Genomic DNA, 230,686 nt, shown 5'->3' on the forward strand with positions numbered 1-230,686 from the left:
CAACCGAAGTGTTCAGAGACCAGCTTGTTGAAATCATATCGCCACCACTATAGCCTACCCTCGCCCGCCGTTGCATTTGAAGTAGAACCCACAGCACTTGAGCGGACGGACGAAGAACCGGCCTGCCTACTCGCTGTTTAATTGTCCAGCCCTGAGCTTGAAGTTATCTCGACGACGCTCTGCAGCTCAGGCACATATTCAGGGCGAGTCCCAACAAATAGCTGACGACGCGGGCGTTCGCTAAGAGTCGTTTGACGTAGCCTCTGATGACTGTGAGCTCCAAATGATCCCTACCGTAGGATTCTTGAATTGAACTCATAGCATGTTGCAGTCTGAAGCCGATTATCGGCATTTTCAAACGGTCGTTTACTGACAGCTTCCGACATTGAACACGCGTGGATTTAAAAGATCGAACCGGCTAGAAATCGCATGACGATTGCAACCATGGAATTCAAGCATGAACAACGCCTACGCTGCTCTAGATAGCCTACTTGACCCCTCCATTGAGGATATCATCGGAATTGTTGCCGAGTGCAATCAGCTATCGAGCGCCGACCTCATCGACAGGTCTCGCAAACCGCACATAGTAGAGGCTCGCGATGACGCAATCGCCGAGGCGTATGTGAGGCTGCGCGGAACGTCCTTGACCGATATTGGAATAGCATTTGGCAGCAGGAACTATGCAGCAATCAAGAAATCACTGATGCGGCGTGATCTTGAAGTGCCGGTGTCGGGCATCATTGATCGGGAGGCTGTAGCTACTGACGGCAGGGGAGGGATGTCCATCGAGGACATAGCGCATAAACATCACTGCTCACGCTGGAGCGTCCGGAAAATCCTCTATGAGGCCAAGGTTTCAGCTAAGAAAACCCTGGCCTCAGAAGCCACTTAAAATTTCAGCTTCGCGGAGACGGACAGAGCCGACACGAAGTCGTCGCCAAACTCATAGGCAGCGTCTACGCCGCAAGCTTGATTGCCCTCGCAAGCTGTTGGACCGTAGCTGCCCGAGGACAACATGCCCACCGCAGCGCCGGCCTGGAGTTGCCAAGATTTGTTCGGCTGGTATTGAGCGCCGACTGAAAGCAGGTAGGTGTCGGTCTGTGTGGTCAAGCCAGTTGATGTGCCCCGATCCCAGCTGATTTGAGCAGCGCCACTCCATTTTGGAGTAAACTGATGGCCAATGCCGGCCATAACATACCAACCGTCCTGGAACATCAGATCGAGAGATGTGAGGCGGAATGGAGAGCTAGGGTTGCATGAGCCTAACGACTTTGTAACCGTGGGGCAGAAGGGGATAACACCGAGGACACTCCAGTCGGTCCACTTGACCGTGCCAAAGGCGAGCCATTCTGGAGCGATGCCTGTCTGCCATTTGAACTCAAGCTGCTGTGGCAGGGTTGCTGTGCCATATACGTCTGTGACTGTTCCTAAAAAGGGATTTCTGGCAGACGCAAGCGCTCTCGGGATTTCGGTCAAGTCCACGGTGCCGTTGACCTCGCCGAGGTCAATCTCTGCATTGTAGATAAGGCTGAAGCGCATTTCGTATTCAGGAATCTCATAGGCAACGCCAGCGCGCCAGCCCCAACCATCGCCTTTAATATCGAGTGTTCCAGTGCCATCAAAACCCGGAAACGCTCCGCTTAGTGGAATGAGGCTATTGACCATTCTGGTCTTAAAGCCCTCGATCTCCTGATACGAGACGCCGGCTATGCCTCGAAGGAAGCCCGGACCTACCTGCCATTTGTAGGAACAGGTCAAACCATAATCGTTGCTGGTAATCTCGGTTTCGATGTTGCTGGCGTTACCTTGCCAGGCATAGCCTGGATTGGTGTGAACGCCCCACGGCTGTTGATAGCTCGCCAAACAATCGAACTCTGGCGTGATGCCGACCTTGCCGCTCCAGCGAGGGACATTGTATGAAGGGGTCTCGTCTACACTCGTGCTTCCGAAGCCTGGCCCATTGCTAGGATCGGTATCGCGCGCATTCTTGATTCGGCGCTCCGGCATGACATGAGTGACGCCTGCATCGGTCGCAACTGTTCCGTTGTTAAATAGAAGATCCCAACTGTATCCACCGCGCTCAAGCCCACCCGCCTGCGCACCGGAGGCGACGCTCGTAAGAAGTAGAGCGCCGCCGGCGATTGTAGATATTGTTCTATTCATTAAGCCCTCCCAAAAACCCCTGCACTTGCGTCCAAACTCGGGTCAATTCGTTACCATTACGTATAGGTAACGAAGCCGTGATAGCGCGCAACTCGTTTCAAGAGGCTCTCGGTCGGGCAAACCACTAGATCGAAACGCCTAGAATCGAGATTCGGGAGTATTTTGGATGCTCGCAAGAAGGATTTTGGCGAAGAAGATGGTCAAATATGCTCGAAAAGGCGATATTTCGAGCCAAATAGGGCCATTGTTGCGCAAATGCAACGTGGTCCGAAAATGTCCGAAATGAGACAACAGCTCGGCAAAAATACGGTGATAATCCGTTCGGATTAGGAATCACCGGACTCTATTGCGGGATTTCCTCGGTCTGGCGATCAGGATCGAACAAGAGGTGAGGGAACATTAGGAACAGCGAACCGCAGTCGAGGTCGCGCAAATGGCTAACCCAGCTGCAGTCGATCCTGGCGGTCATGCAAATGCCGGAAGCTGGGCGGTAGGTCATATGGGGGCAGTTATCTCGCTATGAGCGAATGGAAGTCGATAGAAAATAGCCACCCCTAGAAGGCTGGAAGCTGCACGATCGAGATTCCAAAAAAGATATAGGCACCAATAGCCGTTGTGATCGCAATAACGATCAGCATAGCCCCATCTGTCAACTCAAACATTTCGGCCCCCTTTTTTTGTTTTTCTCCAGTCTAGCAAATTTCGGCTGAGTTGGATGCACATCAACGTGGGCTAATCCCGCCGAGTTAGCTGGCGGATGGTAGACGATTAGGTATGGGGTAGGTGACCAGCGATAAGAACCGCTTGAGAAATCAATTAAACTTTGTGAGAAATGGACGAGTTTGGATTCTCTTGAGATAAAGACCTCGACTGCTCAGCCCAGCGTCCCCGTGAAACTCAGGAATATGTAATAGGAGGCGGCATGGCGTCATTTACGCGGCAGGAGCTATATGAGTTGGTGTGGTCCAAGCCCATTACTCAACTCGGAAAGGAATTGGGAATATCTGATCAAGGTAGATCAAGATTTGCCCGCCGTTCGCGAATGGATCGAATGGGCTGAAGGATATGTAAAACGGATTGACCCGCTTGAGACTGGTTTGCCTATATTGCTTTCGGAGGAAGACACACTTCGGCTTTCTTGGGAGTATCCAAAAGACAAGTTTCCATAGTTCCGTTCCCGTGCAGCTTACTAAGAGTGGCGCATACGTGCCTTGTCCGGAAAAATCCCGCTTCTTGGCAGCAGAAAAGCCTTCAGGATAAAGGGAAAAACATCTTTAGTTTCAGGGCTTTAGCCGGATTCGGAGGGCAGCACTCTATCCAGCTGAGCTACGGGTGCTGATAAGGCGTTGACCCTATATGCGCGAAGCGTTTCTAACCGATGCGGCCCGCCGCTTCAATGACGAATTTCAGTTTTGCGCCGGGAAATAGAGGGCATTCGCCGGCACGCTTGATCAGGAGATCTACATGCTTGGCGCTTCGCCATCACAAACATGTTAAAGCAGTTGGGCACCATTTATGAGATATCTGTGTCCAGCGTCCGTAGAAGACCGTAGGAGATCAATATGCAGATGAACCGACGTCATGTATTGGCGCTCTCAGGAGCCGCCGCCGCGACAACGCTCTTTGCCCCGGCCATCAAGGCTCGCGCCGCCGCGCCCTTCAAACAGCCCGAACTGCCTTACGTGGAAGGCGCGCTTGCGCCGGTGATTTCAACGAGAACAGTCGGCCTCCATTATGGAAAACACCACGCCGGTTACTTCAAGAAGCTCAATACCTTGGTTGAAAAGACACCCTATGCCGATCTCTCCCTCGAAGAGGTGGTCGTGCGCGCCAAAAAAGACGGGGATACCGCGATCTTCAACAACGCCGCACAGGCATGGAACCATAATCTCTATTGGCAACAGTTCGAAGGCGGACCTGCGGCACCCAAAGGTGAATTCCTGCAAGCCATCGAGAACAGTTTTGGCGGCTTTGACGAACTGAAGAAGAAGATTACTGCCGAGGGCGACAACGTGTTTGGCACAGGATGGATATGGCTGACCAAGGATGGGGAAAAGCTCTCAATCGTTGGCATGCAGGATGCCGGCGATCCGCTCGCGGAGGGCAAGAAAGCGTTGCTCGGTATCGATGTCTGGGAGCACGCTTATTATCTGGATTACGAGAACCGCCGCCCGGAACACGTTGCGGCAGTTCTTGGCAAGCTTGTTAACTGGGAATTTGTCGGCGAACAATTTCAGGCATGATATTCTGCCTAAGGCGCCGTCCCCGGTTTCCGGGAACGGCGTTTGAAATCTGATTAGTCGATGTCGAAGGATACACCCTGAGCCAGGGGAAGGGCTGACGAATAGTTCACCGTATTTGTGGCACGGCGCATATAGGCCTTCCATGCGTCCGATCCGGATTCGCGCCCGCCACCCGTTTCCTTCTCGCCGCCAAATGCCCCGCCGATTTCAGCGCCGGACGTGCCGATATTAACGTTGGCGATACCACAGTCAGAACCGTCAGCACTCAGGAAACGTTCGGCCTCCTGTAGATTGAGCGTGAAAATGGAGGATGACAGCCCCGCTCCGACTGCGTTGTGATCGGCGATCGCTTTGTCGAAATCGCTGTACTTCATGACATAGAGGATAGGAGCAAAGGTTTCTTCGGTAACCGGCCCATCCTGTTTTGGCATTTCGACGAGAGCGGGTCGGACATAATAGGCATTGGCGTATCCGGTATCGATGCGCTCACCGCCCGTTACCTTGCCACCATGATCGATTGCTTGCCTAAGCGCCTTTTGCATATTGTCAAAGGCTGCCTTGTCGATAAGCGGGCCGACCAACGCCGATGTATCGAGCGGACTGCCGACGGAAACGCTCTCATAGGCTTTTTTCAAGCGGGGCACGAGCGTTTCATAAACGCTGTCATGGACGAAAAGACGGCGAAGGCTTGTGCAACGCTGCCCGGCCGTTCCCATTGCACCGAAGGCAATAGCACGCAGTGCCATGTCGAGATCGGCCGAGGGGCAGACGATGCCGGCATTGTTGCCCCCCAGCTCGAGGATCGAGCGAGCGAAACGCTTGGCGAGACGCGGCCCGACCTCGCGGCCCATGCGGGTTGATCCGGTCGCCGATACCAGCGCAACCTTCGGATGATCGACGAGCGTCTCACCAACGGTACGGTCGCCCATCAGCACCTGGGTAAGGCCGGCGGGAACATCACCAAAACGCTTGGCGGCGCGCTCAAAGATGGCTTGGCACGCAAGCGCGGTTAGAGGCGTTTTTTCCGATGGCTTCCACACGACAGCGTTACCGCACACGAGTGCAAGCGTTGTGTTCCACGACCAGACCGCAACCGGGAAATTGAAAGCGGAAATTACGCCAACGACGCCGAGCGGATGCCAAGTTTCCATCATGCGATGTCCGGGACGTTCAGTTGCAATGGTCAGGCCGTAGAGCTGGCGCGACAAGCCGACAGCAAAATCGCAAATGTCGATCATTTCCTGGACTTCACCGAGGCCTTCGGACGGGATCTTGCCAGCTTCGATGGAAACGAGGCGGCCGAGTTCACTCTTCAGCGCCCGCAACTCCTCGCCGAACAGACGCACGAGTTCACCGCGCCTTGGGGCAGGAACCAGACGCCATTCGCGGAAGGCTGCATCGGCCTGTTCGATGGTCTTCGCCGTGTCGTCTGCCGAATGGACCACCACGTCAGCGATCTTCTCTCCGCTTACGGGACTAAAGGAAGGCATATTGCCTCCGGTATGGGCGGATTCAGCTACGCCGAGCTTGGAAAGGAGTGCTTTCACTTCTTGAGCAATGGTCATCTTGCTTTTCCTTTGTCTGTTCGCCTGCCGGTTTGGGGCGGCTCTTTATCAGGCGGTTCTAATTTTTGATACAGCCGCTGCTCAGCTTGCGAGCGCGATGGGTTTGAAGTGTCTCAGGCAGGCATCGATGGATGCCTTTTCAAGGCGTTCATAGTGAGCGAATTCATCGAGAACCGGTACGCCAAGCTCGTCCTCGAATTGGCGCTGACTAGGGCTCGCTGCGAATTTCTGGCTCGCATCGTCGCCGAGATTGGATTGGAAAATTCCGGCGGCACTCACCGGCAGAAAATCCTCATAGACGATCGGGTCGAACTGGACGGCGCCCATCGCGACGAGGGTTTCGATGTTGGCGGCCTCGCGAGGGGAAAGCGTGTTCACCGGAAAGCACTCGACGACAGAGTAGCGGAAATAACCGAGCCCATTGATGCGAATATCATTCCAATCATCCGGGAAGGCTTTGAACGCAGCCGCCAACGCAGCAACGTAGGCTGCGGCATTCGAGCCATCGGCGGCAGGGCGAACTACTTCACGCGATTTGACCAGGAGTTGGTCGTAGAGCGCGCGACCTCTAGGGGTTAGCGCAATGCCACGCTGCTCGATTTCGCCGAAGCGGGCCGTATGCGAGCCGGCCTCCCATTGCCCTTGGACGTTGCGGAACGATACATTTTCCTCAAGCGCCTTGAATGAGGTCTGGCGCAGGAGAATGGGGCAAGCCCGTGTCGGAGGGCCTTCGATCACTGCCTTTGGCGAAATACCGTGTGCTGGCATCAGGGCCTGAACCGCATCGATATCCAGTGTGCGCGGCGTCAGATGATTGATGTGCGGTCCCTTGAAAGACACGACATCGGCGATCAGCCGGTGCGCATCGTGCAGGCGGTCATAAAGCTCACCGCTAACACTGGCATGATCGTGCCAACGGAAGGTTTCGAGGATTTCCTGTACGAAACGCGCCGCATCGTCAGGGTTGAGGCCGCCTTCGGTCTCGGCTTTCTCAATGAGAGAAATCGCCTCTGCAGTGAAAATCTGCCGTGCTTCGAGGACCTTCCTGGCTTCATTGCGAAGCTCTGCATCCGCAACGAGATCAAGCCGCAGCAATGAAGTAAAAACCCGAAACGGGTTGATCTTCAACGCTGCATCGCTTGTCGGCCGGAAGGCGGTGGAATGAACGGGAACGCCGGCCTCACTCAGATCGTAATAGCCGACCGGGTACATGCCCATGATGGCGAACACCCGGCGCAGCATGGCCAATTCTGCTGGCGTGCCGACACGGATAGCACCGTGCCGCTCTTCCGAAATACGGTCAAGCGTGTCGGTTTTTTCGAGGCGATGTCTCAGTTCCGGCGATCCGGCAAGCGTTTGTGCGTTCACTTTCGCGACAAGCGACAGAAGTGTCCCGTAGGCGGGAACTTCCGTCCGGTACATGGAGGACATGGCTGAAGAGAAAGATGCGCGAATAGCATCTGTCGAGACAAAACTTGTTGATTTCACAATGATGGTTCCGTTGCAGTGGTGCGACAGCAAAATTCATCGCCGTCATGCTTAAACTGGATTATACATAATATAATGGCTTGCGGATTGCGATGATTCAAACTGGGTTGATGCGAGATAAGAATGAAGTTAAGCCGCAGATTGATCCCGGACATCGATATTCTGCAGACATTCGAATGTGCGGCTCGGCATGGTAGTTTCACCCAAGCGGCGAGAGAGCTCAATCTTACGCAAAGTGCTGTCAGCCGGCAGATGAGCGAACTCGAAGGCCAGATCGGCGTGCTGTTGTTCGAGCGCATTCGTCAACGTGTTGTACTTTCCGATGCAGGACAGAAGTTTCTTCCGGAAGTACGGCGCCTGCTCGGGTTGACCGAAGAGATGATGCTGCGCGCCATGGCGGCGTCACAGTCGGCATCATCCCTGAACATCGCCACGCTGCCGACCTTCGGCAGCCGCTGGTTGATGCCGAGGCTTCCCGATTTCCTGCACCGCCATCCCGAAATGGCGCTCAGCGTCGCATCGCGGTCCGAACCCTTCGATTTCGAGGAGGAGCCTTTCGATCTGGCCATCCACTATGGCCAGCCGATCTGGGCGCACGCCACATGCACCTATCTCTGCAGTGAACTGATTGTACCCGTCGGAAGCCCGAAGCTTTGCGCGGCCAATCCCGTCAAGACACCAGCCGAACTGGCAAGCTCAGCGCCATTGTTGCATCTCTCGACACGGCCCAAGGCTTGGGCCTCCTGGTTCGAAACGGTACAGGCAGAGATTGCGACGCCCTATAAAGGCCACCGATTTGAATATTTTTCCATGGTTATAGAGGCAGCGCTTGCCGGTCTGGGCTTCGCATTGCTGCCACGATATTTGATTGAGCAAGAGGTCGCGTCAGGGCGCTTGCTCGTGCTGTTCGAGCAGCCCCTCCAGACCGAGAACAGCTACTACCTTGTGGTGCCCGACCACAAGAAGGAGAACGCTCTGGCACAGAGCTTCATCACCTGGATTGCCCATCAAGTTACTGAAGGGCCGACGGTACCCTTGATCATTCGGTGACCGCATCATGTGTTCAAGAAATTTCATTTCCGTTGGCACGATCACACCCTATAACGACATGTTTATGAGCCGGTTTTCTCCGGCCGACCTGACGGTGATCCCATGCTGAATGATGAACGTTCCCACGGCCTGTGGGAAAAGACCGCGCCACCCGCGCCGAAGACGGAACGGCTGGTTGGGGATATCTCCGTCGATGTGGCGGTGGTCGGTGCAGGCTTCACCGGGCTTTCTGCGGCTTTGCATCTGGCCGAAGCAGGAACCAAGGTGGCAGTCGTCGATGCCGTTGAGATAGGGTACGGCGGTTCAGGCAGAAATGTCGGCCTCGTCAACGCGGGTATGTGGGTCATGCCAAATGATCTGCCGGGAGTATTGGGAGAGGTTCATGGCGAGCGCCTCCTGGAACTGCTCGGAAACGCGCCGCAATCAGTTTTTGATCTTGTCGACAAATACAACATCGACTGCGAACTCGAGCGCAAAGGCACACTGCACTGTGCGCTTGGCCAGGACGGGCTGAAGCAGCTGGAGCAACGGGCCGAACAATGGCTTGCCCGGGGCGCTGCGGTTCGACTGCTGGATGCAAAAGAAACCGCCGCCAAGGTGGGCTCTAATGCATACATGGCTTCGTTATTGGATAACAGGGCAGGCACAATTCAGCCGCTGGGCTATGTTCGCGGGCTCGCCAAGGCTGCTCTGAGTGTTGGCGCCGCTGTTTACACCGGGACGCCGGTAATGGCGACGGAGCGTTCCGGTAAGCGTTGGATCCTGCGAGCACCTTCAGGCACGATTGCCGCGGACTGGGTCATCGTTGCGACGAATGCTTATACGACATCGCCTTGGCCGGAATTGCGGGCGGAGCTTCTGCATCTCCCCTATTTCAATTTCGCCACTGCGCCGCTGCCGGAAGAAGTGCGGAAAACCGTCCTTCCCGAAAAGCAAGGCGGCTGGGATACGAAAGAAATATTGAGTTCCTTCCGCATGGACCGGGCAGGGCGGCTGATTTTCGGCAGCGTCGGTGCATTGCGCGGCACCGGCATGGCCGTGCATAAGGCGTGGGCAGCGCGATCAATCCGCAAGCTTTTTCCGCAGATCAAGGATGTAAAATTTGAAGCTGGCTGGTATGGCAAGATCGGCATGACGAACGACAGTCTGCCCCGTTTCCACACGCTCGCTCCGAATACCATCAGTTTCAGTGGTTACAACGGCCGCGGCATCGCGCCGGGCACAGTGTTTGGCCGTCTTCTCGCTGAGCATATAGTCGGCAAGATAACCGAGGCCGAATTGCCACTGCCGGTGACGCCGCCAAAGGACCAGGGCCTGCGGGCAATCCGTGAAGGATACTATGAAGTGGGTGCGCAGCTGGCGCATATGGTTGGAAGCAGGTTTTAAGCGAACACTATCGCCGGTTGTGCCGTTCATTCAACAGCACAACCGGCCAGCCTCCGGCAGCAAGCGCAAGCGGTAGGATAACAAAGGCAAAGAGTTGAATGCCGTTCATCACCGTAGCCCTCTCAGCGTCCTTCGTGCAGCTAAATGTAACGTGACCGCAGCAAAAACTAAATGGATTCATCCCAAGAAGTTATGGTTATCGATGACAAACGACCACCCCGACGATAGACTAAGAGCGTCTACTCATTCGCTTGCCATTCTTGGCATCCCGACATATCTCTAAGCGATGGACAGCAAGAAGCCGATGCGGCACACCAGACCCAGCGTCTCCGCCAGCATTTTCGCCGCGGTCAGGAACCGTAACAAACGCCCGGCTGGCATTACCCGGGTCGTGCGCAACGATCTGCTGATTGCTTCCTACAATGTCCACAAATGTGTCGGGATCGATAAGAAATTCGACCCGGATCGCGTTGCCCACGTGATTGGCGAAATTGGCGCGGACGTCATCGCCATTCAGGAGGCCGACAAGCGTTTTGGCGAAAGGACAGGCTTGCTCGATCTTGCCCGTCTCCATCGCGAGAACAGCCTTGTTCCAGTTCCGGTAACTTCGCTTTACCCAAAAGGCCATGGCTGGCACGGCAATCTGCTGTTGTTCCGCGAAGGCGTCGTTCGCCGTGTTCAACAACTTGTACTACCCGGCCTCGAGCCGCGCGGTGCATTGGTGGTCGATATCGATCTGGAAGCAGGCCCGCTTCGCATCATTGCCGCACATCTGGGCCTCCTCAGACACTCGCGACAACAACAATCAGAAGCAATTTTGAATGCCGTGAAGGCAGATCCATCGCGTCCGGCTTTGCTATTGGGCGACTTGAACGAATGGCGCGTGGGCAAAGGTTCGTCATTGCACTTTCTTCGCCCGGTCTTCGACCCGGCAAAAAATGCGGTGCCGAGCTTTCCGTCGCGATTTCCTGTCTTGGCCCTGGATCGCGTTCTTGGTCATCCGCACAGCCTTGTAACAACGATCGAGGTTCACGATACACCCTTGGCCCGTGTCGCATCTGATCATTTGCCGATCAAAGCCTATGTCGATCTGAAATCGGCGTTGGCCGAAACAGAAGAAATCAAAGATAGGGCGAGCCTAGCCAGATGATTCGCTCTACCAGGCGCACCCAGAACGACCTGGCGCGCAGGTTTTGAAGCAGAACCGGCTTCGCTGAGGCCATTGCGTTCTCGATAAGCGCTTCCACTTCGGACGCAAATGCTGCATCCATCACCTCAAGATCGACTTCGAAATTCAGCCTTAACGACCGCGGATCAAGATTTGACGATCCGACATAGGCCCACTGCCCATCGACCACCAAAAGTTTGGAATGGTTGAAGTTACCGCGGGCGCGCCAGATGCGGCAGTGACCTTTTAGGATCTGGTCGAACTGTGCCGTCATGGCGCGGTCCACCAGCTTGAGATTGTTGATTGAGGGCACGACGATGTCCACCTCGACCCCGCGGCGTGCGGCCGTTACCAGCGCGCTGATCAATTCGCGGTCCGGCAGAAAATAGGGTGACATGATGCGAATGCGCGATTGTGCAACGGAAAACGCGCCCATCAGCATCCGGTGATTGGCTTCAACACTGCGATCAGGTCCCGACGGTACGGCGCGAATGAACACGGGATCCCCCGGCTGCTTGTCCGGCGTGGCGATATGCCAGGGCTCCCCTGTGAGCATCTCATGAGTCGTAAATCGCCAATCCTCGGACGCAATATGAAACAGATCCGTCACGATCGGCCCGGTTAATCGGAAATGCGTGTCACGCGCATTGTCTTCGCCTACGACTTCCGCTGAAAAACCTGCCCTGATATTCATTCCGCCGGTAAAGGCTACACGCCCGTCGATGACCATTATCTTGCGGTGGGTGCGAAGATTGGCATAGGGCAGGCGTAACCCCATGATAATATTACCGTTAAAGACGGCAACTTTGATGTTGTGCTTGGCGAGATAGCCGACGATGCTCGGAATGGAATATCGAGCACCCACCGCGTCGATCAGTATTCTCACCTCGACCCCGCGCTTGACGGCGACAATCAGGGCGTCGGCGATGCGCAGACCAAGCTTGTCCCGGTCGAAGATGTAGGTCTCAACCAGAATGCTGCGTTGGGCCTGGTTAATCTCGGATAGCATGGCGTGATAGGCTTCATCGCCGCCTTGCAGTATGTCGATGTCGTTGGCGGTCGTAAGCCGGCATCGGCTGACGCGATCTCCAAGTGTCTTCATTGCCGCAAAACGTTTTTCGAAATGCGCCAGAACATGTTTGTCCTTGGCATCGAAACGCATGAAGACGTCCTGGCCAATCTCGTGCAGGAATTTGCGTTGCGAGGAGATGGACGACCGCCGGATGCGGTTAATGCCTGCGACGGCATAGATGAGTGCACCGATGACCGGGGACAGGATGATGACGCCGACCCAGCCGATGGCGGCGCGGACCTCTTCCTTGGTCATTGTGGCGTGAACGGCCGCCGGGACGCCGAGAACGATCGACAGCACAAAGAAGATATGCGGCAGGTGGGTGTAGAGATAATCAGCCATTGCGGCGTTTCATGTCAGGATGCTGAGTCCCGGCGGGAACGCCATTCGGCCAAGGATACCGGCTGGTCCGGTATACGAATTTCAAAACTTGTTCCCGCTCCATCGTCTCCCCGCAACTCAATCGTTCCCCCGTGAGCTCGTACAAGTTCATGGACAATAGCAAGACCAAGACCGGTGCCACCAGATCTTGCCGACCCTTTGAAGGCTGTAAACAGATTTTCGCGCGCCTTGGGCGGCAGGCCGGGCCCGGTATCGTCAATGCCGATGATAGAGGTTGTGCCGATCTGTCCTGCCGTTATCGTCAATCGCTTGACCACGGACGGATCACTTCGGGTGTCGCTGGCCATGGCTTGCACCGAGTTGCGGCACAGATTGGAAATGACGCGGAAGAATTGATCCGGATCGACATTGATTTCAAAATCGGCCGGTACCAGGTTCTTGAACTCAATCTCCGATTTTGCGTCGAGGTTAAGCATCTCCTCGACGTCGCTGATGATCGTGCGCAACTTGACCCGCCGTCTCTGCGGCGGTGCTTCCTGCGTACCGCCATAGGCGAGCACGGTCTGCGAATAATTGATCGCGCGATCGATGGTACGTACCAATTTCGGCACGAAACGCTGGATGGCCGGATCGCTGGTGTTTGCAAGGTGATCGGATATGAGCTGGGCCGAGGCCAGGATATTGCGCATGTCGTGGTTGATCTTGGAAACCGCCAAGCCTAGGTCGGCGAGATGTTTCTGTTCCGAAAGCGTACGTTGCAACTGGTGCTGCATGTCTGCGAGCTCCCGTTGGGCGATGCCGAGCTCGTCTTCGCGAGCTTCCGGCTTGATAATACGCTGCGGATCGTCTGGCGCCTGGGCGAAAGCCAGCATGTTGTCACTCATGCGCTGGATGGGCCGGATCAGCAAGCGGCTGATCGTCAGGAAAACCAAGCCCGCAGTAATGAGCGAAATAAACAACGAGATCAGTGCGACATTCCCCGCATATCGCAGCATTGCATTCCGCAGCGGGGCATCGGAAGTGAGGAGTTCGATGATTTTGCCGGTATCCCCAACCGGACCATAAACACGGATAACCCGGTGTCCGCCATTGATCAGCGTATCGAATGCATCGCGGATCATCGTAATCGGATCGGTGACAGTGATATCGATGTGCTTGTCAACTTTGGAAGGCATTTCCGATACGGCAAGGAGCCGGGAGGCGCCTTTTTCGCGTAACACGATCGCTTTCGTTCCCGTCGCAAGAAGGACGTCGTTCTGCACCGATTGCGGTACATTCTCGCTATCGCTCGCAGCTAGCACGACGCTCGCCGCAGCAACCGTGTTGAGCCGGTCGGAAAGCCAACGAATACGCATATCTGCAATGATAGGTACGAAAATCATCACTTCCGCGAGAAGGCCAAACAGGAGGGTGAGGCGCAGCAACTTGCCGGAAAGACGTTTCAGAACGGGCAAACGCCGACCGGCATGCAGAGGCACACTCGTGTTTTCTGGCTTTTGCTGAGTCGCCGTCATATACGCTCCATCGGCATTCGATTTAGGTCAAATGCTTGCCCAGCACAATAAATCAGTTGCGTGGATTTGCCTATTTTTGAATCGCGTCAATCAATTGACTTATCAGCATCGGGCCTCTATAAGCCGCGCACGTCCGGGCTGACCGCCCCCACGACGAATATCGACGGCATATTCGCATATGCTAACGGCGGTCCTGATATGCTCCTGTCAAGAACAGACCACAAGAAGGGCCGCACACCGCGGTATTTAACAAATGAAGCGTACTTATCAGCCATCCAAGCTTGTCCGCGCACGTCGCCACGGGTTCCGTGCCCGCATGGCAACGGCAGGCGGCCGCAAGGTTATTGCAGCGCGTCGCGCTCGCGGTCGCAAGCGGTTGTCGGCATAAGGCATTCCGCGCAGACTTGTGCGGTTAGCCAGAGTTGGCACCATAGAATGAATGAGCAAAAACCACTCCGCCTTCGCAAGAGAGCGGAGTTTTTGGCTGTCCGAAACGGAGAAAAGCGCCGCGGCGTCTACTTTCTTGTTGAAGTCAAAGAGCGAGAGGACCAGGTTGGACCCCCGCGCGTAGGTTTCACGGTCACCAAAAAGAACGGGAATGCTGTTATTCGCAATCGCATCAAGCGGCGCCTCCGAGAGGCGGTGCGCGTCAATGTTGCTGATGACATGCAAGCTGGAACCGACTATGTGATCGTTGCTCGCCGCGATGCGCTGAACGCGCCATTCGCTGAGTTGACGCGGGAACTCTCCAAACGGGTTTCCAGGAAAATATTGACCCGGCGTTCGACCAAGCCTTGACAGGTACTCGCGAACCCGACCCAAGGACTGACAATGGAAACCAACCGTAATTTCTTCATCACCATTGCCTTGTCCATTGTGATCCTGACGCTTTGGCAGGTGTTCTACATGAACCCCAAGATCGAAGCGCAGCGCGAACAGGCCCAGATCGAGGCTACGCGGCAAGGACAAACGCGTGTTGACGGGCAGGCGAGCACGCCAGCCGGCACTGCCACAAACGGCAATGCAGCAAATAATCTCCCGTCTTCGACTGCTGGCAATCCAGCCGCAAATGTCCCAGGCCAATCGCAAGATGCTGTTCAGGCGGGTAGTCTCACGCGTGCCGCCGCCCTTGGTCAGACCCAGCGCATCAAGATCGACACACCCAGCCTTGGCGGCTCGATCAGCCTGACCGGAGCGCGGCTGGATGATCTGCAGCTGAAGCATTATCATGAGACTGTCGACGACAATTCGCCAAATATCGAGTTGCTTAGCCCTGCGCAGATGGCCGACGGCCAGTTTGTTGAGGTTGGGTTCGCGGGAAATGACCTGACCGGGACCGTTCCAGGCCCGACGACCGTTTGGACCCGCGAGGGCAACAACGATTTGACCGCGTCCACACCTGTTACCCTGTCCTATACCAATGAGAAGGGTCTGGTCTTCAAACGGACGATCAGTGTCGACGAGAACTACATGTTCACAGTCAAGGACGCTGTCAGCAACACGACCTCGGCACCTGTTTCGCTGGCCTCTTACGGACGTGTGACGCGCTTCTCGAAGCCTTTGCATCCAAGCACCTACGTGCTGCACGAGGGCCCGATTGGCGTGGTCAATGACAAACTGATCGAGTACAAGTTTGCCGCAATTGAAAAAGAGCGCGAAGTTGCGCCGGACCGTTCGACCACCGGCGGATGGGTTGGAATTACCGACAAATACTGGGCTGCAGCGCTCGTTCCAGCACAGGCGACGCCGTTCAAGATTCGCTTTTCATTTTTCGATGATGGACGTCCGCGCTATCAAAGCGACTATCTGTCTGATCCGACGACGATCCAGCCGGGTCAGTCGGCATCCACCGAAAATCTCATATTCGCAGGCGCGAAAGAGGTCGGCAGAATCAATGCCTACATGAATGATCTGCACATTCCGCTCTTCAAGAATCTGATCGACTGGGGCTGGTTCTATTTCATCACAGAGCCGATGTTCTATCTGATCGACTGGCTTTACAAGGCTATTGGAAACTTCGGCGTGGCCATCCTGGTCGTGACCGTGATCTTGAAGGGTTTGTTCTTCCCGCTTGCCAACAAGTCCTATGCCTCTATGGCGAGGATGAAGCTGGTACAGCCGAAGATGGCCGAAATCCGCGAGAAATATGCGGATGACAAGGTCAAGCAGCAGCAAGCCATGATGGAATTGTACAAGACGGAGAAGATCAACCCGATTGCGGGCTGTTGGCCGGTCCTGATACAGATTCCGGTTTTCTTTGCGCTCTATAAGGTCCTCTACGTTACCATAGAAATGCGCCACGCGCCGTTCTTCGGCTGGATCCAGGATCTGGCGGCTCCCGATCCGACATCTTTGTTCAATCTTTTCGGCCTGATCCCGTGGGCAGTCCCTGCTTTCCTGATGATCGGCGTCTGGCCTTTGATCATGGGCGTCACGATGTTCCTGCAGATGCGCATGAACCCGACACCGCCGGATCCGACCCAGCAGATGATCTTCAACTGGATGCCGCTCATATTCACATTCATGTTGTCGAGTTTCCCGGCAGGATTGGTGATCTACTGGGCGTGGAACAATACGCTGTCCATTATCCAGCAGGGCATCATAATGAAGCGTCAGGGGGTCAAGGTCGAATTGTGGGACAATCTCACAGGGCTTTTCCGCAAGAAGCCGAAACCCGCCGAATAGCGATGAATCGCTAAACTTACCCAGAAGGCCCCCGGCTTGATTGATCGGGGGCTTTTCTTTTGCGCGGTTGACAAGCCTCCCATAAACATTGATTGCAAGCATGGCCGTCTGCGGCGAATGGATGGAAGAAAATTGAGCGAAACGCAGCAAAACATCAACAGGCTCATCGAGAAGGGCAGATTGCTCTTCGCGCAGGGCTGGATTTTTATCCGCGGCGTTCCTGCGATGAAGTTTCTGCCGCCGGAGGGCCCGCTCGAAATCGCGTTCGCCGGGCGTTCCAACGTGGGAAAGTCGTCCTTGATCAACGCGATCATTGGCCAGAAGGGGTTGGCCCGGACATCGAATACACCTGGACGGACGCAGGAGCTCAACTATTTCGTTCCAGATGGCCATTCCGGCGAAGACGGCGATCTTCCTCCCCTCGCGGTCGTGGATATGCCGGGGTATGGTTTCGCTGAAGCGCCCAAAGAACAGGTTGATGCTTGGACACGGCTGGTTTTCGATTATTTGCGCGGACGTACGACGCTCAAGCGTGTCTACCTGCTGATTGATGCCCGCCACGGGGTGAAGAAGAACGACGCCGAGGTATTGGATCTACTCGATCGAGCCGCTGTATCTTACCAGATCGTCTTGACCAAGATCGACAAGATCAAACCCGCCGGAGTGCCGCGTTTGATCGAAGAGACGGCACAGGCCATCAGAAGGCGCGCCGCGGCCTATCCGGAAATCCTGGCGACATCGTCTGAGAAAGGTGGGGGGCTGGATGAACTCCGGGGGGCAATTGCACAGCTCCTCGAAGAACAGCGTAAATAAAAAAGGCCCCACGCGATCCGGAGGATCGGCGGGGCAAAACCTGGTTCACTCTGCGCAAATGAACCAGGCGTCTCTGACTACATTTTTGGCAGAAGAACCTTGTCGATTACGTGGATGACGCCGTTCGATTGCTTGACATTGGCGATGGTAACGGTGGCCACCGTGCCGTTTTCATCGGTCAAAGTAAGCTTCTTGCCCTTGTACTTTGCCGTCCAGACGCATCCACCGACCGTCTTCACCGGATGCGCGCCTTCGTCATCATCGATCATCTTCATAATCGTCTTGGATGAAGCGTCGGCAGCAACGACGTGGCAGGTCAGAATCTTCGCCAGCTTTTCCTTGTTTTCCGGCTTTAGCAGCGTCTCGACGGTGCCTTTCGGGAGCTCGGCAAATGCCTCATTTGTAGGGGCGAATACCGTAAAAGGCCCCTTGCCCTGAAGCGTCTCGACAAGGCCGGCCGCTTTGACTGCAGCCACCAGTGTCGTGTGATCTTTGGAGTTCACGGCGTTTTCAATGATATTCTTGTTTTCGTACATGGCCGCACCGCCCACGGTGGGGTTCTTGGCGTACGCAGTTCCGGCAACCAGCAGGGCCGAAAGTGCGATCAGGCCCAATGATTTCTTCAACATACTACATCTCCATTGTTTGTTTCCCCTCAGGTGAGGACAGATGGAGATACGGGAGGTCGGAGACTTAAGTTTCAGACGACGTCAAAAATTGGCGCTCTAAATTTTGCGGACGACGCCCGCAGCGACGATTGGCCCGGTAGGAGCGCCGCCTGGTGCACCTCCGACAGGCTCTAAAGTCAGCGCCAGTGTTGTACCATCACGTAGCTTGGCGAGTAATGGCGACGATAGGTTGAACTCTGTCACTTGCGGGGAAACCATCAGGCCGAGCGAGACGGGCGCTTCGTTGCCGGCAATCAGCCAAAGTTCAAGTGAGCGGTCCTTTGGAATGTCGCCGCTGACCACGGTTACTTTCAGTTTCTTGGTCTGGTCATCAAAGATCGCAAGCGTGCGAACGCTGCTGCCTTGTGTCTCCATAGATGCGACCAGTTGCTCTCTGATCCGGGCAGGACGCTCGATCAAATCACGGCCAATTCCGATCACAGCAAAAGCAAGGGCGGCGAAGGCCAGTCCGCGCCAAAAGGCAATATTGTTCCAGAACGACGAACTGGCGGCCACTTCGATGGCAAAGAGGCGTTGATCGATCCGGCTCTTCAGATGTTGCGGGGCTTGCGCCGCGTCGTACTCATCGTTGAGAGGGTCCAATTGTGTCTGCCAGCGTGCAACCAGGTCCGCAAACGGCTTGTCCGTTTCGATACGGCGCGCAACCTCCCGGCGCTCCTGCTGGGGGATCACACCCAACACATATTCGGCGGCAATGAAATCATCACCTTCCGGTATCATGTTGTCATCGGGTTCAGTCGGGCTCATCCCTCTAGGCATTCCTTCAACTTTATCAGGCTGCGGCGCAGCCAGGTTCTCATTGTATTCAACGGCACCTTATGGCGGCTGGCCAACACCTCGTAACTGTCACCATTCAGGTAGGCGCCACGGACGGCCGCTGCTCTGTCAGCCTCAAGCCGGCCGAGGCAATCATAGATCCGTTGCGCTTCCCCACTGGCAACGGCGGCCTGTTCGGGATTGGGTGAGGGCTCGGACACGGCTGCAGCCTGATCCAATTCGACGGCTGCAGGCTTTCGGGACCGCAATATGTCGATGCAGTGATTGCGGGCGATCGCCACCAGCCATGAAATAGGACTCGTGTCAGCGACGGCGAATCGGCCCGCTTTGTTCCAAATCTTGACGTAGATGTCCTGTAGTGCGTCTTCTGCTTCCGTTCGATTACCCAAGACACGCAGGCAGACCCCAAAAAGTTTCGCGCTTGTGGCGGCATACAGCACATCGAAAGCGGCGCGGTCCCGTAGCGAAACTCGCGAGATTAGCTCCGATATGCCTTCAGGCGTCATACAGATGGCGTTTCCAACTCTTAGCGCTCAATTTAAATCTGCCGAGGGGTTGCGCTGTCAATGGCCGATGAAAAAAACGTCCGCCGATGGCTTAAATCGTGTTTGCCCGAAACCGTCTTTAGCGTTAAGAACCCCCGTCCTTCCCAAGCTGGAGCTTGCGCATGTCCTCCACATCCGACGCTGACCACACTGCTGAAATTCAGGCGAGTCTGCTTTCTGCTGCTCTGCCTTATATGCAGCGCTATGAAAACAAGACCGTCGTCGTGAAGTATGGTGGCCATGCGATGGGTGACGCGGCTCTCGGCAAGGCGTTTGCCCGGGACATAGCACTTCTCAAGCAGTCCGGTATAAATCCCATCGTTGTCCACGGTGGCGGACCGCAGATCGCGTCCATGCTGGCACGCATGGGTATTGAGTCCAAGTTCGAAGGCGGCCTGCGCGTAACCGACGCGAAGACGCTGGAAATCGTGGAGATGGTGCTGGCGGGCTCGATCAACAAGGAAATCGTCGCTTTGATCAACGCCGAGGGCGAATGGGCAATCGGCCTGTGCGGCAAGGATGGCAATATGGTTTTTGCCGAAAAGGCCAAGAAAACCATCATCGATCCCGATTCCAACATCGAGAAGATCGTCGACCTCGGATTTGTCGGCGAGCCGGTAGAAGTCGACCGCACGCTCCTCGATCTTCTCGCTCGTTCCGAGATGATACCCGTCATAGCCCCTGTTGCGCCCGGGCGTGATGGCCACACTTACAATATCAACGCAGATACGTTCGCTGGCGCCATCGCCGGCGCACTTGCGGCATCTCGCCTTTTATTCCTGACGGATGTTCCCGGTGTTCTCGACAGGGACAAGCAGCTTATCAAGGAACTTTCCGTCGCTCAGGCACGTGCTCTGATCAAGGACGGCACCATATCCGGCGGTATGATCCCGAAGGTCGAAACCTGTATCGATGCGATCAATCGCGGTGTTGAGGGCGTGGTCATCCTTAACGGCAAAACGCCTCATTCGGTTCTGCTCGAACTTTTCACGGAACGCGGAGCAGGAACGCTGCTCGTTCCCTGATCACTTTTTGAGATGATCGAGCGGGATTTTCCCGGGCCCTTTGATATTCTGCAGCACCAGCTGGGTATGCACGTCTCGTACGCCCTTCAATCGCATCAGCCTGTGCATGACGAAAGCATTCAGATCGTCCACGGTCGGCACCATGACGTGAAGAAGAAAATCATGTTCTCCGGTCATGGTCCAGCAAGCCGAAACCTCGTCCATACGCTGAATCTCCGCGATAAAGCGCTCGGGAGAGTCGTCGCTATGGGTGTTGAGACGCACCTGTATGAAAACTTCTACCATCAGTCCTATCGATCGCCTGTCGATGGTCGCGGCAAAGCCTTTGATAACCCCCCTTTCCTGCAGTTGCTCGAAGCGGCGAGTGCAGGGTGTGGCTGACAAGCCGATCAATTGGGCAAGGTCAGTTATCGCAACGCGCCCATTGCTTTGCAGAATCTGCAGCATCTTGATTTCGAAGTCGCTGAATTGAGGTGAATTCACTCAACACCCTCCTTGCAGTTTATTAATTCACTCATAACGATGCACAGAGGCGCCGATTAAGTCAAATCCCCTCATTTCCCCATCGTATCCTTCTGGAAAGCAATCTAGGAGGAAACGATGACTATCAGCGTTGAGGCTTATGCCCGGGAATGTGCCGAACAGGGACTTCGCGGTAACTATGCGGTTTGCCAGGCGGATTTCACCGTTGAACAGAAATATGACTATTCCGATGAAGACCAAGAGGTCTGGCGCACTTTGTGCGATCGCCAGACAAAATTGACGGAGAAGCTGGCGCATCACAGCTATCTCGACGGTGTGGATGCCTTAGGGCTTCTCGACCGAATACCGGACTTTCACGAGGTGAGCGAGCGGCTTCATAAGCTTACCGGTTGGGAAATCGTTGCCGTACCAGGTCTCATCCCGAATGAGCCGTTTTTCGACCATCTTGCCAACCGGCGCTTCCCGGTGACGAACTGGCTGCGCAGCAAGAAGGAACTCGACTATATCGTCGAGCCGGACATGTTTCATGATTTCTTCGGTCACGTTCCCATTCTTAGTCAACCGGTATTTGCGGATTTCATGCAGCTTTATGGTGAGAAGGGTGGTGCCGCATCTCGCATGGGCGGCGAACAGCTGGCAGGCCGGCTTTACTGGTACACTGCCGAATTTGGTCTTATGCGTGAGGGGGGCGCATCGCTCAAAGCGTTTGGTGCCGGTCTTATGTCGTCGTTCAGTGAACTGCAATTCGCTGTGACGAGTCCGGACGCCCATCACGTGCCTTTCGATCTGGAAACGGTGATGCGTACGGCGTATGAAATCGACAAGTTCCAACGGGCATATTTCGTGTTGCCATCCTTTGCCGCGTTGAGAGATGCGTTTGAGAAAGCCGACATGGAAAAACTGGTTGCGCGCTGGAAAGATGTTGATCCATTGGATCCGTCGATGGTCTAAGACCGCTGAAAACAAACCGCTGCGATGGCATCTCAGGCGGCGTTCTTCATGTTTGACTCGATGATCACGCAGTTGCGGCCATGGCGTTTGGCCTCATACAACCTGCGATCGGCGATCTGAAAATGATCGGCGATCGCTCCATCTGCCAGCCCAACAATGCCCCCGATGCTGACACTTAGCGAGACGCGCTCGTTTTCCGGTGTGCGGAACTCGATGCGGTTCACCGTTGCCCGAATGGTTTCGGCGACGGATTTGACCTTGTCCTCATCATCCGTTGCGAGAAAGACAGCGAACTCCTCGCCGCCGATGCGTCCGATACTGTCCTCTTTTCCAAGACAGCCCGCGATACTCTGTGCGATAGCCATCAACGCGCCATCGCCATTGTAATGGCCATGAACATCATTGATTTTTTTGAAATGATCCGCGTCTATGATCAGGAGAGAACTTGCCTTTCGCGTACGGACATCCTCGATATGGTTGAAGAAGGCTTCGCGATTGAGGAGGCCCGTCATACTATCGTGCGATGATTTCTCGACGAGTTTCGCATTGGTGATCTCAAGCTCCTGCATGACCTGATTGAGTTTTTCGTAGGTCAGACGCAGTTTTTCCGACTGGCGAAAGACGATGAAGGAAATGACTGGAGAAATCACCAGGGGGCAAATGGTTGCGATCATGTAACCTCTTGCGTCATGCATATCGTTGGCCGTCATGATTGCTCCGGTAATCAGCAGGGAGCACATGACGGAAACGACCATGACCATTGCACATTTGAGGAGAATTCTGGACATCGGACCTCGGAGACAGCTCTTAACCAATACGAGGAACAAATGAAGCGGTTGTTAGCGAATAATTTAAAAACGGTCGTAGTTCAGACTCTTTTCGTCTATTGATTCGGGAGCGAAACAGAATTTTCTGCATTTGCTTTTTGCCTATCAGAAAACGGCGGAACCTTAATCGCGTATGACAAATCAACCAGAATCTTTGAACTTTGCCCATGTGACCGATTGGGTCTTTGATCTCGACAATACCCTGTATCCACATCATTCAAATCTGTTTTCCCAGATCGATGTGAAAATGACGGACTATGTTGCGGATCTTCTGAAGCTGTCCCGGACCGATGCGCGGCAGATGCAGAAGCAGTTCTACAAGGATTACGGCACGACGCTCAAAGGATTAATGGACCGCTACGAGATTGATCCGGACGACTTCTTACAGAAAGTCCACGATATCGATTATTCCTGGCTGGTGCCGGACCCTTCATTGGCCACCGCCATTCGGCAACTGCCCGGTCGCAAGTTCATTTTCACCAACGGTAATCGCGGACATGCCGAGCGGGCTGCGCGTCAGCTTGGCGTTCTTGACGAGTTTGATGACATTTTCGATATCGTCGCGGCGGAATTACTGCCGAAGCCTGCGCAAGAGACCTATGACCGCTTTTTAGCACTGCACAAGATCGACGCGGCAAGCAGCGTGATGTTCGAGGATCTGGCGCGCAACCTTATCGTGCCGAAAGCCTTGGGGATGACGACGGTGCTGATCGTTCCAAACAATTTCGAACCGACCTTCTCGGAAATATGGGAGCGCGATCCGGGTCATACCGATCACGTCGACTATGTTACGGACAACCTTGCCTCATTCCTCAGCGCCATCCTGCCGGGTCAGGCGGCGCTGAATGTGCCTGCTTGAAGCGGTTAACCTCCGTTGAAGCGATAATCGATGATGCGGCGCATCGTGTGCTCGAACGATTGCCGCAGTCCGGTTTTTCTGGCGCACTTGTCGAGTTTACCGTTTTTGGGATCAAACAGGCCTGGGCTTGTCTCTTCGGTGGTGCGCTGCTCGCTGCAATCATGCTGACGAGGTTGTTCTGGCCCAATGGCAGCTGGCTAGCGCGCTACGACTTTCTCTTTTTTGTAGCCCTCACGATTCAAGTATGCATGTTGGCATTCAAACTGGAGACCTGGGAAGAAGCGAAGGTCATTTTCATTTTCCACGTGGTCGGAACAATCATGGAGATATTCAAAACCCATGTGGGATCATGGATTTATCCGGAAGCGAATATTTTCAGAATCGGTGGAGTGCCGCTGTTTTCGGGTTTCATGTATGCAGCCGTCGGTTCATACATGGCGCGTATCAATCGGATATTCGACATCAGGCTTGAACGCTACCCCTCATTCCCGCTGACGTTTCTGCTCGCCATTGCCATCTATGCCAACTTCTTTGCGCATCATTTCATACCGGACATCAGGGCTGGCCTTTTTGCTGCGACAATCGCCCTGTTTTGGCGCAGCACGATGCATTATCGTGTCTTCCGCTTTCGTCACAAAATGCCATTGCTCGTCGCTTTCTTTCTTGTTGCCATGTTTATCTGGGCTGCGGAAAACATCGGTACCTGGTCAAGGGCTTGGATCTATCCGGCGCAGGCTGACGGATGGGCGCCGGTGTCCTTGGCAAAGCTAGGATCCTGGTATCTGCTGATGATCATTTCCGTCGTATTGGTGACCTGGGTCTATCCGCCACGCGGCAATGACGAGAATCAGGAAAGATCGTAGAACGTTTTGACTACGTCCCAAGCCTCCTCGGCCGTATCGACGAATGTAATCAGCTCGCGATCGGACGGCGAAATGACACCCTGTTCCGCCAAGAAATCGAAGTTGATTGCCTTTTCCCAAAATGGCTTGCCAAAGAGGAGAAAGGGAATGCGCTCCATACGTCCGGTCTGAATGAGGGTAAGGGCTTCGAAAGTCTCGTCCATCGTCCCGAAGCCACCAGGAAAGATCGCCATGGCCTTGGCACGCATGAGGAAATGCATCTTGCGAATGGCAAAGTAGTGGAAGTTGAAGCAAAGTTCCGGCGTCACGTAAGCGTTAGGTGCCTGTTCGTGCGGCAGCACGATATTGAGCCCGATCGTTGGCGCGCCGACGTCCGCGGCGCCACGATTGCCGGCCTCCATCACCCCGGGCCCGCCTCCGGTAACGACAACGAATTCGCGGTTGTAGGTCGTTGAAGAATAGGTCGAGCAAAGCTGGGCGAACTTGCGTGCCTCGGCGTAATAGTGAGAATTGGCTTCGAGGTTCTTCTTCTGGGTTTCGTTTTTTGCGGCCCAGGCAGCGCCGCCCGGTTCCGGAATGCGTGCCCCGCCGAAAAGCACGACGGTGGATCGAATGCCGCGCTCGGCCAGTGCCATCTCTGGCTTGAGCAATTCAAGCTGCAGACGCACGGCGCGAAGTTCACGCTTCGTCATGAAATCCGGATCGGCAAAGGCCAGCCGATAGGTCGGCGATTGGGTCTGCGGCGTTTCCGGCGCGCTCTCGACGCGGCGTACTGCTTCGGAAGAATGTGAGAATGGTGTCCAGCTGTGTTTTTCATCAGTGTTCAATTGTTTTTCTCCTTCTGCGGACACTTATGGCGCTTAGAGACATAAAAATCGATTCGTCTTCCAACAATGTGGCGGTGCGAATTGACGCTCTCGCAGACTTAACATAGTAGCCTTTGTCATTAGCCATAACCCGCCGCCCGTTTAATGGAGTGATCTGAAAATGTCCAAGCCCGATCTGACCAGTCTCGAGAAGACGATCGACAAGGCCTTCGAAGAACGCGATGCAATCAGCACCGAAACGCGCGGCGAAATACGGGAAGCAGTCGAGACCTCTCTTTTGCTGCTCGATAGTGGAGAAGTTCGCGTTGCGGAGAAGCAGGCGAACGGCGACTGGAAGGTCAATCAATGGCTGAAAAGGGCGGTCCTGCTATCGTTCCGCCTTAACCCGATGGGCCTTATCGAGGGCGGTCCAGGTGGGTCGACCTGGTGGGACAAGGTCCCATCGAAGTTTAACGGCTGGGGTGCGACCGAATTTGCCAAATCTGGTATTCGCACCGTTCCGAATGCGATTGTCCGCCGCTCCGCCTATATCGCTCCGGGCGTGATCCTGATGCCGTCCTTCGTCAATCTCGGCGCTTACGTCGATGAGGGGACCATGGTCGACACTTGGGCGGGGGTTGGCTCGTGCGCGCAAATAGGCAAGCGCGTTCACCTGTCAGGCGGGGTCGGCATTGGCGGTGTTCTCGAACCCATGCAGGCCGGACCCACGATCATTGAAGACGATTGCTTCATCGGAGCACGTTCCGAGGTGGTCGAGGGCTGCATCGTTCGCGAAGGTTCAGTTCTTGGTATGGGCGTGTTTATCGGAAAATCGACCAAGATTGTCGATCGCGCTACGGGTGAGATTCTCTATGGCGAAGTCCCTCCCTACTCGGTGGTCGTGGCCGGTTCAATGCCCGGCAATAACGTGCCGGGCGAAAACTGGGGTCCCAGCCTTTACTGCGCCGTGATCGTCAAGCGCGTCGATGAAAAGACGCGTTCCAAGACCTCGATCAACGACCTGCTACGCGATTGATCCCAACCGGGAGAGGGGGGCTGATAGAGCGCGTTCTTCTGGTTGGTCACCCGCGAATGTCTTCGACGGAATGACTTCGCAATGGCTTGCCCTCAACCTTTTTCACACAGGCAGAGATCTTGCGGGTGAGCGGCACTGCGATATTTTTCTCGTCGGCCATCCGAATGATAACCCCCTGCAGATAGTCGATCTCGGTGGCGCGCCCTCGTGACAAATCTTCCCACATGGAGGAGCGGGCGTGCGGATTGATCGCTAACATTCGCGCCGCGACGATGCGAAACAACAAATTGGGCAATCGGAGAATCGAGGGAAGCACGGCGGGCGGTGCCCCCTGCACTTTTGCCGGCGTGATACCGTGCGCTCTCACAACTTTGAGGCCTTCGCTCAGCTGATCCGCCACCAACAGCCGCCAACTTCGGTCGGCCAACTGTTCCACGAGCGGCAGGTTTGAAAGGGCGTTGAGAGCATTGTTGAGATTTGTCAGCAGTTTGCCCCAAAGGATACCCAGCATATCCGGATGCGCCTGAACGGAGAGCCCCGGGACGGAAAGAACATCTGCCAAACCGTCGAGGGTATTGTCGATGAGAATGGTTCCCGGCATTGTCCGCCTTACACTAAGCGGGGTGACGCTAGGCTCAGACTGCACGACATTGAATGGGACCATTCCGGAGATGACAGTCGCTTCAGGATGCAGGTGCTGGCGGAGAGTTTCAGCATTGCCGACACCGTTCTGCAGGCTGACCACAACGATATCGGATGACGCATTTTCCCGTATCGACTTGGCCATCTCTTCGGTAGCGCCGCTCTTGACGGTGACGAGAATAATGTCGGCTTGTCGGAACGCAATCTCAGGGTCGCTTGTCAGGAAAAATTGCCCGGGCTCTACCAGTTTTTCCGATCCATCCGGGTCAGTAATTCTTAGACCATTTTGCTGGAGGCCCTCAATCATCCGAGGCCGAACCAACAGGGTCACTGCCTTGCCAGCCGAAGCGAGACGCCCGCCCACGTAGCATCCGATCGACCCGGCGCCGGCTATGACGATCCGGCTATTAATTCCGATCATGGTGCTGGTCCTTGGTTGAGTCGCCGGTGTCACTAAATCAGACGGAGGAACCCCCATCCAGTGCGTGACAGGATCGTGCTTTTCCATTATCGCTTTGACCATGAAATCCTCGATCGACCCCGTCCAGAACCTTGCCGAACTCATTGCATGTCCGTCGATAACGCCTGCGGAAGGGGGGGCATTGACGGTGCTTCAAGCTATGTTGACGCCGTTGGGCTTTTCCGTGGAAAGACCAACGTTCCGTGAGGACGATACACCGGACGTCGAAAATCTATATGCGCGGCGCTCCGGCAATGGACCTCACCTTATGTTCGCGGGCCACACCGATGTCGTACCCGTCGGCGACGAAGCAGCCTGGACTTACCCGCCATTCTCGGCATCGATCCACAATGGCGAAATGTATGGACGCGGCGCCGTCGATATGAAGGGTGGCATTGCCTGCTTTGTCGCTGCTGTAGGGCGTCATCTGGAGAAGCACGGGGGCCTAAACGGTTCGATATCCTTTGTGATTACCGGCGATGAAGAGGGGCCCTCCATCAACGGAACAGGAAAGCTGTTGGAGTGGGCGAAGGCAAAAGGCGAGAGCTGGGATGCTGCAATTGTTGGCGAGCCGACCAACCCTGACAAGCTGGGTGACATGATGAAAATCGGACGTCGTGGCTCGTTGTCGGGCACGATCGCCGTCAACGGCGTGCAAGGCCACGTTGCCTATCCGCACCTGGCGGACAACCCTGTACGCGGGCTGGCGACGCTGGTCGAGAGCATGCTTTATCCCGCTTTCGACAAGGGAACGAAAGACTTCCAGGCCACCAATCTCGAAATCACCTCGATTGACGTCGGCAACACTGCGGTAAATGTGATCCCGGCAAAGGCCACCGCAACGTTCAATATTCGTTTCAACGACACCTGGACCGATGAGACACTGATGGCCGAGATCCACAACCGTCTCGATAAGGCTTCCGGCCGTCGCAAGCTGCGCCCCAACAAAAAGGCGCCGGTGAACTACGAGCTGACCTGGCGTGACCGTGTAAGTCATGTTTTTCTAACACACGATGAAAAGCTGATCGGAACCTTGACCTCGGCCGTCGAAGCGATAACAGGAAAACGCCCGCAACTATCAACTTCCGGAGGCACTTCGGACGCTCGTTTCATCAAGGATTATTGCCCCGTCGTCGAATTCGGACTTGTCGGAAAGACTATGCATATGGTTGACGAACGGGTGGCGATTGCCGATCTTGAGACACTGACGCAAATCTACGAACGGTTCATCGCGGATTTTTTTGCATGACTACAAGTGAAATGCCGGATTTTGACGAGATTCAGCAATATCTGTGGGGCGCGTGGCGGATGATGAATGGTCATGCCGACGGGCTTGACCAACTCGATTTCTCCGAAGATGGCTTCTGGCAGTCTTTCCATGCGATCACGATTTCCTTGCCGCCGCTTATCCTTGGCTGGATTATTTTCGCCAACGACATGATCTCATTGCAGCCGGAAACGGGTAACCGCTTTTCCATCATGGGCCGGGTGGCGTTCGTCGATCTTGCATCGTGGGTGGTACCGCTGGTGGTTCTCGCCCTCAGTGCCAAGCGGCTTGGTCTTAACAAGCGTTTCAGTCCCTATGTCGTAGCAAGCAATTGGGGAACCGCGATCGGAGCCTGGCTCATGGTCCCAGCGACGCTGGCACGGTTACTCCTGCCCGGCTGGCCCGCTTTGGCCACAGGTTTTGGCCTTGTCCTCTATGGAGGCGTAATGTACCTGACCTATCGCTTGACGCATGTCGCGCTGAAAAAATCCCATGCCTATACGGCCACGTTTTTCCTGGTCATGATTGTCGGATCGCTATTCCTGATGATCCTGCTTCAGAACGTGCTGGGGATTTCTCTGCCCGAACCGGTAATGATGGGATAGTCCACGGCGACAAGATAAAGACCGTACGGTGGTGCCACGGGCCCGCAGGCCTGGCGATCGCGGGCGGCAAGCGCAGCGGTGACATCATCTGCACCCCAGCGCCCGCATCCCACCTCATTGAGCGTTCCGACGAAAGAGCGGATCTGGTTGTGCAGGAATGACCGCGCGGATGCCCTGATCTCGACGATTTCACCGCTGCGTTTCACACTCAAATGATCGAGCGTCTTCACCGGGCTCTTTGATTGGCATTGGGTTGCGCGAAACGTGGTGAAATCATGCGTGCCGATAAGGCGTTGTGCGGCCTCGTGCATGGCCATTTCGTCAAGCGGTTTCTTCACCCACCACGCGCGGTGCGCCTCGAGCGGAGCGGGTGGCCTGCGGTTGACGATGCGGTAAAGATAGTGCCGGCCCGTCGCCGAAAACCGCGCGTCGAAATTTTGCCCGACGAGTTCGACATTGATGATACCGACGGTTTCCCCTGCGATGACGAGATGGGCGTTCAACGCTTCGCGCACCTTGGAACTGGCCCAGTCTTTCGTCAGATCAACATGCGCGACCTGTGCGGTCGCATGCACACCGGAGTCCGTGCGGCCAGCGGCACCAAGCGCAACCGTTTCGCCACAGAATTTGAAGATCGCCTGTTCGATGGCAGCCTGAACCGTGTGACCGTTCTCTTGCCGCTGCCAGCCGGCATACGGCGTGCCGTCATATTCAATGGTGAGCTTGTAACGAGGCACTTAGAGCCTTTCATGCTTGGATGGAAACAGTTCTGTTTCCCGACGCGGAAGGTGGCGAGGCCGATGTCTTTCCATCGTCCGACGCCGCCTGACAAAGTGGGTGTCCGCCAGCCGGAAACCCAGCCATTGGTTTGCTTTGCAAACCAACAAGCTTTCAAACCCGCTGGTCGAATTATCCGCATTTTGAACGAAATGCGGTTCGACCAGTGGGCCGGGTGAATTTGGCCCAATTCCTTCGGGCTTCGGCTTCGTCCGATGGATAAACATCGCCCTCGCCCAATCCCTCGACCTTGAACCAAATTCCCTCCGGCAGAACGCTTCCATCCAGGCATGAAAGGCTCTAGGTCTTGCCATTCATGGCAGGCGCGTTCCCTGTGCGATCTTGGCGCCTCGTTGGAACTCGAGGCTGTCCATGACTTTGCCGCCCGCGCGCTGCAAGGAGCGCAAGCGAATCGCGCCTTCGCCGCAAGCAATGCGCAGATCGTCGCCAAGTACCGTTCCAGGATCACCTACCCCGGTGGCCAGGATCGAGCGCAGCAGTTTTACCCGTTCAAGCTCCTCGCCGATTTCCATCTCGCACCACGCGCCCGGAAACGGGGCAAGGCCGCGTATGCGGTTATGAACATCAATGGCGGCTTGCGTCCAGTCGATGCGCGTTTCCGCCTTGGTGATCTTGGAGGCATACGAGACGCCGTCTTCGGACTGCGGCGTGAGCGTAAGACTGTCGCGCTCCAGTGCCGCCATGGCGCGGACCATCAGATCGGCGCCAGCCATACTAAGCTGGTCGTGCAATTCGCCGGCAGTCATATCGGCCGTGATCTTCACCTTTTCGGCCATGGCGACAGGGCCAGTGTCGAGTCCCTCGTCCATTTTCATGATCATGATCCCGGTTTCCTCATCACCGGCCATGATCGCACGCTGAATGGGGGCAGCTCCGCGCCAACGCGGCAGCAGCGAGGCGTGTCCATTGTAGCAACCGAGCCGCGTGCCCTCGAGAATTGCAGCAGGCAGGATAAGCCCGTAAGCCACGACCACAGCAACGTCGGCCTCAAGGTCCCGAAACGCCTGCTGCTCTTCCTCGGACTTCAAGCTTTTTGGTGTGCGCACTTCGATGCCAAACTGTTCGGCATTTCGCTGCACCGCCGAGGGGGTCAGCTCCAGCCCACGCCGTCCTGCAGGCCGTGGCGGCTGACTGTAAACAGCGACAATCTCATGCCCCTGGCCAATCAAGGCATTGAGGATGGGTACCGAAAATTCGGGTGTTCCCATAAAGACAATACGCAGACTCATCGGCTCACACCGCCAACCGGCTTGGCGGGCGGTCCTTGGCAAGCTTCTTGAATTTCTTCACCACCATCTCACGCTTCAATCGCGAAATATGGTCGATGAACAGAACACCGTTCAGATGGTCGATCTCGTGTTGCAGGCAAGTTGCGAGGAGCCCTTCCGCGGCAACCTCGTGCTGTTTGCCATCGATATCGGCATACGAAATGCGAACCTGGGCCGGTCGCTCGACCTCTGCGTAGTAGTCAGGAATGGAGAGACAGCCTTCCTCATAGACATTTCGTTCCTCGCTCGACGACAATATTTGAGGATTGATGAATATCTGAGGGGCTTTCGGCTCGTCTTCCTTGGCAAGATCGATGACCAGCATACGTAGCGGCTCACCGACTTGAATGGCCGCCAGCCCAATACCGGGCGCGTCATACATGGTGTCCAGCATATCGGCCGAAAACTTGCGCAAATCGGCGTCGAAGCGCTCCACAGGCGTTGATACCTGGCGCAGCAATGGATCGGGAAGAATGACAAGTGGTTTTATAGACATGAGCATCACCTAATATCTCGGCTTTCAACCGTCAATCCGGCCTGAAAGTCGTTTATAAAAATGTTCTCGTTTTGATCTCACATTTGCCGTCCGAATCGGTTAGTCTGCACATTATGGAAACGTCAATTTCTCTGGATCAGACTTTGTTTCAACTTGCCTCGAGCTCTGTGTCGCTCGGTATGGCCCTGCTGATAGCGGGTGTCGCAACAGCGCTGATAGTAATCTTCGCTGTCACTGCAGCGTTACGCTCGACCCGGATGCGCATGGTCGCAGAGATCCAGGCGGAAGACCGGGCGCGCGATGCGGAAGCCCGTATGGGCGAAATTCTGAAAAGCCAGTCGGAGATGCAAGGCCGGATGCAGACAATGGCCGAACTGTTCGGATCGAGGCAGGCTGAACTTAATCAATCGATCCGCGAACGGCTCGATGGAATGACCAGCCGCATCGGCCAGACCATGACGGAACAGACGCAGTCCACACACGAAAATTTGACAAAATTGCAGGAACGGCTGGCGGTCATCGATACTGCGCAAAACAACATCCAGGCTCTCGCCGGCCAGGTTGTGCAACTACAGGCAATCCTTGCCAACAAGCAGACGCGCGGGGCCTTCGGCCAAGCCCGGATGGAAGCGATCATCGCTGATGGCCTGCCACAGGGGGCGTATGAGTTCCAGGCAACGCTCTCCAACGGCAGCAGGCCGGATTGTGTTGTGCGGATGCCGAATGGCGCTCCGAATCTCGTGATCGACGCGAAGTTTCCACTGGAGGCATGGAATGCTATCCGCGAGTCGGAAACACCGGAAACCAGAAAGCTTGCGGCCGCCCAGTTCCGCCGGGACGTCGAGATTCACATTCGCGATGTGGCGGAGAAATATTTGATCAACGGCGAGACCCAGGATACAGCGTTTCTGTTTGTGCCTTCCGAATCGATTTTTGCGGAAATTCACGAGAATTTTGAGCCCGTCGTCCAGAAGGCGCATCGCTCGCGCATCGTGATTGTCTCGCCTTCACTTTTGATGCTTTCAATCCAGGTTATTCAGGCCGTCCTCAAGGATGTGCGTATGCGCGAACAGGCGCATCTCATTCAGGGCGAGGTCATAAGGCTCATGGAAGACGTGGCGCGGCTTGATGACCGGGTGCGCCGCTTGCAGACGCATTTCGGTCAGGCCAACAAGGATATCGACGATATTCTTGTTTCTTCCAGCAAAGTGGCCAAGCGCGGTCAAAAGATTGAAGCGTTGGAGTTTGCCGAAGCGCCTGTCGGCGACCCTCTTAAGGATGCCGAAACGACGCGTTCCGCTGCCTCGGCAACGGGTCAATTGCGCCTGCGGGTGGTTGACGGCGACGATTGATGGACCATATCCTCGGACACTGATCCGGCTGCAGGCTGCAATGCCGAACCGTTCGGCCGGGAGAAGGACCCCGCCCTTCACGCTTCTCCTCGCCTCTTCTTGCCGTTTCAGGCGCCATTTCAATCATATTGACAGGTTTGACCCTAAGCCGCCTCGATCTTCTGACGCCGTGCTTTCCAGGTACCGGTCGTCTGCGGTTTGACGAATAGCGTGGCAATATCGGGATTGGCATGTTTCATCGCGGCTTCGAGACGTTCCACGCAGGCTTCGATTTCCGGTGCCTGGACGTGATCCTCGAACTCGACGCTGAGGCCGGCGACGATTTGTTTGGGTCCCATGTGCACAGTCAATACACCATTGGCTTTCTGAACGTCCGGATCACTATTAGCGATGTCCAGGATTTGCTGTTCGGTTTCGGGCAGCGCCGATTCGCCGATCAGAAGGCCTTTGCTTTCGCGCGCCAGGAAAATCGCTGTCGCGGCAAGGACAAACGAAATGCCAATCGATGCGACCCCGTCGAGCTCCGGCATAGCGAAGACTTGAGCAGTGGAAATACCGATGAAGGCGATGAGCAGCCCAAGCAATGCCGCGGTATCCTCAAACAGTACCGTAAAGACACTGGGATCCTTGCTCTGCCGTACGGCCCGGACATAACCGAGGTTGCCCTTGACCGCTCGAAATTCCTTCAGGGCGACTAACCACGATGCTCCCTCGAAGACAGTTGCAAAGCCAAGCACAACGTAGTTTACAATCGGGTTGGCGACAGGTTCAGGATCCAGGATATGGATGATCCCTTCGTAGAACGACACACCGGCACCGACCGCAAAAACAAGCAACGCAACGATAAAACTCCAGAAATAGAGTTCGCGTCCATGACCCAGCGGATGAGTCTTGTCTGCGGGCCTCGCAGCGCGGCGAAGACCGTAAAGCAGCAGCCCTCCATTGCCGGTGTCCACCAGCGAATGGACGCCTTCAGAAAGCATTGCCGAACTCCCGGTGAAAAAGGCTGCGATAAATTTGGTTGCGGCAATAAGCAGATTGCCAATGATCGCAGCGTAGATCACTTTCTTCGATCCCGCCTGCGTCGTTGCTGATTGTGATGACATCGCGATTCCCCTGACCTTGCGAAACGCCAAATGTTTTGATTGGTTCCGGGCGGGCCACGACCACATGTCTTACAAGGTTGCGGCAGACAATGGTCGGAATGGCGCTAGCTCTGCGACCATTCATGCGATAACCCTGCCTCAAATAGTGCGGGGCATCATGAGTGAATCCACAACTGAAAGTGCTATCTTCCTCGGGTTGGATACCGGCGGTACCTACACCGACGCGGTGCTTTGGTCCGATCAACGCGGCGTCATTGCCAAAGCCAAGTCTTTAACAACCCGGCATGATTTGAGCGTGGGCATTTCCGGCGCTGTAAAGCGCATCATGTCTGAGACATCGATCGCTCCTGCCGACATACGGCTTGTTTCCATGTCGACAACGCTGGCCACCAATGCACTTGTAGAGGGGCAGGGCGGCCGCATCGCGCTTATCATGGTCGGATTCTCCAAAGTCGATCTGGAAAAGGCTGATCTTGGCACGGCTCTCGGATCAGATCCCGTCGTTTTCATCCCTGGTGGACACGATGTCTATGGCCGGGCACAGCCATTCGACACGAGTGCCTTGAGCCAGGCCCTGCCCCAGTTGATGCGAGAGGTAACTGGTTTTGCCGTCTGCGCCTATTTTGCCGTGCGTAATTCTGAACACGAAATCGCAGTTCGCGATCTCGTGCGAGGAGAAACCGGGTTACCCGTCACCTGCAGCCATGAACTTTCGGCCAAATTGAACGGCCCCCGGCGTGCTTTGACTACTGTTCTCAATGCCCGCCTCATCGCCATGATCGACCGGCTGGTGGCTGCAACGGAAAGCTTTCTCGATGAAAGTGGTATCCACGCCCCGCTCATGGTGGTGCGCGGCGACGGCGCCCTTGTCTCTGCTGCTTTTGCCCGGCATCGTCCGATTGAGACCATTCTTTCGGGACCCGCGGCTAGTCTTGTCGGTGCGCGGTACATGACGGGGCTGGATAATGCGATTGTCTCGGACATCGGCGGCACGACCACGGACGTCGCTGTTCTCGACAAGGGTAGGCCTCGGCTCGATCCCAATGGCGCCACGGTAGGTGGTTTCCGTACGATGGTTGAGGCGGTCGCCATGCATACGTTTGGTCTCGGAGGAGATTCGGAAGTCTCTCTCGACGACAATGCTATGGTTCCAGGCATCAAGCTTGGCCCGAGACGGCTCGTGCCCTTGTCGCTGCTCGCTGCCAATCACGGCTCGTTGGTCATCGATCATCTGACGCGGCAAGCAAAGGCGGCCACTGCCGGCCGATTGGATGGGCGTTTTGCGCTTCTTACGGGTGTTCCGGTGCAAATGGCATCCGGTTTGACCAAAAATGAAGCAGAACTATATGGACGCATCACGTCCGAACCGCAGCCGCTGGACAGGCTGTTGAGTTCCATATCACAGGCAACCACCGTCAACCGCCTTGTGGCGCGGGGTTTGGTTCATCTGTCGGGTTTCACGCCCTCGGATGCTTGCCACGTTCTTGGGTTGCAAGATAATTGGAATGCGGAGGCGGCACGTTACGGCGCCATACTCTATGCGCGGCGAAAGGATGGCGCCGGTCGTCCACTCTGCGATACACCCGAGGAAGTCTGCCACCGTACCCATGACGCCCTGATCCGGCGGTCCTCCGAAGTGGTTCTCGAAACGGTTTTTGCCGAGGATGGCCTAGAAGGGCCGGAAACAGTGGCTAGCCCATTGGTTCAGCGTGCCCTTTCGGGCGAGAGCGGGATTGCCGGAGCAAAGCTGGATATAGACCGGCCATTGATCGGACTAGGCGCATCTGCACCGGTCTACTATCCGGCCGTGGGTGACATGCTGGGTACAGAGTGCATAGTCCCTGTCGATACAGACGTCGCCAACGCTTTGGGTGCTGTGGTTGGTCAAGTTCGTGTATCGGTTGAGGCCCATATCAGCCAGCCTACGGAGGGGATCTTCCGCGTCATGGCCGGTGAGGTCGTCAGGGACTTCCAGATTGAGGAAGAATCGATGACCTTCGCCGAAACAACGCTGGAATATCAGGTCGGGCAGTTGGCTTTGGAAGCTGGCACCGATGAAGCACAGATCAGCATCACACGCGACATCAGTGCCGCCACAGTAGAGGATCAGCGCAAGTTCATCGAAGCGGTGGTAATAGCAACGGCTTCCGGCAGACCGCGCATTGCGCATTGAAACATTCTTTCCAATTGGGCTCGACTTCTGCTGCTATTGAAGAATTGACTGACGATGCTTCTGCGTGTTCAAGGGTAGGCCTACGAAATCTAAGGAATGAATTATGGCTGAACGCATCGAGATCAATGGCTTGAAGGTGGCGAAGGAACTCCGCGACTTCGTAGCCAACGAAGCTATCCCCGGTACCGGTATCGATGCCGTGCAATTCTGGTCTGGCTTTGCACAAATTGTAGAAGATTTGGCTCCGAAGAACCGTGCACTCCTGCAAAAACGCGATGCATTTCAGCAAAAGCTGGACGATTTCTACACAAGCAAGCGCGACAGCGGCTACAGCCAAGAAGAATACGAGACCTTCCTGCGGGGGATTGGCTATCTGCTGCCAGAAGGCGCAGCATTCGCCGTTTCAACCAGCAATGTCGATCCTGAAATTGCTGTTGTCGCCGGCCCGCAGCTGGTCGTTCCGGTTATGAATGCTCGCTACGCGCTCAACGCCGCCAATGCGCGCTGGGGCTCGCTCTATGATGCATTGTATGGCACGGACGCCATTCCGGATGAAGGCGGGGCTGAAAAAACCAAGGCGTTCAATCCGGTTCGAGGATCGAAAGTGATTGCCTGGGCCAAGGCGTTTCTCGATGCGGCAGTGCCGCTCGCCACAGGTTCCTGGACCGATGTGACCGGTTTTGCCGTTGATGATGGAAAGCTGTCCATCCGCACGTTCTCCGGCGAAACGTCGCTGCGCAATGCGGCGCAGTTCGTGGCTTATGGCTTCGATGCAGAACGGCTCCATGAACTTATGTTCGTCAACAACGGCCTGCATATCGATGTTGTTTTTGATGCGAACCATCCTGTCGGAAGGTCAGACCCCGCTCATATAGCCGATGTCGTGCTCGAATCGGCATTGACGACCATTCAGGACTGCGAGGATTCCGTTGCGGCAGTGGATGCGGAAGACAAGGTGGCGGTCTATCGCAATTGGCTCGGCCTGATGAAGGGCGATCTGAAAGAGGAGTTTGAAAAGGGTGGTAAGACCGTCACCCGAGAACTCAATGACGATGTGCGGCTGAAATCGCCCGATGGCTCGCCTTTTGTGCATCCTGGACGTTCGCTCATGCTTGTGCGCAATGTCGGCCATCTGATGACTAATCCTGCTATCCTCGACAGCGAGGGTAATGAGGTTCCCGAAGGCATTATGGATGCAGCGATGACAGCGTTGGCGGCGCTCCACGACATAGGACCAGGCGGCCGCCACATGAATTCCCGCACCGGATCCATGTATGTGGTCAAGCCAAAAATGCACGGTCCGGAAGAGGTAGCATTCGCTTCTGAGCTGTTTGGAAGGGTTGAGACGCTGCTGGGTATGGAGCCGAACACCATAAAGATGGGAATCATGGATGAGGAACGACGCACCACGGTGAACTTGAAGGAATGCATACGTGCTGCAAAGGAACGCGTCGTCTTTATCAACACCGGCTTCCTCGACCGTACGGGCGATGAAATTCACACGTCAATGGAAGCCGGTCCCATGATCCGCAAGGGCGACATGAAACAGGCCGCCTGGATCGGCGCCTATGAGGACTGGAACGTCGATGTCGGTCTCGAGTGCGGACTTTCAGGTCATGCGCAGATCGGCAAGGGCATGTGGGCCATGCCCGACCAGATGGCAGCGATGCTCGAGCAAAAGATCGCGCATCCGAAAGCCGGTGCCAATACCGCCTGGGTACCATCCCCGACAGCGGCGACACTGCATGCCACCCACTACCACAGGGTCAATGTCGCTGACGTCCAAGCCAGTTTGAAAAAGCGTGGGCGCGCCAAGCTCAGCGATATTCTATCCGTACCCGTCGTATCCCGGCCCAATTGGACGCCGGAGGATATTCAGCGCGAACTCGATAACAATGCTCAAGGGATACTTGGTTATGTCGTGCGTTGGGTCGACCAAGGCGTCGGCTGTTCCAAGGTACCGGATATCAACAATGTGGGCTTGATGGAAGACCGCGCAACGCTTCGTATCTCCGCGCAGCATATCGCCAATTGGCTGCATCATGGTGTGGCCAGTGAGGCGCAAGTGCTTGAGACGCTCAAACGCATGGCAGCGGTCGTCGACAAGCAGAACGCTGGCGATCCCCTTTATCGCCCAATGGCCGCTGATTTCGATGGTTCAATTGCCTTTCAAGCAGCATGCGACCTCGTTTTCAACGGTCGCGAACAGCCCAATGGCTATACGGAACCGGTCTTGCATCGCCGTAGGCTCGAGCTGAAAGCAAAGCAGACCCCAACCTAGGTCCACGGACAGATGATTCAACACGTCAGATATCTTGTGTTCCTCACCGCTGCGATGGCGTGGAATACTGGCCTGGCTGAAGAAAGACAAACCTCGACAGTAGAGATCGTCGACTGGGGGCTGACAAACCCGAAAGAGGTCGGATCCGAAGTGTCACCCGATACGCCAACAGGTGTGAACCGGCTGGTCGAAGGTCCTGTCGATGTCACGCGAACCACGAAAGTCCGAGCGTGCATCGGCAGGAGTTTCGGTGTTCTGTACAGGACGTCAGATATCGGTGAGGCTGTCCTTCCCATCACGGTCGTGGTTTTCCATCCAATGATCAAAACACAGGACGGCCGATCGATGCTGAAAAGCAGCTGGCCTGACAGTGCGACCTCCCTGCGCCGTTACGCCGGTTGGGTTTTCGAAAGGGACTTCGAACTCGTCTCGGGTGAGTGGACGATCTCGTTGCGTGACCTGTCAGGTAGGGAACTGGTATCAAAAAGTTTCGATGTGATTGCCGGCAGCTGCCCGATTTCATAGAAAGGCGAATGGGCTTGGGATTGCGCGCACCGTGAGTTCTATATCTGAACTGCCACATCCGCCTACTTGTGTGCTGCGCGATTCTTGTTTAGGCGAGGCGCATGAAACTGCTTGCGCTCGATACCGCTGCCAATCTCTGCTCCGTCGCTGTGCTCGACGTTGAGAGCAGGACTATACTGGCAGCGTCTAGCGAAGATATAGGCAAAGGGCATGCCGAGCGATTGATGGCCGCGATCGAGCATGTGGCCGCTGCGGCCCAAATTTCCATCACCGATATAGGCAAGATCTCTGTCAGCATCGGCCCGGGCTCATTCACCGGCGTCCGCGTCGGCGTCTCCGCGGCGCGGGGCTTGGCGCTTGCGCTCAAATGTCCGGCAGTTGGGATCAGCACCCTTCAGGCACTCGCTTATGATGCTGCCAGGCAATTTTCGCATCGACCAATTCTTTCGATTATCGATGCACGGCGTGACGAGCTCTATGCTCAATTCTTCGGCGAGGATGGATCGGCGGCATCGGAGCCAATGGTGACGACATTGCCCTTGATTATAAAACAATTGGAAGAACGAGGCAGCGAGCATGTGCTCGCGGGTTCGGGTGCAATTCCAATCGAAAAAGAGCTTGGTCGTCCTTTCGACATTGCCGCAATGACGGCAACTGGAAGCATAGAAGCATTCGCGCGGCTTGGCGCATTGCGTAAGGAAGAGGGCACAGCGCCAAGGCCGCTCTATCTGCGGGGACTTGATGTGAAGCAGCAGGAGGGTTTTGTTTTAAAAAGGAAAATCGTCGAATGATCGGCTTTCCATTCGACACCATGCGATCGCAATCGTTTGTGATTGAGCCGGTTCTTCCCGAGGATGCGCCGCATCTGGCCAGGATTCATGAGAGGACATTTCGGCAACCGTGGAGCGACGAGGAGTTTCATGCCCTTATCGTCGATGACAAGGTTTTCGGGTTTATCGCGCGAGAAGAGGGCAACCGCAAAGCACAGCCAGGCGGGTTCGTATTGGCACGTCTTGTGTTGGATGAGGCGGAAATACTCACTATCGCTGTCTCACCCCAGTCACAGCGCAAGGGTCTTGGCCACGCTTTGATGGATGCAGCGCTTCGTTATCTTCACAATGCGCGCGCGAATATGCTGTTCCTCGAGGTCGATGAGCTCAATATACCGGCACTTGGACTTTATCGCAGGCTTGGCTTCAAGCAGGTTGGAAAACGACCGGGCTATTATGAAACGGCTGCAGGGCGCTCGGCTGCCTTGACCATGCGCCGCGATTTGAAAAAGAGCCGCTGAATGATCGCGTGGTTGCGTTTTCTGGTGACGGCGTCGGCGTTCGTTGTCGTTATTATATTCCTGGTACCCTTGCAGTTCCTGTTTCTGAAAACCGGCTGGCGGCCACGCACCACCACGCCGATTTTGTTTCATCGGATCGTACGGCGTCTCCTTGGTTTTCGAGTGCATATCCATGGCGATATGGCAAAGGGACGGCCCCTTCTGTTGACGGCCAATCATTCCTCGTGGACGGATATCGTCATTCTCGGCTCTCTGCACGAGATGGCTTTTATCGCCAAGGCGGAAGTGGCGAACTGGCCGCTGTTTGGCATGTTAGCCAAGCTGCAGCGGACGGTGTTCATCGAGCGGGAGAAGCGCGGCAAGACGCATCATCAAGCCAGTGAAATAGCGACCCGGCTCGCCGGAGGCGACGCGATGGTGTTGTTTGCCGAGGGAACAACCTCCGACGGCAATCGTGTCCTTCCGTTCAAAACATCGCTTTTTGGCGCGGCGCAAGTGGCCATCCGTGATGCGGGTGCTGAAACGGTCACTGTACAGCCGGTGGCGATCGCCTATACACGAGTTCATGGTATACCAATGGGGCGGTCGCATAGGCCGCTCGTTGCTTGGCCGGGTGACGTACCGCTGGGCCCAAGTTTGATTGGTCTTCTCAAAGATGGCGCTATCGATGTCGATGTCTGGTTTGGCGAACCAGTCGTCATCGACAGGAATAGTGACCGCAAGGCTTTAGCACGGACGATGGAGGAGCGCGTCCGCGCAATGGTGCGGTCTTCGGTGATGGGACGTGATTTCGTCAATCCGGAAGTCGAAAGCGACTCTGCTATTCTCAACGGCGCCAAAAAGCTTTAGAAGCCTGCAAATGGACGACATGAACATCAAAACCGAGTCGGGCGAAGCTTCCGGCACTGCTCCGCATTCGCCAGCGCTCGCGAACACGCGCAAGGTCTATGTGAAGACCTATGGCTGCCAGATGAATGTCTATGACAGTCAGCGGATGACCGACAGCCTCGCCGCCGAAGGCTATAGTCCGACCGATACTGCCGATGAAGCGGATCTCGTGCTGATCAACACCTGCCATATTCGCGAAAAGGCTTCCGAAAAACTCTATTCGGCTCTCGGCCGCCTGCGCAAGATGAAAGATGCGCGGGCAAAGCAGGGCCGCGAACTGACTGTCGGTGTTGCCGGTTGTGTTGCGCAGGCAGAAGGTGATGAGATCACGCGCCGAGCGCCGGTGGTGGATCTCGTCGTCGGTCCCCAGACGTATCATCGTCTGCCCCAGGCATTGGCCCGCGTCCGCCAGGGTGAGCGCGTGGTTGAGACAGAATATGCGATAGAAGACAAATTCGAGCATCTGCCGGCGCCTGCAAAAGAGCAGACAAGAAGCCGTGGCGTGACGGCGTTTTTGACGGTGCAGGAAGGCTGCGACAAATTCTGCACCTTTTGTGTGGTCCCATACACACGTGGTTCGGAAGTCTCCCGTCCCGTCGCCCAAATTCTGAAAGAAGCCGAAAAACTTGCCGATGCGGGCGTGCGTGAGTTGACCTTGCTCGGTCAAAACGTCAATGCCTGGCACGGCGAGGGTCCCGACGGCCGCGAATGGGGCTTGGGTAAACTACTCTACCGTTTGGCCGAAATCCCCGGAATCGTGCGGCTTCGTTACGTCACCAGTCATCCGCGCGATATGGATGATACGCTGATCAGCGCGCATCGCGATCTTGATATGCTGATGCCCTATCTGCATTTGCCGGTGCAGTCCGGTTCCGATCGCATCCTGAAAGCCATGAACCGCAAGCATACAAGCGCCGACTATTTGCGTTTGATCGAGCGCATTCGCGCTGCCCGTTCTGATATCGCCCTGTCCGGTGACTTCATTGTGGGATTTCCGGGAGAGACGGAAGAAGATTTCGAGGCAACGATGCAGATCGTACGCGATGCTACATATGCTGCGGCCTATTCGTTCAAATATTCACCGCGTCCGGGCACGCCCGGTGCCGATTTGACGGGCCATATCGATGAAGCGGTGAAGGACGAAAGACTTCAGCGCCTGCAGGGCCTGCTCAGTGAGCAACAATACGCGTTTCAACGCAGCCTTGTTGGAAAGAGCATGGATGTGCTGATCGAAAAGGCCGGGAGATTATCCGGCCAGATGGTCGGAAGATCTCCCTGGTTACAACCTGTAATTATCGATGTACACGGGGGAAGAATCGGCGACATTATCAATGTACGAATCATCGACACCGGGACCAACAGTCTGATTGGCATTCGGGAGATGAACTCGGCGAGCAATGGGACTATATAAAGGCTGAACACTTATTCAGGAGAGCCGTTTGAACGCCACCGAAAAACTGAAACCCGCTCCCTCGGGAGCCCCCCATGGAGCTTCAGATCTGGCGCATATCGTACTGACATTTGATAATAACCGGCTGGCGAGTGCGCTGTTCGGCCAGTTCGATGAAAATCTCGCCCGCATTGAGCAGAAGCTCGGTGTCGATGTTCGGTCAAAAGGCAATCAGCTCGCCATTCGGGGTGAGCCTGGGGCAACGGAACAGGCACGCAGGACGCTCGATCAGCTCTACGAGCTCTTGCAAAAAGGCCATGACATCTCCGCATCCGATGTTGATGGCGCACTGCGCATGGCAATCGCCGCCGACGACCAGTTGACGCTCCCCACGATGGAAAACAAAAGCAAGATGGCTGCAGCCCAGATATCGACCCGCAAAAAGACGATCTTTGCTCGCACGCCGACGCAGGATGCCTATATGCGAGCGCTCGATCGCTCGGAAATGGTGTTCGGTGTCGGGCCTGCAGGTACTGGCAAGACTTATCTTGCAGTCGCGCACGCAGCCATGCTGCTGGAGCGCGGACTTGTAGATCGGATTATTCTGTCGCGTCCAGCCGTGGAGGCCGGCGAACGACTCGGCTTCCTGCCGGGGGACATGAAGGAAAAGGTCGATCCCTATCTGCGACCGCTCTACGATGCGCTCTACGACATGATGCCCGCCGACAAAGTGGAGCGGGCGATTGCGGCTGGCGTCATTGAGATAGCGCCGCTCGCCTTCATGCGCGGCCGGACACTCGCTCACTCGGCAATCATTCTTGACGAGGCGCAGAACACGACTGCCATGCAGATGAAGATGTTTCTGACGCGTTTGGGTGAAAACGGCCGAATGATCATCACCGGTGATCCGAGCCAGATCGATTTGCCTCCTGGCCAAAAATCCGGATTGGTGGAGGCGCTGAGAATTCTAGATGGTGTCAGCGGGATCGTGACAGTGCGCTTTACGGATGTAGATGTCGTACGGCATCCGCTGGTTGCCGCAATTGTCCGTGCCTATGACAAGGAAGGCGCCAAGCCCTGAACTTGGCGATATTGTCTTGATCGATATCGATATACTGGTTGAAACGGACGACTGGGGTGATGAGTCCATGTTGCGCCAAGTGGCGACCAGTGCCATTGCCGCAGCGTGGCAAGCGCTTGAGCGAGGGCAACAACCCGCAAGCGAACTCAGTCTGGTCTTCACCGATGATGCCGCGATCAAGGAACTCAACAATGACTGGCGCGACAAGGACAAGCCCACCAATGTCCTGTCATTTCCAGCTTTTGCGCTAAAGCCTGGTCAGAAGCCTGGGCCAATGCTCGGCGATATTGTCATCGCATATGAAACAGTGGCGCGCGAAGCTGTGGATGAAGGCAAGCCTTTCGATCACCACGTCAGCCATCTCATCGTTCATGGATTTCTGCATTTGCTCGGCTATGATCATCTTAGCGAGACGCAAGCGGAAGAGATGGAAGGACTTGAACGCAAAGCCCTTGAACGTCTTGCCATCCCCGACCCATATGCGCTATCCGTCATTGACGATCAATTCGATTGAGGACCATGACTGACACGTCACACCAGAACGATTCTGCCGCCGCTCCCGCAAGGGGAATGTCGGGGCAGGAGAGCGATGCCGAAGGGCAGAGTAGTACCAGAGCGCAAGGTCCAGAAAAGCGCTCGCTTCTTTCCACCATTTTTCCATTTTTGCGCGCCCGCCCCGGTACGTCTCTTCGGGAAGACCTGGATGCGGCCTTGGCCGAAAGCCAGCATGGAGACACGGCGTTTTCGCCCGAAGAGCGCGCCATGCTGCACAACATCCTGCGCCTGCGGGAGTTGCGGGTCGAGGATGTCATGATCCCCCGCTCTGATATCGAAGCCGTAGAGATTTCCACGACACTTGGCGACCTTCTCGAGGTTTTTGAGGAGTCTGGCCATTCACGTATGCCAGTGTTCGCGGAAACACTCGACGACCCTCGGGGCATGGTCCACATACGGGATGTTGTCAATCACATCACCAATATTTCACGCGTAAAAACCCCACGCAGGAGCGCTGCGCGCGCAGCCAAAACACCCGTTGCAGCAAAGTTCAACCTTTCCAATGTCGATCTCACGAAGACGATCGCCGATCTAAGTCTCATGCGGCCGGTTCTTTTCGTGCCGCCATCGATGCTTGCCAACGATCTGATGGGCCGAATGCAGGCACAACGCATCCAGATTGCTCTTGTCATTGACGAGTATGGCGGAACCGACGGTCTGGTTTCACTGGAAGACATCGTCGAGATGGTGGTCGGTAATATTGAAGACGAGCATGACGACGATGAAGTAATGCTCGTTGAAGACCCGGAAGGCGTTTTCATTGCCGATGCTCGCGCCGATCTCGATGAGGTTTCCGAGAAGATCGGAGCTGGATTCGTCGTTGGTGAACACGGTGAGGATGTCGATACCGTTGGCGGGCTTATTTTCTCGATCCTCGGCCGTATTCCGGTACGGGGCGAGATGGTGCAGGCGGTCCCTGGGTATGAGTTTCACGTGTTGGAGGCTGACCCCCGACGCATTCGCAAGGTCCGTATTGTGCCTTTACGCCACGCGGCGGAACGCCGGCCAATCCGCCCTGTCAAGCAAGAAGATCCTGCGGGCCAGCCGTCGGATCATGGCCAATGATCGTTTTCCTCGTGTCGCGCCTGTGAATGTAACGATATCCCGAGCCGAAAAAGAGACGGGCGTAGTGCAACGGTTGGCGGGGAAAATCATTCTTCTGTCGGGCTGGAGGCGGGTTGCGCTGGCGTTTCTTATGGGCGCCCTCGCAAGCTATGCGCTTCCGCCCTATGATTTCTTTGCCGTTTGTTTCATATCGTTCCCCGTTCTTGTCTGGCTTGTTGATGGGGCCGTCGATAATGCCGGCGCTGGACCGATCCGCCGCTTGCTACCGGCCGCGATGGTCGGTTGGTGGTTCGGCTTTGGCTATTTCGTATTCGGGCTCTGGTGGATCGGCAATGCTTTGCTCGTCGACGCTGCCAATTTCGCCTGGGCCATACCTTTCGCCATTCTCGGACTTCCTGCTTTCCTTGCCATTTTTTATGCCCTTGCGGCAGCGCTCGCGCGGCTCCTGTGGAGCGATGGTCTTGGCCGAATATTCGCGCTGTCCTTTGGCTTCGGCATTGCCGAATGGCTGCGATCGTTCGTTTTGACGGGCTTTCCCTGGAACGCGATAGGCTACGCGGCTATGCCGGTGCCGGTCCTGATGCAATCATCGGTCATCGTCGGGCTGCTCGGGATGAATGTGCTAGCCGTGATCGTTTTTTCAATGCCAGCGTTGCTGGCAGGTCGGCATGGTCTGAGAACCGGCACTGTTCTCGCCCTTGTCCTGATGTCTGTCCACGTCGGATTCGGCGTCTATCGTCTCAGCAATGCAAAGGTCGAGGCCAAGGGGCTGCAAGTGCGGGTGGTCCAACCATCGATCGCGCAGGATCTTAAATGGGATGCCGACGCTCGGCGGGGCATAATGGATAAATACCTCGCCATGACCGGTGAAGCGCCCAAGGACGGTAAGCCCAAGCCGCAGCTCATCGTTTGGCCGGAAACGGCAGTTCCTTATATTCTGACGAAAACGCCGGAAGCACTGAAGAGCATTGCCGACATTCTGACGGATGATCAGGTTTTGTTAGCTGGCGCCGTTCGAATGGAAGAGCCCGGCGGCAGTGATGCGCCGCTTTACTACAATTCAATCTACGCAATCGACGCCGAAGGAGAAATTACGGGAGCGGCCGACAAGGTCCATCTCGTTCCGTTTGGAGAATACGTGCCGCTGGAGAATATTCTGCGCAGGTTTGGCATCAGCGAAGTTATCGAGCTTCCCGGCGGCTTCACAGCAGCGGCGACCCGTCGTTCGCTAACCGTGAGAGACAATTTCACCGCGTTGCCCCTCATCTGTTACGAAGCGATTTTTCCAGCCGAAATGTCCTATGAAGGTCCGCGTGCCGACGCCATTGTCAACGTCACGAACGATGCCTGGTATGGAGACACTCCCGGCCCTTACCAGCATTTCCGGCAGGCGCAATTGCGCGCCGTGGAGCAGGGTTTGCCTCTTGTAAGGGCTGCCAACAACGGGCTCTCGGCTGTTGTAGATCCGTATGGCCGAATCATTGATGCATTGGCGCTCAACGCTGTAGGCGTGATCGATGTCGCTCTTCCAACAAAAGTGGAACTACCAGTTCGTGCAGCTGCGCGCCATTTTCAATTCTGGATTGTAATTGGCATTGTTCTGGTTGTAACGCTGGCTTATTTTTTTCACTATAGAGCGAGGGTTGGTTGACATTTTAGACGTGGACCTATCGAATAAAGCCTTATTTGGCCCGTTGATACATTGATGATAAAATTCGTTTTAAGCTTCATTTCATACGAATGAGATTTTTATGACTGATACTAATAAGAAGAGACCAAACCCAGTAGATGTACACGTGGGTGCACGCATTAGGTTGCGACGCAACATGATTGGATTGAGCCAAGAGAAGCTTGGCGAAAGTCTTGGAATAACATTTCAGCAAATTCAGAAGTACGAAAAGGGGATGAACCGGGTCGGCGCCAGTCGCTTGCAGGCTATTGGCAATATTCTCAATGTACCCGTCACATTTTTCTTCGACGACATGCCCGGACAATCCGACAAGCCCAAGGGTTTTGAGGAGGAGAGTGAGACAACCTATGTTGTCGGCTTCCTTAACAGTTCCGAGGGGATTCAGCTTGCCCGTGCATTCGCTAAAATCGGCGATGCAAAGGTAAGGCGGAAAATTCTCGACCTTGTCCGTACGTTGGGTCACGAAGAAGAATAATCAGCTGAAAAATGTGTTCGGAGAGGAAGGCGCATTCCAACGATTTAGAAAAAAATTCTCAAACCGCCATTTGTTTAAAACCGAAAGCAATTGACTGATCCCCTCGTCCTTGGCAAAGACTGTGCTGCCCAATTCAGACTTTGCTGATTGAGCATTCGTTCGCTTTCAAGAGGGGTTCCCCGTGACACGCAGTTCTTATCTTTTTACCAGTGAGTCCGTATCTGAAGGTCATCCAGACAAGGTCTGTGACCGCATTTCCGATGAAATCGTAGACATGATCTACAAAGAGGCAAAGAAAACCGGCGTTGACCCGTGGACTGTGCGCATTGCTTGCGAAACGCTGGCAACCACCAACCGTGTCGTGATCGCCGGCGAAGTGCGTGTGCCTGACACATTGCTGAAGAAAGACAAGGACGGCGTCGTGCTGAAAGACGCCAAGGGCCATCCGGTCATCAATCCCTCGCGCTTTCGCGCCGCTGCCCGCCGCGCCATCCGCGATATCGGTTACGAGCAGGACGGTTTTAACTGGAAGACCGCGAAAATCGATGTACTCCTGCATCCGCAATCAGCGGACATTGCGCAGGGCGTCGACAACGCTGCCGATCGCCAGGGTGAAGAAGGTGCTGGCGATCAAGGCATCATGTTCGGCTATGCCTGCCGCGAGACCCCAGACCTGATGCCAGCGCCTATCTATTATTCCCACAAAATTCTCGAACTTCTGGCTGGTGCTCGCCACAAGGGCGAGGGCGAAGCTGGCAAGCTCGGACCGGATGCCAAAAGCCAGGTTACCGTTCGATATGTGGACGGCGTCGCCGCGGAAGCTACGCAGATCGTGCTTTCGACGCAGCACATGGACGCGAGCTGGGATTCCAAAAAAGTTCGCAAGGTGGTCGAGCCGTATATCCGTGCAGCGATGGGCGATCTGAAGATTGCCGACGATTGTGTCTGGTACATCAATCCTACCGGCAAATTCGTTATCGGCGGGCCCGATGGGGATGCCGGTCTGACCGGACGCAAGATCATCGTCGATACTTATGGCGGTGCGGCGCCTCATGGCGGCGGTGCATTCTCCGGCAAGGACACAACCAAGGTTGATCGTTCCGCCGCCTATGCTGCCCGCTATCTTGCGAAGAATGTCGTTGCTGCCGGGTTTGCCGACCGCTGCACGATCCAGCTCTCCTATGCGATCGGCGTCGCCCAGCCGCTATCGGTTTACGTTGATCTGCACGGAACCGGCAGCGTGAATGAGGATCAGGTGGAAGCCGCGCTGCGCAAGGTGATGGATCTCTCGCCAAGTGGCATCCGCAAGCATCTCGACCTCAACAAGCCGATATACGCCAAGACGTCGGCCTATGGCCATTTCGGTCGCAAGCCCGGCCGCGACGGCTCTTTCTCCTGGGAGAAGACCGATCTGGCCAAGCAATTGAAGTCCGCTCTGGCCGCCTGAGCGGCCATTGCGATCCTATGACTGAGGCACGGCGCGAGCGTTCAACGGAGGCCTTCTTCGGTAGAAGAAGCGGTAAAGCGTTGCGTCCCTTGCAGCGCTCCATCCGTGATGAGCTCTTGCCGCTGCTCAAGCTTGACATCGGTGTACAAGCGCCAGACGACCTTCGCAGTTTGTTTTCTGCGGAGGTCGAAACGGTCCGTATGGAAATTGGCTTTGGCGGCGGCGAACACCTGTTGCACGAGGCCCGGCGTTGTCCGCAATCCGGATTCATCGGCGTGGAGCCGTTCGTCAACAGCATGGCGAAACTCGTCGTCGATCTCCATGATGACCCGATACGGAACATTCGGCTCTATGATGATGATGCGACACAGGTCCTCGACTGGTTGCCGGACAACTCCCTGGACGGTATTGATCTGTTCTATCCTGATCCATGGCCGAAGAAGAAGCACTGGAAACGCCGCTTCGTTAGCCAGAAGAATCTCGACCGTTTTGCCCGTGTACTGAAATCGGGAAGTTATTTCCGGTTTGCTTCCGACATCGACACCTATGTGAATTGGACGCTGCAACATTGCCAGGCGCACGGACAATTTAAGTGGCGGGCGAAGACTTCGGCAGACTGGCATACGCCCTATGAAGCGTGGCCAGGCACCCGTTACGAACAAAAAGCCCATCGCGAAGGCCGTATTGGCGCCTACCTGACTTTTTTGCGCGTGTAGTATCAATCTGCAGTACGATCACGGTTAATTCGTCATTTCGCGTGACAGCTTCCTGACAGTTTCCTAGTATCATCTTAAGGATGAGGAGACCGCTGGGAGGCTGTCCGTATATTCAACTCATCGAACCATGGATATTGGCGTCTGCCATCCGGTTCGATAGGCTTTGGCATCTTCCCGTTTTCTTCAGTATCTATCAAAAACAGGCGGCCGGATGGCCGTCATGGGAGGGATTTCCAGAATGCGTAGAATCATGCTTGCCTGTGTGGCCGCCGGGGCGATGGTCCTGTCCGGCCAGGCCTTCGCCGCCGATTACAAGATCATGGCTCCAGCAGCGCCAGGTGGCGGTTGGGATCAGACCGCTCGCACCATCCAGAGCTCCCTGCAGGATGAGAAGATTTCCGGTAGCGTTCAGGTCGTGAATGTTCCCGGTGCCGGCGGTACTATTGGCTTGGCGCAATTCGCCAACTCGGCCAAGGGCGATCCTTCGCAGCTCATGGTTGGCGGCTACGTCATGGTGGGCGCCATTCTGACCAATGCATCGCCCGTAACGCTTGATCAGGTTACTCCGATCGCTCGCCTGACAGGTGAGTACGAGGCTGTGGTTGTTCCGGCTGCGTCCCCGATCAAGACGATGGCTGAACTGGTCGAAAAGCTGAAGGCTGACCCAGGGGCGGTTTCCTGGGCCGGCGGCTCGGCCGGCGGCACCGATCAGATCACAGCTGGTCTGATTGCAAAAGCTGTTGGCGTCGATCCAACAAAGATCAATTACGTTGCCTTCTCCGGTGGCGGTGAAGCTTTGGCCGCGCTCCTTGGCGGACAGGTTACCGTCGGCATTTCCGGTTACGGCGAATTCGAATCGCAGATCAAGTCAGGCGCTCTTCGCATCATTGGTATTTCCAGCGACTCAAAGGTTGAAGGCATCGATGCGCCGACGTTCAAGGAGGGCGGTGTCGATGTCGCTATCCAGAATTGGCGTATGATCGCGGCCCCTCCCGGCATCACACCGGAACAGGAAGCGGCGATCAGTGCAGACGTTGAAAAATTGGCAAAGTCAAAGACCTGGCAGGAACAGCTTAAAGCCAAGGGCTGGGCTGACACCTATCTTGCCGGTGACGAGTTCAAGGCTCAGCTGAAAAAGGATACCGACGCAACAGCAGCTATCCTGAAAGATATTGGCCTCGTGAAATGACACAAGAGACACCGAGTTCCGAAGCGCGCCGCCCCGATCGGGCGGCGCTGGCAATTGCCGCTGGTATCGCAATTGTTGCTGCGATAATTGCCTATAATACGGCCACCGCCGTTGGCGGCAGTGCGACACGCATCGGTCCGGCAGTTTTTCCTTATACGATTGCCGGCGGTCTTTTTATTCTTGCGATCTGGACCGCGTTTGAGGCGATGCGTGGTGATTTTCCTGAACGCGAGGAACAGCAGATCCAGCCACTTGTCTGGATTGTAGGCGGTCTCGCCGCCCAGATGCTGCTTTTGCATATAACGGGCTTTGCCATCGCGACAGGACTGCTTTTCGCCGCTACGGCCCGTGGCTTCGGCAAGGGACCACTCTGGATGACAATTCCCGCTGGCATTGTTTTATCATTCATAATCTGGGTCATTTTTGCCAAGGGACTGCAGTTGTCCCTCCCGGCTGGACCGCTTGAACGTCTCATTTAAGGACCGGCTATGGATAGTTTTGCCCTATTAGCACATGGTTTTGCCGTCGCATTCCAGCCGTTCAATCTGCTTTATGCACTCATCGGCGTAACATTGGGTACAGCCGTCGGCGTCCTGCCCGGCATCGGACCAGCCCTCACGGTCGCCTTGTTGCTGCCGGTTACATATAAACTCGATCCTGCAGGGTCGCTCATTATGTTTGCCGGTATCTATTATGGCGGCATGTATGGCGGGTCGACAACGTCGATTCTTTTGAATACGCCAGGGGAAAGCGCATCGATCGTTACTGCGCTCGAAGGCAACAAGATGGCTCGTGCAGGGCGAGGTGGTCCCGCCCTGGCGACGGCCGCGATCGGTTCCTTTGTGGCGGGTTTAATCGCCACGATGGCGCTGGCGTTGATTGCTCCGACCATTGTCAAATTTGCGCTTTCCTTTGGCGAGGCCGAATATTTTGCCCTCATGATGTTGGCGTTCATGACGGTTTCAGCAGCGTTTGGCGATTCCACCTTGCGCGGATTGACCGCACTGTTCATTGGCCTCGCACTTGGCTTGATAGGCGCCGATGGCCTGTCGGGACAGGTGCGCCTGGGCTTTGGCATCCCTGATCTGACAGACGGCGTTGAGATTACAACGCTTGCCGTTGCCCTGTTTGCGATCGGTGAAACATTGAGTGTCGCTGCATCGAAAAGCACGGGCGAAGGAAAAATCGAGCCCGTCAAAGGGTCAGTCTGGATGAACAGGGAAGATTGGTCACGCTCCTGGAAACCCTGGCTTCGGGGTACATTTATCGGTTTCCCGATCGGAGCGATGCCAGCGGGCGGTGCCGAGATCGGCACGTTCCTGTCTTATTCGGTAGAGAAGCAACTTTCGAAAAAACCTGAGGAATTCGGCCACGGCGCCATTGAAGGCGTTGCCGGTCCTGAGGCGGCCAACAATGCATCGGCCGCTGGCACGCTTGTTCCCCTGCTGACACTTGGTCTTCCGACAAGCGCAACCGCAGCCATCATGCTGGCAGGATTTCAGCAGTTCGGTTTGCAGCCCGGTCCACTGCTGTTTGCAACCAATCCGCAGCTGGTTTGGGGTTTGATCGCGAGCCTGCTCGTGGCTAATCTCATGTTGCTGGTTCTGAATTTGCCGCTGGTCGGATTATGGGTCCGGTTGCTATCCATCCCAAGGCATTGGCTTTATGCCGGTATCCTGGTCTTTGCGACACTCGGAACCATTGGCGCCAATCCCTCGACATTCGAGCTGGGCATGTTGCTGCTGTTTGGCCTGCTCGGCTATTTTCTGCGGCTTTTTGGCTATCCGATAGCGCCGGTGGTCGTCGGACTGATTCTCGGACCAATGGCGGAGATCCATTTCCGGCGCGCGCTACAGATCAGCCAGGGTGATTTCACTGTCTTTGTCGGGTCGCCGATCTCGGTGATACTGCTGTTGCTCGCGGTATGCGCAGTTGTCGTCCCGCTTATCCTGCGGGCGCGCGGCAAGGGTAAAGTCCTGGCTGCCCTCGCTGCGAACGAGGATTGAAACGGTCTGCTACTCCATCTACCGGAAATTAGCGCCGGTAGATGGACTTGAACTGTACGGGATCGATGCCGAGCGCACGAAGGTCAGACGCGACAGGCTGGTGGCCAAGTCGAGTAGCTTCGGCGACAGCGACCGCACTTCCGAACGCGCGGAAGAAGTTGCCAATCTTTGAGAGCTGTTGAGTTTTGGACATTTTGTTATCCCTTAATCCATATTGCACTGCAGCATAGATAGGATGTATGAGGCGATAAATTTAGGTCCAACAACGCAGGGCAGCCATGCGAAAACGCATGACGAGATCGGCGTCTGTAAACAACTCGGTAGAAAATCACCTCTGCGCTTGAAACTCGCGCACCATTTCGGTATATAAGCGTCATATTCTTGGTCGATAGAACAGGAGTGGGTCCAGACCGGTCCCGCTCTTTTTTGTTTCTTAAGGCCGAAACAGGGAAAATCTTTGCGTGACAGACGACGCTAATACGAAACAGGAAATAGCCCCGATAGAGGGCGCGGACGAGCGGATCATTACTGAAACGGGTATCGACGCCCGCGTCGCCGGTATCATTGAACCGGTACTGCAGTCGATCGGCTTTCGGTTGGTCCGTGCCCGGCTTTCCGGTCTCAATGGCCTGACGCTTCAGATCATGACCGAGCGCCACGATGGCACGATGACTGTGGAAGATTGCGAACTCGTCAGCCGAACATTGTCACCGGTGCTTGATGTCGAGGATCCAATCGACCGCAACTATCATCTGGAAGTGTCGTCACCGGGGATTGACCGGCCATTGGTGCGCAAATCGGATTTTACCAAATGGATCGGCCATATCGCCAAAATCGATACATCGGCCGTTCACGAAGGGCGCAAAAAGTTTCGCGGCCGCATAGCCGAGGTTTCCGGTGAAGGTGTAACGGTCGAGAGCGACCAGGCGAGCTATGGCGACAAACCAGTCGTAGAGGTCCCGTTCGATCTGATTTCGGATGCGCGGCTTGTCCTGACAGACGATCTCATTCGCGATGCGCTGCGCCGCGACAAGGATTTGCGCGAAGGCCGGATCCCGGAAGATAGCACTGGCCAGGCAGACGAGGCGGAAGCTTCAACGGCCGGGCAGGAACAGACAAAACAGGATTGATATTTCATACGCCCGCAGAAGCAAATGCGGCGATGAACCCCAAGGGGAACTTCAAGGAGAAGAACATGGCAGTCAGTGCAAACAGGCTAGAACTTCTGCAGATCGCCGATGCGGTTGCGCGCGAGAAGTCGATCGACCGCGAGATCGTGATTGCGGCGATGGCCGATGCCATTCAGAAAGCCGCGCGCTCGCGTTATGGCCAGGAAACCAATATCCGGGCCGATATCAACGCCAAGACCGGTGAGATCAAGCTTCAGCGCCTGCTTGAGGTGGTCGAGGATGTGGAAGATCCGGTCACCCAGATCGGCATGGAAGCTGCGCGCGATCGCAATCCAGATGCGCAACCCGGCGATTTCCTTGCCGACCAGCTGCCACCCATGGATTTTGGCCGTATCGCTGCGCAATCTGCCAAGCAGGTCATCGTGCAGAAAGTGCGCGAAGCCGAGCGTGACCGCCAATACGATGAATACAAGGATCGCGTTGGCGAAATCATCAACGGCAGTGTCAAGCGCGTTGAATATGGCAACGTGATCGTCGACCTCGGGCGTGGTGAAGCCATTGTCCGCCGCGACGAGCTGATCCCCCGCGAAACGTTCCGTTATGGCGATCGTGTTCGCGCTTATGTTTACGATGTACGCCGCGAACAGCGAGGCCCGCAGATTTTCCTGAGCCGCACCCATCCGCAGTTCATGGCAAAGCTCTTCACCATGGAAGTGCCGGAAATTTACGATGGCATTATCGAGATCAAGTCGGTAGCCCGCGATCCGGGCTCACGCGCCAAGATCGCTGTCATCTCCCGTGACTCCTCGATCGACCCGGTCGGCGCCTGCGTTGGTATGCGCGGTTCGCGTGTTCAGGCGGTGGTTGGTGAGCTTCAGGGCGAAAAGATCGACATTATTCCATGGTCACCTGAGCCGGCTTCGTTCATTGTCAATGCGCTGCAGCCGGCAGAAGTTTCAAAAGTTGTTCTCGATGAGGACGCCGAACGTATTGAAGTTGTGGTCCCGGATGACCAACTATCTCTTGCGATCGGTCGTCGCGGGCAGAACGTGCGTCTCGCTTCCCAGTTGACCGGTTGGGACATCGATATTCTTACGGAGCAGGAAGAATCCGAGCGCCGTCAGAAGGAATTCGTCGAACGCTCGAACCTTTTCATGGAAGCGCTTGATGTCGACGAGATGGTCGGCCAGGTCCTTGCCTCCGAAGGTTTTGCCAGTGTCGAGGAAATCGCGTATGTGGATGCCGACGACATTTCCTCCATTGATGGTTTCGACGAGGATACGGCAACTGAAATTCAGCAGCGCGCCCAGGAATATCTTGGCCGTATCGAGGAGGAACGCGACGCCCGCCGTAAGGAACTGGGTGTTGCGGACGAGCTTCGTGACCTGCCGGGCATGACAAACGCTATTCTCGTCGCTGTCGGTGAAGATGGCGTCAAGACGATCGAGGACTTCGCTGGCTATGCGGTCGACGAACTGACCGGCTGGCGTGAACGCAAGGATGGTGAGACAATCAATTATCCCGGCATTCTGTCGTCGTTCGAGGTTAGCCGTGCTGACGCGGAACAGATGGTTCTTGCCGCGCGCCTGAAAGCCGGATGGATTACGGAAGACGATCTTGCCGCTGCCGAAGCTGAACCAACGGCAGAAGAAGAGGTCGCTGGCTGATTTCGAGCGATCTAGACGTGGAACCGGAAATGAACGACAGAACGTGCATTGTCACGCGGACAAGCGGTTCTGTCGATGACATGATCCGGTTTGTCGCTGGTCCCGATGGTACGGTTGTGGCTGATCTGAAGCGCAATCTTCCCGGCCGGGGCTGTTGGGTGAAGGCCCAACGGCGCTACATTGATGAAGCGGTCAAGCGAAAGCTTTTTCCGCGCGGATTGAAAAGCAGCGTCACGGCTCCCGATAATCTGGGACAGACAGTGGATCAAATGCTTGCAAAATCGGCGTTGGGCAGTTTTGGGTTGGCGCGAAAGGCCGGGGTTGTGGTAACAGGGGCCGCAAAAGTGGATATTGCGATCCGCAATGGCACCGCTGCACTCGTGCTTCATGCCTTTGAAGCCGCGGAAGATGGTGTCCGCAAACTTGACCAGGCCCGTCGTTCGGTTGTTTATGCGGGCGGACCTGAAATACCCGCCCTTTCATTGTTCGAAAGCAATGAAATGGATTTGGCATTGGGCGGGGTAAATGTGATACATGCTGCCGTACTCAAGGGGAAGGCAGCTGCCGGGTTCATGAAACGAGCCTGGCTTCTGCAGCATTTTCGCGATGGCCCCACGGATGTGGCCGACGCTAAAGCGGCGACTGTCGCGAAGGAAACGGAAACGGAATGAGCGATACAAAATCGACAGACGACAAGACGCTAGGCGTCAATAAGAAGACCCTGACCCTGAAGCGGCCTGGCGTTGAACAGAGCACCGTGCGTCAGAACTTCAGCCATGGGCGTACGAAGTCTGTTGTCGTTGAAACAAAGAAGCGCAAGTTCAGCCTCCCGGATCAGAAACCGGAGGTTGCGCCTCCTGTTGCGGCGACTCCAGCGCCAACGCCGGCAGCTGCGCCCGCGCGCCCTGCACCCCAGCCGGCTGCACCGCCGCCAAGTGCTGCTGCTGCACCGGCGCCGCGTCCGGCGGCTCCAGCTGCGTCGGCGCCAGCGCCTCAGACGAGTGCGCGTCCCGCTGCGCCAGCCCAGCAACGTCCCGCCCAACAGCCGTATCGTCCTTCCGGTCAGCGCCCGAATGATCGTTCCGGTATGGTGCTCAATACGCTGTCCACAGCCGAACTCGAAGCGCGCCGCAAGGCTCTTGAAGGTTCCAAGGCCCGTGATGCAGAAGATCGCGCCAAGGCAGCCATCGAAGCCGCCCGCCGTGCTGAAGACGACGCACTCCGTGCTCAGGAGCGTGAAGCATCTGCCCGCCGTCAGGCTGAGGAAGAAGAGCGCCTGCGCAAGGAGGCTGAGGCCAAGCTGCGTGCGGAAGAAGAATCCCGCAAGCGCCAGCCTGCCGAGTTGAAGACAGCCGACGACGCAACATTGAAGGCAGCGGCGCGCAAACCGAATGCTGCCGAAGAAGACGACGATCGTCGTGGTCCTGCTGGTGCGCGCCGTGGTACCAGTGCTGCTCCGGCGAAGCCGGAAGTCCGGGCGCCAAAGGTCGTCAAGGGTGAAGATGAACGCCGTCGCGGCAAGCTGACGTTGGGCACCGCGCTCAATGATGAAAGTCGCAGCCGTTCGCTTTCCGCCATGCGTCGCCGCCAGGAGAAATTCAAACGCGGCATGCAGCAGGAAACCCGCGAGAAGATCGCGCGTGAAGTTATTCTGCCGGAGACGATTACGATCCAGGAACTCGCCCAGCGTATGGCCGAGCGTTCCGTCGACGTCATCAAATTCCTGATGAAGGAAGGGCAGATGATGAAGCCGGGCGATCTGATCGACGCCGATACGGCCCAATTGATTGCCGAGGAATTCGGCCACACGGTCCGTCGTGTTGCCGAATCCGACGTCGAAGAAGGTATCTTCAACGTCCAGGACGACACCGCATCTTTCGTGTCGCGTCCGCCGGTCGTTACCATCATGGGTCACGTCGATCACGGCAAGACCTCGCTGCTCGATGCGATCCGCAAGGCCAACGTCGTTTCCGGCGAAGCTGGCGGCATTACCCAGCATATCGGTGCCTACCAGGTCGAACAGAACGGCCAGAAGATCACGTTTATCGATACGCCGGGCCACGCAGCCTTCACGGCCATGCGTGCTCGCGGTGCGCAGGCAACCGATATCGCCATTCTGGTTGTTGCTGCCGATGACAGCGTCATGCCGCAGACGATCGAGTCGATCAACCATGCCAAGGCTGCAGGCGTTCCGATCATCGTCGCGATCAACAAGATCGATAAGCCGTCTGCTGATCCGCAGAAGGTTCGCAACGGTCTTTTGCAGCACGAAGTCTTCGTGGAATCGATGGGCGGTGAAACACTGGACGTCGAGGTGTCGGCCAAGACCGGAGCCGGCCTCGACAAGCTTCTGGAAACGATCCTGCTTCAGGCGGAAGTTCTCGATCTCAAAGCCGATCCTACCCGGACCGCCGAAGGTGTCGTGATTGAAGCCAAGCTTGATCGTGGCCGCGGTTCGGTTGCTACCGTTCTGGTTCAGAAGGGCACTCTCAGGCCGGGCGATATCATCGTCGCGGGCAGCGAGTGGGGCCGTGTTCGTGCCTTGGTCAATGACCGTGGTGAAAATCTCAAGGATGCCGGACCGGCAACGCCGGTCGAGGTTCTTGGTCTGGGCGGACCGCCGCAGGCTGGTGATCGTTTTGCAGTCGTTGAAAGCGAAGCCAAGGCGCGTGAAATTTCCGAATACCGTACGCGCCTCGCCCGTGAAAAGGCTGTGGCACGTCAGGCCGGTTCACGCGGTTCGCTTGAACAGATGATGAGCCAGCTTCAGGTAACCGGGCTGAAGGAATTTCCGCTTCTCATCAAGGGTGATGTGCAAGGCTCGATCGAAGCCATTGCCGGTGCTCTGGATAAGCTTGGAACCGACGAAGTACGGGCGCGCATCATCCACTCGGGTGCCGGGGGCATCACCGAGAGCGATATTGCCCTTGCGGAGGCCTCCAACGCGGCAATCATTGGCTTCAACGTGCGTGCCAATAAGCAGGCTCGTGATCTGGCCGAGCGTGAAGGAATCGAGATCCGCTACTACAACATCATCTACGACCTCGTTGATGATGTGAAAGCGGCGATGTCGGGTCTTCTTTCGCCAGAGCGCCGTGAAACCTTCATCGGTAACGCGGAAATTCTGGAAGTATTCAACATCACCAAGGTCGGCAAGGTCGCTGGCTGTCGTGTCACGGAAGGCAAGGTTGAACGTGGTGCGGGCGTCCGCCTTATCCGCGACAACGTCGTCATCCACGAAGGCAAGCTCAAGACGCTCAAGCGCTTCAAGGACGAAGTTACCGAAGTCCCGGCCGGTCAGGAATGCGGCATGGCGTTCGAGAATTACGACGATATGCGCGCAGGCGACACAATCGAAGCTTTCCGCGTCGAACATGTGACCCGCACGCTCTAAGGAGCAGCGACCAAATCACTGAGGATAGGATCGCCGGAATGCAAAGCCGGCGATCCATTGTTTATTGGAATGCGAATTTTTGGGATACAACAATTAATGGCTCGCTTTGCTACAGGAACAGGCCCTTCTCAACGTCAGTTGCGCGTCAGTGAACAAGTGCGCCATGCGGTTTCTCAAGTGCTTCAGCGCGGCGATGTCCGCGACGACACGTTGGAAAATGCCGTGATTGCCATTTCAGAAGTGCGCATGTCGCCAGATCTGAAAATCGCTACCTGCTTTGTGTCGCCGGTTGGTGCCATCGACAGCGAAGGCGTCATCAGCGCCCTCAACAAGAATGCCAAGTTCATTCGCGGCCGGGCCGCGGCTCATCTCAAGCAGATGAAATATATGCCAGAATTTCGGTTCCGCATTGACACCAGCTTCGACAACTACGCCAAGATCGACGCTCTGCTGCGCAAGCCGGAAGTCACTCGCGACCTCATCGATGATGAGGATGACAACGGTGGTGATCCAAATCCGGGCGATGTGCCAGGCCATGACGGCGACGGTAACGGCTGAGATGACACGGCAGCGCAAGAAAAAGGGCCGTCCGGTTTCCGGCTGGCTGATCTTCGACAAGCCGACGGGCATGGGATCCACCGAGGCTGTCTCCAAAATCAAATGGTTGTTCAAGGCCGAGAAGGCCGGACATGCAGGCACGCTGGACCCTCTGGCATCCGGCATGCTGCCGATCGCTTTGGGTGAGGCGACAAAGACGGTTCCCTATGTCATGGACGGAACGAAGATCTATCGCTTTGAAGTTACCTGGGGCGCTGAACGCTCCACGGATGATCTGGAGGGCGAGGTGACTTTGACCTCGGATTTGCGTCCGGACGAAGCCGCAATCAAGGCGTTGCTGCCGAAATACACCGGTGTCATCCAACAGACGCCGCCCAAATTCTCCGCCATCAAAATCGCTGGCGAACGAGCCTACGATCTCGCTCGCGGCGGCGAAGAAGTCGAGATACCCTCCCGCGAAGTGGAAATTGACAGACTGGAATTGATCGAGCAGACCGATGCTTCGACGGCAATCTTCGAAGTCGAATGCGGGAAGGGCACTTATGTGCGCTCTCTCGCACGCGACATGGGCCGGGATCTTGGTTGCTATGGCCACATTTCCGACCTGCGCCGCACCGAGGTTGCACCGTTCGACGAATCCGATTTTGTCACACTCGCGGAGTTGGAAGCTGCGCATCCTCCTGTTCCGACAGAGGAAGAGGGCGAGGATCGCTCCTATGAGCGGCTCGCCGAGCGCTTCTCGGTGATGGATGCGTTCCTCATCGATACCGGCGCAGCGTTGGAGGGCCTGCCACAGGTAGCCGTCTCCGATGATCAGGCGCATCGCATTCGCATGGGAAATCCTGTGATACTTCGCGGGCGTGATGCACCTGTCGAAGCCGACGAAGCCTGCGTGACTGCCAAGGGCAAGCTGCTGGCGATCGGTTTTATCGAGAAAGGTCAGTTCCAGCCAAAGCGGGTTTTCACAGGCTGACAGCGTCCCGCAGATGATCGCCGGATTGACAACTGCACCTCAACGATGGCGACCTGCTGGAGTTTTTGGATGCGGCTCTGGCAGACCTTGATGATGAGTGGAAAGAATGAGGCGTGGCGACCTTGCGACAGTCGTAATTCAAGGAGACATCGGAACCTCTGCCCGCTCTGGTCGTGCAGTCTTCTCAGTTCGATATGACGGCTTCAGTTACAATTCTGCCAATGACCAGTACTTTGGTTGCAGCACCTCTCATCCGCCTGACCGTCCAGCCGGATGCCGAAAAAATGGATTGCGCAAACCTTCAAAGATCATGATTGACAATGCCACGACAATAATGCGCACCAAGATCGGCGCCCCTTTGGGCGACTCGACGATGAAACCATGGTTTCAGTCAATGGCGCTTTGGCGCTGTTTCTCGGATTTGCCTGAGGAAACCGCCAGAATCATTTGCGGCTGGTAATTTGTCACATTTTCGACTATACGGCCCGCAGCGACCAGCTTTTGCTATCGCTTTAACCGGCCCCCGCTGGACGACATCCCGGCCGTGGGCATCCTGTTTTCCTCTTCAAAAGAAAGGATATACGATGTCGATAACCGCTGAACGCAAGCAGGCAGTGATCACTGAATATGCAACGAAGCCAGGCGATACCGGTTCTCCGGAAGTCCAGGTTGCCGTTCTGACAGAGCGCATTGTCAATTTGACCGAACATTTCAAGGACCACAAGAAGGATAACCATTCCCGCCGTGGCCTGCTCAAGCTTGTCTCGACGCGCCGCAGCCTTCTTGATTACCTCAAGAAAGTTGATCAGGGCCGTTATCAGACGCTGATCGAAAAGCTCGGCCTGCGCCGTTAATAACGGATTAAACCGGCGGATACGCGTTGCGTTCCGCCGGTTTCTTCATTCCGATGAGGAATGAATTCTACCATGAGACAGGTCATGGGGCAGGATTGCTGGCAACTCGAAAGTGCGAGTTGCAAATTGTCTTGCCCGTGATTGGTCTAAATCGAAACGGGAGATCGATGCTGCTATCCAAAGGGAAGCGCGTCTTTCTCCACTGAAGGACAAGATATGTTTAATCAACACAAAGTTGAAATCGAATGGGGTGGACGTCCGCTCATTCTCGAAACCGGCAAGATCGCCCGTCAGGCTGACGGCGCCGTTCTCGCCACCTACGGCGAAACGGTCGTACTCGCGACGGTCGTTTCCGCCAAGGCCCCGAAGGCCGGTCAGGACTTCTTCCCTCTGACCGTCAACTACCAGGAAAAGACCTACGCGGCCGGCAAGATCCCCGGTGGCTATTTCAAGCGTGAAGGTCGTCCGAGCGAAAACGAAACATTGGTTTCGCGTTTGATCGACCGCCCGATCCGTCCACTCTTTGCCGATGGCTACAAGAACGACACACAGGTTGTTCTGACTGTTATCCAGCACGATCTCGAAAACAACCCGGACATCGTCTCGATGATCGGCGCCTCTGCTGCCTTGACGCTCTCCGGCGTGCCTTTCATGGGCCCGATCGGCGGCGCGCGCGTCGGCTACATTGGTGGGGAATACAGGCTGAACCCTACTGTTGATGAAATGCCGGAATCGAGCCTTGATCTCGTGGTCGCCGGTACGGGCGACGCGGTTCTCATGGTTGAATCGGAAGCCAAGGAATTGGCGGAAGACGTTATGCTCGGCGCCGTGATGTTCGGCCATCGCGCTTTCCAGCCGGTTATCGATGCGATCATCAAGCTCGCTGAAGTCGCCGCAAAAGAGCCGCGCGACTTCCAGACGGACGACCTTTCGGCTGCAGAAGCAGCCGTTCTGAAGGTAGTCGAGGCTGATCTGCGCGATGCCTACAAGATCACAGACAAGCAGGATCGCTACAATGCGGTCGATGCAGCGAAAGCCAAGGTCAAGGCGCACTTCTTCCCGGAAGGCGTTGAAGAGCCAGAGTTTTCCGCAGAAGAGATCGCAACCGTATTCAAGTCGGTTCAGGCGAAGATCGTTCGCTGGAACATTCTCGACACGGGCAGCCGTATCGACGGCCGTGATCTTTCGACAGTCCGTCCGATCGTTTCGGAAGTTGGTCTTCTGCCACGCACGCACGGCTCGGCGCTGTTCACCCGCGGTGAAACACAGGCCATCGTCGTTGCGACGCTGGGTACTGGCGAAGACGAGCAATATGTTGACTCGTTGACTGGCATGTACAAAGAAACCTTCATGCTTCACTACAATTTCCCGCCCTATTCGGTCGGTGAAACTGGTCGCATGGGTTCGCCAGGACGTCGCGAGATCGGTCATGGCAAGCTCGCCTGGCGCGCTATCCACCCGGTTCTGCCTGCCAAGGAACAGTTCCCCTACACGCTCCGCACGGTCTCCGAAATCACCGAATCCAATGGTTCGTCCTCAATGGCTACGGTGTGCGGCACGTCGCTTGCCCTTATGGATGCTGGTGTTCCGCTACTCCGTCCGGTCGCCGGTATCGCCATGGGCCTGATCCTCGAAGGCGAGAAGTTCGCCGTTCTGTCCGATATCCTCGGCGACGAAGATCATCTTGGCGACATGGACTTCAAGGTAGCCGGCTCGGAAAACGGTATCACTGCCCTGCAGATGGATATCAAGATCGACGGCATCACCGAAGAGATCATGAAAGTTGCTTTGGCGCAGGCCAAGGATGGGCGTCTGCACATCCTCGGCGAAATGGCGAAGGCCATCACCGAAGGCCGTTCGGAACTTGGCGAATTCGCACCACGCATTGAAGTCATGAACATTCCGACCGACAAGATCCGTGACGTCATCGGTTCCGGTGGCAAAGTCATTCGCGAGATCGTCGAAAAGACTGGCGCGAAGATCAACATCGAAGACGATGGTACAGTCAAGATTGCATCGTCCTCGGCCAAGGAAATCGAAGCTGCACGCAAGTGGATCCACTCGATTGTGGCTGAACCGGAAGTCGGCGAGATCTATGAAGGCACAGTTGTAAAGACCGCTGACTTCGGTGCGTTCGTAAACTTCTTCGGCCCACGCGACGGTCTGGTTCACATCTCGCAGCTTGCTTCGGATCGTGTTGCCAAGACTTCAGACGTGGTCAAGGAAGGCCAGAAGGTCTGGGTCAAGCTCATGGGCTTCGATGAACGCGGCAAGGTTCGCCTGTCGATGAAAGTCGTCGATCAGGAAACTGGCAAGGAAATCGTTCAGGAAAAGAAGGCTCAGGAAGACGCTGAGTAATCTTCTGAATAGAGTATAGTGAAAGCGCGCCCTTGTGGCGCGCTTTTTTCTTGGCACAACATATCTATAGATGGATCCTCTATGGCCAACGGCGCCCTGCAGACGCTCTTCCTGCCTTTTGAAGACGAGATACTACCCTTGCCGGACAAAGGCGCCGCATGGCTTTTTCTTGGGGCAGAAGTAGATCGCAATGTAGGTGAAGAGTGGACGACAAGCCTCACATGTCTACAGCCGTTCAAACCAGACTACCTTGCATTGCAGAAGGCAGGCTTCAATGCCGTTCCGAGGTTGCAGGGCGACGAAGGTTTCGATGGCGCATTGATCTTGCTGGGCAAGCACAAGGGTCGCAATGAAAACTGGCTGGCTCAGGCGTTGAAGCACGTCAGACCCGGTGGCCAGATCGTGGTTTCGGGCGATAAGAAGCTCGGCGTCGACAGCTTCCGAAAGACGGTGGGGAGCATCGTCGCGGTTGCTGACCGGCTATCAAAGCATCATGCTGTCGCCTTCTGGTTCATGCGGCCGGAAAAAGTAAATAGCGAGCAAATTGAAAGACTTACCGGCGAGGCGACAAAGCTTGAAGATCGCTTTACGACGGCACCAGGCATGTTTTCGCATGCCGCGATAGACAAGGGTTCGGCCATGCTGGTCAAGCATTTCGCCGGTCGCATTACGGGGCACGCGGCGGACTTCGGCGCTGGTTGGGGCTACCTTGCCAGCGAAGTTTTGAATCACCCGGAAAAGCTCAAATCGCTTGCTCTTTACGAGGCCGATTACGAGGCACTGGAAGCATCCAAATTGAACGTCAATGGGGGTGCGATCCCCGTGACGTTCCATTGGCACGACGTGAATAGCGAAGCGATTACAGAGATTTACGACACCATCGTCATGAATCCACCGTTCCATGCAGGGCGCAGTGCGGACCCGGCGATGGGGCAGGGTTTCATAGCAGCGGCAGCCAAACGGCTCAAGCCTGGTGGCAAGCTGTTGCTCGTCGCCAACCGGCAGATGCCCTATGAGGCGGGACTGAAAGCACTGTTCAAATCAGTGCTGCCGCTTGAGGATAATGCCGGCTACAAGATCATTGAGGCCAAGAAGTAATTTCACAACTAAAATACCACTCGTGGTAGCAAAAAGCGCGCCAGATTCGGCATTTCTTGCACCATTTTTGCAGAGTCTTGCGCCATTTTCGGGAAACTTGCGCAAGATCCGTCCCCGGGTAAAGCAGGGCCGGACTCACTCCTTGCCGTCGTCGGATTTTTTCAATTCTTCCAGGGTCGGCATCGACACGATGTTGTAGCCGGAATCCACATAGTGGATTTCACCGGTGACACCGCTCGACAGGTCTGACAGGAGGTAGAGGGCAGACCGGCCGACGTCTTCGATATCGACCGTCCGGCGTAGCGGGGCATTGCGCTTCTGGTAGGAGAACATGGCGCGTGCGTCGCCGATGCCGGCGCCAGCCAATGTGCGCACAGGACCCGCAGAAATTGCATTGACGCGAATTCCTTCCGGACCGTAGTCGGCGGCCAGATAGCGGACCATCGCTTCCAGTGCGGCCTTGGCCACGCCCATCACATTGTAGTTGGGCATCACTCGGGTGGAGCCGCCATAGGTCAGTGTCAGGATAGAACCGCCTTCCCTCATCAGCTTTGCCGCGCGCTGGGCGACCTCGGTGAAAGAGTAGGCGGAGATGACCATGGTGCGGCTGAAATTGTCCCGCGTCGTCACGTCGGCATAGCGGCCCTTGAGCTGCGACTTGTCCGAGAAGCCGATGGCGTGAACAACGAAATCGATCGTGCCCCATTCTTTTTCCAGCGTCTCGAAAACCGCATCGACGGTCGCGATGTCTTCGACATCGCAGGGCAGCAGCAGTTTCGAGCCAAGCTGTTCCGCCAAGGGTGCGACACGCTTGCCGAAGGCTTCGCCCTGGTAGGTGAATGCGAGTTCGGCACCATTGTCGGCCAATTCCTTGGCGATCCCCCAGGCAATGGAGTGGCTGTTCGCGACCCCCATGATAAGGCCGCGTTTGCCCTTCATTAAATCTGCCATTGTTTCCTCAATCCTCGTAACGCTGGTAAACCAGCGAAGCATTCGTGCCGCCAAATCCGAAGGAGTTGGTCAAGACCGTATTCAGTTTGATATTGTCTATCCGCCGGCGCGTGATGGGCATGTCTTCGAATGCCGGATCGAGTTCTTCGATATTGGCGCTTTCCGCGATGAAATCGTGATTCATCATCAAAAGCGAATAGATGGACTCGTGTACGCCGGTCGCACCCTGCGAATGGCCTGTCAGGGATTTGGTCGCCGAAATAGGCGGGCACTGGTTGCCCGAACCGAAGACTTCGCGGATGGCCTCGATTTCCTTGAGATCGCCGACGGGCGTCGAGGTCGCGTGCGGATTGATGTAGTCGACCGGACCCTTGACGTTGGCGATCGCCATGCGCATGCAGCGCGCCGCACCTTCGCCGCTCGGTGCGACCATGTCGGCACCATCCGAGGTCACGCCGTAACCGACAAGTTCGCCGTAAATCTTTGCGCCACGCGCCTTGGCATGTTCAAGCTCTTCAAGAACGAGAACGCCTGCGCCACCCGAAATGACAAAGCCATCGCGATTCTTGTCGTAGGCTCGTGAGGCCACGGATGGCCGGTCGTTGAATTTGGAGGACATGGCGCCCATGCCGTCGAAGAGCACGGACAAGGTCCAGTCGAGATCTTCGCAGCCGCCGGCGAACATCATGTCCTGCTTGCCATACTGGATCATCTCATAAGCGTTGCCGACACAGTGGTTGGATGTCGCGCAGGCCGAGGAAATGGAATAATTGACACCCTTGATCTTGAACCATGTGGCAAGCGTTGCGGAGGCGGTCGAAGACATTGCTTTCGGTACGGCGAAGGGACCGACCTTCTTGCTGGAACCGGATTCGATGGTCTTTTCGGCAGACTCGACGATTGTGCGGGTGGACGAGCCGCCCGAACCCATGATGATGCCGGTGCGCTCATTGGAAATGAGATCCGTATCGAGCCCGGCGTCAGCGATGGCCTGATCCATGGCGACATGGTTCCAGGCAGTGCCACCGCCGTGGAAACGCATCGCGCGACGGTCTACCAGCGTTGATGGATCGAGGGTGGGTGCACCATGGACCTGGCTGCGGAAGCCGTGCTTCGCATATTCCTCAGCAAAGACGATGCCCGATTTCGCTGCGCGCAGCGATTCCAGCACCTCCTCCACATTGTTGCCAATAGAGGACACGATACCCATGCCCGTCACAACCACTCGCCGCATCGCGATCTCCTTAAAGGTAATACGCTGCCAAATTTGTCAGGCAGCGCTTTCCTTGAATAGGCCAACCCGCAGGTCAGTTGCTTTATAGATAGTCTCGCCATCGACCTTTAACCAGCCATCGGCAATTCCAAGCACCAGACGGCCGCGCATGACACGCTTGAAGTCGATGCCATATTCGACAAGTTTGTTTTTCGGCGTGACCATGCCGGTGAACTTGACCTCGCCGGTAGAGAGGGCGCGGCCCTTGCCAGGCTCGCCGAGCCAGCCGAGATAAAAGCCGGTCAATTGCCACATGGCATCGAGGCCGAGGCAGCCGGGCATGACAGGATCGCCAATGAAATGACAGGGGAAGAACCAAAGGTCAGGCTTGATATCGAACTCAGCACGGATATAGCCCTTGCCATTCTCGCCGCCTGTTTCAGAAATCTCGGTGATCCGGTCGAACATCAGCATAGGTGGTGCTGGCAACTGGGCGTTGCCCTGACCGAACATCTCTCCGCGGGCACAGGCAAGGAGCTCTTCATACCCGTAGCTTGATTTCTGTTCTGGCATTCTTTCTCCCATCGGTAACGTCAAGGCTTGCGCCTGGATATGTTCCGGCGCGGGCGGACCCTATCATAGAGTATTTCCGCCTGAAAACGCTGCATAGAGCAAACCACGATCAAATGGAACCCTCGCCCGAGCGAACCGCTCTGCGAATTTCGTGTGACATGTGATTTCCAGTTGTGCCCACACTTTTCCTCAGACAAACGGTGTAAATGCTGCCTATTGATCGATTTCGCAAGACAGCATATATCAATCATGTAACACGATGGACAATGTGTCCGTGGTGGGACTTCTGATATGAGTTAACGGAGTGGCAGACGGGCCATGCATATTTCTTATGAAATTGACGCTGATGTGTCCTTGCAGGAGCGCTTGCGCTTTGCAGGGTTGCGGCCGACCCGTCAGCGTATCGCGCTCGCCAGCCTGATCTTTGCCAAGGGTGACAGGCACCTTTCGGCCGAAGAACTGCACGAAGAGGCGCTTGGCGCCAATGTCCCGGTTTCGCTGGCGACGGTGTACAATACACTGCATCAATTTACCCAGGCCGGAATGCTCCGCATCCTCGCAGTCGAGGGCGCAAAGACCTATTTCGACACCAACGTTTCGGACCATCATCACTTTTTCGTTGAAGGCGAAAATGAGGTAATCGACATCCCCAGTGGTTCGACCATGGTTGGCAATTTGCCTCCGGTTCCGGAAGGCATGGAAATCGTCAACGTCGACATCATCATTCGCCTGCGCAAAAAGCGCGGCTGATCCAGGCTAGTCAATCTTATAGGTACGGAATACCGGGCGCCGACGCATCGCCTGTTGCGCCATAGACTCGTCGTCCGATCGTAGCCCGCTCGACTACCTCTATTCCCTCTCGACCGGGTCAACAGGTCCTGACCCGGTCGAGTACGAAAGTGCAATGGATAATTGCGTTCGACGCTCAGATTCCGAGACCACCGCCGACGTCGATTACACCGCCGGTCATGTAGCTGGCGTCCGGTCCCGCGAGAAAGGTAACGAGCGCGGCAACTTCCTCGAGCTTTGCAATGCGGCGGATGGGGTGAAGGTCGAGGAACGCGTCGGGAGCATGAACGTCGCCCATCACCTCCCTCATCATATCGGTCGGCATGGCACCGGGCTGGACAACGTTGACGGTGATGTTGCGTCCACCCAGATCGCGGGCAATGCCCTTCGCATAGCCGTTTATGGCAGCCTTGGTTCCCACATAGTCCGCGAGGCCGGGGAACAGGGAGCGGGTGCCGCTCACAGAACCGATGAAGATGATCCGTCCGCCATCAGGGAGCGCCGGGGCGGCCGCGCGGGTGGTCGCCACGGCGCCCATGACGTTGATCTGCCACTGACGGTCGAGATTGACCGTGTCGAGTTCGGGGTCGTCGACGGTCTTGCCTTGCACGACGATTGCGGCATTATTGACGAGGATATCGAGCTTGCCGAATTCGGCAATTACCGAGTCGATCAAAGGCTTGGCGGCAGCAAGGTCGGCTTGGTCGCTCTTGATCGCGATCGCGCGGACGCCCTTTGCCTTGAGCTTCTGAACAACAGATTCGGCTTTTTCGGCTGACGCAACGTAACTTATCGCGACATCAGCACCTTGATCGGCAAACGCTTCGGCGATGGCGGTGCCGAGCCCGCGCGACCCGCCGGTAACGAGCACGGTCTTGCCCTTCAATACGTTCGACATGAGAATCCCTTTCTGTGGACGACCAGGGCGTCACCCCGGTCTGGTGAGCGAAATCCTGTTTCATAACAAGCATTACCATAACGCTTGGTATGAAATTTGACAGAAGCGGTCAAGTGTTTTAATAACGATCATTATGAAAAAGATGGATTTGCGCTGATGGGCCGCCATCGCGAATTTGATGTGGAGAAAGTGCTCGACGCGGCGCTGTGCGTTTTCTGGCGCAAGGGCTACGAGGGCGCATCTTACGCTGACCTGACCGAGGCTGCCGGTGTAGAGAGGCCCGCCCTCTATTCTGCATTCGGCAACAAGGAAGCTCTCTTCCGCCGAGCCCTGGATCGCTATTATGAACGATATCTGGATTTCATCCCGAAGTCGCTTGAGCTCCCGACAGCGCGGGCAGTTGCTGCGCATATACTCTACAGTGCAGCCGAACTGAATACACGTTACTCCCACCACACGGGGTGTCTTGGTATAAACGGTGTTTTGGCGGGGTCTGATGAAGCGGAGCCAGTGCGCCAGGCGCTGATTGAGGCTCGCGCCGGCGGTGAGGCGCAGCTTCGTGAACGCCTCTGCCGGGCAAAGGCCGAAGGCGATTTACCGGAGACGGCAAAACCCGATGCCCTTGCGGCATTCGTGATGGCTGTCTCTCACGGCATGGCGGTGCAGGCCAAGGCTGGCTTTAGCCGCGAGATGCTGGAGGCCGTTGCCGAGCAAGCGCTTTCCACGTGGCCTGCGGGTCGTTCCACGTCTTCTGGCCCGAAATAGACCAATTTTCTCTAGTCAATATTGATTCCCAATGCACCAGCCAGTGTCTTGAACACGGGTGTATAGAGGTAGCTCAAACTCCGTGCTGTCGTGGCTGTGATATGGTCTGAGTCCCTGTACAAAGGCAGGCCGTTTCGCATGCTGTCGCAGCGACTATTATCGCAGATCCCCTGAAGCGCATCGACCGTTATGGCCCCATATTTTGCAGCATATTGGCTGAGCATGTCGCGGGAGGCCGCTTGCCGCTCCGAAGTGTAGGCCCATGGCGGTGCGATATCGGTCGACGTGCCTCTCGTTGCCGCCTTGGCCAGGGCCTCCGGCATGTAGTGCCCCATTTCCGGAACATCCATCACAAGAACCACTTGCGTACCATGTCGTTTGAGATCGGCGAGGGTCTGGTCCAGAGCGGTCGCAATGGGCGCCGATTCGTCGTCAAGCTGCGGGCGGATCTTGGGATCGAAATAAAGTCCCTGATTGGGTAACTCCGAGCGAAGGACGTATTTCGGCCAATAGGCGATCATGAAGACCAAAGGTATGCGCTTGCTGATGATAAGGTCTCGCACAGCCGCATTATAGTCGACACAGCGCAGCGTGTCTTTCTGGTCCTTGAGTTCCACATCCGGAAGCGGCGGACACGAGGCCCGTGCGGCCAAAATACCACTGGCGCCGGCTTTCGCCGCCGCAAGATCGATGGCAGGCGCCATTGAACCGGAGTGCGAGTCGCCCCAGACGAGAAAATTCAAATTATCCGCGCCGGGAATCCCCAGACGGCAAAGGTTGCCTGATTTTATGTCGGAGAGCGACGGACCTCTTCCACTGGTATCCTGCAAGCATTCGGAGCTGGAATACCGGCTTTCGTCATAGGTGGCATTGTAGATTTTCTGGGCAACCGGGGTGAGGCGGCTGGGAAGCCCGACTTCGGTTATGACATAGTTGCCGAAAGCCACGACCGCCACGATGACCGCCGTCGCCGCGGCGAAGACGGGTTTGCGAGGAACCGGGCCGGCGTGCCCGCGGAACGGCCGCTCGATGAAGTGCCAGGAAAAAACGGCCACGACAAACGAAATGGCGACGAGCAGGCCGTTCTGGATGAACGTGAGCTCGTGACCGTTCAGGTAGCGCGTGAAGACGATAATCGGCCAGTGCCAGAGATAGAGCGAATAGGAAATCAGACCGATGAACACGAGCGGCGAGGACGTGAGAAGCAGTCCCGCAGGACCACGCGAAGCCCGCCCCTGAATGATGAGAGCGGCACCAATGCAAGGAACGAGTGCGGCAAGGCCGGGAAACGACGTGTTGTCATTATAGACGAAGACCGCAAAGCCTATCAGGACGAGTCCGATGGCAGCCAGGATTTCGCCGATAAATTGCTGTTTCGGCCGGGGTACGACACCCAATGCCAGCAAGGCGCCGAGAAGCAGCTCCCAGGCGCGGTAAGGCGACAGGTAAAACGCCTCGACAGGCCTTTGCTCAACACCCCAGATGCTCGCTGCGAGCGACCCGACAAACAGCAGAACGAGCGCCGGCTTTACCCATTCCCGGCCGATCCTGCTCAAAACGAGCAGCATCAGAGGAAAGACGATATAGAACTGTTCTTCGATGGCGAGCGACCATGTATGCAACAGCGGCTTCAGCTGGGCGCTGATATCGAAATATCCGCTCTCTCTGTTGAGCTGGATGTTGGAGACAAAAAGAGCCGCTGCCTTCACGCTGCGCGCAAAATATTCAAATTCGACCGGCATGAAAAACAGCCATGCCATGGCGGCCGACGCTGCAATCATTGCAAAAAGCGCCGGAAAGATGCGGCGGATGCGGCTTTCGTAAAACCGCCATAGGCTGAAATCGCCCTGGTCGATTCCTCCGATGATCCGCAGGGCCATCAGATAGCCGGAAATGACGAAGAAAACGTCGACGCCGACGAAGCCGCCCTGAAAGCCCGACATGCCCGTGTGATAGAATACGACCGGCAAAATCGCGATCGCGCGCAGGCCGTCGATGTCGCGTCGATAAGCCAGGCTGTCGCGCGACAGACTGGACGTAAGTAAATTAACCAATTCTGGTTTACTCCAGCATCATCCTTGGGATTTTTTTCTTGCGGCACGGTACGTGCTCTCTGCGAGGATGAGCATGCAGCCCGCCAATAAGAGGATACCACCGGCGAATCCTGACAATCCGGCATATTCCACAGCGGCCGCAATGACGCCGATCAAGGCAATCGACCAAAGGGCCAGAGCGCCGTCATCGATGAACATGCCGATCAGTTCTCGTAGTGTGATGCGTATGATGTTCATCAGGCGACTGCCTTTGCGTTGGAGCTATAATAGCCGCGCAGCATCCGCACGGCGACAAACGAGAAGATTGCAAGCACGCCAAGGATCACGATCAGCGACAGATCGTCACCTGGCCAATCGGCGCCAAGGCCTTCGCCAACCCAGAAGACGCCGAATGCCGTAAGTAGAAGTCCGACGACGAATTTCAAGGTGTTTTCAGGCACCCGCGACAACGGCTTGTGCACGACGAAACCGACGATCAGCACCAGGAGGCAGGCTAAAGCCGCGCCAAGCGCCGCATAGCCGAGCATGCCGCGTCCCGCGCCAACGGCGATGACGATGAAAACCACCTCGATACCCTCAAGCAGAACCGCCTTGAACGCCGCGGTTCCAGCGATCCAGTCCGCGCGTCGTTCGGCGTGCTGACGCTTGAGCTGATCGGTCTCCCTGGCGAAGGCTTCTGCCTCGTCGTGAAGAGCGATAATGCCGGAAGCGCGAAGGATGGCTTTGCGCAGCCAGCGCATTCCAAACAGGATCAGCAGGGTTCCGATGACAAATTGCAGGAGCTCGACCGGGATCAGCCCGAGCAGCGGTCCAAGAATGACAACCAGGGCGGCCAGCACGATGAGCGCCAGCCCCGTGCCAATGAAGGCCGGTTTCCAGCTGCGGGACACCCCGACGGCAAGGATAATGGTGAAGGCTTCGACGACTTCGACGAAGGAAGCTGCCGTCATAGTCGATACTATGGTCGTGATGTTGGACATGGAAGGATTTCCGTTCAGGCAGAATGCGACAAAAGATTACTCGATAAAAGGTCAAGATTCAGGCGGCCAGAAGGACGAATCGTTCGGATGGAAAAAAACGTGACACCGATATCGTTGATCTTTCGCTTAGTAGCGATTTGTTTTGCTTAGGTGAGGAAGAGCAACTTGTCACGGGCGTCAACGTTTTGTTACCCGGTTATGTTTTGGGGAACAGTTTTTTGTTGCTCTTTGCGCGAAGGTGCATTCTGGTTGCAGATAATGGAAAATCGTAAAATAGTCAGCGATAAACAGTTCTGAATTTCTTTTCACCTTTGACCCGGGATAATGCCCTTGAACACACGGATTGATCCGCATCTTAAAATGATCCTGATCGGCGGCTCGTCCAATGTCGGGAAATCAAGGGTGGCAGGCGCATTGGCGGAGAAACTTGGCTGGCGCTGTATTTCGACGGACAGCCTCGCCAGGCATCCTGGCAGGCCGTGGCGACAGTCGAACAAGAAAGTCCCCAACCATGTGGCCGAACACTATCTAAGTTTAAAGGCCAACGAACTGCTGGAATCCGTCATTCTGCATCACCGCAAGATGTCGCCAATCGTCGCGGAACTTGTCCGGGCGACGGTGCACGATGAAGGCATGGAAAAATTGGTGCTCGAGGGATCGGCACTTTGGCCTTTCATCACGAGTGGACACCGCATGAAGGAAGTTGGAACTGTCTGGCTGACAGCCAGTTCCGACACGTTGCGCACACGGATCTATGAAGCAAGCGGTTTCCACAATGCCAGCGAGCAGAACCGTGGAATGATCTCAAGATTTCTCGAACGCACGCTGTTATTCGATCGAAAGACCGCCGAACTCGTCAGCGAGCACGGCTGCAAGGTCCTCGATGTTGATGAGTACAAAACGACGGAGGACTTGATTGGCGGCATAATGGCCAGCCTCAGAGCCTGAACGAAGATTTCGCCATGGAGGGCTGCAAATGGCGGTTTCTCCGCGCCGATGCCCACATGGCAGCATACGCTGCGCTTCGCTGCTCTAAACTCCCATCTTCGCCGCCCTGGCGGATTTTGGCTCGAGAAGGCATCTGCGGCGCCGGACCAAAAATTGGCAGGTAATCTGGCATACCGGTCTATCGTCGCCTAAATAGATTTTCGTCATCGGAACCGAACGTAGCTCTATGGCGTCCCGTTCCGCAAAGTCAGCAACGCATTGGAATGATTATGACCGAAGGAACGTTGAAGGAACCAAATCTTCAAGACGCTGAGGCTGAAGAAGTTGAGCAGGAATTCGGGACGGCCGGAATTGCGCCAATGGCTCGCCCGAGCAGGACCACTCGCTTTTTCATGGGCATCGTCTCCTGGGCGGAGAAGCTCAATCTCAAATATGCCAGATTTGGCAACCCTCCAGTCTACGATAATGCGGTTTTTCCCTGGACCAGCGAGATAGAAAAGGCCTGGCCCGACATTCGCGTTGAACTCGACCGCGTTCTTTTGCGTCAAAGCGAACTGCCCGCATTTCAGGACATTTCGACGGACGTCAAAACAATCTCGACGGACAGTCAATGGAAAACATTTTTCCTCGTCGGATTCGGCGTGAAGTCAAAACAGAACATCCAGGCATGTCCCAAGACATGGGCGGCGGTGCAGAAGATCCCCAACCTGAAGACAGCCATGTTTTCGATCTTCGAACCCGGCAAACATCTGCCTGCCCATCGGGGGCCATACAATGGCGTATTGCGGCTCCATCTCGGTTTGATCGTGCCGGAGCCGGGCGACAAGCTCGCCATCCGGGTGAAAGACAGGATATGTCACTGGCAAGAGGGCAAAGCCCTGGTCTTCGATGACGCCTATGAACACGAAGCCTGGAACCATACGGATAAGACGCGCGTCGTCCTGTTCGTGGATTTCGTGAAGCCGCTGAAATTTCCCGCCAGTTTCATCAATTGGGCGCTTATGAACCTGGCGATCTTCACGCCGTTTATCCGTGAAGGCCTCGACAACCACAAGGAGTGGGAAAAGCGTTTCTACGCTGAAGCCGAGACCTTGCGAAATCAGTAATGCGCGTCATGAATGCTCGGTGTCGATTTTGACCTTGACCACATCTCCGGGCAGCAGGATGGTCCCTTCTTCAGCGGTCGTCTCTTCGGTTTTTCCCTTCGAGTTGCGGACGATGCTGTATTGCATGACAACAGGCTCCGAGCCGTTGCCCGCGGCAGCCGGTGCATTGACCAGCGCTTCGGTCATCAGGTTTTTGTTCATCTGAAGCTTCAGATTGCTTTCGTCGAGCTTGGCCTGCGTTGCCTGCATCTCGGTTGCCAATTCCGACTTGCGTTCATTATCAAGATCGGTCTCATTCTGGGTCGACTTACTGATTTCCTGCTTGGCACGCAACGAAGCGGTATCAAGATCCAGAAGCTTGCCTTCCATGTCTGCAACCGAGGTTTGCAACCCGAGAAGCCGCGAATTCACGACAAGGCCCTGATCGGCCAGTCCGCCAATGCTTGTAAGTTCCTTGCGGGTCAGATCCAGCTGCCGGTTCTGCACGCCCATCTTCTTTTCGAGTGAACTGATCTCGTTTGTATAGAGCGTCTTGAGGTCTTTCAGCCCACTGATCTGAAGATCGAGGGAATTCTTCCTCGTCCGCATGATCGCCGTTTCATCGTCGATCAGTCTCTTGGCGCTCGATTTCTCGATCAAATCGTCCGGAACCTTGATTTCCTCTTCATTGGCCAATTCTGCTTGCAGTCTTGCGAGTTTGACCACCGCCCGGTCATGCTCGGCTACTATGACATCATAGTCCCCGCGCGCATTGAAGTAGTCCCGCTCGAAGCGCTGCCCGGCCGTTCGCGGCATTCCGCCAGCAAGACTGACAGCCTTGAGAACCGTCATTTCAGGCTCGAATGCATATCTTCCTGGCGTTTGCACGTCACCTGAAACGAAAATCGGTCGAAATTCGGATATCTCTACGGAAGCCTCGGGGAGGTCGCTAAGGCCGAGTTTCTGTCGGAGGTTTTCGGAGATCTCCTTGGCGATTTCCGATGTAGTCTTGCCGCCGGCGGCTATTTCACCCGCGAAGGGGAGAGACAAGGTGCCTGAGGGCCCAACCCTGTAATCACCTGTAATCGTGGGCCACTCGCGAAAGGTGCCTTCTGCGGTCTGCCATTCGATCACGCGTATGGTGACCTTGTCCATCGGGCCCAGCGCGTAATCCGCAGCATGGGCAACAGGCGCAAACAGCATCATGAGAAGCAGCATGCAGCTAAAAGAGAACCAGCGCGTTGCAGCGGTGAAACCGTGTGGCATGCCTGGGCACGCACTTGACGGGGAAATCGGGGTCATTTCCAACAATTACTCCTGTAAATCAATCGGGATCGGCGTGGCTATTGCGTCCTAATTCCGGCAAAGCCACCCGGCCCAAGCCTCATAAGCAGGATCGTGTGACATATATGAGGCGGGAATGAACTAGCAAACGATCACAATGTCCTTCCGAAAAGGCCAATTTCAACGGAATGCTTGTCGAAAACAAGGCATTCATCGAAGGGAACACCGCTGCCCTCGTATATCCGCCCCAGTCACCCTGGAACGGACGCGAATGATTGTTCGAAAGATAACATAAAAATTGTGCGTTGCAACAGAACGCCGCTTGCAGCATGCGAGTGGAATAGCATTTGGCTGCGATCCTTGGTCGTAATCGCCGGAAATGACAGCGTATCTTCCCGGAATGCCATGTAATCTGCCGGTGCGATTCCATTTCTCAGCGCCAAAAACATAATTACATATGCTTATATAACTGAGTGATTGTCATTAGTTGTGCCTCCTTCTAGAGAATTGGAGGGGTTGTATAGCTTCGGGATATTGTGTAATTTTTTTACTTGCGCTGTAACATAGCGTGAAGCGTGTGTGTTTCGTCATTTTTGAGTGAAGACAGGACGTGCTTCAGCCGTTCGTGTTCCTTGTATGCTGTATTCGCGAGTCGCAATACCTCGCCAGCTCCAAACGCGCAGAAAAATTGTGGTTACAAGGTAAGAAAAGTGTTATATTCCGGCTTAAAATTAGCCGAGGTGCCTTCATCTAAACTCAAGGGGTTTGGTATAGACAAATTGGCAGCCAAAAAAACATTCATGTACGCGCATTAGCGTGTGTGGGGGGAGACAAAATGCTAAGAAACGATACCGCTGCTTTTCTCAGATTGAAGAATGAGAGGAGCTAAGCATTATGAGATTTCCAAATTTTTTAATCGGAATGTTGGGCGTTCTTATTGCATTTGCAGTTACGACCTACGTTCTAACGCAATCCCTGTGGGCAACGATAGTACAGACGTTGATTTGCGCAGTGGTCATTCAGGTAGGATATTTCGCGGTGGTGCTTTTCCTTGTTGCGCGGGAGAAACCACGGACGTCCGAGTGGAAGCAGTCCGGGAGCAATGAGGCAACCGGCATCGTCGCAAACAAGCAGCCTCCTTTTAAGTCGATTACACCAACCGAGACGCACTAGAGCCCCAGCATGAACGGCTCTAGGGCCAACTGACCAACGCTGGAAGTCTGCCTCTTGCGGGCGGCCGAAATATTTGTATCCTTGCTACATTGGTCTGGTGCCGGCAAATGCCCGCGGACCACTCGTGGTGCACGGCTCCTCAAATAGCCAAGCCTTTGTGCACCCAATGCAGACCCGCACAGTCGAGGGCAGGGGCAATTATAGATAATCCGGACAATAGTGTGTGTGTGATCATCGCTGCGAAGAACGCAGCCAATACCATCGCGGCCGCCATATCCTCCGCTTTGGCGGATACATATGTGACGGAAGTGATCGTCGTCGACGATGGTTCGACCGACGGTACTTCTGAAGCGGCCACAAAGTCCGATGATGCAAGCGGACGGCTGCGTATCATTCGTTTCGACGTCAACAGGGGACCGTCTTACGCACGCAACCACGCCATTTCCTGTTCCTCGGCAGCTCTGATCAGTATCCTCGACGCCGACGATTTCTTTATCCCGGGGCGCTTTTCCCATTTGTTGTCAACCACAGACTGGGACATGGCCGCCGATAACATCGTCTTCGTCGATCAACGTTGGGTCAGCCACTTCAATACACTCGCCATCGACAAGTTTTCTCCGGAAACCTGGTTTCTCGATCTGCCGACATTCGTCGACCGCAACATATCGAGGCGCAACAAGCAGCGTGGCGAGCTCGGCTTCCTGAAGCCTGTCATCCGGCGCGAGTTTTTGGATCGCCACAGCTTGCGCTATAATGAAAAGCTGCGGCTCGGCGAAGATTACGATCTCTATACGAGAGCGCTGGCCCTCGGTGCCCGGTTTCAGATTATCAATAATTGTGGATATGGCGCCGTCGTCCGCGCGGATTCGCTGAGCGGGCGGCACAGGACCGACGATCTGAAACAACTCGCCGATGCCGACAGGGCGCTTCTGGATAGCGGTGTGCTGTCGGGAAGCGGGCTGGATGCCGTGCGCGAGCATGAGCGTCATATTCGCTCCAAATTTCATCACCGGCAGTTTCTGGACATCAAGTCGCATGAGGGGCTAGTTGCGGCAGCTATTTATGGTGTGCGCAATCCGTCTGCGGTTTTTCCAATCGCGACGGGCATCCTGGCCGACAAGTTCGATGGAGCCGTCAGAAACAGATCGACTGCGCCCCAGGTCAAACCGGAGCTGCGCTATCTTTTTCCGGCAACCACCAAACTGCGGTGAGCTGAAAAGGGCCCCGGCCTCAGCGCAGATACAGTTCTAATTTATTGTGCGTTGCACAAAAAGTCGCAATGGACTAGGTTGCTCCAGGAATAGATCAGGGGTCAATATGAGCGGATTTGCTCAGTTGGTTTCGACAACTGAGCGCGCAAAGGTTGCAGTCGTGATTGACTTGCAGCCAACAAACCCCATGCCGCCAATCAGATACCAGGGTTAGTTTTATGAAAATCATTGTCGAGAACACGGTCTGCCTCAATACTGGCGATGCCGCCATTCTTCTAGCGATCAGGCACATCCTGAGAAAAGTCTGGGGCGAGGATTTGCGTTTCCAGGTCTTCGACAGCCAGCCGGAAGTGGCGGCACGGCTTTACCCTTCGAAAGAATATCCGGATCTCGAATTTCACAAACTGCTGTCGGAGTCCGTTTTCAAGTACAATTACGATCAGAACGTCCTCAAGAACGCCGTCAAGCCGCTCTATAATCGAATTGTGCTCGAGGCGCTGCGCCGCTTCGGCAGGGGCGGGTCCGTCGACAAGATGTTGTTTAGCGACAGCGACCGCCGTTCGCTTGAGATCTATCGGGACGCCGATCTCGTCATCACGACGGGCGGAACCTATCTCGTCGAGAACTACAACCTCGAACGGCGTCTCAATCAATTCCGCATCGATGCGATAGTCGGCAAGGATCCCGTGTTCTTCACGCAGTCCCTGGGGCCCTTCGACAAAGACTATAATCGCCAGGAACTGAAACCCGTCTTTGACCGGAGCCCGCTCATTCTTCTTCGCGATTCCCGCTCGAGGGACCATATTGTCGATCTCGTCGACGACCCCAGCAAATGTCACGTGGTGGCGGATGCGGTGTTCGCGCTCGCCGAGACGGACCGGATCGCGGGGATTCTGGCTGCGGACCGGGCACCGGAAACGGGTCGCGTCGCCATTTCCGTCCGGCACTGGAACTACGTCAAGGGCGGCGGGGACGGCATGCGCCGCTACCTTGATTCCATTCGCAATATCGTTACCACGCTGGTGCGGGATCAGGGCAAAGAGGTCACCTTCCTGTCGACTTGCCAAGGCGTACCGGAATACGCCCATGACGACTCCAAGGCGGCCAGGGCGATCGTTGCCGAGCTCGATCCCGAAATTGCCAGCCATGTCAGTGTGGACGCATCATTTCATACGCCAGAACAACTGATGGCGCTTGTAAAAGGGTTCGATTTCGTGGTCGCCACGCGCATGCACATGATGATCATGTCGCTGTGCGTCGGCACCCCTGTGTTGCCCATAGCCTACGAGTTCAAGACCAAGGAAGTCGCCAAGCGTATCGGCGTGTCCGGCGTTCTGCTCGACATCGACACCGTGACGGTGGAAGAGGCCGGCGAGAAACTCGCTACCTTCATCCAGAATCTGGAACATTACCGCACAACCAGCCTCAAGGCTGTTCTTGACGAGCATGCATCGGCAATGTCGGCAACCGAGTTGCTGAAGCCGCTTCTTGTCGCTCCGTCAGCGAATATTGCTCGCGACCTTGGACCAGATAGCCGACAGAGTGCTGCGTGACTGGGGCAGCAAAAGCATCAGTGCGAACGCGAACGCGTAGTTCAGCAGCACAGCCAGAATGACCGCGAGAAAGTCCGAGCGGGCGATCAGCGACAAGGGCAGCAACCAGTAGGCGAACCAGGCCAGCAGGGCCGACACGATGAAGAGGCCTTGCACCAGAAGCACATCCATCGCTGTCACCGGGCCGACCCGATGCACAAGCACTGCGAGAACAGGAACGCGCAGGAGATAGCCGCTGATGGCATAGGCCGCGGCGACGCCGACGGCGCCCCAATGCAAGCCCACGATAAAAGCAACCACCGTCGTAATCGACGAGTAAATGCCCCAGCGGAACATGGTCTTCGTCCTGTCCTGGCAGATGAAGATCCAGCCTGTGGTGCTCGAAATGGGCTGAATGAGGCCGGCAATCCCGAGCCAGGCGAAAATCGGTGCAACGGGCAGCCATCTGTCGCCGAAAAGAATGCCGACGACCTGTTCAGAGGTCAGGGTCAACGCCGCGATAGCGGGTACCGTGACGGCCGCAAGGACCCAGTTGGTCTGCATGTAGATATCGCGAAAGCGTTTTTTATCGTCCTGTATGCGGCTCAGCAGCGGGATCATCAGGCGTGTCAGCGGCTGATTGATGTTCTGCAAAGGGAACAGCAAAAGCTTGTAAGCGCGGTCGTAATAACCGAGCTCGATCGCGCCTGAAAATTTGCCGATCAGAATATTGTCGAGGTTGCGGGAGAAGAAGTTGACGAGGTTGAAGCCTGTAAGGTTGGCGCCGAAGGACATGATGTCGCGATCGATCCTCAAAACCGGCTTGTCCGGTCTAAACCGCGCCACACGCCAGGCTGCAAGCAATCCAACCGCCGCCGATGCTGCCGGGCCAAGCACCAGCGACCAATAGCCCATGCCGGCATAGGCCGCCGCAGCCGCTGTCGCAAAGCCTGCAATGGCGGTGACAACGTCGTTGATCGCGAGCTGACCGAACTGAAGATGGCGGTTCATCAGGCTGAGCGGCATGGCCGCCAGACTTCCGAGGAAGAGCGGCAGCCCTGCACCGATGGTGATCCCGACCATGCGCGCATCACCATAGTAGGAGGCGACGACGGGAGAGAGTGCAACGACGACGGCGGTGCTGGCGAGGCCGGCAAAGGCGCTCATCCAGAAGACCTGGTTGAGCTGCCGCTGACTGATCTCCTTGCGCTGGACGACCGCTTGCTGAAGTCCGAGATTCTGGAATAGCGCGACGAAGGCCACGATCGGACTGACAGAGGCGACTAGCCCGAAATCTTCCGGAATGAGCAGGCGCGCCAGGACGATGACGGAGAGGAACTGGACAACAATTTTGATGCCTTGTGCGATGACCGTCAAAAGGCCGCCGCGGAGGGCAACGCGTCCAAACTGAAGCGGTTCGGCACTCACGCGCTTAACTTCGCTTCGGCCAGACGCGTGATCATCTGCGCGAACTGATCATTCAAAATATCGGCGTTGAAATCGGCCTCGACCTTCCGCCTCGCGGCCATGGCGATACCCTCGCATTCGGCCGGGTGTTCGGCGATCCACAAAAGTTTTGCCGCAAGAGCCTCGATATCCTTTTCCGGAACGAGAAATCCTGTCTTCTGGTCTTCTATAAGTTCCGGAATCCCCGAGTGATATGTGCTGAGCACGGTTAACCCGGCAGACATCGCCTCCATCAGGGAAACAGGAATACCCTCCACATCTCCATCCCGTGCCGTCACGCTTGGCAGCAGGAACACCTGTGCTTCGCGCAAGCACTGCTTGACCTCGCTGTGCGGGCGCGGTCCGAGAAATGTCACCCGGCGGGCAATGTTCAGGTCATTGGCGAGGCGCTTCAGCTCGTCGAGCAATTCGCCGCCGCCTATGATGGTATAGGCCCAATCGAGGTCTGGATTTGAAATCGAAAGCTGACCCAGCGCGCGCAAGGCAAACTCGATACCCTTCTTTTCCGTCAAGCGGCAAACCGAAATGACGTTCAAGGCGCCTTGATTCCAAGAGCGCCACGCATATTCGATCTCGTTGATCGGTACACCCATATGATGCACGGCGACATTTGCTGCCGGTGCGCCGGCGTCCACAAGGGCCTTTTGGAAATAATCGTTGACCGTGAGTTGCCGCGTACCCTGTTCGAACAGGACATTATATTGCCAGAGGGAGCTGTCGAGGAGCGGCCGGCCAACATCGCGGCCATGGAATATCGTGACCAGGGAAGCGCCAAGTTTCTTACGTTTCAACACGCGGGCAACACGCAGGCCGTTATTGCCGAAATGGGCGATTATGACATCGAAATTTTGGAGCTTTCGCGAAAAGACAATGTCGAATGCCGTCGAAATCTTGTCCCAGAGAGCTGTTGGCAGTTTTCGAAGGATCGGGCGCAACGGCGCCAGAGCACCCCACCAGCAAACCGTATTTTCAGTCAGCGCTTGCCAATGTTTTGTTCGCGCGCTGTCCTGCTTCAGGAGGTTTTCATTACAGATAACGCCCACCTCGATACCGCGCTCAAGAAATCCGTTTACCTGATCCAAAATGAAGGTCTCTGACAATGACGGGAACTTGTCGACAACAAAACCAACTCTCATTACCGAGCATTCTTTCAATAAATTTGAATATGGACAGCGGCTATCACGCCACCTGTTTGATAGTCTTCTGGCTGGCGGCTTGATCAAGAACGCTAAGAAAGGTCGAAAACTGGCTCTTCGGATCCATCTGCGGCCGCTCGGAAAATTTCTTTGCAGCGGACGAAAGCCGGTCATATTCGCTTTTGTCAGTCCAGAGCGTGCGGATTGCGCCGACCCAATCTTCCAGCGGCGCGTTGTAATCCAGGACAAGGCCCCCTTCGCCAATCGCCTCCGGCAGACCGCCACGGCGTGACCCCACGACAGGAATGCCGCTGCAATGCGCTTCTGATGCGACGCGGCCCCATGCCTCCTCCCATTTGCTGGGGGCAAGCAGGATCTTGGTGCGCCCATAGACCGTTTTCATGTCGCTGGTGCGATTTTCAAGTCTGATGTTCTTCAAGGGCGCGATTGTCTTTTCGATGCTGGCCCGGTGATCTTCGGCAAGCTTCCAGCTTTCAACAAAAAGAAACGGGATATCGGGACACTGTCCGGCGATTTGGACGGCCAGTTCAAAACCCTTTTCGTTGTAGGGATTGATGAACGTTACATATTCGCCAGTCGTCGGTGTTCCATACAGGACAGGGTCGATCGTCGGAGGAATGATGGTCGAATCGATCCCGAACTTCTCCTTGTAGGTCCTCGCCGTGAATTCGGAATTCGCGATATAGAGTGCCGAATCCAGTTCCCGCAGATCGCCGGCAAGTTCATGGAATTCGACATTTCTGAGATAAATGACCAACGGTATCCCTTCAGCCTGCAGTGCCTTCCCTATCGGAACCGATTTGTGGCATTGCACGACCGCAACGTCAGGCTTGAGCCTTTTGACCGCGAAGCCCGCAGCCTCCCAGGGAAACCAGGCCCTGACCACGGGATAACCCGGAAAATTGTCGACCGCCGCCCGTTGACCCATGATCTTCATCTTGGCACGCGCCTTCAGTCCGAACATCCCCTGGCCGAACAGGGCAGCCAGTACCGAGGCCTCGTGGCCCTGGTTGCGCAATTGTTCGACCAGATGATGCGTGCTGGATTGAACGCCACCGCTGAACTGGGGATAGTAGCCGTTGCCGCCCGCAAAAAGTACTTTCATCGCGTGGCTCCTTGTATCCTGTTTCCACCGGCGACCTATGCGGCCTGCCTGCCGATGCTGTAATATTCCAGGCCATGGCGGGCGATGACCTTGGGATCATAGATATTCCGGCCGTCGAAGACGACAGGCGTCGTAAGGGCGTCCTTCATGAGGTCGAAGGATGGTGCCCGGAAGCTCTTCCATTCGGTGACGATCAGCAGGGCGTCGGCACCGCGCAACGCTGCTTCCTTGGTTCCGCAAAGTAGCAGGTCATCACGCTGGCCGTAAATGCTCTGGCATTCCTGCATCGCCTCCGGATCAAAGGCCTGCACGCTGGCGCCCGCCTGCCACAGAGCCTCCATCAGCGTGCGCGAAGGCGCTTCACGCATGTCGTCGGTGTTCGGCTTGAATGCCAACCCCCACAGGGCAAAGACCTTGCCCTTGAGATTGCCCTTGAAATAGCGATGGACCTTTTCGAACAGGATGGACTTCTGCGCGTTGTTGCGCTCATCCACGGCCTTCAACATCTTGGCATCGAAACTGATGCCCTCTGCCGTTTGAATCATGGCGCGGACGTCCTTCGGAAAGCACGACCCGCCATAGCCTATTCCCGGATAGATAAAGTCGTAGCCAATGCGTGGATCGCTGCCGATGCCCTTGCGGACCTCTTCGATATCGGCACCGAGCCGTTCTGCCAGACCCGACATTTCATTCATGAAGCTGATCTTGGTCGCGAGAATGCAATTGGCTGCATATTTCGTAAATTCGGCGCTGCGGACATCCATGACAATCATCTTATCATGATTGCGGCTGAAGGGAGCATAGAGCTCCCGCATCACCTTTTCGGTGTTATCGCTGCCGGTACCAATGATGATGCGGTCAGGCTTCATGCAATCCACCACGGCCGAACCCTCCTTGAGGAATTCCGGATTTGAGACTACATCGAAGTCCAGTTCTTCGCGCCCCCTTGCCTTGAGCACTTCCGCGATTTTAAGCCTTATCTTGTCACAGGTTCCTACTGGCACCGTCGATTTGCTGACAACGATCTTTGGCGTTTCCATTTCCCGCCCGATCGCCTCTGCCACAGCAAGCACATATTTAAGGTCAGCGGATCCGTCTTCGGCGGGCGGCGTACCGACAGCACTCATGAGGATCTGGCCATGTTTGACTGCGGCGGCGACGTTCGTCGTGAAGGTGATGCGGCCCGCCGCGTGATTCTCTCTGACGAGGCTCTCAAGACCTGGTTCGTAGATCGGAATCAGCCCCTGATTCAACCGTTCTACCTTGTCGGCGTCGATATCGACGCACAAAACATTGTGCCCCACCTCAGCCAATACGGCGGCCTGTACAAGACCGACATAGCCAATCCCAAAAACTGTTAAATTCATTGGATTTGTTCCTGTGCAAAGACATCGGATCGCATCCGGACCCGGTCACTTATAATCATTAAAATCGCGGGCCATATGGAATGCCCGCAACCAAGGTTTTTAATTGTCATTGAGCTGTTCAGTAGCTGCCTCTGGCCATGCAAACGGCAGGCACAGTCTTGATGATGATATGCAAATCGAGTTTCAACGACCAGTTCTCGACATAGTGCCGATCAAATTCCACGCGGCTGTCGTAGGAAACGTCGTTGCGCCCACTCACCTGCCAAAGCCCTGTGAGGCCAGGGCGTGATTTGAGGTAGAACACGGCGGCATTGCCATAATTCTCAAGCTCGTCATGCACGACTGGACGGGGTCCGACAATGCTCATGTGGCCTTGAAGAATGTTGATGATCTGCGGGAGTTCATCAAGGCTCAGCTTTCTCAGGACAGCTCCGACGCGAGTAACACGTGGATCATCCTTGAGCTTGCGGGTGGCTTCCCATTCGGCCCTTGCATCGGGGTTGGCTGCAAAATAGCTGGCCAGCACGCCATCGCCATCCGGAACCATCGTCCGGAATTTAAGGCAGTGGAAAATGCTGCCACCCCGCCCAATCCGGCGGTGGCCATAAAATACCGACCCGCCATCGGACAACCTCACCAGAAGTGCGATAAGCAGGAACAGGGGACTAAGGGCAATGAGGCCTGCCAAGGCCCCAGCAATATCGAATCCACGCTTCAGGAATCCGCCCAAAGCAGGGTCGAAATCCGTATCAACGGGGGAATAGCTCAAATCGGTCGATTTGACTGAATCGCTCATGGCACAACTCCGGGGGTCGGGTGATCTAATGGCTGATGCGACGGTATCAAACGGTACATCCAAGGCTATAGCCAAAGTTGCAACAAGAATATGGTGCAACGCAACACAAAAAATTAACACGCGTGAAACACTAAGTGATGGCTAGAAATTGCCCATAAGTTGCCCAATTTTTGACCTCATCGACTATATTATACGTCTGTTAACTTGCTGACGTTTTGCCGACTATTATTTGGTATTTGCACTGTACTATGGCGAATTTGGCCGTGTTTGCGCTTTAAGGCAGGGTTCACCCCAAAATAGGCGTCTGAAACAGGTCACAACGCGAATGCGGTAACTTTTTTAGGGCCGCAAACCGTGCATTTTGCTGCACTGCACCAATCTAGATGATGCATAAAGAAGTGGCGATTGAGGGCGTTCCAGCCGTTCCAAATCGCGTCCTTTTTTAACCGATCACGATATTGTTATGTCTGTAATTGCGTTGGTTGCATCATTTTGAACGGTGTGCGCTGAGGGATGGCGAGCAATCCTGCCGAATAGTACAGGAGGAACGAACCGATCGTGTATGGCTGGATGAAGTCGATCTCGAAGAACGAGCGAATCAATAACAAGAGCGCGATGCCAAACATGAGGTGACCTTGCGGCGTATACCCTTCCGTCAGCAGACGCCGCAGGAAACCGATCACCACACCCCCGAGGAGCAGGCTGATCAGAACAACGCCGATATAGCCAAGTTCAACGAGCACTTCGATATAGGTGTTATGGAAATGAAATCCGGTCCGCGCCGGAATGTAGAATTCTGCCCATAATCGCTCGGCCTCGGAGAAGCCTTGTACCCAGTAGGCCTGATAGCCAATGCCCATAAGCGGGGCCTCGCGAGAAGCTCTGAATCCCTCCTGCCATAGATAGGTACGTCCGGTGAGAGTGGAATTCTTGCCGAACGCGCCGAGTACCAGATCAATGGCGCCGGCATTGACAGCCACCGCTACGAGCACCAACGCTACGGCGATGCCGACCAGAAAAAAGGACCGGCGGTGCTTCGGCGAAAATTTCAATACAACGCCGACGATCAAGGTCGCGGCGAATATCGCGATCGTTGCGATGACCGAGGTAGCTGAACTGGAAGCTACCAGGCAATAGGCGGACAGGAGGCCGCACACGACTGCGATGCATCGCCATGTCCTGCTCGTTTGCAACACGAAGAAACTCGCGAAGGCGAAATAGACACCCAGGGATGCAAAGAAGCCAAGCTGGTTCTTGGAGGCGAACGCACCGACGAAACTATAGGAGCCGTCCAGCGCATCATATTGGTATTGGCCAAAGCCAAGCGAATAAAGCAGGACCAGCGCAACGCCCATGCTTACCCCGCTGGCAAACGTTCGCGAGTCTATGATGCGGGATGCGATCAAGGCGCAGACTATCGTCGTCAGATATTGAATGCCGGCGCGCAGGGTGACTGGAGGCGCTGCCGACCATGTAAACGACATGCATGCAAACAGCACGAAGGGCAATACCCAATAGAAACGTGCATAGTTACCGATGACTTTTCGGTAGTCGACCAAAATCAGAGGCAACCACAGCCCATAGAAAAGCAGGATGGATAGAAAACCAAAGTTTGTCGAATAGGCAAAAACAAAGACAGATAAGCCTACGGCGAGCGTTCCGTACCAAAAATTCTTGCCTGGCTCGACCAGCAGGGATTTTGCAATTCTCATCGTGACGTCCGTATGGGAGCATTGTGTTTTTCTCTTGGACGGATTTCCATTTTGGTTGTCCAGAGATGATCTGAGCTCTATCGCTTTCTTAAATCGATAGCGGAAACTGGCACTATCGGCGGAATTTGTAAAATTCAAAAAGGCCGCAGCGGTTTTCCCGAAAGGGTTAAGCCTATGTCAGATACAGGCGGTTTCGTTATCTGGCTTGACAGGATCGCAACCGGAAACAACCATTGTGTAACAAGTTTTGTCTACGACTCTGCTATGTGGTCGAAGGCGCGTTTGCGCCTTGGGAAATGGGGTGAAAGATGGCACTATTCCGCTTCCGGACAAGAAATCCCGAGAGAGATCGTCTGTCGGACGCCACACGTTTCCAGAGTATCAAGCGGGCGATAAGAGATGTCGTTGTCGAGACTGAACGTGAGCGCGACGGCTTTCGCCGCCGCTATGACGACGCTTCGGTCAATGCGGCATTTTCCTTCGAAAACATGGAAAACGAGGGCGAAACGGAAAAGGTGTCTGCGCAGGTGGATAATCTGACGCAGGCACTGACAAGGTTTTCCCAACGCATCGATTTCCTGGAAAAACAGATGGCGTTCATGCAAGAAATGGACGAGGCCATAACCGCGTTTGAAAATGCGAATGGCCTTGGCCACATGGAACCGAAGCCCGATTGACGTGCCGTTCCCGACAGGGCGAATGCGACCTTAAAAAGGCAAAGTTTGCGTGCTGCGATCGGCGACGCCCAGTTAACTCATTGAATTTTAATTAGAAAGACATCGTTTTTTTCAGTTTTTTACGTGGTTGACAGTCGTCACGGCGCGTTGTGAAATGATGCAGTGCAGCAAAGATATTGTGCACCCTTAAGATTATGTCCAACTTCGGCTTCTGGCTGATGCGCCTTTTCCCACAAAGAAAGGAAGATCGATGGTCGCCCCGATTTCATCCCGGATAGCATTCGCCAGCATAGCGCTTGGCCTTGGCATGACACCGGTTCTGGCATTTGCCCAAGAGAAGCAGCCAGGAAAATCCTTCGTCGAAAACTTTGACAGCCTGGACAAGAAGCGCTGGTACGTTTCGGATGGCTGGTCAAATGGCGCTCACCAGAATTGCACGTGGTCCAAGGGGCAGGTGGGGCTCAAGGACAACACCTTGACCCTCGGCTTTGCGCCGCAAAAAACCAAGGATCGCGACTATGTGTGTGGCGAGATCCAGACCAATGAGCGCTTCAGCTACGGTACTTATGAAGCCCGAATCAAGGCTGCGGCGGGTTCGGGGTTCAACACCAGCTTTTTCGCCTATATCGGGCCCCAGCAAAAGCAGCCATGGGACGAAATCGACTTCGAGTTTCTTGGAAAGGACCCCTCCAGGGTTCAGTTGAACACCTATGTCAACGGCAAGGGCGGACACGAGAAACTGGTCGCGGTGCCTGAAGGCGCAGACAGCAAGTACAATGATTATGCCTTCGTCTGGGAAAAGGATCGTCTGCGCTACTATGTGAATGGCCAACTGGTGCACACCGTCACCGATCCTTCGGCGCTGCCCACCCACCCACAGAAGATATTTTTGAGCCTTTGGGCCAGCGACAAGATGAAATCCTGGCTGGGAGCTTTCAGTATGCCCGGCACACCGGTTTCGGCCCAGTTTGGCCGCGTGGCGTTTACTGCACTGGGTGAGGCTTGCCAATTTCCTGAATCAGTTGCGTGTTCGCTGGATTGATTTTTTCGATGACAACATATCTACGCCCAATTCATTACCATAATGTCGCAAGGCTCATTATGGAATTTGCTGCAGTGAAGCAAAAATGTTGCACTGCAGTAAAAGCCATACTAAGTTGCCTGTGCAGATCAATTGTGGGATGACCTCATGCTGCATGTCCTGTATCTCGTACATGATCTGTCCGACCCTGCGGTCCGGCGCCGCGTGATCATGATGCAAGCTGGCGGCGCGACCGTCACTCTGGCCGGTTTCAGACGAAGCCGCGAACCGATCAGTGAGATTGCGTCGATCGCTCCGATCGATCTAGGCAGAACGAGTGACGGCAAGTTTACCCAACGCGTCGCCGCTGTTGCGCGCGCTGCGTGGACACTCGGCTCGATGCTCAAGGGCGTACCGAGACCGGATCTGATCATCGGACGCAACCTGGAAATGCTGGCACTGGCCAATAGGGCGAAGGCCTTTTTTCCCGGCGACGTGCCAATTGTCTACGAATGCCTGGATATTCATCGGCTGCTTTTGCGGCGGGATGTGACAGGCAAGGCGCTGCGCTTCGTCGAACGAACGCTCAGTAATAATGCACAGCTTCTGATCACGTCTTCACCCGCATTCGTCAGGCAATATTTCGCACCTTTTGGCCAGATCAGCTTGCCGGTCGAAGTGGTGGAGAACAAGGTTCTGGAACTCGGACCTCAGGAATCGGGGGCTATCAGCCGTGCGGGCAAGTCCAAAGACGAGCCTTGGAAGATCGGTTGGTTTGGTGCCCTGCGGTGCCGAACGTCGCTGGAGCTCCTGTCTGCATTCTCACGCAAGTTGGAGGGCCGCGTTGAAATCGTTCTGAGGGGGCGCCCCGCCTACTCGGAGTTCGATGATTTCGACCGTTTCGTTGCCGATGAACCCTTTATGCAATTTCATGGCGCCTATGCAAACCCGGAAGATCTTCAGAGGATCTACGATGAGGTGCATTTCTCATGGGCGATCGATTTCTACGAGGCCGGACAAAATTCCAACTGGCTCCTGCCCAACAGGCTTTATGAAGGATGTCGCTATGGCTCGGTGCCGATAGCGATGCAGGGGACCGAAACCTCGCTGTTTCTGCAGGAACGCGGCATCGGTTTTTCCCTTGGCGAACCGACGGTCGAGGCTCTCGCAGCCCTGTTCGATGAATTGGATACCGTTCGTTACGAACGCGCCCGTGAAAAAGTCAAAGCGCAGGAACGTGCGACCTGGGTGTTCGACGAGAGCGATTGCCGCACACTGGTGGAACGTCTTGGGCGGCTCACACATGCAAACGGTCAGGGCGCCGTACTTCAGGTTGCAGCTTGATCAGCGGGAATGCCGGATCGGCAAAAATGAGAACAGGAGAAATGACGTTAATGCCAAGCGCTACAAAAGCGGATTTTGCCGGCCGTTGCATTGTTGTTGTACCCTGCCTCAACGAGGCCGAGCACATTGGCGCGCTTCTTGAAAAACTGGGCGCGGAAGCCCGGCGTTTCGACTTGAAGATCATCGTTGCCGACGGCGGCAGCAGCGACGGAACGCAGCAGATCGTTGCGGAAATAATGCGGAACGATCCTCGTGTCATTCTCCTGCACAATGAGAAACGCATCCAGAGCGCCGCAATCAATCTGGCGGTAGCGACCTATGGCGACGGCCACGACTATCTCATCCGCATCGATGCGCATGGAAAATACCCGGACGATTATTGCGAGAAGCTCCTCAATGAAGCGGCAGCTACGGGAGCCGATTCCGTCGTCGTCGGCATGGCGACCGAGGGGTTCGGGACCTTTCAGAAGGCGACGGCCCTCGCCCAAAACTCCAAGCTCGGCAATGGTGGCGCGCGGCATCGCCATGGCGCAAAAGGCCACTGGACCGATCATGGCCATCATGCCCTGATGCGCATTTCGATGTTCCGCGAGGTTGGCGGTTACGACGAGGGCTTTACACATAACGAGGATGCCGAGCTTGATTGCCGGCTGAAGGCTGCCGGTGCACGCATATGGATGACGGACAAGACCTTCATGGTCTACTATCCGCGATCATCGGCATCGGCCCTGTTCAAGCAGTATCTTGGCTATGGGAGAGGCAGGGCAAAAAACCTCCTGAAACATCGGATGATTCCGAAGGTTCGTCAGGCGCTTCCCCTTATGGTCCTTCCCGTCGTCGCCGGCGTTTTTCTCGCCGCCCTCAACTGGTGGGCGGCGGTACCGGCTGCGCTATGGATGGGAATCTGCCTCGGCTATGGCGTGTGGCTGGCCATCGGCGAACGCAATCCTTACGGTCCCTTGGCGTCCGTATCAGCGATGATCATGCATCTCGCCTGGTCTACGGGCTTTTGGCTGCAACTGTTTGATTCCCGCAGACGGGGGGATACGCCCTGATGACTGGCTCGAGCAATCAATCCGGTACAGGCGAAACCTGGATCGACGTTTGTATCTGCACGTATCGTCGCGAGGAGCTGAGGGCGACCCTGCTGTCACTCAGCCGAATGAACCTGCCAGAAAAATGCCGCATGCGCGTTATCGTCGCCGACAATGATGTCGAGCCGAGCGCCAGAGACAGGGTGGCCAATATCGCGGCGGAACTCCCCTTCGAAGTGCGCTATATCCATAGCCCGGCTGCGAACATATCATTGGCGCGCAATGCCTGTCTCGACGCCAGCTCCGGTGATTATGTTGCCTTCATCGACGATGATGAAACGGCGTCGGAGGGCTGGATAGACAATCTATTGACCACGGCACGCGATACGAATGCCGATGCCGTACTCGGACCTGTGCAAGCGACCTATGCAAGCGATGCGCCGAGCTGGATGAGCAGGGGCGATTTCCATTCGACGTTTCCGGTATGGGTAGGCGGAGAAATTCTCACCGGCTATACATGCAACGTCCTTCTGCGCCGCTCTTCGACATGCATCGGAAACCGGCGTTTCAGTTTGGCGCTGGGACGAAGCGGCGGTGAAGATACGCAATATTTCTCGGAAATTCACGGAGCGGGCGGCAGGATTTCCTATGCGCCGCAAGCCTGGGTTTTCGAACCTGTGCCACAGGGCCGGGCCAAATTTTCGTGGCTTTGCAAACGGCGCTTTCGCGTCGGTCAGACGCATGGGCGGATGCTCAGAAGCGGATCAGCCGGCATGAAACGTGTCGCACAGATGGCGCTTGCGGGTGCAAAGGCGACTTTTTGCCTGTCCATGGCGCTCGCGACGGCCTTTTCTGCTACTCGGCGCAACCGATGGTTCCTGCGCGGCATTATGCATGTGGGTGTCGTCAGCGGCCTGATAGGCATCCGCGAGATAGAACAATATGGAGAGGGAGCGATGGTGCCAGCGAGGAGAGACAAATCCCGTGCAGCCTGATGTCACCTTCATTATCGCCGCTTATAACGCCGCGGACACGATCGAGCGCGCAATAGAAAGCGCGCTGGAACAGCGCGCTGTGAGCGTGGAAATCATTGTCGTCGACGACAGGTCCACCGACAACACCGCTGCGATTGCCGGTTCGTTGTCCGACGAGCGGGTGCGCGTCGTGACTCTGGAGAGAAATAGTGGTCCCGGCTGCGCTCGCAACGCCGCTCTTGCCCTGGCGAAGGGCCGCTGGATTGCGGTGCTCGATTCCGATGACACCGTCTTTCCCGACCGTATCGCAGCGATGATAACCCGTGCGGAGAGCAGCGGGGCGCAAGCCGCCGTGGACAATATCGAAGTGATAAAGGACGGCGAGACAAAGGGCGAGACGATGTTTCCCGTCCACTACCTTGCGAAAATCCACGAGATTACGCTGGCGGATTTTATCGCTTCGAACCGCGTTTTCGCGGCGACCTTCAATTTCGGCTACATGAAGCCGATTTTTGAGCGCCGGTTCGTCGAGATGCATGGTCTGCGTTACGAAGAGAACCTGCGCATCGGCGAAGATTATATCTTCCTCGCCTCCATTCTGGCGAAGGGCGGAAAATGCGCAGTGGAGCCATCGGTCGGATACGCCTACCGTGTGCGTCCTGGCTCTATTTCGCGTGTTCTCGAAACGCATCACATCATCGCCATGTTAGAGGCGGACAAGACGTTCTTGGCAAAGTTCGAACTCGGTGCTGAGGCTAAGGCTGCCCAAGCGCGACGGACGCGCAGCCTGGAGGAGGCGAAATCCTTCCTCTCTCTCGTCGGTCATATTAAACGCAGATCGATCAGCGGGATTATCGAGGTGGTGTTGAAAGACCCCGTGGCACTTCGCCATCTCTCTATGCCTATCGGAATACGTCTCAGGCGCTTGATCCCGTCCTAAAGGCAGGCAAGCCCAGTCAATTTTTTATACGAACGCAACAATCGGCGGTAACATGCATCAAGGCAATCAACTTTTTAATGTTCGGCTGGCGGGAAGCCCGGAAGGGCAAGCCCACGCCGACAATTTTATTGATCTCGAGCACTTGATGACGATCGCCCGGCGGCAGGCCAAGACAGTCGCCATAACCGCTGGAGTGGGTCTGCTACTCGGCATCATTTACATCGTCGCTGCCAAACCAGGATATACGGCCGCGACCAGCATTTTGCTCGACGACAATCTCGGCAAATTCGCTGATGAACCTTCACCAGCACCGGCCAATGCGCAGACAGACACCACGATTCTCAGCCAGATCGCGATTCTGAAGTCGGCTGAGCTGGCGGAAAAGGTGGTAAGAAAGGAGAAGCTTGACCAGAACGATGGGTTTATGAACCCGCCGCGCTCCATTTTCGCAACCGCCATTTCCACAATGCGGTCCATCGTCGGGCTTTTTAGCAGTAGCAAACCAGCCAATACGGATGGCCTGTCCGCTGCGGATCTGAAGATCGAATATGCGGCTTCGCTCCTGCAGTCCAATGTCGATGTCCAAAGGCAAGGACGTAGCTTCGTCATCGATCTGACCTATACGTCAGACGACGCGGAACTCGCCGGAAGAATTGCGAAGGCCTATGCAGACGTCTATCTCTCGGATCAGCTCGACGCCAACTTCGATGCGACGCAAAGGGCGACAGTCTGGCTTCAGGGCCGATTGAATGAACTGAAGGAAAGTTCACAGGCAGCTGCCCTAGAGACCGAGCGCTTCCGGGCCGCCAATGGTCTGACGGCGGCAAAGGGAGCGCTGGTTTCCGAGCAGCAACTCTCTGATATCAATAGCCAGTTGATCCTTGCCCAGGCGGACACCGCTCGGGCGCGAGCCCTCTACAATCAATATAAGTCGATTTTGGCCTCGGGTCCCGAGGGCGCTGTCAACAATGCCGCTGTTGTATCGGACCAGAGCGGCACCTCGGTGATAGGAACCCTGAGAGCGCGTTATCTGACGATCACCAAGCGCGAGCAGGAAATCGTCAGCCGGTTCGGCAAGGATCATCCGCAAGCCGTCAGTCTGCGCACTGAGGAGCAGGACGTTTCCCGACAGATTTTCCAGGAACTCCAGCAAATAACCGAAAGCTACCGCAATCAGTATGAGGCTGCGCAGTCACGCGAGACATCCCTGCGGGAAGGTTTGGAAAATGCCACCGGAAAAACGTCCGTGGCGAATGAGGCGCTGGTCCATTTGCGGGATCTGGAGCAGAATGCTCAAGCACTGACCAATCTCTATCAAACCTATCTCGGCCGTTATCAGGAAGCGTCACAGCAGCAGTCCTTCCCGATCGCCAAGGCGCGCGTGATCTCGGTTGCATCGACGCCGACGGACCCATCGAGCCCGAAGAAGAAACTCGCCCTCGCAGCCTCCCTGCTGCTCGGCCTTTTTGCCGGCGCTGGTATCGGCGCGTGGCGTGAATACCGTGAGCGCTTTTTCCGGGTTGGTGAAGATGTACGTTCGCTTCTTGGCGTCAAGTTCCTTGGCTTTGTGCCAAAACTTGAAGGTATAACAGAGGCCAAGAGAACGCCCGTGGCATTGGAGGGGCAGCCTGCGCCGCCTGCTCGTACCAATATAATCCGCTTGGCTGTCGATAACCCGTCGTCGCAATTCGCCGAAACATTGCGGAATGTCAAAATCGCTGCGGACGTGGTGCTGCAAGGCAAGGAAAGCAAGGTCATCGGTGTCGTCTCCGTTTTGCCGCACGAAGGCAAAACCACGATTGCTGCCAATTTTGCCGGATTGCTGGCGGCAAAGGGGGCCAAGACGCTCCTCATCGATGGCGATCTGCGCAATCCGGGGCTGTCCCGCGCCTTGTCGCTTTCAACGCAACGAGGGCTCGTGAAAGCGGTCATGGATGGTCAGCCATGGCAAAATTCCGTCAAGGTCGAGAACAAGACCAAGCTGGCAATCATTCCAACGGTGCTTCACCGGAATTTGCGTCACACCAGCGAGATTCTCTCAAGCCAGGGTATGAAGAAACTGCTGGATGAAGCGCGCACTGTGTTCGACTATATTGTCGTCGATCTTCCACCTCTTGGCCCGGTCGTTGATGCCAAGGCCTTCGCTCCGATGGCCGATGGCTTCGTCATGGTGGCAGAGTGGGGTGTCACGCCGCGGGCGCTCGTCAAGACCATACTGCAGTCGGAGACCGAAATCGCGCCGAAGATCCTTGGACTGGTCCTCAACAAGGTCGATATGAAGCGGCTTGCGAAGTACAGCTCTTACGGAAGTTCCGAGCATTTCATGGAGCGATACTCAAGCTACTATCTGGATACGCCGCGAGTGACTCCGACCAAAACCTAGCCTTCACGTCGTGAACACGCGGCCCTTCTTCTGCCAGAGCCGCAAAGCACTCAGTTTGCCGGTGGAGAATGCCCCGGTATCGAGATTGAAACGCCTTCCTTCCTGACGCGGGGTCTCTATCGGCGTGTGGCCGTGAACAACCCACTGTCGGAGCAGATGGGCGTTTTCGAAGAACTCGCTGCGGATGGAAACAAGGTCGTCATCGGTCTGATCCTTCAGCGAAAGGGTGGGCCTTATACCAGCGTGTGCGAACAGGTAGCTTCCGGCGTTGATCATGATGGGCAAGGATCGCAGAAACTGTTTGTGCCGGTGGGGAATCGAAGCGCGGATGGTTTCATCGAGCATTTGGGGAGTGCGGTGGATCACCCTCAGACGCTCCACGTCAATGCCGTAGGAAAGCAATGTCGAGTTGGCTCCCATATGCCACCAGCCCGACAGGGACATCCGTTTTTCCAGATAGTCGAGCATGGCCATATCGTGATTGCCGGTCAGGCAGATGCGCTGGAAATCGGCATGCGGCTTGTGGAGCAGGTGCTCGATAACCTGGGCGGAGGCAGGCCCGCGATCGACATAGTCCCCCAGCATGATGATGAGCTTTTTGCAGGGCAACCCAGCAGCGTCTTCGGTGATCTTGCTTTCCAGTTCCAGCAGCTGATCGTAGCAGCCGTGCACATCGCCGATCGTGTAAACGGCCGTCGCTGAGATATCGATTGAAAGACGGCGTCTGGCAATGCGCGGCGCAGGCCTGTCGGACCTCAACAACCCAAAAAGTGTCTTCAATACCGGTTCCCCGCTCATTAGGTCCTGACCCTTAGCCAGCTATTACGATACGTATAAGCGAGTGTGGTGTCCAAGCTGGATATGTCATCGTGGTTTTCAATAAATATGACGCTGAAAACAATGGCTTATAACGAATAAACGCGTTCAAATGCAATCTCTCCGGACAGGCGGCACGAGATGCATCATTCGTAGAGTTAATTGGCTATTTTGGGGCGGGCCGAAAGGCTTGGGGCGGCCGTGGGTACCATCGCCGCCCCGACAAGCTGTTCCGTTTAAAGGTTTTTCTCACTGGCAGGCTGAGATCTCACGGCACCTGCCATCGCCGGTTTCAAGATTGCGCGTTCGAGTGGCCCCGCCAAGGATTCGGCGTAGGCCGTGGCAATGTGATGACGATCCCGGAACATCAACTTTCCATCAATTGTGGCGTGGCACAGTGTGTCGCTGCAGAAGAAGGATGTCATATCGACATATGATGCATTCTGGATGCTGCTCACGATGCCTTTTTCAATTTTTGCATCACCCTCATTGAGCGCCGCCGAGCGCGGCGTATCGCAAATCGACGGGTCTCTGCCTTGCCAGAGAGCGCGCGCCACACACTTGTCCAAATACGCTTTGTGGGTCGGGACATCGCGCAGGAAAACGACCTTGATGCCTGCGTCGACAAGCGGCTGTATCGTTGACTTTATCCCGTCGGCCCATTGACGCCTGCGCGGCGACAGTTCGGACGAGTCACTGATCTCCTCATTGAGATGACTTATCGAAAGCTGCGAGATTATGACGAGCTGAGGCCTCATTGCGATCATTTCCTTGATCGCCAAATCTCTCCACTGATCGCACTCGGTGTAGTCGCGTTTGAGTTTGATGGACCATGTGGTAACCCGCGTCGCCCGGCACGATGATTTGAGGTACGTAACAAGGCGGATATCGTCTTTCTTGGCGATATCGATGAGAGGCGTCGACCAGTGATCGGCATGTGAGTCACCGAAAAGCACGATCGTCTGACTGGAAGATTGCGACCCGAATGTGCAAGGCTTCGGCTTGACCGTCTCGAGATCCAGGACGCAGCTTTCATCCGTTGCGCGCACCGTGGACGGACGTTCCGCTGTTTCGGCAATCATACGTTGCTGCGAAGTGATGTTGTGCTTTGCAAGCGTCGCACTCGCGTAGCCAACCGTGACGCCAGTCATCGTCAGCAGCGCGGCGAAGGCGAGGGAACGGCGGGTGCTCGCCATAAGCCATGGGTTCCTGCGTATCGGATTTTCGACGAAACGGTAGCTGAAAATCGACAATGCAAGGGTCAGAAGCATGAGCAGGATACGTTGTATGCTGGTCAGATCGGGTACGAGCATCGCCGCATAGACGATCACCGGCCAATGCCAGAGGTAGAGCGAATAGGACAGCTTCCCAACCCACTGAGCGGGCTTGACCGCGAGAAGGGCTTTTGGACCATAGGCACTTTGATGCACCCCGCCAAGCAATACCATCGCAGTTCCCATCGCGGGAACCAGTGCAACAAAGCCGGGAAAGGCATCCTGCTCGGATAGGCGCACATAGGCTAAGGCGATCAATGCGAGGCCAATCCAGCCCATCGCCGGCGAATAGGGAAACCGCTTGGCCCAATTGTTCAACAACGCCATGGAGGCAAGGCCCCCGATCGCAAATTCCCAAGCCCGGAGAGGTGAAAAATAGAACGCCCAAGGCTGTGAAACGGCGGTCAGCCACGCGCAAAGCGCAAATGAAATCGCGGCTGCGGCTGCCATCAGCAGAAACACGCCATATTTACCCGGACGTATCCGCGTGAACAGCAGGAGAAGCGCGGGCCAGGCAAGGTAGAACTGTTCCTCGACCGACAGCGACCAGAAATGGATAAACGGGTTGTTCGTGGCGTCGACAGCGAAATAGTCGAGAGACCAACGGATGAGCCAAAGGTTGATTATATAGGTTGAGGCGAACAGTGCTCCCTTGGAATAAAGCTGCTGCTCGGACGGCGCGAGGATAAAATATCCGGCCACGAGAGTAACAAGGATGACGAAAAGCGAGGCTGGAAGCAGGCGGCGTGCCCGCCGCGCATAGAACGTCCAGAGATTGACCGAGCCGTGCTTGGCGATTTCCTGCTGGAGATGCTGGGTAATGAGATAGCCGGATATGACAAAGAAGATATCGACGCCGACAAAACCTCCAGGCAGTCCAGAATAGCCGAAGTGGAAGGCGATCACTCCGGACACTGCCAGGGCGCGCAGCCCTTCAATGTCCGGGCGGAATATTTTTGATGCGGTGACGGCGCTCATGGGCTTGTCGAAACTCCCAATCGGGAAATGTTCTACCGGGCAGCATAGGTCAATTTTGACGCGTTGCAACAATTTTTGCTGCGACGCAATATTTATCCCGGCGGAAGGGGATGGTCAGGCGCTAGTGCCCGTCCGGCGAAGGATGACGTTTTCTCCGTCATCAAAAGTGAAATCCCCACGCTGGCGCAGGAATTCATCCGTTGCGGTCCGGCATCCGCCGTAGTCGTGGTAGTCATCGATCAAAATGACACCGTTCTGGCTCAACCGGTCCGCTACCTTGTTCAGGCAATACATGACCGGATCGTACCAGTCGCAATCGATATGGGCGAAAGCCATTCGTTCCATCTTGGCGTTCGGCATGGTGTTTTCGAACAGCCCCTTGTGCAAATCAACGTCGGAGCTGTCCACATCGAGGCCATACTTGGCAAAAGACCGGCAGACATCGTCATAGAGATTGTCGCGATATCCGTAATATTCGTCGCCGCCGAGCCCCGAAGACTTTCCGCTCGCGATCTTCTCGTAGCGATCCTTCGATTTCACGTCGTCCTTTTCCGAAGTCGGAGGAGGGATCATGCCGAAAACGTCGAAGCCGTGGAAGCTCCGCCCTTGGGTTTTCGCCGTCGTGGCGAGGACGATTGCGCTTCCGCCAAGGGCAACGCCGAATTCCGCCACATCGCCGGGCACCCTCCGCTTCTGGATCTCACTCAACGCGCCTTCAAGGCGCCTCAGCTTCCGTGATGACAGGTATGTGAGCCGGTCCCGCCGGACCGATCGTGCCGTGTTGCTCAAAAGGGATTCGTCAATCACACGGCGGGCACGCCCGATAATAGCATTAAAGGCTCTAGCCATTACGTTCTCCTTCAGGGTGGCCCCAGTGCTCGAATCGTCTGCTCGCAACCGCACGAATAGCAATCGGTTGTGGTGATTGCATGACGGCAGGTCCACGGTTGCTAGCGAAAGAGTCGGGCCGAAGTTTGACCCTCGGTCCGCAAAGGGGAACGTTGAGGCGAAATGAGCCGATGGCGACGTTGTGCCGCCCCTTCCCGACGTCTAGTCGTCGAATTTCTCGTCCGGGTAGGCGCCCCAGATGTCCGACTGACGCATCCAGCCGCTGGCGCCACTGAATATGACGCGGCAATAATCTCCATTGCAGGTCTTGAGGCTTCCCAGAACGCCGGGCTGCACTTTGGCGACGACGCTCGCCTTATCGTCGGCACTGCGATAGACGTTCAGCATCACGCCATCCTTGTCGCGTTGCCAAGGCGCGGTCATTGCCGTGCGCTTGCCAGACAGCAGCGACTGATAGACCCAACCCTCCGTGCCCTCCGAATCCCGGATGCGCCGCCAATTGTCATATTCCTGCACGATCTCTACCGGGAGTCCGGATTTGAGAAACAGCCAGGTCACCGCGTAATCGCGGCCGGGCCCCACGCGCAAATTGACGCGCCCCGGCTTCAGGCTGACGAAACGCGGCAGCGGCAGGCCGCTCGGGCCAATCTGCGCCGCAGCGGCGGCTCGTGCGAGCGCCGGCATGCCGAGTGGAGTTGCCAGAACGATTGCAGCGGCCAAAGCAAAAAGGCGAAAATTTCGAATATTCAACAAGTCAGTCCTTCATCGTTCGGGGTTTGCAACCGCCAAATTGCGGCCGAATGGCGAACGATCCCTATTTTTCTTTGTCTTCTGTACGCCGCCTTGATAGACAGGTGCAGAACGCCACGAGCAATTGCAGTTTGCAATGACTTGGTTAAAGAGGTCTCAATGCGTCGCGAATTGGGAGGGGAATATTGGTGAGCAAAAAGCCTCTGGTCGTCATCACCCGCAAACTGCCGGATTCCGTCGAGACGCGCATGCGCGAACTCTTCGAAGCGCGGCTTAACGTCGATGACCGGCGGCTGACGAGAGCGGAGCTGATCGACGCTGTCAGCCACGCCAACGTTCTTGTGCCGACCATTACCGACCATATCACCGAAGAGATTATCAGCGCCGCCGGCCCCAACCTCAAGCTCATCGCCAATTTCGGCAATGGCACCGACAATATCGACGTCGTGGCCGCCGCCAAACGTGGCATCACCGTTACAAACACACCCAACGTGCTGACCGAAGACACGGCGGACATGACCATGGCCTTGATGCTGGCCGTTCCGCGGCGCCTCGTCGAGGGGGCATCGATCCTGCTCGACGATGGTAAATGGGAAGGTTGGGGACCGACGTGGATGCTTGGCCGCCGTATCTGGGGCAAGCGCCTCGGCATTGTGGGCATGGGCCGGATCGGCACTGCTGTCGCCCGCCGTGCCAAGGCGTTCGGTCTGTCGATTCATTATCACAACCGCAAGCCCGTGAGCCCCAAGACCGAAGACGAACTTGAGGCGACCTATTGGGAGAGTCTCGATCAGATGCTTGCCCGTATGGATATCATTTCGGTCAATTGTCCTTCAACACCCGCGACGTTCCATCTCCTCTCCGCCCGGCGCATCGCGCTGATGCAGCCGACGGCGTTTGTCGTCAACACCGCACGCGGTCAGATCATCGATGAGCACGCGCTGATTGAGCAGCTGGAACACGGCAAACTTTCGGGCGCGGCCCTTGACGTGTTCGAGCACGAGCCCGCGGTCAACTCCAAGCTGCGCAAGCTTGCCAGGCAAGGCAAAGTCGTGATCCTGCCGCATATGGGTTCGGCAACGCTCGAAGGCCGCATCGACATGGGCGAAAAGGTGATCATCAACATCCGCGCCTTCATCGATGGGCATCGCCCGCCCGACCGGGTCCTGCCGCGAGACCGGTGACATCCACCCCTGCTATATCTCCCCCGCGAGGGGGGAGATAAGAACGGAGCCATCGCTGCCAATTGCTAGCTTTGCATCCACGAACTCGCCAAATTCAGCGCGATCCAGGCGTAGTGCCGTCGGCGTTGCGTGGCCCATTTCCTGGGCAACGATGAGCCCCAGCAAGAGGATTGCGTCGGGTTCATGCAGGACGAGCGCGGCTGGTGCGAGGCCTGCGCTCACCAGCTCGAGCAGCACGGCCGCGGCGGAAGAAGAGCCGATCGTGCCGGGGAGGCACAGCACCTTGCCGCTGATCGACACGCCATGCTGCGGATGGCGCACATCCGCAATCAGCCCGGTCATTGGATTGACGCCGCCCCAGAAGCTGATCGGCGCGGTGAGCACAAGGGCGTGCCCTTCGGCCGGTTGACCCGCGACGAGGACTTCCGCCTTCATGCTGCGGCCTCAAATACCGGGCGGCCGAGAACGGCGCTTTCCACGCATTCGGCCATCGAGCCATAGATGACGCCATAGCCGGTATTGCCTGGCGCATAATGCGCGAATTTGCCGGAATTGGTCATCAGCACCGCGCCTGCGATATCCGGCAAGATCGGCGTGACCACCACGCAGGTGTCGGCGACGATGACGACGCCCGAGGCTTCCAGGACCTTGCGGCGGCCATTTTTCTCCAGCACGGCAAGCGTATGACGGCCGGTGCAGGCATAAAGCGTAACCTTGAGCCTACGCTTGCCGATCAACGCTTCGAGCCGGTCGAACTCCGCGATTGAGAGATGCGGGCTTCCAATGGCGACGGCGTCGATACGATCCATGTCAAGCGCGGTCGAGAGGCGGCGTCGTGAATCCGCAATCATCTCGGCCGTGACTTTGATCACGGCCTCTGGTGGCTGGTGGTGCAGGGCGGTTGCAAGGTCCGGCGCTTCCGGCGTGACTCCCGCCACATGGAACAGGCCGACAGCGCCGGCCGAAGCGGAAGCCGCGCCGAATGCCTTCAATGCATCTTCGCCGGGGTGGGCGGCGATGCCTGCAACGACGCCGACCGCATCGCCGATCTCCCGGCCGTAAAGACTGCCGAGGATCGGCCAGGCGACCTCCGAGCCGAGGAATGCCGGATCGAGACCGGACACGTCGAAAACTACTGTAGCGCGGCGGTTTTCCGGCCGGTGCAGGCCGTAATAGGGCGCAAAGCCGGATATGGCGCAGGCGATATCGAGGAAATCGCCATAACGGTTGGTGCGTGCGCCGAGCACGGAATTGCAGAAAACCACGGCATTGCTCTCGCCCCAGGCAACGTCGCTGCCGAGCGCCGGGCGGTGCCCGGCCTGATAGGGCGCGCAGGTCCAGCTTGGTTCGCAGCCGAGCGTGCGATAGGCATCCATCATGCGCCGCGCCATGCCGTGCTCATGGGATGGCAGGCGGTTCTTCGAGCAACCGGTGAGATCGAGCGAGCCGACATTCAGCGTTGCGCGCACCGCAACCTTGCCGCCGCCGAGGACCAGCTGTTCCGCAAACAACGTGCCGCTATCGCCATGATAGAGCGCGCCGTCGATATGCGCCGAGGCGATCGGGATGAGGGATGGCGCACCCATCAGCCGTGCAGTGGCGGCGACGATGCGCATCGCCATCGCGGCACCTTCCCCGTGCGCGCCATTGGCAATCGCCTGCTGTCCGGCGGAAAGCGCGAGGGCCATCGCTCAGGCCTTGCGCGCTTTGTACTTGATTGTCTCGAAGCGCGAGGTCAGCGCATCATAAAGCAGAAGCCGCCCGATGAGCGGTTCGCCGACGCCGGTGATGAGCTTGATCACCTCGGTCGCCTGCAAAGTGCCGATGACGCCGGGCAGGACGCCGAGCACACCGGCCTCGGCACAGGCGGGCAGGAGACCCGGCGGCGGCGGATTGGGAAAGAGATCGCGGTAAGACGGGTTCGGCTCGCCCGCCGCATTCGCCGCGTAGGGCATCAGTGTCGTCACCGACCCGTCGAAGCGCCCGAGCGCCGCCGAAACCAGCGGCCGCTGTTGCTCAAGGCAAGTATCCGCCAGCATATAGCGCGTATCGAAATTATCGGAACCATCGACGACGATGTGATAGCGGCTGACGAGATCCGCCGCATTGTCCGGCCCTATGCGCAGCTCATACGCCTCGACGTCGACATGCGGGTTGATCGCGGTGATGGCGCGCGCCGCGCTCTCCACCTTGGGCGAACCGACAAGCTCTGTGGAATGGATGATCTGCCGCTGTAAATTCGACAGCGACACGCGGTCGTCATCGACAATGCCGAGCGTGCCGACGCCAGATGCCGCCAGATATTGCAGCACCGGCGCGCCGAGCCCGCCGGCGCCGACGACGAGCACGCGGGCTCGCTTCAGCTTTTGCTGGCCAGGCCCGCCCACCTCGCCAAGAATGATATGACGGGCATAGCGCTCGATTTCAGAAGAGGTAAGGGGCGTGATCTGCTGTTCGGTCATGACGCTGTTTTATCTCTCCGCCTGTGGGAGAGAAAGGGATTTTCTTGGATTTAGCTTCTTTGCTAAGAAGGAGGATAGGTGGTGCTAGGCCAGAAATTTCAGCCCGCCGATACCCGCAACGATCAGCCCGATGCAGACGAAGCGTACCACCGTCGCCGGTTCGCCGAACATATACATGCCGAGCAGCGCCGTGCCGACAGTGCCGATGCCGGTCCACACCGCATAGGCGCTGCCGACCGGCAGATCGCGCAAGGCAAGGCCGAGCAGAACGACGCTGATCACCATGCTGGCGGCGGTGAGCACAGACGGGGTGATTTTAGTAAAACCATCGGAATATTTGAGCCCAATGGCCCAGCCGATTTCGAAGAGACCGGCGAGAATGAGAATAATCCAGGCCATGACGACCATCCTTTAATGTTCGATCGGGCCGTCCCGGATTTGTCTGGAAACGCTTGGGAAGCGTGGAGGCCGTCCTCCAATGTTTGATTTAAGGATCAGGGGAGGGATTGGCAAGGAGGCGAGGGGATGAGTAATTTTGAGGGTAAAGTTCAAGGCGAGTGAAGGGGGCGGCACCTGACAACACCCGGGACCGGGCATGCGCTACCGCGAACGCCATCCCGGACACGGGCACACAAACAATGGTTGCGCGATCTGCCGCCAGGCTCACCAATCGCCCGATAGGTCACATACCCTTGAAAGCTCGCGCTATTCGGCTTCCTGTTGGGGCTTTTCCTGTTTGACGGACTGGTTCTCAGCTGGAATGGGTGTCTGGTCTTTCGAAACACTTGCCGTTGTCGTCTTGTCGACGGAGGCAGTATGACCGGGGCAATCGGCCGAGGCGGCCGACACGGTAAGACCGAAAGCAGCGGCAAGTACGAGGATTGTCTTCATCGTCTAACTCCTGAGCTTTTTCTGTGATGCGCTGGCAGCGTAACCGCTAATTAAATTTCGGCAAAATCACAGTTTTGTTGGTGTGTCAGGCCGGCCCGGTTGATCAGTCGGGGCAGCCGGCTCCGGTCTTGACCCACGCGGCGATCAGCGCTGCAAATGTCTCCTGCGATCCGGGCGGGGCGGACCTTCCATCGCCCGGGTGCCACGCCCAGCCGACCAGGTGATCCTCGCCCATATGTTTTATGAGATCTTCGTGCGAGCGGTTACCGTTGCGGCTCGTGTCCTTCACCTGCTGGCATATTTCGCTGACCGTCAGCCCTTGCCAGGCCATGCTCGCCGGAGCGAGTTGCCAGTGGGCGTTCCCCGGGATCGACTTCATGCGGCTTCCGACGATCGGCCGATTCTCTGCGCCATGGCAGGCGCTGCAGGCAAGACCCAGCGGACCCACCGAACTATTGCTGGCGATTATCAACGGCACGTGTGGATGCTTATCTTCGCCTTGCGTCGGGCTACGGGTTGCCGGATGACAGTTGATGCAGCGCGGATGCGTCAGGACTCGGCTTGCCTCTTCGAAGATGGCCTTCGAGCGTGCGCTGGTGTCAGCGATCGTATCGAAATCGGAGACGGCCTTGAGCGCACCGGGACCCGATGTCTCGGCATAGCCTTGCAAGGGGCCCATGACGACAAATGCTCCGGCGGTCGCGAGGACGGATGCGATCGCAATGGCGGCAAAACGCATGGCCATGGTCACACCCTCTGGAATTCGTGCTGGTCGATGGGCAGCGACCGCAGCCGCTTGCCCGTCGCCGCAAAGATCGCATTATACAGGGACGGGGCGACGCCCGGCGTGCCGACCTCGCCTATCCCGCCTGGCGCCTCCGAACTCGGAACGATGTAGACCTCGATCTTCGGCGTCTCATTGATGCGCAACACGGGTGAGTCGTCGAAGTTGCTCTCGACGACGGCTCCGTTCTGGACGGTCAGGCGTCCGTAGAGTGCAGCACTGAGGCCATAGACAATGCCGCTCAGTATCTGGGCGTCCACTGTGTCCGGATTGACGACCTGGCCACAATCGACCGCACAGACGATCCGCTCGACCTTGGGCCTTCCCTCATCCCCGACGCTGACTTCAGAGATCATTGCGGCAAAGCTGCCGAAATCCTCCGAAAGGGCGATGCCCCGTCCTTTGCCTTGAGCCGGGGCATTTGACCAGCCGGCCTTTTCGGCGGCCAGCGCAAGCGCGGCAAGCAGACGCGGCTTATGCTGTAGCAGGCGCTTGCGGTACTCCAGCGGATCGATTTTCGCGGCGTTAGCCAGTTCATCGATGCTGCCTTCGATCGGAAAGATGTTGCGCGTGGCACCGACGCCGCGCCAGTTGCCTGTCAACATTCCGTCGGGTGCCTCATGGCGAACGAACTCGGTAAATTTGTTCGGGATCGCGTAGGACGATTCGGCACCACCCATGATGTCAAGATCGATGCCATCTTTGGTAAAGGCCGGCAGCCAGCGCGCCATGACGGCGGGACCGATCACGCGGTGACGCCAGGAGACGGGCATGCCGTCCTGGCCGAGCGTCGCGCTGATCTTGCTGTAATTCAGATAGCGGTAACAATCGTGGCGGATGTCCTCCTCGCGGCTCCAGGTGACCTTCACCGGGCCATCCACCTGTTTCGCGATCTTCGCCGCCAGAATGACCCCGTCGACGTCGAGCCTGCGGCCGAAACCGCCACCGAGGAGCTGGTTATGAACCATCACCTTGTCCAGAGGCAGGCCGGTGACGTCCGCTACTGCCTGCCGCGCACGCCCTGCAACCTGGGTGCCGGTCCACACGTCGCAGCTGTCTTTGCGAACGTGTAGGGTGCAGTTCATCGGCTCCATTGCCGAATGCGTGAGGATCGGCATGCGGTAGATGAATTCATGGACCGGCCCGCGGTCGGCCTCGGCCTTGGCGACGTCCCCCTCATTTATGTGAGGCAGGGCCTTGCCGCCGTTCGTCGCATCCTCCACACGCTTCTCGAGTTCGGCCGAAGTGAGATCGCCGCCAGCGCCCGGATCCCACTCGATGGAAAGTGCCGCAAGCCCCTTGCGCGCAGCACCGGTGTTGTCGGCCACGACCGCAACGGCGTCCTCGATCCGGACCACCTGCTTCACACCTTTGACCGCCACAGCCGGCCTGTCATCGACCCTGCGCAGCTTGCCGCCGAAGTGGGGACAGATCGCAATGGCTGCGTAGGACACGCCTTCCGGACGGGCGTCGATGCCGAATTTTGCGGTACCGTTCACTTTCTGCGGGCTATCAAGGCGCCGGATGGCTTGGCCGATAACCTTGAAGCTCGACGCCGGCTTCAGTGGTACATCTTGTGGAACGGTCTCGGCTGCAGCGGCCCGAATAAGGCTGCCATAGGCCGCGCTGCGTCCGCTTGCGGCGTGAACGACCTCTCCCGCCTCGGCCGTGCACGTATCCGGCGCAACGTCCCAGCCACGCGCTGCGGTGTTGATGAGCATCATACGGGCGCTCGCGCCCGCCTTACGCATCTGTTCGTAAACACCACGAATGGAGAGTGAGCCACCGGTGATCTGGTCGCCCAGCAAAGGGTTTGCGTAACGGCTAGGATCAGCGGGCGCATGCTCCAGCACCACCTGATCGAGGGGAACTTCCAGTTCTTCGGCGAGCAGCATGGCGATCGCCGTATAGATGCCTTGCCCCATCTCCGCGGCGGGCATGATGAGCACAATTTTGCCGTCGGCAGGAATACGGATGAAGGGGTTTGGCTCAAACCCCGCTGGGGCGGCAGAAGAAATCGACGGGCGCAACCCGAAAACGAGGCCCGCGCTTGTTAGCGATGCGCCGATCAGAAAGTGGCGGCGCGAAACGGAAACATTGACTTTGTCATAAATGGACATCGCATCACCCCGCCTTCGCCGCCTGCTTGATGGCCGCCCGAATGCGCGGATACGTGCCGCACCGACAGATATTTCCCGCCATGACCGCATCAATATCGTCGTCGCTCGGTGATGGATTGGCAGCAAGGAGGGCAGTCGCGGACATGATCTGCCCGGACTGACAGTAACCGCACTGAACGACATCGATGTCGAGCCAAGCCTTTTGTATTCGCGCGCCTTCGGCAGTATCGCCAATCGCCTCGATCGTGGTGACAGGCTTGCCCGCCGCCTCTGCGACCGGCATGATGCACGACCGCACCGGCATGCCATCCACATGCACGGTGCAGGCACCGCACATGGCAATGCCACAGCCGAATTTCGTGCCGGTAAGACCTATGGTGTCGCGAAGAACCCATAGAAGCGGAATGTCGTCATCCACATCGACGGCATAGTCACTGCCATTGACCATAAGATTATGCAACATGTGAAACCCGGCTGACAGCCGTCCCCGACTAACTTGCAGCAGCTGTCAAAAGTAGCCGAGATAGTGCTAAACGGCAAGCTTTGAGCTCCGATGCTGCATTTTTACTTTGCTCTGGTCGGCATCTCTAAGTAGTTCGATGTATGCTATTGGCCAAACTACATGACTATCCGCGCAATGGGATCCACAGCGGGCTCTTCCAGGCCTTTAGTTCATCGAGAAAGACCAGCAGTTTTGCGGGCAGATACCGGCGGGTCGGATAGACCGCATGCACGAAGATCTCCGGAGATGACCAGTCCGGCAGCAAGCGGATGAGCTCGCCGCGTTTTATCTGTTCGTCGCAATAGGTCGACGGCAAAAGGCCGATCCCGTGGCCGCGATAGACAAACGCGGCGACCGACTGGAAATCCCGGCTCGATAACGGTCCTGACACATGCTGCTTGAGGGATTTACCGCTGTTGACCAGATGCCATTCCGCCTCGTTGTTACGGCCGTTGAGCAGGACGCATCGGTGGTTCTGCAAATCCTCCGGTTTTTCCGGAGCCGTGCGGCGGTCGAGATAGTCCGGTGCCGCGACGACATAGCGGACGCTCTTGCCGATCCTTTGCGTGACGATGGTCGAATCGGGCATCTCTCCGAAACGAATGCCGACGTCCACATTCTCCGCGATCAGATCGACGAAGAGATTGGTGATGAAGAGATCGACCTCGATGCGCGGGTGTCTTTTCAGGAAGGCGGAGAGAAATTCATAAAATGGCTCCTGCCCCATAAGAACGGGCACCGAGAGTTTCAGCAGGCCCTCCGCTTGTTTTTGCGTTTGGGTCAGAACTTGCTCGGCATCGAACAACTGGCTGAGAGGTTCGCTGCACTGACTGTAATAGGCGCGGCCCTGTAGCGTCAGCGTCAGTTTGCGAGTGGTACGCTGGATCAAGGTGACCCCCAGCTGGTCTTCGAGTGCAGAGACCTTGCGGCTAACGGTCGATACCGGCATCCCGAGGGAGCGGGCAGCGCGGCTGAAGCTCTCGAACTGCGCAACCTTCACGAAAACCGCGATATCGTTCAAATCCGTCATACATGGATTTTTGCATATATGGAAAATAGATTCCATATATTTCCATCTAATCACGCAATAAGGTCTCGGCCATATTCATCGGCAACAAGCGCAATTGCTGCGCTAGCAACCGATGGAGATTAAAATGCCAACACCTAAGACTGTCATCGTCACGGGAGCCTCCCAGGGTATCGGAGCAGGCATCGTCAACGCCTTTGCCGAACGCGGCTACAATGTGGTCGCGACTTCCCGCCAGGTAACCTCGTCAGATGCTTTTCGGGCTTCAGATCAGATCGCTGTCGTCGATGGCGACATTGGTGATCCCGAAACGGCAAGGCGCGTTGCAGAGACCGCAATCGGCCGGTTCGGCTCGATCGATGCCCTCGTCAACAATGCCGGCATCTTCTACACCAAGCCGTTCATCGACTATACGATGGACGACTTCAGGAAGCTGTCCTCGACCAATCTCGAAGGCTTCATCCATCTGACCCAGCGCGTCGTCAAGCAGATGCTGGCGCAGAAATCCGGCGGCAGCATCGTAAGTATCACCACGCCATTGATCGACCATCCGATCGCCGGCCTCTCCGCCTCGGTGCCCATGATGACCAAGGGCGGGATCGACGCGATCTCCAAGAACATCGCAATGGAATATGCAAGCGATGGTATCCGGGTCAACACGGTCGCTCCCGGCGTTGTCGACACACCGTTGCACAACGACAATCCGGAGGACTTCCTGCGGACCTTGTCACCGATGGCGAGCATTTCCACCGTCGGGGAGATCGTCGATGCGGTCATCTTCCTGACGGAAGCTCCGCATATAACCGGGGAGGTGCTGCACGTTGATGGCGGCGCACATCTGGGCAAATGGTGAACGCTGTGAAAGCATCGGCAGCCGGTGCAGAACAGCTGCTGCAGGCGTGGGGCATCACGCTTCCACCACCGCCGACGCCGTTTGGCGCCTATGTGGAGGCCGTGACGATCGGGAACCTCGTCTTCTTCAGCGGGATGCTGCCCGTCATCAACCGCAAGCCCCAGTTCATCGGACGGGTTGGCGGTGAACTCACCGCCGAGGATGGCCGCAAGGCCGCGGAAGTGGCTACACTGAGCGCACTGTCGGCCATCCGAGAACATCTTGGCTCACTCGACAAGGTGAAGGCTGTCGCAAAACTTGGCGTCTATATCGCAACGGAGGGTGATTTCAGAGATCATCCGAAAGTCGCGGATGGAGCGTCCGAGCTTCTGCTGAAGGTCTTTGGAGAAGATAAACTCTCCGGACGCGTCGTGCTCGGCGTTGCAAGCCTGCCGCTTGGCCTGCCGATCGAGATTGAACTCGTCGTCGAAGTCGAGGCTTGAATGGGGTGGCCCACCACGAGGAATTGATGGGCTGCTCCCGTTGCCAAAATTCATTCAAACATTCGTCGCTGCATAAACGGGTTGGTAACCAACATTCTTCATTGTCCATAAAGTCAGCATGACGGCGTGAGCCAGGTTTTACGTCTTGTGGCCTCAGTTTTGCCACGGGAATAGGGTTCTGCGCAGGCTGACGCGTTGGTTGTCGAGCGTGGGTTGCGTGTATCATGGGGTTTGCAGTCAGATCCGCCAAAGGCTTTGCGCCTTCTGGCGACAAGGGCCTTTATCGTGGCCGCCGGTTGCTGTCCGCCGGCTTGCTTGCGGGCGTCAGTGCCGTGGCTTCTCTCGGAGCGCTTGCCGCGGTGGCAACCATGCAAGGCGCTTTCGGCTCGCATGCCGCGGGTAGCGGCGCCTTCAATCCGGCGGAGCGGGTGTTTTCGGCGCCTTCGATCGCACTCGTCAATCCCTTGCACAATTTACCCAAGACCGCGACGTTTCCGCGCGTGGCGGAGCTGAAATACACGGCCTGGCAGGCAAGCAGCATGGACGAAGGTTCGGTGATCTTGCCGACCGGAGAGATCAGCGTGATCGCGCAGCCACAGCCAAAGGTGGTCGCCGCCGTGCATCATCCACTGGCCGCCGAGTCTTTCGGTGCGCGTTTTGATGTGGTGCGAGCCGGGCCCTTGGCCGAAGACGTCTTTGGCGCCCGCGCTTCCGGCATCGATACGATGCAGGTCGCCTCGATCCAGACATACACGGCGTTTGATGCAGAGCCGCCCGTTGCTGCGCCTTCCGCCCCGGCGCCGGCGATCGCGGTAGCCGCATTGCAGGACGCGCCTCCGGTCGGGACCTCGCCGCAGGGGCCGTTCAGCCTCGTGCTTGCCGAGGAGGAACCGGCAGCCGAGGATGATATCGCTGCGGTCCCGCTGCCGGGGATAAGGCCGCGCCGGCCAGCAGACGACGTGCTCTTGCCTTCAGCGAAGGCCTTGAAGCGAGCGGCTCCGCAAATGCTGGCCTATGCGCCGCAGGACAACGCCATTCAGGACAATGCGCCAAGCTATAGACCTGCGCCGCTTTTTGCTTCACGCAACCGCACGGCCATCTACAGTATCGAAGCGAAAACCGTCTACATGCCGAACGGCGAGCGCCTGGAAGCGCATTCCGGGCTGGGACCGATGCTCGACAATCCGCGCTATGTCCACAAAAGGATGCGCGGCGCCACACCGCCTCATACCTATAACCTCACAATGCGCGAAAAGCTGTTCCACGGCGTCGAGGCAATCAGGCTGAACCCTGTTGAACCGGGCAAGATTTTCGGGCGCGACGGGCTTCTGGCGCATACCTATATGCTCGGACCGCGCGGGGATTCGAACGGCTGTGTGTCCTTCAAGGATTATCGCCGTTTCCTCGCCGCCTTCAAGCGGGGCGAGGTTACGCAGCTTGTCGTGGTCCCACGCATGCCGGGCGGGTCGTCGTCGCGTATCGCGTCCAGATAATTTACTTGCATCGTGCGCAATCCTGGACGGAAAACCGATTCCCACTTTTCCTGGACCTAGCCGAGTGAGGAGATGATCTGGCGATAGGCGGCTTCCGGGAAGGCCTTCAGGGTCTTCGTGCGCACATTGCCTTTCATGCCGAGGGAAAGAGCGAACCGCGCCATGACCGCATCATCCGAGGCTTCACCGATCACAACCATGTCGTACTCACCCATGGTGAGGTAGAACTCCTTGAAGGAACCGCCCATCTCGCCGAGCAGCTTTCTTGCTGCATCGAGCCTTGCCGGCGATTCGCGTATATTCTTCACGCCGAGCTCGGTCCAGTTGATCAACATAACGTAAGTGGTCATGGCAAACCTCCCACGCGGTCCGGCTCACGCCGGAGGCCGCGAATTGATCCGCCCTCCGCCCGCGGCGATTATACGCCTGTTGCCGCTGGTCGACAAACGTCACGCCGGCGGCATCTTGTCGAATTTCGGCAAAGCTGGGTCGAGATGGTCCCACGCGTACCCGGCGGCGGCCCAGGAAACCAACTGCGGCCTGTATCGACCAGGATCATCAAGGCTCCCCGCACGCACGACGAAATAGTCCGGCATATCCGGAAATGTCATATAGACCGGCGATCCGCAGGTAGGACAGAACGCGCGGGTTTTGACAGTTCCGTTGTCGCCAGTCGCGTTCCAGAGCGTCGCTTCGCCTTCAACCTTAACCCCTGCACGCGGGAAGGTCAGATGGGAGGCGTGACCGGTGCCGCTTTCATGCTGGCATTGGCGGCACTGGCAATCGAGCATGACGACCGGTTCGGCGGAAATTTTATAACGGATAGCGCCGCAAGCACATCCGCCCGTGTAGGCCTCGCTCATTCTAAACTCCTTTGATGAGTTGGGGGATCGGCCATGCCCGCGCTATCGCCACAGGCACCAACCTTGTTCAGTTGCTGTATTCGTCGTGGCGGCGCCACCAGACACCGTCTTGTTCGTTTCGTCCCTTGGGTGCTCGATCGAGCCACTGATACATGGCCCAGATGCCGTCAACCCCGCGCGCATAGGCGGAATAGGTGTGATAGACGATACCGTCTTCGAGCACGAATGCACTTATGCCCGGCCTCTCACGTGCATACGTAGCCGCATCTGTGCCGGCCATGGTTGCGAATATATCCTCCCCTTCAGAGCCAGCTTCACCGGCCGGGGCGGGGTCTTCGTGCACGTAGTTGTATTCGATGGCGCCCTTGCGTTGTTGCTCTTCGGTGAATGTGACGTGGAAATCCGGATTGAAGTCGCTCCCGAACGAAGACGCCCACGGGAAAGTCCACCCCATACGCTGTTTGAATGCCTGCAACTTGGCTAGTGGCGCCCGCGAGACCGCGATGAGCGTTACATCGTGATTGGCGAGGTGAACAACGGAGCCGTCAAAGCCGTCGGCGATCGCCGAGCAGGAAGGACATCCCGCCTTGTAATCGGGCCCGAACATGAAGTGATAGATCAGCAGTTGCGAGCGCCCTTTGAAGAGATCCGGGAGCGACGCACGGCCTTCGTCTGTATCGAATTCATAATCCTTGTCGATCTTGACCCATGGCAGAGCCTGCCTTCGCCGCGCGATCTCGTCACTGCGGCGCGTCAGCTGCTTCTCCTCGTCGAGCAGCGCAAGCCGGGCCGCTAGCCACTCTTCGCGTGAAACGACTGGATTCGTCATAGCTACCTCCTTTGAGTTGAGACGCCTCCCCAACGTCTGAAGCAATCGATCGTGCTTCAGTGCAGTTTTTCCCCTGCGATGGCGCCGATACCGGGAACAACCTTCTTCCAGCCTGAACTCATGTTTCTGAAAGCCGTATCGTTCTGCGGCAGCACGAAACCTGAATGGACAAGGCGAACACGGGTGCCATTTTCGGCCTTGGAAAGAACCCATGTGACCACAGTTTCCAGGCGCGAGCCGTAGCCGACATTTCCCTCATGCCCGCCTTGCCAGGTATAAACGAGCCGTTCATTCGGCACTGCCTCCAAAACCTGGCATTGGATGAAACCGTCCCACGCGCCGGCCGGCGTCGTTTTGAATGTGAAGCGCTTGCCCACGACGGGCTCGAACCCGCTTGTCGGCATGCCAAGCCAGCGCGTGATCAGTTCGCCTTTTGTCAATGCGTTCCAGATTGTCTCCGGCGCATGCGGCAAGACCTCGTCGACCACGATGTCTTGCGTGTCGGACTTCGGTGCGGCTTCTTTCATGGATCGATCTCCTTCAGGAGCGTTTTGAGATTTGCAAAGCGTTCGCGCCAGAAGACGCCATAATGGCTCATCCAGTCGGCAAGCGGTACGAGGCCTTCCGGCTGAGCGCGGTAATAGACGTTGCGACCCTCAGGGCGCTCGGCGACCAGCCCGGCTTGCTTCAGCGACTTGAGATGTTGGGAGATGGCGCCCTGTGTAACTCCACTACCCCGCGTCAATTCCACAACGGTAATTTCGTCGGCATTGACGACACGCTCGAATATGGCTCTCCGGGTAGGATCGGCAAGCGTGCGCAGGACAGCGTCGATGGCGGTGGCTTCAATCATGAAAATACATTAGTGGACACTTATTGATTAGTCAATACTAATGATTCTGCGCGTTGCGCCGCGATCCGTATGGTTACAACTTCAGCGTGAAAACGAAACGACAGGTAAGTAAAGGCTTACGTTTCCACGAAAGCTCGAAGTCGCGAAAGGGCATCGCTCCATTGCTGAGAGACACTGTCGAGATAGGCGCGGATATCATCGATAGGCTCGGGACGGAAAGCGAACTGGCTTTCCCGCCCAACCTTGCTGTTGATGACCAGCCCAGCCTCTTCGAGAATGCGCAGATGCTTGGTGATGGCCTGACGGGTAAGATCCGTCCCAGCTGACAGCCCGGCGATAGAACGTGCCTGACCGTCGCTGAGCTTGGTTAGCAGTGACAGGCGGGTGCGGTCGCCCAAGGCTGCGAAGAGTGACGCGGTATCGCGCCCAGGCGTTTCAATCAACATGCTTTTTGATGTTCTTGATCTGCTCGGCCCAGCCGCCGTCATTCATGCGCATGGCGTCCGGCCGGCGGTGCGCCGGCAAGCCATCAAAGCCGGATTCGACGATCGTCAGCTTTGTGCCTGTGCCCTTGGGTTTGAGTTTGAATTCGACCAGCGTCGGCGGTTCTTTGGAGTAGTCGAAGCCGGGCTCGACCGCATAGGGATGCCAGGTAAAGGAGAAGAGCCGCGGCTCGTCCATCGTCTTTATCGTCACCTCCCATTTGAGATGCTCGTAGCCGGGATAGGTGATCCGGCCCTTGGCCACTTCGCCCGGCTTGAACGGCGCTTCGAGCTTGACGCCAAACCATTCACCAAACTCGATATGATCTGTAAGGGCGCGCCAGACCCGCTCGACCGGCGCATTCAAGTCGATGCTTTTTTCGATACGATCAGACATAAGGGCAACCTCCTGGTTGCCCTTATTATGCAATATCGACGTTAAAGTGCAACCGGGAAGTTGCGTTTTATTCGGCTGTCGCCGGCTCGATGACGTTGCGTATCTGCGAGATCTTATTTGCCGGGAAGCCGGCCTTTTTAGCGTGCTCGCGGATCAGTTCCTCACTTGTCGATTGATATACACAATAAATCTTGTCATCCGTGACGTAACTATGGATCCACTGGATATCTGTTCCGAGATCGCGGAGCACGGCGCAGGATGTCTGCGAGGCGCTCTTGAGGTCCGGCTGTGTCAGCTTGCCGACACCGGGCATGTCGCGCTCGATTACAAATTTTGGCATTCTAACCTCCTTGTTGACCATTCGCCCCCGCAGTGCGATTTTACCACGCGAGGGGATGGGGAGCATCTGCTTCATGCGCGCGAATGACCATGATCAAAACGCCGGAGCCATTGACTGAAACGCCGCGGTCGCCAGTCATGGCAGACAAGGCGGACCTTTTGTCGGATGTGCTGTCGCATGTCAGGCTTGCCGGCGCCATGTTTCTACGCGGCGAGTATTCAGCGCCGTGGTCACTGGATTCACCCGACGCTGCGGACCTCGTCGCATTGCTTGCGCCAGGGGCGGAACGCCTGATCCTGTTTCACATCGTCAGTGAAGGAAGTGTGTGGGTCAGTGCTGGCGGCGAGCGTGTTGAAGCGGAGGCGGGGGACATAGTCGTGCTGCCGCATGCGCAGCGTCATCTGATGGGCAGTGCCGAGCCGGCCAAGCCGGTTACAATCGCAGATCTGCTGCCACCACCGCCATGGGAGGGTGTGCCTTACTGCCGCTTGGACGGAGGGGGCCGGAAGACGGGCATCGTCTGCGGCTATCTCCGCTGTGAAGAACTCCTGTTCAATTCGTTCCTGCGCCGTCTGCCGCCAATTTTTCGCGTTAGTCCAACGCCTGGTCCGGCAAAGGAATGGATGCAGGCTTGCGTAACCTATGCGCTCGACGAGCGAATGCATTCGCGCCAAGGCGGCGCAACATTGAGGGCTCGGCTGCCGGAATTGCTGCTCATGGAGGCGCTCAGGCTTTACTGCGAACAGACGCCGCCGGATACCGGATGGCTGGCCGCGATTAGCGACCCCGTGGTCGGGCGTGCGCTGGCATTTTTGCACGCAGAGCCCGCGCGCAAGTGGACGGTCGAAACACTCGCACGCGCAGCTGCAACGTCGCGGTCGGTTCTTGACGAGCGGTTTCGCAATCTGCTTGGCCAACCGCCAATTCACTATCTGGCCGAATGGCGCATGCAGCTGGCAACGGGCCTGCTTCGCGCAACGCGCCTGACGCTTGCTGCGGTTGCGGAACAGGCTGGCTATGGGTCCGAAGAAGCATTCAGCCGGGCGTTCCGGCGATATCTCGGCCGCTCGCCGGGGCAATGGCGCGAAGCGAATGGAACGCAATCCGCCTTATTTTAGGCCGTGAACTCATACCATTTCTACCAGATTTATGAGCTTACGGGCCTAAATCGGTCTAATAATCCATTGCTGCGCCCGGTGGCAATGGTGACGCCTCTTTCTTCGGACGTTCGGCAATCATAGCCTCGGTCGTCACCAGCAGGCCGGCGACGGACGCGGCACCCTGCAGCGCGCTCCGCACCACCTTGACAGGATCGATGACGCCCATGTCGAAGAGATTGCCGTATTCCCCCGTCTGGGCGTTCCAGCCGAAAGAGAAGTTGCCATTCTCGCGCAGCTTGCCAACGATGATCGATCCCTCTGCGCCTGCATTCTCGGCGATCTGGCGAACGGGTGTCTCGGTGGCACGGCGTACAATCTCGATGCCCACGCGCTGATCGGCATTTGCACCCTGTAGCCCATCAAGTGCCTTGGCTGCACGCAGAAGCGCTACACCACCGCCTGGAAGGACACCCTCTTCGACGGCTGCTCGCGTCGCATGCAGGGCGTCATCGACGCGATCCTTCCTCTCCCTGACTTCGACTTCAGTTGAACCACCCACACGAATAACCGCAACACCTCCGGCAAGTTTTGCCAGCCGCTCCTGCAGTTTCTCGCGGTCATAGTCGGATGTCGTGTCTTCAATCTGCGCCTTGATCTCGGCGACGCGCCCTCCGATCTCCGTCTTCGCACCGGCACCATCGACAATCGTGGTGGTTTCCTTATCGATCACAACCTTTTTGGCCTTGCCCAACATTTCGAGCGTCACGGCCTCAAGCTTGATCCCCAAATCCTCGCTGATGGCCGTTCCTCCGGTCAGGATTGCGATATCCTCCAGCATGGCCTTGCGACGATCGCCAAATCCCGGAGCCTTGACAGCAGCCACTTTCAGACCACCGCGCAACTTGTTGACGATGAGGGTGGCCAGAGCTTCGCCCTCGATATCTTCGGCTATGATGAGCAGTGATCTGCCGGATTGGATGACGGCTTCAAGGATAGGCAGCATAGCCTGGAGATTGGAGAGCTTTTTTTCGTGGATGAGGATATAGGGATCCTCAAAATCAACCCGCATTTTCTCCTGATTTGTGACGAAGTATGGGGAAAGGTAACCCCGGTCGAACTGCATGCCCTCGACGATTTCGAGTTCGGTGTCTGCCGTTTTCGCTTCCTCAACGGTAATGACGCCTTCATGCCCGACCTTTCCCATCGCATCCGCCAGATATTGTCCAATCTCGGTATCGCCATTGGCAGAAATCGTGCCGACCTGCGCAATTTCGGAATTGTTCGAAATCTTGCGGGCGTTGCGCTTCAGTTCCTCGACAATTGCCGCGACTGCAATGTCGATTCCGCGCTTCAGATCCATCGGGTTCATACCGGCCGCTTCGGCCCTGGCACCTTCCCGGACTATCGCCTGGGCGAGCACTGTCGCCGTGGTCGTGCCATCCCCGGCAACATCGCTGGTTTTCGATGCGACCTCGCGTAGCATCTGCGCGCCCATATTCTCGAACTTGTCCTCGAGTTCGATTTCCTTCGCCACCGTTACGCCGTCTTTGGTGATGCGCGGTGCGCCATAGGACTTCTCTATGACCACGTTACGGCCCTTGGGGCCTAGCGTAACCTTGACGGCATTGGCGAGGACGTCGACGCCCTGCAGCATTCGATCGCGAGCCTCAGAGCTGAATTTGACTTCTTTTGCAGCCATCGTCGTTCACTCCCTGGTTCGTGGGGCTTTATTTTCCCCTTGAAAGCAATACAGAATCTGGCAAGATTCACTGCAATACATGAGTTGTTCCATAAGGATGATATCATGAGCGGCAGAGCATTCGAACTTCAGTTGAAGGGCTATGGCCTGACCACGGCCGAAATACATTATCGTCTTCCCGACTACCCCAAATTTCTTCAGCTTTACATATGGCAAGAATACGATCTTGCGCCGAACTTCCCGGAATTGAAAGGCTTTCTTGATTTCTGGCAAAAGGACCTCGATGGGCCACTCCACTCAATTCGCATCGTTCACCAGCGCCTGATCGAGCCGCGCGAATGGCGGGCCGTGGACGGGATTATCTCCATCCACTGAGAGCCCAACTAAATTCGCCCTGGAGCGGCGGTATCGGGTTGGTTTTCTCCCGCCCCACCAACCCTTTTACCTCGAGATCGAGCTGGACGGTCTTGGCCACCAGCCCGCCTTGCCGCCGTCTGGGACGCTGCCGTGACCGCAGAATCGCGTGCTGTTTAAGGCCGCTTGGGAATATCGAGGCCGCGCTGCACTGCTGGCCGCGCGAGACCGCGCTCCAGCCATGCGGGCACGCGTTTCAGCCTGTCGAACTCCACGAGATCGCGTGCGCCATAGAACCCGACGAGATTACGAACCCAGCCGAGCATCGAAACGTCCGCTATACTGTATTCGCCCATGATCCAGTCACGGCCATCGAGACGCGTTTCGAGAACGCCGAGCAGTCGCTTCGACTCGTCCCGGTAGCGCTCAAGCGGGCGCTTGTCCTCATAGTCGCGGCCGGCGAATTTATGAAAAAAGCCGACCTGACCGAACATCGGTCCGATCGCGGCCATCTGGAAGAACACCCATTGAATGGTCTCATACCGTAGAGCGGGATCCGCAGGCATGAGCTTGCCGGTCTTCTCCGCGAGGTAAAGCAGGATGGCGCCGGACTCGAACAGACCCAGCGGCTTGCCGCCGGGACCATTCGGATCGACAATCGCAGGGATCTTGCCGTTTGGGTTCAAAGACAGAAATTCTGGCGTCCAGCTCTCGTTCTTGCCGATGTCCACCGCATGCGCTTCGTACGGAAGTCCAATTTCCTCGAGCGCGATCGAAATCTTCACACCGTTTGGCGTCGGGAAGGAATAGAGCTGCAAGAGGTCTGGATGCTTTGCCGGCCATCGTTTTGCGATGGGGAAGGCGGATAATTCTGACATGTGGAACTCCTGGATTAAAGCACCGCTCGCACGATGTTCTTCTCCCAGATGGGCTGGTACATCACGATTTTTGAGCGGGTCTGATTCTTTGTGTGAAGGTTAGCATGGTGATGAGCGGTGTTCTATTGCGCCGCAAAAAAATTGGCCCGGCCTGGACGCCGGGCCAATTTGGAAGAGATGAGATCCCTGTTTATGGAGCCGTCACGATCATCCATGGGAAGACATAGGCCTGGAGCATTACCAGGATACCCACAAGACACGCCAAAATGATCGAATGCTTGAAGACAAAGCGCAGGATCGTGCCTTCGTGCCCGTACCAGTTGGTAGCGGTCGAGGCAACGACGATGGACTGTGCGTCGATCATCTTGCCCATGACGCCGCCGGAGGAGTTGGCGGCGGCCATGAGAATGGGCGACAGGCCAAGCTGTTCCGATGTAATTTTCTGCAGATTGCCGAAGAGCACGTTGGAAGCCGTATCCGACCCCGTCAGTGCCACGCCGAGCCAGCCAAGCAACGTTCCGAAGAACGGGTAAAGCACGCCTGTTGCCGCAAAGGCCAAACCGAGCGTAGCATCGATGCCGGAGAGCCGCGTGAGCGTCCCGATCGCCAGCATGGCCGAGATGGTGATCAGGGAATAGGCGCAGAGCTTGAGGGTCCGCCCATAACTGCGGATCAATTCCAGCGGCGAATAGCCCATGATGAAGCCGGAGATGATGGCTGCGATGAGCATGCCAGAGCCCGTATAGGACAACCATGTGAATGCAAAAACAGCCTTTTCCGGGGTCGGAGTAGCGGCAATCGGTGCAACTTTAGCGATCATGTTGTTCAGGCCGGGGATCTCGTAGGTCAGCGTTGCCCAAGGATTGACCATTCCCTTGAACCAATCCGTCCCCCAGAGGAGCAGCACGGCGCAAACAATGATCCACGGCGTCAGCGAGGCCCAGACTTCCGCGCGGGTCGGTTCGCGTTTCGAGGCTTTCACCTGGGGGACCTGGCTGGCGGAATCATCGCGGATCCGCAGCTTGGCGGACGTCCAGATGACCTGCGGTTGCCAGACGCGAAGGAACCCGATGAGGCACGCCATCGAAACGAGCGATGCGCCGATATCGACGATCCATGGATTGACGAAGTTGGAGATCAGGAACTGCGGCACGGCAAAGGAAACGCCGGTCACGAGTATTGCGGGCCAGACTTCTTTCGTGCCCCTGTATCCGGCAAATGCCCAGACGACCCAGAATGGCACGATCAGCGAGAAGAACGGCAACTGGCGCCCTACCATGGCGCCGAGCAGGAAGGGGTCGATGCCGGTGACGCTCGACAGCCCGGCGATGGGCGTGCCCAATGCGCCAAAGGCAACCGGCGCGGTATTGGCGATCAGGGAAAGACCCGACGCCGCGAGCGGCGAAAATCCGAGGCCGATCAGGATCGCGGCGGTAACCGCAACCGGCGTGCCGAACCCGGAGGCGCCTTCGAAGAAAGCGCCGAACGAAAACGCGATGAGCAGAATCTGCAGGCGGCGGTCGCGGGTTACCCCGCCGATCGTATTCTGCAGCGTTTCGAATACCCCCCGCTCCACCGTGAGACGGTAGAGAAAGATAACGTTGAGGACGATCCAGCCGATTGGAAAGAAGCCGGTGACTACACCGAGCAACGATGCGCGGATCGATAATCCTGCAGGCATGGTAAAGAGGAAGATCGCCACCAGATTTGCAAGGATCAGCGCAATGATAGCCGCTATGTGCACCTTGACCTTGTTTGACGCGATCATCCCTAGCAAGACCACAACGGGTATTGCGGCCGCTATCGTCGAAAGAACAGAATTGTTGAAAGGATCGTAGACCTGATTCCACATAGCAGCGTACTCCACCATACTAGTATATGTGTCAGATTCGCCTATTTGTGACCCGTGGAGCGAAGAATGCAAGGGAGTGTCGCGAGAAACTTTTTGATAAGTCTCGCCAAAATAGAGAAAGTTTCTGGGAAGCCGCTCTTTGTTCCAAGATTTGGCGGCCCAAACTTGGACGGCAATGCTGCATTACTTGTTTCTGTACGCTGCCGGCCAAAAATCCGGTGATGATGGTTCCGGTGCTGCAACAGGTCATTGGGCAATAGGGCGAGGGTTCTGCTATTAGTCTGGCATGAGCTACGTCCAGCGCATTTTTCGTGATATCTCCGGTCTGTGGCGGGCACTCATGGGCGAGTTGCGCTCGATACATCATCCTGGGCCACGCATGATCGATGAGTTCGAGTGCGTGGTATCTGTCTTGCTCGCGATCGTCTTTGCCCATGCACTTGGGGCTCAGAATGTCGGCTGGGCGGCATTCAGCGGCTATATGGTCATGCGCTCGCATGTCTCGCAGAGCCTGATGCGCGGGAGCCTGCGCTTGGTTGGGACCGCAGCCGGTGCCGGCGTGGCGCTGCTCGTCGCGCCGGTTGCCGTTAAGTCACCGGCGGTCATGAGCGTCGCGCTCGCTGTATTCGGCGGCGTCAGCCTCTATTTCGCGCTGGTTGGCCGGCGCAGCTATGCCTGGTTGTTCACCGGGCTCACATTCTGCATGATCGTCATTGAAGGTATGAAACATCCGACCGAGAGCGTGCTGCCCTTTGCGCAGTCGCGCCTTGTTGAGATCGTGGCGGGTACTGTCGCTTGCATCCTGGTGAGTGCCGCCTCGACATTTTTCGTTCGGCGCAGGTTGAATGAGCAGGGCGGTGAAACAGCCGTGCAGACCGCTATACGGCATTCGTCGCTTTGGCATTCGGGCGCAGTCAGGCACTCGGTCGAGGCAGCGATCGCCCTTGCGTTCATTCCATGGATATGGGCGTGGCTGGGCATCACGTCGCTGGCGCAATCAAGTGTGACCATCATGGCGGTAATGATGATTCCGGTGGCAAGCCTTGGCGCAGACCCGCTCAATCCAGTGACCTCCAAGCTCGCGCTTCGCTTCGTCGGCTGCAGTGCCGGCGGCCTGTTGGCCATCGCAATCCTTTTCGCCAGTCATCACTCGCCGGTCCTCATGACGCTGGCCGTATGCCTCGGCGTGCTGGTGGGACGGCATATCGAAAACGGCAATGCGGCCACCAGCTACATCGGCACACAGTTTGTCCTGGCTTTCCTTGTGGTGCTCGTGCCGGATAGCTATTCCGATGCCGTCGTCGATCCGGGTATTGACCGATTGGCCGGCATCCTGATCGGAATTGTCATTCTTGAGCCGGTATTGATCCTGTCGCACTTTGTGCTCGGTCACGACTCTCGCAAAGTCCAAACACCGCCAACGCATGAATCAACGGAATGATCTTATCGACCGTCTATTGATATGCTCAGCCCGGTACTACCGCCCCATGCGAAACATCAAAGAACTGGGCTCGTCCTTCCAGGCTTTTGAACAGGGCCTTGTCGGTACCGGTCATGAAGGCCTGGCCCCCCAGTTCTTCTATGATGTCAAATAGCGCAGCCCTTCGGCCCTCATCGAGATGCGCGGCGATCTCGTCCAGAAGAAGGATTGGTGCCATGCCAGCAAGTTCGCCCGTCAACCGCGCATGGGAGAGAATGAGGCCGATAAGCAAGGCCTTTTGTTCGCCGGTCGAACAAAGTTCAGCCGGCATTGCCTTTGGCCGATGACGGACGAGCAGGTCGGAGCGATGCGGGCCATCGAGCGTGCGCCCGGCGGCACGATCACGACTACGCCCGTCATGCAGCGCACGCCGAAACGTTTCTTCCACGTCCGTTGCCGCTTCTAGACCGATGCGCTGCTCCAATTCGCCTTCGAGCAGGCAATCCGCCTTGGGGAAGGGGGTGTCATCGGGCAAGCGCTCGATCATGTTATTGATCAGGCGCATGAGTTCAGCTCGCGCTGCCGCAATAGCGATGCCAAGCTCGGCCATGGGCATTTCGATCGCATCGAGCCATGCATCGTTGCGCTCTTCGGTAAGCAGGCGGTTACGGCTGCGCATTGCCTTCTCGTAGTCGAGGACGCGCCTGCCGTGTGCAGGGTCAATGGCGAGGACCATACGGTCGAGGAAACGGCGACGATCAGCGGCGGGGCCTGTGAACAACCCGTCCATGGCCGGAACCAGCCAGAGGATGCGGGAGTATTCCAGAAGCTCGTCAGCGCCCGCCGCCGTTACGCCATTGATGCGGACGCGCCGCGCATTATCCCCGGGCGCATTGCCGGCAAGACCCGTGCCGACATCGACGGTACCCTCGGCGGTTTCGATGGCGGCGTGAATGGCAAACCCGTCGGCCGCATTGTTGCGGGTGACATCGGTATAGGTTGCACGGCGCAGACCCCGGCCTGGCGACAGGAACGAAATCGCCTCGAGCAAATTGGTCTTGCCCGCACCGTTCTCGCCGGTCAGCACCACATGCGAAGGCGCCAGCCGCAGCGACAGGTTTTCATAATTGCGGAAATTGGCAAGCTTCAGCCGGCTGATCGAAACGCGGGCCGGTTTGCCCGCGTCCATATTCGGATCATCGGTCATAAGTACGCTTGGCGGTGCTATACCCGCATTGGCATGAGCACATAAAGCGCATTTTCGTCGCCCGTATCGCGCACCAGCGTTGGCGAACCCGCATCGGCCAGCATGAAAATCGCCTCAGATCCCGTCAACTGGGCCGTGATATCAAGCAAATATTTGGCATTGAAGCCGATCTCGATCGGATCTGAGTCATAGTCCGCCGCAAGCTCGTCCGTGGCGCTTCCAGAATCAGGATTATTGACGGTTAGCGTCAACTGGCCGTCCGCGATGGTCAATTTGACGGCCCGGCCGCGCTCGCTCGAAATCGTCGAGACGCGATCGACAGCAGAGGCAAAGCTTTGTCGGTCGATCGTCAGCTTCTTGTCATTGCCGGAGGGAATGACGCGCTGGTAATCAGGGAAGGTGCCGTCGATCAACTTGGAGGTGAGGACGACCGAGCCAATCGTGAAGCGGATCTTGGTCTCCGAGAGTTCGACGGTCACGACGATGTCAGGATCGTCTACGAGCTTTTGCAGTTCAGCGACGGTCTTCCGCGGAATGATGATGCCGGGCATGCCTTCAGCGCCTGACGGGGCTTCGAGCTCGGCGCGGGCAAGGCGGTGGCCATCAGTAGCAACGGCCCGCAACTTCAGTGCACCGTCGCTCTCGATGGCATGGAGATAGATACCGTTGAGATAATAGCGTGTCTCTTCGGTAGAAATGGCGAATTGCGTCCGGTCGATCAGGCCTTTCAACGCAGTTGATGGCATGCGGAATGTGTGGGTGAAGGAGCCGGCTGTAAGCTCGGGAAAATCCGATTGCGGCAGACACTGCAGGCGGAAACTCGACCGGCCCGAGGTAACTGCCATGGAATTGCCGTCGGTATTGGTTGCAAGCAAGACTTCCGCTCCGTCAGGCAATTTGCGGACGATATCGTAGAGAAGGTGCGCCGGAACCGTTGTCGCGCCGGCCTGGTCCACTTGGGCCGCCGTCGCTTCCGTCACTTCGAGATCGAGGTCGGTTGCCTTGAGGGCGAGGCTTGCGCCATCAGCGTTCAACAGGACATTCGACAGGATCGGAATGGTGTTACGCCGTTCGACCACACGATGCACATGGTTGAGCGACTTCAGAAGATTGGAACGTTCAAGAGTTACACGCATGATAAACCGGTCTCGCTGACTTCAATTCCAGCCAAAGCACCGCGGGTTTGCCGCACTTTTCTGGAGAGGGAAACGCAATTTTCCCAAGGTCAGGCAAATTGGCAGATATTTACCGCAAAAAGCAAGTCTGCGGCTGGCAACAGTGTGCCATACCGCAGCCTTTCTGTTGATAAACTATTGAGCCTGGTCGTTGATCAAACGCTTGAGCAACTCTAGCTCTTGCGACAATTTCTGGTCCTTGCCGACGATATCCTCGATCTTACGGACCGCATGCAGAACCGTGGTGTGATCGCGACCACCGAAGCGGCGGCCAATTTCCGGCAGCGAACGGGGTGTCAGTGTCTTGGCGAGATACATAGCGATTTGACGGGGTTTAACGATAGTGCGCGTGCGCCGGTTCGATAGAAGGTCCTGCTTTGACACGTTGTAGTGCCGAGCAACGATGCGCTGTATCTCCTCTATGCGGATACGCTTGGCTTCGCCGCCGCGCATCAGATGGCTCAGGAGTTCATCGACGCGATCGACTGACAGATTAGGCTCGAACGTCTGGCGGAAGAGGAGCTGGTTGAATGCCCCTTCGAGTTCGCGGCCGCTGCCGGTGACAGACTGGGCAACGTGATCAAGAATTTCCGGCGAGATGTCGAGCGAATGGTCCTCGGTCTGGGCAGCCACGAGACGGCGCTTCAGGATTTCGAGGCGCATTGCATAGTCTGGCGAGATCATTTCAAGCGCCACACCGCCTTGAAGGCGCGAACGAACGCGCGGATCAAGCGATTCCAGCTCCGACGGCGGGCGATCCGCGGCCACGACCACCTGCTTGGCGCTGTCGAGCAGCGTATTGATCAGATGGCAGAATTCATGCTGGATCGACTTGCCCTGAAGAAACTGCATGTCGTCGATGATCAGCAGATCGATGTCGCGGAGCTGTTCCTTGAACGATAATGCATTGTTATCGCGGATGGCGGTTGCAAAGCGCCACATGAAATACTCGGCAGTGAGATACACGACGCGGGCACGTTCCGGACGCTTCAACGCTTCGGCAGCAATTGCTTGCAAGAGGTGCGTCTTGCCGAGACCGACGGAGGCGTGAATGAACAGTGGATTGAAACGGACGGCGCTGGCGCCTGCGTCAGCAATCGTGCGCGCAGCGGCAAGCGCAACGCGGTTGGGCGTGCCATCAACAAAGGTGTCGAATGTATAGCGCGGGTCGAGCGGCGAACCGAAGACGGAATTCTGGGCGCGGTCGACAAAATGGGTAGGCGCCTTCTTGTCCTGTGTGGTGTTGCCAACCGGAAAGACGGGCTTTTCGCGAAGGAGGGCACGGCTGTCAGCGCGCACCGTGGTTTCCGTATCGCAAGCCGGGCGGGTAGCGCGGCTGGCGCTGCGGAAAACAATCTCAACCTTGAGTGTCTGCTCATCTTCTTCACGCCAGAGGTCAGTGATCATGTCGCAGTAGTGATTGTTGATCCACGAACGCAGGAAGGCGGTCGGAACCGACAGGCGAACGATGCTCTTTGATGTCTCATCCAGTTTCAGTCGGCCGAACCAGCTTGAGTAAACCTCGCTTCCGAGTTTTGCTTTCAGCTTGAGCTTGACGCGCTCAAAAATAAGCTCCCCCTGGCTGCTGGCCGTGTCCATGGTGTCCCCTTCCATATGGAGCGGGACCATGGCTGCCTTTGAGCCGTTCTCCATTATTCCGCTGGTCATCGTCATCGCCTCATCCTGATATTGTCGTTCGGGTCACGCCCGTATTTTGCAAAATGAATTCCGGCCAACCGCCCCAGTGGTCAGCCCGAACAGTCTAAAAGCTAAAGGGTAGAGGTCTCAGCGATAACGCAGTGCCGGACTGAATAAATCTGGTCCAGAGTATGTATAACTACCACGTTCGCGTCCCTCTCGGTTTAGGCGCAATAAGACTCCCGCCCGGCTCTCGCCAGCGTCGTCGACTCGCTCTTGTTTTTGAAACAACTCAAATCGCAAGATTTGAGTACTGACAAATCTACCCGTCACGCAAACAATAACATCTGCGCCCGACCCTACATTTACTAAGCCTGTTAAATGGGTTTTTGCCCACCCCTTCGATGTCTGGACCTTACAAAAACCTTTGCAGGAAGGGCAAGTGCGCCCCAAGGGTTTTTTGATGAATTAAAGGTTAACGATTTTGCTTTTTTTTTTAAGAGTCTTTGAGACAAAGAGGAAAAATCGTTCTGATTCAAAGCCTTTTTTGGGCTGTACATTTTGTTGCAGTGCGGACTCTTGTTGGCAAAAAAAAATATTAAATTATCGCTTGACAGAGGCTGAGGCGAGAGATTCTCCCCGCCCGCTACACGGTACAACGACTACCTTCTATAAGTCGTTGAAAATAAAGGCAAATTGATGATTGACGCTTTTTGTCCTAGCAAGTTTGTGACCACCATATGTCATGGTTTTGATAAGCCACGATCTTTTCCTTGGGAAACGAATTTATTCCCACAGAATCACTCAAAACAAAAAACCCGGCTAACGAGCAGCCGGGTCTTCATATATAAAAATGACACTTTTGATCAGGCCGACATGCTCTTCAGCCGGGCCGACAGGCGGGACACCTTGCGCGAAGCGGTATTCTTGTGAAAGACACCCTTCGATGCGGCACGCATCACTTCCGGTTCAACCGCCTTGAAGGCAATGGAAGCGGCTTCCTGATCACCGCTTGCTACCGCGTCTTCGAACTTGCGAAGGAAGGTGCGCACACGGGAGCGCCGGGACTTGTTTACTTCGGTGCGGGCTTCGATCTTGCGCGCCGCTTTTTTGGCCGAAGGAGTGTTGGCCATGTTGCCTCTCTTTTCTGTCAGCTAATCGGCAGCGTTAAAGCGGCCGTCACAAAATAATAGGGCGGCCAGGAGGCCACCGAACGTTGTCGGGCTTATAGATGACGTTTGCTTTTGCGTCAACTTGGAATCTACGCGATTTTGCCCTTACCGGTTTTTGAAATCCGGCGCGCGTTTTTCCGCAAAGGCGTTCATTCCCTCCCGTTGATCCTCAAGCGCGAACATGGAATGAAACACACGCCGCTCGAACCTCAAGCCTTCTGCAAGCGTCGTTTCATAGGCGCGGTTAATGGTCTCCTTGGTCATCATGACGACGGGCAATGAGAAAGATGCAATTTTCGCGGCGACCTTCAAGGCCTCGTCGATCAGATGACTGGCGGGCACGACGCGCGAGACCAAACCGCTGCGTTCTGCCTCGTTGGCATCCATCATGCGACCGGTCAGGCACATGTCCATGGATTTCGACTTGCCAACAAAACGGGTGAGTCGCTGCGAACCACCCATGCCGGGCATGACGCCGAGTGTGATTTCCGGCTGGCCGAATTTTGCGCTATCGGCGGCAATAATAAAGTCGCACATCATCGCGAGCTCGCAGCCGCCCCCGAGCGCATAACCGGCGACGGCGGCGATCAGCGGCTTGCGCAACCGTGTCACCCGCTCCCATTCGCTAAAATAGTCGCCAAGATAAGCGTCGGCGAACTCCAGTGTTTGCATCTCCTTGATATCAGCACCCGCTGCAAAGGCCTTCTCCGAACCGGTGAGTACTATGGCACCTATGGTGTTGTCCTTGTCAAAAGCCTCAAGTGCTTGGGCAAGCTCGGCCAACAACGCCGAGTTCAAGGCGTTGAGCGCTTTGGGGCGATTGAGTTGAATGAAGCCGACCTTTTCGCGCGTCTCGACGATGATATTTTCGTAAGTCATCCGAACTCCTCCAAATCATTGCTGACAGACGGGACAATAAAACGTTGAGCGCCCGCTTTGAACCATGCGCGCCACCGTGCCATGGCAACCCTTACGCGGGCAAGGCCGACCCTCGCGGTCGTAGACGGAAAAGGAATGCTGGAAGTAGCCGAGCGCGCCGTCGGCTTGCCGATAGTCTTTGAGGCTCGATCCACCCGCCTTGATCGCGTCGCCGATGACAGAGCGGATCGAAATGGCAAGACGTCTGGACATGTCCGTGGCTGTGCCGTTCTCTCCTGCTATGCTCCCGGCCATACGCGATGGCGAAAGCTCAGCCCGCCATAGCGCCTCGCACACATATATATTGCCGAGACCGGCTATGAGCCTCTGATCGAGCAGTGCGGCTTTCAATGGCGCGGCCTTGTTTGCAAACAACTTCGCCAGAAGCGTCCCGTCCAGACGGTTGCCCGTAGGTTCTGTACCGAGATCCTTGATCAACGGATGCACGTTGAGCTTGCCGGGTTCGGAGAACAACATAAACCCGAAGCGTCGCGGATCGTTGTAGATGATGCGTCGCTTGCCGTCTTTCGTGTCCAGATGCAGCACGACATGATCGTGTGCAACGCTTTTCGATCGGTCATGATGAAAGGCACCGGGCATATCACCACCGTCCTCGTGTTCTATACGGTAGGAGCCAGACATGCCGAGATGGCTGATCAGGCCAAGACCGTCATCGAGATGCGCAATGAGATATTTGGCGCGTCGTTCCAGCGCCACGATGTGACGGCCTGTCAGCCGCTTGGCGAACTGCTCGGGGAAAGGAAAGCGCAGATCCGGACGGTTTTGATCGACGGCAAGGATCGTCGAGCCCTCCATGACCGGTTGCAGTCCGCGTTTGACCGTCTCAACTTCCGGTAGCTCAGGCATTTGGAGAGAGGTCTCCGGTTCCCTTCAGGAAACTCTTGCCATGCGAGCCCGGCGCGATACCGAGATGGGCGGCGACCGTTTCTCCAATATCGGCGAAGGTCGGGCGAATACCGAATGAGGCGTGAGGAAGGTCTGGACCGTAGCAGAGGACAGGGACACGTTCGCGCGTATGGTCGGTTCCCTTAAAGGTGGGGTCGCAGCCGTGATCTGCAGTGAGAACCATAAGATCGCCCGGGCGCATTCTGGCCAGAGCCTCCGGCAGCCTCCGGTCGAAGGCTTCCAGCGCTGCCGCGTACCCCGGCACGTCACGCCTATGGCCATAGAGCATGTCGAAATCGACGAAATTGGTGAAAACTAGATCGCCGTCCTGTGCGTCGTCCATGGCGACCAGCGTTTCATCGAAGAGCGCCATATTGCCATTGGCCTTGCGCACCTGGCCGACGCCCCGATGAGCATAGATATCACCGATCTTGCCGATGGCGATGACCATGCGGCCCGCGTCTGTCAACCGGTCCAGCAATGTCGGCTCCGGTGGCGGGACAGAATAATCGCGGCGATTGCCGGTCCGCGTGAAGGTTGCCCGGGTTTCCCCGATAAAGGGCCTTGCGATGACACGGCCAATATTGAGCGGATCGACAAGCTCGCGAAGAATAGCGCAGAGTTCATAGAGCCGGTCCAAACCGAAATGCACCTCATGCGCGGCAATCTGAATGACGGAGTCGGTCGATGTGTAGAATATGGGCTTGCCTGTGCGGATATGCTCCTCACCATATTCATCGATAATGTCAGTCCCCGACGCGTGCTTGTTGCCAAGGATGCCAGGTATCTGTGCACGTTGCATGGCAGTTGCTACGAGACTGTCGGGAAATGCCGGAATTTTCTGGGGGAAATAGCCCCAATTGAACGTAACCGGCACGCCTGCAATCTCCCAATGGCCGGACGGCGTGTCCTTGCCTCGGGATACTTCTTCCGCCGCACCCCATAGTGCGGACGGAGCAATCGGCTCGCGAGGGAGCGGAAGATCCGACGCGAGATTGGCGGCGTGGAAGAGACCGAGTGCCTTCAGGTTCGGCAATTGGAGGGGACCGGAACGCAGTCCGGCCCGATCGCCAGCTCCGGCTGCGCAGGCTTCGACAATATGACCGAGTGTATTTGAACCTTCATCCCCAAACGCCTTTGCATCTGGCGCGCCGCCGATACCGAAGGAATCGAGTACAAAAAGGAAAGCGCGAGACATGCCTCACTCCGACAGGGTTGCGCCCCACAGATAGGTGAAACTTTGCGCAATGACAAATGTCTGGGATCAGCAGTCCGAACAGGCGACTGACGTACCCTGCCGCACGCGTCCGTAGGCAGTCTTGGGCATGGTTATCCCGATCGCCGAAGTGCCGTTTGCCGTCGTGATCACATTCTTCATATAGAAGGCCATGAGTGGCACATAGCCTATCGACATCTCGACCCGGATCACCGACGTATTCGGGATCAGCAGATTTGGATCAAGGGCCACTGCACTTCCGGCCACATAAGGTTTTGAATAGACCAGATTGACCTTGCGCCTCGACCACGCAACGGTCGCGGCATTGGCTGCAGATATGTTGATCGCCGTGATGGTGATCTGCGGCGTATCGCGCGTATAGGGCAAAAGCGTCGCCGATCCGATATCCATGATATCCTTGATATCCGCCTTGGTGATGGTCTGTTGCTGCGTAACCAGATCCGCGACCATGCTGGTGGCACGGCCGAGGTTCTTGTTGAGATCAAGTCCCGCAGTAGCCTCCACGCTACCCATATAGAGCGCGATCATGACAGGCGCGATCAGGGCGAACTCCAGCGCTGCGACACCGCGCCGATCGCGGACAAAGCTCCGCATCCATTTCAGCAACGAGACTTCTGTCGGTTTTTGTTTGTTATGGGCTTCCATGCGTCACACTTTTCGGAAGAATGAAGGAATGCTTGTTTGAAGGCGCGGGTTCAGAGATAGGGTTCGTTTCTCCAGGTCGCGGACGAGAAAAGCAGTATCTTTCCTGTGCCATCGATGGTGGCTATGCGCGGTTTCATCAGATCGGTAAAAATCGGCCAGCGATAAAAGACACGCAGCTGGTTGATCGTGCTGGCACCGCCCGGTGCGCTCGTGAACCCAGTTGAATTGACATCCCCACCAGTTTTGAGTGGGATCGTTTTCGGAACGAGGGCGAAGGACGCGTAGGTGCGCAAATCCACAACCAAATCGGGACAGTTCGCCGCCGGCATCAGCAGTCTGGCGCAAACCATTTGCTTCAACTGATTGAGATTGAGAGTCTTGATTTCACCGGTGCGCAACTGGCGTGCAATATCGTCCGTTGCGTTCGCCATGACCTGCTGGGCTGTAAAACTCAGGCTCACCTCGATTATAGCGAAGATCAGCAGGAAGAAGGGCAACGCTATCATCGCGAATTCGATCGCAACCATACCACGCTTGTTGGCAAAGAATCTCGCCGCGGTAGACCGTCGCGTGCTCCTCGGCCGATTATTCGCCTCGGCGGTGTCTCGAGTGCCAAAAAATTTATGGATTTTCCCGAACATAGTTTCCCCGCGCAATTAGCCCGAAGGAACTCTTACACATCAGATATTAGAATCTCGTTTGGGGACAACGGCAAATTGCTGGCAATGGATTTACTTTTTCTCAACCCTATCCCGCGCTGATGCCTGGAGTGAAGCGTTCTGCCGAAGGAATCCAAGTATGAGAGGCTTTAGTTAGCGCCGCCAATTTGCGAGTCCGATGCCTTCTCGGCCTCGGTTTTCTGCGCGGTTTCGCAATAGGGTGTGCACGAAAGCGTCTGGACATAGGCCCGGCGATAGACGCGGGTCGTATTGGCGACGCTGCGGCTGACCATGACCTGGTCATCGACGATTGCAGCGCCGTCCGCATCGATGATGACGATATTGGTGATGCCAAAACCCTTGCCCGTCAAAACGACTGTCCGCGAATCCTTGACAACCGCATCGGCAATCTCCGGGTCTCCAACGACCACGGTATCGGCTGGACGGGCGAGTTTGAGGATTCTTGCCTGGTTCATCACGATGTGGATGCCCGTATCGGCCTGCGTTGCCGGCGCAACCGACAAGACTGCAGCCAGGGTCAGCACCGTTGTGAGGACACAGGAACGGATGCTTCGGCTTCTGACGTGAACCATAGGATAGTCCTTCGAAAACTGTTCGGTTAACCATGGCGGGGATTGGTGAAGGAAAGCTTAAATCTTCAAATAGATGATGAAAGTATATGCGAGGCACCTGTTCCGCGGCGCCTTCGCCGGCGAGAATCGCCGGGCGGTTAAATTTGTAGAAACAGTATAGTTAGAATTTATACCAAATCGCGCCGGTATTTTTCATCCTCTGGTGACGTGATTTAAGGTTTCATGGTGGTTTACATTTTCGTAACGGTATTTCTTAAACCGAATGCAACGAGCGGCACCTAGTTTCCATGAGTATTCAGTGACGCCAAGGGCACGAGCGAGTTCGATATGAGACGACCCGTAAAGATCATCTTCGACGTCTTCGCCGATTTCTTGCGCGACAAATCGGGCGCGACAGCCATCGAATACACCTTGATCGCCTCGATCATCAGCATTGGCATTATGGTTGGTGCCGGCACGCTCGGCACATCGTTGAAGGATCTGTACGCGAGTTTCACCAATGACGTGACGGAAGCCGCCAACAGATGACCCGACAGGAATCGATCACTTTTTCGCCGGAACACAACCATGGTTGAAGCAGCTATACTCGTCATCTTTCCGTTTGCCATGGTGTTCGCCGCCACGTCCGACCTGTTGTCCATGACCATACAGAACAGGGTTCCTCTCATTCTGATTGGATCCTTCATCGTCCTGGCACCTTTGACGGGTATGGCGTGGGATGTTTATGGCATGCACTTTGTTGCGGCTGTGACAGTGCTTGCGGCCACTTTTGCCTTGTTTGCCACAGGAACAATGGGGGGCGGTGACGCGAAGCTCATGGCCGCCACGTCGCTCTGGTTGGGCTGGAATTTGGAACTGGTGCAGTACTTGGTCACGCTATCGCTGTTCGGCGGTATGTTGACCATGTTGATCCTGCATTACCGCAGCTCGTTTGTTGCACGGGTCTATACGGAGCGGTTTGAATTCATGCGTCGCCTCGCACAAAAAGGCGAAGGTGTGCCCTACGGAATAGCGCTCGGATTGGCCGGACTGCTGGCCTTTCCTTCGTCACCCCTCGGCCTTTGGGTTATCGATCGTCTTGCTCATAGTTGATTGATGTTTGGGTTTGATCCCGAAACGCAGTATCCGGGCCAAGCAATAGTAAACGTTAAGCGCCGTTAATCATACTTTTAAGCAATACGTTAACCTTAATTACACGATTAACACGTCAATATGTGACCAAAGTATCTAAGGCGAAAGTCTAGTGGGGCACATCATCAATGCAAAAAGCTCGTCTGGTCATATTAGTCGTAGCGGTCGCTGCCGCCGGCGCGGCCGGCTACATTGCCACACATATGAAGCCTAATGTTACGGTTGTCGCCGATGCCGGGCCGCAGATCAAACTGCAGGACGTTCTGGTCGCCACCGAAAATCTCGGCGTCGGTGCGGAGGTGCAAGGACAAATGCGTTGGCAGCAATGGCCAGAGGAAGCGGTCGCTGACGGATACATCAAACGTTCCGAACGACCCAATGCGGAAGAAGAATTGAAAGGTTCAACAGTCCGCTTGCAGATTTTCCCCGGAGAGCCGATCCGTGAAGCCAAATTGATCGGCAAGGGCCAGAGCTTCATGTCCGCTCAACTCCCGGCAGGCATGCGCGCTGTTGCGACGCAGATTGCAGCCGAGACCAGCGCAGGGGGGTTTATCCTGCCGGATGATTATGTCGATGTGATCATGATCCGGCAGATGGAGGGAGAGCAGAAGCAATACGCGACTGAAACCATTCTGAGCAACATTCGCGTGTTGGCGATCGACCAGACAATTCAAGAGGACGAAAAGGGTGACAAGACCAAGGTTGGTTCTACAGCAACGCTTGAACTCACGCCGGAGCAAGCTGAAATCCTGACCGTCGCTCAGCAGATGGCTGCTCGTCTGTCGCTGGTTCTGCGCTCCGTACAGGATGCTCAGGAACAGACGGGACCCGGGGCCGAATATCTCGTCAACTCACCCGGCAGGGCAGGCAACGTGAAGTTGATCAAGTCCGGGACCGTCACCGAAATTCTGGGGCGGAAATAATAAAATGGGAAGCGAGACAAAGATGTTCAAATACGGTTTCCGGTGCGCATCGATAGCAATGGCTTGCGCCCTCGGCTGCGCTCTTTCGGTTCCTGCCATCCAAAGCACGGCAATTGCCGAAAGCAGTGTGGTAAGGCTTAACCAAGGCCAGGGCATGAACAAGCGCATCAATCTCGGCCTGAACAAATCCCTGGTCGTCGATCTCCCGGCAGACGCATATGATATCCTCGTCGCCAATCCGAGCGTTGCCGACGCAGTGACCCGCACGGCACGTCGTATCTATCTCTTCGGCAAGCAAGTCGGGCAAACGAACGTTTTCGTTTTTGGACCGAATGGCGAGCAGCTGGCAAGCTTCGATCTGATGATCGAACGAGATGTCGCCGGTCTTGAAGACGCTTTGAAAAAGTATATTCCCGACTCGAACATTAAAGTCGAGCTGATGAATGACAACGTCATTCTGACAGGAACGGTGCAGACGCCGCTCGATGCGAAGAGGGCGACCGATCTCGCCACATTACTTGTTTCAGGCGGTGAGGCGACGACGGGACAATATCAGCAGACCGCTGTCAGCGGCGGGGCGGGTGGCACCAGTGTCGTCATCGGCGACCAGGACGAGGCGCGCCAGAAGAGCAAGATCGTCAATCTTATCCAAATCGCTGGCGACGATCAGGTCACGTTGAAAGTGACTGTGGCCGAAGTCAGCCGGACCGTCATGAAGCAGCTTGGCGTCAATCTGATTGCGTCCAGCAACAGCGGCAACGGAATAAGCTTTGCCAGTGAGACTCTCACCGGCCTAGGGACGCCCCTCTCGAATTCCCATCTTGGTGCAATCGGTTCGATCGGAAATACCACAATTGCGGCGTACTTGAATGCAATGGAACTCGCCGGTGTCATGAAGACGTTGGCCGAACCATCCTTGACAGCAATCTCCGGCGAGAAGGCTACGTTCAAGGTAGGCGGCGAATACAACATCTTTACGGGCCAGCAAGTGACCGAAGATGAAAACGGCAACTCCGTTACTACTGACCACAAGACCGTAGACTACGGCATCGGACTCGAATTCGTGCCGGTCGTTCTCTCTCCGGGCCGGATCAGCCTCAAAGTTCGCACGTCCGTTTCCGAGCCAACCCTGGAAGGTTCGCTCAAAGCCCCGGGAGTTAGCGGTCGGGGAGCACCGAACATCCTCTCCATACGCAAGCGGCTTGCAGATACCACGGTCGAATTGCCGTCGGGTGGATCGATGATGATTGCCGGCTTGATGCGTGATGACACGCGGCAAGCCATCTCCGGCCTTCCGGGCCTCTCGAAGGTGCCTATCCTCGGTACATTATTCCGCAGTCGCGATTTTGTCAGGAACGAAAGCGAACTCGTGATCATCATCACACCCTACCTCGTCCGCCCGGTTGCACGCACTGAGCTGGCCCGCCCTGATGACAACCTCAACGCGGCAAGCGATGCCGCCGGTATCTTCCTCGGCAGGGTCAATCGCGTCTACGGCACCAAGGAAGCAAGTCTGCCTGCAGGCCGCTACGAAGGCAGCGTCGGGTACATCTATAAATGAACGAGGAACGGATCATGTCGAACGTGAACAAAAAACTCCGCATGAAGCCGGTCCTGGCATTGCTGGCCGTTGCCCTGCTTGCAGGATGCGCCCAGCAACGCGATGTGACGGGAGGCATTCCAGATGACTACCGGACCAATCATCCGATCGTCATTTCGGAAAAAGAACAGGTCGCCGACATACCGGTCGGCCACGCCGATACGAGGCTGTCGATAACCCAGCGTAGCATTGTCGACCATGCTGCGGCCAATTACCGGGCAAACGGATCCGGCGTCATCCATATTCTCATTCCTGATGGTTCGCCCAATGAACGTGCTGCAGCGAGGTTGCGCGGGGATGTTGCCGCGACGTTACGGAAGAATGGCATAAAGCCCTTCAATATCTCCAGCGAACGGTATCAGGCTGGCCCGGAAGAATCGGCACCCATTCGCCTGTCCTATTCTGCCATGACAGCATCGACCAATACATGCGGCCAGTGGCCGAAGGATTTGCTCGAAACGGCCGAAAACAGGCATTACGCCAATTTCGGCTGCGCCAGTCAAAACAACTTTGCTGCACAGCTCGCCAACCCGGCCGATTTGCTCGGACCACGTGCAACGTCTCCGATCGATGCGGAGCGGCGAATTGTCGTGATCGATGACTACCGGAATGCCCCTTCGCCCGTGGCACCCACGGCACAGGAAGTACAGTACTAGACTTGGTCTTGAGCAACCAAATCTCTTCGAAAAGCGGAATGCTAAAATGAGTCAAGTGGCCTTCGAAACAAACAATCAGCCAGGAGATGGTGGCGAGCGATCGCCGGGTATTGGCTTGCACGCGCATCGGCCGATACCCCGCATATCGATTCAGGCATTTTGCGAAAGCGATGGCGTCGCGAAGCAGGTAGCTCGTGCCAGCGAAGACCGGCGCATGGCCAAAACCCACGTTCAGGTCCATATGGGCGGCGTAGACACCGCCGTTGAACTGTTTCAGACCGTGCCGACGCCCAATCTCATTCTGCTTGAAACCTCGGCGGCCCCGCGCGACATGCTGCAGAATTTGGCGGCTTTATCCGAGGTGTGTGACCCTTCGACCAAAGTCGTGATCATAGGACATTTCAATGATGTCTGGCTCTACCGTGAACTGATCCGCAACGGCATATCGGAGTATATGGTCGCACCAATCGACCTCTCGGAGATTGTCGGTGTCATAGGCGGCCTGTTCGTCGATCCGGAGGCAAAACCGCTCGGCCATTCGATTGCCTTCATCGGTGCTAAAGGCGGTGTCGGCGCCTCCACAATGGCGCACAATATCGCTTGGGCCATTTCGTCCCTCTTCAAGAACGAGGTGGTTATTGCCGACATGGACCTGCCTTATGGCACGGCGAACATCAATTTCGACCAGGACCCGGCGCAGGGAATAGCCGAAGCGGTCTTTTCACCCGAACGCATCGATGACGTATATCTCGACCGTCTATTGGCACAATGCGCCGAACATCTCTCCCTGCTGGCGGCACCATCGACGCTTGATCGAGTTTTCGATTTTCGCGACGATTCTTTCGCGCACCTGATCGACGTGGCGCAAAGATCCGTTCCCCACGTCGTTCTGGACGTACCGCACACATGGAACGGCTGGACGCGCACAACACTGGCCCGGGCCGATGAAGTCGTTATCGTTGCATCACCGGAACTGGCAAATCTGCGCAATACAAAAAACCTGCTCGATACCCTGAAGCAACTCCGCCCCAATGACGCCCCGCCAAGACTGATCCTCAATCAGGTCGGCGTACCCAAACGTCCTGAAATTGCACCCCTGGATTTCTGCAGCCCGCTTGGAATTTTACCGATTGCCAAGATACCTTTCGAGCCAGCGCTATTCGGGAGTGCGGCGAACAATGGCCGCATGTTGGCGGAAACGGATGGGGCTAATCCCATTGTTCAAAGCATTAACGAGATCGCGCATATTCTAACTGGTCGCATGACTCTGAAGCCCAAGAAGAAGCCTGGATTGTCGTCGGTACTCTCCCGGTTGAAGCGAAAGAAACAGTAAAGAGAAATCATGTTCGGTAAACGCGGTAATCCCCAATCCGGCGGGGCCGGTGGAAGCCAGGTTCAGGAGTTTCGGGCGCCAGTCCTGGAGACGGCGCTACCTCTTGGCGGAGGGGTCATCGCGCCGGCCGGACTGCCGCGGGATATATTGGAGCCGAAGCGTTCGCCCGTTGAACCGCCGAAGCCTGTCGTGCCGTTGCGTGAGAAAAACGAAGCTTATTACGATACGAAGTCGCAGGTTTTCGCCGCTCTGATCGATACGATCGACCTCGCGCAATTGTCGAAACTCGACCCGGAGGTGGCACGCGAAGAAATCCGCGACATTGTCAACGACATCATCGCGATCAAGAATTTCGCCATGTCAATCTCGGAGCAGGAGGAACTGCTCGACGATATCTGCAATGACGTTTTGGGCTATGGCCCACTCGAGCCTTTACTGGCGCGCGATGACATTGCCGACATCATGGTCAATGGCGCGCGCAAGACGTATATCGAAGTGCTCGGCAAGGTACAGGAATCCGGTGTTCGTTTCCGCGACAACCAGCAGCTGCTCAACATCTGCCAGCGCATAGTCAGCCAGGTTGGAAGGCGCGTCGACGAGTCCAGTCCCATCTGCGACGCACGTCTGCCCGATGGCTCGCGTGTCAATGTCATCGCACCGCCGCTTGCGATCGACGGTCCGGTCCTGACCATTCGTAAATTCAAGAAAGACAAGCTGACGCTGGACCAGCTTGTCCGCTTCGGCGCCATTTCTCCTGCCGGTGCCGAGCTTCTGCAAATTATTGGCCGCGTCCGTTGCAACATCGTCATCTCCGGCGGCACCGGCTCCGGCAAGACGACACTCCTTAACTGCTTGACCAATTATATCGACAAGGATGAGCGGATCATCACATGCGAAGATTCTGCCGAACTCCAGCTTCAACAGCCGCACGTGGTGCGGCTTGAGACAAGGCCGGCGAACCTGGAAGGCGAGGGCGAGGTCACCATGCGCGATCTCGTCAAGAATTGCCTGCGCATGCGCCCTGAACGGATCATCGTCGGCGAAGTGCGCGGACCTGAAGTCTTCGATCTGCTTTCTGCAATGAACACCGGCCACGACGGTTCCATGGGCACGATCCACTCGAACAGCCCGAGGGAATGTCTCAGCCGTATGGAATCCATGATTGCCATGGGCGGATTTGCTCTGCCGCAAAAAACCGTGCGCGAAATCATCGTGGGTTCGGTGGACATTATTATTCAGGCGGCACGGCTTCGCGATGGTTCGCGACGCATCACCCACATCACCGAGGTGATCGGCATGGAAGGCGAGGTTGTCATCACGCAGGACCTTGTCGTCTATGAGATCACAGGGGAAGACGCCAATGGCCGTCTCATCGGAAAGCACGTCTCCACGGGCATTGGCCGCCCGCACATGTGGGAGCGCGCGCGTTATTACAATGAGGATCGGCGGCTCGCCAATGCGCTCGATTCCATGGAAGCGGCGAAGCTGTGATGGTGGGATCGGAGCGCAGCAATGTTCGGGCTTGATCTCGCGCAGCTTGGTTTCATCGTGCTGGTTGTGTTCGCCGTTGCCGCTTTGGCCTACGTATTCTTCTTTGATTCTATTGCATGGCAGAAAAAGGCGGACGAACGACTGAAAGAGGTCAAGCTCGCCGCAACCGATAGCCTTGGCAAATTCACAGTTCGCGACAAGCAGGCCGAGGCGGTCAAGCGTCGCAAGTCGGTTCACGATACGCTGAAGGACCTTGAACAGCGCCAGAAGCTGCGCGACAAGAATATCAAGTCACCGCCGCTGAAAATGCTCATTCAGCAAGCGGGCATGAAGGTCACCATGCCGCGATTCTATCTCTATTCGGTTATCACAGGCATCGTGGTGACTGTGCTCGGCCTGATGTTCGGATCGCCGCTTTATCTTGCGCCGGGTTTATTCTTGGCGGGAGCCCTCGGCCTGCCGCGTTGGTTTATCTATTTCCGCCGCCGCCGCCGCATCAAGGCTTTCCTGAACGAGTTCCCGAATGCCATCGATGTGATTGTCCGCGCCATCCGTTCGGGTCTTCCGTTGAACGATGGAATCCGTCTCATAGCGCACGAAGCTCAGGAGCCCGTTCGCGGAGAATTCCGCCGCATCGTCGATGCTCAACAGGTCGGTGTCAGTATCCCCGATGGCGCTATGCGCATGTCCGAATTCATGCCCTGCTCGGAAGCCAGTTTCTTTGGCATCGTCATCCAGATACAGGCTCAGGCGGGCGGTAACCTGTCCGAAGCCCTAGGCAATCTGTCGCGCGTCTTGCGTGACCGGAAAAAGATGGCGGCCAAAGTTCAGGCGCTTTCCATGGAAGCAAAAGCTTCGGCCTATATCATCGGCGCACTGCCCTTTATCGTTGCCTTTTTGGTTTACCTGACGAGCCCGCAATACATCATGATTCTTTTCAACACCAGCACCGGCAATTTCATTCTTGCTTGCGCGGGGACGTGGATGTCGATCGGCATCCTGGTGATGAAGAAGATGATCAACTTCAAATTCTAGCGAGAGATGCATGGTAAACGCCTTTGCTAAAGCCATCCAGGACCCGGCATTCATTTTCGCTATTCTGGTCGGGGTATCCATTTTCGCCACGCTCGTCACATTTCTCATGCCCATGCTGTCGGGGGCGGGGCTTAAAACGCGCATGAAATCGGTTGCTCTTGAGCGCGACCAGATCAGATCGCGCGAAAGGTCACGTCTTGCTTCGGAAAGCGATAGCAGACGTAAGAACGGCAAGTCCCTGCGACTGACGGAACGACAAGGCGTACGCCAGTTTGTCGAAAGACTGGATCTGCAAAGGGCACTCGCGGACGAAAAGACGCTCGCCGCGCTGCGCATGGCGGGCTTTCGTGGACAGAACGCTCTCAATATTTTTCTGGCAGCACGTTTTGGCCTGCCGTTTGTCACGCTCGCTCTCGCGGTGCTCTATGTTTTCGGATTGGGCGGCCTTGCGGATAAATCGACGCTTATCCGATTGGCGGCCTGCTTTGCTGGCGCGTATGTTGGCTTCTATCTGCCAAATCTCTATGTGAGAAATGTTGCTGGCAAGCGAAAGCAATCCATACAAATGGCATGGCCCGATGCTCTGGACCTGTTGTTGATCTGTGTGGAGTCGGGAATGTCGATCGAAGCCGCTTTCAAAAAAGTATCGGAAGAGATCGGCGTCCAGTCGGGCGAGCTGGCAGAGGAGCTGGTCCTGACAAATGCGGAACTTTCGTTCTTGCCGGAGCGGCGCCAAGCCTATGACAATCTTGCGACCCGCACAGGCCTTGAAACCGTTAAGTCCGTGGTACAGGCACTGGTTCAATCGGAGCGGTATGGTACGTCGATCGGCACCGCATTGCGCGTTCTATCCGACGAGAGTCGCGAAATGCGTTTGATGGCGGCTGAGAAGAAGGCTGCAGCCCTCCCGCCAAAACTGACAGTGCCAATGATCCTGTTTCTGCTTCCCGTATTGTTCTGCGTCATTCTTGGACCCGCCGCCATTCAAATTCAGGCTCAGGGCGGCATATTCGGCCCCGCAACGCCCAAATAACCACATCATTTGGTTCGTGAAAAAGCCGCCTTATCGGCGGCTGTTTTTGCTGCGTCGCATGGAGCGATCAGCTCTTGGGCTGTTTCTTGTCTTTCAGCATGTTCCATGAATTTTGCTGCGACAGCATCGACCGCAGATATTGCACATTGGTCTGGGCCTGTTGGGGTGAGAGTTCCTGTTTGGCGATGTTCTCGGCCTCGTCAAAACGACCCTGCAGCCCAACGACAAGCGCCAGATTCTGCCGCACGCGGCTGTCAGACCCCTTCGCATTCACCGCCTGGCGCATATATTGTTCGGCAGTGGCCAATTCCCCCGAGAGGACGTAGGACATGCCCATATTGGACAGGATCGACGCTTCGTTCGGATTGATGATCAGCGCCTGTTTGTAGAGATCACGCGCTTCGCCTGTCTTACCCATTTGATCGAGAATGGCACCTTCGGCCGAGAGCAGCTTCCAATCCGGGTATTCCGGCGTCTGGGCGCGGCGCAACGCGTCGAGTGCCGCGTCGAACTCGCCCGTGCTGGCGAGCGCTTTGCCATACGCGGCGAGCACCTGGCGATCTTTCGGATAGGCAATGGCGAGGCTTCGCATGACGGCGAGGGCCTGATCGCTGCGGCCTGTCATGCGCAAGACAGTGGAAAAATTGAGCGCCGCAGACCTGTCCTTGGGATTCGCTTCGTAGCGCTTGCCGAGACTGGACGAAGCCTGCATCAGTTGTTCCTGGTTCATCTGATCGAAATTGCCAGCAGGAAGCGCGTCGGCGGTCGTAGCGGCCGGGGTGATCGATCCTGTCGTCGTCTTGTCGGTGGTTGCGCAGCCGGAAATTCCGGAGGCCAACGCGACAATTGCAACAGCATAAATGAAGTGGCGATTACATTGAATAATGCCAATGCTTGTCATAGTTTGCCCCATCCGCAGCACAAATCACCTGTGCGTTAACCATTTCCTTGGCTTAGAAATATTCTGTTAACCCTAACGGACGGTTAATGACCTGAGGGCGGCGCGGTACAAAAGTACGAGCGAGAAGAGACATTATGACTAGTAATATCAAAGTTGGAACAATCGCAGGCAGCAAGCCGATCTGGTTCGTGAAAAAAGGCGAATTGGAAGATGCCGGCCTCGACAGTACTGCCCTTGCATGGGCGAAAGCCAATGGGTTTGATGGCCAGGCTGCCCGTGTCCTTGTTGTTCCGGACGAAAACGGCGCCGTTTCGGGCGCGCTCTTCGGGATTGGCAAGGACGACGTTCGGCTCGTTGCCGGCAAGCTGGCCAGTGCGTTGCCGAAAGGTGACTGGCACATTGCGAGCCCAATCAGCGAGCCAGATCTTACTACTTTGGCGTTTCTCCTCGGAGGTTACAAATTTACGCGCTACACGACGAAGGATGATGCTGAAGTCATTCTTGCGACACCCAAGGGTGCCGATGAGACGAATGTGAGACGGCTCGCCAAGGCCGTCATGCTGGCGCGGGATCTTATTAACACGCCGACCAACGATATGGGGCCCGTGGCGCTGGAAGCAGCGGTGCGGAACGTTGCCGACGAACACAAGGCAACGCTCAGCGTGATCAAGGGCGATGATCTATTGAAGAAGAATTTTCCCATGATCCACGCGGTCGGACGGGCAGGAAGCCAGGAACCTCGCCTGATCGATTTTGCATGGGGCAATAAAAATGCGCCAAAGGTGACACTGGTCGGCAAAGGCGTTTGCTTCGACACAGGCGGTTTGGATATAAAGCCTTCGAGCGGCATGCTCTTGATGAAAAAGGATATGGGCGGCGCGGCCAACGTGCTGGCGCTGGCTGGACTGATCATGGATGCAAAGCTGCCGGTCAGGTTGCGCGTACTGATACCGGCGGTCGAAAATTCGATTTCGGCCAATGCGTTTCGCCCTGGAGACATACTGACCAGCCGCAAGGGCCTGACGGTCGAGATCGGAAATACCGATGCGGAAGGACGTTTGATCCTGGCGGATGCGCTTGCACTGGCCGATGACGATGAGCCGGAAATCCTCATCGACATGGCTACCCTGACGGGCGCAGCACGCGTCGCGCTGGGCCCGGATTTACCGCCATTCTACACCAATGATGATGGATTTGCTTCAGAGATCGAGGCCTCCGCCTATGCGGTTGCCGATCCCGTGTGGCGCATGCCCCTTTGGCAACCCTATGACGCCAAACTCTCATCCCGTGTCGCCGACCTCAACAATGTCACGTCCGATGGTTTTGCCGGGTCGATCACTGCGGCGCTATTCCTGCAACGCTTCGTCGGCAAGGCGAAAGTCTGGGCGCATTTCGATATTTTCGGCTGGAATCCGGTGGAGAAACCGCACGCCCCGATCGGAGGGGAGGCACAGGCGATCCGCGCGCTTTACCATCTTCTCAAAGAGCGCTACCCGAGCAAATGATTGCCTTGCGTACCCCGATGCAGCGGCTAGAATGGAACGGAGCCGAAATGATCGCGGGTAACGTTCATGAATATAGAGCTGAGACCGCTTCAGGCACTGACATTGTGGAAGGAGATTGCGCTGTCGGAGGTGCGCGACGATGCCCATGATCTCACGATGCGGCAGCTGGCTGTGCTTCTTACGGTCTATCTAGAACCGCCGCCGCACACGATACGGGGCATGGCTGCAAAGCTCGGCGTAACCAAACCCGTCATCACCCGCGCTCTCGACACAATGGGCACCTATGGTTTCGTCGACCGGCACCGCGATGAGAAGGATAAGCGCAATGTCCTTGTCAAGAGAACGGTAAAGGGTGCGCTATATGTTGAACGGCTCGGCGACCTGATTATCGCCAAAGCAAGAGGATTGCCGCTTTGAAAGCTGAAACTGTAAATCTCGACAAGCGGCTGAACGCATTCCGCCCCGATCTTGCTGACGAGAGCTTGCGCGGTCTGGTTGAAGCCGAGCGATTCACCCCCGGCGTGCCGATGCGCATCGCCGATCCAGTGGTCGACGTGCGCTCCGAACCGCGAGGCGACGCCAATATCACCACACAGTTTCTCCACGGGGACGATGTGCTGGTCTTCGAAGACGCCAATGGCTGGTGCTGGGTCCAGAACGAGCGCGATGGTTATGTCGGCTATGTGGTGGATACGACGCTGGACCTTCGCGCTCATGAACCGACCCACGTCGTCATCGCACCACGGACCTTCGTATATCCTGGTTCGGACCTGAAGTTCCCACGGACCAAAGCGCTGTCCATGGGCTCGCTCGTTACGGTTGCCGGCGGGCAGGAGAGACGTGGCACACTCTATGCCATGCTGCCAAGCGGTGAGGCGATCATCGCTAAACATCTTGTGCCCATAGACGAGGTGACGGATGATCACGTCGCCGTTGCAGAAACACTTATGCACACGCCCTATCTTTGGGGCGGCGCTTCAGGATTTGGCATTGATTGTTCAGGCCTGATCCAGCTGTCCCTGCTGATGACTGGCCAAGGCGTGTTACGCGATTCCGATATGCAGGCAGCTTCGATCGGCGAGTTGATCGAACCGGACAAGGACTATCATAATCTGCAGCGCGGCGACTTTCTGTTCTGGACGGGTCACGCGGCGATGATGGCGAGCCACTCCATGCTGCTGCATGCGAGCGGCCATACGATGAGTGTTACCCTCGAACCATTGCGCGAGGCCATCGAACGCATCGCCTATCTTTATGGCAAGCCGACAGCCGTGCGCCGGCTTTAGCTCTTCTATCTCCCTCAAGGGGAGAGTTCACGACCTAGTATTGCGCGGCCTTGTCGACGATATTTTTGAGCGGCTCGCCACGCTCGTAGGACTCAAGCTGCGCTATGATTTCCGGAACCAACGCTTGGGGACTGGAACTTGCAGCTGCATGCGGCGTGATGACAACCTGCGGATGTGTCCATAGCGGACTACTCTTTGGCAATGGCTCGGTTTTGAACACGTCGAGCGTCACCGCTGACAGCATGCCTCGATCAATCGCGGCAAGAATATCGGGTTCGTTCTGCAAGCCGCCGCGACCGGCGTTGATCAATACCGGCGCGCCAAGCGGACCCTCGGCCTTCATCTGTGCGAACATGCTCATCGACAAAATGCCTTTGGTCTCCGGCGTCAATGGAAGCAGGCAGACGACGATGTCCACATCCTTGAGGAAATCCTTCAGTCCATCCTTGCCGAAGTGGCTCGTGACGCCCTCGATGGTTTGCAGGCGGCGGCTCCACCCGCTGACGCGGAAGCCGAGGTTGCGCAATTTCTGCGCGGCATCGCGTCCAAGCACACCGAGCCCCAGAATGCCAACCGTCACCTCGTGCGCAGCGGGCTGGCGTCTATCCTCATGCCAGACCTTCTGGGTCTGCTGCTGGCGATAGCGCAGGCCGAGCCGGTGGTGGTCGAGCACCTGCCATACGACATATTCGCTCATCCGCATGGTGAGGTCCGGCGAAACAATTCGTACAATGGGAACATCCGGGATCTGGTGATCGTGGAAGATATGATCGACACCGGCACCGAGCGAGAAGATGACCTCGAGGTTGGGCAGACCCATGAGAGATCCCGGCCGCTGTTTCCACACCAAGGCATAACGGATCTTGTCCTTGGCCGTGTCGGCATCGAGCACAAGCTTGCGCGCTGGCGCGGCCTTGGCAAATTCGGTTTGCCAGACATCCGGGTCCCAGCCCGTCACCGCCAACAAGATCGTGTCATCCGCATTCCGAGTCATTCGCTCACCGCTCCCTGTTCGGCCGTTTCTATCCTGAAGGCCGCAGCCATCAGGGCTTTTGTATAATCGCTCTTGGGCCGTGCGAAGATTTCCTCCGAAGGGCCATATTCCACTGCCTTCCCATTGCGCATCACCAGCACGTCATTGGCAAGTGCCTTGACCACCTTCAAGTCGTGGCTGATGAAAAGGTAAGCCAGATTATGCTTTTGCTGCAACGAGCGCAAAAGGTCGACGACCTGCGCTTGCACGCTCATGTCGAGCGCTGATGTCGGCTCGTCGAGCATGACAAAACGCGGGTTGAGAACCATGGCGCGTGCGATTGCGATACGTTGACGTTGGCCACCGGAGAACTCGTGCGGGTAACGGAAACGGTTTTCCGGATCGAGATTGACTTCTTTTAGGGCCGCGACGACGCGCGCATCCCGTTCATCCACTGAAAGCTTCGGCTCATGCACCTGCAAACCTTCAGCAATAATGTCGGTAACCGACATGCGAGGAGAGAGTGAGCCGTAGGGATCCTGAAACACAATCTGCAATTCGCGGCGCAGCGGGCGCATCTGCTTGAACGAATATTGATTGATGTCCCGGGTCCCGAAACGGATCACGCCCTCGGACGAAATCATGCGCGATAGAGCGAGACCAAGCGTCGTCTTGCCCGAACCGGATTCGCCGACGACACCAAGCGTCTGACCAGCCCGGATCGTGACGTCGATGCCATCGACCGCCTTCACATAATCAACGGTTTTGCGCAGAAAACCCTGCTTGATCGGAAACCAGACCTTGAGGTTCTCGCCGCGCATCACCGGTTCAGCTGAAAGGTCGGCGGATGGCGGATTGCCCTTCGGTTCCGCCGCAAGCAGATGCTTGGTATATTCGTGCTGCGGATTGTCGAATATCTGCTTCGTCGGACCGGTTTCGACGATCTTGCCGCCTGTCATCACGCAGACGCGGTCGGCGATCTTGCGCACAATGCCGAGGTCATGGGTGATGAAGAGCATCGACATGCCCTGCGCGGTTTTTAACTCCGCAAGCAGCTTCAGAATCTGAGCCTGCACGGTCACGTCGAGAGCGGTGGTCGGTTCGTCCGCAATCAGTAGCTTCGGCTTGTTGGCAAGCGCCATGGCGATCATCACGCGCTGGCGCTGCCCGCCGGAGAGCTGGTGCGGGTAAGCGTTCATGCGTTTTTCCGGCTCTCGAATGCCGACTTCCTCCAGCAGCGCCAGAGTGCGCTGGCGCGCCGCCTTGTCGCCCATGCGCTGGTGCAATTTCAGCACTTCACCGATCTGCTTTTCAATAGGATGCAGCGGATTGAGCGAAGTCATCGGCTCCTGGAAGATCATGGTGATGTCGTTGCCGCGAACCCGGCGCAAATCGGTCTCATCCTTGTCCAGGAGGTCCTCGCCATTGAACAGGATCTTGCCCGATGGATGTGATGCGGGCGGATAGGGCAGCAACTTCAGGATCGACAGGGCAGTCACAGACTTACCCGACCCGGATTCGCCGACGAGCGCGACCGTCTCGCCCTGAGCGATATCGAAAGAGATACGATCGACGGCAAGCGACTCCCGGCCGTTCTGCGTGAAGGCGACCGACAAATCGCGTACTGAAAGTAGAGCGTTCATTTGAAAGCCTTGCGCGGATCGAATGCGTCGCGTGTCGCTTCACCGACGAAAATCAGCAGCGACAACATTAACGATATGACGATGAAACCGGTGAGACCGAGCCACGGCGCTTGAAGATTGTTCTTGCCTTGCGCCAGTAGCTCACCAAGCGACGGGGATCCCGGCGGAAGGCCAAAACCGAGGAAATCGAGCGATGTCAGTGTGGTGATCGATCCGTTGAGAATGAAGGGGAGGAACGTCAAGGTGGTCACCATCGCATTGGGCAGCAGATGCCGGAACATGATGGTTCGATCGCGCACACCGAGCGCCCGGGCTGCATTGACGTATTCGAAATTGCGGGCGCGCAGGAATTCGGCCCGCACGATGCCGACGAAGCTGACCCACGAGAACAACAGCATAATACAAAGGAGAATCCAGAAGCCCGGCGGCAAGATAGAGGCCATGATCAGAAGCAGATAAAGAGTTGGGACAGAGGACCAGATTTCGATAAAGCGCTGGGCGATAAGATCGAGCCAGCCACCGAAATAGCCTTGTAACGCGCCGGCGGTAACCCCGATGACTGCCGAAGCGGCAGTCAGGATGAGGCCAAACAATACCGAGATGCGAAAGCCGTAAAGCGCACGGGCGAAGACATCGCGGGCCTGATCGTCGGTACCAAGAATGTTCAAATTGCCAAAGGTGCAGTTCGGATCGTTGACCCCTTGCGGATAACGGGCGCAGCGCTCTTCGGGCGTAAATAGCCAAAAGGGTTTGGAGGGTGCCGTATCCGGCAACTCATTGTTGACCGTGCGATAGGAGTAACGGACCGGCGGCCAGATCGCCCAGCCATTGGCATTGATTTCGTCCTGAATCACCGGATCACGATAGTCGGTGACCGCATAGAAGCCGCCGAACTTTTCCTCAGGATAATCGACCAGAACCGGAAAGAGGATTTCGCCCTTATACGAAACGACGATTGGCCTGTCGTTGGCAATCAATTCGGCGAACAGCGACGCAATGAACAGGAACAAGAATATCCACAACGCCCACCAGCCGCGGCGGTTGGCCTTGAAATTCTGCCATCGGCGGGCATTGAGCGGCGATAGGCGTGGGCGTCGAACCGGGATAGCGGGCGCGCGTAAAACCTCGCTCGTCATCAGACATCCCTCCGTTCGAAATCGATCCGCGGATCGATCCAAGTATAGAGAAGATCGGAGATGAGACTGACGACGACGCCGACAAGTGCGAAAATATAGACCGTGGCGATCACCACCGGATAATCGCGGTTGATGATCGATTCATAGCCCAGCAATCCCAGACCATCGAGCGAAAAAATCGCCTCGATCAGGAGCTGGCCGGTGAAAAAGATCGAAATAAAGGCGCTTGGAAAGCCCGAAATGACAATGAGCATGGCATTGCGGAAGACGTGGCCATAGAGGATCTTGCGCTCGCTGAGACCCTTGGCGCGCGCCGTCGTAACATATTGCTTGCGGATTTCGTCAAGGAATGAGTTCTTGGTAAGCAGCGTCGTTGTGGCAAAGGCGGAAAGCAGCATCGCGGTCAGCGGCAGTGCGAGGTGCCATGCATAGTCAACGATCTTGCCGAAAAGCGAGAGCTGCGCGAAGTTGTTCGAGGTCAGCCCGCGCAAAGGAAACCAGTCGAAAAACGAGCCTCCTGCGAAGAAAACGATCAGCATGATACCGAAGAGAAAGCCTGGAATCGCATAGCCAACGATGATGACGCCGCTGGTCCAGATATCGAAGGTCGAGCCGTCCTTGATCGCCTTGCTTATGCCGAGTGGAATCGAGATCATGTAGGAGAGCAGCGTCATCCACAGGCCGAGCGATATGGAGACAGGGAGCTTTTCCTTGATCAGATCGATGACGCTGATATCCCGGAAATAGCTCTTCCCGAAATCGAAACGCACATAATTCCACATCAGAAGACCGAAGCGCTCCAAGGGAGGCTTGTCGAGGCCGAATTGCTTTTCGAGGCTGGCGATGAATGCTGGATCAAGGCCCTGTGCACCGCGATATTTTGAGTTGCCCTCGCCGAGGCCAAGCTGATCCTGGCTCTGACCGAAATCCGTACCACCGCCGCCGATGCGGTCCATGGCATTGCCGCCCTGGCCGGTAAGTTGGCCGATAATGCGCTGGACCGGGCCGCCTGGGACAAATTGTACGATGACGAAGCAGACAAGCAAAACCCCGAACAGTGTCGGAACCATCAAAACGAGCCGGCGAAGGATATAGGCTCCCATCAGGAGCTCCCTCTCAACATCGCTAAAATATCAAACCTTGCCAATTGCCTTCGCCTTTGCTTCGTCGAGCCACCACAACCTCTCAACCGGAAAACCGTAATCGGGCTTCGGCTCCTTGAAGCCGAACATGTCCCAATAGGCGATCGGATGATTCGCTGCATACCAATTTGGAATCCAGTCGCGCCTTATACGCAAGAGTCGATCAAGAACACGCAAGACTGAAATCAATTCTGTACGGGAGTGCGCCTCGCTGACTTTCGCGATAAGCGCGTCGATAACCGGGTCGGCAGTGCCGGGAAAATTCCACGAGCCGGGTACGCTGGCAGCCTTCGAGCCGAACATGATCTCTAGTGATTCACGCGTCGGGGTGGCATCAAGCATATAGGCGATGCCCATCATGTCGAAATCAAAATCCTGCAGGCGCAGTTGATATTGCGAAGGATCGACAAGCCGCAAAAAGGCATTGATGCCTATTGCCTTGAGATTGTTGATGAAGGGCGAATAGACTCGCGTGAAAACCTCGGCCTGAATAAGCATTTCGACGTTGAGCGGTTTGCCTCCCGCATCGACCAACTGATTGCCCTCTCGCTTGAAGCCGGCCTGGGCCAGAAGCTCGGAAGCGCGGCGCAAGTTCTTGCGGTCGCGGCCTGAACCATCGGACGGCGCTTGCAATAGCGCCTCATTGAAGATGGCTTTGGGTAACTTGTCGCGAAACGGCTCCATGAGCGCCAGTTCCTCTGGCGAAGGCTTTCCCGTGGCACGAAAATCCGACTGTTCGAACAGTGATTGTGAACGGTCGTAGCGACCATAGAACAGATTCTTCTGTGTCCATTCAAAATCGAAACACAAGGCGATCGCTTCGCGAACACTCGGATCGCGGAAATGTTCGCGGCGCTGGTTCAGCGCCCAAGCCTGCATTTGCGGGCGCTTTTCACCGGAAAAGTCCCGCTTGATAACGCGCTTTTGCTGAATTGCAGGAAAATTATACTCCGTCGCCCATGTCTTGGCGGTGGATTCCAGACGGAAGAAAATATCGCCCTTCTTGAAAGCTTCGAACTCCGGCTGGCGGTCGCGGTAGAAATCGATCCTGATCCGGCTGAAATGGTTGAAACCGCGCATGACCGGCAGGTCCCGTCCCCAATAATCGTCGACGCGCTCATATTCGATACGCTGGCCGACGGAAACGGTGCCGACCCGGTAAGGACCCGAGGCGAGGGGCGACTCAAGCGTCGAGGCATCGAAATCGCGCGTGTCATACCAGGTTTTTGAGAGAATTGGCATTGTACTGGCGATGTCGAGAATGGCGCGGTCGGAATGCTTGCCGCTAAAGCTGATACGTAGGGTGTGATCGTCGACGGCAACGATCTCCTTCATCTCGGTCAGCAACAACAAAAGCGACGGGTGCCCCTTCTTCTGTATCGTCTGATAGCTGAAGACCACATCATGTGCGGTGAGGGGCGAGCCATCGTGAAACCGGGCTTCGCGGCGTAGTTTGAAGGTAAACGTATTGCGGTCGCCGGAGACAGTCACGTTTTCCGCCACCAGCCCATATTTGGAGTCTGGCTCGTCCAGCGCCGTTTCCATCAGCGTATCAAAACACAGCTCCATGCGCGGTGGCGCATCGCCCTTTGGCGAGAAGGTGTTCAGGGTGTTGAACGTCTGGGTCGACTGGTTGAAAAACCAGGTCCAGGGCGAGAAGGCAAAGGTACCGCCTGTGGGGGCATCGGGACTGGCATAGTCGAAATTTGTAAAATCGGGGGGATACTTCAACTCGCCAAATGCTGAGAGCCCATGAAGAGGCACGCCCGTCGCTACTTCAGACAGTGCAAGGCGCGGCACCAATGCCGTCAGTAACGTCGCGCTTGATATTTTCAGAACATCGCGGCGGGTAGGTCGCGTCATTCGGCACGTGCCTTCAGGGCCTGTTCCTTGGCAGTATCGATCCACCAGGAGAATGGATCGATTCCGGTATATTCGGGTTGCTTCTCCGGCATGCCGAACTTGTTCCAGTAGGCGATTTTTATCCGGTCATCGTACCATTGCGGAACCACGTAATAATTCCAGAGCAGCACCCGGTCGAGGGCATGTGTCGCTGCAACAAGCTCATCACGAGCCTTGGCAAATATTACCCGGTCAATCAGCTTGTCGACAGCCGGGTTCTTGATGCCCATGTAATTACGGCTTCCCGGCGTATCCGCTGCAGCCGAACTCCAGAAGTCACGCTGCTCATTGCCTGGCGACAGACTTTGGGCCATGACCACGTTGGGTGTCGTGATGTCAAAATCGAAATCGTTGAGGCGGGACGTATATTGCGCACTATCCACGACACGAATCTGTGCATCGATGCCGAGCTTGCGCAGATTTGCCATGAACGGCCCGATAAAGCGCTCAGCTGACGGATCATCTGCCAGAAACTCGATGGTCAATGGCTGTCCCGTTTGTGTATTGACGAGCTTGCCATTCTTCTGGTCGTAACCCGCCGCTTTGAGAAGCTGAACGGCATGGCGCAGATTGTCCCGCTGCGATTGCGGCGTGTCGTAGACCGGGAGCTTGAATTCCTTGGTGAAGACTTCTTCAGGCACTTGCCCCTTTACAGTCTCCAGGATTTCAAGCTCCTTACCGCTCGGCAATCCGCTGGAAGCGAGCTCGGACCCGGCAAAATAGCTGTTAATGCGCTTATATTGGCCAAAGAACAGATTCTTGCTCATGCTTTCAAAGTCGTAGGCCCAGTTCAAAGCCTCGCGCACTTTCGGGTCCTTGAATTTGTCGCGCCTCGTATTGATCAGGAACCCCTGCATGCGGCCCGACGAGCGGAGCGGAAACATCGCCTTGATAACGTCACCGCGGGCAACAGCGGGAAAATCATAACCGCGCATCCAACGGCCAATGCTCGCTTCGCCTCGATAATCCTCAAAGCCGCCCTTTTTGAAGGCCTCCCAGGAGGCATTCTGGTCGCGGAAGTATTCATAGCGGATACGGTCGAAATTATTCCGGCCTACATTGACTGGGAGGTCTTTGCCCCAATAGTCTTCGACACGAGCCCAGATAATCGTTTTACCCGGAACGACGCTCTCGATCTTGTAGGCCGAAGATCCAAGCGGTATCTCCATTGTCGGCTTGGTAATATCGCGCTTCTTGCCGGACGCGTCTGTCCCTTCCCACCAATGCTTGGCGAGCACGACAAGATCACCCATGATATTGGGCAGTTCCCTGTTGCCGCCGCTGGTAAATGTGAAGGTTACCTCTCCGTCGCCAGTTTTTTCGGCTTTTTCAACGTCGTGGTAATATTTATTGTAAAGCGGGCTCTGCGCCTTCAAGGCGTTGAAGGACCAGATCACGTCGTCGACTGTAATGGGCTCGCCGTCGTGCCATTTAGCGGCGGGATTGAGCTTGAACTTGACCCACGAAAAGTCGTCGGGATAAGCGACGGATTGAGCGATCAGTGGGTAATTTGTTCCCACCTGATCAAGCGATTGGCTCATCAGTGTGTCGTAGAGGTGGCCGCCTCCCAACGTACCCAATCCCGAGGCGGGCGTACCCTGGACAACGTAAGGATTGAGGCTGTCAAAACTACCCTCGCTGGTCTGGTTGAGCGTTCCGCCTTTGGGTGCATCCGGATTGACATAATCATAGTGCTTGAACTCAGCGCCATATTTGGGCTCGCCAAGCAGACTTGTCCCTGACCGCCATTCCGGTTCTGCGGCCTGAGCTATCTGGAAGGTGCCGGCAGTGGCGACGGCAAGAAAAGCGAGGCTGGCAACGAAAGGGCGAAATCGCAAATCGGTCTCCACAGTTTCACGACGACAAGACTAGACTTCAGTCTAAGAGAAAATGCGGCAGAGAACAGGCCTGCACTAAAAAAACACAGGTTCGAGATACAAAAAACCGGGCGCTGAGCCCGGCTTCTTGGCGAAACGGCTTATCGAACTCAGTTGGCAGGCGCTGGTTGAGCCGGAGCAGCGGGTGTAGCTCCATCGGCTGGCTTCTCACCTGCTGGCGCAGCGGGAGCGGCACCTTCAGCCGGCTTGGCCGCTGCATCTGCGGGCTTTGCCGCATCGCCTGCTGGCGCTGCAGCTGCATCGGCAGTCGGCAACGGCTTAGGACTATCGGACAGCGTGCGCAGATAAGCGATCAAATCGGCACGCTCATTGTCTTTCTTGTCGCCGGCGAAGCCCATGGCTGTGCCCTTGATGTAGCCCTTCGGAGAAGTCAGGAAGTGGTTGAGGTGGTCATAGGTCCATTTCTCCTGGCCGCCCTTGGAGAAATCCTTGATAGCGCCTGAATAGCCGAAGCCTGGATGGGTTGCGATCGGACGGTCGACAATATCCCAAAGATTGGGACCAACCTTGTTCGGACCATCCTTTTCACCGGTGTGGCAAGCCTGGCAGCGCTTGAAAACCGCTTCGCCGCGTGTCGCATCGGCAGAAGCGAGCAGCGTTGCAATGGGCACAGCTGCCGCAGGAGCGGCCTCTCCGCCTGCGCCGCCAGCTTCGGGTTCGGCGGCCTGGATGATATAACCCGGCTTTTCAGGTGCGTGAGAATCGAAAAAAGCATCGGACAGGATGCCTGCCGACATGACAACGAAAACGGTTGCCAGAAACGCCATGGCATATTTGTTGAATGCGCTCGATTCCATCGTCGATCATTGCTCCACTTGTGTCCTGTTCAAGTACACTGAATACAAAGTCGATAGCGGCGCTTGCTGTGCAGTGCCGGAGCTTTGTGTTCAGCACACTTGCTTAGGTTCTCAATATCTGGTCAATGCAGATCGCTGCATTTTTCGACAAGAGTCCCCTCGTGATCGCGCGGAAACTAGGTCTTTTACTCCAGACTTGCAACACATATAAGGGCGGTTCTGCCTGAGACTTTTTGACACCGTAGGCGTCTTTGCAATGATGAAAATACTGACACTTATACCGGCGAGAATGGCTTCGACGCGGCTCCCGGACAAGCCACTGGCCGATATTGCCGGTAAGCCGATGATCGTGCATGTGGCGGAACGGGCGAGGGCTGCGGGACTTGGCCGCACCGTGGTCGCAACCGATAATTTCGACGTCAAGGCGGCAGTCGAAGCGCACGGGCTTGAGGCCGTGATGACGCGCGATGATCACGAATCCGGGTCCGACCGCATTTATGAAGCATTGCAGGCTCTCGATCCCGACGGGAACGTCGACGCGGTGGTCAATGTTCAGGGTGACCTGCCGACCATCGAGACGGCGATCATTAAGCGCGCACTCCTACCGCTGCAGAATGGTCCCGCTGACATAGGCACGCTTGGCGTCGAAATCCGGCGCGAGGATGAGAAGACCAATCCGAACGTCGTGAAGATCATTGGCTCGCCCACGGGGAAAGGCCAACTGCGTGCGCTGTATTTTACCCGCGCGACCGCGCCTTGGGGCGATGGGCCGCTCTATCATCATATCGGGCTTTATGCTTATCGCCGCGCCGCTCTCGAACGTTTTGTCGGCCTCGGACCGTCGCCTCTGGAACGTCGTGAGCGGCTCGAACAGTTGCGCGCGCTCGAGGCTGGCATGCGCATCGACGTGGAAATCGTCGATTCGGTGCCACTTGGGGTCGATACGGCCGAAGACCTCGAACGCGCACGAGATATTCTCACCTCTACATAAGGCAATCCATCATGGCTAAGACCAACCGCATCTCTTTCCAGGGTGAACCTGGCGCGAACTCCGATACGGCGTGTCGTGACATGTTTCCGGAGATGGAGCCAATGCCGTGCCCGACATTCGAGGATGCGTTCAACGCGGTCGAAAGCGGTGCAGCAGATCTCGCAATGATCCCTATCGAGAACACCATCGCCGGTCGCGTCGCCGATATCCACCATCTGCTGCCGGAATCCCGCCTGCATATCGTCGGCGAATACTTCCTGCCGATCCATTTTCAGCTGATGGTGCTACCGGGAACGAAACGCAACGAGATTACCTCGGTTCACAGCCATATTCATGCACTCGGCCAATGCCGAAAGTATATTCGTCAGAATGGTTGGAGGCCGGTAATTGCCGGTGATACGGCGGGAGCGGCGCGCCTCGTTGCGGAGGTCAAGGACAAGACGATGGCTGCACTGGCGCCGCGGCTTGCATCCAGCCTATACGGCCTCGATATCCTGGAAGAGAATGTGGAGGACACTGAAAACAATGTCACGCGCTTCGTGGTTTTGACCAAGACTAAGCAATGGGCGCCGCGTCGATCCGACGAACTCATGATGACGACCTTTGTTTTCCGCGTTCGAAATGTTCCTGCTGCGCTTTACAAGGCGATGGGCGGTTTTGCCACCAATATGGTCAATATGACGAAGCTTGAGAGCTATCAGATCGACGGCAAGTTCACCGCAACGCAGTTCTATGCCGACATCGAGGGCCACCCGGACGACAAAAATGTCGCGCATGCGCTGGACGAACTGGAATTCTTCTCCAAGGAAGTGCGGATACTCGGTGTTTACCCCGCCGATACGACTTTCCGCAGCGCGCAGGGTGAGGATGAGTAGGCTCTAAACTCCGCTCTGCACCCAGCTGCGAATGAGGTGCGCAGCGATGGCGCCTGGCGGCGGGGTCATCAGCCCGTCAGGATGGCTGCGATCGAGCATCGCGACAACTTCCTTGCGAGAGAACCAGCGCCCGTCCTCAAGTTCGGCCTTGTCCAGCATGAACTCGTCGGAGAGCGCCTCCGCATGGCAGCCGATCATCAGTGAATAGGGGAAGGGCCAGGGTTGGCTGGCGTGATAGAGCACGCGGCCGACGGGCAGGTTCGTTTCCTCGAACGTCTCGCGGCGCACGGCGTTTTCGATCGTTTCACCGGGTTCGATGAATCCTGCGAGGCAGGAATACATGCCCGGGCCGAAATGCGCACCGCGCGCCAGAAGGCACTTGTCTTCGTGCACTACCATCATGATCGCAACCGGGTCGGTGCGGGGAAAGTGCTGTGCCTCGCAATTGGGACAGGTGCGCCGGTAGCCTCCATCGCGCATCACGGTTTCGGTACCGCACCTTCCGCAGAATTTGTGATTCTCGTGCCATGTTAGCAGCGAGACCGCCTGCGCCATCGCGCCAAGCTCGTCTGGCGGGACGAGGCCTTGCGTATAGACAGAACGGTAGTCGAAAGCCCTGATCGACTCCGGCAAGGCTGCAAAATCGAAACCGCTGATGGAGGCAAGGATCGGAGTATCGTCCTGCATCCCGAGATAGATGGTCTTGTCCGGGGCAGGTAGCAGTGCCGTTGCGTCTTGCGGGCTGAACAGCAAACTACCCGGGTCGCCCATAACCAGCACTTGGCCCTGACCAGTAAGCAGGATGCGAGCGTTGGCGTTGGCGAGTGCAGCGGCCACCACATCGTCATTGCGCTTTTCGGAATGGCGGTTGATTCTGTTTCCGGCAAAGCCGACGAAACGGCTTGGCTCCATATCTGGAGCATCGAAGAGGCGAAAAGGCATGGAATGGAAACTCCAGAACGCTTCCGGCGCAGGAAGCCGAATATATTGAGTAGTTAGATAGCCTTCAGTACAGCGTTCGCAAAGGCCTTTGCTTCTTTTTCTTCATAAGGTTCGCGTTTCCCAAAGCCCCAGACTGGTCCGGGCCAGGCGGGATCGCCGCTGTTGCGCGCAATGACATGCAGATGCAGCTGCCGGACAATATTCCCAATGGCGGCTGTATTAATTTTTTCGCAGTTGACCACAGTTTTCAGTGCCTGCGCGGCGATTCCCGCCTCGAAGGTGAGCATCGTCTGATCGAGCGGGGTCATTTCATGGATCTCGCAGATGTTCGGGCGCTGTGGAACCAGGATCAGCCATGGCCAGCGGCGATCATTCATCAGGCGCAGGTCGCAGAGACCTAGTCTCGCAATGGAAAATGTGTCTGCTGCAAGCTTGCTATCGAGTTCGAACATCATGATTTGCGACAAATAGCAGTTTTTTCGGCTATACGCTTGCTTTTTGCGCGTGGATTGCCGATATGAGCCTCGGGAGGTTGGTGGTGGACGAGCCACTCGCCAACCGGGTCAGGTCCGGAAGGAAGCAGCCCCAACGAGCCAGGCACGGGTCGCCGTGCCAGCCTCCCACCCTTTCTTCTTTGTCACCTTGCCTGTGTCAAAGCCGTTATCGGCATTGACGCTGTGGTGCATGGCGGTCCAAACTCGCGCGACGCGAGGAGACCAAAGCAGGAGCGGAATGAACACCATGGCAGACAGCGCCTATCGCGTGCTCGCCCGCAAATATCGCCCGCAAAATTTTGACGACCTGATCGGCCAGGAGCCGATGGTTCGTACGTTGACCAATGCTTTCGAGACGGGCCGCATTGCGCAGGCATGGATGCTGACGGGCGTCCGTGGAGTCGGCAAGACGACGACCGCACGTATCCTCGCGCGCGCGCTCAATTATAAGACGACTGACATCGACAAGCCGACGATCGATCTTTCTGTGCCGGGCGAACATTGCCAGGCGATCATGGAAGGCCGCCATGTCGACGTGATCGAGATGGATGCCGCTTCGCACACGGGTATCGACGACATCCGTGAGATCATCGAACAGGTGCGCTATCGTCCTGTGTCTGCGCGGTACAAGGTCTACATCATCGACGAAGTGCACATGCTCTCCAATCAGGCCTTCAACGGCCTGTTGAAGACTCTCGAAGAACCGCCGCCCCATGTAAAATTCATCTTTGCCACCACGGAAATCCGCAAGGTTCCGATTACTGTTTTGTCGCGTTGCCAGCGCTTTGATCTGCGCCGTATCGACACAAATCTCCTGATCGGGCATTTGCGGAAGATTGCTGGCCTTGAAACAATCACGGTCGACGATGCGTCGCTCAGCATGATTGCCCGTGCGGGAGAAGGGTCGGTCCGCGATTCGCTCTCAATCTTCGATCAGGCCATTGCCCACGGCGCGGGCACCGTGGATGCCGAGTCCGTCCGTTCAATGCTCGGTCTTGCCGATCGAGCTCGCATTATCGACTTGTTTGAGATGCTGATGCGCGGCGATGTTGCGTCTGCCTTGCGCGAATTCCGCGCGCAGTATGATGTGGGCGCAGACCCGAGCGTTGTGCTGACCGATCTTGCCGATTTCAATCATTTGGTGACACGTATCCGCTTCACGCCCGACGTGGCCGATGACATTTCCCTGTCGGAAGATGAGCGGACACGAGGCAAGGATTTTGCAGAGAAACTTTCCATCCGGGTGCTGTCACGCACCTGGCAAATGCTGCTCAAAGGTATAACCGAAGTCGACAATTCCAGTCGGCCCGTGCAGGCAGCTGAAATGCTGCTGATCCGGCTTGCCCATGCTGCCGACCTGCCGACGCTGGACGAGGCGTTGAAATCGCTGGAGGAGGGTGGACCGTTTACCGCGCAGGCTCCCCGCAGTGATGGCCCGCGTCCCGGAAATGGCGGGGGAGCCGTGGCACGTTCCACCGATGCGATCGCTTCGTCGCGTGGTTTGGTCAGCACCAATGGTGGTGCGACGATGCGTCTGGTCGAACCTGCTGAGAGGTCCGAGCCTATCCCTCCACCGGCAATCGAAGAGCCGGCGCCTACGGTACCAGTCAACAGCATTGAGGATATAATCGCGCTGGCGGAAAAGCAGCGTGACATGCAGTTCAAAATCATGGTCAAGAATTGCGTGCGGCTCGTCAGCATAAGGCCCGGTCGCCTTGAAATCAATTTGACGGAAAATGCACCGAAGACGCTTTTGACTGATATGTCGCAGAGGTTGAGCGACTGGACCGGAATTCGCTGGATGGTTTCGCTGTCGCGCGAGCAGGGCACCGCGACAATCAACGAGACCGAAACTGCGAAACGCGACTCGCTTTTAAGCGATGCAAGGTCAGATCCGGATGTCGCGGCTATTCTATCGAGATTTCCGGGAGCGAAGATCATAAATGTGCGCATCGCGGCGCCAGCCGGACAGGCGGACAATGAAATCAGCGAGGGTGCGGCTACGAGTGGTGATACACTGGCACCCATCGAAGAAGACGATTGAACAACAGGAGTTTTCCATGCGTGACATTATGGGCATGATGAAACAAGCCAAGGAAATGCAGGCCAAGATGGCGGCCATGCAGGAAGAAATTTCTGCTCTTGAAGCGGAAGGCCAAGCAGGGGGCGGTCTCGTTACCGTAAAGCTCTCCGGCAAGGGTGCGCTGACGGCCCTCACTATCGATCCGTCGCTCTTCAAGGAAGATGATATCGAGGTCATTGAAGACCTGATCATCGCGGCGCACAACGAGGCCAAGGCGAAGGTCGAGGCGATTATGGCTGAGAAGACGCAGGCCCTTACCGCCGGATTGCCAATCCCGCCGGGATTCAAGCTGCCGTTTTAGCTGCATGCAGGGTTGTGCTTTTCAGCAGCGTGTTCGCTACAGTTGCGTGTGCTGATTTCCTAAAGCGCCAAATTGCTCTACACCCACCCTATGTCGAAACGAATCGCTGGTCCCGAAATTGAACGTCTGATCCAGCTCCTGGCCAAAGTGCCGGGCCTCGGGCCGCGTTCAGCGCGCCGCGCCGCACTACATCTTATCAAGAAGAAAGAAGCACTGCTGATACCGCTGGGTTCTGCCATGCAGGATGCCGCTGAAAAGGTCCGAATCTGCTCGACGTGCGGCAATGTCGATACATCTGATCCGTGCATGATCTGCACTGACCCGCGCCGGGAGCGAGCAACATTGATTGTGGTCGAGGACGTCTCAGATCTCTGGGCGCTGGAGCGTGCCGGGTCGATGAACGTGCGCTATCACGTGCTTGGCGGGCGGATGTCGCCCCTTGATGGCATCGGGCCGGACGACCTCAATATCCCGTCGCTCGTCGGGCGCGTGGCGGAAGGTGAAATCAAGGAGGTTATCCTTGCGGTCAACGCCACCGTCGAGGGCCAGACGACAGCACATTATATTACCGACCAGCTTGCGGGGCTCGACGTTCGCGTCACTCGCCTCGCCCATGGTGTCCCGGTTGGCGGTGAGCTCGACTATCTCGACGAGGGAACATTGACCGCCGCGCTGCGGGCACGGACATCGCTGTAGGGAGAACGTTTTGATCAAAGGCCCGCTAAGATTTGGCATCGTATTGCTGGGGGTATTTCTCAGTTTTTCAGCGGCGGCCGCGTCCAAGCCCGAGATCGAAGCACAGTTTCATACATGGCTCGCCAACGACCTCTGGCCGGAAGCCAAGTCGAAAGGTATTTCCAAGGGGACTTTCGATCAGGCGTTTTCGGGCGTCTCGTTGAATTTTGAACTTCCCGACCTCGTTGTGCCGGGTGAAAAACCACAAACACCCAAGAAGCAGACCCAATCCGAATTCGGTTCGCCCGGCAAGTATTTCAATGACAAGACGATCAATGCGGTTACGTCAGGCGGGACCGCGCGGGCCGGCCAATATTCGCGCATCTTGAAGGCAGTCGAGGCGAAATATGGGGTGCCGGGTGAGATCGTCCTCGCGATTTGGGGGCGCGAAAGCGGCTACGGCAGTGTCAAAATTCCCAACAACGCGTTTACAGTACTCGGCACCAAAGCATTCATGGCGACGCGCAAAGATATGTTCCGGGAAGAGCTAATCGCCGCGCTGGAGATCGTCCAAAAAGGTTATATCGGCGCCGGTAGCATGAAAAGTTCCTGGGCGGGTGCTCTAGGCCAGCCTCAGTTCATGCCGACTTCATATCTCGAACACGCCGTAGACTTCGATGGGGACGGCAAACGTGACATCTGGAATTCCGTACCGGACACGCTTGGTTCGATCGCGCACTACCTTGCGCAATATGGCTGGCAGAAGGGCCGTGACTGGGGTTACGAGGTCAATGTTCCGGCTGGTGTCAGTTGTGCATTGGAGGGTCCTGACCAAGGCAAGCCTTTTGCAGCGTGGGAAAAGTTGGGCATTGCCCGCGTCAACGGCAAGCCATTTCCTTCTAGCGAGACCAAACGTGAAGGCTTTCTGTTGATGCCTGCGGGACGGCACGGCCCGGCATTCATCGTCACCAAGAATTTTTATGTGATCAAGGAATACAATATGAGTGATCTCTATGCGCTGTTTATCGGCCATGTCGGAGATCGTATCTCGCACGGCGCAACAGGCTTTTCTGCCGGTTGGGGCGATGTCGGCGGACTCTATCGTTCGGATATCGCGGGTCTACAGCGCATTTTGGAAAAGAAGGGCTATGATGCGGGTGGCGCGGACGGCTTTCCCGGTTTCAAGACTCGTCGCTCAATTGGTGATTGGCAGGCAAAACAGGGCCTGGCGCCTACCTGCTTTCCCGATAAGGATTTGATCGCCGCAATCAGGTGAACCAACTGTCGCGGGTGCAAATACAGTCTGTCAAAGCTTGCGCGGTTTGCAACCAGGCTGCGAAATGCGATCCTGACATACAATTCGAACGTCAGGAACAACGCAAATGCCAGCTTTGGTCAACGGAAAATGGATCAAGGGCGAAGTAGCCGCCAGCGAAATGAAGGACGGCGCATTTCACCGCGAGGCGACGCACTTCCACAGCTGGATCACAGCCGATGGTGCCCCGGACCCTCAAGGGAAACCGACATTCCCGGCCGAACCCCATCGTTATCAGCTCTTCGTCTCGTATCTTTGCCCATGGGCGTCCCGGACTCTGATTTTCCGTAACCTCAAAGGCTTGCGCGACATAATCCGTATTTCCGTCGCCGAACCGACCATCGGCGAAAATGGCTGGACTTTTGCCAAAGAGCAGGACGCAGGGCCCAAGGCGCCGCCGATCCGTTACCTGCATCAGCTTTATACCGCCAGCGAGCCCAACTATACCGGCAAGGTTTCAGTACCGGTGCTTTGGGATCGCACAGAGGGACGGATCGTCAACAACGAGTCCGCAGATATTATTCGAATCTTGAACACCGCCTTCAACGGCTTGACCAGCGATCGGCAGGATTTCTATCCAGAGCAGTTGCGTCCCGAAGTCGATAAATGGAACGAGCTAATCTACGAGAATATCAACAATGGCGTTTACCGCGCCGGTTTTGCCAAGACTCAATTATCCTACGAAGAAGCCGCGACGGATGTCTTCAAGGCGCTGGACAAGGTTGAGGCGCATCTAGCCGAACATCGATATATCGCCGGTCACCACTTGACCGAAGCGGACTGGCGCCTTTTCGTGACGCTGGTGCGCTTCGACGCTGCCTATCACGGCGCGTTCAAATGCAATCTCCGCTGTCTGAAGGATTATCACAATCTTTCCAACTATTTGCGCGAGCTCTACCAATGGCAGGACGTCCGTAACACCGTGAAGATCGACCATATCAAAGCCGGCTATTACTCCATCGCTCACGTGAATCCGTCCGGTATCGTACCTATCGGGCCTCAAATTGACTTCGAAGGTCCCCACGATCGCGAGCGGTTATTGGGCGAGGGCGTCATCCACAGTTAGGATTTTTAACACTGCCTACCCTTGTCATCTATCCCCATATGTGAAAAGATTATTCACAAGAGAAGATGGGAGGATGACGCATGAGATCGCATAGGCAACGTCTGCCGAGTTGGGCCTTGCGGCCATGACCGATTTAGCGCCCAGCATCGGCGTCTCCTCCACTCATCCGAAAAACATGCCGGGAGACCATGCCGCGCTGCCGGTCTGGAACGCCGAGAACTGGTTTTATGAGGATTGGCCGGTTGGGCAGAAAATCCGTTCGTTGCGCCGGACAATAGCTGAAAGCGACAGCCACCTGTTCAACATGCTGGTTACCGATATTCACCCCTATGTGCAGGACCAGATGTTTGCCGAGAGCGAGGGTATCTTCGGCAAGCGGCTTGTTGCTGGCGCTTTCGTGTTTTCCGCGGGCCTTGGTCTTGTGGCCACCAACTGCGTCAACGCCTTTTCCTATGGCTATGACAAGTTGCGTTTCATCAAGCCGGTCTTTCTCAATGACACGATCTACACCATCCGTACCAATCTCGATAAGCGCCCGCGCTACAAGGAGTTGGGCCTGATCCGGGCGAGCTATGAAGTGTACAAGAACGAGGGTGAACTTGTTCTGTATTGCGAGCACTTGCAGACCGTAAAGTACCAAAACCCCGCTGATTTCGTTGGAAAGACTGAGAAATAATGACTGCCGATAATGAATTGCCGTTGGCGGGCCTGCTTGTCGTCGATATGAGCCAGTTCCTGTCCGGGCCTTATGCTTCACTGCGCCTGATGGACCTTGGCGCTCGTGTCATCAAGGTAGAGCGCCCTGATGGAGGTGACCTCTCCCGCCGGCTCTATCTGAGCGATACGGAAATTGGCGGCGACTCGACCATTTTCCATGCGATCAACCGCGCCAAAGAAAGCCTTGCGATTGACTTGAAAAACGAGGCTGATCTTGCAGCGTTGAAATCATTGCTCGCCAAGGCCGATGTGCTGATCCAGAATTTCCGTCCCGGTGTCATCCAGCGTCTTGGCCTCGACTACGAGGCGGTGAAGGCAATCAATCCGCGCCTCGTCTATGCCAGCATTTCCGGCTATGGCGATGGGGGGCCATGGGTTTCTCGCCCGGGTCAGGATCTCTTGGCGCAGTCCCGTTCCGGACTGATGTGGCTGAATGGCGATGAGAGCCAAGGGCCAGTGCCGTTCGGACTGGCGGTGGGCGATATGCTGGCGGGCGCGTCGATCGTGCAGGGTATTCTCGCCTGTCTTGTCAGGCGCGGCATCACCGGCAACGGGGGCCACATCGAGACAAGCTTGATGGAATCGCTCATCGACTTCCAGTTTGAGGTTCTGACCACACATCTGAACGATGGCCGCCGGCTGCCAAAACGTTCGGATTTCCGCAGTGCCCATGCCTATCTTTCCGCTCCCTACGGAGTTTACCACACGAAGGACAGCTATCTGGCCCTCGCAATGACCCCGCTACCGAAATTGGCAGACCTGCTCTCGCTCGATGATCTGGCCCCCTACCGCGACGTTCCGGCTACATGGTTCACGGCGCGCGACGAGATCAAACGCATTATCGCTGCCCGGCTCGAAAACGAGACCACCGACCATTGGCTCGCCATTCTCGAACCGGCGGACATCTGGTGTGCCAAGGTGCTGAACTGGGAAGAACTTCTGGAAAGCGAAGGCTTCAAGGTCCTTGACATGCTGCAGACCGTGGAGCGCGACGACAATGTTTCGATCCTCACCACACGTTCGCCCATAAGGGTTAACGGTCAGCGAGCGAAGTTTGATCGGGCGGCACCGCGCATCGGCGAACACAGCGAGGCGATCCGCAAGGAGTTTGGCCTATGAGCGCGGTCAAGCTCAAGGGCATGACATGGAGCCATCCTCGCGGCTATGACCCGATGGCGGCGTGTTCAAAACTCTGGAAAGAACAGACGGGAGTCGAAATTGAATGGGAAAAACGTTCGCTGCAGGATTTTGAGTCCTTTCCCGTCGAGCAGTTGGCGCGGGAATATGATCTGATCGTCATCGATCATCCGCATGTCGGCCAGATCACAGCGGAAAATTGTCTTGCACCGCTCGATGTGCCGGGACGTGAAGCGGAGCGACAAGCGCTTTCCGCCGGAAGCGTCGGGCAGTCCTACCCGAGTTATCATTGGCAGGGAAGGCAATGGGCGTTTCCAATCGATACCGCGACGCAGGTTTGTGCGTGGCGGCCTGACCTGCTCGCGGATTCGCCCGCAAGCTGGGACGAGGTAGTGAATTTGGCAAGAGCAGGCAAGGTTTTGTTGCCGCTACGCCCGCCTCATTCGCTGATGACCTTTTATACGTTGAGCGGCAATCTTGGTTCACCGTGTGCAGTCACCGGGCAATTGATTGATCTTGAAAGCGGAATTCGTACCTTCGAAATGATGGGCGAAATTGCGGCGTTGATCGATCCTGCGTGCTTCAAAATGGATCCCATTACGGCACTGGAGAGAATGGGCGAGGCCGGTTCGAACATAGCCTGTTCGCCGTTGATCTACGGCTACGTCAATTATTCCATCGCTGGTTTCAGGCCGAATCTCGTCGCCTTTGCTGATATTCCCGCCGCGGGAGGTGATGGTCCTGCCGGCTCGGCGCTTGGGGGGACGGGCATCGGTGTTTCGGCATTTTCAGCAAATCGCGCCGCGGCCATCGATTTCGCCTACTGGATTGCCGGGGGCGAAGTGCAACGAGGGCTGTATGCGTCAGCGGGTGGTCAACCGGCTCATGCCGACGCTTGGGAAGACGAAACTGTCAATAAGGCGACGACAAGCTTCTACGCAGCTACGCGCAAGACGCTCGAAGCTGCGTGGATGCGCCCACGCCATAAGGGTTACATGATTTTTCAGGAAGCCGCTTCAGATCACCTAAATGCGGGCCTTCTGCAGCACCATCCTGCAAGAAACGTTATCGACGATCTGAACGCACTATTCCGACAAAGTTTCGCCTCGTAAGAGGTCTCTTAAGAGTGCCGGCGCATTTGGCCTGCGCGCCCCCATCGTCCAGGGCAAACACCGATACCTTGCTGGCATTCAGGCGGATTGATCTGGGATGGTTCGGGCTTTCGTGGTGTCCACGTTGCGTAGGAGCCGCACCCGGCCAATACAAAGCTGCTGAACAATAATATGGCAGCCATCACGAATTTCATTTTCCGACCCCCGTCTGCAATCTCCACTGCAAACTCATGTGCCGGAATCATCGGTGAAAGTCAAAGTCGAAGGATATGCGGATGTCTGGTTCTAGAGCGATTCGGTCCTACGCATAGCGCTCGTGTTGATCCCCCTCGCCGCCACGGACGCTCGGATGTGAGTTAATCGCGGTTATCACCGCCAGAGCCGCCAGCGAATTGACATCACGATTGCCGCGATTGAAGGCAGTCATCACGGTTTCCGCGATAACTTTCGCGTCTTCCTCCGAGCTTGATTTAACCACAAGCGTCGCTGCCGCCTTGTTGTAGGCGGCTTGCATGACGTTCCAGTCATCCTGGGAGTAGATCGGCTTTGAAGGATTATCGAAAGGCATAGGACTATTCCTTTCCCGTGGACGAAACGAACCCCGAAAAGGAGGAAAAAATAGCTTCGCAATTGCGGCGTTGCAAATCGAAAAGAATTTACCGGCAGTTGAAAGGGCTTACCGCAGCGCAATATGCGGCTGCCTGCGCTCAAATGTGGCGAACGGCAAATCTGGGTTTTAGACAGTCGGTTCCGTCTGCGATCTTTCCCTGACGGCCCGCGACAAGCGCGACCAGCGCTGACTGAACCACGGGGTTACCAGTGATATTTTCTCGAAGCGTTGACTGGCAAAGGATGGATCGTGTTCTTCAAAGGTCCAGACTTTAAAATTTGTCAACTCATGCGGTCCGAAGGTGTGAATCAATGGAATATCGGCAGCATCCCGGCCGCGCGCCACGACAATCCGCCCGATGCGGCGCTGATTGTGACGGGCGTCGAATGTATGCCATTTGCCGCCGAGATAGACTTCGAACCAGGCGTTGAAATCCATGGGTGCAGGGTCAGCCGGCACGCCGATATCGCCCAAATAGCCGTTCACATAGCGTGCCGGGATATTCATGCAGCGGCAAAAAGCAACGGCCAGATGCGCGAAGTCACGGCAAACGCCGACGCGCTCCTCATGTGCTTGCGCTGCAGTGCGCGTCGATCTGGCAAAGCCATAACTGAAGGTCAAGCGCTGGTTAACGTAGTCGGTGATTGCCTGAACCCGTGTCCAGCCAGGTTTGATGTGACCGAAGAGACTCCACGCCAGATTGCTTAACTCGTCGGTCTCGCAATAGCGGCTTGCCGACAGATACGCCAAACATTCGATCGGCAACTGGTCAACGCTGACTTCGTCTGCATCCTCGTCAATTGGATCGGGCAACCCATCATCCTTGATAACGGTGTCGTATTTCAACGAGAGGTTGCCAGCAGGCGCTAGTAGACGAATGCAGCTGTTTCCGAAAAGGTCGCGAAACGTTTCAAGCTTTGTATCTGGTGTAGCGGTTGGACCACGCTCGCATTGGACGTCCGGTATCCGTTCCGATTCGAGGTTGAGATAGGTCGTCATAGGTGTGGGCTGATTACAGCGAATTGCTATCTCGTAGCCGATACGGATCAACATAGGTATATCCTCTAAAGTTTAGAGGAGAACGCCGCGATCCGGTTCAGGTTCCCCGGCCGTAAATTTTATTGGATGTCGAGCCTCACTCAACGATTCAGCATTTGTTGACCATAGAGCCATAGAATTTGAAACAAATGCGCCGGACGGAAGTTAAGTCCGGAAGATGTGCGGTCAGATTTTTGGTGATGCACAGGAGTGATTGGAATGGTGATGGCTGCAAAACATCCAGGTTCCCGCCCACGCGCAGCGAACGTACTGCGAGAACAGGTCGTTCGCCCGGATTTTCGCCGGGTGGCCGAGACAGCCCGCCCATCAGAAACGGACAGGAATATACCCAAATTGCTGCAGGACCTGCTGGACCGACTCGACGAAGCGGAAAAAGCCTGGAAGAAAACTCGCTGATCTCATAGCGCCCTAATTTCGGACCTGCAGGAGGTTGTCTTGGTAATGCCCAACGCGTTTCGATTTCGCATGGTTGACGAAACTGCCGAAGGACAGTGCGAAGGCGACGAAAATCACGAAAATGATGCCAAGACGCTGAACAAGCATGACAAATGCCCCGTTTGAATTTCCTGAGGATATCGTTGTCGATCTGAACGGCGGCTGAACCCGGCGTTCACTCGGCATTCCAAATGATGACCCGATTTTTACTTTGAACATGGTGCACAGGGTGACGTGGCGCCATTGCTAATCTATGCTGCAGGCATGACCAAAGCTTTTGACGCGATCATCATCGGTGCAGGGCAGGCCGGGCCATCTCTGGCAGGTCGCCTCACGAACGCCGGCATGAAAGTGCTCATGGTCGAACGCAAGCTATTCGGAGGGACATGCGTCAACACAGGATGCATGCCGACGAAGACGCTGGTTGCGAGTGCTTATGCAGCACATCTTGCCCGGCGTGGTGCTGATTTTGGCATCGAGACGGGTGGGCCGATCCAAATCAACATGAAGCGGGTCAAGCAGCGCGCTGACACTGTATCCTTCAATGCCCGTACCGGAGTCGAGAAGTTCTTGCGCGGCATGGAAGGCTGCACGGTTGTGCAGGGCCATGCCCGTTTCACCGGACCGCATGAAATCGCTATCGATGGCGCCGCATTCACCGCCCCGAGGATTTTCCTCAATGTTGGTGGCCGTGCCAATGTGCCCGATATGCCCGGCGTTGAAGACATCGACATCCTGACCAACACGTCGATATTGAGCCTCGATACAGTGCCAAAGCACCTGGTTGTCATCGGCGGCAGCTATATAGGCCTCGAATTTGCGCAAATGTACCGCCGGTTTGGTGCCGACGTGACCATTGTCGAGAAGGGCCCAAGGCTCGTTGCGCGCGAGGACGAGGATGTATCCGAAGCGATCAAGGAAATTTTGGAGGGCGAGGGAATTGCAGTTCGCCTCAATGCGGAATGCATATCGTTTAGACCTCACGCCCAAGGTGCGGAGGTCGGCGTGGATTGCACAGCCGGTTCACCAACCGTTATTGGCTCACATGTGCTGCTGGCAATTGGTCGGCGGCCCAACACCGACGATCTTGGTGCCGACAAGGCAGGTGTAGAACTTGATGAGCGTGGATATATCAACGTTGATGATCAGCTTGAGACAAACGTACCTGGCATCTGGGCAATTGGCGATTGCAACGGGCGAGGTGCCTTTACCCATACCGCCTACAATGATTTCGAGATCGTTGCGGCAAATCTCCTTGACGGAGAAACCCGCAAAGTGAGCGATCGTATCCTCAGCTATGCGCTCTATATCGATCCGCCGCTCGGCCGGGTAGGCATGACGGAGGCCCAGGCGCGCAGGAGCGGGCGGCCATTACTGACTTCCAAGAGGCCGATGACCCGTGTCGGTCGCGCAGTGGAAAAGGATGAGACGCAAGGCTTCATGAAAGTCGTGGTGGACGCGCAGACGCAAAGGATACTGGGTGCAGCCATATTGGGAACGGGCGGCGACGAGGCGATTCACGGCATCATCGATATCATGAATGTGGATGCGACTTATCCTCAGTTGAAATGGGCTGTTCCCATCCATCCTACAGTGTCTGAGCTCATTCCGACGTTGCTGGGAGACCTCAAAGAGGCAAGGTGACGTGCAAACCTATTCCATCACGGCCGCGTGATCTGCAGGAGCGGCGTTCGACGCGGGCTTGCGCAACAGCATGACCAGCGGGATCGATACCAGCGACATGATCATCAACAGCTTGAAATCGTCCATATAGGCGATGATCGTCGCCTGATTTGTTATCATCCCGTCCAGCGCGGCGCGACCAGCCGCCTTCATAGGGTCGAGATTCTGCATCACTGCCGGAGCGTTGAATGCATGGTTGAATGGCGTGACATACGCGGCGATCGACGAATGGTTGCTTTGCACATTCTCTGTGATGAGCGCAGTGACGACAGCAATGCCGACGCTCGAGCCGATATTGCGCGACAGATTGTAAAGTCCGGTGCCTTCGCCGCGCATTGACGCGGGAAGGGTGGCAAAAGCAATCGTCGTAAGCGGCACGAACAGGAAGCCGAGGCCGGCGCCCTGGATGAATCCCACATAGACGATGGTCCACTGTGACACGTCGGGCGTCCAGCCCGTCATGTCGTACATTGCCCAGGCAGTCAGGCTGAAGCCAAGGAACAGCAACAACCGTGTATCGACCTTGCCGATCAGCCTACCGACTATGAACATGCAGACCATGGTACCGACGCCGCGCGGCCCCATGACGATACCGGCAGTGACGACGGGATAGCCCATCAGCGTCTGCAGATAGGGCGTCATCAAGGCGAGCGACGCAAGATAGGTGACGCCTATGACGAAGATAAAGAACATGCTGACCGAAAAATTGCGGTCAAGGAAGAGCCGCGGATTGACGAAAGATTTCTTTGCGGTGAACGTGTGCACAAGAAAAAGATAGAAGGCGCCGGCGCAGATTAGCGCTTCGATCTGAATTTCAGCGGAAGAGAACCAGTCGAGCTGTTCGCCGCGGTCTAGGAAGAGCTGCAGCGTTGCGATAGCAAGGCTCAAGGTGCCGAAGCCGAACCAGTCGAGCTTGGCGCTCACCTCTTTCGTCGTTTCGGAAACAAAGGCGACAATACCGAAAAACGCCAGCATGCCGATGGGCACATTGATATAGAATACCCAGCGCCAGCTGATATGGTCGGTGAGCCAACCGCCGATGACCGGTCCGAGCACTGGACCGACCATCACCGACACGCCGAAAAGCGCCATGGCCCGGCCGCGATCTTCCACCGAATAGATGTCGAGCAGAATACCTTGCGACAGCGGCACGAGCGATGCGCCGAAGAGGCCCTGCATCAGCCGGAAGACGACGATTTGCGGCAAGGACTGGGCGAGGCCACACAGGACCGAAGCGGCAACAAAGCCGACGATGGCGGTCAGAAGAACGTTTTTGCGGCCGAAGCGAGCGGCAAGAAAGCCCGACGGCGGCGTCATAATGGCGGCGGCGACGATGTAGGAGGTGAGGACCCAGTTGATCTGGTCAGCACTCGCCGAGACACTGCCCTGGATATAGGGCAGCGCCACATTGGCGATCGTCGTGTCGAGCGCTTGCATGATCACCGCGAGGATGACACATGCGGTTATCGCGCCACGGTTGGCGATAACCGGCGCGGCGCTGGGGTTGGCGATGGTATTAGACATGACCCTTGCTGCCGAAAAGATCGACGACGTCCGTCATGAAAGATGGGAGGCCGCGCGCATGACCTGTATCGACACTTACAGTGACACTCATGCCCACCCGCAGTGGCGGCTTACCCGCCATGTCATCTATGCTGACGAGCATGGGAATGCGCTGCACAACCTTCACCCAGTTGCCGGTGGTGTTCTGGGCGGGCAGCAGCGAAAAGCTGGAGCCTGAAGCCGGGCTGATGCTGGAGACTGTACCCTTCCACTTCACGTCCGGATAGGTGTCTACGCTGATGGCGACTGTCTGGCCAGGACGCACATAGGTGAGCTCGGTCTCTTTCGGGCTCGCAGCGATCCACATATGCGTTGTCGAGACGAGACTGAAACCAGCCTGCGACGCTTGCAGATAGGCGCCGGTCTGCAGAGAGCTCACATTGGTGACGATACCATCAAACGGGGCACGGACAACCGTGTGATCGAGATTGCGCTGGGCATTGTCGACAGCTGACTGCTGCTGCAGATAGGAAGGATTTTGCTCAACGGGTTGATCTGCGTTGCCACCCAGCTGCGCCAGGGTTGCCGCCGCTTCTGCCTTGGCAACGTCGACCTTTTGCTGGGCGGCGTCGAGATCGTGCTTGGCCTGATCATAGGTCGCGCGAGACGCGAAGGAGCTTGCATTCAGGTCCTGCTGGCGCTGCAACGACTTTTCGAAGAAAGGAATATCGGCTTCAGCCTGGGTAATCTCCGCCAGCGATTGCTTGTAACTCGCTTCAAGATTGAGAACCTGATTGCGGACTACGCCAAGCTGCGCCTTCGCGCCCGCCAGTGCGATGGTGAAGGGAGAGGCATCGAGCCGGAACAGGACATCGCCCTGCTTGACCTGCTGATTGTCGCGGACATCCACTGACTGCACGATACCGGACACATCGGTGGAAACACCGACCATGTCGGCTTGGATATAGGCGTTGTCGGTCGACATGACCTGACCGCCAGTCGCATAGAAATAGCCGCCAACAATCAAAAGGACCGGCAAAAGACCAAAAAGTAGCGGGCGCTTCAAGCTGCGCCGCGGGCGCGCCGGGGCGGGAGCCGCAGCGGGCGCAGTTTCCTTGGCCACAGGTACGGCAGGCACCGTTTCGATGGTCGTATCGGGCTTTTCCATTGCCGGGTCATTGCGGCCGGCGTTGTCCGAATTGGCAGGTATCCGCAAGGAAGGTGAACCGTCAGCCATGATTTTTCTCTCTGTCCTCGACCGGCGTTTGGCATGCGTCGATCAAATTTGTCTTCATAAGGGTCAGTGTTCGAATGAGATGTTCGCGATCTGCATCCGGGACATTGGCGAGCGCTTCAGAGCGGGTGAGGTCTGCAACACGGCGAATGCCGTCGAGAAGGGGTCTTGCCTCTTCGCGAGAAAACAACAGCCGGATACGTCGGTCAGTCGGATGTTTGCGGCGCTCTATGAGGCCGCGTTCCTCGAGCTTGTCGAGAATGCGAACCAAAGTGATCGGTTCTACCTCCAAAAGCTCGGCCAGACCCGCTTGGTGGATTCCCTCGTTTTTGGAGAGATATGCCAGTGTCTGCCATTGCGACCGCGTAAGGCCCAAATCCTTTGCACGCTGCTCGAAACGCCTGCGCAGCAGGCGCGCGACCTCGTGCAGGAGAAAGCTCAGTGTTGGTGCATTGTCCATGAGGAAATGTTAAACTCATAAGGATGCTTATAACAGTCACGCATATAGCAAGGGTGCTAGGGGATTTAAAGGTGATAGCTCGCCGCAGGCAGAAAAAAACTGTGTAGGCCCTTCAACATGTTGTGAAGAAATCCGCGTCTGCTCGACGAAGGTGTTTCAATCCTTGCGCAGCAGGAACGTCTGCTCGTATCCGCTGATGAATCTGTCAAAAAGCGTCGCGAAGGCTTCGACATCCGTGGGGGGCCAGTCTTGCACGACCCCCTGCACGACAGCGAGTTTCTGAGCCTTGATTTCCGCGACCAACTTCCGGCCTAGCCCTGTTATGACGACCACGATGCGCCGCGCGTCCGCTTGGGAAGCTTTACGGCGCAGGACACCCCGCGTGACCATTTCCGCGACGATACGGCTGGCGCGGGAGGGATCGATGCGCAAGATTTCGGCGATCGCACCAACGGTTACTTCGCCTGCCGTTTCCGCTCGTCTCACGGCATCAAGAACATCGAGGTGCGAGAGTTCCAGGCCAGGCGCAACGTTCTGAACTGCAAGGCGGCCAATCAGCCGCCGGCCGACCAACAGGCGCATCCGGGTCATTACCTGACCGATATGCACAATGTCTTCGTGATAGGTTTGATCGTCGGCTTCACGTTTATGTGTCGTCATGGCGTCCGTCGTATTCTTGACCACACTGATACTGCAAAGCATCCAAATATGCAAACAGCATTACCGTGCTGTTGACAATTATGTGCTAATAGCACACTTATCTCTGTAATCAAGTTCGGATACCCTGATCAATGGATATGCATGCACCGCCCGCGCCGCTAGTGACGGACCACCGTCTGCGGCTTATCATCTTCTTTTTCCTGAGTTCGGCCATGTTCATGGCGACGCTCGACAACCAGATCGTCTCGACTGCCTTGCCGACAATCGTCGGCGAGTTTGGCCATCTGGAACGCTTCGGCTGGATCGGATCCTCATATCTGCTTGCGTCGAGCGCCGTCATGCCGATTTACGGCAAGTTGGGTGATCTCTTCGGGCGCAAATATGTGATGATGACTGCCATCGCGATCTTCACCATTGGATCAGCTGTGTGCGGTCTCGCCGTGTCGATGAACACGCTGATCGCAGCGCGGGTGCTGCAGGGGCTCGGCGGTGGTGGTATCATGGTATCGATCTTCTCCATCAACGCCGATCTTTTCGAACCGCGAGAACGGGCGCGATATCAGAGTTATTCAAGCCTTGTCCTCATGGCTTCCGGCGCAATCGGTCCGGTACTCGGCGGCACGATGAGCGATCTTTTCGGCTGGCGATCGATTTTTCTGGTCAATATTCCGGTTGGGATCATCGTCCTGCTCGGCCTGTTCACCATGCTTCCCTATCGCAAGCCCGAACGCAAGCCGAAGATCGACTATGCAGGCGCAATATTACTGGCCCTGACCACAAGCAGTATCGTGCTCGTAGCCGACAGCTCAGAGCTGTTCGGTTCGATAATATCGGTCCAGAGTGTTAGCATTATTGCCTTCGGCATCGTGTGCGCCACGAGTTGGGTGTGCGTTGAACGTCGAGCAGTAGAGCCCATCGTCCCGCCAACACTTTTCCGAAATCCGACTTTCTCGCTGCTGCTGGTGATCTCGATCACCAGCGGTGCCATTGCTATCGGCATGGTCAATTATTTTGCGCTGTTCCTACAGACGACAACGGGCCTGTCGCCTTCGCAGGCGGGTCTGTTTTTCATCCTTTTGACTGGAGGTATTGTCTGTGGGTCTCTCTTAGGCGGGCGGCTGATCTCGACGACCGGTCGCTACAAACCGCAATCCATAGCCAGTCTTTCTTTGAGCTTTCTCGCCTTCATGTTGTTCACGCAGGTTCAGGCGGGAACGCCCGTGTTCTTCATAGGCATCCTGATGGCCATGCACGGCATCGGTATCGGTCTTGGACAACAGGTTCCGGTGATCGGCGTGCAAAACGCAGCCGACAGCCGGGATGTCGGGGCCGCGACGGGGGCGGTGACACTTTCGCGCATGGGCGGAGCCTCCATCGCCATTTCCATTTATGGCGCTATCGTTGCAGCAAACCTTTCCCGTGTCGGCGTCACCATCCCTGGGGTCAGCAACATTGAGCAGTTGACGCCGAAAATGTTGGGTGCGTTGCCGGAAGCAGCACGACAAGCGGTTGCCGATAGTTATGCTGCAGCGTTCACACCGCTTTTCCTGACCTCGGCGGGCTTTGCCATCACTGGATTACTGGCAGCGTTCATGCTCAAACCAGTGCTGCTGCCAACCGCAGGGGCTGTGAACAAACCGAATGCAGCTGAATAATGCGCGAAGTGGTGCCGCATAGGTGACTCGAACACCTGACCCCATCATTACGAATGATGTGCTCTACCAACTGAGCTAATGCGGCAGGAAAAGAACTTCCCGATCCTTCAAAGCGGCCATCATGATGTGCCAGCGGATGTCGCGCCTGATACCTTCATTGGTTTGCAAATGCAAGCCTAGAGATGCGTGCGTATCGTCAAATTACCCGTCGCCAATCACCCTTGATCCACACATATTCGGCAAATTAGAATTTTTCTATTTTGACGATAGACAAGTGCGCAAGAGCAGTTAATCTTCTCCCTACCACATGACGCCCGGAAGAGGCACCTGCGTCAACGTTCTGGGAGGAACCTATGGCCAAAGTGGAATTGTTCGTGAATGGACGCGCCGTCACAGGCGAAGCCGAAGACCGCACACTGCTTGTGCACTTCCTGCGTGAAAATCTTGGGTTAACTGGCACGCATGTCGGGTGTGACACGTCGCAATGCGGTGCATGTGTCGTTCATGTCGATGGCAGGGCGGTCAAGTCCTGCACAATGCTGGCGGCCCAGGCCTCCGGCTCGACGGTCACGACGATCGAGGGCCTGAGCGCCAGTGGAGAACTCCATCCGCTTCAGGTCGCGTTTCGGGAAAATCACGCGCTTCAATGCGGGTTCTGCACACCTGGGATGATTATGACTTCGGTCGATATGATACGGCGCCACCCAAACGGGCTCGATGAAGCAACTGTGCGGGATCAGCTCGAAGGCAATATTTGCCGCTGTACCGGCTATCACAACATCGTCAAGGCCGTGCTCGACGCATCGGACAAAATGGGCAAAGGCGCTGTCAAAGCCGCCTGAATCACTTGGATTTTCAGTTTTGTAGCCGGTGGCTTGGAGGTCAACTTTTCCAGGCAAACGCGCTCGCGACAGGGAGACGAAGCCATGGGTGTTGAAGGTATCGGAGCAAGTGTTCTTCGCAAGGAAGACAGAAGATTTATCACTGGCAAGGGCCGCTATACTGACGATATGTCCGTACCGGGCATGAAACATGCTGCCTTCGTGCGCAGCCCCCATGCCCACGCGAAAATTACCGGCATCGATGTTGAAACAGCCAAGAAGATGCCCGGCGTCATCGGCGTTTTGACCGGGGCTGAGCTGAAAGCGGACGGGATCGGCAATCTCATTTGCGGCTGGATGATCCATTCCAAAGATGGAACGCCTATGAAGATGGGCGCTTGGTCGCCGCTTGCCACCGACACGGTGCGTTATGTTGGCGATGCGGTTGTTATCGTAATTGCTGATACGAAGGGGCAGGCGCGCGATGCTGCCGAGGCGGTCGACGTGTCATACGAAGAGCTTCCGGTTGTTGTGAAGACTGCCGAAGCCCTGAACGAAGGTGCGCCGCAACTTCATGCGGAAGCGCCCGGCAATCTGATTTTCGACTGGGACATCGGGGATGAAAAGGCCACGACGGATGCTTTCGCAGGCGCTGCCCATGTCACCAAGATGGATATTGTCAATGGCCGCCTTGTTCCCAATGCGATTGAACCGCGGGCAACGCTCGGTGTCTACGACGCTGGAGAAGATCACTATACGTGTTGGACAACGTCTCAAAATCCGCATGTCGCTCGCTTGGTTCTGAGCGCATTTTATAATGTGGCGCCGGAGAACAAACTACGCGTCATCGCCCCAGACGTCGGCGGCGGCTTCGGATCGAAGATCTTCATTTATCCTGAAGAACTCATTTGCCTCTGGGCATCGAAAAAGACCGGCGTTCCGGTCAAATGGGTGGCTGACCGGACTGAAAGTTTCCTAGCGGATGCGCATGGCCGTGACCACGTCACCCACGCGGAACTAGCCTTTGACAAAGACAATAAGATCCTTGGTCTGAAAGTTCAGACGATCGCCAATCTCGGCGCCTACATGTCGCTATTCTCGAGTTCCGTGCCGACCTATCTATATGCCACGCTTCTCTCCGGCCAATACGACATTCCGGCGATCCATGCCAATGTTAAGGCAGTTTATACCAACACCGCGCCCGTCGATGCCTATCGCGGAGCCGGACGGCCGGAAGCAAGCTTTGTGCTTGAGCGCATCATGGAAACCGCGGCGCGCGAATTGAAGGTTTCTCCGGCAGAGCTTCGGCGGAAAAATTTTGTCCGTACTTTCCCGCACCAGACGCCGGTAATCATGAACTATGACGCGGGTGATTTCGACGCGACCCTCGATGCCGCGCTGAAGGCTGCCGATTATGAGGGGTTCGAGAAGCGCCGCGAGGAGGCCGCCAAGCGTGGCAAACTCCGCGGTATCGGATTGAGCTGTTACATCGAGGCCTGCGGTATTGCGCCTTCCGCCGCAGTCGGCTCTCTAGGTGCAGGCGTGGGTCTGTGGGAGAGTGCTGAAGTCAGGGTCAACGCGATTGGCACGATCGAAATTCTTACCGGCTCCCATTCGCATGGGCAGGGACATGAGACAACGTTTGCCCAATTGGCTACCGAGCGTTTTGGTGTTCCGATCGAGAGCGTTTCCATCGTTCATGGCGATACTGATAAAGTACAGATGGGGATGGGGACCTATGGCTCGCGTTCCGGCGCAGTCGGAATGTCAGCCGTCGTCAAGGCTTTGGATAAGGTGGAGGCCAAGGCAAAGAAAATTGCTGCCCATCTCCTCGAAGCAGATGAAGCCGATATTGAGATCAAGGATGGTGATGTCAGAGTCGCTGGCACCGACAAGTCGCTGCCATGGTTTCAGGTGGCGCTCGCGGCCTACACTGCCCACAACCTTCCCTCCGGCATGGAGCCGGGATTGAAAGAGGGTGCATTCTACGATCCATCCAACTTCACCTTCCCAGGCGGCTGCCATATCTGCGAAGTGGAAGTCGATCCCGAGACGGGGGTGACCGAGATAGTTCAGTTTGTTGCTGCGGATGATTTCGGCAAGATCATCAACCCGATGATCGTCGAAGGACAGGTTCACGGCGGACTGGCTCAAGGCATCGGGCAAGCACTGCTTGAAGGCACGCATTATGACGATACGGGGCAGCTGCTAACTGCAAGCTTCATGGACTACACCATGCCGCGCGCGCAGAACCTGCCGTCGTTTAACATCATGACGACGGAAACGCCGTGCCCGTCCAATCCACTCGGCATCAAGGGGTGCGGCGAGGCGGGAGCCATTGGTTCGCCCCCCGCCGTGATCAACGCCATCACCGATGCAATCCATAACAACAATCTGACCATGCCGGCGACACCGCAGACTGTATGGAATGCCATCCAGGCTGCGAAGTGAGGGGAAATCATCATGTATGAGACACAGTATCATCGCGCTGCCTCCGTTGAAGAGGCTGCAAGACTGATGGGTGAAGCCGAAGATGGTAAATTCCTGGCTGGTGGAATGACCCTGATTCCAACCATGAAACAGCGTCTGGCGTCGCCGAGCGATCTTATAGATCTCAGGAGAATCGAAGCGTTGAAAGGCGTCACGGTCGATGGGCGCAACGTGCGGATTGGCGCGGTCACGACACATTACGATGTCTCGACCAATGAGGAACTCGCCAAGATATGCCCGGCTATTAGCAATCTGGCTGGCCATATCGGCGATCCGCAGGTGCGAAACATGGGCACGATTGGCGGGTCGATCGCCAACAACGATCCGGCTGCTGACTACCCATCGGCGCTATTGGCGCTCGATGCGACGATAATCACCAGCCAACGTTCTTTGTCCGCATCAGATTTCTTCATCGGCCTGTTTGAAACTGCGCTTCAGCCAAACGAGATTATTGTGGCTGTGGAATTCGTTGGGCCGGATAGGGCGGCTTACAAAAAATTCCCAAATCCAGCTTCACTTTATGCAATGGCCGGTGTTTTCGTGGCCAAATCGGGCGATAATATCCGTGTGGCTGTAACAGGCGCAGGCGAGGGCGGCGTTTTTCGTCTCAAGGATGCAGAGACAGCACTCGCCGGAAACTTCAGCCCCTCGGCGCTGGATAGTCTCGCGGTGGATCCGGACGTACTCCTATCCGACATGCATGCTTCTGCCGACTATCGCGCCAATCTGGTCAAGGTCATGGCGAAGCGCGCTGTCGCGGAGATCACGAACAGGCCGATGTGAGACGGACATCCCTCGTGATTTGGCGGCAGCATCGCTAAGCTGCACAAACCGCCGTCTTTGCTGCGTCATATTCCCGCTCAAGGCGGGCGACGAGACTGGCTGCCGGAGCGATTTCCTTAACGGCCGAAATGCCTTGGCCGCAGCCCCAGATGTCTTTCCAGGCCTTGGCGCCGGTCGTTGCTGCCTCGAAGTCCATTTTGGAAGGGTCAGCCTCTGGCAAATGATCCGGATCCATTCCGGCCTTGGCTATTGACGGCTTCAGATAGTTTCCATGAATCCCGGTGAAGTAATTCGAATATACGATATCGGAAGAATTGGAGCCGACAATCATCTCTTTATAGTCATCGCCAGCGCGCGCTTCGGTGGTGGAGATGAAAGGCGAGCCGATATAGGCAAGGTCGGCACCCATGGCCTGCGCCGCCAGAATGGCGCGGCCGGTCGCGATGGCACCCGACAGCAACAAAGGCCCATCGAACCATTCACGGATTTCCTGGACAAGCGCGAACGGAGAGAGCATTCCCGCATGGCCTCCCGCACCTGCTGCGACCGCTATCAACCCATCCGCGCCTTTGCGAATAGCCGAATTGGCATGGCGGTTGTTGATGATGTCGTGAAGGACAATACCACCATACGAGTGGATGGCCTCGTTCACCTCCGGCACCGCTCCCAACGATGAAATAACGATCGGAACTTTGTATTTGACGCACATCATCAAATCGTGTTCGAGCCGCTTGTTCGAGCGGTGTACGATCTGATTCACGGCAAAGGGCGCAGCTGGGCAGCCCGGGTTTTTCTCGTCGTGACTGCGTAGGTCTTCCGTAATCTCTGCGAGCCACTCGTCGAGCTGTGCTTCGGGGCGGGCATTCAAAGCCGGAAAAGATCCAACAATTCCGGCCTTACACTGGGCGAGCACGAGCGCTGGATGTGAGATAATAAACAATGGAGCACCCACCACCGGAATTCGCAGCTTCGACTTCAAGATATCCGGCAAGGCCATTGTCTATCTCCAAATTTTGACGTTAGCGTAAACGTAACTTTCATACCAGAGCCCATGCATTCGGGGCAAGTGAAAGGTAGGTGATATTATGAACGAGCGCCGATGCAGGGTTTCGAACAATAGCGTTGATAATTCGAAACGGCCATCATTGCGCCGCGCGAGTCTTGAATAAGCAGCGAGATGCGTTATGGCTAGCCAACCATGGGAGCCGTGTTGAAGGGATAATCGTCGAGTTGGAAGCAATCGAGCAAGCGATCAGGAATGCGTTGGCCAAGGTCGACGTCGGAAACCCTGCGATTCGGCAGAAGGTTTACGAATCGGCTTGGGGAGCCCATGAGCGTTCGCTTGCGGCAAACGGGGCGTTGGATGATGGGCAACGGGACGAACGCCGCGAACGGCTGAAGGACGCAATCACCAGGATCGAAAAAGAAGTCCAGACAACGGGTTCGATAGCGCCTCCAGTGCCTGCGCCAGTTGTTGAAAGGCGTGAACCAGTGCTTTCGCAGTCTGCGACGAGGATTGAACCTACGATTGATGTTGGACGGAAACCTGACTTTGACGCACCGGAACTGATATCCGATGCGCCTGTCACTGCCGACAATTATCGCCCGGACCGCCTGCGCCCACGGCTGAAGCGAAACACGGAACGCAAAAAGGCGAGCGGCCTAACCAAATTTGTTATCATTCTTGCCATCCTGGCCCTAGCGCTCGGTCTGCTCTGGCTTGTTGCTTCCGGAATTATCAATTCAAAGCCGTCCAGCATCCCGCCAAGCACCGGCAATCCGGCCGTAACCGGTAGCCACGAGCCGCTGAAGGAAGGCGAGTTGTCGCCTGAGGGTAACTGGATTACGATTTTCGATCCGTCCGATACAACGCAGGTATCTGTCGCCGGACGGGCGACGGCCACGATCGGTGGTGATCAGGTAGAGAAGTATCTGCGTATCACGTCGCCTGGTGAAGCCGATGAAGTTAGTTTCCAGGTCGGCCAAGGCGTTCTCGAACAGCTTGCCGGTAAAAACACGATGTTCGATATCGTAGCCAAGAGCGAGGATGGTGCCAGGACGCAAATGGCGGTGAGTTGCGACTTCAGGGATCTGGGTGATTGCGGACGCACGCGTTTCGATGTTTCCGATGCGAGCAGCGAGTATCTGGTGCAGAAGCAATTTCCGGCGGATAAGAAACCGGTTGCGGGCGGCGCGATCAAGATCAATTCGGATATAACCCAAGCGGGAAAGTCGGTCGATATCATCTCGATTCGCGTCCAGGTCACGAATTAGAAGAAGATGGAGCGCGCGTTTCTATCTTCCGGCGATCTGATTGCCGACCGTCGTGCGTCCTATGCTGATATGCTATTCGAAACCGGAGACTATGGTGCGGCTGCCGACCTCATGCGGCAAGCACTGGAGATAACTCCCAATTGGACTGCCGGCCTTTTTCGGCTTGGCGAGATGCATGAGGCGGCGGGGCAGGGTGATGCCGCGGCTGAGGCTTGGCGAAAATTGCTGCAGCTGGAACCGGACGATCGCTTTGGCGCAGGATTGAAGCTCGCGGCAACCGGCCACGCCGCCCCGCCGGACACACCACCGACAGCCTATGTCGAAACCCTATTCGACGCTTATGCGCCAACCTTTGAAACAGCGCTTTTGGAGAGATTGGAGTACCGAGTCCCCGAACTGCTGGCGAACGCCATCAAGGTGGCCGAGCCGGAACGGCGTTTCCGCTCCGTGCTTGATCTTGGTTGCGGTACCGGCCTGATGGGTCCGTATTTCCGTGCCTATGCCGATGAACTAGTCGGGGTGGACCTCTCCGAAGCCATGCTGCAGAAGGCTGCCGAAAAACAAGTTTATGACACCCTTGTCAAAGGCGATGTGAACGGACTCGATACGCCTGCCCAAAGCGCCGATCTCATCGTTGCGGCGGATGTCTTTGTCTATGTTGGTGATCTCCACCGTGCGTTCAACAATGTCGCCGGGGCGCTGGTACTGGATGGCTTGTTCGCATTTTCCGTTGAGAACCATTCGGGCGACGATGAGTTGATCCTCCAGCCATCGCTACGTTACACCCATTCCGAAAGCTACGTTCGGCGGGTCCTGGCGGAGAATTCCATGACATTGGTAAGTCTGCAGCAGGAGATGATCCGTCTTGATCGGGGCGAACCCCTGCACGGGCTTATTGTCGTCGCGAAGCCTGACGTCTATTAGTCTTTGCGGAATACCAAGCGTCCCATCCAACCGGTCACGACTGCAAGGAACACAGCAAAAAGACCATAAAGCAGGCTGTATTGGTTGGCGGCGCGGTAGATGCGAAACTCAAGACCCGCTTTAACAATGTTGAGACTTGTCGAGCTTTCACGCAAAAACTCACCATTGCGAAACAGATATGCGCGCGCAATATGCTTGCCTACAGGCACATTAGCGGGCAACGAAAGGGTGGCACGGAACAACGTGGATGACAGGAATTGCACGTCGCCGGGGCGTTGATTGTACAGACGCTGTTTGAGTTTCAGCCGCGGTAACTCCTTGGTGAACTCCTTGAGGGATTCGCTCGATCCAAAGCCGTCAGGCATTGGCTCGTAGAAGATATTGTTGACCCCTAGGCTAAGCTGGCCGAATATTTTCGGCGTTGCTATATCCTGCAGATTGCGGGTTGATGCGAGCGAATAGGATGCCGGAATGTGTTGGAATGACACGGATTCCGCATTGACCCAAATGCCAAAGAATCGGTCCTTGCGTCGCACGACAAAGTCCCTCTCGGGACCTTCGAGAACCACAACGATATCATAGCGACCTTGTCGCTGGATCAACGGATCGGCATTGTCCAACGCACCGAAAACCGTCAGGTCAGTGCCTCGGAAGCCGGATGTGATCGCGATCGTGTCAGTGGAGAGACCGATTTCAATGGTCTCCTTGTTGCCAGGCAATTGCTGTGCGTGAGCCTGCTGTCCCGCAAGAAGTGCAATGATCAGAACTAGAGCACCGGCGCGCGTATTCATGGCGCCCTCGTGGCGAGCGCAACCGCGACAGAGTAAAGATCATCGGGCGTGACGAAAAGTTCAATCGCGAGACGCAGACCAACCGCTAGGACCAGCATAGCCAGCAGCGCGCGCAGTTGTTCGCCGCGCAATTTCTGGCCGATGCGGGCGCCATATTGGGCGCCGATCACCCCGCCGGTCATCAAAAGCATCGCCAGTACGATATCGACTGACTGATTGGTGGTTGCCTGCATCACAGTGGTGAAGGCTGTGACGAAAACGATCTGATAGAGGGACGTACCAATGACCACATTCGTCGGTACCTTCAACAGGTAAATCATTGCGGGAACCATGATAAACCCGCCGCCGACACCCATGATCGAGGAGAGAAACCCTATGGCTCCACCAAGCACCAAAACGGGGATGATGCTCACATAAATCTTCGAGGCGCGGAACCGCATCTTGAAGGGCAGCCGGTGTACCCAATTATGCTGGCCTGGCTTCTTCAAATTGGAGAGCTGGCCAGCTCTCGTCCTTCGCATGGCCTGAAGGCTCTCATACAACATCAGACCGCCGACGGTGCTAAGAAAGACGACATAGAGAAGCGATACTATGAGATCGAGCTGGCCAAGTTCGCGCAACACAACAAAGACATAAATACCGACGCCTGCACCGGCGATACCGCCTACAACCAGTAACGAACCTAGCTTGACGTCGAGGGTGCCGCGTTTGAAATGGGTGAGAGCCCCGCTGAATGACGAAGCAATGACCTGGTTTGCGCCAGTGGCAACCGCAACAGCAGGTGGAATATTGTAAAAGATGAGAAGCGGCGTTATCAAAAAACCGCCACCAACGCCAAACATACCCGATAAAAATCCTACCGCCGCGCCCATAAAAAATAGCACGAAGACATTGACCGAAATCTCGGCGATAGGCAGGTAAATACCCAATGCGAACCCCAAACCCATTATGGTGTCACGACACCGTCGTACCACCACAATGACAGCAATTCTTTAAGGTTTCTTGCCCGCTTGCCGGGCTCAAGTCAAATTCTGGCTGAGGGCCCTAATACATTGCGGCTTAAACGCGAATCCCTGTGTCGCAATAGCGTTGCTATAATGGTTTTAAGAGAGAAACTTATCCCCTTGGCACGGTCAGCCATTCTTCCTGAGTAAATTGCGAACCAGATCCTTGTCGATATTGCCGGTGGGCTTGAGCCCATTGTCCTTCTGGAACGCCATGATCGCGTCGCGTGTTTTAGAGCCTATTTTACCGTCCGAACCGCCGGCATCATAGCCGTGCTTGTTGAGGATGAGCTGAACGTTGCGGATCGCCTTTTCCATATCGATCGAACCGGTCGTCGTCGGGCTTTCCCGCCAATCCGCGGGCACGTTGAGGGCGTTGGCGTCCGGATTCAGCTGTTTCGGCTTCCAAAGCTCTGTGGCAGCCTTCGCGCGTTCAAGCTGCTCGGGAGACATGATCTTGGCCACGTCGTCTCGCTTCTGAGCAGCGTCCCTATCACCGGCATTGGCCGCGATCGCGAACCATTTATAGCTCTCTTCCAGATTCTGTGGCAGGCCCACACCCTTGGCTGAAAGAATGCCGAGATTGAACTGGCTGTCCTTGACACCGAGTTCGGCTGCCTGGGTAAACCAACGCGCGGCGGCTTCGTTGTCTGGAGCTGTACCATCGGCTCCGGCGGCAAATAGGACGGCGAGGTTGTGCATGGCGCTCGCGTTGCCCTGTTCGGCGGCAAGCTGATAATAAGTCTTGGCTTTCGCCAGATCGCGAGTAACACCAAGGCCCTTCTCGTAGAAGTTGCCGATACGGTATTGCGCCGGCGCGAAGCCCCGTTCTGCAGCAAGGTTGTACCATTCGGCTGCTTTGGCGAAGTCATTGCTGACACCGCGCCCATCCATATAGTTGTTACCGATTTCGAAAAGAGCCTTGCTGTCGCCGCTTGCTGCCGCATCGCGCAGCGCTTGGGGTCCAGCCTCAGTCGGAATTGCGGGGATAGCTGTGGTCGATGCAGTATCGATGACCGGTACCACCGGCGTGGCGTCCATGGTGGATGGTGTTGCTTGTTGCGTGGCGATAACCGCTTCCACGCTGTCCGGTGCGGGCTGTGAGGCAGCCAGTTCCTTCGGTGCGCTGTTTTCGGCCGGAGTTGTAAGTACCTGAGTCTTTGCTTGCTCGACAGGTTGTGGTGCTTTGGTTGCAGCATCCCCTACTTGTTCGGGTGGCGTAGGCCGGGCAATGGATGCTTTTTCAATTCCGTCCGCATGGTTCAGATATGCATTCTTCAGTTGCAGACCTGCAATTGCGATCATGATCGCGCCGATCGCCAAGAGAATTGGCTTGCGCTGGCGTGTAAGCAGGCTGTCCTTGGCAACGTCAGCCCTGTCAGACACCGGGGTGCGCTTCTGGCTCTCGACTTCCGAGGCTGCTGCTTGAGCAGCGCGCCGAGCGGCGGCGATAAAATCGGCCTTGCCTTCCGATGTACCGCCGGCAAGTGGCATATCCCGGCGGTCGTCGCGAACGCGCTTCAGGATAGAATTCAGATCTGGCATACCGGAGCCAGGCTCAAGCGGACGATTGAGAATGTTCGGATCCAGATCGACTTTATCCGTCTTTTTTGCCTCCTCGACGACATCGATTTCTATGTCCTGTGGAAGCATTTCCTGTTTGCTGCGTCCCTTCAGGCCGCGGGTAAGGCTGCGGAAGAGAGATCTTTTTTCGTGGGTTCCCTCTTCGGCAACATCCGTACGCGTCGCTTCCGATGGCAGTTCCTGGCTTGTCGAGAAGATCGCAGCATCGAGAACCGGCCCGACATCCATGGGGGAATCGTAAGCCAGCGTAGCTTTCATCGCTGGCGCTTCGGGGATGACTGTGTCTTCAATCCCGGCTGCAGGGGGCCTGTCGACCGGAGCCGGCCCGCTTTCGAGCGAGGCAAGCCGGTCAACTATCTTGAGCAGCGTATCGTGGATTGCCTCGAACGTCTTGCTGTTCCGCTCTTCGGATTTGCGTGAAAGCTTTTCCAGCGTCTTCAAGTCGGCGGCGAGTTCGCGGGCAATCATGCTATCGTGGTCGCTGCCAAAACTGGCAGTGTTGCGGATCGCCTCGATCGCAGCGTTTCGGGCAGCCTCCACGACGAAATCACGGTTTGCCGCCATTGATTCTTCGATCGCGTCGAGGCGTGGTGGGATAGCGGACATTTCGGCGTATCGATCATTCGATTGAGCAAGATGCTCGGCCAAACCCGCAATCTGCAGTTCAAGACTGCGAATGACATCGTGCGTATTCTCGGTTTGCGGCATGTTTTGCGCAATGTAGCGTGCCATGTCCTCGAAACGGGCTTCGATATTATCGGTCAGGCGAATGTCGCTGTTCTCGCTCATCAAGTGGTGGTCGTCGAGACGGCGCGTTAGTTCTTCGAAGCGCTGATCGATCTTTTCGATGAACTCGGGATCAACCGCTGGCTGCGGTAGGGTTTCAAGCTTTTCGATGATCTGCAGTACGCGGCTTTCAAGGTCGCGGAAATCAGAGATATTGATCGCCGCCGGTGCGGTCTGCAAATGGCGCATCACCGCCGACAGCTGTTCAGACAAGATGTCAAGACTGATCGCAGGTGTTTTGCTCTGCTCGGTAAGTTGATCAACACGCTCGGCGAGTTCGCCCATACGCTTGAGGATGGTATCCGAGGTGCGGTCGGGCGACGTCAGTGCGGCAATGCGCGCCTCCAGGCGTTCGAAGGCATCGACTTCGATTGATTGGCCTGAGGCTGGTTGCGAGGTAGCAACGATGGCGCGGCTGATCTCGTCAAGTCGTTCATCGAGCTGCTGCATGTATTTGGAAGGCAGCGAGGTGCCACTTCCTGTAGTCGAAGGGTTGCGTTGTACAAAGGCATCGAAGCGTTCATCGATTGCATCCCAGCGATCGCCAAGATTCTGTACCGATTCTTCGCGGGCCAATGTATTGACTGTGCGCTTCAATTCATCGAGATCCCCGCGCAGCATGGAAAGATGACCCGTCTCCGCCTGGCTTGCAGACGCTCGATTGAACGGGCGCTCACTGGAAGCGGTTGACCGGCTGAGTCTGCCAATCGTTTCGCTGTGTGGTTCCGCAGAGTTGATGGGCGATTTGATCTCGGCTTCCATCTCCTCACGTAGCTGTTTGAGTTGAGCGGCAATTGCCGAGAGGTCATACTTGTTTGAAACAGGCGCGGGGGTTGCTGCAACGTAACGGGAGGTGGTCAATTGACCCGCACGAGAGGCGAGAGCGGCAAACCGATTGGCAATATCCTCGCTCTCCGGAGGATTCTCTTTCTTCGGCTCCATTGCACCCCGCAACTGACTTTCGAGATCCTCGAGCGTACGGTTGATACTGTCGAGCGACGTCGCATCACGGCGTGCGCGATTTACATTGACCTGTTCCATTAGTGACCTCTGGTTCGTCATGGACGTCTGCTCGAGTTGACGCCACACCGTGGCGGGTGAAAAACCATCGCTCTGAGGAAACGGCCAATAGCGCTGTGCGCGTCGGGGCCAAACCGGAGAGCCAGGGCTTGCGCCCCATGCGATCCGACAAGCCGTGAAAAACAAATCACACATAGACACGGTTCACCGTCATCGTGACATTGGCGAAACGTGGTAAACAACTGGTTAAGACCCTGTATGAAGTGGTTAAAAAAGTATTTGGCCGGCTTAATCCAAGAACGGATCTTCGCCCCGAAAAGGGGCGCCGCGGACCTTCAAAGTGGTGACAGTGGGCGTAAATGCGTCGGTAAAAAAACGAACTCGAGACAATTTTGACGTTTACGCAAACGTCAAAATTTGCTAGATTGAATGTCATCACAACGGCGCCATAACTCGTGTGCCGTTTTTGCTTTGTTTTGGAGGAAGCCTGATGCCGAGCTATCGCGCGCCTGTTGAAGACACGCTGTTTATCTTGAACGACGTACTGGGTTTTGAACGCTACGGTAATCTACAAGGTTTTGGCGACGCATCGCCGGATATTGTTGAAGCCATCCTCAGCGAAGGCGCCAAGCTAGCCGAGAATACACTGTTCCCGGTTAACCAGATTGGTGACCAAGAAGGCTGTGTACGTCACGATGACGGTTCGGTAACGACTCCAGCGGGCTACAAACAAGCGTTCGATCAGTATCGCGAGGGCGGCTGGGTTGGCCTTGCCGTGCCGCAGGAATTTGGCGGTCAGGGTCTGCCATACGCGCTGCACGTGGCGGCGGGTGAATATATGGCTTCGGCGAACATGGCGCTCGTCATGTATCCCGGCCTGACGCAGGGCGCCATTGCGGCAATTCTCACGCACGGCACCGACGAGCAGAAACAGACCTATTTGCCAAAAATGACCGATGGTACGTGGACAGGCACCATGAACCTTACGGAGCCGCACTGCGGCACCGATCTCGGACTGTTGCGCAGCAAGGCTGTGCCGAATGCCGATGGTTCGTATCGGATTTCCGGCCAAAAGATTTTCATTTCTGCCGGTGAGCACGATATGGCCGAGAATATCATTCACCTGGTTCTCGCTCGCATCGAAGGCGCACCGGAAGGTACCAAGGGTATTTCGCTTTTCATCGTGCCGAAGTTCAATCTGGACGAGAACGGCAATCCCGGGACGCGCAATGGCGTATCCTGCGGTTCAATCGAAGAAAAGATGGGTATTCATGGCAATTCGACTTGCGTCATGAATTATGACGAAGCGACCGGCTACCTGATCGGCGGAGAGAACAAGGGTCTGCGCGCCATGTTCACAATGATGAACGAGGCGCGCCTGGGCGTTGCACTGCAGGGTCTGTCCATCGGCGAGATTGCCTACCAGAACGCTGCCATCTATGCGCGCGACCGTATCCAGGGGCGAGCGCTGACGGGACCAAAAGAGCCAAATAAGAAGGCCGACCCGATAATTGTCCATCCGGACATTCGTCGTATTCTGTTGACGATAAAATCCTTCAACGAAGCCGGCCGCGCCTTCATCCTGTGGTCAGCATTGAAATCGGATATTGCTCATCGCTCCGGTGACGAGGCCGAAAGACAATTGGCGGATGACATTCTCGGCCTGATGACACCGGTGTTGAAAGGTGTCCTGACCGACAAGGGCTTCGAACACGCCTGCATGGCGCAGCAGGTCTTCGGCGGCCATGGTTATATCGAAGAACACGGTATGAGCCAGTATGTGCGGGATGCGCGTATCGCCATGATCTATGAGGGTGCCAATGGCATCCAGGCATTGGACCTCGTCGGCCGTAAGCTCGGTGCCAATGGCGGACGTGCTGTCATGGCCTTCTTCAAGGAGGTCGGCGATTTCTGCGAAGAAAATCGCGGCGACGAAAGGCTGTCGTTCTTCACGAAGCATTTGAAGAAAGGCCTCAATGACCTCCAGGCGGCATCCATGTGGCTCATGCAGAACGGCATGGCGAATCCTGACAATGCGGGTGCCGCTTCGACCGACTACATGCACCTGTTCGGCCTGGTCTCGCTCGGTTACATGTGGGCGCGAATGGCCAAGGCATCCCATACCAAACTTGCTGAAGGCGCCGGCAACAAGGCCTTCCATGAGACCAAGCTCGTCACGGGCAAGTTCTTCATGGAGCGCGTCATGCCGGAGACGTCGGCGCATCTTGCTCGCATTCAGACGGGAGCGGATACGATGATGGCGCTCGCTGCCGAAGCATTCTAAGCTAACGCACGCTCATTTCGAGCCGCGTCTCGCGGCTTCTTTACTATTCTCGGGAGGTTTGTAATGGGTCTGCGACCGGAAGAAGTATTGGGTGTTCCCAAACCCGACTGGAAGACTGACGACGTTGTGATGCTGGAAGAGATGGCCACGAAATTTCTCGAGGCCGAGGTTCTTCCGCACTACGACCGCTTTGAGAAACAGGAAATGTTCGACCGTTCGGTCTGGGAGCTTGCCGGTGAGAACGGGCTTTTGTGCGCCTCGATGCCGGAAGAATATGGTGGGGCAGGTGGCACCTATGCGCACGAAAGCGGCATTCTTGAAGCGATCAGCCATGTCGGTGTCGACGGCTTCGGCATAGCACTGCACAATTCCATCGTTGCTCCCTATATCCTCCATTATGGGTCTGAAGAGCAAAAACAGAAATGGTTGCCGAAAATGGCGACCGGTGAGCTAATCGGCGCCATTGCCATGACTGAGCCCAGTGCGGGCTCGGACCTCCAGGGTGTAAAGACCAGTGCGAAAAGGGATGGCAATCACTATGTCATCAATGGGTCGAAGACATTCATCACCAACGGTCAACTCGCGAATCTGGTCATCGTCGTAACCAAGACCGATCCAGCGCAGGGCGCGAAAGGCACTTCGCTCTTCGTCGTGGAGACTGACGGGCAGCAAGGTTTCGAACGCGGTCGCAATCTCGACAAGGTCGGGCTGAAGTCCAATGATACCTCTGAACTGTTTTTCAATGACGTCCGAGTGCCTGCGTCCAATCTGCTTGGGACGGAAGAGGGACAGGGTTTCGTCCAGCTGATGCAGCAATTGCCACAAGAACGGTTGCAGATTGGCGGGACTGCTATTGCCATGGCAGAACGCGCCATTGCGATTACATCGGACTATGTCAAGGAGCGCAAGGCTTTCGGCAAGGCTGTTATCGAGTTCCAGAACACACAGTTCAAACTGGCCGAACTCAAGACGGAGGCCACGATCGGCCGCGTTTTCTACAATCATTGTGTCGAGCGCCATCTGAATGGCGGGCTCGATCCCGTTACGGCTTCAATGGCAAAGTACTGGCTGAGCGACTTGCAAAACAAGGTGGTCGACGAGTGTCTGCAGCTGCATGGCGGGTACGGCTATATGAACGAATATCCTATTGCCCGCATGTTCCGCGACGCGCGCGTCCAGCGGATCTATGGCGGCACCAACGAAATCATGAAGCTTTTGATCGCCCGCAGCCTCTGAGCTGCCGGTTCGAACAGGGAGAATGAAATGACTGACGCATATATTTACGACCACGTCCGCACGCCGCGTGGCCGGGGCAAGAAGGACGGCAGCCTGCACGAAGTGCCTGCCGTTCGTCTCGGCGCTCATGTGCTCGAGGCGCTGCGCGATCGTAACGGCCTCGATACGGGCCTGGTCGATGACATCATCTATGGCTGCGTCGATCCGGTCGGAGAGGCTGGCGCTGTTATCCCGCGATCCTCCGCCTTCGAAGCGGGCTATGATTTCAAGGCGCCGGGCATGCAGATATCGCGTTTCTGCGCATCTGGTCTTGATGCAGTGAATTTCGCCGCCGCCAAGATCGTGCAGGGTGCGGATGACATCGTCATCGCCGGCGGTGTTGAATCCATGTCGCGTGTCGGCATGGGCATGTCGGGTGGTGCTTGGTACATGGATCCGTCGGTCGGCCTGCCAGGCTATTTCATGCCGCAAGGCGTTTCCGCTGACCTGATCGCCACGAAATATGGCTTCACTCGCGATGATGTAGACGCCTACGCAGTTGAAAGCCAGAAGCGAGCCGGTGAGGCCTGGCAGAAGGGTTACTTCAAGAATTCGGTTCTCGAGATCAAGGACCAGAACGGCCTGACGATTCTCGATCATGACGAGCATATGCGGCCGACCACGGACATGCAGGCACTGGCTTCGCTCAATCCATCCTTCGTGATGCCTGGTGAAATGGGTGGCTTCAACGCTGTCGGCATTCAAGCCCATCCCGAAGTCGAGACAATCAATCACGTCCACCATGCCGGCAATTCATCTGGCATTGTTGACGGCGCCGCAGGCGTATTGCTTGGGTCAAAAGTTGCTGGCAAAGCGATCGGCTCAAAGCCGCGGGCCCGCATCCGCGCATTCGCCAACATCGGTTCGGACCCGGCGCTGATGCTGACCGGCCCAGTCGACGTGACGGAGAAACTCTTGAAGCGCGCCAAGATGAAGATTTCAGACATCGATCTCTTCGAACTGAACGAGGCGTTTGCTGCTGTGGTGCTGCGCTACATGCAGGCCTTCGACATTCCGCGCGACAAGATCAATGTCAATGGCGGCGCAATCGCCATGGGGCATCCGCTCGGCGCCACAGGGGCAATGATCCTCGGCACTGTTCTTGATGAGCTGGAGCGCCGGGATCTCAACGTTGCGCTCGTTACACTTTGTATCGGTGCAGGCATGGGCACCGCAACCATTATCGAACGCGTCTGAGGAGATAAGAAAGATGAGCTATACGAACTTCAAATTCGACGTAGACGCGGACGGTATTGCACTCGTAACCTGGGATATGCCGGATAAGTCCATGAACGTCTTCACCGAAGCGGTGATGAAGGAACTCGACGCCATCGTCGATCGGGTTGCGAAGGATGAAGCAATCAAGGGCGCGGTGATCACCTCCGGCAAGGACACTTTCTCCGGCGGCGCCGACTTGACCATGCTGAAGCGCATGTTCCAGCTTTTCCAGGAAGAGAGGGCGAAGGACCCGAAAAAGGCGGTCGAGCTTCTGTTCGAAAATACTGGCAAGATGGGCGGCCTTTTCCGCAAGCTGGAAACATGCGGGAAACCTTGGGTTTCGGCAATCAACGGCACCTGCATGGGAGGCGCATTCGAGATGTCATTGGCCTGTCATGGCCGCGTCGTTTCCGACGACCCGTCGGTGAAGATGGCCCTGCCGGAAGTCAAGGTCGGCATTTTCCCTGGCGCTGGCGGCACGCAGCGTGTTCCTCGTCTGACCAACCAGCAGGACGCCCTGCAGATGATGACGACCGGTTCCAGCCTGACGGCCTCACGCGCCAAGGCGATGGGGCTGGTGCATGAGGTCGTTCCGGCCAAGAAGCTGGTTGAGTCTGCCAAGAAGATGATCAAGGCCGGTCTGAAGCCGGTACAGCCATGGGACGAGAAGGGCTTCAAACTCCCGGGTGGTGCCATCTATTCGCCAGCGGGCGCCAATCTCTGGCCGGCGGCAACGGCAATCCTCCGCCGTGAGACCTATGGCAATTATCCGGGCGCGGCCTCCATACTGAAATCGGTGTATGAAGGCCTGCTAGTCCCGTTCGATACAGCACTCAAGATCGAGCAGCGGTACTTCACCAAGATCCTGCAGACGACAGAAGCGGGAATGATGATCCGTTCCCTGTTCGTATCATTGCAGGAACTGAACAAGGGCGCCCGCCGTCCAGCTGATGTCAAACCGACGAAATTCAAAAAAATCGGTGTTATCGGTGCGGGCTTCATGGGAGCGGGCATCGCCTACGTTACTGCCAAAGCCGGCATTCCGGTAGTGCTCCTCGACCAAAGCATCGAGGCTGCGGAAAAGGGCAAGGCGCATTCCGTCGAGCTGGTTACCAAGGAAATGCAGAAGGGCAAGGCTACTGCGGAAGAAAAGGAAAAGCTTCTCGGCCTGATCACACCATCGGCAGATTATGCCGATCTCGAAGGCGCGGATCTCGTCATCGAAGCGGTTTTCGAAGATCGTGAAGTCAAGCGGATCGCCACAGAAAAGGCGGAAGCCGTGCTGAAGCCGGCCGCGATTTTCGCATCGAACACGTCGACGCTACCAATTACCGGCCTTGCCAAGGTCTCGCAACGTCCTAAGAATTTCGTCGGAATTCATTTTTTCTCGCCCGTCGACAAGATGCTGCTGGTGGAAGTCATTCTTGGCAAGAAAACTTCGGACAAGGCGCTTGCCGTTGCGCTTGACTACGTACGCGCAATCAAGAAGACGCCGATTGTGGTCAATGACACACGCGGCTTTTACGTCAATCGCTGTGTTCTGCGCTACATGTCGGAAGCATACAACATGCTCATCGAAGGTGTTCCGCCCGCAATGATCGAAAATGTCGCGCGCATGGCGGGCATGCCGGTGGGTCCGCTGGCGCTCAACGATGAGACGGCGATTGATCTGTCGCAGAAGATCCTGAAGGCCACGCTGACCGATCTGGGCCCAAAGGCAATCGATCCACGGCATGTGGAGCTCGTCGACACGCTCGTCGATAGATATGACCGGCGCGGTCGTAAGAACGGCAAGGGCTTTTACGATTATCCGGCGAAGCCTGCCAAAAAGCATTTGTGGCCAGAGTTGAAGACGCTCTATCCGCAACAGAACCCGGACAAGATCGACGTCGAGGTACTGAAGCAGCGCTTCCTGTTCACGATAGCGCTGGAAGCGGCACGCGTCATGGAAGAAGGCATTGTCACTGATCCACGTGAAGCGGATGTGGGGTCGATCCTTGCCTTCGGCTTCGCACCCTACACTGGCGGCACCCTTTCCTACATCGATGGGATGGGCGCGGCAAAGTTCGTCGAAATCGCCAAGGGCCTGCAGCGGAAGTATGGCACACAGTTCAAAGCGCCGAAGCTCTTGCTCGACATGGCTGAGAAAGGCCAAACCTTCTACGACCGTTTCAATCCTTACGCCGCAGAGGAAAAAAAGCAGGCTGCTTGACAGGGTGGAGAGAAATAGGTCCCTGGTGCGTGGTTCAAGAAGTTCATCTAAAGCGTGCTTGCCGACGTCGAAAGGATGTCGGCAAGCACGATTGGTTATTGATACCTGTAGAACCACGCATAAAAACTGTGAAAAATAAGAAAATTTTCCGTAATTCTACTCGACTTTTGTCAAAATCCTTTATAGAACAGTATTGAAGGTATTTTTTCCTTTATTGGATATCATCATGTTTTCACATGACCGCATATGGGCGGCCATAGATGCGCTGGCAGAACGCCACTCGCTTTCCGTATCGGGATTGGCGAAGCGTGCGGGGCTTGATCCAACAACCTTCAACAAATCCAAGCGCTACGCCGTTGACGGGCGCGCACGGTGGCCGTCGACTGAATCGCTCGCCAAGATCATGGAAGCTACCGGCGCTTCTCTCGATGAGTTCATGACGCTCGTTCTGGGCAGGGCCAGCGGCGGGAATGGCGGCGCGACGCGTGCTGTACCGCTGCTTGGCTTCGCGCAGGCAGGCGCTGGAGGCTTTTTCGATGATGGCGGCTTTCCTGTGGGTCAAGGCTGGGATGTCGTCGAGTTCCCGGTAGGGCCTGCCGACTCGGTTTATGCGCTTGAAGTGTCGGGCGATTCCATGCTGCCGCTGTATCGCGATGGCGATACGATCATCGTTGCGCCCGGGGGAGCAGTGCGACGGGGCGACCGTGTTGTGGTGCGTACAAAGGACGGGGAAGTCATGGCCAAGATACTTGCACGGCAGACGCCGCGGACAATCGAGTTGCAATCGATGAACCCCGAGCATCCCAATCGCACCTTCGATGCGGTCCATATCGATTGGATCGCACGGATCCTGTGGGCCAGCCAATAGGAACGCATTTTAGATGCGCCAGATGCCACTTTATGTCCTGACCGTTCTGGTGGTTTTGGGACTGATATACGCTTTCGTCGCGCCATTTAACGGGGGCATCGATATGCCTAGTCAAGATCAAGGTGTCGATGTCACGCCAGAGAATTTCGAACTGCCCGATGAGATGACCAATGTCGCTCCAGAAGATTCATCGGAAGCCACACAGCCGCAGGCAAGGGTAACATCACCGCAAGCGCGTCAAGTCGATCCGGATGCGATGGCTCCCTCAGGCATTGACAATGCGCCGCTCGAGCGGGTGGAGCCTCGCCCACCCCTGAGTACAAAGCTGGAAATGCTTCCCGCACCGCGGACACCTCCTGCGCCGGCGCCACCACCGGCGCCTGTCGACAATACTGCCAAGCCAGCACTTCTTTATCGCCCCGTCGCCACCGCAGCCGGGGCAATTGAAGCAGGCGGTTACCGAATCGCGCTGGATGGGATCGAAATAGTGCAACCGGAGGAAACCTGCATTATGGATGGCGGTAGTGCATGGCCGTGTGGCATGGCTGCCCGGACCGCGTTCCGCAATTGGCTACGCTCTCGCGCTGTCGAATGCAATGTGCCGGGACAACCGCCCGACAATATCATCGCCACACAATGCAGGCTCGGCAACGCGGATCTTGCCGAGTGGCTGGTGCAGAATGGTTGGGCGCGCGCGAAGGATGGAACGGTAATGGCGGATAGAATGAAAAAAGCGGAGGAAGCCAAGCTTGGTATCTTCGGTGGGCCGCCTCCAGCACTGCCGGCCTCAACCAATTTGCCTATCCCGTCGATAAGTGATGCGCCGGAACCTGCTGCTGAGCCGCTACCGTCTCCGCCGCCATTGTCTGTACCAAACGCCCCATTCCCACCGCGCCCAGAATAGCTATGCTTCGTGGCAAACAGCCTCGATGTTATGGCCGTCAAGGTCTCGCACAAACGCGCCGTAATAATTGGGATGGTAATGCGGACGCAATCCGGGCCGTCCGTTGTCACTACCGCCAGCCGCTATGGCGGCCGCGTGAAAGGCATCGACGATATCCCGGCTTTTGACACGAAAGGCAATGTGAAGCGGCGGTTTGTTCGGATCGCCATTGGTTACCCAGAAGTCGGGCTTGCCACCCTCGCCAAAACCCGCCACATCCGCGCTTCCTGTTACCGAAGCTGGAACTTCGTGGAGCAACTCGTATCCAATTGGAGCGAGCGCTTCCCGGTAGAATTTCTTGCTTCGCTCGAAGTCGCTTACGACGACACCTGTATGATCGATCATTCGTCCCTCCGAGAAGATTTGAGGCGCACTATCTCAAATTAATTGTCCCGCGAGCGCCCTCGCAATCAATGCGCGCGTCTCGGCGATTCCATAGAGTGCCACGAACGATCCGAAGCGCGGTCCGCGTTCTTGGCCAATAAGAACCTCATAAAGCATCTGAAAGAACGATACGGACACACCCGGACCTCCCTCCGGGCTTTTTTTCGCATGGTCCTGATAGCGTTCGATGCCGCGGGCCACGTCCAACATGGCATTTTGAATCATCCCGCCATCGGCGTCGTCAGGCAGCGCTGCGAGCGTTTGGCCCATCCTCTCGAGGGCCAGACGTTCCACGTCGTCGGGTGCCCGGAATTTCTTTGTCGGCTTTACGAAATCGTTGAAATAACGGATGGCGTAGCCGACGAGTGCGTCAAGTTCCGGACTGTTCTGCGGGGTCACGCCGGGTGCGTAGCGGGAAATGAAACCCCAGAGTACGCTACGATTTTCAGCGTTGGAGGCGCTGACGAGATTCAACAGAAGCGCGAACGGTACTGGCATCTCCACCATCGGCGGATTACCATTATGCAGGTGCCAGACAGGATTGTTCAGCCGGTCTTTCCAGGATTGGCGTTCGTAGGCGGCGAGATAGGTGAAATATTCATCCACCGCCTTGGGAATGACATCGAAATAAAGCCGTTTTGCGGTTCTCGGCTTCTGGAACATGTAAAGGCCGAGGCTTTCCGTAGGTGCGTAGGTCAGCCATTCGTCGATACTGATGCCATTTCCCTTCGACTTGGATATCTTTTGGCCAACATCATCAAGAAACAGCTCATAAACGAAATGCTCGGGCGCCCGGCCTCCCAAAATCTCGCAAATGCGGTCGTATACGATTGCATTTGTCTGATGATCCTTGCCAAACATCTCGAAATCCACGCCGAGAGCCGCCCAGCGCATGCCGAAGTCGGGCTTCCATTGCAGTTTGACATTGCCACCCGTCACGGGAAGGGTGGTCTCGGTGCCGTTTTCGTCGTCAAAAGTTATCGTGCCGTTCTTGGGATCGACATTCTTCATGGGCACGTAGAGAACCCTGCCGCTCGTGGGAGAGATTGGCAAAAAGGGGCTATAGGTTGCCTGGCGTTCTTCCCCGAGCGTTGGCAACATCACGTTCATGATGTCGTCGTAATGCTTGACCGCCCGAAGCAAAACTTCATCGAAGCGTCCTGATTTATAGTATTCCGTCGCACTGGCAAATTCGTAATCGAAGCCGAACGTGTCAAGAAAGCGGCACAGCATGACGTTGTTGTGGTCAGCAAAACTGCTGTAATCGCCGCCAAAGGGATTTGGGACGGACGACAGTGGCTTATGTAGATGTGGCACTAGGGAGGAGGGGTCGGGTACGTTGTCCGGAATCTTCCGCATGCCGTCCATGTCATCAGAAAAGCACAGCAGCTTGGTGTTGACCAGGTCCTTGGTCAACACACGAAAGGCATGGCGCACCATGGAAGTGCGCGCCACTTCGCCGAACGTGCCGATATGCGGCAGACCCGAGGGGCCATAGCCCGTTTCGAACAATATCGTCTCGGGGTAACCGGTCTTTTCATAACGTTTGATGATCTTTCGTGCCTCCTCGAAAGGCCAAGCTTTGGCCTCTGCTGCAGCCTCGATTAATTCGGGGCTGAGTTCCATGGGGGTATCAAGGCGCGAAGTCATTCTTTTTTCCTGTGTTCTGCCATCCGGTAAGGCGGGCGGACACTATGGCGCAAGCTGGCTGGCGTCAATTGCGTGTGCCCGCGCTGATTTCAAATGATCGATCAGCTCAATAAAAATCGACCGGAAAATAACGCAGATAGAGTTCGGATGTGGTGCCTTTTTCCTCCATCGCCTTCAAGGCAAAATTAAAGGCATCGATAAGCTCACTATTCTTACGTGTGGTCGCAATGGTCATTCCATCACCCAGAAACTGGGGTGCGATATAGGGTCCACCGGCGAAGGCGCAGCAGTTGCCCGATTCAATGCTGCCGATCCAGAAGGATAGATCCGACCCGTCACCGAATACTGCGTCAATCTTCTTGGCTTGGAGATCCTTGAGCATGAGATCACGCGAGGGGTAGCCGACCCAATGGCCCTTCGGGAAGTAGTCAGCAAAAATGGCTTGGTGCACTGACCCTTCTACAACGCCGACTGTCTTTTTCTCGAGCGTATCGGCAAGATGTTCATCAGTAAGTGGCGTTTCCTTCAGGGTCACAAATCGTGCTGGCAACCTCATATAAGGCGTCGTAAAGGCGAGTTTCTGACGCAAGGCTGACGTCGGTCTTAGTCCGGCGATAATTGCTTCCGCCTCTCCATTTTCAAGTGTTGGCAGCAATTCATTCCACGGGCGCGCTTCAACCTGACACATTGCAGTGACGGCGAGCTCATCACAGATCGCCCGCACCAGATCGATATTGAAGCCGGAAATGCGTCCTGTACCGTCAATAAAATTAAAGGGCGGATAGTCGACCGTAGTCACAAAACGGATGCGCTCGATTGTGGAAAGATTTGGCTTGGAAACATGTTCACGCCCGTCCCAATAGTGCGGAAAGTTCGACGCGGCATGGGCCAGCGACACCGCCATCAGGATGATGCTCAGAACGGTTGTAGCGAGTGTGCGGAAGTGCATTCGGTCTCAACGGAACAGTGTGATTTGCCGTGAACGTAACACGATCTGGGTGCCCTTGACAGGCTAGAACAAGTTTTGTGCATTCAAAGCCAGTTCTGTTTCCCGTATGGCGAGACAGCGACACGAAAGGTGGCGAGGCCGATGTTTGCCCGTCGGACGCCGCCGCCCGACAAACTGGGTGTCCGCCAGCCCTTCGGCCAGAATGGCTCTGAATGGACAAAGTTTGCTCTAGCTTCATCCCGTTCAGAAAAACTAATGACAATTGCGAAATTTCAATATTAAATGTTAATATTGCGCATAGCCTGCATTGTATATCGAGAGACGCTACTTTTAGTATAGTGATATTTGTAAATTTCAATTTTTGATTGAAGGTTTCAGATGATATTGTTGCGTAACTACATTTGCTATTTCCAGATGTTGCTGGGGAGTGTCGTTGCGACCGTCCCTCATTAGAGATGCCTCCCCATGACCAAGCAAATCGCGATTTCGCTCGCCGCTCGCCTCTGCGCAGGTGGAATGGCGAAGCCACCGATCATCGCAGCGTTCAGGCGATCTGTTTGCAATGCAACTTCCTTCCTCGAAGAGCTTTATGCCTCTGATGGTGCCGATGACGCATTGATCGCATCGTGTGTTGCTGATGAAGCAGGCTTGTTGTTCGATGAGATTGCTACAGATGTACGCGTCGTCGCCCCTACGATACCGAATTCAGTGGCTCTGAGGCGTATAAGACACGCAGTAGTCGTCACATGTGATCACACGACCTTGATCTATATTGCGCCGACGCTGCAGGAAATTGCAGTGCTCAAACGTCATCTTCCCCAAAGCCAGGATATCGCACCCCGACTGAGAATAACGACTCCCGCGCACCTTTTAGAATTTCTGCGACTGCATTACGAGCGGGCGCTAGCGGAAAATGCCGTAGACATTGTCGAAACGACTAGTCGAGGATTCTCGGCAAGGATTGTTGTGACCGGCAGCCAAGGCATCCTTCTCGGGCTATCGAGCGCGTCGATCCTATTCGGGCTTGCCCTTGCACCTTCTTGCCTATGGTTCATTTTTCATATGCTTTTCTCGGTATTTTTTTCCGGGTGCATCCTGCTGCGCCTAATGGCGGCAAGGGCAACGATAAGACGAGAAAAGCGCGTCCTGCCAACGGTTCCAGCGCGCGAGCTTCCCGTCTATAGCGTCATGATTGCGCTGTACAAGGAAGCCGATGTCGTTCCGCAATTGGTCCGGGCAATGATTGAGCTCAACTGGCCACGCTCGAAGCTGGAAGTCACCTTCCTGTGCGAAGCAGATGACGTCGCGACCATTGCAGCGTTCCAGGATCAAAAACTACCCCATGGTTTCATGGTCATTCCGGTGCCCGGCATCGGGCCTCGTACAAAACCGAAAGCACTGAACTACGGGCTTCAAATGGCGCGTGGAGAATTTGTGGTTGTTTATGATGCAGAAGACCGGCCGCATCCCGATCAACTGCTCGAGGCATGGCAGCGCTTCAGTGTCGGAGGGCGCAACCTAGGCTGCCTGCAAGCTCCATTGGTTATTGGGAACACTCACGAAGGATGGCTTGCCCGCTTGTTCGCATTCGAATACGCCGTGCATTTCTTTGGCCTTTTGCCCTGGCTTGACCGCAACGGTCTCGTGTTACCGCTCGGCGGAAGTTCCAACCATTTTCGCCGCGACTGTCTCAACGGAGTCGGAGGTTGGGACCCATACAACATGACCGAAGACGCTGAACTTGGTACGCGACTAGCTCGTCGCGGATTTACTGTCGAGATGCTGTCGCTGCCAACGATTGAAGATGCGCCGACAGTCATCGACGTGTGGTTGCGGCAGCGGACACGCTGGCTGAAAGGCTGGATGCAGACTTGGCTATTCGAGATGCGGCATCCGAGGCAGTTTCTTGACGATCTCGGTTTTCGACGATTTCTAGTCTATCACATGTTGATAGCAGGATTAATCGTCTCCTCGCTGCTGTATCCGCTGATGATTGTTTTCATTGTGTATTCGGGGGTAGATCTTGTTTTGGAAAACGCTGCTATCGCCGATCGCGGTTTTTTAATCTATGATTGCATGAATATCACTATGGGTTACCTGTCATTCCACGCGCTGGGAAACCGCAGTTCAGTAGGTAAAGATATAAAAGGCTCTATACTGCGCGTTATACCGTTCTATTGGATATTGATATCGCTCGCGGCATGGCGTGCAGTCAAGCAACTCTGCACACAGCCCTTCCTGTGGGAGAAGACACCCCACCGACCGGCCGCGGTTAGAAAAAGCCTGGACCCGAGCCGATAATCAAGGCGTCCTCGTTGCCGATCGAATCGATATCTCGACCCTTGTAAGGCAGGCTCAAAAGTATTCTGCGGATCACTGCATGGCGTGCGCGGCGTTTGTCGTTGGAACGTACGACTGTCCATGGTGCGTAAAGCGTATGGGTGCGAGCAAACATCTGGTCGCGCGCCTTGGTATAGTCGTCCCACTTTTCGGCACCCAAGATATCGATCGGTGAGAATTTCCAGTTCTTCAACGGGCTATGCCTGCGATCGTGGAAGCGCTTCAATTGCATGATCTGGCCGATATCAAGCCAGAATTTGAAGAAATGAATACCATCGGCCACGATCATGCGCTCAAGGCCGGGTGCTTCTTCGAGAAATGTCTCATGCTGTTCGGGGGTGCAAAATCCAAGCACGGGTTCGACCCCCGCTCGATTATACCAGGAACGGTCGAAGGTTACGAATTCGCCGGTGGTGGGAAAGTGCGAGACATAGCGTTGGAAATACCATTGGCCCCGCTCGGTCTCGCTGGGTTTGGGCAAGGCGACGTTGCGTGCGGAGCGCGGATTCATATATTGACGCAAATTGAAGATCGTGCCGCCCTTGCCCGCCGCGTCCCGTCCCTCGAAGAGCGCCATCACCCGACCGCCGGTATCCTGTAGCCAGTATTGGAGTTTCACCAGCTCGATTTGCAGCTTCTCGAGCGTCTCCGCGTATTCGTCTTTTGGCATCTTTTCAGTATAGGGAAAATCACCGGATTCCAGCGCGCCATCTTCTATCCAGTCCGGTAATTTCGGATCGTCAATATTGAAGCTGCGCTTCTTGCCGTCAATCTTCAGTTTGAGTGTGGATTTCCCCTGATCCGGGCGTTGCGACGTCTTTTTTGAATCTTTACCCAACTCGTTCATCCTCAATTGACATAAAGCCATGTTATTGGGAGAGCGTTGGCTCGTCCAGAGGCGAAAAAAGGACTGTATTGCAGGAGTTTAACGCATGCGCATATGGAGGCTGAAAAGCCGGACCTTGTGGCGAAGAGCTGTAGAAAGGTTGATCCAGGCGCGGTTTGTGCTGGGAGTTGCTGCATTCATAACGGCCCTGGTTCTAAGTTCTGGCGCCTCCTGGTGGTTGAGTTTTGGCATTCTGATGCTGGTTTTCCTTGCGGTCGTCATGCTTTCCGCAGCTCTGCCTCGCAACTCAGCCCGGCATACCGATACGAATATTAATGACCCTGCAATCTTCAGCCTGTCAGGTCAGCAACTTGCAGCGCAATTGCCGGATCCACTGATTATTTTTGATCATGAGGGGACGATACTTTACGTCAATCCTGCTGCCAACGGCGCTTTTCCGTCGTTGGCGCGGGGCGGCGCGCTATTGATGCATTTTCGTGCGCCTGAAATGCAGACGCTGGTCCAATCGGTCGTCGCCGATGCGATGGCACGATCTGTCGATTATTTTGAGCGTGTTCCGGTAGAGCGCTGGTACCGCGCCACCGTTCTTCTGCTCGACCAGGCGGGTGGAGCAGATCGACAATATCTGTTGTCATTCCGCGACCAAACCGAGGCGCATCGTCTGGAACGCATGCGGTCCGACTTCATCGCCAATGCCAGTCATGAGTTGCGCACCCCGCTCGCCTCGCTCAGCGGTTTTATTGAGACTTTGCGGGGGCCCGCCCGAAATGATGAGGCGGCTCGCGACAATTTCCTTCAGATCATGCAGAAACAGGCCGAACGCATGGCGCGGCTGATCGATGATCTGCTGTCGCTGTCCCGCATCGAGATGAAGGCGCATATTGCCGTGAAAGATCAGGTAGATCTGGCGGTGGTGCTCAACCATGTGGCAGATTCACTTAGTCCGCTTGCTGCCGAACTTGGCATCGAGTTTGAGCGCAATATTGATCCCGGTCCCATCAATGTTCTCGGCGATCGTGATGAACTGACGCAGGTTTTCCAGAACCTCCTGGAAAATGCCTGCAAATATGGCCAATCCGGCAAAAAGATTATCATTGAACTAAGACGGGATGGTGGGTCTATCAGGGCCACGATACAGGATTTCGGCCCAGGCATTCCGGACGAGCATATTCCGCGGCTTACTGAGCGGTTCTACCGTGTCAGCCTGGAGACGAGCCGAGCTCAAAAGGGAACTGGCCTTGGGCTTGCTATCGTCAAACACATCCTTACACGACATCGCGCACGGCTGATCGTCCGGTCAAAAGTCGGTGAAGGCTCGTCATTCACCGTCGCGTTTTGACCTCTGAAATGCTATATCTCCTGACAAAAAAGGCGCCACTCGGCGCCTTGATGGGTTATCTATACTCGAAATTAACGGATGCGGCGGCGATCCGAAGCCGGCTGATACGCCAAACGGGCATGATAAGTGCAGTAAGGGCCGGATTCGCCGACATCATTACCGCAGAAATTGAAATCCGGCTGCAGAGGATCCCCGACCGGCCATTTGCAGGTCCGCTCGCTCAACTGCACCAGTTCAAGTCGCCGAGAAATTGGCACGACGACATCGGTCACCGTTTTCGTAACAGTGTGCGTTACGAGATCTGTGCTGTATTCCGTCTGCAATGCGGTTGCGCCGACACTGCGGTTTACAACCCTGCTCGACATATGTCCGAGGGAGCCGGCGCTTCGATGGCCGCTTGGCGCACCGGTGTTGACCTTCTTGCTACGTGTCTGGGTCGAGGTGGTCTTGCCACGCCCCGACAGCTTCAACCGATGGACTTTGCCAATGACAGCATTGCGGCTGACACCACCCAGTTGTGCCGCGATCTGGCTTGCACTTAGACCTTCGGCCCAAAGTTTCTTTAGCTGCTCTACGCGCTCATCTGTCCAGTTCATCGTTTCCTAGCTCCATATGGGGCTCAGTTTTGTGCGGACGTTAGACTGAATCCTTCCTCGTACCTGGATTGCTCCAGATTGGCCTGATACTATATCTATTCAGATGACGAGGACGCCGCACGAAATCTAGCTATTTCGTTTCCCAACGTACAATATGGGATGACTCTGTGACAAGAGTCGGGCGAGTGTCACGGTATGGGTTTTTGGGGTTTTCCCCAACTTGCGCGGTTAACTGTTGCAAAAAACACTCGCTAAATGGCTTGGGCTTGCTCGTTAGAGTTGCAGGAACGAAATCTGGATTGCATCGAGAGCTCAGGTCGCAGTGAAAACTTGTAAAGTGTTCATTTGACAACTGGGGTTCGAATGACGATATTACCATTGTATGGCCGCCCCCAAAAATGGCATTGTGGGGCGGCTTTTTGATTTCATCGCTGCCGGTTTTTCTTTGTAATCAGCAGGTTTGGCAAATCGGGTTTTGGAGGCCCTTGACGATATGACGGACGCAAACGCGCAACCGCTTTACGACACTTATGCTCGTGCGGATCTGCGCTTTGAGCGAGGTGAGGGCATGTGGCTGATTACCGAATCCGGTGATCGCTATCTCGACTTCGCTGCCGGTATCGCGGTCAATTCGCTTGGCCATGCGCACCCACACCTCGTCGAGACCTTGAAAAGTCAGGCCGAGAAGCTTTGGCATGTCTCCAACATCTATGAAATTCCAGGCCAAAAGCGCTTGGGCCAACGGCTCGTCGATAGTACCTTCGCCGACAAGGCCTTCTTCACCAATTCCGGTGCAGAGGCGCTCGAATGCGCGATCAAGACAGCGCGGCGCTATCACTACGTCAATGGTAATCCCCAGCGTTTCCGCATCATCACGTTTGAAGGCGCCTTCCATGGCCGCACGCTGGCGACGATTGCTGCTGGTGGTCAGCTGAAATATCTTGAGGGTTTTGGACCAAAAGTCGAAGGCTTTGATCAGGTGGCTTTCGGTGATGAAGAGGCATTGAAGTCAGCGATTGGACCCGAAACCGGCGCTATATTGATCGAACCCATCCAAGGCGAGGGCGGTGTGCGTCCGGTGCCCGACGAGGAACTGCGCGCGCTGCGCAAGCTCTGCGACGAACACGGTTTGCTCTTGATCCTTGACGAGGTTCAGACAGGTATGGGCCGCACAGGCAAGCTCTTCGCGCACGAATGGTCCGGCATCAAGCCGGACATCATGGCCGTCGCCAAAGGCATTGGTGGCGGCTTTCCCCTCGGTGTATGTCTTGCGACCGCCGAAGCCGCCAAGGGCATGACTGCCGGCGTGCATGGCACGACCTACGGAGGCAATCCATTAGCCATGGCTGTAGGCAATGCAGTCCTTGACGTCATTCTGGAGGAAGGTTTCCTTGATAATGTTCGGCATATTGCGCTGTTTATGAAACAGGGGCTGGCTTCAATCTCCGATCGTTATCCGGAAGCGATTTCCGAGGTGCGTGGCCGCGGCTTACTGATCGGTCTGAAGTGCGCTGTACCAAATACAGCGATGGTTCAAGCATTGCGCGATGAACATCTGCTTACCGTCGGCGCGGGCGACAACGTTATCCGCCTATTGCCACCACTGGTTGCAACCGAAGCGGATGCCCGTGAGGCCCTCACACGGATCGAAGCTGCAGCCGAGCGTCTGTCAGGCACAGCCAGACTGAAAAGCGCGTAGAGACAAGTCTTATGATGATCAAACAGGACCTCCGTCATTTTACGGATATCTCGGCGCTTTCGCCTAGTGATCTGCGGCACATTCTCAATGATGCGCGCGACCGCAAAACGCGTCTCAAAGCCGGCAATGTCGAAAAACCCTTTGCCGGCAAGGTGCTGGCAATGATATTCGACAAGCCTTCAACGCGCACACGCGTGTCCTTCGATGTGGGCATGCGTCAGCTTGGTGGCGAGACGATCATGCTAACGGGATCGGAAATGCAGCTTGGCCGCAGCGAGACTATTGCCGACACTGCGAAGGTGTTGTCGCGCTATGTCGATATCATCATGATGCGAACAACCACGCATGAACGCCTGACCGAGATGGCCGAAAACGCCACGGTACCAGTGATCAATGCGCTGACGGATGACACCCATCCATGCCAGATAATGGCAGATATCATGACATTCGAAGAACATCGGGGTGCAGTGAAAGGCAGGACTTTCGCCTGGACGGGTGACGGCAACAATGTGCTGCACTCGCTCGTCGAGGCCGCCGCGCGATTTGATTTCAATCTCAACATCGCGACGCCGGAAGGCAGCGAACCAGACAGCAAGTATCTTGATTGGGCAAAGCGCGCTGGCGCCAAGATCAGACTGACGACGGATCCAATTTCGGCCGTCGAGGGTGTCGACTGTATCGTTACCGATACTTGGGTATCGATGGGACAGGAGGGTCGCGCCCGCGGCCACAACGTATTCATGCCGTACCAGGTCAACGACGCATTGCTAAAACATGCCGACCCTGATGCGCTGTTCATGCATTGTCTTCCCGCACACCGCGGCGAGGAGGTGACTGACTCCGTCATTGATGGACCGCACTCCGTCGTTTTCGATGAAGCGGAAAACCGTCTACATGCACAAAAGGCAATTCTTGCCTGGTGCCTCGAAGGAGGTCGCCCGGATGCCTGATTCTTCCATCCGTACTGACGAGTATATATTCGCGGGCGATGATGCCGTGGTTCCGTTCCAGGTCGAGGAACTGGACGCACGCGGGCGTGCCGTTCAGCTCGGGCCTACACTAGACGACATTTTGAGCCGTCACGACTATCCGGAGCCAGTAGCGAAGCTTCTGGCGGAGGCGATCGTCCTTACGGTACTACTCGGCACATCGCTGAAATTCGATGGGAAGTTCATCTTCCAGTCCCAGTCGGACGGACCAGTCGACATGCTGGTCGTCGACTTTCGCACGCCGAATTCCGTTCGTGCCTACGCGCGCTATGACGAGGAGCGCTTGGCCGAAGCAATCGCTGATAACAGACTTTCCCCGGTACAGCTGATGGGTGGCGGTACGCTCGCGCTCACCGTCGATCAGGGCGAATACACCCAGCGGTATCAGGGCATCGTTGCGCTCGATGGCTCCAACCTCGAAGAGATCGCAAAGACCTATTTCCGCCAGTCGGAGCAGATTCCCACCGACCTTCGGCTTTCGGTTGCAAAGCTGATCGAACGTGGAGAAGACGGCAAGCCGGTCGAGCAATGGCGCGCCGGTGGGCTTATCGTGCAGTTTTTGCCTGAATCGGACCTGCGCATGCGTCAGCGCGATCTACCGGCGGGTGATGCGCCGGACTCTGACGACTACGATGACGTCGACCTCGTCGAAGACGATGACTGGGCTGAAATCAAGGCACTCGTTGCGACGATCGAAAGCTCGGAATTGACGGATCCTCAAGTTGGAGCCGAACGCCTGCTATACCGCTTGTTCCATGAGCGTGGCGTCCGTGTTTTCGACGCTGTGCCCGTGAACGATGATTGCTCCTGCTCACGGGAAAAAATCGCCGGCGTATTGTCTGGCTTCACTGCTGAAGAGATTACCGACAGCATCGAGGATGGCAAGATTAGCGTCACCTGCGAATTTTGCTCGACAGAATATGAATTCGACCCGGCAGAGTTTTTACCAAAGAACTGAGCGATCAGGCACGCATTGGCGCCGTTAGTTCGTGAACGATCGTTACAACTATTAATAGCGCGATGTATGCGCAGATAATCAGCCAAAGCGGCCATACTCTCGTTGATTTCTTCGCAAGAAGGCCGACGATGAGACCGGGTACCATCACCAGCGCGATCAACTGACTGACAGCTTCCGTTCTTGTTGTGAGGCTTGGCAGACTATAGCCGAGAAACTGTCCGCCTACGGCCAACGCAAAGGCGACGGCAGAGCAGGCCAAAGCCTTGATGTAAGGCGATTGAGTGCGATTTGTCTCTTGCATCAGTTCAATGTGCGCAACTGATCGGGCAGGTCAAGTGAGAATGCCGGAATCTCGATATCAAACCGTACTCCGTTGTCGGTCTGCATTGTATAGCGACCCACCATGACGCCAGATGTTGTCGTCAGGGGACAACCGGAAGAGTATTGGAACGAATCTCCGGGATTGAGAATGGGCTGTTCACCGATGACGCCCGGACCGCGTACTTCCTCCGTGTGGCCATTACCGTCAGTGATTTTCCAGTAGCGCGCACGCAGTTGCACTGTTATCTCCGACTCGTTGGCGATGGTAATGCGGTATCCCCAAACGTAGCGGTTCTCTTCCGGATTGGATTGCTCCTCCAGATAGAACGGTTCGACGGTTACCTCGATATCGCGGGTAATGGCTTTATACATACCTTCTCTCGTTTTATGTCCCTCATATCGCGGGTCGGCGCCATCGCGTCAACCATCCAGAGAACGCCTGGTTTAAATCCTTCGTGATCGGCGCACTTATCGCTAATATATGGGTGAAGCCGTTCGGTGGAGCTAAGCAATTCTATTGATGAGCCTCGAAGAATTTGCAGAAATGGCGCTTTCATTTCCTGAAACTATTCAGGCAAGTCATTTCAACACGATCGATTTTAGGGTGAATGGAAAAATATTCGCAACGCTGCGCCCCGAGAAGCTGCGCGGTGTATTGTTGCTCACTCGGGAAGATCAATCCCTCTTGTGTGAGACGTCGAGAGATATGTTCGAGCCCGTGCCGGGACGCTGGGGCGAAAAAGGTTCAACCTATGTTGTTCTGGACAGCGCCGATCCGGACGCGGTGCGCAATGCCATGGCGATCGCCTGGAAGAGGGCGGCGCCAAAATCAGTCTCCGCGCGGCATATCCTCTAATCGTCTACAGTGCCGCTTTCAAAGCGATATCGAGATCTTCGGTCAGATCGTCCGCATCTTCAAGCCCGACCGACAGCCGTAGCAAACCATCGGAAATACCGAGTTCGGCGCGGGCTTCTTCGGTGAGATTCTTGTGGGTGGTTGTGGTCGGATGGGTGATCAGGCTCTTTGAATCACCCAGATTGTTGGAAATCTGGATGACTTCCAGGGTGTTCTCGACATTGAATGCCGCCTTCTTGGCGCCCTTGACTTCGAAGGCGATCAGTGTGGAACCGCCCGACATTTGCTTGGCGATAATATCAGCCTGCGGGTGATCGGCACGTCCCGGGTAGATTACCCTGGAGATCGCCGGATGATCGGCAAGGAAATCGGCGATTTTTGCTGCGCTTTCCGTCTGTTGGCGCACGCGTACAGCCAAAGTTTCGAGACCCTTCAGCATGACCCATGAGTTGAACGGGCTGAGCCCAGGGCCGGTATGGCGGAAATATTCGTGCAGATTTTCGTCTACCCACTGCTTGTCGGAAAGGATCACGCCGCCGAGACAACGACCTTGTCCGTCGATATGTTTGGTCGTGGAATAGACGACGATGTGTGCACCCAGTTCCAGAGGCTTCTGGAAGAGCGGCGTCGCGAAGACGTTATCGACGATGAGCTTGGCGCCGACCGAATTGGCCACCCGCGCCACAGCCGCAATATCGATGATTTCGAGCGTCGGGTTAGTCGGGCTTTCGAGGAACAGCACCTTGGTGTTCGGGCGGACGGCGTTTTGCCAGTTCTCGATCTTCGAGCCATCTATCAGTGTAAAATCAACACCATAGCGCGGTAAAAGCGTTTCGATGATGTAGCGACATGAGCCGAACATCGCTCTTGCTGCCAGAACGTGGTCGCCGGCCTTGACCTGGCAGATGATGGCTGCTGCCACAGCAGCCATGCCTGACGCCGTAGCCCGCGCATCTTCAGCGCCTTCCAATGCACACATGCGCTTTTCGAACATGTCCGTTGTCGGATTAGCGTAGCGGGAATAGATGAAGCCCGGCTCCTCACCCTTGAAACGGGCCTCGGCGGCTTCGGCGCTGGGGTAGACAAAGCCTTGCGTCAGGAACAAGGCTTCGGACGTTTCACCGAAGCCTGAACGCAGCGTTCCGGCATGCACGAGTTGGGTTGCGGGGCGCAGCTTGCGGGTGATGTTCGCGGTCATCGTCTTCTCAATCTGCCAGAATCTGGCCAATAAAAAACCGGCCTTGCGTGAATCGCAAAAAGGCCGGACGAAACCGGGCCTCTTTTAGCAAATTATTTAACGTGGCTGCAAGCCGGCCGGCCAAATCACCACGGGATAAAACTGCTTTAATCCTCTCAAGCGCTTGCGTCAACCGGGCGAGACGCTAAAGCTTTTGTATGTTTCTGCGAGGTTTTGGCGATTGACATGAGTAGACATCAGGCAGGTATTCTGGCGGACAGCGGCATCAGGGCGTTATATCAGGCCGGTGCACTGAGGACAGAGCGGGATTTCGATACCGATCAGATCCAGCCAGCAAGTCTTGACCTGCGGCTTGGTACGAAAGCTTATCGCGTCCGCGCCAGTTTCATGCCGGGGCCCGGAACCGCGGTTATCGACAAGCTGGAGCGGCTCAAGCTGCATGAAATCGATCTGACCGAAGGGGCGGTGCTTGAAACCGGCTGTGTCTATATCGTTCCCTTATTGGAAAGCCTGAGCCTGCCGCCTGAGGTTTCTGCTTCGGCCAACCCGAAAAGCTCCACCGGGCGACTCGACATTTTTACGCGCGTCATCGTCGACGGTGCGCAGGAATTTGACAAAGTGCCAGCAGGCTATCACGGGCCACTCTATCTTGAGGTCAGCCCGCGCACCTTTCCAATCGTGGCACGTACCGGTTCGCGTCTGTCGCAAATCCGCTTCCGGACGGGGCGCGCGCAATTGGAAGAGGTAGAACTCACGGCTTTGCACAAGGCAGAAACCTTGGTCGCTTCTAAAACGCCGAACATTTCCGGCGGCGGCATCGCGCTATCCATCGATCTGACCGGCGACGCAAACGGTCTCGTCGGCTATCGCGGCAAACATCATACCGGTGTCGTCGATGTGGATAAACGCGGTGTGCATGACCTTTTCGATTTCTGGGAACCTATCCATGACCGTGGTGCACGCGAACTGGTGCTTGATCCTGACGAGTTCTATATTCTGGTTTCGCGCGAGGCTGTGCATGTGCCACCGCTTTATGCCGCAGAAATGACGCCTTTCGATCCGCTGGTTGGAGAGTTCCGCGTCCACTATGCCGGTTTCTTCGACCCTGGTTTCGGCCATACTGCTGCGGGTGGAACCGGCAGCCGCGCGGTACTTGAGGTGCGCAGCCATGAAGTACCGTTCATTCTCGAACATGGTCAGATCGTCGGACGCCTGATCTATGAGCATATGCTGGAGCGCCCGCGCGCGCTCTACGGAACCGACCTCGGTTCCAACTACCAGGCGCAGGGCCTGAAATTGTCAAAGCACTTCAGATGATAGCGGGGAACGCTTGACAAGGATGGGCTTCAACGAACATTGATAAGCAGATGCGGGTGTAGTTCAATGGTAGAACGGCAGCTTCCCAAGCTGCATACGAGGGTTCGATTCCCTTCACCCGCTCCATCTTTTCCAACACCGGAGAACAAATGTCGGAAAGAATGAACCGCTTCCTGGGAGATTCGCCCGGTCGAGTCCTTGTGAAACTGATTGTGGTCTCGTTGGTGGTCGGCGTCGTCATGAATGCTTTCGACTGGTCTCCTATCGACATTCTTTATGGCTTCGAGAACTTTATTCGCCGCATTTGGAATCTCGGTTTTGGTGCTATCGAGCGTTTTGCCGCTTATTTCCTGCTCGGCGCGGTAGTTGTCATTCCCTGCTTCATCATTTTGCGCTTGCTGAGTTACCGGCGCTAAAAATTCCGCCACAGCCCATTTCGGCTTGAAGGAGCCACAATTGCCGGATACCGGCGGGAAGTCTCCCGCAGGAATCATTCATGCCCGAAAAGAATTTCCACCTGTCGCGTCGCCACTTCCTAGGCCTCACGGCGGTTGCGGTTCTACCGCTATCTGCCTGCCAGACCACCATACAAACGCCAGGAAAAGTTGCGGGAGCTTCGGCTGCGGCTGCCTCAAATGTGCAAGCGATCCGCTCTACAAATGGCCTCAGCGGGCTGAACGCCGACCCCACGCTGGAACGTGCCGCCTCGCAACAGGCGGCCTACATGGCAAGTGCGGGCCAAATGGCTCACACGACGGGCTGGGGTCGCAGCTTTGCTTCCCGTGTGAGGGATAACGAAATCCATGGTCTTGCTGCCGAGAATATCGCCGTGGGGCGCATGAACATAGACCAGCTTTTTGCCAGGTGGATGGCATCACCGCCACATCGGCGCAACATGCTGGATCCGCACTTTACCCGTTTCGGTTTGGCCTATGCAGAGTCCACAAATGGCAGTGCCGAGCGCTATTGGGCGCTGGTTCTGGCAAGTTAGCGTTGATTGCCGCGATTGCACTGGAAACCGCGCCGCGTAGGTGGCATAGAGCAATAGAAACCGTGTGGTTGCAATCTCCGGTGCTTCATGACAATCGAGACTTCCCCTCAGCCAGGATCAAAAATTGTTCGACCGTTCGAGGTGACCAACAAGTTGATGTTGGCGATTACGATTCCCGTAATGCTGGCATCGCTGACGACGCCATTGCTCGGACTGGTCGACACTGCAGTGATTGGCCAGCTCGGCGACCCGCATCTGCTGGGCGGCCTTGCAATTGGTGCACTCGTTTTTGATTTTTTGTTTTCGACAATGAATTTCTTGCGTGCGGGCACGACCGGGCTCGTAGCGCAGGCACTGGGACGGCACGACAATGTGGAACAGCAAGCGGTTTTTTGGCGCGCCATCGGTATCGCCGCCGTAGCGGGTGTACTCTTCATTGCGGCGACACCCCTAATCCTGCAAGCGACCATCAGTTTCATGAACCCGGATAAGGCAGTCTCGGACGCCATGTCGACCTATGTCTCGATCCGCCTGCTGTCATCGCCCATGGCGCTGGGCAATTTCGTGGTTCTGGGCCTGTTGCTCGGCCAAGGGAAGGCCATGCAAGGGCTGTATCTTCAGTTCCTCCTCAATGGTGTCAACGTTCTGATGACAATCTGGTTCGGCCTTGTCATGGGCTGGGGCGTTGCCGGTATTGCGTGGGGGACCTTGCTCGGTGAAACAGTTGCGCTCGTGGTTGGCCTGCTCATAATCTACCGGCAATTCCGTGCGATACCGAATCCCTCCCGGGCGCGGGTGCTGGATCCGCATGAGATTCGCCGCATGTTTACTGTCAACCGCGATATCATGCTGAGATCGTTCTTTCTGTTGATCGCCTATGCCTATTTCACCCGCGCTGGAACGGAAGCGGGCGCGGTAACGTTGGCAACGAATGCGGTGTTAATGAATTTCCTGCTGATTTCCGGCTATTTGATTGACGGAGTGACTACCGCCGCAGAACAGATTTCCGGGCGCGCAGTCGGCGCACATTACCGCCCGGCATTCGACCGCGGTATAAAGTTGTCCTTTCTGTGGGGCTTGTTGTTGGCGACAGCGATGGCCGTATTCTTTCTCATCTTTGGTGATGCAATTGTTGGATTCCTGATCAAATCGGACGACGTGCAGGAAATGGCGTCAGTGTACTTGCCGTGGGCCGCGTTGGCGCCGGTTGTGGGTCTGCTGGCTTTCCATATGGACGGGGTCTTTATTGGCGCGACATGGTCGCGCGACATGCGCAATATGATGGTCCTGTCGCTCATCGGCTATTTCGCGGCCTATTTCATCCTGCCGAAGTTCTTTGGCAACCATGGTCTATGGCTGGCGCTGCACCTTTTTCTTGGTTTGCGCGGTATTTCCCTGTTATCGATTCTTCCGAGCCGGGCACGAATGCAGTTTGCCAACTAGACCGGGATTGCTTTTGCGGCCCAATCGTCAACGTCGCAATCGCGCAGCGCGGCGATAGTACTAACGCTGTCCCGCTTCAAGGTTGCCGACATACCCTTGACGATCTCGCTTGCCAGGCCGGGACCACTGAAGATCATGCCTGTGTAGAGCTGGACGAGATCAGCGCCGGCCCGAATTTTAGCAATGGCTGTCGCCGCGCTGTCAATGCCACCAACGCCGATTATCGCCAGATCGGTACCTACGCGTTGGCGCATCTTAGCGAGTACAATCGTCGACCGTTCGAAGAGTGGCGCTCCGGAGAGGCCGCCTGCCTCGCCAGTGCTCTTGCCGCTTTTTAGACCCGCGCGAGATACCGTGGTGTTGGAAATTATGAGCCCGTCCAGCGAATGCGAACCGATCTCGGCGGCAATATCGTCGAGACTGGCTTCGGTCAGATCAGGTGCGATCTTGAGAAAAACTGGGCGCCTGACGCCCGGTTGCGCGTCGCGTGTGTCGAGTACCTTTTCGAGTAATTCTCTGACGCTCTCTCGCGCCTGTAAGTCGCGCAAGCCTGGCGTGTTTGGAGAGGAAATATTGACCGTGAAATAACTCGCTAGAGCATGGAATTTCCTTATACCCGCCACATAGTCCGCGACGCGGTCAGTTGAGTCCTTGTTTGAGCCGATGTTTATCCCGACGATGCCTGCATGCGAACGTCGCTCGTTCAGGCGTCGAAATGCTGGATCGTGACCTTCGTTGTTGAAGCCAAGCCGGTTGATTACCGCATTGTCTTCCAAGAGGCGAAAGATGCGTGGCTTCGGATTGCCAGATTGCGCCCGCGGTGTGAGCGTTCCGACTTCGGCAAAGCCGAAGCCGAGCCGCAGCAATGCGTCGGGTATCTCGGCATTTTTGTCATAGCCAGCGGCCATACCGAGCGGATTAGGAAAACTGAGGCCAGCGACGGCGACGCGCAGAGCCGGATCGTTGTTGGGTAAACATGCTGGCACAAGGCCGGTCTTCAATGCCTTGATCGAGAGACCGTGCGCATCTTCCGGGTCGAGTCTAAACAGCATTTTGCGGCCAATTGACCCGAACAACCTACTCATGCACTCAACTCCGGAAATTTGTGCTTGCCGTCGCTACCCAAGGGCAGTGGCTTGATCCATAAGACAGCGTCGAGAGGCAATGACGCATAGAGGTGCGGGAAGAAATCGCCTCCCCGCGAGAGCTCGTATCGAAGAGCTGCGCCGAGCCTCTCCGCCTCGACTGCAATCAACACAAGGTCATTCTGGCCGGCGAAATGCTTGCCGGCTGTCTCGACTGCCTGGGCCGCAGTGGAAAAATGGATATAGCCATCCGCGTGGTCGACCGGCGCGCCATCGAATATGCCTCTCGCTTCTGCAGCTTGCCAAAGGGCACGCGGAGCAATCTTGTAGATCAGTTGAGTCATAAGCGCCTTTACTAGACATAAAACGCGGATGCGCAAAGGGCAGACTGAATGCCCGAACAGAAATATCGCCTTACTTCAGATTTTCGGCGTATTATTTGGTCAGGTTGTTGAGACGTAAATGTTGGAGGTTCATCCATGTCAGGAACACGAACTTTACTAATCGCGCTGGCCGGTTCCCTATGGTCGTTCTCTGCCACCCCTCAGGAAGCGTCGACTTATACGCTTCAGAGAACCGATGACGGCTATGTCCGCATGAACAACAAGACTGGCGAAATGTCGATCTGTCAGGAGAAGTCGGATCAGCTCATCTGCAAGCTGGCGGCTGAAGAACGGGCGGCGTATGAAGATGATATTGCCGATCTTAAGACGAGAGTCGCCAAACTCGAGGACACTGTCGCAGGCATGGGCAAGCTGCCGCCCATTGTTCGAGATGCCCTTCCATCCGATGAAGATTTTGAAAAAGGACTGAGCTACATGGAGCGGTTCATGCGTCGCTTCATGGGGATTGCAAAAGAGTTCGAGGACAAGAGCAAGCCAGCAAATCCGGAGTCACCGCAAAAAACCTGACGTCGGGGTGACAGGAGATCGGCAGGAGGCAAAGCTTCACAGAGGTGTTTGTTCTTGATTTGTTCGATAATTTGATAGATTTTAACCGCTTGAATTCTTCTCTGGGAGCGGTGAGATGATTGCAGTGCCAAGACTGATTGGAGAGGTATCGATACGGCTTTTTGTGCGCCATGGCGATCAGCAAAAGGCTCTGGATTTCTACGAAAGTGTTTTCGGAGCTCAAGTAGTCGGTCGACCCTATCTGCACAATGGCGAACTGATCGCTGCTGAAATGCGGATGGGTGCATCGGTGTTAATGATTGTCGGAGCCAATCCCAAACGTGATGCGGATGCTTCGCTTGGGGGTCCAAGATCTGTTCACGCCATTGGAGCAACACCGGTCATGCTGGACATTCATGTGGATGATGTCGACCGTGTGATGCACCACGCGATCGAAGAGGGCGGCAATTTACGCAATGAAATCGAAACGCTGGATAGCGGGGATCGCGCCGGAGTGCTTACCGATCCGTTCGGGCATCTCTGGGTTGTCAAATCACGGCGTAAGCACATCGCTGCATGAAGGGAACCGGGCCACCACACGAGCCGATTGCGGAGAGCACGGTTACGTAGCAAAACGTTTGGTCGCGGCGATTAATTCATGCACGATGCCGGGCTCGCTGACCGCGTGGCCGGCATCTTCGACAATGCGCAAATCAGCTTCCGGCCAGACCTTCTTCAAATGCCATGCATTGAGGAGCGGCGTGCACATGTCGTAGCGGCCGTGCACTATCACACCGGGGATGTCGCGGATTAAATGGGCATTGCGTAGGATATGGTCATCCGTGTCGAAGAAGCCCTTGTTTTGGAAGTAGTGGCACTCGATGCGTGCGAAGGCGATGGCGAAATGGTCGTTTCCAAACGCTTCTTCGCGAGCCGGGTCTGGCAACAATGACAAGGCCGAGCCTTCCCAGCGTGCCCACAATTTTGCAGCAGCCAGTTGGATTGCAGGGTCCGGGTCAGTCAAACGCTTGTAGTAGGCGGCTATCATATCGCCGCGCTCGTCTTCAGGAATATGCTCTTGATATGCCTCAAAACGATCTGGATAAATGATGCTTGCACCGTTCGAATAGAACCACTCAATCTCGAAACGCCGGATCATGAAAATGCCACGCAGAATTAGTGCGTTGACGCGATCAGGATGAGTTTGCGCATAAGCGAGTCCAAGAGTAGAACCCCAAGAACCGCCAAAAACCTGCCACTTGTCAACGCCGAGATGTTCGCGAATGCGCTCCATATCGGCGACCAGATCCCAAGTCGTGTTCTCCTCCAGTTCTGCATGCGGCGTCGATTTCCCGCAGCCGCGTTGGTCGAAAAGTATGATCCGATAGCGTTCAGGATCATGCAGGCGTCGCATCGTCGGATTGATCCCACCCCCGGGCCCACCGTGAACCATAATCACCGGTTTTCCATCAGGATTGCCGCATTCTTCAACGTGAATGGTATGCAATTCAGATACTTGAAGCATCTGTTCCAGATATGGTTGGTTTTCAGGGTAAAGAGTATTTGTAATCATTCATCCCGCCTTCAAGAAATAATCCCCACAACGAATAATCGCTCGTGAATAAGGTTTTGCCAAGGCATTTGAATAGACTAGCTTAATTGCCATGCAAGCTTTCTCCATTCAAAACTTTGACACGTGTTAAAATGCTCTTGATATATCAGTCGATTTGGCTTTAGTCGTTAGCATTACGGCTTTTGGATTAGACCTTTAAATTTTTTAACGTTAAGGACTTTTGAATATGAAATATACATTTGTCATCGTCGACGATCATCCTTTATTCCGTGGCGCCCTAAAGCTCGCGCTGACATCTAAAACCAGTGATGTCGACATCGTCGAAATAGGCGATTTGGAAACTGCGAAAGCATACATTCAACGAACTCCAGACATCGATCTCGTGCTTCTGGATCTCTCGTTGAACGGCATTGGTGGGCTAACTGGCCTTATCAGCTTGCGCGCGCTGCAACCAATGGTTCCTGTGGCAATTGTTTCTGCTACCGACGACGCGGTCACAATTCGTGCTGCTCTGGCGCTCGGCGCTGCGGGCTTCATTTCCAAATCGTCCAGCCCCGAAACCATCAACGAAGCTGTAAAAACTATACTTGAGGGAGAAATCTGGTCGCCGTTGGTTGGCGACGAAGTCGGGGAACTCGACCCGGAAATCGTTGAACTTATATTGTGCATGCGAAAGCTGACGCCGCAGCAAGGTCGGGTGCTCGCGATGATGGCCGATGGTATGTTGAACAAGCAAATTGCGCATGAACTTAACGTCTCCGAGGCGACTATCAAGGCCCATGTGTCGGCCGTGCTTTATAAACTCGGCGTCGAAAGTCGGACTCAGGCCGTTATCCGGTTGGCGCGCTTCAAAGAGGAGGTGCTTCCAGTTGAAGTGCCGGCGACCGGACTTCACTAATTTTCCGTGGATTATTCCGCTGCAATTGCCTGACTGAAATGCGATAGCAGTGCGCGCAAAATAGCAGGGCGCACGGGTTTATTAATAACCGAAATATCCTCTAGCAACGCGCGTTCCCGCACGTGATTCGAGCGGTCAGCAGTGATCAATGCTGCTTTGAGATGTCGCTGCAGATGCTCGCGGGTATTTTGAATGACGTCGAGTCCATTTTCTTCGTCCAGATTATAATCCGCCAGAATAACGGCTGGGATTGCTAGAGGGTTTTCAACGCAATAGGCCAGCAAAGCCTTTCCGCTTTTGAAGGGCAAGACCTGGCAGCCCCAAGTCGTCAGGAGCTCCTGCATGCCGGCAAGCGATCGCTCATTGTCGTCGACGCACAGAACAGTAAGCCCGGTCAAGACGTTAAAGGACTTTACCGTCTGCGTTGCTTCGATCGCGGGTAGAACCGGGACGTTTGACGGTACCATAGTAACCGAAAAAACCGATCCTTTGCCGACTCGCGATGCGACGATGATCGACAGGTCAAGGATCTTCGCGATGCGCTCCACAATGGAAAGTCCAAGGCCGAGGCCATCGGATTCTTTCATCCCTTCCGGCAACCTCGAAAACTCGTGGAATATATGGTCAAGTTTTCCCGGAGGAATACCGATACCAGTGTCGAGAATTTGCAATTCTATGGATTTGCCACGCCGCCGCACTCCAACCAAAATCCTTCCTGACCGGCAGTATTTTATGGCGTTCGACACCAGGTTTTGAATGAGCCTCCTGAAAAGATTGCGGTCCGTAGCAATGACTGCCGAACTGGCAACTACCCGCAGATCCAGGCCTTTTTCTCGCGCCGTGGGTGCAAAATCCCGCGCTATTTGTTGCAATAAGTGGTCGAGACGAAAGACAGAAATGACGGGCTTCAACGCACCCGTATCCAATCTTGAAATGTCGAGGAGTGCGTTGATGATCGACTCAACCGCTTCAAGCGACGAATCAACGTTGCTGGCCAGCTCCTTTTCGCGCGAATTTCCAAGCTGCTCCATCAAGGAAGAGGAGTAGAGGCGGGCAGCATTCAATGGTTGGAGAATGTCATGTCCAGCATCGGCAAGGAACCGCGTTTTACCGAGATTGGCTTCTTCGGCTCGTCGCTGAGCCTTTCCCAATTGTTGATTTGCCAGCGTAAGCTCCGCGGTACGATCGCGCACACGCAACTCAAGAGACTCGTTGGTCTGGCGCAACAGATTATCGGCGTTAACTGCATTTGTCACATCGGTGAACGTTGTCACCAGGCCGCCATCGGGTATCGAGTTGGAGCGGATCTCGATCGTCTGGCCGGTTCCTCTAAGCTTGATGCGCCAAGGGGCTGAAATGTCGGTAAACTGTTCAGTGAAGGCCTTATTCGTAAAGTCCGCGAGATCATCACGCTCGGATAGATACGAGAGGATACGGTTAAGGGGAGTGCCCATCCGTTGCAACTCTTTGGGAAGATCGAGGATCAGGCGGAACTGCGTATTCCAGCAGCTAAGCCGATACTGTCGGTCAAAGACGCTAATGCCCTGATCCATCTGGTCTAGAGCCGTCTGCAAAAGGTGGCGATTCTGTGCCAGCGCGTCGGTCGCATGATCGAGCAAGATCTGAGCACGACGCTGGGCTGGGCCGGTGGGGCCCATAGCCAAGGAAAGGATCATACGCGCCGAAGGTGAGCCGACAATACCCGATAGCAACTGCTCAGCGAAGAGCACAGTCTTGAAATCTGCTGCGTCACTACCTTCGAGTGCGATAATTTCCCGCTTATGAAAGGATTTGAAAGCGAGGTCTGTTTGTTCGCTGCCAATATATTTCGATATTGTCATTTTTAGCTGGTCAACGGTCACACTCGGCTGGAGACTTCCGACAGCATTCATCGACAAGGCGGCATCCGCAATAAATATCGAAGCCTGGATGCGTTCAAGCGGAGTGGCGCTTCTGGCAAGCGAGCCGGTGATAAAGAGCGTGATGTTGACCAATAAGCTCCAAAAGAGCGAGTTTATATAGTTGCTGGCTTCCAATCCGAACAGGGCGTGGGGTCGCAGGGCGGCTAGGCCGAACGGACCGTCTACGGAAATTGATGATCCGCTGTCGAGCATGGTTGGCAGCACCATTGTGTAGGCCCAGACGCAAAAGCCTGCGAGCATACCCCAAGTCGCGCCTCTTGCCGTGCCTCGACGCCAGAACAGCCCGCCAAGCAGTGGTGGCAGGAGCTGCATCATGGCAATGGCTGAGATCAGTGCCATAACAGCGAAGTCGACACGAATAGAGACAACAAACTGATAGGCAAATGCTGCCACGAGAATTCCTATCAGAGCTGCTCGTCGCAAATTGGGGATAATCCTGGTGAAATCCTTTGCAATCTCCGGCGAGGTGATATTTGCCCGCCTAAGTAGTATCGGCAGGATGAGATCATTGGAAATCATCACCGAAAGTAAAATCGATGGGGCGATTATCATCGTGGTTGCGGCGGATATCCCCCCGGCAAAAGCTACAATGGCAAGCCAGTGCCGTTCCGCGGCTAAGGGCAATGAAAGAAAGTAAAAATCTGCCGATGCTTGTGCGGATAGCATGATCGATCCAATTGCAGAGATAGGTAATACGAATATACCGATACTCAGCAGGAACAATGGAACAAACCATCGAGCGATCCTGAGTTCGGAAGCGCCCCTGTTCTGGACGATCGTTAGATAGAATTGGTTGGGCATCAACAAGACCGACGACGCGCCGATCAATACCAGGCCGATGAAATTGCCGGCTGACATACCTCTCTGAAGCGCAGGTATGTCGGGTTGATTCGTTATGAGCCTAGTAAAAATTTCACTCGGTGAACCAAATAAAAATGTGACTGTCGCGATTCCAACTAAGACAAAGCCGGTAAATTTGATGACGGTGCCGACAGCCAAAGCGTGGATGAACCCCTCATATCTCTCCTTGAAATGCGGCGGACGGGCGCAGCAGAAGACTGTGAATAGACCTATGCCGATCTCTACTGCGCCTGCGAATAGATGCAGCCTGTGCTCATCGAGAGTTTCGTTGGGATCAAAAACCCCGCTCAAAACATCGATCAAATAATGAATCGCCGTCATCTGCAGCGAAATATAGGGAATGAGGCCGATGGTGGTAATGACAGTCACCAGTGCGGCGACGGTAAAACTTTTGCCGTATCGCGCGCCGATAAAGTCCGATATCGATTTGATACCTTCTGATTTCGCTAACTGGACGATTTTGCGTAAGAGCGGAAAGCCCAGAGTGAAAACAAGAACGATGCCAACATAAAGACCTGCAAACTCAATGCCGTGCTCTGCGGCATAACTGGTGGATCCGTAGTACATCCAGGAGCTGCCGCTCGCAGCCAGACTCAAGGAATAAAGGAGTGGGCGCGAAGTGTTGCTCTTCGCTTCAGTCTGTTGATCAGCCGACTTGATCACCCAATACTGTATTGAAAAGTAAACTATTACGACCAGTGATGCAGCCAAGGCCATCATGGGCCAAAACCTTCCGTCATCTTCCGTTAGCCGCTTCCCATCCAAATAAATTTTGGGTCAGCCGGAACTAGCATAATGTGCTGAGGCGACCCCTAATACTGTTAGAAAGAGCAAACACTCTCTTAATATTCTAGAAACTTCTGTTACTGTCTCTTGGTGCACCACAGCATCGCTAGGGACAGTTTCGCCTGCAATAACACACAATACTGGAGAGTGGTATATCATGTTGAAGGAATTCAAAGAATTTGCCTTGAAGGGAAACATGGTCGATCTCGCCATCGGCGTGATCATCGGTGGCGCTTTCGGCAGGCTGGTCGAGTCGATCGTCGCTGATCTGATGATGCCAATCATTGGCCTGTTGACCGGTGGTATTGATTTTTCCAACCTCTACCTCCAGCTTTCAGGCGCACCCGCCCCAACATTGGCGGCCGCCCGAGAAGCCGGTGCTACGATCGCTTATGGCAATTTCATCACGCTTCTTATCAACTTCCTGATCGTAGCCTGGGTTTTGTTCATGGTAGTCAAGGCCATGAACCGCTTCAAAAAGAAGGAAGCGGCGGCCGATCCTGCGCCTGCGAAAGAAATCCTCATTCTTACCGAGATCCGCGATCTCCTCGCCAAAGACAAATCGAAGTAGTAACACCGGAACACCCAGCCGGCCCATCATTCGAACTGATGGAAACATCACAAATATATGCGTGCCAACAGCACGCCATTGCGCTACGCCTTTCACGATACTAAGCGGAGTACCGGGATGGGTCTTTTCGAGCATTTGCGTCATGAGGCAGCGGTGGCGCCCGAGAGCGGCATCGTTGCCGTAATGAATCATGGCCGGCGTCAAGAAGGGGTCATTCCACTTTGGGCTGGCGAAGGTGATTTGCCGACACCCGATTTTATCCGGGACGCGGCCAGCGCTGGCTTGGCCAATGGTGAAACGTTCTATACGTGGCAGGCCGGTATTCCCGAACTGCGCCTGGCCCTTTCCGACTATTACAAGCGGCATTTCAATGCGGAGCTTCCTGCGGAGCATTTTTATGTCACCGGATCCGGCATGCATTCGATTCAGCTTGCCATTCAGGCGACGGCGGGTGCGGGAGACGAAGTTGTCTATCTTTCGCCCGCCTGGCCGAATTTCGCCGCGGCCGCAGGTGTTGGCGGTGCTACTCCGGTCCCCGTCACAATGGATTTTGCCGGCAATGGCTGGTCGCTCGATACCCAGAAGGTCCGCGATGCGATCACTCCACGGACCAAGGCGCTGTTCATAAACACGCCATCCAATCCTACAGGCTGGACGGCGGACATCGAAACGCTAAAGGAAATCCTGGCTATCGCACGTCATCATGGCTTGTGGATCGTTGCAGACGAAATCTACGCACATTTCTACTATGGCGCCCGTCGTGCCCCGTCCTTCCTGGATGTGATGGACCCGGAGGAACGCATCATTTTCGTCAATAGTTTTTCGAAGAACTGGGCGATGACCGGCTGGCGCATAGGTTGGCTGACGATACATCCCTCGCTCGGCAAAACGATGGAAAACCTCATTCAATATTCGACCTCCGGCGTTGCCCAATTCATGCAGCGTGGCGGTGTTGTGGCGCTTGAACAGGGCGATGATTTTATCCGCATGCAGGTGGAGCGTGCACATCAGGCGCGGGACATTCTTTGTGCGAAGCTTGCGGCAACGGGCAGGGTGCGCTTGGCGCCCCCGGCCGGGGCGTTCTATCTGCTGTTCGGGATTGACGGAATCACCGATTCCTACCGTGCGGCCTTCGACATCGTCGACCAGGCAAAAGTTGGGCTGGCTCCGGGGACCGCATTCGGCGACGGAGGGTCAGCCTATCTTCGCCTCTGCTTTGCCAGACGGATTGATCAGGTCGAAGAAGCTGCCGCCCGTCTTGCGGAATGGATATCCACACGCTGAAGCGGGCGTTAACCGCCGGCCTTGGAAATAGCGAGTGTTACGACCCGGTCACTGTTCTCTATAGAAGGCGCGCTTTCCTTTGAAAAAGGAATGCCTAGCGCCGTCCAGACTTCAACCAGTGCATCCTTCAATTCAACGACGAGTTCATTCGAGTGGAACGGTGTCGGCGTGATACGCAAGCGCTCGGTACCGCGTGGTACAGTCGGATAGTTGATCGGCTGGATGTAAATGCCATGCAGGTCGAGTAACCGATCGCTGGCCTTCTTGCACAGTTCGGGATCGCCGACATGGATTGGGATGATGTGGGTTTCAGATTTCATAACCGGAAGATTGGCCTGCGCCAGCACATCTTTGGTAAGTTGTGCCTGACATTGATGTCTGCGCCGCTCCTCCTGCGATACTTTGAGGTGCCGGATAGATTGTGTCGCTGCGGCTGCAATAACCGGGGGGAGTGCTGTTGTGAAGATGAAACCAGGCGCATAGGAGCGGACGGCGTCGATCACGCTTTTGGGACCGGCGATATAACCGCCCAACGTGCCGAAAGCCTTGGCCAGCGTACCTTCGATAATATCGATACGGTGTGACAAACCTTCGCGATCGGTGATGCCTCCGCCACGATTGCCATACATGCCGACCGCGTGGACCTCGTCGATGTAGGTCATGGCGTTATATTCGTCTGCCAGGTCGGCAATGGCAGCGATAGGAGCAATATCCCCATCCATCGAATAGACGGATTCGAACACAATCAGCTTCGCGCGTTCCTTGCCCGCGGCCTTCAAGAGCTCTTCGAGGTGTGCGAGATCGTTGTGGCGAAAAATCTTTTTTTCCGCACCGGAGCGGCGCACACCCTCGATCATCGAGGCGTGGTTCAGCTCGTCGGAAAAAATGAGGCAATTTGGCAAAAGCCGCGCAATGGTCGAAATCGAGGCTTCATTGGAGACGAAACCGGAGGTGAAAACCAGACCCGCTTCCTTCTGGTGGAGATCAGCCAGCTCTATTTCGAGTTCCACCAGCGGGTGGTTATTGCCGGAGATGTTGCGCGTGCCGCCTGCACCGGAGCCCATACGGCTCGATGCGTCGTGCATGGCCTTGATGACGTCGGGATGCTGCCCCATGCCGAGATAATCGTTGGAGCACCAGACCGTAATTTCCCGGACATTGCCGGCGTCGCGCCAAAGCGCACGCGGAAATTTCCCAACGATCCGTTCCAGATTAGCAAAGACCCGGTAGCGCTTTTCAGCGTGCAACTGGTCAATCGCGTCTTCGAAAAACCGACGATAGTCCATGAATTGCTCCTGTATCATGAACTTACTAGCGTTTTTGCCAGCCAAAATCCATGACGAGATTATGGGCAATTTGCCACGGTTCAAGTGAAACTCTCTTCACTAAATGTTTAAGGCGCGGGCAAACCGTCAAATAGTGCCGAAAACGCGTAAACGGCTGACGCCGCCATCTGGAAATATATTGAGACGCACGTGGCTTACCCGGTTTGCTGAGACAAGATCGGTTGAGCTGAAGTCATGAACGGCATCCATGGAAAGTTTCTTCTCAGGCAAGATTTCCTGCCAGAACATGGAGGATGTGACGATCGACTGGGAAAGTCCGCCCGACACCGGTCCGAGATCGGCTCCATGGATAGAGCAGCGATCTGGATAATTCCCCTTATAATGTGCTGTGTCGACAACAACGCGGCTTATCTGACCGGGATGACCGAGTTGAACGATGATCCAATCATTGCCAGGCTCGCGGCGCCGGCGAGTTTCCCATCCGTCGCCCATGTTGATGCCTCGGCCCGGAGACAAAAGCCGGTGTAATGCGCCGTAATGGGCATCGGAATACGCAACGACACGAGCGCCATTTAAAGCGGAGGCAAGGTCTATTTCCTCATTGACGGGAATTTGCGACCAGTCGCGCCATGGCTCGCCATAAACCCGCAGGCGCGCAATGCCGCCATCAGGGTAGATAAGCAGACGAAGATGTGTCCAGACGCCCTTGTCGCCGCATGCAAAAAAATGGTTGCTCGAGGGCCCGAGCGCGCTTTGCGGCAAGAGTTCAAACCATGCGGTAGTGTCGGTCGGCTCGGTCTCGGATATGCAGGCTTCGATTGAACATGCAGGCGGATAATTCCCGGTAAAGTGACTGGTATCGACGTCGAAACCATAGATGATCCCGGGAGTCGCCAGCTTGACGACAGCAAAATCATGGCCGGGCCCCCGCTTGCGGCGGGACTCCCAACCATCCATCCATTTGCCGTGATCGTCGTATTTGTCTGGAATGAACACAGCCGGCGCATCGAAAAGCATCCGTTCTACTGGAGCGAAAAAATCGTCTGTGGCAAAAATAGCTTGGGCACCTAGCCCGGCAGAGGCAAGATTTATATGGTTCCTTGCAAACTCGGGCACTATTTCGTGTGAAGAAACCATTGTTGCAATTCGTCCTAAAAAGCGACCGTATCTCGATTTACGTTGGTAACGAGCTTTGCACACCTGTTTAAATGCGGCAAGATGAGCGCAAGACGGCATAAATGGAGATTAAGGGGCTTTGGCTATGACAGTGTTGGTGACCGGAGGCGCCGGATATATCGGCAGCCATATGGTCTGGGAGTTGCTGGATGCTGGTGAATCTGTGGTCGTTCTTGATCGGCTCTCCACAGGATTCGAATGGGCGATACCCAGCGAGGCAAAGCTCGTTGTCGGCGATATCGGCGACCAAAGCCTGGTGCGTGAGACGATCGAACGCAACTATGTCGATGCGGTCATTCATTTTGCGGGTTCCGTCGTTGTCCCGGATTCGGTTCGCGATCCGCTTACCTACTACGAGAACAATACATCAAAAACCCGGTCACTGATCGAATCAGTCGTAAAATCCGACGTGAAGAATTTCATCTTTTCATCGACTGCAGCGGTCTATGGCGACGGTGGGATGACTCCGGTCACCGAGGATGTGCCGACTCAGCCGCAATCCCCTTATGGTGTGTCGAAGCTAATGTCCGAATGGATGCTCCGCGACACCGCGGCCGCGCACGATTTTCATTATACCGCGCTACGTTATTTTAACGTTGCTGGCGCCGATCCAAAGGGTCGGACAGGCCAATCGACCAAAGGCGCAACGCACCTGATCAAGGTTGCGTGCGAGACTGCCCTTGGAAAGAGACGCTACATGGAAATCTTCGGTCATGATTTTCCAACGCCAGACGGCACATGCGTCCGCGATTACATCCACGTCAGCGACCTTGTTGCGGCGCATCGACTGGCTCTTGAGCGGCTGCGGGAAGGTGGCAGCAGTATGGTCGCCAATTGCGGATACGGCCGTGGATACTCGGTGAAGGAAGTGATCGAAAGCGTGGAGCGCGTGCATGGTTCGCCCATCGACGCACGTCTGACCGGTCGGCGGCCCGGCGACGCGGCTTCCATCGTCGCCGATAGCGGCAAGGCTCGGGCTAATCTTGGTTGGAAACCCAAGCTCGATGATCTCGACAAAATCGTTGAATCTGCCCTTCGGTGGGAAAAGTCGCTTCAGCATCGCAATACCAGTCGCTGAAAACGCTGCTTTTCCTTCGGTTTCCTCTTCTAGCGGCTTTGCAGATTGGAAAACTGTATAAGACTAAAGACTGCGTCGCAGCGACACATTGCTTTAGGCCCCTCAAGGCAGGAAAAGGGGAACTTGTTCGTAGTTAATGGGTTTAGTCTACGAAAGAAAGTTGGAGTTTAAGCAACGATGGACGGCATTAACCGGCCCAACGAAAGAGAACTTTCAAGGATCTTGCGGCGACAAATCTCCCAGTCGTCCTACAGATCGGCAATTCGTGCTGCGGGGATATACAAAGTCGAAGAGACAGTCCCTGAAAGCCTTCTGGATCAGCTCAGACGCCTTGATGAAGCCGAAAGAAACCGGCGCGGTTAATCGCAGCCGCTATAGAAAATGAAAAAAGAGGCGGGCCAAAGCCCGCCTCTTTCACGTCCGGCGCAAACCCTTAGGCGGCGAGCGCCAGATCATTGGTGTGATCA

General features: G+C 56.0%; 219 protein-coding genes, 2 tRNA genes, 1 other RNA gene and 1 riboswitch (1 of these 223 cut by a window edge). Of the genes, 119 read left to right on the forward strand and 103 right to left on the reverse strand.

The annotated features are described in order from the left end of the window. Positions 1–163: 163 nt before the first annotated feature. The gene (locus J2X72_RS25065; protein ID WP_405044678.1) at positions 164–352 is read right to left on the reverse strand and encodes a plasmid partitioning protein RepB C-terminal domain-containing protein; all 189 of its coding nucleotides are present in this window, start codon (positions 350–352) and stop codon (positions 164–166) included. 105 nt (positions 353–457) lie between these two features. On the opposite strand from J2X72_RS25065, the gene J2X72_RS09185 reads away from it, so the two are divergent. After that, positions 458–892, forward strand: coding sequence for a helix-turn-helix domain-containing protein (locus J2X72_RS09185; protein WP_310071079.1), 435 nt, complete (start codon positions 458–460; stop codon positions 890–892). Here J2X72_RS09185 and J2X72_RS09190 read toward each other — a convergent pair. Continuing rightward, positions 889–2,163, reverse strand: coding sequence for an OmpP1/FadL family transporter (locus J2X72_RS09190; RefSeq protein WP_114428177.1), 1,275 nt, complete (start codon positions 2,161–2,163; stop codon positions 889–891). The genes J2X72_RS09185 and J2X72_RS09190 overlap by 4 nt on opposite strands. A gap of 1,562 nt (positions 2,164–3,725) precedes the next feature. Between J2X72_RS09190 and J2X72_RS09195 the strand changes: the two genes are divergently transcribed. Further along, complete coding sequence (locus tag J2X72_RS09195; protein ID WP_405044679.1) at positions 3,726–4,406, forward strand: superoxide dismutase; 681 nt, start codon at positions 3,726–3,728, stop codon at positions 4,404–4,406. 53 nt (positions 4,407–4,459) lie between these two features. On the opposite strand, the gene J2X72_RS09200 is transcribed toward J2X72_RS09195, so the two are convergent. Together J2X72_RS09200 and J2X72_RS09205 are read right to left on the reverse strand one after the other, a co-directional pair. Beyond that, complete coding sequence (locus J2X72_RS09200; RefSeq protein WP_310071086.1) at positions 4,460–5,971, reverse strand: aldehyde dehydrogenase family protein; 1,512 nt, start codon at positions 5,969–5,971, stop codon at positions 4,460–4,462. A gap of 81 nt (positions 5,972–6,052) precedes the next feature. Then, entirely contained in the window at positions 6,053–7,459 is a 1,407-nt protein-coding gene (locus J2X72_RS09205) for a VOC family protein (protein WP_310071088.1), read from the reverse strand. Positions 7,460–7,582: 123 nt separating this feature from the next. Between J2X72_RS09205 and J2X72_RS09210 the strand changes: the two genes are divergently transcribed. The 3 genes from J2X72_RS09210 (at position 7,583) to J2X72_RS09220 (ending at position 11,045) form a co-directional block, all read left to right on the forward strand. Next, entirely contained in the window at positions 7,583–8,509 is a 927-nt protein-coding gene (locus J2X72_RS09210) for a LysR family transcriptional regulator (protein WP_310071091.1), read from the forward strand. A gap of 102 nt (positions 8,510–8,611) precedes the next feature. After that, complete coding sequence (locus J2X72_RS09215; RefSeq protein ID WP_310071092.1) at positions 8,612–9,895, forward strand: FAD-binding oxidoreductase; 1,284 nt, start codon at positions 8,612–8,614, stop codon at positions 9,893–9,895. 304 nt (positions 9,896–10,199) lie between these two features. Next, positions 10,200–11,045: an endonuclease/exonuclease/phosphatase family protein gene (locus J2X72_RS09220; RefSeq protein WP_209998245.1), complete on the forward strand. Its 846-nt coding sequence runs from the start codon at positions 10,200–10,202 to the stop codon at positions 11,043–11,045. Here the strand turns inward: J2X72_RS09220 and cls are convergent. Both cls and J2X72_RS09230 read right to left on the reverse strand, forming a co-directional pair. Next, complete coding sequence (cls, locus tag J2X72_RS09225; protein ID WP_310071095.1) at positions 11,017–12,477, reverse strand: cardiolipin synthase; 1,461 nt, start codon at positions 12,475–12,477, stop codon at positions 11,017–11,019. The two genes, J2X72_RS09220 and cls, sit on opposite strands and share 29 nt — an antisense overlap. Positions 12,478–12,491: 14 nt before the next feature. After that, positions 12,492–13,991, reverse strand: a complete 1,500-nt coding sequence (locus J2X72_RS09230; protein WP_310071097.1) for a HAMP domain-containing sensor histidine kinase — start codon at positions 13,989–13,991, stop codon at positions 12,492–12,494. Positions 13,992–14,244: 253 nt separating this feature from the next. On the opposite strand from J2X72_RS09230, the gene rpmH reads away from it, so the two are divergent. From rpmH to yihA, 4 genes are all read left to right on the forward strand, one after another. After that, positions 14,245–14,379 (forward strand): 50S ribosomal protein L34, encoded by a 135-nt coding sequence (gene rpmH / locus J2X72_RS09235; protein ID WP_040853797.1) that lies wholly within the window; start codon positions 14,245–14,247, stop codon positions 14,377–14,379. A 47-nt stretch (positions 14,380–14,426) separates the two neighbouring features. Then, positions 14,427–14,789 carry a ribonuclease P protein component gene (gene rnpA, locus J2X72_RS09240; RefSeq protein WP_209998242.1) on the forward strand — a complete coding sequence of 121 codons (363 nt, stop codon included), beginning with the start codon at positions 14,427–14,429 and terminating at the stop codon, positions 14,787–14,789. Between the two features lie 33 nt (positions 14,790–14,822). After that, positions 14,823–16,676, forward strand: coding sequence for a membrane protein insertase YidC (gene yidC / locus J2X72_RS09245; RefSeq protein WP_310071111.1), 1,854 nt, complete (start codon positions 14,823–14,825; stop codon positions 16,674–16,676). Between the two features lie 153 nt (positions 16,677–16,829). Continuing rightward, positions 16,830–17,489, forward strand: coding sequence for a ribosome biogenesis GTP-binding protein YihA/YsxC (gene yihA / locus J2X72_RS09250; protein WP_310072160.1), 660 nt, complete (start codon positions 16,830–16,832; stop codon positions 17,487–17,489). Positions 17,490–17,566: 77 nt separating this feature from the next. Here yihA and J2X72_RS09255 read toward each other — a convergent pair whose 3' ends face one another. From J2X72_RS09255 to J2X72_RS09265, 3 genes are all read right to left on the reverse strand, one after another. Further along, on the reverse strand, positions 17,567–18,118 hold the full coding sequence (locus J2X72_RS09255; RefSeq protein WP_209998239.1) for a fasciclin domain-containing protein: 552 nt from the start codon (positions 18,116–18,118) through the stop codon (positions 17,567–17,569). A gap of 96 nt (positions 18,119–18,214) precedes the next feature. Next, the gene (locus J2X72_RS09260; RefSeq protein WP_310071116.1) at positions 18,215–18,925 is read right to left on the reverse strand and encodes an anti-sigma factor domain-containing protein; all 711 of its coding nucleotides are present in this window, start codon (positions 18,923–18,925) and stop codon (positions 18,215–18,217) included. Continuing rightward, on the reverse strand, positions 18,922–19,461 hold the full coding sequence (locus tag J2X72_RS09265; RefSeq protein ID WP_310071119.1) for a sigma-70 family RNA polymerase sigma factor: 540 nt from the start codon (positions 19,459–19,461) through the stop codon (positions 18,922–18,924). Before J2X72_RS09265 ends, J2X72_RS09260 begins: the two co-directional genes overlap by 4 nt. Positions 19,462–19,622: 161 nt before the next feature. Between J2X72_RS09265 and argB the strand changes: the two genes are divergently transcribed. Then, positions 19,623–20,525 carry an acetylglutamate kinase gene (gene argB / locus J2X72_RS09270; protein WP_209998236.1) on the forward strand — a complete coding sequence of 301 codons (903 nt, stop codon included), beginning with the start codon at positions 19,623–19,625 and terminating at the stop codon, positions 20,523–20,525. Here argB and J2X72_RS09275 read toward each other — a convergent pair whose 3' ends face one another. Continuing rightward, a complete protein-coding gene (locus J2X72_RS09275) occupies positions 20,526–21,008 on the reverse strand; it encodes an Lrp/AsnC family transcriptional regulator (RefSeq protein ID WP_310071122.1) in 483 nt (160 codons plus the stop codon). 117 nt (positions 21,009–21,125) lie between these two features. Between J2X72_RS09275 and phhA the strand changes: the two genes are divergently transcribed. Next, complete coding sequence (phhA, locus tag J2X72_RS09280) at positions 21,126–21,959, forward strand: phenylalanine 4-monooxygenase (RefSeq protein ID WP_310071125.1); 834 nt, start codon at positions 21,126–21,128, stop codon at positions 21,957–21,959. A gap of 32 nt (positions 21,960–21,991) precedes the next feature. Here the strand turns inward: phhA and J2X72_RS09285 are convergent, their stop codons facing one another. Then, positions 21,992–22,747: a GGDEF domain-containing protein gene (locus J2X72_RS09285; protein WP_310071126.1), complete on the reverse strand. Its 756-nt coding sequence runs from the start codon at positions 22,745–22,747 to the stop codon at positions 21,992–21,994. 172 nt (positions 22,748–22,919) lie between these two features. Here J2X72_RS09285 and J2X72_RS09290 point away from each other — a divergent pair, with 172 nt between their 5' ends. Together J2X72_RS09290 and J2X72_RS09295 are read left to right on the forward strand one after the other, a co-directional pair. After that, positions 22,920–23,645 carry a pyrimidine 5'-nucleotidase gene (locus tag J2X72_RS09290; RefSeq protein WP_209998233.1) on the forward strand — a complete coding sequence of 242 codons (726 nt, stop codon included), beginning with the start codon at positions 22,920–22,922 and terminating at the stop codon, positions 23,643–23,645. Next, a complete protein-coding gene (locus J2X72_RS09295; RefSeq protein ID WP_310071130.1) occupies positions 23,642–24,508 on the forward strand; it encodes a DUF817 domain-containing protein in 867 nt (288 codons plus the stop codon). Before J2X72_RS09290 ends, J2X72_RS09295 begins: the two co-directional genes overlap by 4 nt. Here the strand turns inward: J2X72_RS09295 and J2X72_RS09300 are convergent. Next, complete coding sequence (locus J2X72_RS09300) at positions 24,493–25,335, reverse strand: LOG family protein (protein WP_209998231.1); 843 nt, start codon at positions 25,333–25,335, stop codon at positions 24,493–24,495. The two genes, J2X72_RS09295 and J2X72_RS09300, sit on opposite strands and share 16 nt — an antisense overlap. Positions 25,336–25,495: 160 nt before the next feature. Between J2X72_RS09300 and dapD the strand changes: the two genes are divergently transcribed. Continuing rightward, positions 25,496–26,350, forward strand: a complete 855-nt coding sequence (dapD, locus tag J2X72_RS09305) for a 2,3,4,5-tetrahydropyridine-2,6-dicarboxylate N-succinyltransferase (protein ID WP_310071134.1) — start codon at positions 25,496–25,498, stop codon at positions 26,348–26,350. A gap of 46 nt (positions 26,351–26,396) precedes the next feature. On the opposite strand, the gene J2X72_RS09310 is transcribed toward dapD, so the two are convergent. Beyond that, positions 26,397–27,413: a 2-dehydropantoate 2-reductase gene (locus J2X72_RS09310; RefSeq protein ID WP_310071138.1), complete on the reverse strand. Its 1,017-nt coding sequence runs from the start codon at positions 27,411–27,413 to the stop codon at positions 26,397–26,399. 100 nt (positions 27,414–27,513) lie between these two features. Here J2X72_RS09310 and dapE point away from each other — a divergent pair, with 100 nt between their 5' ends. Beyond that, a complete protein-coding gene (gene dapE / locus J2X72_RS09315; protein WP_310071142.1) occupies positions 27,514–28,701 on the forward strand; it encodes a succinyl-diaminopimelate desuccinylase in 1,188 nt (395 codons plus the stop codon). Beyond that, complete coding sequence (locus J2X72_RS09320) at positions 28,698–29,324, forward strand: hypothetical protein (RefSeq protein WP_209998225.1); 627 nt, start codon at positions 28,698–28,700, stop codon at positions 29,322–29,324. The genes dapE and J2X72_RS09320 overlap by 4 nt, the downstream gene beginning before the upstream one ends. Here the strand turns inward: J2X72_RS09320 and truA are convergent. From truA to def, 3 genes are all read right to left on the reverse strand, one after another. Further along, complete coding sequence (gene truA / locus J2X72_RS09325) at positions 29,276–30,061, reverse strand: tRNA pseudouridine(38-40) synthase TruA (protein WP_310071146.1); 786 nt, start codon at positions 30,059–30,061, stop codon at positions 29,276–29,278. The genes J2X72_RS09320 and truA overlap by 49 nt on opposite strands. 354 nt (positions 30,062–30,415) lie before the next feature. Further along, a complete protein-coding gene (gene fmt, locus J2X72_RS09330; protein WP_209999766.1) occupies positions 30,416–31,345 on the reverse strand; it encodes a methionyl-tRNA formyltransferase in 930 nt (309 codons plus the stop codon). A 10-nt stretch (positions 31,346–31,355) separates the two neighbouring features. Then, complete coding sequence (gene def / locus J2X72_RS09335) at positions 31,356–31,886, reverse strand: peptide deformylase (protein ID WP_209998223.1); 531 nt, start codon at positions 31,884–31,886, stop codon at positions 31,356–31,358. A 113-nt stretch (positions 31,887–31,999) separates the two neighbouring features. On the opposite strand from def, the gene J2X72_RS09340 reads away from it, so the two are divergent. Continuing rightward, positions 32,000–33,238 (forward strand): DNA recombination protein RmuC, encoded by a 1,239-nt coding sequence (locus tag J2X72_RS09340; RefSeq protein ID WP_310071152.1) that lies wholly within the window; start codon positions 32,000–32,002, stop codon positions 33,236–33,238. A gap of 143 nt (positions 33,239–33,381) precedes the next feature. Here the strand turns inward: J2X72_RS09340 and J2X72_RS09345 are convergent, their stop codons facing one another. After that, the gene (locus J2X72_RS09345; RefSeq protein WP_310071155.1) at positions 33,382–34,344 is read right to left on the reverse strand and encodes a cation diffusion facilitator family transporter; all 963 of its coding nucleotides are present in this window, start codon (positions 34,342–34,344) and stop codon (positions 33,382–33,384) included. 157 nt (positions 34,345–34,501) lie between these two features. On the opposite strand from J2X72_RS09345, the gene J2X72_RS09350 reads away from it, so the two are divergent. The 17 genes from J2X72_RS09350 (at position 34,502) to J2X72_RS09430 (ending at position 53,116) form a co-directional block, all read left to right on the forward strand. Next, positions 34,502–36,517 (forward strand): hydantoinase/oxoprolinase family protein, encoded by a 2,016-nt coding sequence (locus tag J2X72_RS09350; RefSeq protein WP_310071158.1) that lies wholly within the window; start codon positions 34,502–34,504, stop codon positions 36,515–36,517. Positions 36,518–36,620: 103 nt separating this feature from the next. Next, positions 36,621–38,798 (forward strand): malate synthase G, encoded by a 2,178-nt coding sequence (locus J2X72_RS09355; protein WP_405044680.1) that lies wholly within the window; start codon positions 36,621–36,623, stop codon positions 38,796–38,798. Positions 38,799–38,810: 12 nt separating this feature from the next. After that, positions 38,811–39,323 carry a DUF3859 domain-containing protein gene (locus J2X72_RS09360; protein ID WP_310071161.1) on the forward strand — a complete coding sequence of 171 codons (513 nt, stop codon included), beginning with the start codon at positions 38,811–38,813 and terminating at the stop codon, positions 39,321–39,323. A gap of 101 nt (positions 39,324–39,424) precedes the next feature. Beyond that, positions 39,425–40,114: a tRNA (adenosine(37)-N6)-threonylcarbamoyltransferase complex dimerization subunit type 1 TsaB gene (gene tsaB / locus J2X72_RS09365; protein ID WP_310071164.1), complete on the forward strand. Its 690-nt coding sequence runs from the start codon at positions 39,425–39,427 to the stop codon at positions 40,112–40,114. After that, on the forward strand, positions 40,111–40,614 hold the full coding sequence (gene rimI, locus J2X72_RS09370; protein WP_310071167.1) for a ribosomal protein S18-alanine N-acetyltransferase: 504 nt from the start codon (positions 40,111–40,113) through the stop codon (positions 40,612–40,614). Before tsaB ends, rimI begins: the two co-directional genes overlap by 4 nt. After that, positions 40,615–41,463, forward strand: coding sequence for a 1-acyl-sn-glycerol-3-phosphate acyltransferase (locus J2X72_RS09375; protein ID WP_310071169.1), 849 nt, complete (start codon positions 40,615–40,617; stop codon positions 41,461–41,463). It begins immediately after the preceding gene. 10 nt (positions 41,464–41,473) lie between these two features. Beyond that, positions 41,474–42,913 (forward strand): tRNA (N6-isopentenyl adenosine(37)-C2)-methylthiotransferase MiaB, encoded by a 1,440-nt coding sequence (gene miaB / locus J2X72_RS09380; RefSeq protein WP_405044681.1) that lies wholly within the window; start codon positions 41,474–41,476, stop codon positions 42,911–42,913. A gap of 28 nt (positions 42,914–42,941) precedes the next feature. Next, positions 42,942–43,973: a PhoH family protein gene (locus J2X72_RS09385; RefSeq protein ID WP_183660991.1), complete on the forward strand. Its 1,032-nt coding sequence runs from the start codon at positions 42,942–42,944 to the stop codon at positions 43,971–43,973. Next, positions 43,948–44,487 carry an rRNA maturation RNase YbeY gene (gene ybeY, locus J2X72_RS09390; protein WP_310072166.1) on the forward strand — a complete coding sequence of 180 codons (540 nt, stop codon included), beginning with the start codon at positions 43,948–43,950 and terminating at the stop codon, positions 44,485–44,487. Before J2X72_RS09385 ends, ybeY begins: the two co-directional genes overlap by 26 nt. 5 nt (positions 44,488–44,492) lie before the next feature. After that, positions 44,493–45,593: a hemolysin family protein gene (locus J2X72_RS09395; RefSeq protein WP_310071172.1), complete on the forward strand. Its 1,101-nt coding sequence runs from the start codon at positions 44,493–44,495 to the stop codon at positions 45,591–45,593. Positions 45,594–45,657: 64 nt separating this feature from the next. Further along, on the forward strand, positions 45,658–47,244 hold the full coding sequence (lnt, locus tag J2X72_RS09400; RefSeq protein ID WP_310072169.1) for an apolipoprotein N-acyltransferase: 1,587 nt from the start codon (positions 45,658–45,660) through the stop codon (positions 47,242–47,244). 100 nt (positions 47,245–47,344) lie between these two features. Further along, the gene (locus J2X72_RS09405) at positions 47,345–47,758 is read left to right on the forward strand and encodes a helix-turn-helix domain-containing protein (RefSeq protein ID WP_209998210.1); all 414 of its coding nucleotides are present in this window, start codon (positions 47,345–47,347) and stop codon (positions 47,756–47,758) included. Positions 47,759–47,939: 181 nt separating this feature from the next. Further along, positions 47,940–49,205, forward strand: coding sequence for a methionine adenosyltransferase (gene metK / locus J2X72_RS09410; RefSeq protein ID WP_209998209.1), 1,266 nt, complete (start codon positions 47,940–47,942; stop codon positions 49,203–49,205). Between the two features lie 17 nt (positions 49,206–49,222). Then, positions 49,223–49,921: a tRNA (guanine(46)-N(7))-methyltransferase TrmB gene (locus J2X72_RS09415; protein ID WP_310071175.1), complete on the forward strand. Its 699-nt coding sequence runs from the start codon at positions 49,223–49,225 to the stop codon at positions 49,919–49,921. Positions 49,922–50,159: 238 nt separating this feature from the next. Then, on the forward strand, positions 50,160–51,110 hold the full coding sequence (locus J2X72_RS09420; RefSeq protein ID WP_310071178.1) for a tripartite tricarboxylate transporter substrate binding protein: 951 nt from the start codon (positions 50,160–50,162) through the stop codon (positions 51,108–51,110). Then, the gene (locus J2X72_RS09425; RefSeq protein WP_209998205.1) at positions 51,107–51,589 is read left to right on the forward strand and encodes a tripartite tricarboxylate transporter TctB family protein; all 483 of its coding nucleotides are present in this window, start codon (positions 51,107–51,109) and stop codon (positions 51,587–51,589) included. Before J2X72_RS09420 ends, J2X72_RS09425 begins: the two co-directional genes overlap by 4 nt. A 9-nt stretch (positions 51,590–51,598) precedes the next feature. Continuing rightward, positions 51,599–53,116 (forward strand): tripartite tricarboxylate transporter permease, encoded by a 1,518-nt coding sequence (locus J2X72_RS09430; protein ID WP_209998203.1) that lies wholly within the window; start codon positions 51,599–51,601, stop codon positions 53,114–53,116. A gap of 28 nt (positions 53,117–53,144) precedes the next feature. Here J2X72_RS09430 and J2X72_RS09435 read toward each other — a convergent pair whose 3' ends face one another. Beyond that, a complete protein-coding gene (locus J2X72_RS09435; RefSeq protein WP_181872304.1) occupies positions 53,145–53,309 on the reverse strand; it encodes a hypothetical protein in 165 nt (54 codons plus the stop codon). Between the two features lie 268 nt (positions 53,310–53,577). Between J2X72_RS09435 and rimP the strand changes: the two genes are divergently transcribed. From rimP to J2X72_RS09485, 10 genes are all read left to right on the forward strand, one after another. Then, on the forward strand, positions 53,578–54,246 hold the full coding sequence (gene rimP, locus J2X72_RS09440; RefSeq protein WP_310071187.1) for a ribosome maturation factor RimP: 669 nt from the start codon (positions 53,578–53,580) through the stop codon (positions 54,244–54,246). Positions 54,247–54,311: 65 nt separating this feature from the next. Then, on the forward strand, positions 54,312–55,913 hold the full coding sequence (gene nusA, locus J2X72_RS09445; RefSeq protein ID WP_209998202.1) for a transcription termination factor NusA: 1,602 nt from the start codon (positions 54,312–54,314) through the stop codon (positions 55,911–55,913). Between the two features lie 29 nt (positions 55,914–55,942). Further along, positions 55,943–56,584, forward strand: a complete 642-nt coding sequence (locus tag J2X72_RS09450; protein WP_310071190.1) for an RNA-binding protein — start codon at positions 55,943–55,945, stop codon at positions 56,582–56,584. Beyond that, positions 56,581–59,307: a translation initiation factor IF-2 gene (gene infB, locus J2X72_RS09455; RefSeq protein WP_209998200.1), complete on the forward strand. Its 2,727-nt coding sequence runs from the start codon at positions 56,581–56,583 to the stop codon at positions 59,305–59,307. Before J2X72_RS09450 ends, infB begins: the two co-directional genes overlap by 4 nt. A gap of 96 nt (positions 59,308–59,403) precedes the next feature. Next, positions 59,404–59,865, forward strand: coding sequence for a 30S ribosome-binding factor RbfA (gene rbfA / locus J2X72_RS09460; protein WP_209998199.1), 462 nt, complete (start codon positions 59,404–59,406; stop codon positions 59,863–59,865). Position 59,866: 1 nt separating this feature from the next. Next, on the forward strand, positions 59,867–60,838 hold the full coding sequence (gene truB / locus J2X72_RS09465) for a tRNA pseudouridine(55) synthase TruB (protein ID WP_310072170.1): 972 nt from the start codon (positions 59,867–59,869) through the stop codon (positions 60,836–60,838). A gap of 194 nt (positions 60,839–61,032) precedes the next feature. Continuing rightward, complete coding sequence (locus J2X72_RS25070) at positions 61,033–61,152, forward strand: hypothetical protein (protein WP_405044682.1); 120 nt, start codon at positions 61,033–61,035, stop codon at positions 61,150–61,152. A 192-nt stretch (positions 61,153–61,344) separates the two neighbouring features. After that, on the forward strand, positions 61,345–61,692 hold the full coding sequence (gene rpsO / locus J2X72_RS09475) for a 30S ribosomal protein S15 (protein WP_310072173.1): 348 nt from the start codon (positions 61,345–61,347) through the stop codon (positions 61,690–61,692). 216 nt (positions 61,693–61,908) lie between these two features. Further along, the gene (pnp, locus tag J2X72_RS09480) at positions 61,909–64,050 is read left to right on the forward strand and encodes a polyribonucleotide nucleotidyltransferase (protein WP_112526584.1); all 2,142 of its coding nucleotides are present in this window, start codon (positions 61,909–61,911) and stop codon (positions 64,048–64,050) included. 81 nt (positions 64,051–64,131) lie between these two features. Then, positions 64,132–65,148: a class I SAM-dependent methyltransferase gene (locus J2X72_RS09485; protein WP_310071197.1), complete on the forward strand. Its 1,017-nt coding sequence runs from the start codon at positions 64,132–64,134 to the stop codon at positions 65,146–65,148. A 135-nt stretch (positions 65,149–65,283) separates the two neighbouring features. On the opposite strand, the gene fabI is transcribed toward J2X72_RS09485, so the two are convergent. The 3 genes from fabI to fabA are packed head-to-tail and all read right to left on the reverse strand — an operon-like array spanning position 65,284 to position 67,885. Beyond that, on the reverse strand, positions 65,284–66,099 hold the full coding sequence (fabI, locus tag J2X72_RS09490; protein WP_310071200.1) for an enoyl-ACP reductase FabI: 816 nt from the start codon (positions 66,097–66,099) through the stop codon (positions 65,284–65,286). Between the two features lie 7 nt (positions 66,100–66,106). Then, positions 66,107–67,333, reverse strand: a complete 1,227-nt coding sequence (gene fabB, locus J2X72_RS09495) for a beta-ketoacyl-ACP synthase I (protein ID WP_209998195.1) — start codon at positions 67,331–67,333, stop codon at positions 66,107–66,109. Between the two features lie 36 nt (positions 67,334–67,369). Continuing rightward, complete coding sequence (fabA, locus tag J2X72_RS09500) at positions 67,370–67,885, reverse strand: 3-hydroxyacyl-[acyl-carrier-protein] dehydratase FabA (RefSeq protein WP_008122449.1); 516 nt, start codon at positions 67,883–67,885, stop codon at positions 67,370–67,372. 318 nt (positions 67,886–68,203) lie between these two features. On the opposite strand from fabA, the gene irrA reads away from it, so the two are divergent. Further along, complete coding sequence (irrA, locus tag J2X72_RS09505; RefSeq protein ID WP_112526576.1) at positions 68,204–68,635, forward strand: iron response transcriptional regulator IrrA; 432 nt, start codon at positions 68,204–68,206, stop codon at positions 68,633–68,635. Between the two features lie 175 nt (positions 68,636–68,810). Here the strand turns inward: irrA and J2X72_RS09510 are convergent, their stop codons facing one another. Beyond that, positions 68,811–69,572, reverse strand: coding sequence for an SDR family oxidoreductase (locus tag J2X72_RS09510; protein WP_310071207.1), 762 nt, complete (start codon positions 69,570–69,572; stop codon positions 68,811–68,813). A 156-nt stretch (positions 69,573–69,728) separates the two neighbouring features. On the opposite strand from J2X72_RS09510, the gene J2X72_RS09515 reads away from it, so the two are divergent. Then, entirely contained in the window at positions 69,729–70,337 is a 609-nt protein-coding gene (locus J2X72_RS09515; RefSeq protein ID WP_310071210.1) for a TetR/AcrR family transcriptional regulator, read from the forward strand. An 11-nt stretch (positions 70,338–70,348) separates the two neighbouring features. On the opposite strand, the gene J2X72_RS09520 is transcribed toward J2X72_RS09515, so the two are convergent. From J2X72_RS09520 to J2X72_RS09530, 3 genes are read right to left on the reverse strand one after another with little or no spacing between them, the layout of a single operon-like run. Next, positions 70,349–72,391, reverse strand: a complete 2,043-nt coding sequence (locus J2X72_RS09520; RefSeq protein ID WP_310071212.1) for an acyltransferase family protein — start codon at positions 72,389–72,391, stop codon at positions 70,349–70,351. 18 nt (positions 72,392–72,409) lie between these two features. Continuing rightward, positions 72,410–72,628 carry a hypothetical protein gene (locus tag J2X72_RS09525; RefSeq protein ID WP_310071215.1) on the reverse strand — a complete coding sequence of 73 codons (219 nt, stop codon included), beginning with the start codon at positions 72,626–72,628 and terminating at the stop codon, positions 72,410–72,412. After that, positions 72,628–73,371, reverse strand: a complete 744-nt coding sequence (locus J2X72_RS09530; RefSeq protein ID WP_310071217.1) for a hypothetical protein — start codon at positions 73,369–73,371, stop codon at positions 72,628–72,630. Before J2X72_RS09530 ends, J2X72_RS09525 begins: the two co-directional genes overlap by 1 nt. Before the next feature lie 330 nt (positions 73,372–73,701). Here J2X72_RS09530 and J2X72_RS09535 point away from each other — a divergent pair, with 330 nt between their 5' ends. Further along, positions 73,702–74,319 (forward strand): hypothetical protein, encoded by a 618-nt coding sequence (locus tag J2X72_RS09535; RefSeq protein WP_209998184.1) that lies wholly within the window; start codon positions 73,702–73,704, stop codon positions 74,317–74,319. Positions 74,320–74,588: 269 nt separating this feature from the next. Next, complete coding sequence (locus tag J2X72_RS09540; protein WP_310071220.1) at positions 74,589–75,425, forward strand: aspartyl/asparaginyl beta-hydroxylase domain-containing protein; 837 nt, start codon at positions 74,589–74,591, stop codon at positions 75,423–75,425. Between the two features lie 6 nt (positions 75,426–75,431). Here the strand turns inward: J2X72_RS09540 and J2X72_RS09545 are convergent, their stop codons facing one another. Next, positions 75,432–76,706, reverse strand: coding sequence for a polysaccharide biosynthesis/export family protein (locus tag J2X72_RS09545; RefSeq protein WP_310071223.1), 1,275 nt, complete (start codon positions 76,704–76,706; stop codon positions 75,432–75,434). Positions 76,707–77,609: 903 nt separating this feature from the next. On the opposite strand from J2X72_RS09545, the gene J2X72_RS09550 reads away from it, so the two are divergent. The 3 genes from J2X72_RS09550 to J2X72_RS09560 all read left to right on the forward strand — a co-directional run bounded on the left by J2X72_RS09550 (position 77,610) and on the right by J2X72_RS09560 (position 80,625). After that, positions 77,610–77,861 carry an exopolysaccharide production repressor protein gene (locus J2X72_RS09550; protein WP_310072174.1) on the forward strand — a complete coding sequence of 84 codons (252 nt, stop codon included), beginning with the start codon at positions 77,610–77,612 and terminating at the stop codon, positions 77,859–77,861. 227 nt (positions 77,862–78,088) lie between these two features. Continuing rightward, complete coding sequence (locus J2X72_RS09555) at positions 78,089–79,072, forward strand: glycosyltransferase family 2 protein (protein WP_310071225.1); 984 nt, start codon at positions 78,089–78,091, stop codon at positions 79,070–79,072. A gap of 218 nt (positions 79,073–79,290) precedes the next feature. Continuing rightward, positions 79,291–80,625 carry a polysaccharide pyruvyl transferase family protein gene (locus J2X72_RS09560; RefSeq protein WP_310071227.1) on the forward strand — a complete coding sequence of 445 codons (1,335 nt, stop codon included), beginning with the start codon at positions 79,291–79,293 and terminating at the stop codon, positions 80,623–80,625. Here the strand turns inward: J2X72_RS09560 and J2X72_RS09565 are convergent. The 6 genes from J2X72_RS09565 to J2X72_RS09590 form a co-directional block, all read right to left on the reverse strand. Next, positions 80,572–82,032 (reverse strand): lipopolysaccharide biosynthesis protein, encoded by a 1,461-nt coding sequence (locus J2X72_RS09565; RefSeq protein ID WP_310071229.1) that lies wholly within the window; start codon positions 82,030–82,032, stop codon positions 80,572–80,574. The two genes, J2X72_RS09560 and J2X72_RS09565, sit on opposite strands and share 54 nt — an antisense overlap. Next, positions 82,029–83,207, reverse strand: coding sequence for a glycosyltransferase (locus J2X72_RS09570; protein WP_310071232.1), 1,179 nt, complete (start codon positions 83,205–83,207; stop codon positions 82,029–82,031). The genes J2X72_RS09565 and J2X72_RS09570 overlap by 4 nt, the downstream gene beginning before the upstream one ends. Positions 83,208–83,250: 43 nt before the next feature. Continuing rightward, positions 83,251–84,333 carry a glycosyltransferase gene (locus J2X72_RS09575; RefSeq protein ID WP_310071234.1) on the reverse strand — a complete coding sequence of 361 codons (1,083 nt, stop codon included), beginning with the start codon at positions 84,331–84,333 and terminating at the stop codon, positions 83,251–83,253. Positions 84,334–84,368: 35 nt separating this feature from the next. After that, entirely contained in the window at positions 84,369–85,700 is a 1,332-nt protein-coding gene (locus J2X72_RS09580) for a UDP-glucose/GDP-mannose dehydrogenase family protein (RefSeq protein WP_310071237.1), read from the reverse strand. A 118-nt stretch (positions 85,701–85,818) separates the two neighbouring features. Next, entirely contained in the window at positions 85,819–86,496 is a 678-nt protein-coding gene (locus J2X72_RS09585) for a sugar transferase (RefSeq protein WP_209998173.1), read from the reverse strand. 461 nt (positions 86,497–86,957) lie between these two features. Then, on the reverse strand, positions 86,958–88,208 hold the full coding sequence (locus tag J2X72_RS09590) for an O-antigen ligase (RefSeq protein WP_209998172.1): 1,251 nt from the start codon (positions 88,206–88,208) through the stop codon (positions 86,958–86,960). A 308-nt stretch (positions 88,209–88,516) separates the two neighbouring features. On the opposite strand from J2X72_RS09590, the gene J2X72_RS09595 reads away from it, so the two are divergent. The 7 genes from J2X72_RS09595 to J2X72_RS09625 all read left to right on the forward strand — a co-directional run bounded on the left by J2X72_RS09595 (position 88,517) and on the right by J2X72_RS09625 (position 96,581). Further along, a complete protein-coding gene (locus J2X72_RS09595; RefSeq protein WP_310071240.1) occupies positions 88,517–88,885 on the forward strand; it encodes a hypothetical protein in 369 nt (122 codons plus the stop codon). Positions 88,886–89,135: 250 nt separating this feature from the next. Further along, positions 89,136–89,927, forward strand: a complete 792-nt coding sequence (locus J2X72_RS09600) for a glycoside hydrolase family 16 protein (protein WP_405044683.1) — start codon at positions 89,136–89,138, stop codon at positions 89,925–89,927. A 147-nt stretch (positions 89,928–90,074) separates the two neighbouring features. Next, positions 90,075–91,250, forward strand: coding sequence for a glycosyltransferase (locus tag J2X72_RS09605; protein ID WP_310071244.1), 1,176 nt, complete (start codon positions 90,075–90,077; stop codon positions 91,248–91,250). Between the two features lie 50 nt (positions 91,251–91,300). Next, positions 91,301–92,305, forward strand: a complete 1,005-nt coding sequence (locus tag J2X72_RS09610) for a glycosyltransferase family 2 protein (protein ID WP_405044684.1) — start codon at positions 91,301–91,303, stop codon at positions 92,303–92,305. Then, positions 92,305–93,279: a glycosyltransferase family 2 protein gene (locus J2X72_RS09615; RefSeq protein ID WP_310071250.1), complete on the forward strand. Its 975-nt coding sequence runs from the start codon at positions 92,305–92,307 to the stop codon at positions 93,277–93,279. The genes J2X72_RS09610 and J2X72_RS09615 overlap by 1 nt, the downstream gene beginning before the upstream one ends. Then, positions 93,269–94,198, forward strand: coding sequence for a glycosyltransferase family 2 protein (locus J2X72_RS09620; RefSeq protein WP_310071253.1), 930 nt, complete (start codon positions 93,269–93,271; stop codon positions 94,196–94,198). The genes J2X72_RS09615 and J2X72_RS09620 overlap by 11 nt, the downstream gene beginning before the upstream one ends. Before the next feature lie 52 nt (positions 94,199–94,250). After that, a complete protein-coding gene (locus J2X72_RS09625) occupies positions 94,251–96,581 on the forward strand; it encodes a polysaccharide biosynthesis tyrosine autokinase (RefSeq protein WP_310071256.1) in 2,331 nt (776 codons plus the stop codon). 3 nt (positions 96,582–96,584) lie between these two features. Here the strand turns inward: J2X72_RS09625 and J2X72_RS09630 are convergent, their stop codons facing one another. From J2X72_RS09630 to J2X72_RS09645, 4 genes are all read right to left on the reverse strand, one after another. Continuing rightward, positions 96,585–97,361, reverse strand: a complete 777-nt coding sequence (locus tag J2X72_RS09630) for a metallophosphoesterase (protein WP_310071258.1) — start codon at positions 97,359–97,361, stop codon at positions 96,585–96,587. Positions 97,362–97,633: 272 nt separating this feature from the next. Then, the gene (locus J2X72_RS09635) at positions 97,634–99,649 is read right to left on the reverse strand and encodes an acyltransferase family protein (protein ID WP_310071260.1); all 2,016 of its coding nucleotides are present in this window, start codon (positions 99,647–99,649) and stop codon (positions 97,634–97,636) included. Positions 99,650–99,763: 114 nt separating this feature from the next. Further along, entirely contained in the window at positions 99,764–100,498 is a 735-nt protein-coding gene (locus J2X72_RS09640; RefSeq protein WP_310071263.1) for a TylF/MycF/NovP-related O-methyltransferase, read from the reverse strand. Positions 100,499–100,699: 201 nt separating this feature from the next. After that, positions 100,700–101,182 carry an SH3 domain-containing protein gene (locus tag J2X72_RS09645; protein WP_310072178.1) on the reverse strand — a complete coding sequence of 161 codons (483 nt, stop codon included), beginning with the start codon at positions 101,180–101,182 and terminating at the stop codon, positions 100,700–100,702. A 248-nt stretch (positions 101,183–101,430) separates the two neighbouring features. On the opposite strand from J2X72_RS09645, the gene J2X72_RS09650 reads away from it, so the two are divergent. Then, positions 101,431–102,432 (forward strand): D-glycerate dehydrogenase, encoded by a 1,002-nt coding sequence (locus J2X72_RS09650; protein WP_209999733.1) that lies wholly within the window; start codon positions 101,431–101,433, stop codon positions 102,430–102,432. A gap of 12 nt (positions 102,433–102,444) precedes the next feature. On the opposite strand, the gene J2X72_RS09655 is transcribed toward J2X72_RS09650, so the two are convergent. The 9 genes from J2X72_RS09655 to J2X72_RS09695 form a co-directional block, all read right to left on the reverse strand. Further along, complete coding sequence (locus J2X72_RS09655; protein WP_310071265.1) at positions 102,445–102,867, reverse strand: aconitase X swivel domain-containing protein; 423 nt, start codon at positions 102,865–102,867, stop codon at positions 102,445–102,447. Continuing rightward, the gene (locus J2X72_RS09660) at positions 102,864–104,120 is read right to left on the reverse strand and encodes an aconitase X catalytic domain-containing protein (protein WP_310071266.1); all 1,257 of its coding nucleotides are present in this window, start codon (positions 104,118–104,120) and stop codon (positions 102,864–102,866) included. Before J2X72_RS09660 ends, J2X72_RS09655 begins: the two co-directional genes overlap by 4 nt. 3 nt (positions 104,121–104,123) lie before the next feature. After that, positions 104,124–104,894, reverse strand: coding sequence for a molybdopterin-synthase adenylyltransferase MoeB (gene moeB / locus J2X72_RS09665; RefSeq protein ID WP_310071268.1), 771 nt, complete (start codon positions 104,892–104,894; stop codon positions 104,124–104,126). A gap of 84 nt (positions 104,895–104,978) precedes the next feature. Further along, positions 104,979–105,293, reverse strand: a complete 315-nt coding sequence (sugE, locus tag J2X72_RS09670; RefSeq protein WP_310071270.1) for a quaternary ammonium compound efflux SMR transporter SugE — start codon at positions 105,291–105,293, stop codon at positions 104,979–104,981. 306 nt (positions 105,294–105,599) lie between these two features. After that, positions 105,600–105,785, reverse strand: coding sequence for a DUF680 domain-containing protein (locus J2X72_RS09675; RefSeq protein ID WP_310071273.1), 186 nt, complete (start codon positions 105,783–105,785; stop codon positions 105,600–105,602). Between the two features lie 103 nt (positions 105,786–105,888). Next, positions 105,889–106,530, reverse strand: coding sequence for an Isoquinoline 1-oxidoreductase subunit (locus tag J2X72_RS09680; protein ID WP_310071276.1), 642 nt, complete (start codon positions 106,528–106,530; stop codon positions 105,889–105,891). A gap of 2 nt (positions 106,531–106,532) precedes the next feature. Beyond that, entirely contained in the window at positions 106,533–108,689 is a 2,157-nt protein-coding gene (locus tag J2X72_RS09685) for a molybdopterin cofactor-binding domain-containing protein (protein ID WP_310071281.1), read from the reverse strand. Positions 108,690–108,693: 4 nt separating this feature from the next. Continuing rightward, on the reverse strand, positions 108,694–109,152 hold the full coding sequence (locus J2X72_RS09690; protein ID WP_310071284.1) for a 2Fe-2S iron-sulfur cluster-binding protein: 459 nt from the start codon (positions 109,150–109,152) through the stop codon (positions 108,694–108,696). A gap of 163 nt (positions 109,153–109,315) precedes the next feature. Further along, the gene (locus tag J2X72_RS09695; protein WP_310071288.1) at positions 109,316–110,221 is read right to left on the reverse strand and encodes a LysR family transcriptional regulator; all 906 of its coding nucleotides are present in this window, start codon (positions 110,219–110,221) and stop codon (positions 109,316–109,318) included. A 124-nt stretch (positions 110,222–110,345) separates the two neighbouring features. Between J2X72_RS09695 and J2X72_RS09700 the strand changes: the two genes are divergently transcribed. The 3 genes from J2X72_RS09700 to J2X72_RS09710 all read left to right on the forward strand — a co-directional run bounded on the left by J2X72_RS09700 (position 110,346) and on the right by J2X72_RS09710 (position 113,046). Next, a complete protein-coding gene (locus tag J2X72_RS09700; RefSeq protein WP_310071295.1) occupies positions 110,346–111,071 on the forward strand; it encodes an SDR family oxidoreductase in 726 nt (241 codons plus the stop codon). Continuing rightward, the gene (locus J2X72_RS09705; RefSeq protein WP_310071297.1) at positions 111,065–111,553 is read left to right on the forward strand and encodes a RidA family protein; all 489 of its coding nucleotides are present in this window, start codon (positions 111,065–111,067) and stop codon (positions 111,551–111,553) included. The genes J2X72_RS09700 and J2X72_RS09705 overlap by 7 nt, the downstream gene beginning before the upstream one ends. A 224-nt stretch (positions 111,554–111,777) precedes the next feature. Beyond that, positions 111,778–113,046, forward strand: a complete 1,269-nt coding sequence (locus J2X72_RS09710) for a DUF2778 domain-containing protein (RefSeq protein ID WP_310071300.1) — start codon at positions 111,778–111,780, stop codon at positions 113,044–113,046. Between the two features lie 56 nt (positions 113,047–113,102). On the opposite strand, the gene J2X72_RS09715 is transcribed toward J2X72_RS09710, so the two are convergent. The 8 genes from J2X72_RS09715 to J2X72_RS09750 form a co-directional block, all read right to left on the reverse strand. After that, positions 113,103–113,396, reverse strand: coding sequence for a GYD domain-containing protein (locus J2X72_RS09715; protein WP_209998146.1), 294 nt, complete (start codon positions 113,394–113,396; stop codon positions 113,103–113,105). A gap of 99 nt (positions 113,397–113,495) precedes the next feature. Next, positions 113,496–113,909 carry a GFA family protein gene (locus tag J2X72_RS09720; protein WP_209998144.1) on the reverse strand — a complete coding sequence of 138 codons (414 nt, stop codon included), beginning with the start codon at positions 113,907–113,909 and terminating at the stop codon, positions 113,496–113,498. A 67-nt stretch (positions 113,910–113,976) separates the two neighbouring features. Beyond that, positions 113,977–114,738, reverse strand: coding sequence for a DUF899 domain-containing protein (locus tag J2X72_RS09725; RefSeq protein WP_310071303.1), 762 nt, complete (start codon positions 114,736–114,738; stop codon positions 113,977–113,979). 56 nt (positions 114,739–114,794) lie between these two features. After that, positions 114,795–115,265: an SRPBCC domain-containing protein gene (locus tag J2X72_RS09730; RefSeq protein WP_310071305.1), complete on the reverse strand. Its 471-nt coding sequence runs from the start codon at positions 115,263–115,265 to the stop codon at positions 114,795–114,797. Further along, a complete protein-coding gene (locus J2X72_RS09735; protein WP_209998141.1) occupies positions 115,262–115,591 on the reverse strand; it encodes a helix-turn-helix transcriptional regulator in 330 nt (109 codons plus the stop codon). The genes J2X72_RS09730 and J2X72_RS09735 overlap by 4 nt, the downstream gene beginning before the upstream one ends. A 116-nt stretch (positions 115,592–115,707) precedes the next feature. Beyond that, the gene (locus tag J2X72_RS09740) at positions 115,708–116,037 is read right to left on the reverse strand and encodes a helix-turn-helix domain-containing protein (RefSeq protein WP_310071310.1); all 330 of its coding nucleotides are present in this window, start codon (positions 116,035–116,037) and stop codon (positions 115,708–115,710) included. Continuing rightward, positions 116,027–116,470, reverse strand: a complete 444-nt coding sequence (locus J2X72_RS09745) for an SRPBCC family protein (protein WP_209998139.1) — start codon at positions 116,468–116,470, stop codon at positions 116,027–116,029. The genes J2X72_RS09740 and J2X72_RS09745 overlap by 11 nt, the downstream gene beginning before the upstream one ends. Positions 116,471–116,537: 67 nt before the next feature. Then, on the reverse strand, positions 116,538–116,810 hold the full coding sequence (locus J2X72_RS09750) for a DUF4242 domain-containing protein (RefSeq protein ID WP_209998138.1): 273 nt from the start codon (positions 116,808–116,810) through the stop codon (positions 116,538–116,540). Positions 116,811–116,893: 83 nt separating this feature from the next. Between J2X72_RS09750 and J2X72_RS09755 the strand changes: the two genes are divergently transcribed. After that, positions 116,894–117,928: an AraC family transcriptional regulator gene (locus J2X72_RS09755; RefSeq protein WP_310071315.1), complete on the forward strand. Its 1,035-nt coding sequence runs from the start codon at positions 116,894–116,896 to the stop codon at positions 117,926–117,928. Positions 117,929–117,983: 55 nt separating this feature from the next. Here J2X72_RS09755 and groL read toward each other — a convergent pair whose 3' ends face one another. Continuing rightward, positions 117,984–119,609, reverse strand: a complete 1,626-nt coding sequence (groL, locus tag J2X72_RS09760) for a chaperonin GroEL (protein ID WP_310071318.1) — start codon at positions 119,607–119,609, stop codon at positions 117,984–117,986. A gap of 105 nt (positions 119,610–119,714) precedes the next feature. Between groL and J2X72_RS09765 the strand changes: the two genes are divergently transcribed. Next, complete coding sequence (locus J2X72_RS09765; protein WP_209998135.1) at positions 119,715–119,984, forward strand: usg protein; 270 nt, start codon at positions 119,715–119,717, stop codon at positions 119,982–119,984. Between the two features lie 155 nt (positions 119,985–120,139). On the opposite strand, the gene J2X72_RS09770 is transcribed toward J2X72_RS09765, so the two are convergent. Beyond that, complete coding sequence (locus tag J2X72_RS09770; protein ID WP_310071322.1) at positions 120,140–120,841, reverse strand: glutathione S-transferase N-terminal domain-containing protein; 702 nt, start codon at positions 120,839–120,841, stop codon at positions 120,140–120,142. A gap of 190 nt (positions 120,842–121,031) precedes the next feature. After that, on the reverse strand, positions 121,032–122,693 hold the full coding sequence (locus J2X72_RS09775; RefSeq protein WP_209998133.1) for an L-lactate permease: 1,662 nt from the start codon (positions 122,691–122,693) through the stop codon (positions 121,032–121,034). Positions 122,694–122,979: 286 nt separating this feature from the next. On the opposite strand from J2X72_RS09775, the gene J2X72_RS09780 reads away from it, so the two are divergent. Further along, positions 122,980–124,134, forward strand: coding sequence for an FUSC family protein (locus J2X72_RS09780; RefSeq protein ID WP_310071327.1), 1,155 nt, complete (start codon positions 122,980–122,982; stop codon positions 124,132–124,134). A 25-nt stretch (positions 124,135–124,159) separates the two neighbouring features. Here the strand turns inward: J2X72_RS09780 and recF are convergent, their stop codons facing one another. From recF to J2X72_RS09830, 10 genes are all read right to left on the reverse strand, one after another. Then, complete coding sequence (recF, locus tag J2X72_RS09785; protein ID WP_310071328.1) at positions 124,160–125,320, reverse strand: DNA replication/repair protein RecF; 1,161 nt, start codon at positions 125,318–125,320, stop codon at positions 124,160–124,162. 17 nt (positions 125,321–125,337) lie between these two features. After that, positions 125,338–126,456, reverse strand: a complete 1,119-nt coding sequence (dnaN, locus tag J2X72_RS09790) for a DNA polymerase III subunit beta (protein ID WP_209998130.1) — start codon at positions 126,454–126,456, stop codon at positions 125,338–125,340. Between the two features lie 174 nt (positions 126,457–126,630). Next, complete coding sequence (gene dnaA, locus J2X72_RS09795) at positions 126,631–128,124, reverse strand: chromosomal replication initiator protein DnaA (protein WP_405044695.1); 1,494 nt, start codon at positions 128,122–128,124, stop codon at positions 126,631–126,633. A gap of 875 nt (positions 128,125–128,999) precedes the next feature. Continuing rightward, the gene (rpsT, locus tag J2X72_RS09800; RefSeq protein ID WP_209998128.1) at positions 129,000–129,266 is read right to left on the reverse strand and encodes a 30S ribosomal protein S20; all 267 of its coding nucleotides are present in this window, start codon (positions 129,264–129,266) and stop codon (positions 129,000–129,002) included. Between the two features lie 144 nt (positions 129,267–129,410). After that, positions 129,411–130,184 carry an enoyl-CoA hydratase gene (locus tag J2X72_RS09805; RefSeq protein ID WP_310071334.1) on the reverse strand — a complete coding sequence of 258 codons (774 nt, stop codon included), beginning with the start codon at positions 130,182–130,184 and terminating at the stop codon, positions 129,411–129,413. A gap of 15 nt (positions 130,185–130,199) precedes the next feature. Next, complete coding sequence (gene mutM, locus J2X72_RS09810) at positions 130,200–131,090, reverse strand: bifunctional DNA-formamidopyrimidine glycosylase/DNA-(apurinic or apyrimidinic site) lyase (RefSeq protein WP_310071336.1); 891 nt, start codon at positions 131,088–131,090, stop codon at positions 130,200–130,202. Then, positions 131,083–132,327: a phosphopentomutase gene (locus tag J2X72_RS09815; protein WP_310071339.1), complete on the reverse strand. Its 1,245-nt coding sequence runs from the start codon at positions 132,325–132,327 to the stop codon at positions 131,083–131,085. The genes mutM and J2X72_RS09815 overlap by 8 nt, the downstream gene beginning before the upstream one ends. A gap of 66 nt (positions 132,328–132,393) precedes the next feature. Next, positions 132,394–133,011 carry a pilus assembly protein gene (locus J2X72_RS09820; RefSeq protein WP_310071341.1) on the reverse strand — a complete coding sequence of 206 codons (618 nt, stop codon included), beginning with the start codon at positions 133,009–133,011 and terminating at the stop codon, positions 132,394–132,396. Between the two features lie 50 nt (positions 133,012–133,061). After that, positions 133,062–133,538: a pilus assembly protein gene (locus tag J2X72_RS09825; protein ID WP_310071344.1), complete on the reverse strand. Its 477-nt coding sequence runs from the start codon at positions 133,536–133,538 to the stop codon at positions 133,062–133,064. 281 nt (positions 133,539–133,819) lie between these two features. After that, positions 133,820–134,263 (reverse strand): pilus assembly protein N-terminal domain-containing protein, encoded by a 444-nt coding sequence (locus J2X72_RS09830; protein WP_310071345.1) that lies wholly within the window; start codon positions 134,261–134,263, stop codon positions 133,820–133,822. 327 nt (positions 134,264–134,590) lie between these two features. Here J2X72_RS09830 and J2X72_RS09835 point away from each other — a divergent pair, with 327 nt between their 5' ends. From J2X72_RS09835 to J2X72_RS09875, 9 genes are all read left to right on the forward strand, one after another. Further along, on the forward strand, positions 134,591–134,791 hold the full coding sequence (locus J2X72_RS09835) for a Flp family type IVb pilin (RefSeq protein WP_310071347.1): 201 nt from the start codon (positions 134,591–134,593) through the stop codon (positions 134,789–134,791). 39 nt (positions 134,792–134,830) lie between these two features. Further along, the gene (locus J2X72_RS09840) at positions 134,831–135,355 is read left to right on the forward strand and encodes a prepilin peptidase (protein ID WP_310071350.1); all 525 of its coding nucleotides are present in this window, start codon (positions 134,831–134,833) and stop codon (positions 135,353–135,355) included. A gap of 167 nt (positions 135,356–135,522) precedes the next feature. After that, entirely contained in the window at positions 135,523–136,317 is a 795-nt protein-coding gene (gene cpaB, locus J2X72_RS09845; RefSeq protein WP_209998118.1) for a Flp pilus assembly protein CpaB, read from the forward strand. Positions 136,318–136,321: 4 nt separating this feature from the next. Next, entirely contained in the window at positions 136,322–137,878 is a 1,557-nt protein-coding gene (locus J2X72_RS09850) for a type II and III secretion system protein family protein (RefSeq protein WP_405044685.1), read from the forward strand. Positions 137,879–137,892: 14 nt separating this feature from the next. Next, entirely contained in the window at positions 137,893–138,573 is a 681-nt protein-coding gene (locus J2X72_RS09855) for a CpaD family pilus assembly lipoprotein (protein ID WP_310071353.1), read from the forward strand. Positions 138,574–138,619: 46 nt separating this feature from the next. After that, positions 138,620–139,906, forward strand: a complete 1,287-nt coding sequence (locus J2X72_RS09860) for a CpaE family protein (RefSeq protein WP_310071355.1) — start codon at positions 138,620–138,622, stop codon at positions 139,904–139,906. 9 nt (positions 139,907–139,915) lie between these two features. Continuing rightward, positions 139,916–141,397 (forward strand): CpaF family protein, encoded by a 1,482-nt coding sequence (locus J2X72_RS09865; protein ID WP_209998112.1) that lies wholly within the window; start codon positions 139,916–139,918, stop codon positions 141,395–141,397. A gap of 21 nt (positions 141,398–141,418) precedes the next feature. After that, a complete protein-coding gene (locus J2X72_RS09870; RefSeq protein WP_209998110.1) occupies positions 141,419–142,432 on the forward strand; it encodes a type II secretion system F family protein in 1,014 nt (337 codons plus the stop codon). A 10-nt stretch (positions 142,433–142,442) separates the two neighbouring features. Then, entirely contained in the window at positions 142,443–143,465 is a 1,023-nt protein-coding gene (locus tag J2X72_RS09875) for a type II secretion system F family protein (RefSeq protein ID WP_209998108.1), read from the forward strand. 67 nt (positions 143,466–143,532) lie between these two features. On the opposite strand, the gene J2X72_RS09880 is transcribed toward J2X72_RS09875, so the two are convergent. After that, positions 143,533–144,366, reverse strand: coding sequence for a tetratricopeptide repeat protein (locus J2X72_RS09880; RefSeq protein WP_310071358.1), 834 nt, complete (start codon positions 144,364–144,366; stop codon positions 143,533–143,535). A gap of 134 nt (positions 144,367–144,500) precedes the next feature. Between J2X72_RS09880 and J2X72_RS09885 the strand changes: the two genes are divergently transcribed. From J2X72_RS09885 to J2X72_RS09895, 3 genes are all read left to right on the forward strand, one after another. After that, positions 144,501–145,871 (forward strand): leucyl aminopeptidase family protein, encoded by a 1,371-nt coding sequence (locus J2X72_RS09885; protein WP_310071360.1) that lies wholly within the window; start codon positions 144,501–144,503, stop codon positions 145,869–145,871. A gap of 66 nt (positions 145,872–145,937) precedes the next feature. Next, positions 145,938–146,288 (forward strand): MarR family transcriptional regulator, encoded by a 351-nt coding sequence (locus J2X72_RS09890; protein WP_209998105.1) that lies wholly within the window; start codon positions 145,938–145,940, stop codon positions 146,286–146,288. Beyond that, complete coding sequence (locus J2X72_RS09895) at positions 146,285–147,157, forward strand: NlpC/P60 family protein (RefSeq protein ID WP_310071363.1); 873 nt, start codon at positions 146,285–146,287, stop codon at positions 147,155–147,157. The genes J2X72_RS09890 and J2X72_RS09895 overlap by 4 nt, the downstream gene beginning before the upstream one ends. Before the next feature lie 34 nt (positions 147,158–147,191). Here J2X72_RS09895 and J2X72_RS09900 read toward each other — a convergent pair whose 3' ends face one another. The 7 genes from J2X72_RS09900 to J2X72_RS09930 all read right to left on the reverse strand — a co-directional run bounded on the left by J2X72_RS09900 (position 147,192) and on the right by J2X72_RS09930 (position 156,648). After that, positions 147,192–148,151 (reverse strand): glyoxylate/hydroxypyruvate reductase A, encoded by a 960-nt coding sequence (locus tag J2X72_RS09900; protein WP_209998103.1) that lies wholly within the window; start codon positions 148,149–148,151, stop codon positions 147,192–147,194. Beyond that, on the reverse strand, positions 148,148–149,773 hold the full coding sequence (locus J2X72_RS09905) for an ABC transporter ATP-binding protein (RefSeq protein WP_310071365.1): 1,626 nt from the start codon (positions 149,771–149,773) through the stop codon (positions 148,148–148,150). The genes J2X72_RS09900 and J2X72_RS09905 overlap by 4 nt, the downstream gene beginning before the upstream one ends. Further along, entirely contained in the window at positions 149,770–150,909 is a 1,140-nt protein-coding gene (locus tag J2X72_RS09910; RefSeq protein WP_310071368.1) for an ABC transporter permease, read from the reverse strand. The genes J2X72_RS09905 and J2X72_RS09910 overlap by 4 nt, the downstream gene beginning before the upstream one ends. Continuing rightward, entirely contained in the window at positions 150,909–152,012 is a 1,104-nt protein-coding gene (locus J2X72_RS09915; protein WP_310071371.1) for a microcin C ABC transporter permease YejB, read from the reverse strand. The genes J2X72_RS09910 and J2X72_RS09915 overlap by 1 nt, the downstream gene beginning before the upstream one ends. Positions 152,013–152,042: 30 nt before the next feature. Next, a complete protein-coding gene (locus J2X72_RS09920) occupies positions 152,043–153,914 on the reverse strand; it encodes an extracellular solute-binding protein (protein ID WP_310071375.1) in 1,872 nt (623 codons plus the stop codon). Next, the gene (locus J2X72_RS09925; RefSeq protein WP_405044686.1) at positions 153,911–155,791 is read right to left on the reverse strand and encodes an extracellular solute-binding protein; all 1,881 of its coding nucleotides are present in this window, start codon (positions 155,789–155,791) and stop codon (positions 153,911–153,913) included. The genes J2X72_RS09920 and J2X72_RS09925 overlap by 4 nt, the downstream gene beginning before the upstream one ends. A 149-nt stretch (positions 155,792–155,940) precedes the next feature. After that, positions 155,941–156,648: a cytochrome c family protein gene (locus J2X72_RS09930; protein ID WP_310071378.1), complete on the reverse strand. Its 708-nt coding sequence runs from the start codon at positions 156,646–156,648 to the stop codon at positions 155,941–155,943. A 259-nt stretch (positions 156,649–156,907) separates the two neighbouring features. Between J2X72_RS09930 and J2X72_RS09935 the strand changes: the two genes are divergently transcribed. Together J2X72_RS09935 and J2X72_RS09940 are read left to right on the forward strand one after the other, a co-directional pair. After that, entirely contained in the window at positions 156,908–157,639 is a 732-nt protein-coding gene (locus J2X72_RS09935) for a 3-deoxy-manno-octulosonate cytidylyltransferase (protein ID WP_209999716.1), read from the forward strand. Positions 157,640–157,650: 11 nt separating this feature from the next. After that, entirely contained in the window at positions 157,651–158,514 is an 864-nt protein-coding gene (locus J2X72_RS09940; RefSeq protein WP_310071380.1) for a prephenate dehydratase, read from the forward strand. Between the two features lie 3 nt (positions 158,515–158,517). Here the strand turns inward: J2X72_RS09940 and nudC are convergent, their stop codons facing one another. Both nudC and J2X72_RS09950 read right to left on the reverse strand, forming a co-directional pair. Beyond that, positions 158,518–159,456 (reverse strand): NAD(+) diphosphatase, encoded by a 939-nt coding sequence (nudC, locus tag J2X72_RS09945; RefSeq protein ID WP_310071383.1) that lies wholly within the window; start codon positions 159,454–159,456, stop codon positions 158,518–158,520. Between the two features lie 53 nt (positions 159,457–159,509). Next, the gene (locus J2X72_RS09950; protein ID WP_209999713.1) at positions 159,510–159,914 is read right to left on the reverse strand and encodes an HIT domain-containing protein; all 405 of its coding nucleotides are present in this window, start codon (positions 159,912–159,914) and stop codon (positions 159,510–159,512) included. Positions 159,915–159,983: 69 nt separating this feature from the next. On the opposite strand from J2X72_RS09950, the gene ffs reads away from it, so the two are divergent. The 9 genes from ffs to J2X72_RS09995 all read left to right on the forward strand — a co-directional run bounded on the left by ffs (position 159,984) and on the right by J2X72_RS09995 (position 168,356). Further along, positions 159,984–160,080: signal recognition particle sRNA small type (ffs, locus tag J2X72_RS09955), an RNA gene on the forward strand. 60 nt (positions 160,081–160,140) lie between these two features. Continuing rightward, on the forward strand, positions 160,141–161,994 hold the full coding sequence (locus tag J2X72_RS09960) for a DNA polymerase III subunit gamma/tau (protein ID WP_310071385.1): 1,854 nt from the start codon (positions 160,141–160,143) through the stop codon (positions 161,992–161,994). A 16-nt stretch (positions 161,995–162,010) separates the two neighbouring features. Further along, entirely contained in the window at positions 162,011–162,334 is a 324-nt protein-coding gene (locus J2X72_RS09965) for a YbaB/EbfC family nucleoid-associated protein (RefSeq protein WP_106664546.1), read from the forward strand. Positions 162,335–162,424: 90 nt separating this feature from the next. Then, positions 162,425–163,030, forward strand: coding sequence for a recombination mediator RecR (gene recR, locus J2X72_RS09970; protein ID WP_209998089.1), 606 nt, complete (start codon positions 162,425–162,427; stop codon positions 163,028–163,030). A gap of 10 nt (positions 163,031–163,040) precedes the next feature. After that, complete coding sequence (locus J2X72_RS09975) at positions 163,041–164,285, forward strand: lytic murein transglycosylase (protein ID WP_405044687.1); 1,245 nt, start codon at positions 163,041–163,043, stop codon at positions 164,283–164,285. A 106-nt stretch (positions 164,286–164,391) separates the two neighbouring features. Beyond that, a complete protein-coding gene (locus tag J2X72_RS09980) occupies positions 164,392–165,390 on the forward strand; it encodes a glutathione S-transferase family protein (protein WP_310071388.1) in 999 nt (332 codons plus the stop codon). Between the two features lie 124 nt (positions 165,391–165,514). Next, positions 165,515–166,066, forward strand: a complete 552-nt coding sequence (locus tag J2X72_RS09985; RefSeq protein WP_310071391.1) for a MaoC family dehydratase — start codon at positions 165,515–165,517, stop codon at positions 166,064–166,066. Continuing rightward, positions 166,066–167,226 carry a CaiB/BaiF CoA-transferase family protein gene (locus tag J2X72_RS09990; protein WP_310071394.1) on the forward strand — a complete coding sequence of 387 codons (1,161 nt, stop codon included), beginning with the start codon at positions 166,066–166,068 and terminating at the stop codon, positions 167,224–167,226. Before J2X72_RS09985 ends, J2X72_RS09990 begins: the two co-directional genes overlap by 1 nt. Continuing rightward, the gene (locus J2X72_RS09995; RefSeq protein ID WP_310071397.1) at positions 167,223–168,356 is read left to right on the forward strand and encodes an extracellular solute-binding protein; all 1,134 of its coding nucleotides are present in this window, start codon (positions 167,223–167,225) and stop codon (positions 168,354–168,356) included. The genes J2X72_RS09990 and J2X72_RS09995 overlap by 4 nt, the downstream gene beginning before the upstream one ends. Before the next feature lie 301 nt (positions 168,357–168,657). Here J2X72_RS09995 and J2X72_RS10000 read toward each other — a convergent pair whose 3' ends face one another. After that, the gene (locus J2X72_RS10000; RefSeq protein ID WP_310071400.1) at positions 168,658–168,924 is read right to left on the reverse strand and encodes a hypothetical protein; all 267 of its coding nucleotides are present in this window, start codon (positions 168,922–168,924) and stop codon (positions 168,658–168,660) included. A gap of 168 nt (positions 168,925–169,092) precedes the next feature. After that, on the reverse strand, positions 169,093–170,019 hold the full coding sequence (locus J2X72_RS10005) for a transglutaminase family protein (protein ID WP_209998076.1): 927 nt from the start codon (positions 170,017–170,019) through the stop codon (positions 169,093–169,095). Positions 170,020–170,223: 204 nt separating this feature from the next. Here J2X72_RS10005 and J2X72_RS10010 point away from each other — a divergent pair, with 204 nt between their 5' ends. Further along, positions 170,224–170,421, forward strand: a complete 198-nt coding sequence (locus J2X72_RS10010; RefSeq protein WP_310071403.1) for a hypothetical protein — start codon at positions 170,224–170,226, stop codon at positions 170,419–170,421. 12 nt (positions 170,422–170,433) lie between these two features. Here J2X72_RS10010 and J2X72_RS10015 read toward each other — a convergent pair whose 3' ends face one another. Next, positions 170,434–170,568 (reverse strand): hypothetical protein, encoded by a 135-nt coding sequence (locus tag J2X72_RS10015; RefSeq protein ID WP_310071405.1) that lies wholly within the window; start codon positions 170,566–170,568, stop codon positions 170,434–170,436. Positions 170,569–170,724: 156 nt separating this feature from the next. Between J2X72_RS10015 and J2X72_RS10020 the strand changes: the two genes are divergently transcribed. Next, a complete protein-coding gene (locus J2X72_RS10020) occupies positions 170,725–172,104 on the forward strand; it encodes an FAD-containing oxidoreductase (RefSeq protein ID WP_310071407.1) in 1,380 nt (459 codons plus the stop codon). 9 nt (positions 172,105–172,113) lie between these two features. On the opposite strand, the gene J2X72_RS10025 is transcribed toward J2X72_RS10020, so the two are convergent. From J2X72_RS10025 to J2X72_RS10040, 4 genes are all read right to left on the reverse strand, one after another. Next, entirely contained in the window at positions 172,114–173,667 is a 1,554-nt protein-coding gene (locus J2X72_RS10025; RefSeq protein WP_405044688.1) for a DHA2 family efflux MFS transporter permease subunit, read from the reverse strand. Next, positions 173,660–174,883 carry an HlyD family secretion protein gene (locus J2X72_RS10030; RefSeq protein ID WP_310071408.1) on the reverse strand — a complete coding sequence of 408 codons (1,224 nt, stop codon included), beginning with the start codon at positions 174,881–174,883 and terminating at the stop codon, positions 173,660–173,662. Before J2X72_RS10030 ends, J2X72_RS10025 begins: the two co-directional genes overlap by 8 nt. Further along, positions 174,876–175,340 carry a MarR family transcriptional regulator gene (locus J2X72_RS10035; protein ID WP_310071410.1) on the reverse strand — a complete coding sequence of 155 codons (465 nt, stop codon included), beginning with the start codon at positions 175,338–175,340 and terminating at the stop codon, positions 174,876–174,878. The genes J2X72_RS10030 and J2X72_RS10035 overlap by 8 nt, the downstream gene beginning before the upstream one ends. A gap of 156 nt (positions 175,341–175,496) precedes the next feature. Continuing rightward, positions 175,497–176,000 (reverse strand): MarR family winged helix-turn-helix transcriptional regulator, encoded by a 504-nt coding sequence (locus tag J2X72_RS10040; RefSeq protein ID WP_310071412.1) that lies wholly within the window; start codon positions 175,998–176,000, stop codon positions 175,497–175,499. Positions 176,001–176,131: 131 nt separating this feature from the next. Between J2X72_RS10040 and J2X72_RS10045 the strand changes: the two genes are divergently transcribed. Continuing rightward, on the forward strand, positions 176,132–177,655 hold the full coding sequence (locus J2X72_RS10045; RefSeq protein WP_310071414.1) for an MDR family MFS transporter: 1,524 nt from the start codon (positions 176,132–176,134) through the stop codon (positions 177,653–177,655). A 9-nt stretch (positions 177,656–177,664) separates the two neighbouring features. Here J2X72_RS10045 and J2X72_RS10050 read toward each other — a convergent pair. Continuing rightward, positions 177,665–177,740 (reverse strand) — tRNA-Thr (locus J2X72_RS10050). Positions 177,741–178,008: 268 nt separating this feature from the next. On the opposite strand from J2X72_RS10050, the gene J2X72_RS10055 reads away from it, so the two are divergent. The 3 genes from J2X72_RS10055 to J2X72_RS10065 all read left to right on the forward strand — a co-directional run bounded on the left by J2X72_RS10055 (position 178,009) and on the right by J2X72_RS10065 (position 181,749). Next, positions 178,009–178,497 (forward strand): 2Fe-2S iron-sulfur cluster-binding protein, encoded by a 489-nt coding sequence (locus tag J2X72_RS10055; RefSeq protein WP_310071417.1) that lies wholly within the window; start codon positions 178,009–178,011, stop codon positions 178,495–178,497. Between the two features lie 84 nt (positions 178,498–178,581). Then, a complete protein-coding gene (locus tag J2X72_RS10060) occupies positions 178,582–180,927 on the forward strand; it encodes a xanthine dehydrogenase family protein molybdopterin-binding subunit (protein ID WP_310071419.1) in 2,346 nt (781 codons plus the stop codon). Between the two features lie 12 nt (positions 180,928–180,939). After that, positions 180,940–181,749: a xanthine dehydrogenase family protein subunit M gene (locus J2X72_RS10065; RefSeq protein WP_310071422.1), complete on the forward strand. Its 810-nt coding sequence runs from the start codon at positions 180,940–180,942 to the stop codon at positions 181,747–181,749. 34 nt (positions 181,750–181,783) lie between these two features. On the opposite strand, the gene J2X72_RS10070 is transcribed toward J2X72_RS10065, so the two are convergent. Then, positions 181,784–182,746: a nitronate monooxygenase family protein gene (locus J2X72_RS10070; protein WP_310071425.1), complete on the reverse strand. Its 963-nt coding sequence runs from the start codon at positions 182,744–182,746 to the stop codon at positions 181,784–181,786. Between the two features lie 233 nt (positions 182,747–182,979). Here J2X72_RS10070 and J2X72_RS10075 point away from each other — a divergent pair, with 233 nt between their 5' ends. Together J2X72_RS10075 and J2X72_RS10080 are read left to right on the forward strand one after the other, a co-directional pair. Continuing rightward, positions 182,980–184,023 carry a hypothetical protein gene (locus tag J2X72_RS10075; protein WP_310071428.1) on the forward strand — a complete coding sequence of 348 codons (1,044 nt, stop codon included), beginning with the start codon at positions 182,980–182,982 and terminating at the stop codon, positions 184,021–184,023. A 6-nt stretch (positions 184,024–184,029) separates the two neighbouring features. Further along, positions 184,030–184,947, forward strand: a complete 918-nt coding sequence (locus J2X72_RS10080) for a methyltransferase domain-containing protein (RefSeq protein ID WP_310071431.1) — start codon at positions 184,030–184,032, stop codon at positions 184,945–184,947. On the opposite strand, the gene J2X72_RS10085 is transcribed toward J2X72_RS10080, so the two are convergent. The 3 genes from J2X72_RS10085 to J2X72_RS10095 all read right to left on the reverse strand — a co-directional run bounded on the left by J2X72_RS10085 (position 184,944) and on the right by J2X72_RS10095 (position 190,174). Next, positions 184,944–185,738, reverse strand: coding sequence for a TIGR02186 family protein (locus J2X72_RS10085; protein WP_310071434.1), 795 nt, complete (start codon positions 185,736–185,738; stop codon positions 184,944–184,946). The two genes, J2X72_RS10080 and J2X72_RS10085, sit on opposite strands and share 4 nt — an antisense overlap. Next, the gene (locus J2X72_RS10090; protein ID WP_310072189.1) at positions 185,735–186,667 is read right to left on the reverse strand and encodes a sulfite exporter TauE/SafE family protein; all 933 of its coding nucleotides are present in this window, start codon (positions 186,665–186,667) and stop codon (positions 185,735–185,737) included. Before J2X72_RS10090 ends, J2X72_RS10085 begins: the two co-directional genes overlap by 4 nt. A 204-nt stretch (positions 186,668–186,871) precedes the next feature. After that, positions 186,872–190,174 (reverse strand): peptidoglycan-binding protein, encoded by a 3,303-nt coding sequence (locus J2X72_RS10095; protein WP_310071436.1) that lies wholly within the window; start codon positions 190,172–190,174, stop codon positions 186,872–186,874. 448 nt (positions 190,175–190,622) lie between these two features. On the opposite strand from J2X72_RS10095, the gene J2X72_RS10100 reads away from it, so the two are divergent. The 6 genes from J2X72_RS10100 (at position 190,623) to J2X72_RS10125 (ending at position 198,893) form a co-directional block, all read left to right on the forward strand. Then, positions 190,623–192,416 (forward strand): acyl-CoA dehydrogenase C-terminal domain-containing protein, encoded by a 1,794-nt coding sequence (locus J2X72_RS10100; RefSeq protein WP_209998058.1) that lies wholly within the window; start codon positions 190,623–190,625, stop codon positions 192,414–192,416. A 63-nt stretch (positions 192,417–192,479) separates the two neighbouring features. Next, positions 192,480–193,652 (forward strand): acyl-CoA dehydrogenase family protein, encoded by a 1,173-nt coding sequence (locus J2X72_RS10105; protein ID WP_310071439.1) that lies wholly within the window; start codon positions 192,480–192,482, stop codon positions 193,650–193,652. Between the two features lie 27 nt (positions 193,653–193,679). Continuing rightward, entirely contained in the window at positions 193,680–194,888 is a 1,209-nt protein-coding gene (locus tag J2X72_RS10110) for an acetyl-CoA C-acetyltransferase (protein ID WP_310071442.1), read from the forward strand. Positions 194,889–194,901: 13 nt separating this feature from the next. Further along, positions 194,902–197,121, forward strand: coding sequence for a 3-hydroxyacyl-CoA dehydrogenase NAD-binding domain-containing protein (locus J2X72_RS10115; RefSeq protein ID WP_310071444.1), 2,220 nt, complete (start codon positions 194,902–194,904; stop codon positions 197,119–197,121). 226 nt (positions 197,122–197,347) lie between these two features. Beyond that, a complete protein-coding gene (locus J2X72_RS10120) occupies positions 197,348–197,989 on the forward strand; it encodes a helix-turn-helix transcriptional regulator (protein WP_209998054.1) in 642 nt (213 codons plus the stop codon). 13 nt (positions 197,990–198,002) lie between these two features. After that, a complete protein-coding gene (locus J2X72_RS10125) occupies positions 198,003–198,893 on the forward strand; it encodes a thermonuclease family protein (RefSeq protein WP_310071447.1) in 891 nt (296 codons plus the stop codon). Here J2X72_RS10125 and J2X72_RS10130 read toward each other — a convergent pair whose 3' ends face one another. From J2X72_RS10130 to J2X72_RS10140, 3 genes are all read right to left on the reverse strand, one after another. Beyond that, complete coding sequence (locus J2X72_RS10130) at positions 198,894–199,277, reverse strand: VOC family protein (protein WP_209998052.1); 384 nt, start codon at positions 199,275–199,277, stop codon at positions 198,894–198,896. Between the two features lie 33 nt (positions 199,278–199,310). Then, positions 199,311–200,966, reverse strand: coding sequence for a lysine--tRNA ligase (locus tag J2X72_RS10135; RefSeq protein WP_310071452.1), 1,656 nt, complete (start codon positions 200,964–200,966; stop codon positions 199,311–199,313). Positions 200,967–201,072: 106 nt separating this feature from the next. Beyond that, on the reverse strand, positions 201,073–201,915 hold the full coding sequence (locus tag J2X72_RS10140) for a transporter substrate-binding domain-containing protein (RefSeq protein WP_310071455.1): 843 nt from the start codon (positions 201,913–201,915) through the stop codon (positions 201,073–201,075). Positions 201,916–202,431: 516 nt separating this feature from the next. Here J2X72_RS10140 and J2X72_RS10145 point away from each other — a divergent pair. Further along, positions 202,432–204,216 (forward strand): glycosyltransferase, encoded by a 1,785-nt coding sequence (locus tag J2X72_RS10145; protein ID WP_310071458.1) that lies wholly within the window; start codon positions 202,432–202,434, stop codon positions 204,214–204,216. On the opposite strand, the gene ppk2 is transcribed toward J2X72_RS10145, so the two are convergent. After that, positions 204,188–205,033: a polyphosphate kinase 2 gene (gene ppk2 / locus J2X72_RS10150; RefSeq protein ID WP_405044696.1), complete on the reverse strand. Its 846-nt coding sequence runs from the start codon at positions 205,031–205,033 to the stop codon at positions 204,188–204,190. The genes J2X72_RS10145 and ppk2 overlap by 29 nt on opposite strands. A 154-nt stretch (positions 205,034–205,187) precedes the next feature. On the opposite strand from ppk2, the gene J2X72_RS10155 reads away from it, so the two are divergent. Next, entirely contained in the window at positions 205,188–206,441 is a 1,254-nt protein-coding gene (locus J2X72_RS10155) for an ATP-binding protein (protein WP_310071463.1), read from the forward strand. A gap of 71 nt (positions 206,442–206,512) precedes the next feature. Here the strand turns inward: J2X72_RS10155 and J2X72_RS10160 are convergent, their stop codons facing one another. Next, positions 206,513–207,037, reverse strand: a complete 525-nt coding sequence (locus tag J2X72_RS10160; protein ID WP_310071466.1) for a GcrA family cell cycle regulator — start codon at positions 207,035–207,037, stop codon at positions 206,513–206,515. Positions 207,038–207,530: 493 nt separating this feature from the next. On the opposite strand from J2X72_RS10160, the gene J2X72_RS10165 reads away from it, so the two are divergent. From J2X72_RS10165 to J2X72_RS10175, 3 genes are read left to right on the forward strand one after another with little or no spacing between them, the layout of a single operon-like run. Then, positions 207,531–208,736 (forward strand): aspartate aminotransferase family protein, encoded by a 1,206-nt coding sequence (locus J2X72_RS10165; protein WP_310071472.1) that lies wholly within the window; start codon positions 207,531–207,533, stop codon positions 208,734–208,736. Between the two features lie 11 nt (positions 208,737–208,747). After that, a complete protein-coding gene (gene argF, locus J2X72_RS10170; protein WP_209998044.1) occupies positions 208,748–209,686 on the forward strand; it encodes an ornithine carbamoyltransferase in 939 nt (312 codons plus the stop codon). Then, positions 209,610–210,683 carry an Hsp33 family molecular chaperone gene (locus J2X72_RS10175; RefSeq protein ID WP_405044689.1) on the forward strand — a complete coding sequence of 358 codons (1,074 nt, stop codon included), beginning with the start codon at positions 209,610–209,612 and terminating at the stop codon, positions 210,681–210,683. The genes argF and J2X72_RS10175 overlap by 77 nt, the downstream gene beginning before the upstream one ends. A 4-nt stretch (positions 210,684–210,687) precedes the next feature. Here the strand turns inward: J2X72_RS10175 and J2X72_RS10180 are convergent, their stop codons facing one another. After that, complete coding sequence (locus J2X72_RS10180; RefSeq protein ID WP_310071480.1) at positions 210,688–210,984, reverse strand: hypothetical protein; 297 nt, start codon at positions 210,982–210,984, stop codon at positions 210,688–210,690. Continuing rightward, positions 210,984–211,376: a Co2+/Mg2+ efflux protein ApaG gene (apaG, locus tag J2X72_RS10185; protein ID WP_209998041.1), complete on the reverse strand. Its 393-nt coding sequence runs from the start codon at positions 211,374–211,376 to the stop codon at positions 210,984–210,986. Before apaG ends, J2X72_RS10180 begins: the two co-directional genes overlap by 1 nt. A 148-nt stretch (positions 211,377–211,524) precedes the next feature. On the opposite strand from apaG, the gene J2X72_RS10190 reads away from it, so the two are divergent. Further along, positions 211,525–211,860, forward strand: coding sequence for an MmcQ/YjbR family DNA-binding protein (locus J2X72_RS10190; RefSeq protein ID WP_310071483.1), 336 nt, complete (start codon positions 211,525–211,527; stop codon positions 211,858–211,860). A 4-nt stretch (positions 211,861–211,864) separates the two neighbouring features. On the opposite strand, the gene J2X72_RS10195 is transcribed toward J2X72_RS10190, so the two are convergent. Further along, positions 211,865–213,058 carry an O-succinylhomoserine sulfhydrylase gene (locus J2X72_RS10195; protein WP_310071486.1) on the reverse strand — a complete coding sequence of 398 codons (1,194 nt, stop codon included), beginning with the start codon at positions 213,056–213,058 and terminating at the stop codon, positions 211,865–211,867. A gap of 62 nt (positions 213,059–213,120) precedes the next feature. Then, positions 213,121–213,200, reverse strand: a riboswitch (SAM riboswitch). A gap of 83 nt (positions 213,201–213,283) precedes the next feature. On the opposite strand from J2X72_RS10195, the gene J2X72_RS10200 reads away from it, so the two are divergent. The 5 genes from J2X72_RS10200 (at position 213,284) to J2X72_RS10220 (ending at position 216,809) form a co-directional block, all read left to right on the forward strand. Continuing rightward, complete coding sequence (locus tag J2X72_RS10200) at positions 213,284–214,375, forward strand: 2'-deoxycytidine 5'-triphosphate deaminase (RefSeq protein ID WP_310071488.1); 1,092 nt, start codon at positions 213,284–213,286, stop codon at positions 214,373–214,375. Positions 214,376–214,427: 52 nt separating this feature from the next. Continuing rightward, a tRNA-Gly gene (locus J2X72_RS10205) sits at positions 214,428–214,501 on the forward strand. Between the two features lie 23 nt (positions 214,502–214,524). Next, entirely contained in the window at positions 214,525–214,791 is a 267-nt protein-coding gene (locus tag J2X72_RS10210; protein ID WP_209998037.1) for a DUF6460 domain-containing protein, read from the forward strand. Positions 214,792–214,871: 80 nt separating this feature from the next. Beyond that, positions 214,872–215,366, forward strand: coding sequence for a CAP domain-containing protein (locus tag J2X72_RS10215; RefSeq protein ID WP_310071492.1), 495 nt, complete (start codon positions 214,872–214,874; stop codon positions 215,364–215,366). Positions 215,367–215,453: 87 nt separating this feature from the next. Next, positions 215,454–216,809: an MATE family efflux transporter gene (locus J2X72_RS10220; RefSeq protein WP_209998035.1), complete on the forward strand. Its 1,356-nt coding sequence runs from the start codon at positions 215,454–215,456 to the stop codon at positions 216,807–216,809. On the opposite strand, the gene J2X72_RS10225 is transcribed toward J2X72_RS10220, so the two are convergent. Both J2X72_RS10225 and J2X72_RS10230 read right to left on the reverse strand, forming a co-directional pair. Next, complete coding sequence (locus J2X72_RS10225; protein ID WP_310071494.1) at positions 216,806–217,894, reverse strand: quinone-dependent dihydroorotate dehydrogenase; 1,089 nt, start codon at positions 217,892–217,894, stop codon at positions 216,806–216,808. The two genes, J2X72_RS10220 and J2X72_RS10225, sit on opposite strands and share 4 nt — an antisense overlap. Further along, positions 217,891–218,238, reverse strand: coding sequence for a DUF952 domain-containing protein (locus J2X72_RS10230; protein ID WP_310071496.1), 348 nt, complete (start codon positions 218,236–218,238; stop codon positions 217,891–217,893). Before J2X72_RS10230 ends, J2X72_RS10225 begins: the two co-directional genes overlap by 4 nt. A 252-nt stretch (positions 218,239–218,490) precedes the next feature. Between J2X72_RS10230 and J2X72_RS10235 the strand changes: the two genes are divergently transcribed. Beyond that, entirely contained in the window at positions 218,491–218,805 is a 315-nt protein-coding gene (locus tag J2X72_RS10235; protein WP_310071499.1) for a hypothetical protein, read from the forward strand. Positions 218,806–218,920: 115 nt separating this feature from the next. Continuing rightward, positions 218,921–219,364 (forward strand): VOC family protein, encoded by a 444-nt coding sequence (locus tag J2X72_RS10240; RefSeq protein WP_209998031.1) that lies wholly within the window; start codon positions 218,921–218,923, stop codon positions 219,362–219,364. Positions 219,365–219,406: 42 nt separating this feature from the next. Here the strand turns inward: J2X72_RS10240 and pip are convergent, their stop codons facing one another. Beyond that, positions 219,407–220,357: a prolyl aminopeptidase gene (gene pip / locus J2X72_RS10245; RefSeq protein WP_310071503.1), complete on the reverse strand. Its 951-nt coding sequence runs from the start codon at positions 220,355–220,357 to the stop codon at positions 219,407–219,409. 226 nt (positions 220,358–220,583) lie between these two features. On the opposite strand from pip, the gene J2X72_RS10250 reads away from it, so the two are divergent. Then, positions 220,584–221,255, forward strand: coding sequence for a response regulator transcription factor (locus J2X72_RS10250; RefSeq protein WP_310071505.1), 672 nt, complete (start codon positions 220,584–220,586; stop codon positions 221,253–221,255). 11 nt (positions 221,256–221,266) lie between these two features. On the opposite strand, the gene J2X72_RS10255 is transcribed toward J2X72_RS10250, so the two are convergent. Beyond that, a complete protein-coding gene (locus tag J2X72_RS10255; protein WP_310071508.1) occupies positions 221,267–224,758 on the reverse strand; it encodes a PAS domain-containing hybrid sensor histidine kinase/response regulator in 3,492 nt (1,163 codons plus the stop codon). A 223-nt stretch (positions 224,759–224,981) separates the two neighbouring features. On the opposite strand from J2X72_RS10255, the gene mscL reads away from it, so the two are divergent. Both mscL and J2X72_RS10265 read left to right on the forward strand, forming a co-directional pair. Further along, entirely contained in the window at positions 224,982–225,395 is a 414-nt protein-coding gene (gene mscL / locus J2X72_RS10260; protein WP_209998027.1) for a large conductance mechanosensitive channel protein MscL, read from the forward strand. 117 nt (positions 225,396–225,512) lie between these two features. After that, positions 225,513–226,679 (forward strand): pyridoxal phosphate-dependent aminotransferase, encoded by a 1,167-nt coding sequence (locus J2X72_RS10265; protein ID WP_310071511.1) that lies wholly within the window; start codon positions 225,513–225,515, stop codon positions 226,677–226,679. An 8-nt stretch (positions 226,680–226,687) separates the two neighbouring features. Here J2X72_RS10265 and hemA read toward each other — a convergent pair whose 3' ends face one another. After that, the gene (gene hemA / locus J2X72_RS10270; RefSeq protein ID WP_209998025.1) at positions 226,688–227,965 is read right to left on the reverse strand and encodes a 5-aminolevulinate synthase; all 1,278 of its coding nucleotides are present in this window, start codon (positions 227,963–227,965) and stop codon (positions 226,688–226,690) included. Between the two features lie 126 nt (positions 227,966–228,091). Continuing rightward, positions 228,092–229,102, reverse strand: a complete 1,011-nt coding sequence (gene alc / locus J2X72_RS10275; protein WP_310071513.1) for an allantoicase — start codon at positions 229,100–229,102, stop codon at positions 228,092–228,094. A 124-nt stretch (positions 229,103–229,226) separates the two neighbouring features. Between alc and galE the strand changes: the two genes are divergently transcribed. Continuing rightward, positions 229,227–230,219, forward strand: a complete 993-nt coding sequence (gene galE / locus J2X72_RS10280; RefSeq protein ID WP_209998023.1) for a UDP-glucose 4-epimerase GalE — start codon at positions 229,227–229,229, stop codon at positions 230,217–230,219. A gap of 433 nt (positions 230,220–230,652) precedes the next feature. Here the strand turns inward: galE and J2X72_RS10285 are convergent, their stop codons facing one another. After that, positions 230,653–230,686 carry the 3' portion of an FMN-dependent NADH-azoreductase gene (locus tag J2X72_RS10285; protein ID WP_310071517.1) on the reverse strand. Its footprint extends 584 nt past the window's final position, so only the last 34 of its 618 coding nucleotides appear in the window; the start codon falls outside the window, past its right edge; its stop codon occupies positions 230,653–230,655.

This window comes from Phyllobacterium sp. 1468 (genome assembly GCF_031455525.1).
GTDB lineage: Bacteria > Pseudomonadota > Alphaproteobacteria > Rhizobiales > Rhizobiaceae > Phyllobacterium.

Bases quoted from the DNA above. Each gene is read 5' to 3' on its own strand.
- J2X72_RS25065 (WP_405044678.1), bottom strand. From the start codon at position 352: ATGCCGATAATCGGCTTCAGACTGCAACATGCTATGAGTTCAATTCAA.
- J2X72_RS09185 (WP_310071079.1), top strand. From the start codon at position 458: ATGAACAACGCCTACGCTGCTCTAGATAGCCTACTTGACCCCTCCATT.
- J2X72_RS09190 (WP_114428177.1), bottom strand. From the start codon at position 2,163: ATGAATAGAACAATATCTACAATCGCCGGCGGCGCTCTACTTCTTACG.
- J2X72_RS09195 (WP_405044679.1), top strand. From the start codon at position 3,726: ATGCAGATGAACCGACGTCATGTATTGGCGCTCTCAGGAGCCGCCGCC.
- J2X72_RS09200 (WP_310071086.1), bottom strand. From the start codon at position 5,971: ATGACCATTGCTCAAGAAGTGAAAGCACTCCTTTCCAAGCTCGGCGTA.
- J2X72_RS09210 (WP_310071091.1), top strand. From the start codon at position 7,583: ATGAAGTTAAGCCGCAGATTGATCCCGGACATCGATATTCTGCAGACA.
- J2X72_RS09215 (WP_310071092.1), top strand. From the start codon at position 8,612: ATGCTGAATGATGAACGTTCCCACGGCCTGTGGGAAAAGACCGCGCCA.
- J2X72_RS09220 (WP_209998245.1), top strand. From the start codon at position 10,200: ATGCGGCACACCAGACCCAGCGTCTCCGCCAGCATTTTCGCCGCGGTC.
- cls (WP_310071095.1), bottom strand. From the start codon at position 12,477: ATGGCTGATTATCTCTACACCCACCTGCCGCATATCTTCTTTGTGCTG.
- J2X72_RS09230 (WP_310071097.1), bottom strand. From the start codon at position 13,991: ATGACGGCGACTCAGCAAAAGCCAGAAAACACGAGTGTGCCTCTGCAT.
- rpmH (WP_040853797.1), top strand. From the start codon at position 14,245: ATGAAGCGTACTTATCAGCCATCCAAGCTTGTCCGCGCACGTCGCCAC.
- rnpA (WP_209998242.1), top strand. From the start codon at position 14,427: ATGAATGAGCAAAAACCACTCCGCCTTCGCAAGAGAGCGGAGTTTTTG.
- yidC (WP_310071111.1), top strand. From the start codon at position 14,823: ATGGAAACCAACCGTAATTTCTTCATCACCATTGCCTTGTCCATTGTG.
- J2X72_RS09255 (WP_209998239.1), bottom strand. From the start codon at position 18,118: ATGTTGAAGAAATCATTGGGCCTGATCGCACTTTCGGCCCTGCTGGTT.
- J2X72_RS09260 (WP_310071116.1), bottom strand. From the start codon at position 18,925: ATGAGCCCGACTGAACCCGATGACAACATGATACCGGAAGGTGATGAT.
- J2X72_RS09265 (WP_310071119.1), bottom strand. From the start codon at position 19,461: ATGACGCCTGAAGGCATATCGGAGCTAATCTCGCGAGTTTCGCTACGG.
- argB (WP_209998236.1), top strand. From the start codon at position 19,623: ATGTCCTCCACATCCGACGCTGACCACACTGCTGAAATTCAGGCGAGT.
- phhA (WP_310071125.1), top strand. From the start codon at position 21,126: ATGACTATCAGCGTTGAGGCTTATGCCCGGGAATGTGCCGAACAGGGA.
- J2X72_RS09285 (WP_310071126.1), bottom strand. From the start codon at position 22,747: ATGTCCAGAATTCTCCTCAAATGTGCAATGGTCATGGTCGTTTCCGTC.
- J2X72_RS09290 (WP_209998233.1), top strand. From the start codon at position 22,920: ATGACAAATCAACCAGAATCTTTGAACTTTGCCCATGTGACCGATTGG.
- dapD (WP_310071134.1), top strand. From the start codon at position 25,496: ATGTCCAAGCCCGATCTGACCAGTCTCGAGAAGACGATCGACAAGGCC.
- J2X72_RS09310 (WP_310071138.1), bottom strand. From the start codon at position 27,413: ATGATCGGAATTAATAGCCGGATCGTCATAGCCGGCGCCGGGTCGATC.
- dapE (WP_310071142.1), top strand. From the start codon at position 27,514: ATGAAATCCTCGATCGACCCCGTCCAGAACCTTGCCGAACTCATTGCA.
- J2X72_RS09320 (WP_209998225.1), top strand. From the start codon at position 28,698: ATGACTACAAGTGAAATGCCGGATTTTGACGAGATTCAGCAATATCTG.
- def (WP_209998223.1), bottom strand. From the start codon at position 31,886: ATGTCTATAAAACCACTTGTCATTCTTCCCGATCCATTGCTGCGCCAG.
- J2X72_RS09340 (WP_310071152.1), top strand. From the start codon at position 32,000: ATGGAAACGTCAATTTCTCTGGATCAGACTTTGTTTCAACTTGCCTCG.
- J2X72_RS09345 (WP_310071155.1), bottom strand. From the start codon at position 34,344: ATGTCATCACAATCAGCAACGACGCAGGCGGGATCGAAGAAAGTGATC.
- J2X72_RS09350 (WP_310071158.1), top strand. From the start codon at position 34,502: ATGAGTGAATCCACAACTGAAAGTGCTATCTTCCTCGGGTTGGATACC.
- J2X72_RS09355 (WP_405044680.1), top strand. From the start codon at position 36,621: ATGGCTGAACGCATCGAGATCAATGGCTTGAAGGTGGCGAAGGAACTC.
- J2X72_RS09360 (WP_310071161.1), top strand. From the start codon at position 38,811: ATGATTCAACACGTCAGATATCTTGTGTTCCTCACCGCTGCGATGGCG.
- tsaB (WP_310071164.1), top strand. From the start codon at position 39,425: ATGAAACTGCTTGCGCTCGATACCGCTGCCAATCTCTGCTCCGTCGCT.
- rimI (WP_310071167.1), top strand. From the start codon at position 40,111: ATGATCGGCTTTCCATTCGACACCATGCGATCGCAATCGTTTGTGATT.
- J2X72_RS09375 (WP_310071169.1), top strand. From the start codon at position 40,615: ATGATCGCGTGGTTGCGTTTTCTGGTGACGGCGTCGGCGTTCGTTGTC.
- miaB (WP_405044681.1), top strand. From the start codon at position 41,474: ATGGACGACATGAACATCAAAACCGAGTCGGGCGAAGCTTCCGGCACT.
- ybeY (WP_310072166.1), top strand. From the start codon at position 43,948: ATGACAAGGAAGGCGCCAAGCCCTGAACTTGGCGATATTGTCTTGATC.
- J2X72_RS09395 (WP_310071172.1), top strand. From the start codon at position 44,493: ATGACTGACACGTCACACCAGAACGATTCTGCCGCCGCTCCCGCAAGG.
- J2X72_RS09405 (WP_209998210.1), top strand. From the start codon at position 47,345: ATGACTGATACTAATAAGAAGAGACCAAACCCAGTAGATGTACACGTG.
- J2X72_RS09415 (WP_310071175.1), top strand. From the start codon at position 49,223: ATGACTGAGGCACGGCGCGAGCGTTCAACGGAGGCCTTCTTCGGTAGA.
- J2X72_RS09420 (WP_310071178.1), top strand. From the start codon at position 50,160: ATGCGTAGAATCATGCTTGCCTGTGTGGCCGCCGGGGCGATGGTCCTG.
- J2X72_RS09425 (WP_209998205.1), top strand. From the start codon at position 51,107: ATGACACAAGAGACACCGAGTTCCGAAGCGCGCCGCCCCGATCGGGCG.
- J2X72_RS09430 (WP_209998203.1), top strand. From the start codon at position 51,599: ATGGATAGTTTTGCCCTATTAGCACATGGTTTTGCCGTCGCATTCCAG.
- J2X72_RS09435 (WP_181872304.1), bottom strand. From the start codon at position 53,309: ATGTCCAAAACTCAACAGCTCTCAAAGATTGGCAACTTCTTCCGCGCG.
- nusA (WP_209998202.1), top strand. From the start codon at position 54,312: ATGGCAGTCAGTGCAAACAGGCTAGAACTTCTGCAGATCGCCGATGCG.
- J2X72_RS09450 (WP_310071190.1), top strand. From the start codon at position 55,943: ATGAACGACAGAACGTGCATTGTCACGCGGACAAGCGGTTCTGTCGAT.
- infB (WP_209998200.1), top strand. From the start codon at position 56,581: ATGAGCGATACAAAATCGACAGACGACAAGACGCTAGGCGTCAATAAG.
- rbfA (WP_209998199.1), top strand. From the start codon at position 59,404: ATGGCTCGCTTTGCTACAGGAACAGGCCCTTCTCAACGTCAGTTGCGC.
- truB (WP_310072170.1), top strand. From the start codon at position 59,867: ATGACACGGCAGCGCAAGAAAAAGGGCCGTCCGGTTTCCGGCTGGCTG.
- J2X72_RS25070 (WP_405044682.1), top strand. From the start codon at position 61,033: ATGACGGCTTCAGTTACAATTCTGCCAATGACCAGTACTTTGGTTGCA.
- pnp (WP_112526584.1), top strand. From the start codon at position 61,909: ATGTTTAATCAACACAAAGTTGAAATCGAATGGGGTGGACGTCCGCTC.
- J2X72_RS09485 (WP_310071197.1), top strand. From the start codon at position 64,132: ATGGCCAACGGCGCCCTGCAGACGCTCTTCCTGCCTTTTGAAGACGAG.
- fabI (WP_310071200.1), bottom strand. From the start codon at position 66,099: ATGGCAGATTTAATGAAGGGCAAACGCGGCCTTATCATGGGGGTCGCG.
- fabB (WP_209998195.1), bottom strand. From the start codon at position 67,333: ATGCGGCGAGTGGTTGTGACGGGCATGGGTATCGTGTCCTCTATTGGC.
- fabA (WP_008122449.1), bottom strand. From the start codon at position 67,885: ATGCCAGAACAGAAATCAAGCTACGGGTATGAAGAGCTCCTTGCCTGT.
- irrA (WP_112526576.1), top strand. From the start codon at position 68,204: ATGCATATTTCTTATGAAATTGACGCTGATGTGTCCTTGCAGGAGCGC.
- J2X72_RS09510 (WP_310071207.1), bottom strand. From the start codon at position 69,572: ATGTCGAACGTATTGAAGGGCAAGACCGTGCTCGTTACCGGCGGGTCG.
- J2X72_RS09515 (WP_310071210.1), top strand. From the start codon at position 69,729: ATGGGCCGCCATCGCGAATTTGATGTGGAGAAAGTGCTCGACGCGGCG.
- J2X72_RS09525 (WP_310071215.1), bottom strand. From the start codon at position 72,628: ATGAACATCATACGCATCACACTACGAGAACTGATCGGCATGTTCATC.
- J2X72_RS09530 (WP_310071217.1), bottom strand. From the start codon at position 73,371: ATGTCCAACATCACGACCATAGTATCGACTATGACGGCAGCTTCCTTC.
- J2X72_RS09540 (WP_310071220.1), top strand. From the start codon at position 74,589: ATGACCGAAGGAACGTTGAAGGAACCAAATCTTCAAGACGCTGAGGCT.
- J2X72_RS09545 (WP_310071223.1), bottom strand. From the start codon at position 76,706: ATGACCCCGATTTCCCCGTCAAGTGCGTGCCCAGGCATGCCACACGGT.
- J2X72_RS09550 (WP_310072174.1), top strand. From the start codon at position 77,610: ATGTTGGGCGTTCTTATTGCATTTGCAGTTACGACCTACGTTCTAACG.
- J2X72_RS09560 (WP_310071227.1), top strand. From the start codon at position 79,291: ATGAAAATCATTGTCGAGAACACGGTCTGCCTCAATACTGGCGATGCC.
- J2X72_RS09570 (WP_310071232.1), bottom strand. From the start codon at position 83,207: ATGAGAGTTGGTTTTGTTGTCGACAAGTTCCCGTCATTGTCAGAGACC.
- J2X72_RS09575 (WP_310071234.1), bottom strand. From the start codon at position 84,333: ATGAAAGTACTTTTTGCGGGCGGCAACGGCTACTATCCCCAGTTCAGC.
- J2X72_RS09580 (WP_310071237.1), bottom strand. From the start codon at position 85,700: ATGAATTTAACAGTTTTTGGGATTGGCTATGTCGGTCTTGTACAGGCC.
- J2X72_RS09585 (WP_209998173.1), bottom strand. From the start codon at position 86,496: ATGAGCGATTCAGTCAAATCGACCGATTTGAGCTATTCCCCCGTTGAT.
- J2X72_RS09590 (WP_209998172.1), bottom strand. From the start codon at position 88,208: ATGAGAATTGCAAAATCCCTGCTGGTCGAGCCAGGCAAGAATTTTTGG.
- J2X72_RS09595 (WP_310071240.1), top strand. From the start codon at position 88,517: ATGGCACTATTCCGCTTCCGGACAAGAAATCCCGAGAGAGATCGTCTG.
- J2X72_RS09600 (WP_405044683.1), top strand. From the start codon at position 89,136: ATGGTCGCCCCGATTTCATCCCGGATAGCATTCGCCAGCATAGCGCTT.
- J2X72_RS09605 (WP_310071244.1), top strand. From the start codon at position 90,075: ATGCTGCATGTCCTGTATCTCGTACATGATCTGTCCGACCCTGCGGTC.
- J2X72_RS09610 (WP_405044684.1), top strand. From the start codon at position 91,301: ATGCCAAGCGCTACAAAAGCGGATTTTGCCGGCCGTTGCATTGTTGTT.
- J2X72_RS09615 (WP_310071250.1), top strand. From the start codon at position 92,305: ATGACTGGCTCGAGCAATCAATCCGGTACAGGCGAAACCTGGATCGAC.
- J2X72_RS09625 (WP_310071256.1), top strand. From the start codon at position 94,251: ATGCATCAAGGCAATCAACTTTTTAATGTTCGGCTGGCGGGAAGCCCG.
- J2X72_RS09635 (WP_310071260.1), bottom strand. From the start codon at position 99,649: ATGAGCGCCGTCACCGCATCAAAAATATTCCGCCCGGACATTGAAGGG.
- J2X72_RS09640 (WP_310071263.1), bottom strand. From the start codon at position 100,498: ATGGCTAGAGCCTTTAATGCTATTATCGGGCGTGCCCGCCGTGTGATT.
- J2X72_RS09645 (WP_310072178.1), bottom strand. From the start codon at position 101,182: ATGCCGGCGCTCGCACGAGCCGCCGCTGCGGCGCAGATTGGCCCGAGC.
- J2X72_RS09655 (WP_310071265.1), bottom strand. From the start codon at position 102,867: ATGAAGGCGGAAGTCCTCGTCGCGGGTCAACCGGCCGAAGGGCACGCC.
- J2X72_RS09660 (WP_310071266.1), bottom strand. From the start codon at position 104,120: ATGGCCCTCGCGCTTTCCGCCGGACAGCAGGCGATTGCCAATGGCGCG.
- moeB (WP_310071268.1), bottom strand. From the start codon at position 104,894: ATGACCGAACAGCAGATCACGCCCCTTACCTCTTCTGAAATCGAGCGC.
- sugE (WP_310071270.1), bottom strand. From the start codon at position 105,293: ATGGCCTGGATTATTCTCATTCTCGCCGGTCTCTTCGAAATCGGCTGG.
- J2X72_RS09675 (WP_310071273.1), bottom strand. From the start codon at position 105,785: ATGAAGACAATCCTCGTACTTGCCGCTGCTTTCGGTCTTACCGTGTCG.
- J2X72_RS09680 (WP_310071276.1), bottom strand. From the start codon at position 106,530: ATGGCCATGCGTTTTGCCGCCATTGCGATCGCATCCGTCCTCGCGACC.
- J2X72_RS09685 (WP_310071281.1), bottom strand. From the start codon at position 108,689: ATGTCCATTTATGACAAAGTCAATGTTTCCGTTTCGCGCCGCCACTTT.
- J2X72_RS09690 (WP_310071284.1), bottom strand. From the start codon at position 109,152: ATGTTGCATAATCTTATGGTCAATGGCAGTGACTATGCCGTCGATGTG.
- J2X72_RS09695 (WP_310071288.1), bottom strand. From the start codon at position 110,221: ATGACGGATTTGAACGATATCGCGGTTTTCGTGAAGGTTGCGCAGTTC.
- J2X72_RS09700 (WP_310071295.1), top strand. From the start codon at position 110,346: ATGCCAACACCTAAGACTGTCATCGTCACGGGAGCCTCCCAGGGTATC.
- J2X72_RS09705 (WP_310071297.1), top strand. From the start codon at position 111,065: ATGGTGAACGCTGTGAAAGCATCGGCAGCCGGTGCAGAACAGCTGCTG.
- J2X72_RS09710 (WP_310071300.1), top strand. From the start codon at position 111,778: ATGGGGTTTGCAGTCAGATCCGCCAAAGGCTTTGCGCCTTCTGGCGAC.
- J2X72_RS09715 (WP_209998146.1), bottom strand. From the start codon at position 113,396: ATGACCACTTACGTTATGTTGATCAACTGGACCGAGCTCGGCGTGAAG.
- J2X72_RS09720 (WP_209998144.1), bottom strand. From the start codon at position 113,909: ATGAGCGAGGCCTACACGGGCGGATGTGCTTGCGGCGCTATCCGTTAT.
- J2X72_RS09725 (WP_310071303.1), bottom strand. From the start codon at position 114,738: ATGACGAATCCAGTCGTTTCACGCGAAGAGTGGCTAGCGGCCCGGCTT.
- J2X72_RS09730 (WP_310071305.1), bottom strand. From the start codon at position 115,265: ATGAAAGAAGCCGCACCGAAGTCCGACACGCAAGACATCGTGGTCGAC.
- J2X72_RS09735 (WP_209998141.1), bottom strand. From the start codon at position 115,591: ATGATTGAAGCCACCGCCATCGACGCTGTCCTGCGCACGCTTGCCGAT.
- J2X72_RS09740 (WP_310071310.1), bottom strand. From the start codon at position 116,037: ATGTTGATTGAAACGCCTGGGCGCGATACCGCGTCACTCTTCGCAGCC.
- J2X72_RS09745 (WP_209998139.1), bottom strand. From the start codon at position 116,470: ATGTCTGATCGTATCGAAAAAAGCATCGACTTGAATGCGCCGGTCGAG.
- J2X72_RS09750 (WP_209998138.1), bottom strand. From the start codon at position 116,810: ATGCCAAAATTTGTAATCGAGCGCGACATGCCCGGTGTCGGCAAGCTG.
- J2X72_RS09755 (WP_310071315.1), top strand. From the start codon at position 116,894: ATGACCATGATCAAAACGCCGGAGCCATTGACTGAAACGCCGCGGTCG.
- groL (WP_310071318.1), bottom strand. From the start codon at position 119,609: ATGGCTGCAAAAGAAGTCAAATTCAGCTCTGAGGCTCGCGATCGAATG.
- J2X72_RS09765 (WP_209998135.1), top strand. From the start codon at position 119,715: ATGAGCGGCAGAGCATTCGAACTTCAGTTGAAGGGCTATGGCCTGACC.
- J2X72_RS09770 (WP_310071322.1), bottom strand. From the start codon at position 120,841: ATGTCAGAATTATCCGCCTTCCCCATCGCAAAACGATGGCCGGCAAAG.
- J2X72_RS09775 (WP_209998133.1), bottom strand. From the start codon at position 122,693: ATGTGGAATCAGGTCTACGATCCTTTCAACAATTCTGTTCTTTCGACG.
- J2X72_RS09780 (WP_310071327.1), top strand. From the start codon at position 122,980: ATGAGCTACGTCCAGCGCATTTTTCGTGATATCTCCGGTCTGTGGCGG.
- recF (WP_310071328.1), bottom strand. From the start codon at position 125,320: ATGACCGATGATCCGAATATGGACGCGGGCAAACCGGCCCGCGTTTCG.
- dnaN (WP_209998130.1), bottom strand. From the start codon at position 126,456: ATGCGTGTAACTCTTGAACGTTCCAATCTTCTGAAGTCGCTCAACCAT.
- dnaA (WP_405044695.1), bottom strand. From the start codon at position 128,124: ATGGTCCCGCTCCATATGGAAGGGGACACCATGGACACGGCCAGCAGC.
- rpsT (WP_209998128.1), bottom strand. From the start codon at position 129,266: ATGGCCAACACTCCTTCGGCCAAAAAAGCGGCGCGCAAGATCGAAGCC.
- J2X72_RS09805 (WP_310071334.1), bottom strand. From the start codon at position 130,184: ATGACTTACGAAAATATCATCGTCGAGACGCGCGAAAAGGTCGGCTTC.
- mutM (WP_310071336.1), bottom strand. From the start codon at position 131,090: ATGCCTGAGCTACCGGAAGTTGAGACGGTCAAACGCGGACTGCAACCG.
- J2X72_RS09815 (WP_310071339.1), bottom strand. From the start codon at position 132,327: ATGTCTCGCGCTTTCCTTTTTGTACTCGATTCCTTCGGTATCGGCGGC.
- J2X72_RS09820 (WP_310071341.1), bottom strand. From the start codon at position 133,011: ATGGAAGCCCATAACAAACAAAAACCGACAGAAGTCTCGTTGCTGAAA.
- J2X72_RS09825 (WP_310071344.1), bottom strand. From the start codon at position 133,538: ATGGTTGCGATCGAATTCGCGATGATAGCGTTGCCCTTCTTCCTGCTG.
- J2X72_RS09830 (WP_310071345.1), bottom strand. From the start codon at position 134,263: ATGGTTCACGTCAGAAGCCGAAGCATCCGTTCCTGTGTCCTCACAACG.
- J2X72_RS09835 (WP_310071347.1), top strand. From the start codon at position 134,591: ATGAGACGACCCGTAAAGATCATCTTCGACGTCTTCGCCGATTTCTTG.
- J2X72_RS09840 (WP_310071350.1), top strand. From the start codon at position 134,831: ATGGTTGAAGCAGCTATACTCGTCATCTTTCCGTTTGCCATGGTGTTC.
- cpaB (WP_209998118.1), top strand. From the start codon at position 135,523: ATGCAAAAAGCTCGTCTGGTCATATTAGTCGTAGCGGTCGCTGCCGCC.
- J2X72_RS09850 (WP_405044685.1), top strand. From the start codon at position 136,322: ATGGGAAGCGAGACAAAGATGTTCAAATACGGTTTCCGGTGCGCATCG.
- J2X72_RS09855 (WP_310071353.1), top strand. From the start codon at position 137,893: ATGTCGAACGTGAACAAAAAACTCCGCATGAAGCCGGTCCTGGCATTG.
- J2X72_RS09860 (WP_310071355.1), top strand. From the start codon at position 138,620: ATGAGTCAAGTGGCCTTCGAAACAAACAATCAGCCAGGAGATGGTGGC.
- J2X72_RS09865 (WP_209998112.1), top strand. From the start codon at position 139,916: ATGTTCGGTAAACGCGGTAATCCCCAATCCGGCGGGGCCGGTGGAAGC.
- J2X72_RS09870 (WP_209998110.1), top strand. From the start codon at position 141,419: ATGTTCGGGCTTGATCTCGCGCAGCTTGGTTTCATCGTGCTGGTTGTG.
- J2X72_RS09875 (WP_209998108.1), top strand. From the start codon at position 142,443: ATGGTAAACGCCTTTGCTAAAGCCATCCAGGACCCGGCATTCATTTTC.
- J2X72_RS09880 (WP_310071358.1), bottom strand. From the start codon at position 144,366: ATGACAAGCATTGGCATTATTCAATGTAATCGCCACTTCATTTATGCT.
- J2X72_RS09885 (WP_310071360.1), top strand. From the start codon at position 144,501: ATGACTAGTAATATCAAAGTTGGAACAATCGCAGGCAGCAAGCCGATC.
- J2X72_RS09890 (WP_209998105.1), top strand. From the start codon at position 145,938: ATGAATATAGAGCTGAGACCGCTTCAGGCACTGACATTGTGGAAGGAG.
- J2X72_RS09900 (WP_209998103.1), bottom strand. From the start codon at position 148,151: ATGACTCGGAATGCGGATGACACGATCTTGTTGGCGGTGACGGGCTGG.
- J2X72_RS09905 (WP_310071365.1), bottom strand. From the start codon at position 149,773: ATGAACGCTCTACTTTCAGTACGCGATTTGTCGGTCGCCTTCACGCAG.
- J2X72_RS09910 (WP_310071368.1), bottom strand. From the start codon at position 150,909: ATGACGAGCGAGGTTTTACGCGCGCCCGCTATCCCGGTTCGACGCCCA.
- J2X72_RS09915 (WP_310071371.1), bottom strand. From the start codon at position 152,012: ATGGGAGCCTATATCCTTCGCCGGCTCGTTTTGATGGTTCCGACACTG.
- J2X72_RS09920 (WP_310071375.1), bottom strand. From the start codon at position 153,914: ATGACGCGACCTACCCGCCGCGATGTTCTGAAAATATCAAGCGCGACG.
- J2X72_RS09930 (WP_310071378.1), bottom strand. From the start codon at position 156,648: ATGGAATCGAGCGCATTCAACAAATATGCCATGGCGTTTCTGGCAACC.
- J2X72_RS09935 (WP_209999716.1), top strand. From the start codon at position 156,908: ATGAAAATACTGACACTTATACCGGCGAGAATGGCTTCGACGCGGCTC.
- J2X72_RS09940 (WP_310071380.1), top strand. From the start codon at position 157,651: ATGGCTAAGACCAACCGCATCTCTTTCCAGGGTGAACCTGGCGCGAAC.
- nudC (WP_310071383.1), bottom strand. From the start codon at position 159,456: ATGCCTTTTCGCCTCTTCGATGCTCCAGATATGGAGCCAAGCCGTTTC.
- J2X72_RS09960 (WP_310071385.1), top strand. From the start codon at position 160,141: ATGGCGGTCCAAACTCGCGCGACGCGAGGAGACCAAAGCAGGAGCGGA.
- J2X72_RS09965 (WP_106664546.1), top strand. From the start codon at position 162,011: ATGCGTGACATTATGGGCATGATGAAACAAGCCAAGGAAATGCAGGCC.
- recR (WP_209998089.1), top strand. From the start codon at position 162,425: ATGTCGAAACGAATCGCTGGTCCCGAAATTGAACGTCTGATCCAGCTC.
- J2X72_RS09980 (WP_310071388.1), top strand. From the start codon at position 164,392: ATGCCAGCTTTGGTCAACGGAAAATGGATCAAGGGCGAAGTAGCCGCC.
- J2X72_RS09985 (WP_310071391.1), top strand. From the start codon at position 165,515: ATGACCGATTTAGCGCCCAGCATCGGCGTCTCCTCCACTCATCCGAAA.
- J2X72_RS09990 (WP_310071394.1), top strand. From the start codon at position 166,066: ATGACTGCCGATAATGAATTGCCGTTGGCGGGCCTGCTTGTCGTCGAT.
- J2X72_RS09995 (WP_310071397.1), top strand. From the start codon at position 167,223: ATGAGCGCGGTCAAGCTCAAGGGCATGACATGGAGCCATCCTCGCGGC.
- J2X72_RS10000 (WP_310071400.1), bottom strand. From the start codon at position 168,924: ATGCCTTTCGATAATCCTTCAAAGCCGATCTACTCCCAGGATGACTGG.
- J2X72_RS10005 (WP_209998076.1), bottom strand. From the start codon at position 170,019: ATGTTGATCCGTATCGGCTACGAGATAGCAATTCGCTGTAATCAGCCC.
- J2X72_RS10010 (WP_310071403.1), top strand. From the start codon at position 170,224: ATGGTGATGGCTGCAAAACATCCAGGTTCCCGCCCACGCGCAGCGAAC.
- J2X72_RS10015 (WP_310071405.1), bottom strand. From the start codon at position 170,568: ATGCTTGTTCAGCGTCTTGGCATCATTTTCGTGATTTTCGTCGCCTTC.
- J2X72_RS10020 (WP_310071407.1), top strand. From the start codon at position 170,725: ATGACCAAAGCTTTTGACGCGATCATCATCGGTGCAGGGCAGGCCGGG.
- J2X72_RS10025 (WP_405044688.1), bottom strand. From the start codon at position 173,667: ATGTCTAATACCATCGCCAACCCCAGCGCCGCGCCGGTTATCGCCAAC.
- J2X72_RS10030 (WP_310071408.1), bottom strand. From the start codon at position 174,883: ATGGCTGACGGTTCACCTTCCTTGCGGATACCTGCCAATTCGGACAAC.
- J2X72_RS10035 (WP_310071410.1), bottom strand. From the start codon at position 175,340: ATGGACAATGCACCAACACTGAGCTTTCTCCTGCACGAGGTCGCGCGC.
- J2X72_RS10040 (WP_310071412.1), bottom strand. From the start codon at position 176,000: ATGACGACACATAAACGTGAAGCCGACGATCAAACCTATCACGAAGAC.
- J2X72_RS10045 (WP_310071414.1), top strand. From the start codon at position 176,132: ATGGATATGCATGCACCGCCCGCGCCGCTAGTGACGGACCACCGTCTG.
- J2X72_RS10055 (WP_310071417.1), top strand. From the start codon at position 178,009: ATGGCCAAAGTGGAATTGTTCGTGAATGGACGCGCCGTCACAGGCGAA.
- J2X72_RS10060 (WP_310071419.1), top strand. From the start codon at position 178,582: ATGGGTGTTGAAGGTATCGGAGCAAGTGTTCTTCGCAAGGAAGACAGA.
- J2X72_RS10065 (WP_310071422.1), top strand. From the start codon at position 180,940: ATGTATGAGACACAGTATCATCGCGCTGCCTCCGTTGAAGAGGCTGCA.
- J2X72_RS10070 (WP_310071425.1), bottom strand. From the start codon at position 182,746: ATGGCCTTGCCGGATATCTTGAAGTCGAAGCTGCGAATTCCGGTGGTG.
- J2X72_RS10080 (WP_310071431.1), top strand. From the start codon at position 184,030: ATGGAGCGCGCGTTTCTATCTTCCGGCGATCTGATTGCCGACCGTCGT.
- J2X72_RS10085 (WP_310071434.1), bottom strand. From the start codon at position 185,738: ATGAATACGCGCGCCGGTGCTCTAGTTCTGATCATTGCACTTCTTGCG.
- J2X72_RS10095 (WP_310071436.1), bottom strand. From the start codon at position 190,174: ATGACGAACCAGAGGTCACTAATGGAACAGGTCAATGTAAATCGCGCA.
- J2X72_RS10100 (WP_209998058.1), top strand. From the start codon at position 190,623: ATGCCGAGCTATCGCGCGCCTGTTGAAGACACGCTGTTTATCTTGAAC.
- J2X72_RS10105 (WP_310071439.1), top strand. From the start codon at position 192,480: ATGGGTCTGCGACCGGAAGAAGTATTGGGTGTTCCCAAACCCGACTGG.
- J2X72_RS10110 (WP_310071442.1), top strand. From the start codon at position 193,680: ATGACTGACGCATATATTTACGACCACGTCCGCACGCCGCGTGGCCGG.
- J2X72_RS10115 (WP_310071444.1), top strand. From the start codon at position 194,902: ATGAGCTATACGAACTTCAAATTCGACGTAGACGCGGACGGTATTGCA.
- J2X72_RS10120 (WP_209998054.1), top strand. From the start codon at position 197,348: ATGTTTTCACATGACCGCATATGGGCGGCCATAGATGCGCTGGCAGAA.
- J2X72_RS10125 (WP_310071447.1), top strand. From the start codon at position 198,003: ATGCGCCAGATGCCACTTTATGTCCTGACCGTTCTGGTGGTTTTGGGA.
- J2X72_RS10130 (WP_209998052.1), bottom strand. From the start codon at position 199,277: ATGATCGATCATACAGGTGTCGTCGTAAGCGACTTCGAGCGAAGCAAG.
- J2X72_RS10135 (WP_310071452.1), bottom strand. From the start codon at position 200,966: ATGACTTCGCGCCTTGATACCCCCATGGAACTCAGCCCCGAATTAATC.
- J2X72_RS10140 (WP_310071455.1), bottom strand. From the start codon at position 201,915: ATGCACTTCCGCACACTCGCTACAACCGTTCTGAGCATCATCCTGATG.
- J2X72_RS10145 (WP_310071458.1), top strand. From the start codon at position 202,432: ATGGCGAAGCCACCGATCATCGCAGCGTTCAGGCGATCTGTTTGCAAT.
- J2X72_RS10155 (WP_310071463.1), top strand. From the start codon at position 205,188: ATGCGCATATGGAGGCTGAAAAGCCGGACCTTGTGGCGAAGAGCTGTA.
- J2X72_RS10160 (WP_310071466.1), bottom strand. From the start codon at position 207,037: ATGAACTGGACAGATGAGCGCGTAGAGCAGCTAAAGAAACTTTGGGCC.
- J2X72_RS10165 (WP_310071472.1), top strand. From the start codon at position 207,531: ATGACGGACGCAAACGCGCAACCGCTTTACGACACTTATGCTCGTGCG.
- argF (WP_209998044.1), top strand. From the start codon at position 208,748: ATGATGATCAAACAGGACCTCCGTCATTTTACGGATATCTCGGCGCTT.
- J2X72_RS10175 (WP_405044689.1), top strand. From the start codon at position 209,610: ATGAAGCGGAAAACCGTCTACATGCACAAAAGGCAATTCTTGCCTGGT.
- J2X72_RS10180 (WP_310071480.1), bottom strand. From the start codon at position 210,984: ATGCAAGAGACAAATCGCACTCAATCGCCTTACATCAAGGCTTTGGCC.
- apaG (WP_209998041.1), bottom strand. From the start codon at position 211,376: ATGTATAAAGCCATTACCCGCGATATCGAGGTAACCGTCGAACCGTTC.
- J2X72_RS10190 (WP_310071483.1), top strand. From the start codon at position 211,525: ATGAGCCTCGAAGAATTTGCAGAAATGGCGCTTTCATTTCCTGAAACT.
- J2X72_RS10195 (WP_310071486.1), bottom strand. From the start codon at position 213,058: ATGACCGCGAACATCACCCGCAAGCTGCGCCCCGCAACCCAACTCGTG.
- J2X72_RS10200 (WP_310071488.1), top strand. From the start codon at position 213,284: ATGAGTAGACATCAGGCAGGTATTCTGGCGGACAGCGGCATCAGGGCG.
- J2X72_RS10210 (WP_209998037.1), top strand. From the start codon at position 214,525: ATGTCGGAAAGAATGAACCGCTTCCTGGGAGATTCGCCCGGTCGAGTC.
- J2X72_RS10215 (WP_310071492.1), top strand. From the start codon at position 214,872: ATGCCCGAAAAGAATTTCCACCTGTCGCGTCGCCACTTCCTAGGCCTC.
- J2X72_RS10220 (WP_209998035.1), top strand. From the start codon at position 215,454: ATGACAATCGAGACTTCCCCTCAGCCAGGATCAAAAATTGTTCGACCG.
- J2X72_RS10225 (WP_310071494.1), bottom strand. From the start codon at position 217,894: ATGAGTAGGTTGTTCGGGTCAATTGGCCGCAAAATGCTGTTTAGACTC.
- J2X72_RS10230 (WP_310071496.1), bottom strand. From the start codon at position 218,238: ATGACTCAACTGATCTACAAGATTGCTCCGCGTGCCCTTTGGCAAGCT.
- J2X72_RS10235 (WP_310071499.1), top strand. From the start codon at position 218,491: ATGAACAACAAGACTGGCGAAATGTCGATCTGTCAGGAGAAGTCGGAT.
- J2X72_RS10240 (WP_209998031.1), top strand. From the start codon at position 218,921: ATGATTGCAGTGCCAAGACTGATTGGAGAGGTATCGATACGGCTTTTT.
- pip (WP_310071503.1), bottom strand. From the start codon at position 220,357: ATGATTACAAATACTCTTTACCCTGAAAACCAACCATATCTGGAACAG.
- J2X72_RS10250 (WP_310071505.1), top strand. From the start codon at position 220,584: ATGAAATATACATTTGTCATCGTCGACGATCATCCTTTATTCCGTGGC.
- J2X72_RS10255 (WP_310071508.1), bottom strand. From the start codon at position 224,758: ATGATGGCCTTGGCTGCATCACTGGTCGTAATAGTTTACTTTTCAATA.
- mscL (WP_209998027.1), top strand. From the start codon at position 224,982: ATGTTGAAGGAATTCAAAGAATTTGCCTTGAAGGGAAACATGGTCGAT.
- J2X72_RS10265 (WP_310071511.1), top strand. From the start codon at position 225,513: ATGGGTCTTTTCGAGCATTTGCGTCATGAGGCAGCGGTGGCGCCCGAG.
- hemA (WP_209998025.1), bottom strand. From the start codon at position 227,965: ATGGACTATCGTCGGTTTTTCGAAGACGCGATTGACCAGTTGCACGCT.
- alc (WP_310071513.1), bottom strand. From the start codon at position 229,102: ATGGTTTCTTCACACGAAATAGTGCCCGAGTTTGCAAGGAACCATATA.
- galE (WP_209998023.1), top strand. From the start codon at position 229,227: ATGACAGTGTTGGTGACCGGAGGCGCCGGATATATCGGCAGCCATATG.